This window comes from Paenibacillus psychroresistens (genome assembly GCF_009728935.1).
Taxonomy (GTDB): Bacteria; Bacillota; Bacilli; order Paenibacillales; family NBRC-103111; genus Paenibacillus_AC; species Paenibacillus_AC psychroresistens.
In genome coordinates this window covers 1650001-1880686 of sequence record NZ_CP034235.1, presented here as the reverse complement: position 1 = coordinate 1880686, position 230686 = coordinate 1650001, and the positions used below count along the sequence as shown (strand labels likewise).

Below are 230686 nucleotides of genomic sequence, written 5' to 3'. Positions count from 1 at the left end.
TTCTTCAAGGGCACTGTGGTTTTTTCATCCATCCATCGCAGCTCTAGCGTATTCGCATTCACAAACCTTCCTTGATCTGATTTACTCTTGGTACTGGGTTGTGTACTGGGTTGTGTTAAGCTTCTTTTTTTCATAAATCGGCTCCTTTCTCAGTAGTGCACGTTTTAAAAAGAATAGTCATCTGTAACATATTCATTCACCCAGATCTCGGTCACACTAATCTATAAATTAAGTTGCTTTCGGCTCGCTTTAGATACACAAATAAACATCGTGAAGGTTATATTCCCCCTTCTGGAGTAATGTAACCTTCACGATGTTCGTAAAATAATCTATGCCACTTCACTGATGAATCTTATACATAAAAACTAAGCTCCTGCTGCAGCTGCTCACTAATTCCAAGCATCGGAAGGCGTAGCCGATCACTGGATATCCAACCTTTCTGTGCCAATAGCCATTTCAACGGGGCAGGGTTGGATTCCTTGAACAGCAGATTTATAAGTGGAATTAGTTCAGTAAAATCAGCTTTAGCGGCATCATGCTCACCAGACTTAAAGAGATTATAGATGCCAGCAAATTCTTTAGCCAGCACATTAGCCGATGCAGCCATCCCGCCGCTTGCCCCGCTCCTCAATGCATCAAGGAATAGAATATCCTCTCCACAGAGAATCGGCTTAGCATCATAGCTCACAAGCTTGGATGTCATCTCCGTACTACCCGTGCTATCTTTTAAACCCACTATTCCATCGATTTCAAAAAGAGTTCGCAGTGTATCCACCGTTAAGCTTACTCCCGTTCGCCCTGGGATATCATAGACCATAATGGGAACACCCACTTCAGCTACCTTGCGGTAATGCTCAATAATGCCTGCTTGAGAAGGTCGACTGTAATAGGGAACAACAACCAAGGCTGCATCTGCTCCGAGAAGACCCGCTTGCTCTGTTCGCCTAATGGTTCCAGCCGTATCATTCGTTCCAGTTCCGATCATTAGCGGCAAGGGGGCTGAGCCTATACTCTTGCGAACCGTTTCGAGAATATTTACAATTTCGTGTATTGCGATCGTTGGTGATTCGCCTGTTGTACCATTCAGCACAAGCCCTTGAATATCAAACAGCGGCAATCGTTGAATAAAACGTTCAAATGAAGCATGATCTACTTCATCATCCAGATTAAGAGGAGTAATTAACGGTATCCAAATTCCTTTGATCTCAGGTTCAGTTAGCATAATGTATGACCTCCTAAATAAGTAATACTAACATAACACGAATGTAGCTGTTGTATTATCCAATCATTTTGATGGTTACCATTATGTTATGTAATAGTTCACACTAAAACTGAAAATAAATGAACCCACTAACCTTGTCTTTAATGAAAATAATCAGAATAGAAACAATTAGAACATAGAATACAGCCCGGATCGGAGCTGGAAATATTCGATGCCAAGTCAGAGAGATTTTTGGAGAGTACGTGATCAGGTAATACTCTATAATATGCAGCGCAAACAGTCCTATAACAATGACAAGATATTTATAATAAGGTTGAGGAACGTGAAAAGCCTGTAAGGAAAGCATGCGATGGATCACAACCAAAGCGGTATGCCAATTATGTACGCGGAATAAAATCCAGCCTAAGCATGTCAATTGAAAGAAAATAACAACTGCTATTATTCGATAAATGAACGAATTATCCAGCCACGTGAGCTTTAGCTTGGTCTTCAGCTTCATAAATAAATTATGGGCAACTAGCAGCCCGCCATGGAACATCCCCCACATTACGAAGGTCCATTGGGCGCCATGCCAGATACCTGACAAGGTCATAGCCAAAAATAAATTTATGTATTTTCTAAATTCTCCTCGTCGTGAACCGCCTAATGAGATATAGATGTAATCGCGAATCCAGCTGGATAAGGTAATATGCCACCTTCGCCAAAACTCAGTTGCACTGGCGCTTAAATAAGGAGTCAAGAAATTGCGTGGAAGCTCTAATCCAAACAAATAACCAATCCCAACTGCCATATCACTATATGCTGAAAAATCGAAATAAATTTGAAAGGCAAATAAATAACTGCCAATCCATCCTCCAGAGCCATCCAATACCTCGGGATGCTCGAAGAATCGATTTACGAGTGGTGATAAATTATCAGCTAAGAGAATCTTCTTAGACAATCCGAGTACCAAATAAAAAATCCCGATTTTAAAATTACTCAGCTTCAGTCGAATCGATTTCATGCCATTAATTTGTGGAATAAATTCCTGTCCCCTCATAATTGGACCAGCAATTAAATGAGCAAAAAAGGCAATGAAAATCCAAAAGTCCAGAAGCGATTTAGCTGGCTTGGTTTTCTGTTTATAGACATCAACTATATAGGAAATTAATTCAAATGTGTAAAAGGATATCCCTACTGGAAGTACGATTGAAACCCAGAATGAATTAGTTGCCACCAATTGGATGTTAAAAACACGCTCTAAGTTATGCAGCAGGAATAATGAATACTTAAAAAAGGCGATATCAATAACATTAATTGTAATCGCAAACCAAAGGACAATCCGTCGATACCGTCCTTGCAGCATTAAAGAACACAAGTAGGTTATCGTAGTAATGGATAGAAACAAGACTAGAAAACCCAGTCCACTGACGCTATAGAATATTATATTCGCAACTGAAAGCAAGATCGTTCGCCGCCGCGGCATTAAATAATAGAGTACTAGAGTTACAAGCAGCAGCACAAAAAATTCAGGTGTATGAAACAGCATTTAGAATTCTCCTTTATTTCGCATAGTACGGCCACAACAAATCAGCCATGGCTTTATAACCCTCAGCAATAAAGTGGGTATGATCCGTGTACAAGGAATCATCTATCTTTCCTTCCAAATTCACATACTTCACAGGCTTTTGTTGAAAATATGCATCAATTGCCTGCAAATTAGTTTGATAGCCAGGCTTCTCCACATATTGCTTCAGCAAAGTTTGATTTGCACCGTTCATTACAACCATAGTTTCCTTACCTTCTTGATGCTTCAGGATCTTCTCTATAAAATAAATATCCGGGTTGGATTCCGTCATATTAAATGGAGTATCCGAATAGCTTTTTTTAATCACGTCACCCTGTACATATTTAGTCAAGGTCTCTTTTACAGTCCACGGCCTTGGATCGCCAAATTGTATTGCGTCATCCGGCAATTTATGCCCGAGCAGCTTAAGCTTAGACCTCTGCAACATATTAACGATGTAATCCTTATAGCTATAGAGTTTAATTTCAGGTAAGAAATCATGATAAAGCTTATCCATAAACTGTCCATAGAAAAAGGCTGGCTCTTTATAATGACTATCCTTCATTTGTGGCAGTATATGCTGATAGGCTGAAGAATCCAGAGATTTCAAATCCCTCATCAGCCAGAAAACAGCTTTAATTGGAGGATTAGTATCTCTAGCTACAAAGCTAGCATACCTAAAATTAATCATAATATGATCTGTAGAGATTCCTAGCTCATCTAACTTAAGCAGCATCACATAGATATCACCTGCCATCATGGATGGGTAGGATAAATTAAAAATACGCAGCTTGGACTGAGTCGGTGATTTTCGTGCTGAGTCCTCCATAAACGCATTGACAGCTTGATCCGAATTACCAGGACTGCCATAGAGAACAGAGTCGCCAATAATAATGATATAATCCTTCAAATGCTTATGCTTAATTTCTAGCTTTATTTGCTCAAGAGCAGGTTCGAACTTCTCATCACTTTCTTTGGTAATATTATAATCGATGCGATTATGATAGATTTGATTGGTAGGCATAGCCCACGGGAGAAAAAGTTGGACTAGAATCATGAGAATAATGGCATATCGAAGGGCTTTCACTAGTATTCTTCCTTTTCTGTAGCAAATTTAAAAGTGACTTTATCATAATACTACAATCAAGGATAAACGGCTATGCCGTCTTCTAAGACGGCGTTTGTCCGGAATTATAAGAATTGTATATTAGTGAAACTTATACAGCCTTAGAATTATAAAAAGGAAAGGTACCAAGGCTTTTGCCTCAGTACCTTTCCTTTTGTAGTTAGTTGAATAGAATTTTCTAAATCGTTATTTGTGTTTCTGCAAATGTACTTTCAGTGTAGGGGAGCTTTGTGGCTTCATATAATTCTTGTTCTCTGATTCCAGCCTTTTTCGCACAATCATTACAAAATGCCAAGGGATAGATCACGCGATAAAACCCAGTGCGAAAGGTCTTATTAGCCTTTTCACGAGAAATTAATTGATCACAGCCAAGACAATACAAGACTTGTTTTCTATTCATTCTATAACCATCCTTTATACTTGCACATTTTAATGCGATACATTATGTATTTATAACTTTATAATAAGATACATTTCGTATCGTGTCAAGCGCCTCTTACCATTATTTACATACATATATTAATCTGATTGTTTTTAAGAGAATAGGCTTCTTCCATATTGTAGTTATAATAATGATCTGCTCTCAAACGAAGTATCTCATACTGTTTTGTAAAATTCCTGAGCATCCTAGTCAGCTTAGATTTCACCTGCTTATTATTATTAAAAATAATATGGAAGCGGTTGGAATTCCCTTCGAATTGACTCCCATTTATGGTTCCTTGTAAATCTATGGTTTCATCCTGAAAAGATAAGCGAAGATTTAGAGTAACCAATGGGTTGACTGGAAATCGTAATGCAGATGCGAAGCTAAAGCCGCTTTCATTAATTTTATCTACTCGAATTAAAGTGATCCTGCTTTGGGTCGGACAACCATTCACCTCAACTATACTTAATTCAGCATGCGGAAATTCTTTTTGCATACGTTTAGCTCCTTTAAGATTCTTTAGTAGTAGCTATTAACAGAAACAAAGATACATTTCGTATCCATATAAGTCTAGTTCGATGAATTTTTTGTTAATTTCATGGTTACATCCGCTATTTGTAGTGTATAATTACAATTAGTATAATTTAACGAATTGATTAATCGTGTTTGTTAGGAGGATTTGCATCAATGAAATATGGTAATCGGATAGCTCAATTGCGAGATGAAAGAAAATTAACCCAAGAAGAGCTTTCACAGAAATTAGGAATCAACCGCGCTGCTCTTTCTCATTATGAGAATAATCGTAGAGAGCCAGACTATGAAACCTTGCAACGTATTGCAACATATTTTCAAGTATCCATTGATTTCCTAATGGGTGGAGTTCAGGACACTTCAAGAATTACTGACTCTAATGTCAAACAATTTGTTGAAGGGTTAGAGCTATCGGATCAAGATCTCCTTGATAAATATGCTCTTACCATCGATGGCAGAAAGCTAACTGTCGAAGAAGCCAAACGGTTCATCGCCTTTATCCGCGCAGACCGTGCAATGAACTAAATCAGCATAAGACTAAATCAGCTAGCTCTCAAGTTGTTTATCTGCTTGTGAGCTAGCCTTCTATTATCTGCTTAGCTTTGGGTTGCTGCTACTTGCTGGTCTGATTCTTCCGGACTCTCTAGCCATTCCGTTTCCCATAACCCCGCCTCGTGGTTATTCTCTTCCCATTCTGTAAATCTCTCGTAGTCAATGTTCAGCTGCGTCAAAATCGTGCGAATATCAAGACTAATCTTTTGATTATCCATTGTTTCTCACTCCATCTACTGTTTTCTCTATGTATTCGCGTTTTATGAACATCACCCTTTGTATTATAAATCAAGCATCTTGATTAAGTTGTCACTTCATGGAGTGATTATTGTGAGAATCTCTTCTATTTTTGTCGAAATCGCACTATTGATAAATAAATAATTACTCCGGTTATAGAAATAATTATTTCTCTTAAAAAATAATAGAAAATCGCATGCTCGTAAGATTAATTATATTATCAAGGAATAAATCACCAAACTCCTTCCTAATTCAGGAGCGATATAATTTTCAAGGATTGCAATCTATGATGTTCTGTGTCACTATATATCGAAGTATTCATGTAAATCAGTTCAGAAGGAACAGGTGAGTTATTCCATGGCAAAGCCATTTTTTCGTTTGTTAACTGAGCTTTCTTCTCGCAAATCTATCTCTAGAGTCACGGGATCTTTTGCTAAATCATCATTAAGTCGTCGCTTGATTCCTTGGTTTGCCAAAACCTATGGTATTCGTTTAGAGGATGCAGAAAAACATTGGAAAGAGTACCGTTCATTAAATGACTTTTTTACAAGAAGATTAAAAATAGGCTTACGCCCCATAGATAAGGGGGTTCTGAGCTTAGCAAGTCCGGTTGATGCTGCCATTACGGGTATGGGGCCAATTCAAGATGGCCAGCTTCTTAATATTAAAGGTCAGAATTATACATTAGAGCAATTGTTGAATCAGTCACCTCGTGTGGTGAATTATACCGATGGCTTTTATTTTGTACTGTATTTAAGTCCTACTGATTATCATCGTATTCATACACCGATCAGCGGCAGGATTATTGAGAAAGAACATATTCCCGGTAAAGTCTATCCTGTCAATGAATTTGGGCTGCGTTACATGCGAACCGTTCTAAGTCGTAATGAGCGATTAGTGACTTATGTGCAGCATGAGTACGGGGAACTTGCTGTGGTAAAGGTTGGCGCGATGAATGTAAGCAGTATTCAATATGTGAATCCTCTGCCAGAAGCCTTAGTGATTGGTGATGAATTAGCCTATTTTGAATTTGGCTCTACGGTGGTTTTACTATTAGAAAATAATACGTTTACTTGCAAAGCTGATCTCATGGTGGGCAGTAAGGTGAAAATGGGCGAAGCCCTAGGTCAGCTTCATCTAAAACACGAATAAAGCTCCAATAGATAACGATTATCCCATACATAAACACAAAACACCCCTCAATTCATTATTTCAAATGAATTGGGGGGTGTTTATTTATCGGGCAGGTCGAATTTATTTGGTCTCATGTGTTGCATCATAAATACACCAAGCTAAGCAAATAAACACAGCTATAAACAAGAACATACCTATGGACTGCCAAAAAGGATTCAAAGAATTAATTTCAATCATCAAGCAATCACCTTCTTGTTATAGGACTTTATGATTCCTTAGACCTAATTTTACTCCTCATTCCTTGTAAAGTCAAAAAATTAATTACACAATTCGACATTGCAATAAGATAATAGGTTCAAATAATTGTATTTAACAGGTTTGTTTTTCACAATAATGTGAAAACTAGGAGAGTGATTACCTACAAACTGATGCTTACGAGATTAGTTTATAAATGAGGAGGAAAAACGATGAGAAAATATGTTAAATGGGGTTGTCTTTGTGTGGTGGCATGTATGCTAAGTGCATGTGGCGCAAAAGAAGTATCCGTTCAACCGGCGGCAGCTGCTGATTCTGCTCTGATTAAAACGACAATCATTAATGCCAAAGGTAAAACAATAGGAACTGCAGAGCTTTCTGCAATTGCTGAAGGCGTTAAAATCCACCTTGAGGCCGCTAAGCTATCGCCTGGTATGCATGGAATTCATTTGCATGAGAATGGGATATGTGAAGCACCCGATTTCGTATCCTCAGGCATGCACTTCAATCCAACCCATAAACAACATGGCTTTGAGAACCCCCAAGGCTTCCACGAAGGTGATCTGCCTAATATTCAAGTAGACGCCAAAGGAAAAATCAATGTCGATCTGGTCGTTAAAGCCGTCACACTTGAACAAGGAAAAACCAATTCCTTAATAAGCGCCAAAGGGGTATCGCTCATTATCCATGAAAAAGCAGATGATTATATAACGGATCCTGCCGGCAACTCTGGTGCACGAATGGCTTGTGGCGTAATAAAGTAGCTTATTCTATATTCTTCATTAGCGTGTCGCAGATGTAAGATTCATTGTATCTGCGACCCTACGCATGATAGCAACACCCTCGATAATCTCCGATTCTAGCAAATGAGAAAACCCAAAGCAAACGGAAGCGCGTTGTTCTCGTTCCATATAAGCTAAATCTCCTAGCGACCAAATGACTCCGGCTACTTCACAAGCATTTTTGTAGAGATTCCATTCCAGCAAGCTGCCCTTCCACCAAGCAAATAGATGTAAACCAGCGTCTGAGGGTACAAAATCAAAGAGATCCAGCAGCTTAAGATTCATTTCAGCATAAATGACTGCATATCGCTTGCTGTATACTCGTTTCATTCGGCGAAGATGGCGCTCATAATGACCGCTATTCATGAATATGGCTAAAGCTCGCTGCTCTAGTATGGCAGCAGGATGAGGCTCAATTAATTGCTTTGCTTTCAGGAAAGCTTCACGCAATCCAGTAGGGACAACTGCATAACCCAAGCGCAAATCCGTATGCATCGTCTTCGAAAAAGTACCTAAATAGACGACTCTATCTTCCGTATCCATTACTTTAAGCGGTTCAATCGGTCGGCCATGATGACGGAACTCACTATCATAATCATCCTCGACTATAATGGCTGAATTGTTTGCTGCCCATTGCAGCAAGCCCTGTCTGCGTTCCAAAGAAAGCACAACACCTGTTGGGAATTGACGACTCGGAGTTACGAATATTAGCTGAGCTGGCCAATTGGCGAGCTGAATCCCCCATTGATCAACCTTACCTTCAATCACTTTTCCTCTTGCTGCTTCGACAACCCTTCTGAATCCACTATAACCAGGATATTCGCAAATCACGGATTCACCTGGATTTACCAATAGCTGAGTTATCAAAGCAATTCCCTGCATGGAGCCACCCAGAATAACGATATCCTCTGCCGTTGCTTGAATACCTCTAGTACGAAGTAAATGGCGAGCAACCGCTTCACGTAAAGGCAAATGGCCTTGAGTAACAAAAGCCTCCTTCTGCAAGGACTCCATCATTTCACGAACCTGTGCATACATTACTCGACTCCATGCTTCATGGGGAAAAAAATGTAAATCCGGCAGCCCCGTTCCAAAGTTTATTCTAATATCGTCAACACTAATTTTATCGCTTAGCTTTTGTTCCATGATGGCCATTCCCCATTGGGAGAGCCTAATTGCTGAATTGGGAGCTGGCTCTAACGGCTTATCCTGGTGCTGGAAAGCAACGAATGTCCCACTTCCAAGCGAAGACGAAACATACCCTTCTGCCGCAAGCATTTCATAGGCCAGATTGATTGTGCCCCTTGATAACAAATAGAGATCAGCTAATTCCCGACTTGAAGGCAGCTTAAGCTTATAGGGAAGCTGACCATTCACAATGGCATCTTTAAGAGCGTGATAGATCGCTAAATGTTTAGTTTTATACTGATGCATATAGCTTTGATACTGAATATGAAAGTCCATCGTTTGTTCTTCCGTCCTTGGATAAAGTGGTCTAATTAAAACATTGTAAATTGGCTCTTTCTTCATGTCAATTTATTTCTTACACTTATAAAAACAATTATGTACATCCGATGGGGGAGATTCTAAATGAGAAGAAAAGAATTTGCGATTGAAGAAAATAAAGCGAGTGAGATTAAAGCTTTTTTCGCAGAAATGACATTTGGTTTTCTAGGTACGATTAGTCCGGATGGCTGGCCGCATGTGACACCACTCAATTTTGTTTATTATGAGGATTTCATCTATTTTCATGGCAGCAGAATCGGTCAGAAAATGATTGATCTAAAACATGCGGCAGATAAAGTTACTTTTTCAGTTGCTAAAGAATATGCTATTATCCCTTCTTACTTCTCTGATCCCAAAATGGCTTGTCCCGCTACTGCTTTTTTTAAATCTGTTTATATCAAAGGTGCTGCTTCCATAGTTGTAGATCTTGCTGAGAAAGCAGCTGCATTAGCGGCGTTTATGGAAAAGCTGCAGCCTGAAGGCGGATATGATCCCATTACCATTGAGGATCCTGACTACGTTTCGCAGTTAAAAGCTGTCTCTGTTGTAAGAATAGATACTCAAGAAATGAATGCTAAATTCAAATTCGGCCAAAACTGGAAAGAAGCTCGGATTGAACAAACCGCAGATCTTCTCCAAGCGCGGAATCACGATTTGGATGAAGCAACGATAGCTTTAATGAAGCAATTCTGTCCACATCATAAAGATTCTGTCCATCCCACAGAGAATAAGGTATTATAGTTGTGTCCGTAAATATGTTTAACCTAAAGGAGCACTCTATGAATCGCCTGCTTTTTATGGGATGTACAGCCTATCTACTGGTTGGTCTTGCCCACGTTATTATTGGTTCTTTACTTACAGAGCTGCTGGATCACTACCATCTCCATTACAGCAATGGAGGCCAGCTAATTTTCACACAATTTAGTGGATTTCTGCTCGGGGTGCTGCTTGTTCCCTGGATGACAGCTAAATTCAGCAAACGAACAACCTTGATTATGATGCTAGTTGGCTTGGGTCTAGCGCAGATTGCCTATGGTTTCCTGCCTCCTTGGCCGTTTATGTATGTTATAGGTTTTATTGCTGGCGCAGGCTTTGGTTCCATAGAAGCTATCGTTGGTACGTTGATTATTGAATCCATTCATGAGAAAAAGGCTAAAGCCATGAGTCGTTTGGAAGTTTTCTTTGGGGTTGGTGCTTTGATAATGCCAGTCGTTGCAGGGTGGATGATCTACATTGGCTATTGGTATCTTTCTTTCTACATTATTGGAGCTGCCGCATTGCTGCTAGCTTTAGGCTTTAAGTTATTGCCATTTGGCCAAGCGGAAGCTCACTTATCCAGAAAAGTATCCAAAACCACTAAAGCAGCTATACCGCTCCGCTACAATAATAAAGAAAAATATATTTTACTATTTTGTATTCTCTTTTTTCTGATTTATGTGGGCAGCGAAATGAGCTTGGTTAATTTTTTACCTTCCTTTCTTATTGTTAATCTGCATTTGGACTCGGTATCTGCAACAAATAGTGTGACTTATTTTTGGTTGACCATGGCGATCGGGCGCGTGTTCACTGGAATCATCGCAGATAAAGTCAATCATGCTGCATTTTTGCTATGGAGTACATTTGGAGCCGTTATTTTCACCGTATTGTTTGCCTTTGTTTTCAATAGCTGGACCGCGTTTGCTGTGGTTTTGTTAATTGGTTTATTCATGTCAGGCATCTTCGCCATCAGTTTAATTTATGCCAACCATCTGCTTCCAGGTAAAACGGAATCAACCACAAGCATTCTCATCGCATCTGGCGGTATAGGCGGTGCCTTAATGCCCTTGATGATTGGTTGGCTGATGGATCATTATTCAGTGAGCGCTGCTGTCCTATTCATTATAAGTGGGACGGTCATCCTCTTGATTATGAGCTTTATTGCTTATCGCGTGCGCGGTAATACGGTGGTGCCTAGCACTGGAAAGTGATATAATATGGCCTAACATGGAATTTGAATAATCCCAATTAGCGGAAGGAAGAATTCGAATGAACCCACTGGCAAAGCAGTTAAATGAAATTTTAGAACGCGAAAATCCTTATATTTATCAAATGTTATCCAAGCTTGGCAAAGAGATCTATTTCCCTAAGGTAGGAATTCTTAGTCAGTCTGCTGAAGCTAAGACTAAAGCAACCAAGTATAATGCCACAATCGGAACTGCTTTAGAAAAGGGCCAACCGATGCATTTAAAAGTAATCCAAGACACCTTATCCACCTATGCGCCAAAAGATATCTATGAATACGCGCCTCCTGCAGGCAAGCCTGAATTACGAACGGCTTGGAGAAGCAAAATGCTTGAAGAAAATCCAACCCTGCAAGGGAAATTGTTTGGTAACCCATTGGTAACTAATGCCTTAACCCATGGCTTAAGTATTGTCGCAGATCTATTCGTTGGACCTGGAGACAGCGTCATTATTCCGGATAAGAACTGGGAAAATTATGAGCTTACCTTCGGCATTCGTCGTGGAGGAGAAATCGTCAACTATCCGTTATATAATAATGCAGGCAAGTTTAACTCAGCCGCTCTAGGAGAAGCTATTCTTGGGCAAAAAGATCAAGGCAAAGCCATAGTCATCCTAAATTTCCCTAACAACCCAACGGGTTATACTCCAGGAGCAGAAGAAGGACGCCAGATTGTTGCCGCAATCTTAGCTGGAGCAGAAGCGGGGATTAATGTAGTGGTTGTCGCTGACGATGCTTACTTTGGATTATTCTTCGAAGAATCCTTGCATGAGTCCTTGTTTGGAGCTTTAAGCGGTCTGCATCCGCGCGTACTTCCGATTAAGATTGATGGTGCAACGAAAGAAGAGTATGTGTGGGGCTTTCGCGTTGGTTTTATTACCTATGCTGCACAAAGTGATGCTTTGCTTGCCGCACTTGAGCAAAAAACCATGGGAATTATCCGTGCAACTATATCAAGTGGACCGCATCCCTCTCAGACCTTCGTACTCCATGCTTTGAAAGCACCTGAATTTAAAGAGCAGAAGCTGGAGAAATACAATATTATGAAAGGCCGTGCCAATCAGGTCAAACAGCTGCTGGGCCATCCTCAATTTCTAGAAGCTTGGGATTACTATCCATTCAATTCAGGTTACTTTATGTGCTTGAAATTGAAAACCGTAGAAGCGGAAACACTACGTTTGCATCTGCTTAACCAATATGGTGTGGGCACCATTGCTTTAGGAGATACCGATCTGAGAGTTGCCTTCTCCTGTATTGAAGAATCTGATCTGCAAGAGTTATTCGAGTTAATTTACCAAGGTGTGCGTGATTTGGAGCAGGTTACAGCTAAGTAACTTCCCTAATAATAGACAATAAAAGGACATGATTTCTATTAATTAGAACTCATGTCCTTTAATTTTTATACAGCTTAAACGAATCCACATTACTTAAGCTCAATACCTTATTTACCTTACTTTGTGGATATTTGTTTCTTCATCTCAACCAGTCGTTTAAACTCCATATCCAAAGCTACATATTGTGAATCAGCTGAACTATATTTGTTCAATTCACCAAGTAAATATGCCATGCGGTTTTCTATGATCATTTTCTGCTCATGTATATCTTCCCTATTTGCTAAGGGTGCCGATTTCTGCTGCTCGATTTTCTCCTTATACTCCGCGAAGCCACGCTCGAACCGCTGAATCTTGCCATCTGCAAAAATCAACAGCTTGTCGCAAGTCTTTTCAAGGAAATATCTATCATGTGAAACAATCATTAATGTGCCGTTATAAGTCGATAATGTATCCTCCAGCTGCTCTCTGCTTGTTAGATCAAGATGATTGGTTGGCTCATCCAGAATCAACAGATCTTGATCCTGCATAAGCAATTGTGCTAATTTAATCCGGGTACGTTCTCCTAAGCTTAATTGCTGGATTGGCTTAATGAGCATAGACTCGTCAAACCCCATATTGGCAAGCAGAGTACGAGCTTTACCCACCTGCATAGGATCCACATGTGCCCCTTGAAGCAGCTCAAGCACACTTCGCTGTGGATCCAAGCCTGAGACATCTTGCGTTAAGTAAGCAATTTGGGCGGAAGGACTGACCCACAGCTGTCCAGAATCAATGGGCTCTCTACCTAGAATCATCTGGAGAAGCGTCGTTTTACCGCAGCCATTAGGACCAAGCAGCCCGATTCTATCCCCCCTTTGGATGTAAAAGGAGCTTTCCTGGAAAAGCGTTCTATAGCCAAATGATTTAGTCAGTTGCTTGGCTTCAATGAGACGTCTGCCTCTTTTCTCGGGACTGCTCCATTCGAATTCAACCTTATTCTCTTCTTTAGGCTTCATAACCCCCTCCGATTCAATTTTCTCTAAACGCTTGATTCGAGATTTGACCTGTTGATCCATCTTTTTTGCTTTGCTCCGATAAAACTCCTTAACTCCTGCTCGCATTTCAGCCATTTTCCCGACTTTCCCTGCTTCACGATGGGCTTTATTGGACCAATTTTTGAGGCGTGTGATTTCAGCTTCGATCTTATGCTCATATTTCTGCTGCTCTTCAAACTGATGCAGCTGACTTTGATATCTTCTTAATTTCTCCTCGCGATAAAAAGTATAGTTGCCTGGATAGCTGAGCGAACGCCCGTTTTCCAGCTCTATAATCCGTTCCACCGTATGATCCAGAAAATAGCGATCATGAGAAATAATCATCGTCGCAGCTCCGTAGGTTTTCAGCTCCTTTATCAGCCACTCGACACCTTGAAAATCAAGATGATTCGTTGGCTCATCCAAGATGAGCATATCTGGCTTCGAAGCCCAGATATGGGCGATAGCCAGCTTTGTTTTCTCGCCTCCGCTTAATCCGCTGAAACGTTGGGAATCCCAATCTTGTACTTTATTCAATCCGAGATGGCTGGAGAATTCAAGGAAACGATTCGCTTTAATTGTTGAATCCTCTGGATCAATCATATTGCAGAAGGTATTGACCGAATAGGAAGTGGATTGCTGGAGATAACCTATCTTCAGCTGCTGCCGATGAAAGGTAATTGCCCCTCCATCCTGTGCCAAGCTCCCAAAGATTAAATTAGCTAATGTTGTTTTTCCAGCACCGTTCATGCCAACTAACCCAATCCGCTCATCTTTCCTAATATCAAAATGGATATTCTCGAGCACCGCCAAGTCTCCATAGCTTTTTTTAATGCCGCGAATGTTAATTAATGTCATACTATCACCACTTTTTAGTTTATATTCAAAAAATTATACGCAAAAAACCACAGGCTCCGCCTGTGGCTAAAAAGTCGAGCAAACAGACTAGAATAAGCCTACTCAACAGTAAGGAGTATCTCCTTATAGACACACGCACCCTAATCTACACTGCAATATTGCAGGGCATTACTTGTCATCTTATCGAAATCCGAAGTTGACTAGCTAATTAGGTCCACATGATATCTATTTTGGATACCTCCGATAAATTAATTTACTCTTATTTTCATTAAAGCATAGGAAACTGTTCATTCACAGCTAATAAATAGCTATAACCAAACAATCCGTTGCTCTAGAAACGTTTGTGTAGTTCTCATTAAGGATTTTTATAACCTTTTGAAATATCGTCCAATACCAGTACCCAATCATCATTTCTACCGCTTGTTGGTGGAATAAACTTAATCTCCCCTGTGTTCTCATACTCTCCCGCTTCTACTGAATGGCCTGTTCGTGGATCATACCAATTAGCGATTACCTTCGAGCCTGTGATACAACCCATACTGACCCTAAAAGCAAGTCCATTGGGGCTATAGATAAAAGCGTAATCTTGACCACGACTCGCTTGCATGTGATTAGTACCTGAGTAATTCTCTACGAGCAGATCTTGATCAGGAATACGCTCAAATAATGGTCTGGATTCCATCAACCTCCGCACATGACTCATCTGGCTAGCAGCTGGACGAAGGATAGCCGTCTTCCAATCCATGATAAAGTAATCCTTTGGCTCCGTAGTCATCGACCAAATCGAATGATGCCCATAGGTATGGCCAAATGCACCGGCAAATAGCGCCCAGTAAGCCGCTTGTCTAACATCCTTCGGGTCAAAATAACCGTTTCCTGCATTAAAGCTTATCGGATGATCCTCATAGCATGGTTCACTATCAATTGTAGGCTTAATGGGTGAAAGCTGATAATCCTTGGTTACCATTTCGTAATTGGCAATATTAAACCCATCATGGCCAGATTGCATCATATTGAAATCCAACCAATTTTCATGATGGACCTGAAAGGATGAGGAATAGGCACCGTTGGGATGGAAAGACATGAGGAAGCTGCCTCCTGCTCCACGTCGAATCCCCTCAGCCATGGATTGAATGACGTTAAAGACTTCCCTTGTTCTCAAAGGTCGATCTCCGCCAAGCACCCAAATAATATTGCTTTTCGACTTATAGCGGTTACTAATCCATTCTCCATACTTGCCCGCATTCTCCTCTGTAAAGATAACCGGACCAGTACCCCATGTATTATATTTATCACCCCAGGTAGGAAGCAGCGCTACATAGAGCCCATAATCTGCTGCTCTTTCAATGATATAATCCATATGATCCCAATAGCTATATTCCCCTTGCTCCCCAAGATCAGGCAGGGTCGGGTCATACTGACCGCGATCATTACGAAGCAGCGGCAGCATCCCGTAAGCATTCGTTGTCGTGATGCCTTCCATTTCGGCCAAAGCTACAGCTTGAATAACAGTAAAGCCTCTTTCCGCACGATTAGCCAAATATAGCTCCGCATCCTCTTTGTTTAGTTTATGAAAGAGTTCCCAAGCCGTATCCCCTAGCCAGAAAAAAGGTGCACCATCCTCCTGAGCTAAATAACGTCCGTTCTGATGAATCTTTAATTTCTTTAATACTGTCATAGTAATACCTCACTTTTTTAGGAGTTAAAATTAGATCTATGATTCAGACAGGCTCTTATTGGCAGAAGCTGCCGAAATGCGAAATTGATTAGGCGTCAATCCAGTTGATTTGCGAAAAACACTACTGAAATAAGCAGCATCATTGAAACCGACTAGCTCAGCAACCTGCTGAATCTTCAGCTTGGGGTCCTCCAAAAGCTGCTCTGATTTATGAATTCGGGCAGCTGTTAAGTAATTAACCAAGCTTTCACCAAACCACTCCTTAAACCGCCGGGAAAAATAGCTGGGGTTAAAGAAAAACTGCTTAGCTATCATCTGCAGATTGAGAGGTTCATGCAGAGAATGCTCAATGTAGAGCTTCACATCATCGATGAGGCTGTATTCAGAGGAATGCCGCAATTTATACAGATGGCCAATAATGTTCTCAACTATTTCAATAAGCTGAGCTGAGATTTCGCGCCAATTTTTCAAACCATGAAGCCATGTAAGCGTATCGTCCAAATCTCCTATAATCCATTCCGGTATGCTAGTCTGGGTGAGCAAATATTTGCGCAGCAGCAAGTGAAACTCCACACAGAAGCTTTCCAAATGAGTGAAAAGAAACTGCTCGCTTGCGGCAAATCTCTCAACTCTTTGCTCGATCCAATGAGCAATTGCTCCTACATTGCACTCGCTTAAACAGCCCAGCAGCAGAGCCTCATCCTCTCTAGAGATAACAGAGTGAAGTCCATCTCTAACATGCTCCTTATCGGTCAGATAAACCCGCCCAGATCCATGGATAATTGTATTACGCAGAGCTAGCTTGGCCTGCTGATAGGATTGTTGAATGTTGTCCATTTGATTGACTGATGTGCCGCACCCAATCGTCGCTCCAAGCTTTAGATGAAGCTTAATCCCCCCTAGAATTTCTTCAAGCTCGCGGTGAAGGTCATTAGCTTTAATCGGTGATTCTCCTCCAAGCACATATACCAGCTCGTTCTCTAGCATAGCATGGCGAAAGAGGACTCCTGCTCTCCCTGTCGCTTCCAAAACGATGGAGATAATATTCTGGACAGCAAACCAGAGCAGCTTTTCATCTTGTTTGCGGAAGGAAAGATGCGGCAGCTTAAAAGAATCCAATACGAAGACAACCGCCACGAAATTGCTGCAGCTCAGCTTTATAGTATGAAGCCATTCGTCCCTTAATGCTGAGCTTTGTTCATTATTCGCACCATACTGAATGAACTTGCTAAGCATCTGCTCACGCAGTGATTCTTCATTGCGATTTTGGAGATGCTTGAACCGCTCTCCCAAAGAGGAGTGCTGAATACGCTTTTCAATTTTATCCATTATACGAATCAGACTCTCTTTAAGCTCAGCTTTATCAACTGGCTTAAGCAGATAATCCATTACTCCATATTGAATGGCTTTCTGGGCATACTCAAACTCCCCGAAACCACTAATCACGATGAACTGCAGCTCAGGGAACAATTGAAATGCTTCTCGTAGGAATTCCAAGCCATCCATATGTGGCATCCGGATATCTGTGATAACGATGTCCGGCATAACCTCATGCAGCATTCTTAGTGCCTTCAAGCCATCTCCCACTTCAGCAATTATCGTAACTGGCAGTCCGGACATCTCTATTTTCTTAATAATGCCTTGCCGCATTAACTGTTCGTCATCCACAATCATTATTTTCATAAGGAGGACCTCCATGCCTAATTTTCAGCAGAACTATAAATTAGCCTTTGACACCGCTGAAATTGAGGCCTTTTTCAACGGCTCCCTGCGTGCCCATAAAGACGAGCAACAAGGGAAGCATAGAGATAACACCGCTCGCGCTGATCCAATTAGGTCGAGGATTCAAACCATTCTGCATATCGTTCATAGCTACTGTATAGGTCCAATTATGTGGAGATTTGGTCACAACATATGGCCAGAGAAAGTCATTCCAGACTGGAATAAACGTCAAGACAGCCACGATCGTAAACACTGGAATGGACATCGGAATGACAATGCGCAGGAATGTTCTAAGCTCGGAAGCTCCATCTACTCGAGCTGCCTGCAGCAGTTCCTTAGGAAGCTGATCAAAAAATCCTTTGAAAAGAAAGATAATAAAGCCCCAGGCAAAATGAGGTAAAATAACCGCCCATAAATGGTCAACTAATCCCAGCTTCTGCATCAGTAAGTATTGGGGGATCAGTACTGAGACACCAGGAATCATAATCGTCGCTAGAAAATACATTAATAGAACTAGCTTGATTTTCTTATTGGTTATAAGCTGTGAGAGCGCATAGCTCGATAGTGCTCCAAAACTAAGCTGCCAAGCTATTACGACTGCACAAATAATAAAGCTATTTAGAAAATATTGATAAAAGCCCAAACTGCCAGCTACCTCTGATGCCAATAGATTAAGGCTTCGGAAGCTGTCGAACAAACGGAGCCAATTGTGGGATTGCTTTAACTCAACAATTTTACCATCCAACAGCTGCTTTTCGTCGAAAAAGCTTTGCAAATCTCGGCTAAGCGGTTCATTCGAAAGCTTATATTCAGCATGAGAATCTGCAATAGATTTACCCTGTCCATACCAGGAAAACGACGACAGGTGTTTTTCTTTAATTCTCGGCAGTCTGGCTTTCATAATCTTATCGCTGAAGGTCTGAGTAGGAACAATAATAGGCTGACCGACATAGAATTCAGCTGATGTTGTTAATGACCGATAGAGCTCAATCCCGTCCTTAATGCCTGTTATTCTAATTTCTCCAATATTGTCCCGTATATGAGCCATCCACGGAAACCAAGTCGCTTTCATAGCATCCTTCTCATAAAAACCCATTTCTTGTTCCCCTTGTCCGGAGTAGTCAAGCGTTATGGAGATCGAGACGGGAATCTTGGGAATAAATTTAGGTGTGGTGGATTCAATCGATTTACTATCCATAATAGAAGTTAGCAATAGCCATAGAAGTGGAAGTAATCCAAGTAATATAAATACAATTGTCACAACGAAAGAAACGATTGTCAGTCGACGTTCCCCTTTTTCCACGATGCGGTTGCTTTTCATCCTGCTTAGTCATCCTCTCTTTGAAAACGAAATTGTATGAGGGTCAACACGGCAATTACGATGAACATGAAGAAGGAGAGCGCTGCTGAAATGCCAAATCTGGATTGCACAAAAGCCGTTTTCTGAATCATCAATGCAACCACAAGTGAGGCATCAGCTGGTCCACCTTGAGTCAGGACAAAGATATTGTCAAACGATAACAAGACACCTGACATAAAGCCAACGAACTGAATTAATATAATAAATTTGATGTTTGGTAGAATAAGCATGGTCATTCTACGCCAGGGTCCACAGCCATCAATCTTCGCAGCTTCAAAAATTTCAGATGAAATAGACTTAATGGCCGCATAGTAAAGCAGCACGCTAATGCCGCCGCTGGCAAAAAAACCAGGCAGGACAATGGCAATCTTAGTCATGTGTAAATCGTTAAGCCAGCCATAAGGGCCAAGCCCAATTTTGGCAAGCAAGTAATTGAACAAGCCGTGATCGGGATTATACATCCATTTCCACAGCAATGTTCCAGCTACCAGCGGTAGAATATTAGGTATTTGGTACAGGAAACGATAGAATCCATTGTAACGTTTGATATTGCTGAGAAACAGGGCTTGTACAATGGGGACCCAAAATACCATCGCAAGCGATAATACAAAAAATATAAACGTATTTTTCATAGCTACCCAAAATGTATGGGAAACGAGAAACTCGTGATAATTTCCAAAGCCGATAAATTTACCAGGGGGATTAACAATATCATAGTTAAAAAGGCTAATATAAATGGCATCGAATATCAGATAATATTTAAACACAAAAAAAACAACAATCGATGGCAGCAAAAAAAAGATTGCCGTCCAAGGGATCTTAATACGAGTACGAGAGCTTGCTTTAGTGTTCCGATTCATTTCCAGCTGCAGCTCCAGTTGCTTCTCCATTCCACACCACCTTATGAATAACAGTCGGGACTTCCAATTGGAAATCCCGATGTCTCTCTAATTTAATTTTCTATTATTTCGCAGCAGACAAAATGTCCGTATTGTACTTATCGATAACTTCTTTTTGAGCAAGCTCTTGAGCTGCTTTCATCTCTGTCGCAGGATCCGCCTTAGGATCAAGCAGAATCTTCTGAATCGGCTTGGCCAAGTAAGGACTAAGACTGCTTTTCAAGTAGTACTCTAAATGCTTATTCTTGGTCGTTTCTTGAACTGCTGCGATATAATCCGCCGGTAATTCTTTTACAAATTTCATTACATCAAAGTCTTTAACAATCGATAAAGGGTTGATTCCAAAACCGTTGTCTACACAATATTGAGCCCATAGCTCGAAATGCTCCTTGGATTGGAAGAACATAGCGTACTCGAAAGCTGCTTTCATCTTCTCAGGTGTAGACTTCGGATTTAACATCCAGAAGTTGCCTCCGACCTGTGATGGTGCTGTACCTGAGGGACCAACCGGGAATGGTGCAAATCCGATTTCTTCCGGTTTCATACCTTGCTTCATGAAGTTGCCGAAGCTATCCGAACTCCCTAGAATCATTGCAGAACGTCCACTGAAGAAGTCTTTTTGATTCTCATTATAATCTTGCACAACATTCTTCTGGGTAATCTTGTACTTCCATTTCAAATCCTTATAGTATTGAAGGGCCTTAACCGCAGCATCTGATGTAAATTGAAGCTTAACCGTACCATCTGGTTGAAGCTCTGTCAGATCACCGCCTGCTTGCCAAACATAATATTCAAAATGCCAGTCAGCCCAATCCATGCCAAGAATATCAAAGCCGATTGATCCAGGATTTTTTTCTTGAACCTTTTGGGCCGTTGTTGCAAATTCATCCCAAGTTTTCGGGATACTTTCAATCCCAGCCGTCTTGAACATCCTTTTGTTATACAGTAAACCAGTCGAATACATGAAGCTTGGTATTCCATAGACTTTACCGTCTTTGGTAGCCAGGTCGAATGCACCATCGATAAATCTATCTTTATCTGGTGAGCTGTTAACCATATCCGTAATATCAGCAGCTATGCCTTTCTGGATATAAAGCTGCATATCGGGGAATGGTTGCTCCATAGCATCTGGAGCCTCGCCACCAGCAATTGCGGTCATAAATTTCTCGCGCGAATTCGTTTGAAAGGCTTCTACATGCTTAACTTTAATGTTCGGGTGAAGCTTTTCAAATCTGGCAAATTCACTTTCAACGAATGGTTTGCCTGCATCATCTGGAGCAGGTTGATCCCATGCTGTAATCTCGACGATCTGTTCCGGCGTAGCTTCTGGAGTTGCTTCAGGTGTTGCTGGGACTGGACTGGCCGTTTGTGCATTTGTATCATTAGACGGTGCAGCTGAGCTCTCGACGTCCTTGCTTCCAGCTCCACAACCACCGAGCATTCCTGCAATTACTACGGCTGCCACTAGAGTAGAAGCCAATTTGTTGATTCCCCTGTTCTTTTTCATTCATTGCCTCCTATTGATTCTTTAATTTAGCTTACTGATTAATCATATAGGCAAAGACTTTCAATGTTAATGGAATATACGTACTTGTACGGTATGAATATCTTGACATTTTTTTACCATAAGTGGTCAAACTTGATCCTGAATGGAAGAGATAGATAAGCCACGAAACTGATTAGGTGTCATCCCAGTTAATTTGCGAAAGACACTGCTGAAATAAGCGGCATCATTAAAACCAACTAGCTCTGCTATCTGTTGAATTTTGAGCTCTGGGTCCCGTAACAGCTGCTCCGATTTGCGAATTCTAGCAGCCGTTAAGTAATTAACTACGCTTTCGCCAAACCACATCTTGAACCTCCTAGAGAAATAGCTGGAATTGAAAAAGAAGCGATTCGCTATCATCTGAAGCGTAAGTGGTTCATGCAAAGAGTGGTCGATATAAAGCTTCACCTCGTCAATCAGATTATAATCTGGAGATTGGCGTAATTTGGATAAATGGCCAATCATATTCTGAACCACATCAATCAGATGCTGGGGAATTTCCCGCCAATGTTTCATTCCGTGCAGCCAGGCCAATAGATCGTCTAAATCGCCGATAATCCATTCTGGAATACTAGTCTGTGTTAGTAAATATTTGCGCAGCAGCAAATGAAACTCAACGCAGAAGCTTTCTAAATGCGTGAAGAGGACCTGTTCGCTTGCTGCAAAAACCTCGACTCTTTGATTAATCCAATGAGTGATCGCTCCGACATTACACTCGCCTAGACAACCAAGAAGTAAGACCTCATCCTCTCTGGAAATGACGAAATGAATACCTGATTTAACAGGATCGGTATCCGCCAGATAAGTCCTGCCATGCCCATAAATAACTTTATTACGCAAAGCTTGTTTAGCCTGCTGATAGGATTGTTGAATGATATCCATCTGATTGACAAATGTACCGCAGCCGATCGTCGCTTCCAGCTTTAAATGACGTTCAATGCCGCCGATAATTTCTTCAAGCTCTCGACGAAGCTCTTCGGCTTTAATCGGTGATTCTCCACCCAACACATATACCAATTCGTTCTCAAGCATCGCATGGCGAAAGAGCACCCCTGCTCTTCCTGATGATTCAAGCACAATAGAAATGATATTCTGGACAGCAAACCAGAGAAGCTTCTCGTCTTCCTCACGAAACGAAAGATGTGGCAAATGAATGGTTTGTATAACAAAGACAACGACTACAAAGTGTTTGCAATTCAGCTTCATATTCTCCAACCATTCGTCCCTCACAGCTTCACTTTGCCCACTGTCTACACCATACTGGATAAGCTTGCTGAGCACCTGCTCGCGAAGCGATTCTCCATTACTAATTTGTAAATGCTTGTATTGCTCACCTAGAGATGACTGTTCTAGACGCCTTTCTATTATGGCTATAATGCGCAATATGCTTTCTTTCAGTTCTTCCTTATCCACAGGCTTTAGCAAATAATCGGTCACTCCGTACTGGATCGCTTTTCGAGCATATTCGAACTCCCCATAACCGCTAATGACGATAAACTGCAGCTCTGGAAAATCTAGATAGGCTTCACGCATCAAACTCAAGCCATCCATATGAGGCATGCGAATATCGGTGATTACGATATCAACCTCAACTTCATGCAGCTTTTTTAAAGCTTCCACTCCGTCTCTTGCTTCTGCAATAATCGTCACAGGCAATCCGGACATTTGTATTTTCTTAATAATTCCTTGCCGGATTAGTTGTTCATCATCCACGATCATTATTTTCATAGAGCGGCTCCTCTACTCCCATTTTTTTCACTAAAACAGTTACCGTTGTTCCTTGCTCTTCCTCGCTTTGAATCGTCAAGCCATAATGATTTCCATAAACAAGCTTGATTCGATATTGCACATTGAAAATCCCAATGGATGAAGCAGAATTACTAGCATAATTCTGCTGCTGACACTGCTCCAGCATCACTTGCAGAGCTTGTAATTTTTGCTGTTCAATGGAAGGCCCATTGTTCCAAACAATAATCGCAGCATCCGTATCCGACAAGCTAATAACGCGGATCCGAATTTCTCCTCCTACCGATATATGGTCGATTCCATGTATAAAGCTATTCTCTACCAAAGGTTGAAGCAGCAATTTGGGGATTAATATCGTTTGCAGGCCTTCCTCCATTTCAATTGTATAACTGAGACGATCCGCAAAGCGGATTTGCTGCACGGTTAAATAAGTTTCTAGCTGCCTTATTTCGGCTTGCAACGTTGACATATAGCCAGCACTTATGTTGTAACGAAACATTTTGGCCAAGGAAGAGCTAATTAAGCTGATCCTATCATCTTCATGCAGAGCAGCCAAGCTATCAATCATGCCAAGCGTATTATATAGAAAATGCGGATTAATTTGGGATTGCAGTGATTTAATTTGCGCATCCTTCTTGATTAGCTCAGATTCATAAACCTTGGAAATTAACATATTAATTTCTTGAGCCATTCGATTGAAATGTTTAACAAAATAACCGATCTCATCCCGCGACCGAACTGGAATAGATATCTCATAATTGCCTTTTTCAATCGAAACAAAGCCTTTTTTCAGCTGTTTTAATGGTGTAATAATTCGGCTTGCAAGTACACTGGCTATAATCATGGCACCAAGCAAGCAAATAGCGCCTATGAAAATGGTCCGTACCGCTAGTGCATTCACCTGTTTAAGCAGCACTCGAAGCGGTACTTTTCCGACAAGCACCCATGAAGTATTATGCAGCTCATTGGAAACGAATAACGTCTTGCCCCCCTGCTCTTCTCCGTATAAATATTTAGAGGAAACACCGTAGCTGAAGGCAAATAGCGAATCCATCTCCTTCATTTGGTTATTCAAGCGTTCCTCGTTTGCCGGAAGCATAACTTTTCCGTCCTTCGAATCGACCAATGCGTATTCTCCTTGCTTCTCACTCGCGATATTACCCAACCATTTGTTGAGGTATTGAGGGGAAAGCCGGATGTAAAGCACGCCAACAATGGGAGAATTCAAATTAATATTAATCAATTTGATTGCTTGAGCAAAGATAAGCGTATTCACTTGCTTCCCAGTTATTGTATCTATCATATAAGTGGACAGCCATACCCCTTTCCCATCGTTGGCGATAGCCATTTCTTCCAAAGAGCTGGAATCAAAGTCCATGCTTTTAACTCCTCCGCTGGATAGCTTGTAACCGTCCAATTGACTGATCATAATGAAATCCACAATAGGATTATCAGACAAAAATTGGCTGAATTTCGCTGAGTAATGACTGTATGTGTCAGGTTCAGACCCCATCTTTTTAACAAACTGTTGAAAATTCTTATCTCCAAAATAATCCCATGCCACGTTCTTCACGTTAGCCATATAGGATTCGAGTGTGGCAGCGGATTGATTACTTATTTGTTCCATATTCCCGATTGCTATTCGCTTCATTTCCGAAGAAGTTTGCAGATAAGTGTCCATCCCTAATATCGTGACCGTTATCGAGATCATAATGAAGAAACAAAACCATATTTTTCGGTACAAGGACTTTGTAATAAAGTAGTAAGGCATAAGCAGTATTTGAGCTATTATTGGTAAACTCCTCATTACCTGCATTCGCTTGTCCCCTCATTTCAGCTTATTTATTAATTCAACTAAATTATAATTCAACTAACCCAATTATATTTATTTATTTATTAATATTTTTACTATTTTCCTATTAAATTTTTTACTAAATTACTAACCCAATAGTCTCTATTGAAAAAAAATAACCCGAGAATTCCGGGTTAGATAGTAGATACTTCATTTAGTTTTTGTTATAAATCCTGTACAACACGACTGCAGCTTGCGCCTTTGTTAAATGACCTAGTGGAATAATGGTATGTCCATCCCCTACAAGAATTCCGTCCTTAACCAGATCGGCCATATACTCTTTGGCATAACTGGCTATTTTGGGGGCATCCGTGAAAATTTTAAGATCGTTCTCCGTTCCATCCGCCAGTGTTTTATTAGCTATTTTCAGAGCTCTAACCAAAAACACAGCCATTTCCTGTCTTGTTATCTGTGCACCTGGATTGAACTTATTCTCCCCAGTCCCCAATGTTATTCCAAGCTTTTTGGCTATTCCAATGGAGTTATAAAAGGTATCCGATTTGTTAAGATCACTAAAATTAGTATCAAACTTAGCTGAAATGCCCAATGTCTTGACTAAAGCATCCATGAATTCATCTCTAGTAATACTTCGGTCCGGGTTGAATAAGGCAGCATCCTTGGTTCCATTTAAAATCCCTTTAGAAGTCATCACTTCGATTGATTGTTGCGCCCATTTGAATTTTGCTGCATCACTAAAGCTAGTGAAATTGTAAGCTACAGCATATTTGCTAAAATGTGTTGTGGTAAAAACAATCATCCCTGTTGCTGCATCATATTGAGCATTAGGCACTGGAATTGCAGCATCCGTTCCATCTATATACCAGACAACAATGTGCTCCAGATTTCCCAGCTCTTCCTTGGATGGTGTATAAGCAATAGATACTGCTACCGGTACATCTGGATTATTCCAATGAAGCACCTTGCCATCTGCATTGAAGCTGATTTCTACAACTGGCCTGCTTCCAATGCGTTGTTTAATATCGTTGCTCAATTTGGATGCATCCGCTGAAGCTATGGACAGCTCAATCGTTTTCACCCCTTGTGTTTCTGCTTCTGAGAACATATTCAACGGTAGGATTACAGATCCTTCTGGCGTTTTTATTTCCAGATTCTTATGCTCACTTTCCTTGTTAAAAAGAGTAGCTGGAAGCTGTAATACATATTCCTTAGTGCCATCTACTGCTTTTATCTCGATAGATACAGTACTTTCACCTTGGCTATCCGTCTTTACATTTTCAAGTGCTTTTGAAAAATCACTTAACGATATAGCGGCAATTGCTTTACCGTTCTCCAATTTAGGGGTGACATTAATCAAGTTATCTTTAAACTCTTTCTGCCCATTATCTACCACTGGAATTGTCGGTACTGCAGGAACTGGATTGGTAGGAGTAGTACTGCCTCCGCCGTTGTTTAAATTGACACTAATCAAATAGGGCTTTTCTAAGGTAGCTGTAATATTGTTCGTATCCATTGTACCGCCATTAATAAGCTCGTTTGCTGTACCCACGGATTTTCCGTTCACTTCAATATTAAAATTCTTGGAGGTAGAAGAAGAATCATAATCAGCAAAGTTTATTAAGAGTTTTCCATTATACTCTGTGCTTAGCCATTCAACACCGTCAATTGGCAATCCAGTGCTCTTATCTTTAAGCACGACCTGCATTAATCCTAATGTTTTCAATTCATCTCTTACGGTTTGCTTCAAGGTATCCATATCCATAGAGGCATCTTTGACTATTGAATTGGAAAGTATAGCGCTTCTGTCAGCTGCATTTAACGGTTTATTATTCTCATCGAAGCTTAAAGCATCGTTCCCAATCACAATTACTTTTCCGCCAGCTGCAACAAAGCTCTTAATTGCCAGCAATGTAGCTGCACCAACATGAGTTGCCTGAGGAATAATTAGCAGCTTGTAATTGTTTAATCCACCTATTTGCGTTTGCTTTTCCGAGACAAACCCAACCTTTTGACCATTATAGGTTAAAGCTTCATAAGCCTTATCCAATGTATCTAGATATTGGTTTGTGTAAACCATCGAAGGCAGTGAATAGAGGATCGCAGATTGTGGCGTAATATTCTGCAATGCTGTCACTTCATAAGCCAATCTGTTCAGATCTAAATTTAATTTACCAATCGTTTTGACAACATCCGGCCGATTCAATACACTGCCATTCAGGTCGCTGGTTGCATCATTTGTTCGCTCCCATACCCATACCGTTGAAGCCGTTCTGCCATGAACAGCCGCTTGCCACATCGATGTTTCTACATGCTCAGCTTGTTCTGGAGTAAATACACTATCCCGATCCGCAATAACATGCGTTTCTGAATTAAATACGGGCGCTTTTTTTAAAGAAGTCTGTAAATCATAGAATCTGTTTTCTCTGAGGAAACCACCCGCTCCATTGCCTAAGTAATTCCAGTTGTCATTTCCATTAATATCGGAGAATTTACTGAAATCTTCAGGATCTACCCCGTAAGTTGTAACACCATTTAAATTCCCCATGATCTTAGTGCTCACAGGCAACTCAGGTGCCAGCTCCTTAACCAGCCCAGCCATCCATTCATGCCAGGAGGCAAAATAGTCATTATTAAACGTTGTCCAATCGTAATATAACGGTGTAGCTTCATCTGCATTTGGCATCGCTACTTCATTGAATAAAGTGAAATCCGTTCCGTAAATGTCGTTTAAGCTGCCAATATCGCTATATTTGTGCTCGAGAAATTCATGCCACGGTGTTACAGCGAATGAATCCTTTCTGGTATCATACTTAGGTTCATTCGTCAGAATAATGCTGTGTAAAGACGGATGATCTTTGACTAAAGGTACTATGGTATCAATGAATGCTTTTACAATTTCACGTGCCTTTGGAGCATTGACATTATAATTAAGGAAGCCTTCGTTTGAATTAGCCAAATCAGGCCATTTGGTTTTTGCCCATGCTGGAAAATAATGTGGTGAAAGCAGCAAGCTTACAGCAATATTATGGTCATCTGCATTCTGCAAATAGGGAATAATATTATCCTCGATATTGGTCGTCGATATGCTGAAATCCGCATCACTACCTTGCTCAGGAGCAAGAACTGTTCCATCTGGACCAATTTCCATTTGGATAATGTTAGTTCCATAATCGCTAAATTTTGGAATATCAGCCTTAGCTTGATTGAAATGTCCATATCCGGTAAAGAAAATGGGCCGATTCTGGATGACATCAGAAACGGAGGTTTTAGCAGCGCCCATAAAGGAATAACCTTCAATATCTGTTGCTCCAGTCACATATCTTGGAACAGCCAACGCCGTTTTCTGCCCACTTAGATAAGCATTTAAATTTGTTTCCGCTTCCTGGAATAATTTCTCCAGCTCAGTTGCTACATAATCCGCACGCGAGGTAAAGCTGCTAGCAACATCATCTTTGCCATATTGGATAAAATTCTTAATGACTGTATAATTCACTGTTTCATAGTCTACAGGAATATTCTTTGCTTTCGCCTGTGACAGTAAACCTTCGAGAATGGGAAGTCTTGCGTTCAAGTCGTCAAATGCAGCATTCAAGCCTGCATCATTTCTTGAAACAGCTACTTGAACTTTAGCCTCTTTCACTATTCCAGTGCCATTTTCGGTTAGTGTTGCTTTGACCTCTTGGTTACCAAGGGCATGGAATGTTACAGGGATTGCTTTCTTAAGCACTTTTCCTGCTGGAACAATAAGATGATCGATTGTTAAATTCGCTGCTGGAACCGATAGGGCAAAATCAATATCGTCCGTTCCAAAGTTAGGTAGAGATAAATAATAATTATCTACCGATTCCTCCAATGTTTTCTGGGGACCATACAGCCCAGTACTCCAGGTTTGTGTCGGCTGAAGTAAGATTAAAGACCCTAGGGTTGTCGCATTCTTGCCATTACCTATTCCCGGTGTCCATTCTATATAACCTTTTCTGCCATTTCCATCGTTGTCGTTAACAATTAAGGTGAAAGGAACTTTTTCGCCAGGTAATACCGGTAATACAGCTAACCATGGAATAGAAATATCATAGGTTGTTTCTTTGGTGCCTTCATCCCTGCTTGATTTAAATTTGATTGAATCTACACCTAGCTTGGCACTTCCACTGTTCCAGCTAAATTTACTAGCCGTCCCTTGACCATAGGAGAAGCCATATTCAGGTCCGTAAACGGTCCCGTCTTTAGAAAATGCTACCTGCACGCTATCGCCCATCCAAATATCTCCATTAGAAAAGTCTGATTGGACATTATCTTTAACCTTAACATGTACAAGAAGATTATTGTCATCATAAGCCAAAGCTACATTGGCAGAAAGATCAGCATCACCAGCCCAACCATTAACTATGACTTGTTTACTAATGTTAGAGGGCAGTTTGAAGCTTGCTTGCCCACTCCAATCATCCATGTATCCGTTTTGATCTATATGTGTGGTTTTATTAATTCCTGCAAGCACACTATCGCCAATATCCCCAACATTGGAATTCAGTTTGTAAATCTCTTCACCAGGAACACCAGTCCCAATATTGAACTGAAAATTGGATACTGCACTTTTCCCAAAGCCCTCCATTTCAGCATAAGCCTTGATTAAAGTTACTTCCTCTATCGTAATTGGCCCATTATATTCAATTTTTGAAGCTGAGCTTCTCGGGTCTGTACCGTCCAAGGTGTAGAAAATCGAGGCTCCACTTGTTTCTGTAGCAAGACTCACAGGCGTACCCGGCAAGACAGCCGAAGCACCAGGAGTGGCCGTTACGGGCTGGATCTGAGCTGGACTAAGTATTCTAATATTATCCAACATATAATGCAGTGTAGTTCTGCCGCCAATCGAGGCATCTCCATTAAATACGTAGAATACGATATATTCAATCGATGATCGTTCTTCCACCGGAACATTGCTTAAATCCAAAGTGAATGTATTCCATTCGTTAGCAATCATCGCAGGTAACACGTCTTCATAGATGACATGTCCATCTACTTTATCCTGCAGCTTAAAACGGATCGGTTCTTTGTCTACAGATTGGCTGCCTACTGGGCGGATATCAAATTTCAGTTTGGTTGCTCCAGACATATCAATAAATGGACTCGGGATTTTCCAGAAAAACCCGATACAGCAATTACTAGTCGGTACAGGAAACGTAATGTCGAGAGATTGATTCCCCTCGGTTTTATAGACGGTTTCTGTGACAGGAGTAAGCCCCTCATCAAATCCCCATTGACTCATATCTTCGAAACCGTTCACTACTCGCTCAGTCAAGTTAACAATTGGGGTAAGCATTCTCACATTGTCCAACATATAATGCAGCGACGTTCTTCCGTTAATTCCAGAGTCCTCATTGAATACATAGAAAACGATATATTCAATCGAAGAACGTTCTTCCACTGGCACATTGCTTAAATCCAAAGTGAATGTATTCCACTCATTAGCATTCATTACAGGAAGTACATCCTCATAAATAACATGGCCATCGACTTTATCCTGCAGCTTAAACCGAATCGGTTCACTGCCCATGGACTGGCTGCCCACCGGCCGGATATCAAATTTAAGCTGGCTCGCACCAGACATATCCACATAAGGGCTTGGGATTTTCAAGAAAAGACCTATACAACAATTCTCGGTCGGTACAGGAAATGTAATATCAAGAGATTGATTCCCTTCCGTTTTGTAGATTGTCTCTGCGACAGGAGTCAACCCTGCATCAAAGCCCCATTTGCCTAAATCTTCAAAACCGTCAACGACATGTTGAATCATCGCAGCTGGCTTAACTGCTCTCACATTGTCAAACATATATTGCAAGGAAGTCCTGCCATTAATAGAAGCATCTTGATTAAACACATAGAAAACTACGTAAGTAATCGATGCACGATTTGCTGATGAAATGCTGCTTAAATCCAAATTAAATGTATTCCATTCATTCGCATTCTGCACCGGGAGTATATCTTCATACAAGACACCGCCAACACTATCTTCAAGCTTGAAATGCAGAGGTTCAACTTCACCCGCTGTTTGTACCCCAACTGGGCGAATATCTATTTTTAGCTGCGTTGCCTCAGACAAATCTAAGTGACTGCCTCCAACTTCCCAGTAAAAACCGCTCCATGCGTTGCCATTTGCCGGATTTGAAACTGCAAAAGTAGCTTTTGCAGATTGTGCACCTTCGGTTTTGTAAACTGTTTCTGCAACAGTAGTCGCTTCTCCTGCCCATTGACTTAGTTGTTCAAACCCGTTTACAACCTCATCTTTAGTACTCATAACCTGTGTATCTATATTTTCTGCATAAGCCTTATTCGCAGGCATAATTCCCAATCCCAATAATCCAATTAACATAGAAATGATTAGTACAATGGCATTTAGTCTTTTAAGCATCTTTAGCCCTCCACTTTTAGTAAAATTTTTAATTGGTATTCATCAAAATTTCCATAAGAAAAAAAGGGGTGACCCTAAGTGTTTCAATCACCCCTGTTCGCTAGTCTAAAGCTAGGTAGTCCGTAAATTATCGAAATAGTATTCTAGAAAGGCTCTCCCGTTTATCTCACTAGTAAATCCGGAATAAAGATAAAGGTTTACTTCTTTAATTTGTTGACGATTGCCCGCTGGAATACCTGATAAACTAATCGTTACTGTATTCCACTGATTGGCAATCAGATGAGGAAGTTTAGTTTCATAGATGACTCCACCTACTTGATCTTGCAGTTTTAATACTATAGGCTCAGACAATACTCCTGGAGTTTGGCTAAGTGGATAAACGTCAATTTTCAGACTAGCAGCCGTTCCAATATTCACATAAGGGCTATTAATCGTGTAATAGGAATTTACCCAACCGCTGACTACTGTATAACGATTTTTGATGGATTGCGTGCCTTGTGTCTTAATAGTTGTATTGGCTGTTTGTGTTGTCTGGCCTGCCCACTGTGCAACATTATCAAATGCGTTAATTAATAAACCTGGTGGTGGAGTTGGCGTCGGCGTTGGTGTTGGGGTGGAACCGCTTGTGGTAACGGTATATTTGTCGATATCTGCAGCAGCATTATCCGCTGAATCTCTTTGAATCTTGATTGTGTTACTTGAGCCGGAGTTAAGTGGAATCGTAATCGATCCGGTATTTCCAAAAGTATTCCAGCTACCTGTTGCAGCATAACTTGTTTGCTGAATCTTCACACCATTTACATATAAGCTTAATGATCTGGAGGTTGTATTTCCGTTGGAGTAGCGAACGACAAGTGTTGCATTGCCTCCTGCTCCACCGTTTACACCACTTATCTGCGAGTAGGCGCCTACACTATTTAAATTGCCTACCACCTTAAGATTAGATGCATTACTTGCACTTTGCTGTTGTCCACCTACTGCATAAGTCCCATTCTCCGCTTCATAGCTTGTCGTTCCTCCTGGTGGTGGAGTTGGTGTTGGTGTCGGTGTTGGTGTCGGTGTTGGAGTTGACGTAGAACCGCCCCAGCCTGAGGTTGGAGGAGTTGGTGCTGGCGGTGAATTTGTCATAATAGTTAGTATTTGGTTCATTACAGGTTTAAAGGTGTTGTTATTGCGCAGCAAACCAAAATTCAATTCTGGATCGGTTGTGCTGACGCCACCATCTTTATAAGTATACAAAAACATCGGTCCTGTCCAGGCAGACCAGGCAGACTGTGTCCACACTTGAAATGCAGATATTGTATAATCACTCTGTTGCTGCTCAGTAACTGTATTTGGCCCCTGAGTAGGATAACCAAATTCAGTTGCCCAAACCTGTTTACTGCCATCTCCATTGTTAGCCATAATGGTATGGATTTCATTAGCCCTGAGAAGAGCATTCCAAACACTTGGTGTTGTCGGAGCTGCCGGCCAGCAATACGGATGAATCGCCAGAGCATCAAAATAGTTTTTTCCGCCATTAGCATAAATCCCCGTAACCCAGTCGTAAGGATCCACAATCCCAGCCACGCCTATTAGATTGGCAGGCGCTCCATTAATAATTGTTACCGGCAGCTGTAAAGCAACTGATGCTGCACGAATAGCGGTTGATCCCGGTATTAGAATGTTACTTACGAATAAGGAAGGACTGGACTGGACCGAATAGTTTGGTTCATTCCACAATTCATAGGTCGAAACACCAAGTGGCAAGTAACGCCTAACAGACAAATCGAGAAAATTCTTCCAAGCATTGATATTAGCGGTATTAGGATAATAACGTGAATCTGAATTGCCCCCGTTCGCCCAGCTAGGCGTATACGATGCAACAAGCAAAACCTTCAAACCGTGGGCAAGTGCCGTATTAACCATCTTATCCGGATTGCTCCAGTCATACGAGGTAGCCCCTCCAGCCTGAACAAGATCCCATTTTAAATCAATACGCACCCATTTCATTCCTGTAGCAACTACATTGTTGGCTGCCGTATCCAACTCGGCTTGAGTGCCGTAATACCATTGAGCGTTGACTCCGCCTCGGGTATTTGGCACACTATACGCATTAGCATCTGAAGGGAAAATCGTCGCTATCATCATTACCAACATGGCCATTATTAATAAATATGGAACACTGCCTTTTATCCTCAATCTCAAAACCTCCTGATTATTTTATTGAAAGCTGTTTGAGCTAACTACCCATTTTAAGAAATGCCTTTAGATTGTCCGTTGCCACCTCCATTGTTACCGTTTTCATTGCTGCTCAAAGAACATTAATTAATGCCTAATCCCTCCTTTCCTCATAGAATAAAACACTATTTGAGTGTGCTTCACGGATATCGTACTTTAAGAGATCAAGTGCTTCAATAGAATATCTTTACTAAAGTCTGATGTTATTTTTACCTATCCTTTTACACTGCCCAATCGAATCCCGCTGACAAAATATTTTTGCAAAAACGGATATACAATTAGAATAGGCACGGAAGCAACGACCATCTGCGCTCCACGTATGGAGCGGTCATTCAGCTTAGCCAATCTAATTTGTTCAGTAGCCGAGGTCGTTACGGAATTTATTTTAACTACAATAGTTTGCAAATAGCTCTGCAGTGGATAATTCTCTGAATTGCTCATATAGATTAGCCCATCAAACCAGGAGTTCCAATGTCCCACAATACAGAACAAGGTGATCGTCGCAATTGCTGGCGTAGAGAGCGGTACATAAATCTGCCATAAGGTTCGCCAATGGTTTGCACCATCGATGTTCGCAGCATCCTCGATTTCTTCTGGCACCTCTCGAAAGAAATTCAGCATCAGAATGATATTAAATACGGTAACAGCACCTGGCAGGACCAGAGCCCAAATAGTATTCATCAGTCCGAGCTTACTAATTAATATATAAGATGGAATTAAACCGCCACTAAAGAGCATAGTGAAAAAGAAAAACCAAACATAGATCGAGCGAGTTCGAAATTTCTCTTTGGATTTGGATAGTGGGTAGGCAAGCAATATAACAAGAAAAACGTTTAACGTCGTGCCCATAGCAACCCGTTTTAAAGTTACAACGAATGCTCTCCAGAACGCATCCTTCTCAATGACATACATATAAGAATCCAAGGTGAAACGGACTGGCCATAGGCTTACTAATCCACCTGTAATTGCTGAATCCTCACTGAATGAAACCGCTAGAATATGGACAAATGGCACCAAGCATATTACGCTGGTTAAGGTAAGAAATATAAGATTAAAAATATTGAATATTTTTTGTCCCTGTGTGTAGTTAAATAACATGATCTTCCCTCCCGCAAGATAATACCGTTTGTAAAAAACTACTGGTTAAAAAATTCTATACTTAAATAAACGATATACGACAAAATAAGAGGTTGAAATGAGCACAAAAGAAACAATGGATTTCAATAATCCAACCGCAGTCGATGGACCATATTGTGCTTGAAGAAGTCCCATCCGATAGACCATGGTGTCAATGACATCTCCTGATTCGTAGACCTGAGGACTATATAAATTAAAAATTTGATCAAACCCAGCATCCAACACTCCTCCTAAGCTAAGCACCATTAAGAGAATGATGATCATGTGCATGCCAGGCAATGTGATGTGCCAGGTTTGCTTCCATCTACCCGCTCCATCTACTGCAGCTGATTCGTATAAAGAAGGATCAATGCTCGTTATCGCAGCCAAATAAATAATCGTACTGAACCCAAAGTTCTTCCAAACATCGGAACCAACCATTGTATAGGGAAACCAAGTGTTATCACCCAAGAAGAATATGGGCTTAAAACCGAGGAAACCTAGAAACTCATTAACAATTCCTGTCGATGGGGATAGGATATCGATCATAATCCCGCCTAGAATAATCCAGGAAAGAAAGTATGGAAAATAAATAATCGTCTGTGTAACCCGTTTGAATACTCGATTGCGTACTTCATTGAGCAGTAATGCAAATGTAATCGGGACAATCAAGCCCGCGATAATTTTCATAATGGCGATGGATAGAGTATTCCATATCACCCTCCAAATGTTAGGTGTGGCAAAAATATATTTGAAGTTTTCCAAGCCAATCCATTCTTGATCCCCGAATAAATGTTTAAGCGGCAGAAAATTCTGAAAGGCAATCCTAACACCAATCATGGGAATATAAGCAAAAATAATCACAAATACAATACCAGGCAATAGCATTAAGTGCAGCGGAAATTCTCTTCTCTTACGATAATTATTTAATCCTGAGCGAGCATTTATTTTCTTTATCTCTTCATTGGCTACTTGCATATATCTCCCTCATTCCATCCAGTAATATTGAAAGAATATGCAAGTGCCGACACTAGGACCGGCACTTGCATATTGGGCTGGAAATTACTGATTACTTACCTAATGCTGCATTAATTTCTTCCAATACCTTCGTCCCGCCTATGCTGTTCCATTCTTCAACCATCTTATCAAATCCACTGTTTACTTCCGATTTAGCTTGAATGATGCTGGTTAAGGTCGTCACAACTAGCTCATCCATGGAGTTCCCACGTGCAACCATTGTTGGTGTTGGTGCGCCAATATACGCATTCCAGATGACTTGCTTAGGATAGGTAGCATCTACAAAGGCAAAAGGTGTATCTGTCGGGCCAAACATCATCGAGAATGCCGCATTTCCATCTGTCATATTCTTATAGAAGCCTTTTGCAACACCTGTTAAACTATCCGTTGTGTTATCTGCAAGCGCCTTCTTAATATCCTGGTGTCCCTGAAGATCAAGGCCTGGATCTAGGAAGTATACAGGAGACATTTGCCAAATATTATCAATGCCATTCTCACCAAAATACTTATTAAATTCAGCCGTTTTTCCGAATAGAGCTTCAGCATATAGATTCATCATTTTGATCAGATTCTCAGGATGCTTAGTTCCTTTCTTCACAACCATATATCCATCTACAGAAATTGTGAGTGGAATTTTAACCGGCTCGCCTGTCTTAGTTGGTAACGGAACCACAATCCACTTGGCATTCGGATCATTAGCTTTTGACTTGTCTGCTGCTCCAGCCATCCAGTGAGGACCATAGAACATTCCCGTCTTGCCTGCAATTACGGACTCCATAGCTTTACCGTTATCCTTAGTGCCAAACTCTTTATCAAGCAAGCCATCCTTAAACATCTTTTGCAGCAATGCTAATGGCTCTTTCATTTCAGCTTGAATAGCACCTTGTGCAACCTTACCGTCTTTTTCAACATAAACTAGGGGGAAGGCATTATAGGCCCAGAAGAATCCATTCATGTCATAACGGAAATTATTATCGATTTCAAGTCCAAATGTATCATTTTTGCTATTTCCGTCTGGATCCTTTGTAGCAAATGCTGTTGCTATTGCATATAGATCATCCATTGTTTTTGGACGTTGCAGACCAACCTTTGTCAGCCAGTCTTCGCGGATCCAAAGATGATTATAGTCATTAGTTGACGGCATTTTCTGTGGGATAGCATAGATTTTACCATCATGGGTCGCTGGTTCGAATACACGCTTTGTTTCTTTCTCTATAAGGCTCTTCAGAAGCTCGGAGCCATATTTATCATAAAGTGGACCCAGTTCTTCAATTGCTCCTGCTTCCATCAGTTGCTTAAGATCGGAAGATTGATTAATTTGAAACATATCCGGCAGAGAGCCAGAGGCCATAGCAAGCTTCATCTTATCATTGTAAGTAGTGCTGTCCGAAATCATTTTATAATCTACGGAAACATTCAGCTTTTCCTTGAACAACCGTGTCCAACGGTTATCATTTAACGTCTCACTTGTAAGCTCCTTCAGCTTCGTGATCATATCCATATTCGGATCAATATTCCTTCCCCATGTATAAGTAATGGGATCAGTACCTTCACTCTCAACTGCAGCAACATCGGCTGCTTGAGACTCTTTAGGACTTTCGGATTTATCAGAAGAACATCCAACTAACGTAAAAACCATAATTAAAGCGATACACCCCAACAGCATTCTTTTTTTCATTTTGGTAATCCTCCCTTTAGTTAAATGAATCAAGGATAAACGGCTGCGCTGTCTTTCAAATGAAAGGCGGCGCGTTTGTTCGGAATTCTAAGATCTGTATAAGCAAAAAACTTATACTTTCTTAGAATTTTAAAAAGTATACAAATTGTATACCACTATTACATGACTTTTCCCTTTAATGATTACTAAGTCCGCTTTAACTCCCCATCCCCTCCGCATGATAACGCATACATTAATTAAGAAAGCCGATCAGCTTTACTAGCCTACGCTTAGTTTAATTGTTTTTACTAATTAAAAGAATGCAGCATTTTTACTTGTGATGTATTAAAATTTTTACTTTTTTAGATTCATTAAATTTTTTTATACTTTTCGAATTAGGAATAAATATTATAATAGCCCCCACCTTGTGAAAGGCGAGGGCCATTATAGGCAACTATCGTTATTCCACCCAAACTTGACCGCAAGCTTCAATCGTTACACCTGATAAGCTACCTCCGAGCACCTCAACCTTAGGCTCATACATTCCATTAGCAGCATTCATGCTTTGTCTATAAATACCCCAAGAGGATCCAGCACTCCAGAAGCATGAGAAATTATCGCTATTCAGAACAGGCTCGAATTTCAGCCGTTTTTGCACCATATCAAACGAAAACCCTGACAAAGCAATTAATACTCCCCAGCTCGCTAACGATCTGGCATAATGGTGTCCACACTCGACTTCATTCCAAGGGTTGCGGCGGAAACCATCATGACGATCACGAACAGCCTTTACCATCCGCAAGCCTTCTTCAATAAAGCCTTCATAAATTAAATGAGTCGCTACTTGATATTCAATCCCCGTCCATACCTCCTGCGAATAAATGAACGGGAGCTTCGGCTGCTCTCCATAAGGCCATGAACATAAAACCAAACCTTGCTCATCATTCATTACATAAGTGCGTTGACAGTTTACATGATTAGAAAAATCCTCTTTGAAGTTATTCTGATAGACAGCGAGGATCGCTTTCCTTACATATTCTTTTGGCAGCAAATAACCCAATCCATAAAGATGAGCTAGCTGCTGTCCTAATAATTGATCCGATAAACACCCGGTGCCATGCTGATATTTATACTGATTAACATCCTCCAGTCTTTGAATGTAATACTCTCCATTCCACAAAGCTTTTTGGAGTTCACTACCGCTTTTTTCAAAAATCTGCAAGCACTTGCTTGCATACTTATCATCCTTAAGGTAAGCAGCAATCTCAATTACTGCCTTTAAAGCACCTAAAAACATAACTCCTGAAAGCGGATTGGGACCATAAAATTCAATATCATAGGTATTATGCTGTTTCGCATCAAGCAGATAATCCCCATCTGTATCCCAATGAGTTAAGGCAAAATCCAGTGCTTTTTGCACATTTGGCCAGAGCTCCCACAAAAATTCATTATCTCCGGATAGCTTCCATTCCCGATAGACCCGCATAATCGAACCCAATTGGCCATCAACCGCGGGAGGAGATTCTTTCCCCTGCCACATAAACTCAGCGTCAAATAAATGAAATGCCCTGAAATTCATTTTCCCATCTGCAGCTACTTCTTCGAGAAATTCTGTTTGCCGCATATTCCGCTCCAGCTCAGGAAAGAGGAAAGCCAAGGTTTGTGCATAATTCCAAACATGTGTGCAATTCCCTGCACAGGAGCCTTGTGTATCAAAGCTGCCCTCATAGGCTAAAAACCGGCCATCACTGAGCCAAAAACAAGTACTGCTGCGAATAACGGTTATATTGGCAGCTAAGGCATCAATTACATAATCCGGCAATGTACTCTCGAATAGGGCATCGCGAAAAAGAAACGTGGCTTCAGACAACCTCTTCCAGTTCATATGTGCATAGGCGCTAACCTCCCAAGAGCTGTTAAATCTTGCCGCATAGCGATTGTGCGCATTTCCAGCTTTTTGAATATTGTTAAAAAAATCGTTCCATCCATTCATTCGGTTGGGAAAATACCAAGCCACCATAAATTGAAAGGATCGGCTTTCACCGGGAAGCAGCTGTTCATGAACCGCAAGAGAACCCGTATCATTATTGCCTTCTGCAGATGGCTCTTCATAACCAAGATCAGTCAATCTTCCATCTTCGGAGAAATCATCCCAGAAATTTTGCAGATAATCGAACCAATCTCCTCGCAACCAAGCACGTTTATAGGTTACATCCCTATTTGTTGTAGTAAATGAAAGATTGCCGTATTGCAAATGATCTTTATCATATTTTTCAGAAGCTAAGTATAGTCCAGCTAAACCATCCTGAACTTTAAATTGATTAATGCTTTGACCATGCGGCTCTTTTGAAAAATAGCCAATTTGATCATAAGTAAGTCCACCAATTGGATTAAAAAGCGATCCTGCAATCGAGACTGATACAGGTTGTTCAGATGTATTAGTTACTTTATAGGTCAGTTGAAAGCAGGGAAGGCCAGAATCATCCGCTTGCAGAGGAATAAATGGAGTATAAGCTTCAAGCTCAACCTCTACAGGTAAATCATTATCTTCAAACTCAACACGAGCTATGGGATATTCCCCAATCAGACGCGAAGATTTTAAACGAGGGAGGCCAGCAGCCGTAATTGGCGGATAACCTGGACCTAACCAATGAGGTGGAGCTAGCTGTGATTCCAATATTTTCGTTACAGGAGCCGCTCCCTGCGATTTAGCCCAAATTGTAAAGAAGGTATTCGGTAAATTTAAACCTTTATTAGCATGGTTGAATATTTCCCAATCCCTCAGTTCACCTCTGCTGCCCAAAGATACATTTCCTGTTCCGATACCTCCAAGCAAAAACTTCGCTTCACTCGCCTCACCTGGAAACATAAATCGATTTTCGCTATTTATTTTCATCTGATTACTCCCATTCTTCTATTATATACACATTGTATACCAGAAGGATTTCAGGCACAAGACTATTATAAACATATGTTTTTACAGCTGCTTAGCTACTAAAGTAAACGTCTTTGGAATCCCTTTATCAAAAAGCTCTGAGGATAAATTCGGCTCTTCTTTCAACACTTCAATAAATAAACCCGCTTCCGCAACAGCTGTAACTACCTCACCTAATGTCCAACGACGCAGCCTTGTTTTCTTTAAATCCTTTTGTTTATCGGCAGATAAGAATTTATAATAAGGAACCTCTACCTCTTCAATGCTCGTATCAAAATAATCCCCATCCACCTTATGCTTACGAATAGCTTGAGTCGTACCACGCGAGCTGATCAGCTTAGTTGTAATCGGATGAAAATCCTGCAGCACCAATCGACCACCAGGAGCTAACAATTTAGAAACAATCGTCATCAATGCCAGTAAATCTGTGAAGTAATGTAGAATTCCAAATTCCATCAATACGATCTGGTAATCCCCCGTTAATTCAGCTTCTGGAAGCTCTAACACATCCGAAACGATATAATGAAGCTCGACTCCCGCTGCTTGAGCTAGCTCACGAGCATAACGAGCATTCTCCGATGCAATATCCACAACAGTCGCTTGAGCACCTAACAATGCCATTGCAATAGCCTTACTTCCATGAGACCCTAGCAGATTGACTACTTTCTTTCCTGCTATATCACCAATCCAGGTATGGAGAGTCGACAGCCGTGCTGCAGGATTAGATACAATTCTCGCCGCTGCCTCTTGCGGGGTTCCGAATCGGGCTGTCCAAGCTTCATAGGGCCCTTGATTCCAAGCCGCTTCATTCGATGTGCTTACTTCCTTTTGCATGTATATTGTGCCTCCATTATTTGCATTTCTTCCAGTGAGAATACCATAAATCCTCCTTGCTGCCAAACCTCACATATTTCGGACATAATTCGACAAAACTAGTCATTGCTTTACAGCAACTAATAATGGTAAATTTTACTTGCACATTATTAGAGTCAGAAAGGAAGTTAACCATGTTTAGCAATCGTGTTAGAAAAGCTGTGGGTCTATTTTCAATTATACTTCTTATCTCCAGCACCACAGCAACCGCAGCTTCATCCAGTACTTCAAACACGGTCCCATTAAGCACCAAAAAGATTGAGGGCGAGGTTTATTTTAAAGCATCCGATCTGCTTAAAGCATTAGGTGGAGAATTGATCCTTGATGAAAAAACAAAAGCCTACAGCTACAAAAAACCGAATCCCGTCCCAGATGCAATAGCTAAGGTTTCTCCTGCTGTTGTTGGTATTATCGGCAAGCCTGATGAAACAGAAAGTGCTGATTCCGATAATCGCTTTTCATTAGCACATGGAACCGGAGTAATCATCAAAGCGGATGGTTGGATTGTTACTAATGCCCATGTGGTCAAAAACATGAAAAACCTTACGGTTGTAACAACCAATGGCAAGCAATATGCTGCCAAAACGATGAATATAGATGAGGAAAGTGATCTTGCCTTAGTCAAAATCTCAGCAACTGGCTTACCGATTGCTAAATTTGCGGACAAGCTTAATGTTCAGGTTGGAGAAACGGTTGTTGCCATAGGTACTCCTATTTCCTTCTCCTTGCGTAATTCCGTGTCTGTTGGAGTCATTAGCGGGATTGATCGCTCGATCCATTCCACCTACCGTTTATTGCAGACCGATGCTGCCATCAACCCAGGGAATAGCGGCGGCCCTCTAATTAATCTTAAAGGTGAGGTCGTTGGGATTAATTCACTTAAATTTGCAGCAGTCGGTGTGGATAGTCTAGGTTTCTCAATCCCGATTGATACCGTAAACTATGTCATTCAACAGTTTTTTAAATATGGCAAGGTTAAGCGTCCTTATTCCGGACTTGAGCTGGAAGAAAGCTGGGCTGCTGTTGTTGGACTTCCCACAACTGACCCACTAACTGTGGTCAATGTCGCGACAGGCTCTCCTGCAGGTATAGCTGGTATTAAGAAAGGCGATGTGATTTATTCGCTTGATGCAATTAATGTAACAACACTGATCGATTTTAATGAACAGCTTCGCAAATATTTACCTGGTGATAAAACCAAGTTAATGGTCCTCTCTGACGGAGATCTAAAAACCATCTCTTTAACCTTTACAGAACAAAAATAATCCATGGAGCGTGTTATTTTGAAGAAGCTTACTAAATTCACAACTTTATTATTAATTTTAACATTTTTTATTTTCCAAGCTACTGCATTTGCTGAAACAGCAACCGCAAGCAAGACATTAAGCATCACCTTAACTATTGGACAAAAAGATATTAAGATCAACGAAACAAGTCTTACAGGTGAAGCGCCTTATATTACTAAAGACAACTCGACGCTCGTCCCATTAAGGGTCATCACTACAGCTTTTGGAGCTGTTCTAGCTTATGATGCTCCTACGAAAACAATCGGTTTAAAGTACAATGGACATGACTTAAGCTTAACGATTGATAACAAAATGGCTATTGTCGATGGAAAAGCAATCGAAATGAACACAGCCCCTCAGCTCCACAATGGTACTACTATGGTTCCTGTTCGCTTTATTACAGAGAACTTTGGAGCGACTATTACATTCGATAAGGTTACCAAACAAATCACAATTACAGGTGATGCACCCGTTGCTGATACCTCAGGCGGATTAAACAGCGATGCCGGAAAAACTAAAATTGGCGATAGCTACAATAATTGGACGATGAAGTATCCAACTGGCTTGGTTAAATCTTACCAGTCCTATAAAGGTGATTATCTCAATTTTGAAGATGCCAATGGTGAGTATGAATTGAACATCTCCATTGACCCATCTGATGTACAGAATATGTCCGCAGATGGCTTACTAACAGAACTAGCTGATTTCGTTACTGGAACAGTATTAAGTAAAAGTACAGCTACCGTTAATGGAGTATCCTTCGCTCGAATAATTAGCAAGGAAGAAGACATGTATACGGAATCAAGAGCTTATTTCGCTAATAGCAGTGTTTATACTTTAATCATGGATATCTCAGAAGTAAAAAATTATAACAACCCTTTGAAAAGTGCTGGCTATAAAGAGTTATTGGATAGTTTTACACTTACTTATGATACAAAGGACTTCACAACAAAAGATATCTCTACCGTTAAAAATGGTTATCGTATCTATACAAACGACGATTATGGGTTTACTTTAAATATTCCATCCGATTGGGATAAAGGAACGGAGGATAGTTCCAAATTCAATTTTCATAGCGGAGGAACGGAGGATAAAACCTTCCGAATTACAATAAGTTCGTTGGCTGCTGGTGAAACATTAGACAGCTGGGTTGCAAAAAACACTCTTCAGTTATCTGATTTCATAGTTCCTGAATATGGTAAGATTATCTCAACCACTTCTACTACTGTTGGAAATGAACCTGCTAAAGAAATGATTTCTGAATTTAATCTGGAGGATGCTTGGACTTCTGATACAGAATTCCTGATTATTAAAGGCAACCTTAAATATGACATTGATTTTGAATATCCTAAAGATGCGCCTGCTGCAGATATCCAAGCAACTAAAGAAGCCTTACTTCAATCCTTTGCCTTTACTGATAAATTAAATTCATCCCTTGGTACGATTAAAGATGATAGCGTAAATTCTGCAACTCTTTCCAAAATAGTTAGTAAAAATCTAGGTGTTAGCTTTGAAAAACCTGAATTCTGGGAAGACTCCACTGAGAATGCGGATAAAGATACCACTCTTAACTATACATTCGCAGATGGGTTTATCAATATTGGAGTCCGTACTAAAACACCAAAAGTAGACATAACAAAATATATGGAGGATTACCTTAAAGAAAATACGTACATTACTATCACAGCCAATACTACTGCAACCTTAGGTGGTCAAAATTTCAAAAAAATAACTTACTCAGAGAGTGCACTTGGTGTTCCAGTGAATGGTGAAATCTACTTATACAGCAGTGCAACAAAAGATTATGTGATTGTTTATGAGATTGGACCTGCCTTTAATACAGAGAGTACCAAACAAAGATTTGCCGCACTTATTGCTTCCTTTCAAATAACGCCTTAAGGTATTGAAAAAGAGCCTTGACCCTTGCATTTAGCAAAGGTCAAGGCTCTTTTAGTTCAAATTAAACCATTGATTTATAGTTCTCAGGCGGATAATAAGCTACTTCCTGATCATAGTTATGATCATCATAGGTTTTACCACTCCATGCGAGGACTACAATCTTACCTAAATCCATGTCGCTTTCTAATATTTCGGCATGCTCAGGTGAAACTCCCATTGCCCTAAGCTTGGCACGTAAGCCGTCGCCTTCTGAGCGGAAAAAGTTAGCAATAGCTGTAAAAATGCCTTCCTCTGCTACACTAATTTGGTTGCCATCTGTATGCTTGCTAATATATTCTGTCCGCTTTTCATTATGAGTCAGAACGAAGATGTTTTCTTTCGCAATACCTTCATTTTCTAGAGTTTGAATCTTATACCGAGCATCTAAGATATTATCTACGGTAAACACTTGAGTGTAGGTTGACATAATCATCACTCCTTAGAATTTAAATTTATTTAAATCAACTTTAGGCATTAAAATGGGTAATTAACTCTTCATCGGAATAATCTGATTTCATCATCTGAGTTGCATCCACGTTTTCTTTTTCATGTTTAGTGAAGAATGTGCCCAATAGGTGATAGCCATTTTCTTTAGCAATGGAGTATGTTCGGTGAAGTCTTTCTGCTGCCTCAATAGCTGCAGCTTCTGAAGGATATTCCTCCAATACATTACCTGAACCCAGTGGAGTTGCATTCGATAGAATGCTGACAAAGAACACATCCTGCTCATTTTGATTAACCTGGATTTCTGTATCAAAAAAAGTGATGCGATGTTTAATGTACATAAGTCATTCCTCCTTTGATTATTCGTTAATTTAGATATAACTATATAAACCATAGTTATTGGTTTGAAACATCTTTTTTATACACGAAAAAGCCTCGCTAAGCGAGGCTACAGTTGTTCTGGCTTGTTGGCTTTTTCTTTCAACCACTTTGGTGCCCCTTTGTTCTTACGGTCACGTTCACGATTGGTTTTAGCCTTTTTTAAGGTTGCTTTAGGTGCTGAGGGAGATGATGCTGCTTTTCCGGCTCTTTCATTAACAGGTACATAAGCTGCTTTAACAGTTTCTTCACCTTTTGAACTAGGTGGAGTTAATGTTGGGGCTTTAGCCGTATTTGTCGCTATTATAGGGTCTGGCTTATTAACTTTTTGCAAACCTGGATTAACAACTCGGCCTTCATACATATCTTTCTGCTCGAATGTAACACCTAGAGTCTTTGCATATTTATCCATGATGAATTGTTGTTTACGGGCGACGATGGAGATTACAGTTCCCTTACGCCCCATCCGGCCTGTCCGACCTGCACGATGAATATAATGATCCGCATCAACCGGCAAGTCAAGATTGAATACATGAGTGACCTCGATTAAATCCAAACCACGAGCCGCGACATCCGTAGCTAGCAGTAATTGAAACCGTCCTTCACGAAAACCACTCATAGCTCGGGCACGATCTTGTTTGCTAGCTTCACCGAATAACGCTTCAATGGTTAAGCCGACATAACTCAGCTTCTGCACGACCTCTGCGGCATCATCGGTTTCATTGATGAAAACAATTGCTGCTTTGGGATTATAAAGTCGCACCAATCGACGCAATGTATCAATTTTCTCACGTTCTTCGCAAACAAAGTAGAGATGCTCCAAGGTTTCTGCTGCTTTTTGTGCAGGATTAATGTGAACTAGAGCGGGCTCTTTCATCCAGCGCATAGCAGCTGCCTCAATTGCTTTTGAGATCGTGGCAGAGAAGAACAGAATCTGCCGATCTCGCATAGCGCTCTTGAGAATGGCTTCTACTTCTATCATTGACCCTAGATCAAATACTTGATCCACTTCATCGACGACAATCGTTTGAACATAATGCATCGACAGCTTCTTAACTTTAATTAATTCGAGTATCCGCCCTGGCGTGCCAACGACTATTTGGGGATGAAGACGCAGCTTTTCGATTTGACGACTTACCGAAGCACCGCCAATTAAAGGCTGTGCCAGAATACTGCTATGTTCAGTAAGCTTTTCAATTTCATGGATGATTTGCATCCCGAGCTCTCTAGTGGGTACTAGTACCATAACCTGTAGCTGCTTTAGGTCCTGATCAACCCTGTGCAAAGTAGGCAGCAAGTAAGCTAATGTTTTACCTGTCCCTGTTTGCGATTGAGCTATGACATCTTTGCCAGCAAGTATTAGAGGGATAGCTTCTGCTTGTATAGGAGTCGGGCTCACAATTTGCATCGCTTGTAATGGAGCCAATAAGGCTGGAGCAATCTGTAAGGCTTCAAAGCTGGTCTGCATGTGGATCCTCTTTTCAATGTTTTCTATCATTATAAGCCTTTCTGCCTCAATTCACACTCCAATCGTCATCAATTTTCTGTTTAATCGCTTCTCTTGCACGGAATAGACGTTGTTTAATGATTCCTTCACTAACATTAAGCTCAGCAGCCATTTCTCGATAAGACATATAATGCAGCCAACGCATTTCAAAAATCTGTCTATATTCTGGCTTTAAATCATTCAAATACTGAATAATCGATTCTTCCATGATCTTCATTTCAACCTCTTGTTCCAGAGGAATGGGAATATTAGAAGTAACACCTATCTCTCTATCATCCATCATCTCTTCTTTTTCCAGTTCATTCCGGTTCCTTTTGATTTTACGCAAAAAGTTCAAGGTTACATTTCGGGTTAAGGTTTTTAACCAGCCCTCCATCTTATTCCAGTTCAGCAGCTGGTCAGACTTGCTGATCGCTCGCAAAAATGACTCTTGCATAATGTCCTCAGTAACCCCGTGATCCTTAACAATAAAAAATACCATAGGATACATTAGTACATAAAAGTCTTTATAGACTTCAAGCTGCTGCTCGTGCGGCAAGGTATGAAAATCCGTGGCAAATAACAAAATTAAGTGTTTAGGCATACATACCCTCCACAGCGTCCTATTTATTATTCAAAAATTTATAAATAAATTTATTAGAAAACCAAGGAAACACAGTAATAAATTTAGCCGCCCATCCGAATAATACAGGCAGGTTTACTTCCATTTTACGTTTAATAATCGCGCGAAACACTGCTTTGCCTACTTGCTCAGGACGAAGCATATAGGATTTCATCTTACCCGAATAATTCCCAGTAGGATCAGCCAGATCAAAAAAAGGCGTATCTATCGGTCCAGGATTCACTGCAGTAATAAAGATACCGCTACCTTTTAATTCCTGCCGCAAGCTGTTGGTAAAACCCAGTACAGCATGCTTGGATGCGCAGTAACCACTAGATTTAGCCGTGCCAATTTTACCAGCAAGTGAAGCGATATTGACAATATGTCCAGAGTTGGCTTCGAGCATATAGGGCATAACTGCTTTGGTGAATCTTACGGTTCCCATATAATTGACGTCCATCATCTGTTCCATGGTATCTATGTCAGCCTCAATAAAATTCTCAAACACTCCAAAGCCTGCATTGTTAATCAGAATATCAATTTTATCGTATGTAAGTATAATTTGATGAACGGCTTCAAAAACCTGCTCCGTTGAGGTGACATCCGTTACCATCCATTCATGTTTCCCTTGCATGAGTGCGGCAGTTTGATGCAGCCTTTCTTCAGACCTTGCAATAAGTATAACAATAGCACCTTGACGAGATAGCTCTTGCGCCATCCAAGCACCAATTCCACTGGATGCTCCAGTAATTACAACGACTTTATTAGCAAACCAACTCACTCATCAACCTCCTACTAACAAGGATAAACGGCTATATTTAAAAAAAAAGCAGAAACCTTCCGAAGAAAGCCCCACCTTGGATTTATACGTTTAATGGCATCTCTTATAAATTGGTTCGCCGTTAATCGTGTGAGTCTTTTCCGATGAATTATTCTTCCACTCGTCGGACAGATCTTAGGTCATAATAACTTGAATATCTAATTCACCAATACCTTCAATAATTAATGGAATCGTCAACGCTTTCTTAGGAATGAATCCTGCCGCAGTCACGGATTGAACGACTTTAGGTGGTGTAATATCTACGCGAACTCCTTGATTATATAACATGGTGCTTGCATTTCCACTAATCATATTACCTAATTCAGAAATTGCACTGTGACCCATCTCGTCCATTTCAGTCAGAACAAATCCACCCATCATTGCAGATACGAGTTTCAAAGCAACGACCTCATGAAGACCAAATACAATATCACCTTGCATTTGCCCAGTAATGCCAATTTGGATCCAAATATATTTTTCAACAAATTTGATATCCTTGATACCGAGTTGACCCGTTGTAGGCCGAATATTAATCATTTGTTCAATTACTATTCTTGCAGATTCCAAAAAGGGGTTTATGTATTCCGCCTTCATTGATATTTGGCTCCTTTTCGTCATAATTCAGCAAAAGGTTATTTGTACCATTATAAACGAAAAACATAGGTCAAGTATACTATTATTATGCAGGATTATTTTTAACTTTCTAGGACTGCTTTCGTGCATTAGAGGGCGAGTATTTTTTAACTTTTTTAAATACCTTATCAAAATAATTAATATTGCAGAAACCTACCTGCTCAGCAATGCGTGTGATAGGTATCTCTGTTTTCTTCAGCAATCTCTCCGCTTCATTAATTCGGATAATATGCAAATATTCAATAAAAGTTCGTCCAGTCATTTTCTTGAAGCTTTTACAGAAGTGATGTGTGCTTAAATTAACTAGCTTAGCTGCCTGCTCCAATGATATTTTATTCGAGAAGGCTTTTTCCAAATAAATAATAACTGGTTTCAGCATTTCAGCTTGCCGTACATTTTTTTGATTATGAGGTAACTTAATTGAGCTGTGGCGTGAAAAAAGTACAAGGATAAGCTGTAAATAGGCTTTGATATTCACTTCATAGGCAAATGCTTTATTTGTAAATTCATCAATCGTTTTTAAAATCCATTGCTTGGTTTCAACATAATAATCGTCTGTCTTCTGGATCAGGTTGGGCAAAGAAAGATCACCGTTTAGAAAAGGACCTATGGTTTGGGCATGATGTGCATCTAATACAGATCCAAACAACAAGGAAGGGTTATAGACGATAGCATAATAATTCACTCCTTGATTGTGGATGGAATAACCCGAGTGCAATTGTCCACCATTCACAAACAGAATATCACCTGCCGTAGCCGCAAACGATTGATTCCCAATATCAAAAACAGCCTCCCCTTCAACCATATAAATCAGCTCCATATGCTCATGCCAATGGAGTCCCAATACATTATGATCATTTGGTAAATTATGAAAAATATTTATCGGAAACGCTTGGTCAGGAAGCCATGTGTTTTCTTTTAGATTAGCGTAAGTCATTATGTCCCTCCATATACAAGAAAGCTTGTTCATATTCTGCACAAGATAGTATAAGTATTGAACAGGATAGTATAGAGAACCCTGTAGAAGTTGCTGATATGATAATCAAAGTATACCGCATTTTATAACAAAGCGTATGTTTATGATGCCATGATCAAACAGAAAATCTCAGGAGGTTTTTACATGCAACAAATTAGAATGGGTACCCTTGTAGGAGGGACCGATGCAGTTCGCGTCTTACCCCAAATCATTCCACACGGTTTTGAATCATTTAGTTTAACCTTTTGGCAGACGACGGGAACTACCAACTTGAGTGAAACGGCTAAACAAGTTAAGGAAATACTTGCAGAGAAAGATATTATTATTTCAACACTTGGTATTTTTGGAAACGCGCTTACTGGTGAAGGCGATAATGCCGATACTGTAGCCAGCTGGGAACGTTTAATTGATCATGCGCATGAATTTGGCACAGATCTTGTAAGCGGTTTTACGGGTAGAATGCCCGGATCCATTGATCAATCTATTACGCGCTACCAAGAGGTTTTTGGCAAGCTGGCGGAGCGCGCTGCAGATCGTGGCGTTCGTTTAGCTTTTGAAAACTGCGATATGGGTGGGACATGGAAGAATGGGGATTGGAACATTGCCCATAACCCAACCGCTTGGGAAATGATGTTCAACTCATTGAAAGCAGATAATATTGGTTTACAATGGGAGCCTTGCCATCAGATGGTCAGTTTAATTGACCCGATTCCCCAGCTTCGCAAATGGATCGATAAAGTATTCCATGTCCATGGTAAAGATGCCACTATTGCTTGGGATATTGTACGTGAATTTGGTATCCATGGACCTAAGGAATTCGTTTGGCACCGTACTCCGGGGTTTGGTGATACCAATTGGACGGATATTATTACAATCCTAAGACAAGGTGGGTATAAAGGAACCATTGATATCGAAGGCTGGCATGATCCTGTTTATCGGGATGAGTTAGAAATGACCGGACAGGTTCATGGACTGAATTATTTAAAGCAATGCCGTGGCGGCAGCTTTGTTCCGAATCCTATTTAATTTACTGGAGGAATTGCTAAAATGAAAAAACATCGTCTAGTCGTAGCAGGCTGTGGAGGTATGTCTAATATTTGGTTGGATTATGCAGCCCAGCGTGAGGATGTAGAAATAGTTGGGCTCGTTGATATATTTGAAGATAGTGCAAAAGCAATGGCGGAGAAAAGAGCATTAAATGTGCCGACTTTCACTGATTTAGCAGCAGCTCTTAGTGCAACGAAAGCAAATCTCGTGTTTGATGTGACCATACCGGAGAGTCATAAACTCATCGTTTCTACTGCGCTTAAGCATGGCTGTAATGTGTTTGGCGAGAAACCGATGGCAGCCTCTATTGAAGAAGCAAATGAGCTTGTTCAGCTAGCTAAGGACGCAGGGAAAAATTATGCCATAATGCAGAATCGACGTTATATAAAGCTGATGCGTGCTTTCAGAAGTGTGGTTGAAGCTGGAACCTTAGGTACTCTAGGCTCCGTGCATGCCGATTTCTTCATCGGTGCTCATTTTGGCGGCTTTCGCGATTTAATGGACAGCCCACTAATTCTAGACATGGCTATCCATACCTTCGATCAGGCTAGATTTCTAATGGGTGCTGATCCTGTATCCGTTTATTGTCATGAATTTAATCCCCCGGGATCATGGTATAAAGGCAATGCATCCGCGATTTGTATATTCGAAATGTCCGATGGCTCGGTTTTCACCTACCAGGGCTCTTGGTGTGCGGAAGGTTTCCCGACCTCTTGGGAATCCAATTGGCGAGTTATTGGCAGTAAAGGAACGGCCCTATGGGATGGCACTCATGTACCAACCTATCAAATAATTGATGAGACTCAACCTAAGGAATTCCATAGTAAATTCACACAACACGAAGCCGAAGTTACTTGGGACGGACGAGAAGGCCACTGGGGCTGCTTAGACGAAATGTTTGCTTCATTAGAAGAAGGGCGACTAGCAGAAACCTCTTGCTTTGATAATATCAAAAGCACCGCAATGGTTTTTGGAGCAATTCAAAGCGCGAAGCTAGGGCAAAAAGTAAGCTTAGTTTAGGGATATGAAATTCATCCCGTAAATTTTTGTAGGCTTGCCAACCATTAGTTGCTTTATAGGCAGTTAAATCATCAAGTAAGTAGGAAGACAACTACTTAAATGCTTTTCAGGCATCTAAAACGAGTGATAACTAGCAAAGCCTAAAACTCAACCCAAATAGCTGCCTCAAAAGCAGCTATTTGGGTTGAGTTTCTCTAACGAACTTCTTATCGTTTCCAAGGATAATCTAGAGACTCAACTCCTCCACTACTCCTCTAACAGTAATAAATATCTCTTCAGCCAGTTACTTCAATTAATTTGAATCTCTAACGATACTTCTTATCGTTTCAATGGCTTATCTAGAGACCTCAACTCTTCCACTACTCCTCTAACAATAATAAATATCTCTACAGCCAGTTACTTCAACTAATTTGATTCTCTAACGATACTTCTTATCGTTTCAATGGCTTATCTAGAGACCTCAACTCTTCCACTACTCCTCTAACAATAATAAATATCTCTACAGCCAATTACTTCAACTAATTTAATTCTCTAACAATACTTCTTATCGTTTCCAAAGGCTTATTTATATTCCACTGCCTCTCTCCAATCACCAAGCTGCAGTCTACACTAAATAACTTTAATAAATTGTGCTAAACTTAGACAAAAGATAAACCATTAGACAACCTTAGAAGGAGAATCAACATGATTGGATTTTTAATTGATTTAGACGGAACTTTATATAGCGGGCATAACCCTATCCCAGAGGCTTATGAATTCATTAGTTTGCTCAAGCAAAAAAAGCTGCCGTTTCTCTTGTTAACAAACAACTCTAGCCGCCTCCCTCAGGAAGTAGCTGCACACCTTCTAGAAGTAACCGGCATTGAGGTTACAGTCGATGAGATTTTCACCTCGGCTCAAGCTGCTACACTTTATATCGCAGATCAACAACAGCATGCCTCTGTCTATTGTATAGGTGAGCAAGGCTTACTATCCACACTGGAAGTAGCAGGTTTTACGCTTACCAATAACTCCGCATCCACTCAGCCTGATTTTGTTGTCCAAGGGATTGACCGCCAATTTACCTATGAGAAGCTGGAACGAGCTGTTCAATATATTGCTGCAGGTGCTATTTCGATTAACACTAATCCTGACCACTTACTGCCTTCTAGCGGCCGCCCTCATCCAGGCTCTGGTTCTTTAGCCGCTGCAATCGCAACAGCCAGCCAGGTTCAGCCGATCGTCATCGGTAAACCTTCTTCCATTATCATGAATTATGCTATTGAAAGGCTAGGATTGCCTGCTGCTGACATTTGGGTTGTAGGAGACAATGTTCACACAGATATTAATGGCGGCAAGCTTGTCGGCTGTCCTACCGCTCTTGTTTTAACCGGTCTAGCCACCCTACATAATGTCCAACAACAAATTGATTCTTCCCAGATTCAACCTGATCTCGTTTGCACAAATTTAAAAATGTTAGCAGAAAAGCTAAGAATTTATTAAGATTTCCACCACTTCATTATTAAGATTCGTTATTTATACTAGGTTTATGAAGAATCAGAAAGAGGAATTTTATGGCCAATGAAACCTTATTGCTAGTCGATGATGAAAAAGAGATTCTTGATTTACTGGAAATTTATTTAAAAAACGACGGCTATCAGCTTTTGCGGGCAGGTAATGGTATCGAGGCACTTCAGCTTTTACAGAAGAATGATGTCGATCTAATTATTCTAGATATCATGATGCCACAGATGGACGGCATTCAAGCCTGTCTGAAAATTCGCGAACAGAAGAATATGCCGATCATCATGTTATCCGCCAAAGCTCAAGACATGGATAAAATCATGGGCTTAAGCTCAGGCGCAGATGATTATATGAGCAAGCCCTTTAATCCACTTGAATTGCTGGCTCGAGTCAAGTCACAGCTTCGTCGTTACACCCGCTTGAATGTGCCGCGTCCTGTTAAAACCGAGGAAATTGAGATTGATGAGCTAACCATTAATACAGCTACTCACGAAATTCGTATTGAAGGCCGTGAGATTAAATTAACTCCTCGAGAGTTTGCAATTCTGACTTTATTGGCTAAAAATCGCGGTATTGTCTTTAGTATCGAACGGATTTATGAGAGTGTCTGGAATGAAAGCTTCTTCCAATCTGATAACACCGTAATGGTTCACATTCGTAAAATTCGTGAGAAAATAGAAAGCAATCCACGTCAACCGCGTTATATTAAAACCGTTTGGGGAGTTGGCTACAAAATTGAAAATGAATAAAATATTCCCGTTTAATTGGATTGGAGACCTCGTTCGCCTAGGCGTCCGCACCTCCGTTCTGGTCAGGACTAATATCCGCCGAAGCATTCGCCTCCAGCTCATGGTTGCTTTCTTGATTTGTTTTTTTGCAGCTTGGATCGTCTATGGAATAAGTGGTTCGTTCTTTGGTGAAGTTAATCGCAGCCCAGTTATCGAATATTCCCAAGGCATTCGCCAGATAGATGATCGAGCTCAGAATATGGTTGAGAGAATTAAAAACGAATCCCGCTTCCAAGAAGACATAACGGTAACCCAACATGTGTATATAGCGGATTCTGATGATGGCTACAACCTCCAAGATTACTTAGACGGTAATATCAACCAGAACAGTTCACATGTTTTAATATTGGATTTGGACGGTAAAGTCATTTATAAAAGCAGCAATGCAACCGAAAATCATGTGGATGTCTACAAAATGATTTCGCAAGCCATGGATACTCGCTCCAACCCTTATGAGAGAACCGAAATCACTAGCTTTTACCCCTTGGATATTGTCAGTCAAAAAATGTACTTGGTCCTGATTGGGATTCCTGAACCTTCCATTACTTATTCAAGAGGAAAAAGTCCGCTAACGCTGCTATTCGCTGTTGCTGCATTCATCTTCTTATTCTACCTATTAACTCGACGGAAAATGCAAGATATCGAGGCATTGACTGAGGGGCTTCTCCAAATAGCCAAAGGTAATTTGAAACATCGTGTAGTTGAAAAGAGTGAGGACGAGCTTGGCTCCTTAGCCGCTAATATCAATCATATGACAGGTGAGCTTCAACGCACAATTGAAGAAGAGCGCAACGCTGAACGCACTAAAAATGAACTGATAACCAATGTCTCACATGACTTAAGGACTCCATTGACCTTAATAATTGGATATCTGAGATTGTTAAAAGATAAGAATTATGATGACCAGGTTCACGCCGATTCTTATATTAATATCGCTTATAACAAATCCGAGAAATTAAACCGGCTCATTGATGATCTTTTCGACTATACCAAATTCTCAAATCATAGCGTCCCCATGCAAATCGAGAAAATCAACTTAAACGAGTTGATTGATCAGCTTCTAGAGGAGCAAATCTCCTATGCAGAAGAAAATAACTTAATTTTTGTGCGAGAACTGCCTTCTAGCAAAATGTTTGTTGCCATTGACGCGGATCAAATGATTAGGGTATTCGATAATTTATTAGCAAATGCTATCAAATATAGCGATAAACCTGGAGAAGTCACCGTTCGCCTTACTCGCGTGAACGAATTCGCTGAAGTACGCATCATTAACCGCGCAACTGGATTGAATAAAGACGAGCTGCCTCATGTTTTTGATCGTTTTTATCGCTTAGATGCTGCGAGAACCTCCGACACTGGCGGTTCTGGACTAGGCTTAGCTATTGCCAAAAGTATTGTTGAAGCACACCAAGGTGAAATATGGACCCATACCGAGCAAGACGAAATTCATTTCTGTATGCGATTGAAGCTAGCCTTATAAATTTAACCTCCTACGTCAATGAATGACGAGGGGGTTTGTTTTTTTTACGATAAGAGTTTTATTGCCGATGCCTGTAAATTCACATATAATCAACTTGTCGCTTAAGCTAAAGCTAATCTGCTTAAACGTCATTTCAAGGAGGCTTTATTATGAATATCAATCAGTTAGAAACATTAATTGCCCTCTCCAAAACGATGAGCTTCCGCAAAACCGGAGAAATGCTCAATTTAACACAGCCTGCTGTCTCAGCTCAAATCAAAAGCCTCGAGGAAGAATATCGAAGTCTGTTGGTTGATCGCAGCCAGCCTATTGCCTTAACAGATAGTGGTAAAGTCTTCTTAGAGCATGCTTATAAGATTGTTCGTGTAGTCGAAGAGCTTAAGCAGCGATTAGCTGATTTAGAGAATACCCCTCAAGGGCATATTATCTTAGGCACAACAACCTCCATTGCTATTCAAATATTGCCGAGAGTGCTGTCTTATTTTCAAGATCAATTCCCGCTGATTCAAACTACGATTCATTCCATGCCATCTTCACAGATCATGACGAATGTAGAAAGTGGCCATATTGATATTGGAATTGCCTATCTTACGGATAAGAATCCGTCGCTAGAAACATCAGTGCTCTATTACGATACATTCGAGCTTGTCGTCTCTCCACGTCATCCACTCGCACTTGTTAGTCGTACAACTGTTGAGCAATTACGCAGCATTCCATTTATAATGCTTTCCCCGGATACGGCCGGGCGACAATTTGCTGATAAAATATTTAAAGAACATCATATTCGTCCTCATATTATTATGGAGCTTTCAAGCAGCGAAGAAGTAAAACGAATGGTAGAACTAAACCTGGGAGCAGCGATCATTTCAAAAATGTCAATCGCAAACGAATTAAAAAGTGGCTCATTGCAAACCATTAAGATCAATGAACTAGAAATCAGCCATCCCATCGGTCTCGTCTATAAAGCAGGTCGTTATTTAAGCTCAGCTATGCAGCAATTCCTTAGTGATCTTAAAGGGATGCCTGAATCACATTTTGTTGGTTCTGAGTAATTTCGAGCAGCCATAGAGCCATTCATCCACATTTATTAGGAGGTTCACTCATGAAATTCGATTTACATACCCATCACTATCGTTGCGGCCATGCTGAAGGTGAAATCCGTGATTATATTGAATCTGCGATTTCCTCTGGTTTAATTGCTATCGGCATTTCCGATCATTCTCCCTATTTTGGCAGCACCGAGGAGCAAGCGCAGCCTTTAATTGCCATGGGAAAAAGTGAATTTCCGCTATATGTAGCTGAGATCCTTCAACTCAAAGAAGAATATAAAGATCAGATCGATGTACTACTAGGAGTGGAATCGGACTTTTTCCCTGATGTTGCAGAGTTCTATCGTGCTGAATACATTAAATATCCGTTTGATTACATTATTGGCTCTGTTCATCAGGTAAGTGGGGTAAGTATCTTTAATCGAAAACGTTGGAATAAACTTACGGAGTCTGAGAAGGTACGGGATAAAGAGCTTTATTATGAGCTGATTCAACAATCCGCACGCAGCGGGATGTTCCAAATCCTAGGTCATATTGATGCGATGAAAGGCTTTTACCCGCCATTCTCAGAGATTAAAACCAATGCAGTAGACGAAGCCTTACGTGTGATTGGGGAATGCAAGCTAGCAATAGAAATTAACACCTCTGGAAGTACTAAGGATTGCGGAGGCTGGTACCCATCTGATGATATTTTAGAACGAGCGCTTTATCATGGTGTCGAGGTTACATTTGGCTCAGATGCCCATAAACCAAGTCGAGTTGCCGAAGATTGGACAGAGGTCAGCAAACGCTTGAAGGAAATTGGCTTTAAAGATTGGGTTTATTTTAAGCAAAAACAGCGTCAGGTCGTTCTCTTATAAATTTGTTATTTAATAAAAATACCACCAAACGGGATCACTTCACGCAGCACTCGTCTTATGAATCCCCCCTGCTGCATTTCTTCATTTAATGCGCGGTCAGGCTTAGAGGGCTGAAGCAGCACTCGCCCTGTTCCAGTCATCTCCCAATGATAATTCATATTCTGACTGGCTAAGGTGTTCCCGTATACACATAAACGAATATTCGCTTTTTGCGGATATGCCACTAAACAAGCCGTGTCTACGTACAGCGGCTTTTCAGGGTGCAATTCGATCTCATGAAGAGGTCCAGAGGTTAGCAATCCCAACGTACCAGGACCTTGAAACTTCATGCGGATGAAATCGCGTGTAATCATCGCATTGCGCACAGTTTGGACATGAGTACGGAAAGTAATGCCCACTTTATAGAATAGAACGTGCTTGAACTCATATAACAGGTCATCATCTAATTCGATGGGTACCGCGCTTAAATAAAAGCCTTCCGGTAAACCAAGCATAAACCGCGCTGGCCCGTGAATAGTCGATTGAACAAACCGTTTCTTTCGATACATCCCCGGCAGCTTCATGAAAGAATCCACACGTTTAGCTGAATCGGCTTGAAAAGCGATGATTTGATTAGGATGGAGCACACACACGGACTCTTCCTGCTCAATTGCGATTGTGGCTAATTGCTTACGGCTTTCTGCCTTATCGAATGAAATATCCATGATGCTCACTCCTTTTTAATCAATGAGCTCTATTCTTATTATTACGTTTCCAAATGAATACACGGAATAATCGTCCTAATAAAAAGTAGAGAACAACCAGCGATACCAACGTAATGCCTGTTACCTTGATGCGATGAATCCATTTATCTTTGGAGCTTACTGTCTCTTCCATCACTTGTAGACGAGTTTGAAGCTCATTATTCTGGTCTTGCAGCTCTTTATTCTGCCCCGTTAATTGCTCTTCTGTCTCTCTGGCTTTCTGGGCTTCTTCCAAGAGCTGTTTGCTTTGCTCCTCCAGCTTCTGACTCTGATCCACCAGCTGCTGCTTTTGTGTTTCTAGTTGTTGTTTGGTTTCCTCGTAGCTTTTTTTGGCTTCTTCATATTGATTCTGTAAATTCTCAACATCACTGGGTAAATGATAAATGTCCTTAATCGTATCAAAAAAATTAGCCTCAGCGGTGGCTGGGGGGAATATAATCATAATACCTATTAGTGCTGCTAAGCATACTTGTCCAAACCTAAGAAACCGTGAAATTATGAAGTGTTCTTTAAAATCAAACATGCTATGGCCTCCCAGAATGAAGTATGCTCATTCCATTTTACCGCAAAATTCGACATAAAACTAACAAAGCTTTTTAAATTCTAATTCCGTCTATTCCGCTCACTTTTTTGTAATTTGTTTTTGAAAAGTTATATAATGGTGATACAAATCGATGATTCGCAATGAGGTGTCAAGCACATGGAGTCATATTGGAAACGAAATTTAGTGATGTTATGGATTGGTGTGTTTTTCTGCAGCATGGCATATACGATCTCCGTACCGTTTTTACCTATTTTTCTTAATACGGAGTTAGGTGTTACTAAAGGCTTGGAAGCTTGGTCGGGCATTACCTTTGGAGTATCCTTTTTAGCTAGTGCCTTAATTGCACCTTTTTGGGGATCACTTGCAGATAAATACGGTCGAAAACCGATGTTAATTCGCTCTGGCTTTAGTTTAAGCGTGATGTATTTTGCTACCTTTTTTGTACACGACCCTTATATATTCTTAATTGTACGGATCTTTCAAGGGTTATTAGCTGGTTTTGTGCCTGCTTCCATAGCTTTGATTGCAACTAATACGCCCGAAAAAGAAGTCGGTTATGCCCTAAGTGTTATGTCCACAGCATCTGCAGCAGGAAGTGTCCTTGGGCCTTTAATCGGCGGTCTTGTCAGCCACTTGATTGGCAATCGCGAATCCTTTCTTTTGTCTGGAATAGTTGTTCTAGTAGCTGCTTTTATCGGCTTGGTTGGCGTCAAAGAAGGCCATTTCAATCGCTCCGCAGCACGTTCTGGTGTGTGGAGTGATTTAAAATCAGCTGCACATAACCGTCAATTGATGGGCGTGCTCGGAATAACAATGCTTGTTGCAACATCCGTGATGATTCTTGAACCACTGATTACTTTATACGTAATTCAAATTGGTAATAACGCGAGCAATGCTTCATTGAGCTCTGGAATCATTTTCTCAGCAGTTGGAGTGGCCACTGTGATAATGGCTCCACGTTGGGGGCGAATTGGCCAAAGAATTAGCTACACCCAAACCCTTTTCATCGGCTTAATCGGGGGTGGAATTGGGAACCTGCTGCAATTAGGCACCCACCATTTGCTCGGGTTCGGCATTCTCCGATTCAGCTACGGCTTGTTTTTTGCAGCGGTATATCCAGCTTTAAGCTCGCTTATTGTCAAATATACGGAACCCGATTTTCGAGGCAGAGCCTTCAGCCTTAATCAATCCGCGAATCAAATGGGGATGATGGCTGGACCTGTGCTCGGCGGTTTTCTTGGTGGATGGGTTGGTATTCCCATGGTCTTTCTCATCAATGGGTTAGCATTAATTGGAGTTGGTGTTGGATATAAATGGAGAGGACCTAAGTGAATTTCGGAAGTATAAAAAGACCACAAAGGAGTTAACCTTGTGGTCTAATTGATTTGGGTATCGACTTTATTCTTTTGAATGCTGCTTGGTATAGGCTTCATTAACCAATCTTTTTGCTTCAACCAAATTAGCATTTTGGAATAATTGATCGGTTAGTTGATCTATAATATCCAGATCCGTCAAAGCTGCTACCTGCTCTAGCATCCCTTTACTCGCTTCACCAAAATGGGCTTGGATAAACTTCTTGAGGATTTTTCGTTCTCCTTCAAGCTTTCCTTCTAGTTTTCCTTCTAGTTTTCCTTCTAATTTCCCTTCGAGTTTTCCCTTTAATTCCCCACGAAGCTCGGCTTTTTTTTCCCAGTTTGTTCTTAACTCCATAATTTTTCCCTCCTCTATTGGATTAAGCTTGTGAATTTCTGCCTGCAGCTTTCGTTCCTCTATATCATCTAACTCTAAATACATATCAAAAAAACCTGTAATTAATTGAATTCGCGCTGGGTCAAGCTCCATTCGCAAGAGCATACGTAAAAACTCCATCTTTACCTGCACTCGCTCGCTTTTATTATACCGCATCTTGCTCAAAAGTGCAGCGGCCACCGGGTTGGGATGCTTTATATAGTCACGCCAATTTTTCTTTCGCAATTCAATTATATAATATCGGAACTTTAGAATCTCTTCAAACTGAAACTCTATTGTGAAGCTGCTGGGCTCATCCTTCCGATCATTGTAACTAAAAATGGCAATTGGAATAATTCGTTTACGATATTTCTCGTATAACCGACTATAGTATAGGAACATCCTCTCGGCAAAATAATCTTGATATTTTGCTTGTGCTTCAATATGCACGATGATAATCGCATCTTCACCGTGCAGCTTGGTTTCAACTAATACATCGACCTTACGCTTTTCCCCTAATGTAACATCAGTAAATACCTCCTCGGACAAAAAGATAACATGCCCAAAATCAATTGCATTGTAAATACTCGGGAAAAATAACTCCATAAACTCGGCAAAAAAAGTGCCTAATAGCTCTTTAAAAAGACGATCATGATCCATTGCCATATTGTAAGCCTCCATCCAATCTCAATTTCCACAAAACAAAAAAGCACCAACCAAACGATAAATGCTCTCGTTTGGCGGTGCTTCCGCTGTTTAAATTGTACATGAACTTTTTACTAACGTAAACAATATTATCGAGAAATTAACTCAGTTGTAATACTAGTTTTGTTTGACCATCATTTGGCAATAAACGCAATCCTGTCGCTTCAACTGCTGTAGCTGCGCCTTCGATAGATGAGAACTCTTTTATCCCCTTTACCACAACAGTCCATGGCTTGCTGCTGCCTTCAACTTCTACAGTTAACTCTTTCCCGACTCGCTTCACTGTAACGGTTATTTCAGCTTGTCCATCTGTGCTATAAACAACAGTGGATGCTTTTGCATCGTTCTCAAAGCCATACACTTGCAGTTCTACGCCATCAGCGTAATCATAATCCGGTAAATTATTATTGTTCCCTACAGCAATAATTGAGTTAGGACGAACAAATAAAGGTACGCTCAAGTAAGTATGTGATTGGCTAATCCATCTTTCTCCCTGTACACTTTCACCTGTGAAGAAGTTGGTCCAAGTTCCTTGCGGCAGATAAAACTTTGCTTCGCCCTGATCATTAAAAATCGGAGCTACCAATAAGGAATCACCCAACATATACTGACGGTCCAAATGATGTGTAGTCGGATCTTCGGCAAACTCTAACACCATTCCACGCATTACAGGCAACCCTTTCACAGATGCATCTACAGACGCAGCGAATAAATAAGGCATCAGGCTGCATTTTAGGTTCGTGAAAAAGCGTAAAACATCAACTGCCTCTTCGTCATAAGTCCAAGGCACCCGGTAGGATTGATTCCCGTGCAAGCGACTATGGCTGGATAACAAGCCGAATGCAATCCAACGTTTATATACATCTGCTGTCGAAGTGTTCTCAAAGCCCCCAATATCATGACTCCAAAAGCCAAAACCAGACAGCCCAAGTGAAAGTCCGCCACGCAAGCTTTCCGCCATGGATTCATAATTCGCTGAGCAATCGCCACCCCAATGTACCGGGAATTGTTGCCCGCCGACCGTTGCAGATCTTGCAAAAACAGCAGCTTCATTATGGCCAAGCTTAGCCTTCAAAACATCAAAAACCACTTTGTTATAGAGAAAAGTATAATAATTGTGCATTTTAACCGGATCGGAACCGTCATAATAAACAACATCAGTTGGGATACGCTCACCGAAATCTGTTTTAAAGCTGTCTACACCCATATCTATCAGCTTGCTAAGCTTGGATGCATACCATTCACAGGCTGCTGGATTAGTGAAATCAACAAGCCCCATCCCTGGCTGCCACATATCCCATTGCCAAACATCCCCATTGGCTCTTTTGACCAAATAGCCTTTTTCCATACCTTCGTCAAATAAATGGGAGCGTTGCGCAATATAGGGATTGATCCAAACACAGATTTTTAAGCCCTTGCTCTTAAGGCGAGTAAGCATCTGCTCAGGCTCAGGAAAAATACGTGAATCCCATTCAAAATCACACCAATGAAATTCCTTCATCCAAAAGCAGTCAAAATGGAACACTCGCAGTGGTAAATTCCGTTCAGCCATGCCTTCAACAAAGCCGGTTACAGTTGCCTCGTCATAATTAGTCGTAAACGAAGTCGTTAACCAAAGTCCGAAGGTCCAAGCAGGCGGCAATGCCGGCTTGCCTGTCAAAGAAGTATAGTTGCCTAATACCTCCTTCAAATTAGCTCCACCGATAATATAATATTCGAGGTATTCTCCACTAACACTAAATTGAACCTTGGATACTTTTTCAGAGCCAACCTCAAAAGAAACCTCTTCAGGATGATTAACGAATACACCATAGCCTTTGTTGGTTATATAAAAAGGAATGTTTTTATAGGACTGCTCTGTGCTAGTCCCCCCATCTCGATTCCACATATCCATACTCTGCCCATTTTTAGTGAAAGAGGTAAAACGTTCGCCAAGCCCGTAAACAAATTCACCTACAGACAGGTCCAACTGCTCACGTACATAAGTATTGTCTACTGAGCGAATATAACCCATGCCTCTGCTTGAGCTGCTGGTAAGATGTTTATTATCCCATAAATACTCAACGGTCCAAGGCTCTTCACGGCGAATATCAACACTTAGCTGTCCACTCTTCAAGCTCAAGGCTGCTTCAGTTTCTGTGATTTCAAGCGGATTATTCTGACTCTGATTAATCGAAAAATGTGGCCCTAGATCCTGCTTGCCTTTATGATGCGTCATTCGTACACAAATCACATTCGGAATCGGCGAAGAGTAACGAATATGCATTAGCGGTGTGTCCAACTGCCCGCCTCTTCCTGCAATATGCTTGGGTGGTGCAAATACTTCTAAAGATTGCGGGTTAATCTTAAAATCATACACTTCTACAGGATTGATCACTTGAAAACCTTCACGAACCATCCAATTGCCATCACTAAATTTCATCCTAATGCCTCCAAAGAATTGATTTTCTTAGTTAACTTAACTACAATAATACTGATATGTGAAATCGCTGTCTTGCATGATTATGCGCATTTAATAGCACAATACTGATATTCATCAGCGGAGGCCCCACATGAACAAAGATATACTTCACGAAAACAGAGTTCATGGGAATATTACATTCCCGATGGGCGTTTATCAAGTCATTGAAGACGAAAGCCATACCCTATTTGACTATCATTGGCATGAGGAAACTGAATTCCTTTACATGCAAGAAGGCACTGCCGTCTTTTGGTTGGGCACTATTAAACATGAGCTTCAGGCAGGTGATGCCTTGTTTATTCCAAGCGGAACGATACATGCAGGGTTTGTTGCGGATTTATCTACACCTTGCCTAGTTTACGCTATTGTCTTTGATTTAAATCTCTTAAGTGGACGAACCTATGATGTTATTCAGAGTAAATATATCGATCCCTTACTGGAACAAACTTTGTTTCTCCCCAGCCTCCTCAAACCTCATACATTCTGGGAGAATTCACTCATCGCTGAGTTAGTAAGTATTGTCGAGTTTTTTGAGAAGAAACCCGTTGCTTATGAATTGCTCATTAAAGCCAAGCTCTATAACCTATTCGCTGGATTCATTGCAAACCTACAAGAAATCCCTCAAGACCAACCGATTACAACCAATATCTATAAAATAGAACGACTTAAAAAAGTGCTGCAGTTCATTGATGAGAGTTATCCGTTAAGGATTCAAATTAAAGACGTAGCTTCTGTTATTGCGATGAGCGAAGGGCATTTTTGCCGTTTTTTTAAAGCTATGGTCCGAAAAACCCCCATGGACTATATCAATACAGTGCGAATCAACCAAGCGGCAAAGCTGCTTAGTCATTCCGACAAAAAAGTCATTGATATTGCTATGGAGGTTGGTTTTGAGAATCCCAGCTATTTCATTAAGTTATTTAAATGGCACAAAAAATGTACTCCATCCGATTATCGCAAATTAGAAAAACAAAAAAATCTTCCTGCTCTATGAGCAAGAAGATTTTTCCACATTAATTATTGACCTGCAGATCCTTCTGAAGACTGCGAGGTTCCTGTTTCCGGATTAATAATTCCAGTGCTTTGTGTTGGATCCATAGGATCAAAACCGCCTGTAACAACGGCATCCTCACTTCTCACCAATTGCACCTCATAAGTAGAATCTACATAAGTTGAAGCTTTTAAATCTGTAAGCACCTGTGCGGACATACTACCCTCAACAGGCTTCTGCAAGGAGTAAAAAATCAACGCTTGTTTACCTTGAAATTCGATCCGTTCAATCTTAATGCTATGTCCAGGGCTTGGTGCTTGCTTCCAAGTCAAATCTACTTGGTAAACAGCACTAGTTACTGGAGTAGCTGTGTAGCTTACTTCTGCATTCGGGAACTCATTAACCGGTGCCGGCGGAATTACATTGTTTTTATTAGTTTCTACGAATTCAATCGCTTTAGCTAACATAACTGCTGCTTCAGCACGTGTAATCGCACGTTTAGGATAAAAGTTCTGATCTTTATCCGCTGAGGCAATTTTCGTAATCAAAGCCTGTTGGATACTGTTCATGTAGAGCGTATTAACATCTTTTTCGTCGTTAATTACCGCATACATCATAATCATCGGGTAATCTCCCGTAGTATTAATTCCTTCAATTAAATAATTTGTGAATTCTTCTCTAGTCATCAACTTATTTGGATCCAAATCTTTAGGCAAGGTCAACCCATTAAGCTGAGCAAACATTAGAGACTGTGCATACCAAGCTTTATCCGATACTTTTGTAAAAAAATCACTAGCCTTTGGTTCTTTGAAAAATGACATTGCATTGATATTCAAATTCAAGCCTTTGGTAATTAACGTTATTCCTTGAGCATAAGACAGCTTGCCGTTTGGTGCAAAGATTGTATCTGAGATGCCGCTTATAATCCCCTTATCCTTTAGAGCCATTATGTCTTCTTTGCCTACAGTGTCATTAATGTCGCTAAAAGCCAAAGCTGAACCACCTGTCATCAAAGTAAACACAAGTAAAAATGTTAAAACGGCACTCCATTTGAATTTCATCATAATATCCCACCTACCTCGTTTTATTTTCCTATCCCTAAGACGAGTCCATTATCTAAAAGGTTGCATTTGGATTATCCAGATTGCAATTTGCAAGGAAGCTGCATCTTGAAAGGTTTGCGGATCATATCCGGTTGATTCTTTTATTCTTTTCAGACGATACTGCAGTGTATTCTTATGAATAAAAAGCTCATCTGCTGCTTTCTGAATATTCATATTACTATCGAAAAAAACCCTTAGTGTTTCCAAAGCTGTTTGTGACAATAAGGCCATAATACGCTCAGCAAATCTATTCTTAATCTCAGAGTCTGATAAATGTACGATGCTTATGGGCTCCAGCCCTGCATAGCTGCTCATAATTTCGTGTTTAGCTCCCAGCTTTAGTGCTAATTCAGCTTCATGAAAAGAGGAAGCTATTCCTTCCATTGTTTGGGTCTCTAACGAACAACCTACCCGAAAAGGAAAATCATTGTGCCAAAGCTTGCTCTGCAGCAATTGACATTTATTAATAATTTGCTGCTCACTATGGCCAAAAATCATGAAAACCACTTTGTAGGGATTCTCTACTGCACTTAACAAATGTCGACTCCCAATGATTTCTTCAAATTTACGAACCAGCTGAGAATGATGCTCCATACTTTTTTCGGTTTGCAGGATCCATATATGAAACGGCGGGCTCAAGTTAATTTGCAGCAGCTGCAAAAGCTCGTCCAGCTTTGCTTTACTATACTTTGGTTTAACAATCTCTTCAATCACCGTTTCCATAGTTCGATTTCGCCATTCTTGGCGAGAGCTTAGCTCCATTTGGTTCAACATGAGCTCTGTAGTCATCTTAACAAGCTCGCCGAATTCAGCAACATCCTCTGGATTGCCTGTAATTCCAATACTTCCAACGATTTGCTGCAAGAAGACAATCGGATAGTTTATGCCGTGTTGACTCCCTAGCCATTCAGCTTGATTATCGGCATCAATAATCAGAGGCATACCCGTACGAATTACTTCCAAAGATCCTTCATGCCTTTTCCCGACACGTGCTGGGTCTCCTGAAGCGATAATTTCGCCTTCCGTATTCATGATGTTAATATTTTGACGCAAACGTTTCATCGTTTCTCGTACGATATTTTCGGCAATTTCACGACTCAACATAATTCAACCACCTCCTGACTGCTTCATGGATTCAAAACACTTGTTCTTTTAGCCAAAACTTCCCTTGTTGAAAACGTTTTTTTTGTGCAATGGACTGAATCTTTACCAACTGTTCCAAGGTATACTAAAGCAAAGCGGTTAATGTGAAACGGAAGAAGGTTCCCCTGTGAAAATTATTATTGCACCTGACTCTTTTAAAGGCAGTCTATCGGCCGCAGATGCAGCGAAAGCCATCGAAAGAGGAATAAAAAGCTATATGCCGGATGCTGAAACGGTTAAAGTACCCATGGCCGATGGTGGTGAAGGCACATTGGACAGTCTAATTGCTGCAACAAATGGCAAGAAAATTCAAGTCACTGTGACCGACCCGCTTGGAGCACCAGTTGAAGCTATGTACGGAATTATTGAACCTAATGCAACTTGTATTATTGAAATGGCAAGCGCCTCCGGCCTTTGTTTATTGACGGAAGACCAACGAAATCCCCTACTAGCAACAACATACGGTACAGGCGAGCTGATTAAACACGCACTTGATGCTGGATGCCGTAATTTCATATTGGCAATTGGCGGAAGCGCAACCAATGATGGTGGAGCAGGCATGCTGCAAGCACTTGGGATGAAGCTTATCGATACCTCAGGGCAATCTGTTGGTACTGGTGGAGCAGCTTTACAATATATATCGGCTATTGACGATAGTAAGTTTGATCCGCGAATAGCTGAATCCAGCTTTCTGCTCGCTTGTGATGTACAGAATCCTTTTATTGGCTTGCACGGTGCAACTCGTGTGTATGGACCTCAAAAGGGCGCAACTCTGGAGATGGTAGAAAATCTGGAAAGCTATATGACAGCATGGGCAGATATTATTGGAGCAAAAACAGGTATTAAGCTGCATGAAATGCCTGGAGCAGGTGCTGCTGGCGGTATTGGCGGAGCGTTCCTCGCTTTTTTCCCTGTTGAGATGAAACGCGGCATTGATGTCGTTATCCAATATTCCCAGTTATGCGATCATCTAGAAGGTACCGATTTAGTGATTACCGGAGAAGGCCAAATAGACGCTCAGACAGCTTCTGGCAAAACGCCAATGGGTGTCGCTCAAGCAGCTTTAAAATACGGAGTGCCTACTATCGTGCTAGCTGGTTCGATTGGGAATGGGATCGAGCAGCTATACCCCTATGGTATTGTGAGTGTGCACAGCATCGTCAACAGTCCCATGTCTTTACAAACAGCGATTGAAAAAGCCGCAGAGCTTTTGGAACAACGTGCAGAACAAGTAATTCGTACCTTCGCGCCAAAATATTTGCACAATACCAATCTGGAGGCCAAATAGAATGCAAACCACTCTAATGTATGGTAAACAAGGCTTAACCATCGATCTTCCCGATCATTCTGTCGTGCTTGAACCTAAGGAAATAGCAGGCCTAGCCGATGAAGAGCAAGGAGTACTTGCAGCTTTACGCAATCCAATTGGCACCTTTCCACTTAAGGATCTCGTCAAGGAAACACATAAGGTCGTTATTGTAATTAGTGATATTACTCGTCCGACACCTAATGATAAGTTAATTCCATGGATTTTGAAAGAGCTTCCCCATGTTCCGCTGGAGCAGATTACTATCCTAAATGGAACAGGGACACATCGTGATCAAACCCGCGAGGAATTTGTGCAAATGCTCGGGGAATGGGTCGTCGACCATATTAAAGTAATCAATCATCATTGTCTGGTTCCTGAGGAGCTGGTAAAGGTCGGAGAAAGCTCTTTTGGCTGCGATGTTTATCTGAATAAAGCCTATGTCGAGGCTGATTTCCGCATTGTAACTGGATTCATTGAGCCTCACTTTTTTGCCGGGTTTTCTGGGGGATGTAAAGGAATCATGCCTGGAATTGCTGGGCTTGAAACCATAATGACCTTCCATAACGCAAGAATGATCGGCGATCCTTTGTCTACCTGGGGCAATATGGTCAACAATCCTCTGCAAAAGATGGCTAGCGAGGTTAATCTGATGTGCAAGCCGGAATTTCTGCTGAATGTGACACTAAACAATCGTAAAGAAATTACCGAGGTTTTTGCAGGTGAGCTGTTCGCTGCACATGCAAGAGGTTGCGCCTATATGCGGGAGCATTCCATGGTTAAGTGCGAGGAGCGATTTGATGTAGTTATCACATCCAACTCTGGCTATCCGCTTGATCAGAACCTGTACCAAGCTGTCAAAGGAATGAGCGCTGCACACAAGATCGTTAAGCAAGGCGGCACCATCATAAGTGCAGCGGAATGCTCTGACGGTTTACCCAACCACGGAAACTATGCCAAAATATTGCAAATGGCAGATTCACCGGCAGCTCTGCTGAGAATGATCGAAGATCCCACCTTTAAGCTATATGATCAATGGCAGGTGCAGAAGCAAAATGTCATCCAAGTTTGGGCCGATGTTCATGTTTACTCTACTTTGTCCGATACTGATATTCGTTTAGCGATGATGGAGCCTGTGACGAATATGACGGAAACGTTGGATAAGCTTGCAGAAAAGTACGGGACTGGCATGACTATTGCTGTATTGCCTCAAGGTCCGTTAACCATTCCTTATGTTTTGGAGTAAACGTCAAATTAACGCTCTATAAAAAGGGACTGCCTTAAATCCCTACTATAAAGCTATGGTTACATCGCCAGATGGCAATATTTATGGACTTACACAGTTGACCGAAGCGTGTATTGATCAGTCCTACTGCTTTCACCACCAGATAATTAGGAATTAAACCTCCAGAAAATAATAACGTAAATGTGATAAAGATCATTGCCATGCTGCGGCCAAAAACCGTTTTCCGCGACAAAGGATACGCGATCATGATGGTGAGTGCTACACTAATTAACGTTCCAGCACTTTTATAGATCAACGAATTGGCGTAACCTTTGACTACATCATCATTCTGAAACACCGCTTTATATCCCTTTAGGGATAAATCAACCGGCCATAACCAGACTTCTCCGGAAGTCACAGCGCTGGGACTGCTAAATGAAGAGCTAATGATATAAATCAGGGAATACAGCACCACCAGTGAAACAAGAGATAAGATTAAATAGATCAGTGTAAGGAACAATCGGTCCCCGCGGATTTTGCAGCAAATAGATCTTCTCAAAGCCAATTGCCATAATATTGCCCACGCTAAGAATAAGAATGATAACAGCGGCAGGTATTAACCCAGGAATATCAACATTGATAATTTTCTGAAAACGCGAGGCCCCGTCCATTTTAGCTGCTTCATAGAGTGAAGGATCCACACCAGCAAGTGCCGCCAAGTAGATGACTGCAGAATAACCAGTGACGTGTTAACAATACCAAGACGCGGAGAAAGAAAAAGTACGATTACGGAAACCATGATAACTGTCGAGATAAAATAAGGCGCATACGTTAACATCTGCACAAACTTTCTGAACCTGCCGCTGCTCACTTCATTTAGTGCAATTGCAAGCAGAATCGGAATCGGAAAGCCAACCGCCAGCTGATACAAAGAAACGAACAAGGTGTTTTTTAACAATGTACGGAAAGCCGGATTATTGAAAAATAAATCAAAATACTTCATACCCACCCACGGGCTGCCCCAGATCCCTTTAATTACGTTGTAATCCTTGAATGCCAGCACAGCGTTAATCATTGGAACGTACTTAAATATTAGGAAATAAAGAATAGGCGGAACCGCCAGCAGATAAAGCTGCCAGTGTCTTTTAAAGCTTTTGCTTGCTCTTGTCGCCAGATGAACTCCCCCCCTTGCAATATGTTAGCGCTTTCTCAATTCCGATATTACCGACAATCCCCCTACCTCGTAAAGGTTCAATTTCCGTTCATTACGTACATATTGGGTCGTTTTTGAAAACGTACATTTTTCCAATCGCGTACAATTTCCGAGCAACCACGCCAACTAAGCACAAAAAAAAGACCCATCCGTAGATAGGTCCCGCATTTAATCTGATGTTTGTCGGAAGACAGTCGGCGAGACTCCCTTCACCCGCTTGAACGCACGCCGGAAGGAATGTCCGCTATTGTATCCAACCATTACAGCAATCTCATCGATCGTCCGCTGATTTTCCATTAACAACACGGTTGCTTTATCAATTCGTACACGTTCCAGGTAATCGGATAAGTTCTCTCCTGTCTGTTCCTTGAATAAATGAGAGATGAATTTCTCTGGCCGCTTAACAGATTCAACGATTTGATAAATGGATAGATCGGAATTGGTGTATTCATTCTCGACATGCAGCTTAATCGCATAGATGGTTTCGTTATTATAATCGTTTTTTTTCTTGGCGATGACATTACAAATCTCTTTCATAATCAACACAAAGCTGACTCTTAGCTGATCAACGTCATCCATTGGCTGGACTTGTGCAATTTGATGCTTAACTGTTTCGGAGAATTTCTCATCCTGAAACGGTTTTTGGTCCAGCAGCTTAAGCAACGTCCCTTTAAGCTCACTGATAAACTGCTGCTTCATTTCATAAGAAAGCTCTCGGCCGCTAAAATTTCGTGAGAATACTTGGTCCAAAATACGTAAGCCTTCATCTATTTCTCCAGCCTTTAAAGTATTCAGAAGCCGCTGCTGCGTATCAATTGGATAATAGTACATAGCCGACTCGCTTACCGTCTCTTTGTACCAGGATATTCGCTTCTCACCGGTATAAACGGCATCCATCGCCTGCTGCGCCTCATCAAAGGATTTGCTGATATCCCTTAAAGTTTGGTATGAGCCGCCTATTGCAATGCTAATCGTCATTCTATACTGACTATAAGCGCTCTCTGTAAGCTGTAACAGCTGCTGCTCAAACCTGCTGTTCTCCCCGATAACTTCACCTTCTCCTAGCAAATATAGGAAAGCAATTTTATCGGAGCCCCAGTCTGTTAATAAAAGCTTCAATTCTGTTTCACTTAGTAATGGTTTAATAGCCAGACGAGCCAAGCTCAATTCATGGATAATTTCTTCACTATCCATTCTACTGTAACCGTTTATTTTGATAAGACCTACATAACCGTTCTCCGCATTAAGCTTAATACCGGTTTGCAAGGACACCGCTTCAATCTCCTGAAGCGAGAGAAACTCACCAGCAAGAAGCCTTTTGATAAAAGCATCTCTTAACAATGGGAGTTGTTTGTCCAATTCTGCTTCCAACTGCTTATTATTAGTAATCAATTTGGAGATATTGCCTGCCAGAAAAACATATTCATTCTTGGAGCTCAGTGGCTCCAAACCTGACAATTCCTTAAAAACGCTAATCAACTGAGTGATCGGTGCACTGTTTCTATAGGCTAACAGCACAATAATCAAGAGCCCCACAATCAAGGTCACAGCAGTAAAAATCCATGTTGCATATTTAATTTGGTCTGCCTTTTCCTTAATGCTCTTCTCGGGTATGCCTGCCGTATACAACCAGCCTGTCGTACCAGACTTGATTGAAATCAGCAGCATTCCGTTCTCGATTCGCTCCTGATCTCCTGCTTGTCCCGATGGCACATGGAATAGCTTCTTAATCTCGGATTGCTCAATCCCCTGAGAAACCATCGTACTTCCGTTAGGATTCGTAATAAAGGCCCAGCCGCCATTGTGGCTTGACATACTTTCCAGCAAATGCCGGATTTTCTGCTCATCAATCGTTACAACTACAGTCGCTTTAGGGTTGTTGAAGCTGTTTAATGGCAACGATTGGACAAATGTAATTACAGAAGTTTGCACATTTCCCCGGGTATACGCTTGCAGCGGGAAGCTTACAAACTCATGAGTGCTTTTCAGTATGGACTCCTCCCATTGCGTGAAAGAGAGATCCTCATAATGGTTACCTACATAAAAATGCTCTGGTCGAAAGAATACAGATTCAGGTGTAATAACAACATTGTAGTTTTTTAAATAAATATAGAAATTTTGCAGAAAATCATTAGTCCGATTGTAATTCGAAATATCCCGTGACATTTTCCATAGTCCATAAACATTGTATGTATCTCCAGTCATCTTCTCGCTCACCAGCTTAGTTAGATCCTGATTAATCGCAAGCTGCTTCGTAAAAGTCTCTACCTCCTTCAATCTGGTTTCAAGAATCTCTTTACTTTGATTAAGCAGTATTCTGCTATTCTCTATTGAGCTAGATAATGCTGCATCAATGGCTGCCCTATAAGTAAAATAACCTGATATATTTGGCAGCAGCAGCACGATCAGATAGGAAATTATGAATTTTCTGAATACCGGTGTGAAGGTTGCCCCTTTCATATCTTTGCCACTCCCCTTTGAATAGTAAGCGCTCTCAGATCTTCAAACTATCATTTTAGCATTATTAAGAGCTGCCCATATAACTAATCATCTTATTCCTGGCTTTAGCGCTTTGTCAACGTACCGTTTTCCCCCGAACGTACAAAAAAAGCCCCTCAGCTCTGGAGCCACTATAATTAGCTTGCAAACAAAAAGGAAGACCGGCCCGTCGGGGGCTGGTCTTCAAAAAGTTTATTTTAAAAGGGGGTCTTGTTTATTATAATAACCTAACTATGTTAAAGGACCGTAACAGTTATATTTCAATTGTATTACAAATATTGGGTGGAGTTTATCATTGCCTGATTTACTAACTCATAGTATAATAATTATTACATTATAATAATTCTAAATAAGGATGGCGAATACAATGACAACTGCAGATACATACGATTTCCACCATCTCAACCATGTGAAGGAACAATCCAAATCACGTCATACACTATGGATTACACTTATACTCACAGCCTTTTTTACAGTTGTTGAAATTATCGGCGGTTTGTTATCCGGTTCTCTCGCGCTGCTCTCTGATTCAGCCCATATGATCTCCGATGTATTAGCATTGGGACTTAGCATGTTTGCGATTTATTTGGCCACAAGAGCGCCTAATGCCAGGTTTACCTTTGGTTATCTCCGCTTCGAGATTATTGCTTCTTTTCTAAATGGGCTTGCATTAGCCGTTATTGCTATCGGGATCTTTATAGAAGGAATTAACCGAATTATTCATCCTGAACCTGTTAAAATGGGTCTAATGCTCACCATTGCCAGCATCGGATTTGTTGTTAATCTGACGTTAACCATTGTACTCAGCCGCAGCATGAAAGAAGAAGACAATTTAAATGTGCAAAGCGCGCTCTGGCATTTTTTCGGTGATTTGCTTAGCTCAGTAGGTGTTATCATCTCGGCAATCATTATCTATTATACCGATTATTTAAGGGCTGATCCGATCATAAGTATGGTCATTGGCGGTATTATTTTCTATGGTGGGACTAAAATTATTCGTGAGGCCTTCCTCGTCCTTATGGAATCCGTTCCAGAAAAGTTTAATTTGGACGAAATGCGTGCAAATATTGCCAAGGTTGAAGGCGTCGAAGACGTTCACGAAATGCATCTTTGGGCTATCTCCACCGATCATTATTCTCTGACTGCACATGTTTTTATTAATAATAGTATTCAACCGTTCTGTATTATTCTTGCTATCAATGAAACATTAAAAGAGAAATACGGCATCACTCATTCCACCATTCAAATGGAAGAAGCACATATTCATAATCACGGAGAGTATGGGAAACAATTTTTACTCCATCAAGAGGAGCTTCATCATAACGAAATAACAAAGCCCCTAAATTAAAGGGGCTTTTGCTTTGCTTTGGTTTTCATTTTAAAAAGGCTGAATAATCAACAACCTGCAGTTTTCCACTACTCATTATTATAATATTTGATCCGTATCCAAACTCTGGATGGATTTGAGTATTCTTCGGAAATATATAAACCGTCTTGGAGGTTCGCATATTGACTATCCATTTGTTCCGCTGCGGATTGTCGAGCATAAGATTATCACTAATATAAATATAGTTACCCTTAATGGGTTTTATCCAAGCTTTACTGGATAAGACAATCTTGCCAATTGGTTTTCCGTCTGCAATAGAATAACTACGTATGGCTGCTTTGCTATTCTTGAAAAGGGATAGAATAAGCATCGATTTATCCTCATTCGTTATTTCATCAAATATAAAAGGACCACCGTAATCTGGATCACTAATCGTATATAATAGCTTATAATCCGTTGTTGACAATACATTAGATATTCCATCAGAGCTATTCTTATTACCACTGCTTACGACCATTTTTTTTGCTTTAATTGGATCATAATACGTCACATAGGTACCTGAAATCACTTTGACTATTTTCCCATCCTTAGGGTTAAGTAAGATCACGTTGCTGTTATGATACCCAAAGTTAAAAACAATCGGAATTGCATGATTTATTGTTGAACGATGCACATAACGATCATCATCATATAATTCAGCGCCTCTATCTGGTCCGATCAAATATTCAGGCTGCTCTTTTACAAGCGTAGTAGCTTTACCTAATGCTAAATCTAAATGGACGATGGTAAATTCGACTTTTTTATTCCCCTTATTCGCTATATGATATTGATAAATGTCCTTGCCATTCTCATCGAATATCCAATGTGGCTCATCCTGATAAACAAAAGGGGAAACAATCTCCGTAAAATCCACAATTAGCTTATAATTCGGCAAGCTATAAATAGCAGGATTCTTGATAATTGTCCGATCCTCCGTAGGTCTGTAACATAACAACAGCATTTTATCATAGGATACTTCACAGCTATCAAAAGTGTTTTTCAATCGGCTTACTTCACGAAAAGTAGATGAATCGTAGCTTATGTAATCATCACCATTAAACAATACGAGGTTTTTCTCTTTATTAACTACGTACATTTGCCAACTAATATCTTTAGGTATTTCAAAAGTATGAAGCACCTTGGTCCCTGCTGCTTTGGCATCTACTTTTTCTACATAATTGGGTAATAAGACTGCACTTAAAATCATAATCAAACAAATAACAAACCGAATTCCTCGCACTCCAGCAGCTCCTTATGGTTACATCAATAGGTATATTTTAACTTTTCCCCACTTACAATACTACAAAAAGAAAAGACTGTCGAATATTGCTCGACAGTCTTTATATATTCCATTCGAAATGATTACTACAACCCCAACCACTTTTTAAACATATGCTTGGTTGTATCAGCATTCATTGCTGCGATTGAAGTCGTTAACGGAATTCCCTTCGGGCAAGAACGTACACAGTTCTGTGAATTACCACAGCCCTCAATGCCGCCTTCTTCCATAAGCGCGTCCAAACGCTCTTCCTTGTTCATTTCACCGGTAGGATGGACATTGAACAAGCGAACCTGCGAGATCGCTGCAGGACCAATAAAGCTCGTCTTGTCATTCACATTCGGGCAAGCCTCTAAGCAAACACCGCAGGTCATACATTTGGAAAGCTCATACGCCCATTGGCGCTTGGATTCAGCCAAACGTGGTCCTGGACCAAGATCATACGTACCGTCAATTGGAATCCATGCTTTAACTTTTTTCAAAGCAGTGAACATCCGTCCACGGTCGATAACTAAATCACGAACGATCGGGAATGTAGACATCGGCGCGATCCGTATCGGCTGCTCTAGCTTATCCACAAGCGCAGTACAAGCTTGACGCGGCTTGCCGTTAATCACCATGGAGCATGCTCCGCAAACTTCCTCTAGACAGTTGGATTCCCAACATACCGGAGTCGTTTTCTCACCCTTGGAATTCTTCGGGTTACGTTGAATCTCCATAAAAGCACTAATCACGTTCATATTCGCGCGGTAAGGAATTTCAAATTCCTCCGTATACGATTTTGAAGTCTGGTCGTCCTGACGAGTAACGATCAGCTTAACTGTTTTGCTCGCTGTTGTAGTCTCAGCCATGATCATGCACCTCCTTTTTTCTTATCGGTGGAGTAATCACGCTTACGCGGCTTGATCAAGGAAACATCGATTTCCTCATATGTGATCACTGGTTTCTCAGGCGTATACTTAGCAAGCGTAGTTTTCATAAAACGATCATCATCGCGCTCAGGAAACTCTGGCTTGTAATGCGCGCCGCGGCTTTCATCACGCTGTAAAGCGCCAATTGTCATCGCTCGAGCTAGCTCAAGCATGTTATGAAGCTGACGAGTGAACGCAACACCTTGGTTATTCCAACGAGCGGTATCCGTCATATTGATATTCTTATAACGAGCTAGCAGCTCTTGAATTTTATCATCGGTTTCTTGCAGCTTTTTATTATGGCGCACCACGGTCATGTTGTTAGTCATCCACTCGCCAAGCTCTTTGTGAATTACGTAAGCATTCTCTGTACCGTCCATCTTCAACAAGCCTTCGTACTTATCCGTCTGCTTCTTATTCTCACGCTCAAAAATCTCAGGCGCAACGTCTGCAGCATGTTTTTTAAGTCCTTTAATATATTCAATCGCTTTAGGCCCGGCAACCATTCCACCAAAAATCGAAGAAAGCAATGAGTTAGCACCTAAACGGTTCGCACCATGATATTGATAATCGCATTCGCCGGCTGCAAATAAGCCAGGAACGTTAGTCATTTGGTTGTAATCGACCCATAAACCGCCCATTGAATAATGTACCGCCGGGAAAATCTTCATCGGAATTTTACGAGGATCATCACCCATGAACTTCTCATAAATTTCAATGATGCCGCCAAGCTTAACATCAAGCTCCTTCGGATCCTTATGAGATAAATCCAAGTAGACCATGTTCTCGCCATTCACGCCAAGCTTTTCTTCGACACAAACATTGAAAATCTCACGAGTCGCGATATCACGCGGCACCAGATTTCCGTAAGCTGGATATTTTTCCTCAAGGAAGTACCAAGGCTTGCCATCTTTATAGGTCCAAATTCGTCCGCCTTCACCACGCGCAGATTCTGACATTAAACGCAGCTTGTCGTCCCCTGGTATTGCAGTTGGATGGATCTGAATAAATTCACCATTAGCATAATGTACACCTTGTTGATAAACAGCACTAGCTGCTGTTCCAGTATTAATAACAGAGTTAGTCGTTTTACCAAAAATAATCCCAGGACCACCTGTAGCTAGAATGACTGCATCGCCAACAAACGTATGCATTTCCATACTGCGCAAGTCCTGTGCCGTAATTCCCCGACAAATGCCTTCATCATCAATTATCGCCGAAGTAAATTCCCAATGCTCGTACTTGGTAACTAATCCAGCTGTTTCCCAACGACGAACTTGCTCGTCTAGAGCATATAGTAATTGTTGACCTGTAGTAGCGCCAGCAAAAGCCGTACGATGATATTGGGTACCGCCAAAACGCCGGAAATCAAGCAAGCCCTCGGAAGTCCGACTGAACATAACGCCCATACGGTCCATTAAATGAATGATCCCAGGTGCTGCTTCACACATGGCTTTAATTGGAGGCTGATTTCCAAGGAAATCTCCGCCATATACGGTATCGTCAAAATGCTCCCAAGGAGAATCGCCTTCACCCTTAGTATTCACAGCTCCATTAATCCCGCCTTGCGCACATACGGAGTGGGAACGTTTAACCGGTACCAATGAGAATAAGTCTACGGCTACACCAGCTTCAGCGGCTTTAATTACAGCCATTAGTCCAGCTAAGCCACCACCAACTACGATTACTTTTGAATTTGCCATGATTAGTTCACACTCCTAAGGACTTGCTCTAGCAAGCCAACATCGTAAGCGTTACTAGGTGTAATGGAAGACAAGCTTGCGAATTCAGGATCTACAAAAGCCGTCAATGTAAGAATAAACATAGTTGTCATAAGCAAGAAAACGCCTATCCATACAAAAGTCGAGATTCGTTGTGCTCTAGGTCCAACTGTAATTCCCCAGCTAACCAAGAACGACCACATCCCATTGCTAAAATGAAAGGTAGCTGCGACAACCCCAACTACATAAAAGGCAAAATAATACGGGTTAGTGAGGATATCATGCATGGTCCCCCCTAATTCGGAGTGCTCCACATTTCCAACGGCCACTTGCACGCGTGTACCAAAAAAGTGCCAAGCTACGAAGATAAGGGTGATAACCCCAGTGGTACGTTGCATCATAAACATAATGTTGCGGAAATATCCGTATTGGCTCACATTATTGCGAGCGGTGTAGGCAATATATAAACCATACACACCATGGTAAAGAAGCGGCAGCCATACACCTACTATTTCTAATAGCAATACAAGCGGCAATCCATTAAGGAAATCAATGGAATCATTAAATCCTTCTTTTCCGCCTTGGAAAGCTGAATAGTTAGTAAGAAGGTGCTCAATTAGAAAGAAACCAACTGGAATAACACCAAGCAAAGAATGAATCTTGCGAAAATAAAACGAATTTCCGGTCATCGTTAAAAGGTCCCCCTTTGAAGTATAGTTTGTTATATTTTCCACAAACCGCAGTCATAATATAACATGAATTGACGTTATTTATTTTAGCGCTTTATTGCTTATAATGATAGTGCTATTATATCATATGTATATATGCGTTTTATGCATAAGGGGGAATCAGAATGGATAATTTAATTGTTTTTGCTTTAGTAGTGGAACAGCAGAGCTTAAATCGCGCATCCCGACAGTTAAATTTATCACAGCCAGCACTTTCCAGAAAGATTATGGCTTTGGAAGATGAGCTCGGAGTTAAGCTTTTTGAACGAAAAGGCAAACGCTTGGAGCTTACCTTGATCGGTCATACCTGTTATGAGTATGCGCTGCAAATTCGCTCAATAGCTCGTGATATGCAGCAGAAAATCAATATTTTTAAATCCGATGACATACCAAGCAGCATTACAATTGGTGCAAGCTTGACGACGCTGCAATCGACTTTACCCGACTTAATTACTTTTTACACGGCAGAGTACCCTCATACGGATATCAAAGCATTAACCGGTAAAACCCACGAAATCGTCACCTTGGTTAAGGATAAAAAAGTCGATATCGGCTTAATTGCTTCCTATATCGACCACCCTGAATTGAACTGCGTGCCATTATTCGATGATCATCTATGTTTAGTATTACCCAATGGTCATCCATATATGGATCGTCCTACAATAAATTTACATGATATTCATGATTTACCGATGATTCTATTCTCTAAGGGCACTTGGTACCGCATTCTAATGGATGAATTATTTCAACGGCATGCCGTTTTCCCCAATGTGAAGATGGAAATCGACTCTTTTGAAGCCATTCTTCGCTTGGTTTCTACTACTAAAGTAGCCACCTTGCTTCCCATGTCCTATCTGCGACACAGCTTACTTGAGAACAATGACCTTAATATGCGAAATGTAACGGAATTAGAGATGACCAAACGCACAACCTCATTAATTTATGTGGAGGAATCTACAACCAATACAACCATTCAAGCGTTCATCACCAAAACACGGCAATTCTTTCCTAAATCTCTTCTTCTTCAGCAGAAGTAGTATAATCTTCATGTGATTTACCTATCCATAAAATAATTGTGATCAGCACAAAAGCAACTAAAGCCATCAAAGGAATCGTAATAAATCCCCACCATTCGAAATAAGGAATATTACAAGGGATCCCTATTCGACAAGGCAGCACTTTTGCTAAATAGGGCACTCTTTCCTCCAAATAATGGTACAGCGAAAAAAGTCCCCCAATAATGCTCAAAGGCAGTGCATAAGGTATGATCCATCTTTCGTTGCGATAGCTGGCTATTCCCAGAAGAAGTGCTAATGGATACATACAAATCCGTTGAATCCAGCATAGCTTGCAAGGCTCAAAATCCTTAATCTCACTAAAATATAAGCTGCCTAACATGGCTACTAATGCCACGATCCATGCTAGCAGAACGCTATACCGTTGAATGAATGGCTTTAATCCACTATTCTGCATTGAGTTTTAGAAGCTCCTTGTCGAGGATTACTTTCAATTGCTCGTAATTCATAACTGTGTTAAGCGGAATTTCAAATCCATTCATAAACAACGCTGGCGTACCGCCAATTTTTGTTTTTTGTGCCGTTCTATATTCTTCTTGGACTTCCTTCAAGTAAACATTATCGTCAATATCTTTTTTGAGCAAATCATAATCGACAGGAATGTTCTTCGTCTTTGCCAAATTAGTTAGAAACTCTGATGTTGCCCAATCTGTATGTTCATCTTGCTGTGCCTCATAAAGCGCATCATAGTAGGTCCAAAAAGCATCTTTATTTTGATGGAAAATGGATTTAGCTGCAATCGCTGCTGGCATAGATCCCGGTATAATTTGAAAGTCGATAAATGACATCTGCGCCTTGCCTGTATCGATAAAATCCTTTTTAAGCTGCGGATAAACTTTAGTTGAGAAATCTTTGCAAATTGGGCATTTAAAATCACCAAACTCAACCAATTTAAGTGGAGCATTAGCTTGTCCAATAGTTGGCTGGCTCTCATAATCGAATGGAAAGCCTTTCTTAGGTTGATTCGCTTGAATGATAGCAAGAACGATTACAGCTACAGCAATAATAGCAACTACGATAAGCATGATAGACCGCATTTTCTTTTTTCTCGCAACTTCAGCTAATCTTTCATTCTTTCTTTTGTCTTTATGCGCACTTACTGTCTTTTCCACTTATTAACTCCCCTTTAACTCTAATTTATTAAATGTATATTCACATTTTAACACAATCGCATATGTTGCGACACTCCCCCAATAGGGTTCGTTTTATGTTAAGATTAGTAAATATTACATATTTTACTCCGTACACCATTATTCAGCATTAGAGACTTTGAGAAACAGAAAAGCCATCTGCAATGGGTACGCAAAACTCACAGCTGCCTTGAATCGTGCTGTAGGCATACGAACAAAGATAATTGGTGGTACTGGAATCTCACTTGCAAAAGGTGAATCCTTTGCAAATGTGACTGAAACAAATCATAATTGGATTTAAACATGGGTCGATGAAAGGTGGATTATTCAGGACACTACTTGGGATGCAGGTTATCTAGACGAAAGCAACATTTTTGTTCCAAATCCTACGGATATATATTTTAACCCTTCTGAAGAAGTATTTTCTGTTAATCATAAACAGACAGGTGAAGAAAGTTACCGCTAGAACCGAGGATTGTTATCTATTTATCCCTACTCTCAAATAGTTTAATATTGGGATGTATTATCTGAACAAATTAACATACAAATAAACTATTACCAGCAGAGAGGATAACCCTGATGATTCCCCATAGATTTAATGCAAAACTATTCCTTTTGGCGGTAATAGGCTTCATTCTTTTCTTCGGTTCCGCTCAATTAGCTGCCTATGAGAAGGATGACAGCATGCAGCCCGAGCTTGCAAAACCATTGGTTTCTAAAGCTCAAGCTATAGCAGCGGCCACTCAATTTCTGAATAACAAATATTCAGCTCTAATTGTTACTGATTCTAGCATTACCTATGAGTCCAGTAAGGCTCTAAGTGCCTATCTGCAAAAAAATAATCTTACCAAGTCTTATAAAATTAAATACAACAAGCTGATCCCCTTAGATTACTGGCAGGTTCAGATATGGGACGAATTATCTTCAACCAGATACATAGTAGATGTACAAATGGATCAGCCGCGTGTGTTTGGTTGGCAAACGGGGGAGGTTCCGGTTTTGGCGGTTGATGAAAAGGCTGACTCAACCTCCGAATCCAAAGCTCGTAAAACTGCTGAAGGTTTTCTTAAGCAAGAAGGCTACAATCTTTCTAGCTACGAACCAAATCCAGCAGTTATTAATGATAAAGAATATTTATTGGTATTCGAGCAATTAAAGGCAGATATCGGCGATGCCAAGCAGAAGCTGAGTGTGAGGGTCTATGCGAATGATATCAGCGCCTTCCACATTAGCTTCACAATTCCTGAACAAGATTCCAGTTGGATCAGTAATCAAGAAAGATACGGTCAAATCATGTCTTTAGTCAGTCTGCTCTGCATGCTGATATTTGCGATAACCGCTTTAGTTCTATCTATAGTGCGTAGAAAGCTGATTTCATTCAGCAGAGGATGGTTGTTAACCATCATATTCTTAATTATCAGTGTTGTCGGTACTTTTAATACTTTACCCTCAGCAGGCATGAAGCTTGGAGAAACCAACGCTCAGGTATATTTGATCATTTATCTCATCTTTACTATTGGAGTCAACATCCTATTGGCTGCTGCCGTATATTTCTCATTAGTTACTGGTGTGCAAATGTGGCAGCAGCAAGGCTGGAATCCTTGGCCGCGCTGGAAAGAAGCCCGTTTCGGAACAGATGTGTTCTATGGGATGGGACGCGGATATTTGATCTGTATCTTTATCATAGGCGTGCAGCAGCTTTTGTTTTTGATTGCGGGCAAAAGCTTTCATGCATTCGCGATTAACGACCCGGGCCAATCAGAGTACAATATGCTTTGGCCAGCACTTTTCCCTTTGCTTGCATGGATGGCGGCTATTTCCGAGGAAATAATTTTCCGATTTTTCGGGATCATCCTTTTCCAAAAGTTAGTAAGATTTAGGTTTCTAGCTATCCTTATTCCAAGTGTCATATGGGCGCTTGGCCATACTTCCTACTCCCTTTACCCCAGCTATACACGTTTGATTGAAGTGACGGTGCTTGGCTTTATCTTCAGTTATACGTTCTTGCGTTACGGACTCATTACCGCGATCTTCACCCATGCCATTATGGATAGCTTACTTATGGGACTTTCACTACTGTATTCAGCAGAGGATTCCAGTTACATCCTGATCGGTATTTTCTATATTGCACTGCCTGCACTTCTAGCCTACAGCATAAGATTTCTAAAACGGCGAAGTGTTCCATCCGAGGCTGCTATCCCTTGACCAAGCTCATCGTAAATTTCACACAAATAAAAACCGTACCCTTTCGGAATAATCCGAGCTGGTACGGTTTTTTATATGAGTATTGCTTCTATTACTTTTCATTAATAAGCTGTGTCATTTCAGCTGCAATTATTTTTGGGGTCAATTCAAGGTCACTGGCATTGTAGTACTTGCGAACGATACCTTTTTTATCGATTAGCGCAATTGTATTCGTGTGAGTAACAAAGTTCCCTTTATTATCTTTAACTACCTGTGCTCGGTAGGCAAGAGCTAAATCCTTAGTAGCTGCCTCGTCTCCACGTAAGAACTTCCAGCCTGTTAAATCTGGATGATACTGCGAGGCAAACGATTGCAATCTTTCTACAGTGTCACGTTTAGGGTCAAAGGTGATCGAGATAAGTGCTGCTTTAGAAGGGAAATCGCCTTGCTCCGCCAGAATATCCTGAACCTTAGACATATACTGAGTCGTTGGGTAACAAACATCCGGACAGCTCGTATAAAAGAAATAAATCAAGCGCGCTTTTCCACTGGTGGTCTGCAAACTAACTTGCTCTCCATCCAATGCGCTCATTTGGAAATCAACAGCTGCTTTATATTTCGGCAGCTTGGAAGGCTTGCCCTTCCCATTCATTTGGATGGCAACTGCCGCAATAATAACAATCAGCAAGCCTACTGTAGCTAGCTTAAACCAGTGCTCTGAGAGCTGCTTCTTCATACGTGAACCGTATCTATAACAATAATTAGAAACAAAATCGTTAAATAGTTAATCGAGAAAATAAATGTTTTTTTAGCCCAAGCTTCTTCATCCTTAGCACTAAAGCCCTTAAGGCATAAATATGCCCAATAGATACCCATTACAATAGCTGCAACCAGATAAATCATGCCTACATAACCATATAAATACAACAGTGCTGAAGTTGGAACAAGTAAGACGACATAACGCATCATACTGATTTTAGTTACAAAAGAACCTCTTACTACAGGCAACAAAGGGAAGCCAGCAGCACGATATTCTTCCATTCGACGAATGCCTAATGCCCAGAAATGCGGCATCTGCCAGAGGAAAAGAATAGCGAATAAGATCCAAGCGCCTGCATCCAGCTGCTCATTAACCGCACAATATCCGATAATAGGCGGAACTGCGCCAGAAATCGCACCAACTACTGTACTCCACACCGAAGTTCTTTTGAACCATGCTGTATAGATCCATACGTAGACGAACAACCCCAGCAATCCAAGTAAAGCTGATAATGGAGTTACCAGAAACCAGAGGACAGACATACCAACAATGCCCATTACAATTCCATACCAAAGCACGACGTTAGGCTCCATTTTACCCGTAGGCAATGCCCGCTTTTTCGTTCTTGCCATTTTCGTGTCCATGTCCCGATCCAAATAGTTATTAAGCACGCAACCTGAACCAATGACAAGAATCGTCCCAATGATCATAAAAACCAATAAAGCCCAGTCTATATCCCATCTGGAAGCTACCCAAAACCCGCCAAAGGCTGTAATTAAATTAGAAAAAATAATGCCCGGCTTCGCCAGCTGTACGAAATCTCTCCACGTTACTGGTTCCATAACAACAGCTTTATCTATAGAATTCATTTCCTCAACTCCACCTGCTGTGTCTATTGTATTTTCCAAGATCAATTGATTATCCACTTAATTAGCCTCCCATAAATAAACGCACGTTGACCCAAAAGGACGAACGTATTAAAATCCTCTGTTCCTATCCTTTTTATAATAGCAACCCCTCTTGATTTTTACAACAAGCCTAGGCACAATTCGCAATATTGTCGATTTTCGCACTATCCAAAACCTCATCCTCCAGACGGGTAATAAAACCATTCTCAAGCCGTTATCGGCAATTAACTGGAATAGATATACTAAGTTATAGATTCCATTAGCGTTTAAAGGTGGTTATGATGATGAGAAAAAAAAGAGTCCTGCTATTATCAGAAGGGTTTGGTGCAGGCCATACCCAAGCAGCACAAGGTTTATCCATGGGGTTACGGCAATTGTCATCTAATGTAAAAACGCGAGTCCTCGAATTAGGAGCATTCCAGCATCCCACAATTGCACCTTGGATTTTCTCCGCATACCGTAAAACAGTAACTAACAACCCAAACTTAATTGGTATGTTATATCAATCTTATAATAGTAAGTCATTGAGCCGCTTGAGCTCATTAGCGCTGCACCGCATTTTCTATGCTAGCTCAGCTAACATTATAAAACAGCTGGAGCCGGATTTAATTATCAGCACTCATCCATTTCCTACTGTGATTGTTTCTCGTTTAAAGCGTGCTGGCTTGTCCACTCCATTATGCACAGTTATCACAGATTATGATGCACATGGCTCTTGGGTTGATTCAGCGGTTAATTCCTACTTAGTATCTACCGCCGAAGTCAAAAACAAACTAATTCAACGCGGGGTCACCTCTGAAGTCATTCAGGTTACAGGCATCCCTGTCCACCCTAAATTCTGGCGGTTATCCAATCGGGAAGAAACCCGAAATAGCCTAGGTCTTCATAATATGCCTACCGTCCTTATCATGGGTGGTGGATGGGGGCTCATTGACAACGAGGAAATCATGGCCTATATTGCTAGATGGCGTAACCAAATTCAATTGATTTTCTGTACAGGCAATAATGAAAAAGTTATGCAGCGATTAGCCAATGATCCACGGTTTCAGCACCCTAATATTCATCTTGTTGGTTTTACTAAGGACATTGATAAACTGATGGATATATCCGATCTGCTAATTACTAAGCCTGGAGGGATGACATGTACAGAAGCAATGGCTAAGGGAATTCCAATGTTGTTTTATAATCCCATTCCTGGTCAGGAGGAAGAGAACTGTCAATATTTTAGCGAGCATGGCTTTGGAGAAACTATTCAGTCCAGTCGCACCATTGAAGCTTGGTTCAGACGTTTGTTGGGTGACGAATACAGTTCAATCCAGCAAAAACGCTACAATAACCAATTGAATATTGAATATAATCCCCAATATTGTTCAGAATCAATTATTAAACTGCTTCAATTGTAGAACAGTACATATACAGTTCATAATCCGACTTTATAATGAAAGTATTGGAAATGCGTCTCATCCTCTAGACGGGGGACAAAACCATTCTTAAGGCGTTTACCGAGGTATGTTAGTATTTGTTACACTAGAAAAAGAATAAATAATTAGGAAAAGTGAGAGGGGCTTGGATTAGATGACATGGTTTACAAGATGGGCGTTCGGCAATAAAGCAGCAGTAATTTTTATGGTGGTACTTATAATGGGGTCAGGGATTTTCAGTTATTTTAAATTACCTATGGAGTTCTTGCCTTCCGCAGATTTCCCACAAATTAGCGTTACGGTCGTAGGACAAGGCTATGATGCCAAATCTATGTTAGACAATGCAACTGCACCAATTGAAAAAGCAGTTTCCAGTGTAACTGGTAGAAAAGAAACTTTCTCAACCTCTGCAGATGGCTTTATGAAGATTGATATGACTTTTGATTCCGACATAAAAATGAAAGATGCTGCAGCAGGTGTGCAGGAAGCGATCAGTTCTATTGTACTCCCAGCTGGAATGTCGAAGCCGTTTGTTATTCGCCTGAATACTTCGATGATCCCACTGTCAATGCTGTCACTTAGCTTTAAAGATGGAATTACCAAAGCGAATATGGAGCTTACTGAACAGAAAATTGTACCGGATTTCGAGAATATCAATGGCTTGGCTAGTGTAGTACTAGGTGGAAAAACGGTTTCAAAGGTATTCATTCATCCTGACGCCGACAAATTAGCCAATGCCAAAATACCTGTTCAAGCTTTAATGGGTGTTTTACAAGGACAGAACCTAGCTGTTTCCGTTGGTGAGAAATCCATCGATGGTAAAACAAGCGGTCTTAAAGTAATCGGTAATTTAAATGATATTGAGACACTAAACAATCTGACTGTAGCACCTGGGGTTAAGCTTAAGGATGTTGCCACGGTTGAATTGTCTTCCAATAACGATACATTGACACGAGTGAATGGTAAAGACGTATTGATGCTGGTAGTAACTAAGGATGCAAGCTCAAATGCGGTTGCAATCAGTGATGAAGTAGCCGAGCTTGCTGCTAAAGTAGAAACTAAATATCCAAATGCAACAGCAGAGGTAGTTAACTCTACTGCTGAAATAGTCGTTACTTCAGTAAATAGCATGATGCGTGAAGTATTGCTCGGAGCTTTGTTCGCAACGATTGTTATCCTATTGTTCCTTAGAAACCTTCGTTCTACTTTAATAACGATTGTTTCCATTCCTTTATCACTAGGGTTGACTTTATTCCTTCTCTCCAAGTCTGGCGTAACCTTAAACATCCTGACACTTGGTGGTGTCGCCGTTGCTGTTGGGCGATTAGTCGATGATAGTATCGTCGTAATCGAGAATATTTTCCGAAGAACTCAAAAAGCGGAATTCTCCAAAGAATTAATCATAGATGCTACACGTGAAGTTGCTCGTGCGATTACAGCTTCAACTTTAACTACAGTTGCCGTATTCCTGCCGCTTGGATTGCTTCAAGGCTCCTTGCAAGCTTTCTTGCTTCCATTCGCGCTTACCGTTACTTACTCACTTCTATCTTCCCTATTCGTAGCATTAACAGTGGTTCCATTAATGAGCGCATGGTTATTGCGTAATGCTAAACTAGGCGAACACAAGTCACCTAAACGTTTGGTAAATGTTCTGACATGGAGTTTAAACCACAAAATCATCTCCATAGGACTATCGTTTGTGCTCTTCTTAGGATCCCTTATTATCTACTTTAATTTGCCAAAAGGTGCTGTAAGTGATTCAACTGCAAGTCAAATGGAGATCAGCTTATCTTACCCGCCTGAAACTCCTATTACTACTATTAGAGATAAAGCGATCGAACTAGAAAAGTTTATAATCGCCCAACCTGAAGTTAAGAACAGTATCCTACAGCAAGGTAATTCCGAGGAAAATGCTAAATGGGGTAGTGTTACGGCTCCAACAACGGCTAGTTTTCAGATCATGATGAAAAAGGACGCGAAGACTCAAGAATTTATTGATCGCGTCAATGCTCAAAAAGGAAATTATCCTAATGCAGTTTTAGATACGGGCGCTAACTCATTTAGCGGTGGAAGCTCGTCAGCCATAACTATGGATTTAACCGGTGATTCTGCTAAGGACTTAACTGAAGCAGCCGCACAAGTAACTGCAGCAATCAAAAGCATAGCAGGAATTGCTAAGGTTACCAGTAATCAAGATGTAACTAAACCGGGCTATAGCATTACAGTAGATCCAGCACAAGCAAATCCGCAGGAGATCGCAATGTCCGTTCGCTCTTTGCTTAACCAAACGCCAATTGGTTCCATGAAAATTGATGGTACTGAAACGCCTGTAGTTTTGGATGCTTTGATAAATCCCACAACAAGTGCAGATTTATCCAACATTCAAATCATGACAGCCAACGGGCCTGCAGCATTAACATCCGTTGCCAAAATTGAAGAAACTAACGAAACCAATTCCATTCTTCATAAAGATGGAAAACAATTTTTACGGGTATCCGCTCTAGTTGATCCAACTAAGCTTTCTGAAATTGATAAAGACATTAAAGCCAAGACCAAAGACCTTAAGCTGCCAGCAGGTGTCGAATTGATTCAAGGTGGCGCAGCAGCACAACAAAGCAGTGAATTCATGGATTTGTTTATGACAATTATCATTTCAATTGGAATTGTATTACTAATCATGGTCGTCACCTTCAAAACCTTCCGCGCACCGATTGCCAGCATATTCTCGCTTCCTTTCGCTGCTGTAGGCGCAATAGTTGCCATGATGATTACAGGTACATCATTTGATGTCACTTCCATCTTCGGCTTCCTGATGTTAATCGGAATTGTCGTAACGAATGCAATTGTACTAATCGATCGTGTTAGGCAGAATGAAGAGAAGATGCCTATACGCGAATCCTTATTGGAAGCTGCCGCTACCCGGACACGTCCGATTATTATGACAGCCGTGGCCACGATTTGTGCCATGCTGCCACTAGTAATTTCCAAAGCTGAAGAAGGCAGCATTGTTTCCAAAGGCTTGGCAATAGTCGTTATCGGCGGATTATCCGTCGCTACCGTATTCACCTTGATCATGGTGCCTACAATCTACGAATTGCTGCATTTTGTAAAAGCTAGACGTCAAAGAAAGAATGCAACAGTAGCTCCTGCTGCTAGTAAAACATTAGAGGCATAAGTTAGCTAACGTACTGAAAACCGCCCGATTGCTGGGCGGTTTTTTTTGGCTACAAACTAACTGGATTTACCTTACTCTGCTCACTCCATCTACTCCAGTTACTCTAACTACTCTAACTCCCTATTTAGCCAGTTGCTCCAGCTACTCCAACTACTCCAACTACTCCATCTCCCCATTTACCCAGTTGCTCCACCTGATCCAGTTGCTCCACTTGATCCATCTACTCCACTTACTTCATCTACTCCACCTCCCCTTGCTACTCAGTAGTTCCATATTATCTACCTACTCCATCTAATCCACCTCCCCTGCTACTCAGAAGCTCCAACTTTGTGAATTAGTTGCTTTTGCAGCAACTAATTAGCAGTAATTGCGGAAATTTAGTGATTAGTTGCTTTTGTAGCAACTAATCTATTGCTTTCACCTTATTTTTACTTTTTTCCATTTTTAGTTGCTCGAAAAGCAACTAAATCAATTTTTAATCAAAAACAAGAGATTTAGTTGCTTTAAAAGCAACTAATCCTTCAACTAAAGCGGGAGTTGTTTATTGTTTACATTTACTTCCCATGAGTGAACACGTTCTTTCCCACCACTAGCAGGTATCAGCCATTGTTTCGCAACCAACCTATCTATTACCGTTCTCGCTGCCCGATAACGAAATGAAAATAGTTTTTCTAAATCCCTCAGCTTAATCGCTCTATTCTCACGAATTGCAAAGCGGATTACTTCTCTTTCCAAATAATCCACCTGAGTTAATTGCTGCTCTGGATTACCGAATAAACGCCCCATCATTTGCTGGAGTAATCCAATCCATAACCGCGGTCGCTCCTTAATATCATCGAAGCCGATTCGAATGACAATCCAATTGTCATTCGTTAAGTGCATTTGGCGAACCCGTTCGTCACAAAACTGCCGACGTGAAATATCTCTTAAATGCGGACCATAGCCGTCGATTTCAAAAACAATTCGAATGGGTCCACGAATATATACGAAATCCAAAAACCGCTGCCCCTGAAAGAAATCTGTTATCTCATACTCGGGATGCAGAAATTCGAAATTGCCAAAAGCTGCCCACCAAATATGACGCAGCATCTCTTTTTCTGCATGATTGCTTCCTTCCGCCAATTTCCTCCGACGCTCCCCTTTTCGTTTAGCAACATGTACATCCATCCACTTCCTATACTCTTTTTCAAACATATCCATGTCCCAATCTCCCTTTAAGAATCAACTTGTGAACAGAAAAAAGCACCGCTTCCTCGGGGATGTAACCTCCGAATGAAACGGTGCATGCTTTGCAACCTGAATATAGAATAACACTTTTCTCTTATTTAATTAAGCTTACTTATCATCTCTTAATACTACACGACCTATTAACAGTCCGAACATGAGAATCACACCAATAAACACGGCGATTCCATACTCCTCTACCCAGCCAGGATATCCAGCAACCCGCCCATAAATCCATCCACCCAGTAGTGGTCCTAGAAAAGTAGCAAAGCCGGTGATGGCAGAGTACATCGCAATAAACATCGATCTTTCTGATTTAGGCGTATCGCCAATTAAATAATTGAAGGCAAGCTGGTTAAAGCCTCCGCTCCCAACACCTAATAAGATATGTGCCGCATAAAGAACAAACAAAGTTGGTAAAAAGGCGAGCCCTCCCCACATTAAGCAGGATAAAGCGACTAAAGGCAATGTCCAGAACAACAAACGTTTGTTGCTGTATCGTGCATTTAAATTACCCCAAACATAAAAACTCATCATCATAATTACTGTTTGAACCACTGTGATTGCAGATACTTGCTGGTAGCTAATTTTCAAGGTTTTCAGCATGATATAGGAGAAAAACGGAACCGTAATCGTTTGAATCAACAACCACCCTGCTATAAAATACACAGCTTTCATAAATGAGGCATCTTTCAAGGGCTTCTTAAGCATAAGTAAAAACTTAGATTCAGTCGATTTCTCAAAGGGTAGATTCGGATAGCCCAAGAATGCGATAATATTCAAGACTGTACAGATACCAATTACGACATAGAGAATGGCAAAGCCGCTCCAGCCTGCATATTTATCAAGAATTAGTCCACCTATAAATAAAGTCAAACTACCAATTGCATTTAGTATTGTATTTCGTATCCCAAAATATCGTCCACGTATCGGTCCCAAAACCATATCACTGATCAAGGTTGACCAGACGACTGCAGCTGCCGAGTTGACTAAAAAGGCCACTGTGAAAAGAATAATATAAGACAGTACCCACCACTCTTTGGCCATAACTAAGGGAATTAATCCTGTAGATGCCCATAGAATTCGATGCAAGGAAGCAAAAATCACATAAATTAGCTTACGGTTTTTAATGGTCTGAATCTGATAAGCCATCCAAATTTGCACGATATTAACGAATGTCGTTATAGCAAAGACAAATCCAATTTGCCCAGAGCTGGCCCCTAGAAATAATAAATAACCCGTCATGAACGGTCCGCCTAATAATGTCCCCATAATCGTTGCAGGAATGCCTTCAACTGTGGCAATCCACAGATATCTGCGATTGTTGGAAAATTTACTGACCTGCTGACGGAATGCTGTAAACATATCCTCTCACCTCTTAACAAGGGATACGATAACAGATTTAATTTTTATTATCAAGGTATTTTAGAATCAATTACTAATCGACTAAAATGTTCACGCTACCATTAATTTCATCATTAACCATGCTTCATCCAAAAGCTGCTGCAGCTCCCATACACTCTTTCCCAGCACTGAGATTATTAACCCATATTTATAGGTCAAGCTTGCTCCAGCATGCAGATGCGGGTATCTTTCTAATAGCTCTTGGATTGGTTTTAAGTACTCTGATTTGAGCTGGTCTGAGAAAATATAAAACGTACCTTGATGCGTATAGTTTTCCCAGCTTCCTAACCGACGAAAGTCACTCTTCGTTGAATCAGGTTCGATATTTTGCCGGTTATAGTAGATCAGTTGATTCTCATAGTAAACTTGCAGTTGGCTATCATAACGCACATATTGAAAGACCTCATCTCGTAAAACCCGGCCTGGACATACCACTTCCGTCACAAAAGCAACTGCTCCCGCTTCCAGCTTAATCTCCGTATCTGCGCGAAAACTCGCCTCTTTATATAACATAATCGGCTCTGGCTTATATTCCAGTCGGGCTCCTTGGTCGACGTAAAAAGATTGCAGCTGGTAAGCCGGATATTCGGCAGAAGGATGAACCTTGGTATAAGATTGATTGGTAATAAAAACATTACTCTGCGGTAAAAGCCGCCAATCCAAACGGTACTTGTCACCCGCCATCATACCTGGCGAACAATCCATGATACAAACACCAAGCTGCTTGTCATCTCTCATAAAAGTCTTCGCTATTTTTAGTGGCGATTTGTGAAATTTATGCTGCAGCTCGGTACGACCTCCCTCAAAGGCAAAAGTCGCTTCCAGCTCAGCTGTAAACTCAGGCATTGTGAAATTGGTCTTCGACCCAAGCCACCAACGCATCCACCCCATCACCATTCATTAAATTCGAAAAGATAAACGGACGATCGCCTCTCATCCGCTTCGTATCCTGCTCCATAACCTCTAAACTCGCTCCTACATAAGGAGCTAAATCGATTTTGTTGATGATCAACAAATCAGAACGCATTATACCAGGACCACCTTTGCGCGGTATCTTCTCGCCTTGGGCTACATCTATAATATAGATGAAACGATCAACCAGCTCTGGACTAAATGCCGCTGCCAGATTATCCCCGCCACTCTCAATAAAGATAATATCTAAATCGGCAAACCGCGCTTCCAACTCTTCAATCGCTTCAAAATTCATCGAAGCATCCTCACGAATAGCTGTGTGCGGGCAGCCTCCTGTTTCAACACCAATTATCCGCTCAGCCGGCAATGCTTCAGAACGAATTAGAATCTCTGCATCCTCTTTGGTATAAATATCATTAGTGATGACCGCTAAGCTATACTCACCTGTTAACCGTCTAGCAAGCTTTTCGACAAGTGCCGTTTTACCGGAACCTACAGGACCTCCAATGCCAAAACGCAAAGGGCGACTGCGATCCGCTACTGGTGTATGCCAGTGATCGTGATGACCTTTATGATAACGTTGTTCATTACTTGGTCTATTTTCGATTTCTATGTTCATAATCTAGCACTCCCTCAAATTGTAGTTTGAAAAGCTAAGACATAAAAAGTCTCGAATATAAGGTTTCGTGTTGCATCATATAAATATCACTGGCAGGAGAGTTACTGTAACAATCCTCTGGTTCCAATAGAGCAACTCGCTGCCATGCTATCGATGCCTGTGGCAAGAGCTCCGCCAAAAGAGCTTGTGCCTCCGTTTGCCCAATCGACATTAAACGCAATGCGCTATTGATGCCATGTGTTATGCCGTTATATAGGAAGCCTTCGGCCGCCTGAGTTAGAGGCACGCCTAATTGCCAGGCTATCCAACCATGTATGATTGGATAACTGCCAAAGCACTCCCCCTGCTGAATCGCATTATCTAGCGGTGACCATAACAATTCTGGGTAAAGTGAATGAGCTAATTTCAGTAGTCTTCGCCCCATTTTTATGGTTCCTTCGCGAGTTTCAGCCGCAATCCTCTGTACATGCTGAATTTGATCGATTCGCCAAATCCGCTCCCATTGCTCAGATGGCCCATAAGTGTAAATAGCCTTAATAGCCATCAGCTCCATAGGAGCCCAAGCATAAGTAATCATGCTATGCATATATTCACGTAAATCTGCGATTTTCACCACTTTACCACTCTGGACTGCCGTTTCCAAGCCAAAGGAATGTGAGAATCCACCTATCGGCAGTGCGGAATCAAGCAACTGTGCATATCTCAACCAAGAATAACTAGCAGCTGCTGGAGATGTATTTTCCAAATGTGCTCAACCTCATTTCAGAATAAAAAATACCGCTGGGCCATCGGCAAAACAGTTGCAGGCTTACAGGTAATAGCGGCTCCATCCACCTTAACCTCATACGTTTCTGGATTTACTTCTATAGTTGGAGTTGCATCGTTATGAATCATATCTTTTTTATTGATATCCCGGCAATTGCGAACAGGCATGATCTGCTTCTGCAGCTGGAAGCGTTGCTTGATTTGACCAGAGAAGGCAGCCTCGGATACAAAGGTGATCGAGCTTTGATATAAAGAACGCCCATAGGCGCCGAACATTTTGCGGCCCATGACTGGCTGCGGAGTCGGAATCGAAGCATTCGGATCCCCCATTTGTGCATAGGCTATGGTGCCGCCTTTGACAACCAGCTCCGGTTTCACTCCAAAAAACATCGGCTGCCAGAACACCAAATCAGCAAATTTACCAACCTCTACGGAACCGACAATATAAGAAATACCATGGGTAATCGCTGGGTTAATCGTATATTTAGCTATGTAGCGTTTGATGCGAAAATTGTCGTTAGCTGTGGAATCCGGAGATAACGGACCACGCTGTTTCTTCATTTTATCCGCCGTTTGCCATGTCCTTATTACTACTTCGCCTACACGACCCATTGCTTGAGAATCAGAGCTAATCATGCTGAACACGCCAATGTCATGCAGAATATCTTCAGCTGCTATCGTTTCTGGACGTATTCGTGAATCCGCGAACGCTACATCCTCGGGAATTCGGCTATCGAGATGATGGCAGACCATGAGCATATCCAGATGCTCTTCAATCGTATTAACTGTAAAAGGTCTAGTCGGATTTGTCGAAGAAGGTAGGATGTTCAGCTCTGCAGCGGCTTTAATAATGTCCGGAGCATGACCACCTCCAGCACCTTCCGTATGGTAGGTATGGATCGTACGCCCACCAATTGCAGCAAGTGTATCTTCGACAAAACCTGATTCATTTAATGTATCTGTATGTATGGCGACTTGAACATCATATTGATCTGCCACCGTTAGGCACATATCAATGGCAGCCGGGGTTGTTCCCCAATCCTCATGCAGCTTTAAGCCGATCGCACCTGCAATGATTTGTTCTACAAGTGGCTCTGAAAAGGATGCATTACCTTTACCCAGAAAACCAAGGTTAACCGGAAAGGCTTCTGCGGCTTCCAGCATGCGTTGCATATGCCAAGCACCTGGCGTGCAGGTCGTTGCATTCGTTCCTGTTGCTGGCCCTGTGCCTCCTCCGATCATGGTTGTGATCCCTGAAGCTAGAGCCACTTCAATTTGCTGCGGGCAAATAAAATGAATGTGAGAATCTACACCGCCTGCAGTAACAATCTTGCCTTCGCCAGCAATGACTTCGGTGCTTGCGCCTACAATCATGTTAACGTCTATGCCATCCATGATGTCAGGATTTCCCGCTTTACCAATCCCCACAATCATTCCATCCCGAATTCCGATATCTGCTTTCACTATGCCCCAATGATCAATGATTATCGCATTTGTAATGACTGTATCCAAGGCACCATCTGCCCGAGTAATGCTGCTTGATTGCCCCATGCCATCACGTATAACCTTACCGCCGCCAAATTTTATTTCATCGCCATAAACCGTATAATCCCGTTCAATTTCAGCCCAAAGCTCTGTATCCGCTAAGCGAATCTTATCACCCGTGGTTGGACCAAACATCGATGCATAAGCTTTACGTTCCATAAAACTCATTCTGGTTTCGCCTCCCATTCGCGCAGCGTTTGTCTTTGCTCATCTGACATTTGCCCAGGAACTGCCTCACCTTTACTTAATCCATTCAATCCATGAGAAATTCGCGAACCGCCAAGCTCAACTAATTGTACAGGCTTCTCTTCTCCTGGCTCAAACCGAACCGCCGTGCCTGCGGGAATATCCAAGCGCATGCCAAAGGCTTGCTCACGTGAGAAAGCTAGCGCTCGATTAACCTCATAGAAATGATAATGCGAACCAACCTGTATCGGGCGATCCCCAGTATTGCCAACTAATAGCTGCAAGGTTTGGCGATTAACATTCATTTCAATTTGTCCAGGTGCTATATCATATTGCCCTGGTTCTATAGAGGAACTAGAAAGGCTTGCTATTCGCCCCCTTATTGGTTGATGAACCGTAACCAGCTTTGTTCCATCTGGAAAGGTAGCTTCTACCTGCACTTCCGCAATCATCTCAGGAATACCTTCCATTACTTGTTCGGCCTTGAGAATCTCCGCCCCCATCGACATCAGCTCTGCTACGGACAAACCATCTCGTGCTCCTTCCATAATTTCAGAAGTAATCAAAGCCATACTTTCCGGATAGTTCAGCTTTACACCGCGCTGTAGCCTTTTTCTGGCCAAATCAGCCGCGACCGTTATGAGAAGCTTTTCTTTTTCACGCTCTGTAAAATGCAAGGCAGAATCCCTCCTTTTCTAATTGACATCATTATAGCAGGTTTAGTTTTGATGTGAATATAGGTATTTTATTATGTTAGTTTATATAACATTAAAAATACATATTAGATAATGACAACTAAAATTATAACTTATTGTCACTATATAATAAACATATGTTACATAACATAACAATAATTCAAGATAAGTTCACATTTTAGATTTATTTTTGGATTTTTATGTTATTTATATTGACACATAATTGACACTGCCATTATGATTTAGGAGTAGTCAAATTCGTAAAGGGAGTGGATTGGATGAGTCTTAGAAAAAGAGGTAACATACTGGCAATGGTAATCTGTTTTGCAATCATGACAATCATCTCAGCTTGCGGAACAAAAGACGAAGTAGTAGAAAGCACTGCACCAGCGGCATCAACAACCGCAAGCGCAGCACCAGCCGCCGCTGAAGGCGACACCATTCCTGTAGGAATTCTTCATTCCTTAACAGGCACAATGTCCATCAGTGAGGTAGCTGTAAAAGAAGCCGAATTAATGGCTATCGATGAAATCAACGCAGCCGGAGGGGTTCTTGGCAAGCAAATCAAACCAATCATTGAAGACGGTGCATCCGATTGGCCGAACTTCGCAGAGAAAGCAAAAAAGCTACTACAACAAGATAAAGTAGCTACGATCTTCGGCGGATGGACATCATCCAGTCGTAAAGCGATGCTTCCTGTGGTTGAAGCAAACAAAGGGTTGTTATGGTATCCCGTGCAATATGAAGGGTTGGAATCTTCCCCGAATATTTTCTACACAGGAGCTACAACAAACCAACAAATCATTCCTGCTGTAACCTGGTTACTTCAGAACAAAGGCAAAAAATTCTTCCTATTGGGTTCAGATTATGTATTCCCAAGAACCGCCAACAAGATTATTAAAGAGCAGCTTAAAGCTGAAGGCGGTACACTGGTAGCGGAAGAATACACCCCATTGGGACACACCGATTACAATACAATCATCAGTAAGATTAAAGCGGAAAAGCCCGACGTTGTATTCAACAGCTTGAACGGCGATTCCAACACAGCATTCTTTAAACAATTGCAGGATGCAGGCATTTCAGCTAAAGAATTAACAACCATGTCAGTGAGTATTGCTGAAGAAGAAATCCGCAGTATTGGTGCTTCTATCCTTGAAGGCCACTATGCAGTTTGGAATTATTTCCAGTCTACCGATACACCAGAGAACGCAAAATTCGTAGCTGCTTTTAAAGCAAAATACGGCGCTGACCGTGTTACGGATGACCCGATTGAAGCAGGCTACTTCGCCGTTTATCTATGGGCTGAAGCCGTTAAGAAAGCAGGCTCCACCGATGTCGAAGCTGTCAAAGCCGCAGCCAAAGGCATTGAATTCAACGCACCAGGCGGTAAGGTAAAGATTGACGGAGATAATCAACACGTTTATAAAACCGTACGAATTGGCCAAGTGCTGGCAGACGGACAAATTAAAGAGGTTTGGAATTCTGGCGAGCCGTTAAAACCAGATCCATACTTGAAAACTTACCCTTGGGGTGCCGAAGTAACAAAGTAATAATGCGAAACTTAAACTTTCTTAGAATTTAAACTCACAACAGGGCTGCCTTTCAAGGGCAGTCCTGTCATTCTAATATCAAGAGATAATTAATCTTAACCGGAGATTGAATATTGGAGGTGCAGAGATGGGCTTGCTCTTATTACAGCTTTTTAACGGAATTAGCCTTAGCTCTATTTTACTCTTGATTGCTCTAGGTCTATCCATCACATTCGGACTGATGAACGTTATTAACATGGCCCATGGTGAATTTATCATGATTGGCGCTTATATGGCATACCTCTCACAGCAATTTTTCCAGAAGATGATTCCCACCGAATACTTTGGCTACTATTTTATCGTTTCAATTCCACTTGCATTCGCAATGGCTTACGCAATCGGTTGGATCCTCGAGGTATTGCTTATTCGCCATTTGTACGGTCGCCCATTGGATAGTTTACTTGCAACCTGGGGAGTAAGCTTAGTTCTACAGCAATTGGCCCGCACGATCTTCGGCGCACAGAACGTAGCTGTCAACGCACCTGCTTGGCTAACCGGCGGATGGGATATCAGCACCGATCTCTACCTTCCCTACAAAAGATTATTTATCATCAGTCTAGCTGCCTCCTGTATTCTAATTATTTATCTATATCTGTATCGCAGTGCCGGGGGAAGAAGAACACGCGCCGTTATGCAGAATCGCAACATGGCCTCCTGTTTAGGTATTTCCACACGCAAGCTTGATGCGCAAGCCTTTGCTTTTGGCTCGGGCATGGCGGGTATCGCTGGCTGTGCTTTATCTTTATTAGGTCCAATTGGACCTTCGATTGGAACCTACTATATTGTTGATGCATTCATGGTTGTTGTGCTTGGTGGAGTCGGCAATATTATCGGAACCGTCGCAGGCGCTTTAGGAATTGGCGTTTTCAATACCGCCTTTGAATACACCACTACAGCAACTCTAGGAAAGGTTCTCGTATTCACACTTATTATCGCTTTCTTGCAATGGAAGCCATCCGGTTTAGTGAATGTAAAATCAAGAACTTTAGACTAAGAGGTGATCGATGAGATGCTAATAAAACGGTTAAATATCAAAATCATATTAAGTGTTGTCTTTCTGCTAATTATGGCCCTTGCGCCGTTGTTTCTTTCCGATTTCCGCCTTTCTCTCTTGGGAAAATTCATTACTTATGCTATCTTGGCCGTTGGATTGGATCTGATTTGGGGCTTTACCGGCATACTTAGCTTAGGTCATGGCGTATATTTTGGATTAGGCGCTTATTGTATGGCTATGCACCTAAAGCTAGTCTCCTCCAATGGGGAGCTGCCGGATTTCATGTCATGGAGCGGCGTTGAGCAGCTTCCCTGGTTCTGGCAGCCGTTTCATTCCGCCATTTTCGCGATATTAATGGCTTTTGTTGTTCCCATGGTTGTGGCTGGTCTTCTCGGCTATCTCACCTTTCGCAATCGAATCAAAGGCGCTTTTTTCTCGATTTTATCGCAAGCCTTGGTCATCATTACCGTTACTTTATTCGTTGGACAACAAGGTTATACAGGCGGCACTAATGGCTTAACTAACTTTAATAGCTTTCTCGGGATGTCATTAGGCTCACAGGATACTAAGCTTGTATTGTTCTATGTTAGCCTTTGTGTACTTACACTAGTTGTATTGCTCTGTTTATGGATCACTTCCAGCCGCTTGGGCAAAATCCTCATCGCCATCCGCGACGGAGAAAATCGCGTTCGATTCACAGGGTATAATCCCGTAGTGTTCAAAGTGTTCATTTATTCACTTTCAGCAGGCTTAGCTGGGTTGGCAGGTGTATTGTTCGTACTGCAAGAAGGCATCATCTCCCCTGCACAGATGGGAATTGTTCCTTCTATTGAAATGGTTCTGTGGGTAGCTATTGGCGGACGAGGCACTATCGTTGGCGCAGTACTCGGCGCTATTGTCACCAATTCAGCAAAAACAACATTGAGCGAGGCTTTCCCAACACTTTGGCCGATTTTCCTCGGTGCAATGTTCATCATCGTTGTCCTTTTCTTCCCAAAAGGAATTGTCGGCACAGCTTTAGACACCCGCTTCAAGTGGAGCAAAAAAGTATTCACTAAACCCGTCTTTTTAAGAAGTAAACCTTAGGAAAAGGTAGCTACTTAGCTCCCCTTAGGTGCTCCGATTCAGTGCTCTATTACTCTGCTGCCATTCCAACTTTTTAGCGACTTTAGCGCTTTATTTAAAGGAGGTTCTCATCAAGATGAATAATAGTACATTAGCTCAAGCCAAAGAACCAGAAATCATTCTATACACAGAGAAGCTGGAGGTTGATTTTGATGGCTTCAAAGCGATCAAAAATGTGAATTTCCGCATGAGGGCTGGAGAATTACGCTTTCTAATCGGTCCAAATGGAGCTGGTAAAACAACGTTGCTGGATGTCATCTGCGGAAAAGTTAAACCTCACAAAGGCAAGGTTATCTTCAAAGATCATACCGATATTTCCAAGCATCAAGAACACCAAATCGCTCAATTGGGGATCGGCCGCAAATTTCAAGCTCCTTCGATTTTTGTGAATCTAACGGTCATGGAGAATTTATTGCTTTCCATGAAGCAAAAACGCGGCCTATACGCGACTCTGCTGGTCAAAACGGACAATGCCCAACGCGAACGAGTTTTTCAGTATTCTGAAATGATTGGGCTCACATCAAAAGCCAAAGAAAAGGCCGGCTCACTTTCACATGGTGAGAAGCAATGGTTGGAGATCGGCATGCTCCTTATGCAAGAGCCTGAGCTCCTCCTCCTCGATGAGCCGGCAGCTGGCATGACCGATCACGAAACAGAGAAAACCGGCGAGCTGCTTCATAAAATTAGTGATAAACAATCGATCATCGTTGTCGAGCATGATATGGAATTCGTCCGGCAATTCGCCAAAACCGTAACGGTCATGCATGAAGGAACTATCCTGCGAGAGGGTACAATGGCAGAAATTCAGAATGATGATAAAGTGACTGAGGTGTATCTAGGAAGACGGGTGGTTGATCAGCATGCTTAGAATCGAGCATTTACAGGTGGGCTACGGGGAAAGCATGATTCTACGTGATGTTACGATGCAAATTGAGCCAGGTCAGGTAGTATGTCTGATGGGACGAAACGGAGTAGGTAAAACCACTTTGATGAAGAGCATCATGGGTCTACTCAAACCTAAGACTGGATCAATCGAATATCAGGATACAATTATTACAAACACCCCAACAGATCGCAGAGCAAAGATGGGAATAGGTTACGTCCCACAAGGTAGAGACATTTTCTCCCACCTTACCGTAGAAGAGAACTTATTATTAGGCTTAGAAGCTTCCGTCCCCAGAATAAAACAGCTGCCAGACTCCATATTTACCATGTTCCCCGTACTAAAAGAAATGCTCAAACGACGCGGCGGCGATCTAAGTGGAGGTCAACAGCAGCAGTTATCTATAGCGCGTGCACTGGCTTCCAAACCCAAGCTTCTACTCTTGGATGAACCGATGGAAGGCATCCAGCCTTCGATTGTTATGGAAATTGAGCAGGTTATCGAGAATATTAAGCGAACCCGCGAGGTTGCTATTCTGCTAGTTGAACAAAGCTTAGCCTTCGCCACAACTATTGCCGACTATTATTATGTACTGGATCGCGGGGCTATTGCGGCTGAAGGCAGTGCAGCTGATTTAAGCGAAGAACAAGTCAAGCAGCATTTAACAGTATGAGCTAACCATTTTGAATTTTTAATTTTTAGAGAAGTATTCTGGATAAAAGCCGGAGGCACTGCCTCTGGATTCTTTTTGTCTACTTCCCCCTTCAGCCTCAAGAGTTCAAATTTAGTAGCCCTCTGAATAGTTTCGGTAGCGAAGCGGAGTTGTCTCCGTGTATTTCTTGAAATCACGAATGAATACATTCACATTCTCAAACCCAACATCATAAGCAACATCCGTTATAGACTTATCCGTCTGTTTCAATATTTGCTTGGCTTTATCAATTCGCAGCCGCATTAAATATTCGTGCGGAGTAGTCCCTGCAATCCGTTTGAATAACCTCGTGAAATAACATTCATTAAACCCCATGTTCTTCGCTAAATCCCTGATCAACAGCTTATGACGGTAATTCTCCTGCATATATTTAAACGAGCCTTCTATTATTTGACGATGATAATCCCCATTCCGAGTCATTACAGTTTCATTGCGATTCACAGCGAGCTCCGTGAGAATATTCATCAGTAAAGCCGGAAATTTCAGATCGCTCTGATAATCCATTTTTTCAAGCAAAAACACAATTTTATCAAAGCTCTGATTGAATTCCAACGGCTCGATAAGACTTATTGGGAAAATCGATCCTTGATTAATGATCTCTAATATCCCAGGTAAGCCGCTCCCTTTTAAATGCATATACTTGTATTCCCAGAATCCAGCTTTGCCTGTTGAATAATGATTATATTCGTTGCAATGCAGCAAAACGGCTTGATTCTTCTCGATTGGAATCGTCTTATTGCGATATTTGAGAATACCATTTCCAGAAACAGTAAAGATAATTTGGTATCCATTCTCATATTGCCGCTCAGTGAAAAAATGCTCACCCACACGAATGTGCCCCACTGCACCCAGCTGATACGGAAACTGCTCAGACAGCGAGGATGGCGTATAAATAGGGCTTTTAATCGTTTCTAATAAATCCATGTGAAAATTAAGCATAAGTTCATCACCTTAAAAGTCAATAATCGTATATTTTGAGTATAATTCGGTCAATGACGTTGATACAAACCTATTCTATAATGTTAATGAGAAGTCCTTCTTGTTAAGAGTAATAGAATTAATAAAAGTATATTTTTTATAAACAGCAGCATGGAGGAGTGGATTGAATGTCAGATAGCATACCTGTTTTACTGGGGAAAATCGTGTTAGTTACAGGTGCTGGCAGTGGAATTGGACGGGCTATTGCCGTCGGTTTGTCTGAGCAGGGTGCAGATGTAGTGTTAGTTGGACGCAGAGCAGATAAGCTTGAAGAAACAGCGGCTTATATATTAAGTTTAAGCGGCAAAGCATATCCCATTGTTACAGATGTTGCAAAAATCGCTGATGTTGAGGCTTTGGCCCAGCAAGTTCTCAATGATTACGGAACTCCTGCCATATTGGTAAACGCTGCTGGTGTATTTAATGAAATAGGACCCATTCTGGAGAGCAACCCGATGGGCTGGATTGAAACTATTATGATTAATACAGTTAGCCCTTACTTGGTGTGCAGAGCTTTTGCTGGAGAAATGGTTAAACAAGGCTGGGGAAGAATAATTAATATCACATCCGCGGCCTCGCTTGCTGAGCCGGAAGGCACGAATAGTGCTTATGCAACCAGTAAAGTCGCTTTAAATCACTTTACGAGGCAGCTTGCTGCAGAGCTTACTGGGACTGGAGTCACCGCAAATGTATTTCACCCAGGAGAAGTGAAAACGGAAATGTTCGAAGCCATTCGCGCTAATGTAAAAGTGCCTGGAGAGCTCGAGGATTGGGTTGCTTGGGTGGAACGTACTGGAGGAGATTCGCCTGATAAATCAGTCAAGCTGATTAATGATTTGCTAAAGCCGGAATCAGACAGCATAAATGGGCGGTTTCTCTGGATTGAGGATGGACTGAAGTCGCCTAAACATAGCTGGGATTAAACCATGGATCGGTCAACAAAACTTCTAACAATGGAGAGTGAAGAGAATGGCAGAATTACAAGAGCATATCGATGAATTCAATCGACAAGGTTTCACTGTTTTTCGAGGGGCTATCTCAGCAGAATGGGCGGATGAGCTTCATAACGGGTTATTGACATACTTGGAGGAGCCTCATTTGCCAGGACAATGGTCCGGTTTTCGCAGTCGGATGTTTGAACGAGGGGAAGAGTATATTCGCTTGATAGAGAACGCTCCAATTGTTGATTTTGCTGAAGGGATGTTGGGCGATAAATGCCATATGTTCTGTATGAATGCTTTTACAACCAAGAAAGGCAAAGGCTTTGATACATGGCATGTCGATGAGGATCTGTTCCTGCCTCTGCCAGAGGGTGTTGAGCTGGATGAGAGAATCCAAGTGCCCACTTATCTGATAACCTGCATCTATTACTTGGTTGACGTCGCTCCTGATATGGGCCCAACCCAATTGATTCCAACTAGTCATCGCAGCGGACAGTATCCACCAGCCGACCAAGATCCCCCCATTTATAAAGGTCTAGGACCGATATCCATCGACGCCCGCAAAGGAGATTGCCTTATATTCTCTGGACAAACTTGGCATAGAGGATCTACCAATCAAAGCGATACAGACCGCGCTGTTCAGCAGGTCATGTATGGCAAGCGCTGGATTTCGCAGCGGTTCTGGCCATTCGTCAACTATGTTATGCCGCAGGAAGTTATTGATTATGCAGCAGGCAACGCCCGTCTCACACGCTTATTAGGCTTACATGAGCATGGTCCTTACGGGTGATACAGCTAATCTCATAAATGCGAAAAGACTGCCAGTCTCCAATCTGCAGTCTTTTCACATTTTAAATTAACTTAATGTCTTAAAAAAACGATACCCGGTTATTTCATACCCCAGCGCTTAAATTCTCTCTTATACGAAGCACAATAGCTCCTTGTACAAGATTATTTTCCTCATACACGAACATCCTATCTAAAGAATTCCCTTCAACCATTTGGAGTCTATTAGCAATAATTTGTTCACTTACATCGGGACTGCCCAATTGTACAATGAGCTCCTTAAGAAATGGAATATCCTCTGTTGCCGCTTTTCTAATAAGGCTACTCATGTGCTCTCCCTCTAATATCCAAAGGTAAGTGCTCTGGCTGATGCACTAGCTTAGAGCCATCCTCTAAACGAAGCCAGGTATCGAAGCTCTTAGCATTTTCTTGCAATTGAATCAAACGCGCTCCACGTTGAAAACCTTCTTTTCCGTACCCATTGAAGCCTGTAGCTTTTCCATAACATAAACGTATACCGTGGTAGTCGCCCCAATAATCATTAACATGGTCATGACCTACAAATGTGCCCATCACATCTTTCATTTTTAGAAAAACCGAGAATAGGCCAGAGTTAATTAATGAGCACCCTACTCCCTCATAGTTATGTCCATAACAGGGTTGGTAGTTCCACATCTCTTGATATTCAGGGAGCGGAATATGGAAGAAGGCCAATGACGGCAACGGACTCCCATTATTATGATGAGTAAAGGCAGTCGATTGCTTGATATACCAATTGACTTGCGTTGGATCAATCCATTCATATACCTCAGCTTCCTCAAGGGAGTTGCTGCCAGAATCAAAACAATATAAGACAGCTTCTGTTTTATTATGCTTCGAGCTTTGCACAGGAATAGCATAATTGCCCACTCCTTTTATTCCATCCATGCCTGCATCTGACAACCCATACTCACTTTCAGCTACCAGCTGCATCAACTCTTTCCTTGTTACCCCATCTTCAGCATCATGATTCCCAAAAACGGCAGCCCAAGGCAATTGAAACTGCTCAGCAACCTTCACCGCTTCCAGAAAAGCTTCTTTCGGATGGTATGATTTCTCACTATGGATGATGTCCCCTGTAAAAATAATTAAATCTGGTGCTTCCTGTTCCAAAATTTGTTTCATTAGAGCATAGGTATGCAGATCCTCAATCTCCCCGTTCTTCCAATGTAAATCTGTAAATTGCACAATAGTGAAGGTTCCATCTTCGCGGAATTTCAGTCGATCTTTATCCATATGTATTTCCCCTTTCAAACACTTAAACAACTATATTTAGCATAAATAAGAACCATTCATTAATCAAATATATTATAATTAAAATATCATTAATTAAATTTATGATTGGAGCACTCCTATGAATATTCATGCCTTGCGAATTTTCCATCACGCCGCCAAGCATGGCAGTGTTACATCAGCTGCTAAAGCCTTATATATCAGCCAGCCTGCCGTAACTATCCAAATTAAGAAGCTCGAAGCTGAGCTAAATTTACCACTTTTCTATCTTAAGGCAAGACGAATCCAGCTCACAGCGGCGGGTGAAATGTTATTCACTCAAACCAAGCGCTTATTCTCGCTCGAGCATGAAATTGAAAGCTACATCGATGAATATCGAAATGGCAAGCAAGGGAAACTCCGAATTGTAGCTACCTATTTGCCGGCTAATATTCTCTTACCCCAGTGGGTAGCCGAATTCAAACGTTCTAATGAAAATGTTGAGATTATTATGACAACTGCCAACTCAAGATCTGCATTTGATCAACTGTTGAATTATCAAGCTGAGGTTGCAGTTGTTGGTGGGGGATGGGAAGAGGCAGGAATCGAGTGGCATTATTTATTCGAAGATGAACTATGGTTTATTGCACCAAAAGACCATAAGTTTGCTAACCAAGAAGTAAGCTTATCTCAAATTATGAAAGAGCCGTTTATTATGCGGGAAGAAGGCAGCTCCACACGTGATAGACTCTTTGCTCTGTGTAAAACCTTCAACGTTTCACAGCCTAAAGTGGGTCTACAATTTACAGGCTTAAACGAAACGATTCGCGCTGTAATTGGGGGTTATGGAATTAATTTAATTTCTGCACTAGCCGTCAAGGAGTATATTGTTCGAAATGAAGTGGCACGCGTCTATGTCAAGGATGTCTTATTAAGGCGCCCTCTCGCTATTTGTACTAGAAAGGGAGAATTTCTGTCTCCCTCTGCTGCCATGTTTGTTGAGATGATTAAGTTGAACTATAAAGAAACCATATAACTTAGTTTACTCTTAAATCATGTCGGTAAAGTGCAATAATTGCTGTCAATCGCCAAAGACAACTCCGAAGAAGTACTCTATATTTAGAGTAATAGAAGGAGGTTCATTATGGGACATGTAGATTTGAAAGATAACGATAAAAAACCAATTACACAGGAGCTTGAAGATTCAACTTCATTATTAAACGATCATTCTGCTCTACGAGCAAAGGCTAAAAAAGATGGATTTTTATTCTTTCGTGGTTTATTACAACGTGAATCCGTTATGCAGCTTCGTCATGATATCCTTAGTATCGTAAACAGCCACAGACTTCTTGATCCTGCGAGACCGCTTATCGAAGGTATTGCAAACCTCAAAGCTATTAACCGTTATGCAGCTAAAACGCTAGCATGGAACGGTGTTGGCGTACCTATGGCCATTTACAAAGCCATTCAAAAGCTGGAATCCTTCCACGCACTTGCTCATGATAGCAAGCTATTAGCATTGTATGAAATAATGTTTGAAAAGCCGGTATTTGTACATCCACGAAATATTGGACGTGTCATGCTGCCGCACCATTCCGCAAAGATAACACCTTCCCACCAAGACTTTCTACACATTCAAGGAGCTGAGAACACTTGGACCTGTTGGACACCTTTAGGTGATGTACCGCGAGAGCTTGGTGGGCTGGCTTTGCTAAAAGGCAGCAATAATGCCGGACTATTAGGCGTTGTTAATGCACCCGGTGCTGGAGGCTTGGAATCTATCCTTTGCGGACTGGATTATGAGTGGCAAACCAGTGATTTTCAAGCAGGCGATTTAGTCACCTTCCATAGCCACACTGTGCATAAATCAACACCTAACCAAATTCCGAATCAGATCCGTATGTCTTGTGATTTTCGTTACCAGCCCATAGATGATGTCATCGAGCCCGCTTCCTTATTGCCTCATGGCCCATATACCTGGAAAAAGTTATATGAAGGCTGGAGTCGTGATGATTTAAAGTATTATTGGAAAGACATTGATTTTAGACGAACCGCTTTCGATGAATCCATTCGTTGGCAGAAAGATAAAATTTGTTGAGGTAATATTGTCAGAGAGCTTAACTCACTAAAGAGTTAAGCTCTCTGACTGTTTGACCCTTATTCCATAGAGTCACCCGATACATAAGGTCACATCTTACCTTATCTACAACTCCCCCTCAAAATTAACCCTTTGCAGGATTGCTGAGCCAATGGGATACAGGTCAAAAGAAATGAAAGTAACCTGATTATTTTAGCAAAAGGTTAAGATGTGTGTTTATTCTATGCATAATACATTGCTGATCTCTATGGAAGAGAACCCCGATCATGCTTCTATTAGTTGTAACCAAAAAACAACAGCCATCATAAGATAGATTTTATATAGGCTCATCACCCGATTTAGCTTTTTTAAACAGCACACAAGGAAGGAAGCGATAGCGAAAATGGCCGTAATTAAATCGAATTCCAAGGACGTTCCAGAAGGGGAATGTCCGGATACTTGGTATAACCAAGCCAATACAGGCAGATATAAAAAGCATTGCTTCTTTACGCCAACTAACGAAGCCTGTTCATCGGTTTTCAACACGTTCTAAACGATTTTTAATCTAAGGAGATGTATAAATGACTTACAATCCAACGAATTACAGTCCAACGAATTACAATGCAAATGAGCAAAATTATTACAGCTTCCCGGCATATCGAGCCGTAGTCGGCAGCCAAACTCAAGGTACGATGATGCCAACAACTAATCAAATGAATGCCCAAACCCTTCATGCTCAAGCTACCACTCTACCAGCGCCGATGCCAATGCCGGCTATGCCGCCAGCTGTTCCGGCCGGCACACCTATCCAAGGAGTTCAGTCCACAACCACTACTCCGCCCCCTCCTGGGTTAGCACCACTTGAGCAATCCTTTATTGAAAATATTCTCCGCTTTAACCTAGGAAAAGTAGGGACATTTTACATGACCTACGAGAATAATTCGCAATGGAACGCCAAAATTTTCAAAGGAAAGATTGAGGCTGCCGGCCGAGATCATATTATTATCAGTGATGCTAAAACCGGTATGCGTTACTTGCTGCTAATGGTCAACTTGGATTATGTCACTTTTGATGAAGAGCTTAAATATACATCACCTTACCAGGTCGGAAATCGCCGATAAGCTTGTTAGGCAACACGAATAACCTCCAACCTTAAACCGGATGGAGGTTTGTTTATTTATTTACTTACTTACTTAAGCTGTAAACCAATGATTCTCGGATGTCTCAAAGTACCGGCTTCTGTCAGTTCCACTCCTGTAACCTCAGCAATAAATGGGCTATCTAACCAGAGCACTGTTTCTCCTCGCAGTCCTTCTGGAAGCTCCTGAAAATAATCACTCCTCTTTTTAGCTGCCGGCAATAACCCTAATCGAGCTTTTATATCCCCATTCAATCCTGATGAATTTCTCCCTCTATAAAGACCGTCTTGCCGCATAACTAAGCTTGATATCCTCCCCTCTTTCATTAGAAGGCCAACGATTTCCACCTCTAGCTCTAAGCTCGTTTTGCGCTTAAACCAGTCCTGATGCTCTTTAGCTTTTTTATATGCGCTGGATAATCTCTTGATGACGATACCTTCCCATTTATGCTGCTTGACCCAGTGCCACAACTGCTCCCCATTATCAAAAAGATCGGTAAGGAATAGCGGCTCCTGCCATTCTGCCCCTGCAAGCTGAAGACGATCATGCCTTTCTCTGAAAGGCAACTTCCGCAAATCCTCTATACCAATCTGCAATAAATCAAAAACTATGTACTGAACCGGATTTGCGACTACTGCCCTTGCTATGGATGCTTCCTCTTTCATACGTCCACGTTTTTGCAGCTTTTGAAAGCTGGGACGCTGAGTCTCTGGGTCGAGAATAACCGCTTCTCCATCCAACAAATACTTTCCCTTTAACGAAGATAAAGCTAATACCAACTCGGGAAATTTACTATTCATACTCAACATATTTTTCGAATAAAGCTCCACATGTCCATCTTCAATCCAAGCCACGATTCGATAACCATCCCATTTAAGCTGATATCCCCATTCCACTCCTTCAGGAATTTCATCGACTAGAATAGGTGACATAGGTTTAAAAGGAATCATGCTGCACTCTCCTGCTTTTTGTGTTTTTATTTGATTATTTTCAATATTCGACTCAAATCCTGTTTCTCCATTGTAGAGATAAGATCACCTTTATCAGCCAAACGTGCTTCGATTGTTAATAAATTAAATAGCTTGGGGTTGATATTTTGCTTCACTTCTTCCCACAAGAGCGGTGTTGAGACGGTTGCATCTTCTCTTGCCCTAGGCGTATAAGGCGCAGCTATGCTTTTCCCAAGACCATGCTGGATATAATCTATATATATTTTATTGCCGCGATTCTTAATCAAGCGTTCGATTGTGAATAAATGAGGGTATTTCTCAACCAAATATTCACTTACAAAGTGTCCCGCCTTCCGCAGCTCCTCGAAGGTGTGGCCGGTTTGAATGGGGATAATGATTTGAACCCCGGTCGCTCCAGAGGTTTTGGGAATGGATGTTATTCCCATGGTTTCTAGTGTTTCACCAATGATTGCAACTGCCTCCATTAATCGAGGTTCTTCTTCATCACTTGGATCAATATCAAACACCCATTCAGCAGGCTCGTCTCCGCCAATATATTCAAAAGAAGCATGAAATTCAAGAGCTGCAAGATTACCAAGCCATAATAACGTAGACAAAGAATCTAAATGAATATACTCGACTCCTTCCTTTTCAGCCGTCTTCACGTAGGGCGGCAAGGGGTGCGGTGCATTTTTCTGATAAAAGGATTTTCCCTGCACTCCATTAGGAAAACGGATTATTGTCAGATACCGATTCTTACAATAGGGAAGTAGAAAGGGTGCAAGGACCGTCAACTTTTGGAGATATAATAACTTACTGATTTTTAATTTCGGCCAAAGTATTTTATCTGGATGACTTACGGGTATTTGATTTCCTTCAATCTCAAGAATTCCAGCTTCATTCCCACTCATCACCAAACCTCCTAAACAAAAAATTTTCGGAGATTATGCTCCTGCCTTCTTCTTATGCGTTTTAGCCATCTTTTTAGCTTCAGCCGTTTTCTTTGCTGGCTCAATTTTAGATTGCTTCAAGCTAGCCTTTAAAGCATCCATTAAGTCAATTACATTGTTTTTCTTCTCTTCTGGTGCCAGCTTAACATCCTTGCCTTCTACCTTATCTTCAATAGCAGCCAGCATCCTTTCTCTATATTCATCTTTATATTTATCGGGCTCAAATTTGGCACTAAGCTGCTCAATCAACATTTTGGCCATGTCCAATTCTCGTTCGTTGATTTTAGCTTTCTTCGGAAGATTGGGAATAAGCTCTCTAGCACGAATTTCTTCTGCATAATGCATCGTTACCATGGAGAGAACACCATCTACTGCGCGAATGGCGGCTAAACTGCTTTTGGAGCGAATCGTAACATTCGCAACCCCAATTTTATTAGTGGCAACCAACGCTTCTAATAGAAGTGAGTACGCATGCATTCCCGATTTCTCAGGTGCTAGATAATAAGTTTTCTGATAGTAAATCGGATCAATTTCCTCCAGATCGACAAAATCCAAAATTTGAATTTCGCGAGAAGCTGAAGATGCCAATGCATCCATTTCCTTGTTATCAAATGTCACATAATGACCTGGCTCATATTCATAACCCTTAACAACGTCGCTCCATTCTACCTCTTCCTTGCATTTTACGCAGGTTTTGGCGTAGTGGATGGGAACATTATAGTCTTTGTGCAGCATTTTCATCGAAATATCGTTATCTTCCGTAGCCGTATACATTTTGACAGGAACATTAACCAAACCGAAGTTGATCGCACCCTTCCAAATCGTTTGCATCATACACACCTCCATAAAAATTGAATATTAATAACCTTTCTATCTATTATTAACCAAATAGTCTAGCAATAAATCACAATTCTAAGTTTGTGTCATTTTTATTGAAAAAGGGTATAGGAAAGAACATCGTTAATGAAAAGAGGAGAAAATATGGCGCACAAAGCGGTTTTTTTGGATAGAGATGGCGTAATCAATGAGGTGCAAAGCGGGCGAGTCGGGTTTGTCAACTCGGCAGATGATGTCTATTTATTACCAGGGTCTGCTGAAGCCATAAAGTTATTAAACGCTAACGATTATAAAGTTTATATAGTGACCAACCAAGGTGGTATTGGGCTCGGATTTATGAGTGAAGTTGAATTAATGCAAATTCATACTCGGCTATTAGAGCTTCTTAATGAAGAAGCCGGAGCCAGAATTGATGATATTGCTTATTGCCCTAACAAGCCCCAAGACAACAGCAGCTGTCGAAAGCCTAAGCCTACGATGATTATTGAATTAGCGCATAAACATGATATCGATTTAAAACGGAGTTTTACGATAGGGGATATGCGAAGCGATATTGCTTCCGGAAATGAAGCTGGTACAAGCACCTTTCTAATCCTAGAAAAAGATGAAGTAATACCAATGATAGATGAAAAATATGTAGCTACTTCACTAAAAGACGCGGTTAAACAAATATTGCAAATGGGCTGAACTAACAAGCAATCGAAGCGAACCAATCCGCTTAAATGTTTAGTTTATTATAATAAAGGGTAAGTTTTAGTATAGAGAGAATACCAGTCTACTCGGTATGTGGGTTGCTAAAATGCCAAATATGCAGTTTGCTTAAACCACCCAGAATCATATCCTCAAAAGACTCCCAAACCGAGCCTTTTATTGGATTCAAACGCTCTATCTTCATACTTTCATAATCCGTGTAATTAACATCCGACCAAATCTCAATGAATAAGCCGGGTTGATCTGTACCTTCAAAAAGCTCAAGCCCGGTTTGCTTTATGATTTTTTGCATATAATACAGATAGGTTAAACGGTTTTCCTGATCAATTGTGTACTCCACAAAAACTTTACACATTTTGCACCTCCCGCAAATCCATTTAGCCTTATTATTGCAAGTAAAAAATGGTACAATCATCTTATAACAGTTTACATCTGGAGGGAAGCCCAATGGATTCAGGCACACATTTAGTCATCGGACTCGGACTCGCTGGACTGGCATATATTGACCCTGTAGTTGCCTCGGATACTACAGTTGCAGCAGCCGTAATGATTGGAACAGTCTTGGGTTCTCAGGCACCTGATGCCGATGGTCTGCTACGCTTTAAAGGAAATGCAGCATATATCAAAAATCATAGAGGAATATCTCATTCCTTGCCTGCCTTAGTTATTTGGTCCCTATTTATCACATTATTATTATCTTTAGCTTTTCATAGGCTTCCCTTGCTTCATGTAGGGATGTGGGTTTTCATTGCTGTAGCTTTCCATGTATTTACTGATTTATTCAATACTTATGGAACGCAAGCTGCTCGTCCCTTTACAGAGAAGTGGATCGGTTGGAATATCATCCATATCTTTGACCCATTCATTTTCATTACGCATTTGTTAGCCATTTTTCTCTGGTCGGTACATTTAAGCAAACCCGAGATTATATTCCCAGTATTATATGGGGTGATCGCTCTTTACTACGTACTCCGCACGATTTACCATTATTGGTTAACGAAAGGCATGCCTGCTAAAGATTCTTTTCATCAATCAGGGGAAAAATACATTCTTATTCCAACCATCAATTCGTACGTCTGGCATGTCGTAAAAAAACAATTATCAGGCAGCTATGTGGTAGGTGAGCTGAAAAATCATCAATTAAAATGGTTAGATTCCGTTACATGTTCTTCGCATCCAGCTGTTGAAATTTCTAAGAAACATCCTGATATTGCTTCCTTTCTTTACTTTTCTTCCTATGCTTGCGCAGAAGTTAGAGAGCAATCCTGGGGTTTTGAAGTTCGTTGGATTGATGTACGTTATCGCCATCGCAAGCAATTTCCATTCGTCGCTGTGCTATTGATGGATCCTAATTACAAAACAATCGATTCTTATGTAGGCTGGTTAAGTGAATCGCGGATTGAAAAGAAGCTGCGGATTGACTTGTATTGATATACGGTTAACGAGTAACCTTATGTTAACCACATAATTGAAGGAGTGTTAGTTAGTGAGTCGTAGTCTTGCTTTATTATTTGCCGTAGTAGGCACCTTATTATTAGTTAGTATTAGTTTTTTCTTAACGCAGCATCAACCATGGCTCGTTCTGCTTGCATCACTTGTATCGCTTTTTTTCATTGGTTTTGGTTTCGTAGTGAAAGCGAGAATGCGCAGAAAGAATGAGAGTGAAAAGCCGTCAGGAAGCAATTCCTAACGGCTTTTTTTCTATACTAAGGAAGTAAAAAACCCATTTTCTTTTTAGCTTCACGCAAGACTGGACCTGCTATCTCTCTCGCTTCTTCCGCTCCTTGCCGCAATATAGCTGTGATCTCGCCGCTTGCACGAATATCGTGATATTTCTGTTGAATAGGCTCTAAAGTAGCTACAACCTGCTCAGCCAAATCTTTTTTAAATGTGCCGTAGCCCTGACCTTCATACTTAGCTTCGATCTCAGCAATACTCAAGCTGGAGCAGTGAGTATAAATACTAATCAGATTGCTGATTTCTGGCTTGTTGGCTACATCAAATTTAACTTCTTTGCCTGAATCTGTTACAGCCCGGCTCAATTTTTTACGGATTACGTTTGGTGGATCTAATAATGCTATATAGCTAGCCTCAACCGAGCTGCTTTTGCTCATTTTCTTGGTAACGTCATCTAATGACATGATTCTGCCGCCGACTTTGGGAATGAAAGGCTCTGGCACTTGAAAGGTTTGTCCAAACCGTTGATTAAAGCGTTGCGCAAGGTCACGTGTTAGTTCCAAATGCTGCTTTTGGTCATCGCCAACAGGTACAAGATCCGCGTTATACAGAAGGATATCTGCTGCCATTAAAGAAGGATATGTGAAAAGCCCTACACCCACTGAATCCTTCCCCTCTGATTTATCTTTAAACTGTGTCATTCGCTCCAGCTCGCCCATGTATGACAGGGTAGTCATCAACCATCCCAATTCTGCATGCTCAGCGACATGTGATTGCATGAAGATACTTGCTTTTTTAGGGTCGAGTCCTGAAGCAAGATACAAGGCAGCAACTGACTCTGAATTCTCTCTTAATGCAATTGGATCCTGAGGAACTGTTACTGCATGCATGTCAACAACCATGTAAAAGCACCGATGTTCATGTTGCATTTTGATATAATTCACCATAGCACCAATATAATTACCTATTGTTAATCGACCGCTTGGTGCAATTCCTGATAGCACTCTTTTCATCTTTAAAGCCCTCCTCATGTATGTTGGTTTTTGAACACAAAAAAGACCTCCCGCCGCAAGGGACGAGAGATCGTGGTACCACCCTAATTCGCTATCCGCTGAAAAACGTAGAAAGCCTTGATGCTCCGTTAACGGGGAACAGACGTGCCGCATACTTGCCTGATACCCAATGGTAACCAGCTGTTCAGCTTTATGCTCCGAGACCCATTCAGTCAACCTGCTTCACCGATTCGCACCACCCATCGGTTCTCTGAAGAAGCACTTGCTGCTTACTTGTTCTCATCCACGCATATTTTTTTAAGTTGTTTTCATTATACTTCTTAGGCTTGAAAAGTCAAATAATTATATCAAAGCCTAAAGTTCATTACACGCTTCGCTCACTAGCTTCTGTGCATCCTCCAACCGAGTAACTCGGAATAATTGATCCGCCAGCTGTTCCAGCACAATAAGATTGGTTAGGCTAGCTACATCCATTAACATTTTTTTCGTATGCTCTTCGCCAAACTGAGCTCGAATGAATTTACTGATAAATGTACAAGCTTCTTCTAGCTTTCCTTTTTCTATTCCTTGCCCTATTCCTTGCTCTATTCCTTGCTCTATTCCTTGCAAGACCCCGTCCTTTACCCACTGTGGCTGCAGCTTCAAAAGCTCACTTTCTCTTGGTTCAAGCATCTGCAATTCCTCCCATAAACTTTGTTTTTCTTTATCATCCAAAATCATATATGTGTCAAAAAAACCAGCTATTAAATACATCCTTGCTGGATCTAACTCCAAGCGTAATAACATGCGTAGAAATTCCTTTTTAACCTGTACCTTTTCTTCTTTAGTATACTTCATCTTGCTCAGAAGTGCAGCAGCTATTGGGTTATCTTGCTTGATATAATGTCGCCAATTCTTCTTGCGCAGCTCCACTGTGTAGAACTGATATTTCATTACCTTAAAGAATGGTAAGCCCCAACTATATTTAGTCGGTTCCACTTTATTTTTACTGTCATAACTGAATACGACTATTGGCAAAATACAGCAACGATATTTTTCAAACAACCGACTAGAGTAAATAAACATGCGTTCCGCAAAATCTTTTTGATAGTAAGACTGTGCCTCAATATGAACAATCAAAATGTAATCCTTTCCTTTTAGCTTTGTTTTCACCAACAAATCCACTCGTCGTCGTTCGCCAGTTACAATATCTGTAAATATCTCTTCAGACAAAAAAGTCAGATGTTCAAAGTCAATCCCTGTAAACACTTGCGGAAAAAACAACTGGATGAACTCCGCAAAATACATCTGTATAAGTTCTTTAAAAAGCCTATCATGATCAATAGCCATTACTTTCCTCCTTTATTGAACGCAAAAAAGCACCTGCCAAACTAAAAACGTTTGGCGGTGCTTCCGCTAATATCATTATAAGATTATTTCTATTTTCTTACAACCCCAGCATAAACTGCAAGGTTGTATCATTAAATCCAGGAAGGCCCTCATGGCCGAAATCCGGATAAATCTCTAAGCTCTTGGGAGTTGTAATTTTGTTGTAAGCGGCAAATTGTGTAGAAGGAGGACAAATGGTATCCATTAAGCCAACCGCCATCAGGACTTCACCTTTAATCCGGTTTGCCAAAAATTGATTATCAATATAGCCTAGCTTAGTAAAAATTTCGTCTTCTCGTTTGTGCAGAGGATCATGATTACGGAAGAAAGTACGCAATTCATCATAAGCATCTTTGGCTAAATCCATTTCCCAGACACGCTTGTAGTCACACAAGAACGGAAATACCGGGGCTAGCTTTTTAACCCGCGGCTCTAATGCTGCACAAGCTAATGTCAAACCACCGCCTTGTGACCCCCCGATTACTCCAACTCGCGCTGCATCTACCTCAGGTAAATCCATAACAATGCCAGCAAGCTGTGCACAATCCAAATAAATATGTCTAAATAATAAATTGTCTGCGACATCATTTAAGCCACGAATGATATGACCACGAAGCGTTGTACCCTGCACCCCGCCAGTATCCTCAGACGTACCCCCTTGACCTCGGCAATCCATCGAAATCATCGAAAAACCAAGTGATGCATAAATTAGTTTATCATTCCAATCTCCTGCACTTCCCGAATAGCCATGAAACTGGACAATCGCTGGATGCGGCTGTGGAACATTCTTCGGACGAACATATTTAGCATGAATTCGCGCACCACGCACACCGGTAAAATACAAATCAAAGCAATCAGCAAAGGGCACCGTAAATGAGCTTGGAACCAATTCTACTTTTGGATCCACAGCCTGCATTTCTTCCAACGCTCGGCTCCAATATTCATCAAAATCAGCTGGACGCGGGTTACGGCCCTCATACTCTTTCAATTTCTCTAACGGCATGTCTACTTGTGGCATCTAAATAGCCCCTTTGACTTATGAATTTTAATAAAAGGTTTTCAATATATTAAGGTTCTCATCAGCAGATAACGTATAGGCAGCAATTGTTGCTGGTATAAGAATCGCATCTCCATTATGAACCAACAGCTCCGCTTCAACACCTTGATCGTCAACCCATTTCAAAGTCCCTTTACCAGAGGCTACAACTAAAATATCTGGATTTCCCACTTTACCAAGCTGACCTGAGAAGCTGCCACCAGAAAGTGTAATTTTCTCAATTGTAAAATAGGGACATGTCACCATATGCTCATGCAGCACATTCGGAGAACTAGCAATCGCATACCGAGTTTTATCCGTTTGACTATCTTGAACGGTGTTCGGTTGCCCATAAAGCATCACTTCTGCAGCTTTTTCGATATGCAATTCACGGCTTTTACCTGAGCTGTCCAAACGATCCCAATCATACACACGATAAGTTACATCGGAGGTTTGTTGGATTTCAATCAGAGTAGTCCCTGCAAGCAAAGCATGCATAGTTTGCGATGGAACGTGTACGAAATCATCAGCTGCTACAGGCAATCGCTCAAGAAATGGCTTGATATTATGATCCTCTACAGCTTGTAAATATTGTTCCTTGCTCGTAAAGGTATCGCCATATATTATCTCGCCACCTGGCTTACTATCGAGTATGTACCAGGCTTCTGTTTTACCGTAGTCGCCTTCATGCTTCAAGCCATATTCGTCATTAGGATGAATTTGGACCGATAGATCGTCCTCTGCCTCAAGAAACTTGATCAGTAGTGGAAATCTGTCTTGCTTAGAGCTTCCAAGATAGGCTTCTGGGAATTCTGCGATCATGTCATTCAAAGTCTTACCTGCAAACTCGCCGTTAGCAATAATCGACTTAGCGCTAGGATGACCGGAGAGAACCCAATATTCACCGATTGGCTTATCCGTCTCAACATGGAATAAGCTTTTCAAGCGTGAACCGCCCCAGATTCTTTCTTGGACGATAGGAGTAAATTTTAAAGGATACAAAGTCATTAGAATCACCTCGAATTAGATTTTTAGGTTATTAAAACCATTTAAATGGATCAACGCAGCTGCACCAACCAAGCCAACATTTTGGTTTAGTTTAGTAGGAACTATTTCTGTTTCTTTACCAACAGGGCTCAAAGCAAATTTACGGACATAAGCACGAATCGCTGCAAATAGAGGATCACCGACCTGCGATACACCGCCGCCAATCACAATTTTTTCTAAATCAAACGTATTAATCAGACTGACGATTCCCATACCGAGATATTCAAAAACCTGTTCAATAAGCTTAACCATTTGTGGATCTTTTGCTCCATACAACTCGAATGCCTCTTTGGTTGAGGTATCTTTACCGCGAATCGTTGAAGCTTGGCGTGCGATTGCTGTACCTGATGCAACCCATTCAATGCAGCCTTTTTGCCCGCATATACAGGTTCCCGCTGAAGGATCAATCACAATGTGGCCAATATCCCCAGCATTCCCACGAAAGCCGGTGAATAATTTACCATCGAGAAATAGGCCTCCACCAATCCCCGTGCTTATCGTGATATAGATAAAATTCGCGTTATCTTGGGCAGCACCAATCCATTTCTCAGCTAGTGCTGCGGAGGTTGCATCATTCTGCACCTGTAGCGGGAACTCCAAATACTTTCTCATTTCAGCTGCTACTTCAAAATCATGCCAGCTTGGCAGGTTAGGCGGACATGAGAATTTACCAGCAGCAGCGTCTAATGGACCAGGAACCCCGATACCTACGCCAAGAATCTCTTCATCCATCACGCCCGATTCAACTTGCAAATGTTTAATGACATCGGCCATTTCCTTGACCATTTGCTGCGGTGTTTTCGCTAAGTCGGTATGTATAACTTTTTCTGCCGCTACTAGACCGGCTTCGTTTACAATCCCAATCGCCGTTTTTGTACCTCCAATATCAATCCCCACTGAATATTTCAAACCTATTCGCTCCTTTTATATGGCATACCCGTTGAATTGCGGATTACTAAATCGCCAGAAAGTAATATTTTCTCATATAGTGCTCCACTTTGCTCAATTCTGCGAAAAAGAGCCTCAACAGCTCGTTTACCCATGGCTTGCTTGTCTACATTTATTGTCGTGAGATTGGGCTGCACCTTGACCGCATCATCAATATTATCAAATCCGCATACCGAAACCTGCTCAGGTACACTAATTTGCAAAGCTTGCAGTGCTTCTAACGCACTCATTGCAATCGCATCATTCGCACACACAAGCGCAGTTGGCAGGCTTTGCTCAGCCATTCTCCGTACAATCCAGTTCTTAATTTCAAGTGTATAACTATACCGATCATCCTCAAGTAAAGGCAGTAGCATTTGATCCGTCACAATTATACCATGATTCTCAAGCGAGCTGCGAAAGCCAAGCCAACGGTCTGCAAAGCTGCGCGAGAACGCGGGATTACCAATAAACTGAAAGCTGGTATGACCCAGACTATGTAAATAGTCAACCAGACGCACTTCACAATCCATATTATTCATAAATATACTATCCGATGGCACCAATTGATCCTCATGATCCACTAAAATAAACGGGATCGCCATTTGACGAATCTCTAACAGCAAAGAAGCCGACATCCCGCCTACACATAGAACCCCAATCAACCCTTGCGGATTGATAAATTTCAAAAAGTTATCGGATGAGAAATCGGTAATCATCATCATGCCAACGTTTTTTTGCTCTAGTTCCACTGCTATTTCATCTAAAATACGTCCCCAGTACAAAGAGTCCATCGATTGCAGCCGTACTTTAGGGATTAGTACAATAACGACGGGTTTAATACGTGTATGGTTATCTTCTACTGCTTCTTTTTTAGTTCCACTTTTAGCCACAGAACCACGCTGCCCGTAATAACCTAATTGCGACGCTGCTTTCAGCACTTTCTCTCTGGTTAGCTCACTGACGCCATTCTTCCCTGCTAAGGCCTTGGAGACTGCAAATTTGGAAATGCCTAGATGATCGGCAATGACGTCCATAGTAATCTTTTTTGCCACTGATTCCGCCACCTATCCTCTTTTGCCTGTAAAAAGCTTATCTTCCTTTTCCAGTTTAAAAGATTAGCGTTTGCCAAGCAAGTTCTTCTATTAAAACAGTTCTAATTACATGCATTATCGCTTTTTAAAATAGCATAGTAAGCTAACAAAATATAATCATATGTTATTTTGTTAGGCTAATAATTGTTGACACTTCGGTTTTGTTATTATAAAATTTTAGTATAACGAGAGAGTAGGGATTACATTGACCCAACAGTTAGCAATTCTTCCAGAATTTAAGCACTCTATTCAAAAAGAGCTTGATAATATCCTGCAGTTTTGGATCGATCATGCTGTGGATGAGAGAAATGGTGGCTTTTACGGTGAAATCAGCAATGATTTAATCATCAATCACTCTGCTCCAAAAGGATTAGTGCTCCAGGCGCGGATTTTATGGACTTATTCCAAGGCATTTCTCACCTTTAAAGCAGACAAATATTTAAAAATGGCGCAAAGAGCTTATGATTACTTAGTTGAAGCGTTCTGGGATCGCGAATTTGAAGGTTATTATTGGCATGTTGATGAGCAAGGCAAGCCGCTTAACACACGCAAACAGATATATGGGCAAGCCTTTGTTGTTTATGGATTAACCGAATATTATAAGGTCTCCGGCGATCCAGAAAGCTTGCAAAAAGCGATCACACTCTATAAGAAAATCGAAGCTGTTAGCTTCGACGAAGCTCATTTGGGTTATTTCGAAGCCTTTAATCGGGAGTGGGAGTTAGAGGATGACTTGCGTTTAAGCAGCTCCGATTTAAATGAGAAAAAATCGATGAACACCCATCTCCATATTCTCGAAGCTTACAGCAATCTAATTACCGTTTGGGATGATCTGGAGTTAAAACGCAGACAAAAAGCCTTGATCGAAGTCATGTTAGATCATATTGTGGATGAGAAGCAGCAGCATTTCAAGCTCTTCTTCGATGAGGCTTGGACCTCTAAATCGGAGCACATTTCCTTCGGACACGATATTGAAGGTAGCTGGTTGCTAGTCGAAGCGGCTCATTTACTGCATGACGATGCCTTAATCAAGCGCGTGAATGCCACTGCAATCACGATGGCAGATGCCGTATTACAGCATGGAGTCGATAACGATGGCGCGCTCTGGAATGAAGCTATTGCAGGCTACAAGATCGTCGATGATACGAAGGATTGGTGGCCGCAAGCTGAAGCTGCTGTTGGTTTTCTTAACGCTTACCAGCTATCTGGACGACAAGAGTTTCTAAACGCCGCAATCAAAAGCTGGGACTTTATCCTGAACTATATGGTGGACAGCGAACATGGTGAGTGGTTCTGGCAGGTTTCCATGGATCGTAAGCCTAATTATGCCATTGCCAAAATCAGCCCATGGAAGTGCCCTTATCACAACAGCCGAGCTTGCTTCGAGCTGCTTGAGCGACTTGAAATTTTATAAAAGTAATTCGAATGGGAGCAATGAACTTATATGAATAATCCATTATTTAAAAGCAGACTTGAGCAGGTAAAAAACAACCAAAGTGAGCTGTTAGCACAAATTAACCAAGCAGAAGCTTTAGGCAACGGCATCTATGACCGCTATATTCATCCGATTTTGACCGCAGATCATGTGCCCTACTATTGGAAATATGACCTCAATCCAGAGACAAACCCTTATTTCATGGAGCGTCTGGGGATCAACTGCGTTTTCAATCCAGGTGCGATTGAATTAAACGGCAAGTTCCACTTGGTCGCCCGCGTGGAAGGCAACGATCGCAAATCGTTTTTCGCGATTGCAGAGAGCGATACAGGGGTTGATGGTTTTAAGTTCTGGGAATATCCGATCCTGTTGCCTGAAGCAGCTGATCCGGATATTAATGTTTATGACATGCGGCTGGTGCAGCATGCCGATGGTTGGATTTACGGGCTATTCTGCACGGAACGGAAGGATCCCGACGCACCCGCATGGGATACTTCGAGCGCAGCGGCCCAATGCGGAATTGTTCGCACCAAGGACCTGCGGGACTGGGAGCGATTAGCCGACTTACAAACGAAGTCACCGCAGCAGCGCAACGTTGTGCTGCATCCTGAGTTTGTAGACGGCAAATACGCGTTCTATACGCGTCCGCAGGATGGTTTTATTAGCGCAGGTGCTGGCGGCGGCATCGGCTGGGGTTTGTCTGACACGATTGAGAACGCAGTTGTCGATGTGGAGACTATTGTCGACGCACGCGAGTATCACACAATCAAGGAAGTGAAGAACGGGCAAGGACCCGCTCCCATCCGCACAGACTCGGGTTGGCTGCATATTGCCCACGGTGTTCGCAACACAGCAGCAGGCTTGCGCTATGTGATCTATGCTTTCTTATCCAAGCTTGACCAGCCTAATGAAATTACTCATTCACCAGGTGGCCATCTTATTGCACCACAAGCTGAAGAACGGATTGGCGATGTATCGAATGTAGTTTTTTGCAATGGAGTCATTGCTAGGGCTAACGGGGATGTTTATATTTACTATGCTTCTTCGGATACTCGTATCCATGTTGCCACCACAACCGTCGCTAAACTACTCGACTATGTGATGAATACACCGGCAGATCCGCTTCGTTCCCATGCATGTGTCGCACAAAGAAATCAACTCATCGCAGGCAACTTAAAGTTCATCTAACTAAACTCGAGCTACAAAAGCCCCTTTAAGCGTGAACGATCCTTGTATTCCTTAGGGGTCAATAACACAATTTTCTTAAACAGCTTATTAAAGTAAACCGGATCGGGATAGCCTACTAAGTGGGCTATCTCGTATATTTTTAAGTTGGGATGGTCATCGATAAACTGCTTGGCCTTCTGGATGCGAATTTGGATTAAATAGTCGGTAATGGTGCTGCCCGTTTCTTGCTTGAAATGCTTACTTAAATAGCTGGTACTAAAACCCAACCGTTCAGATAAGCTTTCTAAATCCAACATTTTATTATATTCTTTCTCGATGATTTGCTTTAATGGCTCGATCACATAATGCTCATGCTGCTCTTGCGGCTCCTGCACTCGTTCCATACCTTTAAGCTCCTGAATGTTTTCCTGCTTCTGATCGCTAATACGCTTAAGTACCTCGAATAACTCGAATTTATCCACTGGTTTTAGAAAATAATCCTTGACCCCAAACCGCATGGCTTGCCTAGCGTACTCAAAATCATTAAATCCACTTAAAATAATAATTTCCACCTGAGGAGCTGCCTCACTCAGCTTTTCAATAAACTTGAGACCATCCATGCCCGGCATTTTAATATCGGTAATAACCACATCCAGATCATTTATATTTAATTTATCCAGCCCCATTAATGCCATTAGTCCATTAGAAAAGGATCCAACAATCTGTAGATTCAATTCTGATTTCGATAAGATTTTTTCCATGCCGAGACGAATCATTTCTTCATCATCAACCAGGATAAGTTTCAATGTGATCCACTCCTTTCCATCCGAAGTCTTAAGAAGATTGGTTAGGCAACCTTAGAACGATACGTGTGCCTTTCCCTTCCGTACTTTCGACTCTTAACCCATATTCATCACCATAGTATAATTGAATGCGATCATTGACATTACTTAAACCAATGCCATGCTTGGAATCTGCTTGGCTGCTTGGATTGGAAATACGATCATTTAATTTATGCAAAGCAGTACCGTCAATTCCTTCACCATTATCCGAAATAGTCAGATATAGAAAGCTTTCATCCTCATAGGATTCAATTGTGATCTCACTATGATCTTCTTTATTCTCTAATCCATGATATATGGCATTCTCTACGATCGGCTGCAGCATGAGCTTGAGAATTTGATATTGCTTCATTTCCTCTGAAAGCAGCACAACCAACTGAAATTTATCTTTGAAGCGAACATTTTGCAGATAAATATAATTGTCCAAGTGCTCCAGCTCCTGAGCTACAGTCACCGTTTCCATATCATTAATGATGCTATATCGCAGCAGCGAGCCCAGCATGTAAGCCATGGAGGCTACTTTTTCATCCTCATTAATTTCTGCCATCATCCGAATGGTTTCCAAAGTATTGTAAATAAAATGTGGATTAATCTGACTCTGCAGCACCTTAATCTCCGCTTCACGTTTGCGCTTCTGTCCGGTGTATACCTCATCAATTAGCTGCTTAATCCGCATAATCATCCGATTAAAATGATTGCCCAGCAAGCCTATTTCATCGCGATATTTGACATTAAACCCGACATTTAAATTACCGCCTTGAACTGCTTTCATTAAGCTCGCCATTTTACGCAAGGGGCGTGTCAAAGCATAAGAAATAATAATCGAGATAAAAAGCGCAAAGCCAATGATGATGATCGTCACTATAATCGTAATATTGCGCGTTTTAGTTGCTTCAGCCGTCAGAACCTTGGTCGGAATGTAAATTAATACCGTCCAGCCTGTATTCGCAGACGTCGAATAAGAAATTAAATAAGGCTTCCCATCCTTAACCAATGGAAAGCTTCCTTGCGTTTCTGCAGCTTTTTTGACAGCTTCATCATTGGCTAAATTATCGCCAATCATTTGCTCTCCGCTGTCGTAAATCACTTGCTTGTGATCATCGACAATTACAGTTGTCCCTTTAGTTGCAGCGTCAATATTAGCTACTGCATTTTTGATCACATTTAAATTCGATTCAAAGGCAATTAAGCCAATAGCCTCGAGATTATAAGTATTACGCAGCTCACGTATGACTGAGAATACAAAATCAGGCTTACCTGTGTTAGCGCGAATAATTCGTTCCGTGCTGATCACCAGGGCACTTTTGGCATTGTGAGCGAGCTTGCCCCACTCCTCCATCTTCTCATTGAGATCGGCACGAGTCCCTTCCGTTTTAAGCGTATAGAAAAGATTTCCAAATTTATCGCGGATATAAACGGAAGTATTATTTGCCCCTTTTAAGTTCTCCATACTATATACATTGGTCGAAATAAACCGCTCTTTAATGACATCATGACCAGGCTGCATAAGGTATTCCTGAAGCTGTGTTAAGTATAAAGGCGAGGCAGATACCTGCTTCAAATCAATCACATAATCGTCCAGCTTATCAATAATTTTCGAGGAAACTTCTTTTACATAGGTCGTTGAATTATCTTGAATAGACTGTGAATAATTGCGATAAGAGAAATAACTAGCAAGTACGATCGGCAGCGTGATCAGAAAAATAAATACTACAATCAGCTTCTTCTCCATACTGGCATTAGCAAAGGCGACCCAAAACCATTTCAGTCCATTCCGTACAAAAGCGCCCATGGGTCCCTTCCTTTCTCTCCGCCTTATTTTACAGCACCATTCGTCACTCCAGCAAAAATAAATCGCTGCAAGAAGAGATACATCACCATAGTCGGAATTAGAATAATTAAAATCCCTGCACACATAAATGTCCAATTCGCACTATTTACACCCACGTTCCGCATTAATGAAGTGGAAAGCGTAACCAACGAATCTTTAGGCATATAAAGAAACGGAGTATAGAAATCATTATACACACCAATCGTTTTAAGGATAACGACCGTTGCCGTAGCTGGAGCTAACAATGGAAAAATTATGGTGCGATAAATCCGAACTAGAGAGGCACCCTCCATCATTGCGTTTTCATCCAGATCATAAGGGATATTCTTAATAAATTGCAAGTAAATATAGATCTGCACCACGTCGGTTCCAATATAGAGCAGGGTAGGCGCATACAAAGTATTCATCAAGCCCAAGCCCTTAATTAGTGAAAAAACAGCCACCTGAGTGGTAATAGCCGGAATAATCGTAGCGATGATATAAGCAAAAAGAATATACTTCTTCCCTCTAAAATTGAATCGACCAATCGCATAAGCAGCCATAGTACCTAACAGCACATTCCCAAGCAACGTAATCACAATAATAATCAGCGTATTCGAGAACGCGAGCCCCATCTTGGCAGACACGAACACATTCACAAAATTATGAAAATTAAAAAAGCTCTCCGGTAATGCCATTGTACTTGACCTGGCAAATTCCTCATCTGTTTTGAAAGCATTGACTACGACCAAATAGATGGGATACAGCACCATAAATGAAGCAAGCAGCAGCAAGATATATTTAATACCCGTCCATAGCTTCAGCATTTACTCCCCCCTCCTATTAAACACTAGTCTCTGTGTTCCGAGGATAACCATCACAATAATGATCAGAATCACGCACATAGCTGACGCCAGTCCGTTATTGTTAAATTGAAATGCCGTAGCGACCGTTTTGGTCAAGAAAGTTTCACTGGCTCCGGCTGGGCCGCCTTTTGTGAGAATAAAGGGTAGATCGAAGACCTCTAAAGCACCAGAGATGGTTAAAAATAAATTTAGCTCGATAATTTTAAATAAATTAGGCAAGGTAATGAACCAAAAAGTCTGAAAGCCATTCGCACCATCAATTGTCGAAGCTTCATAAACCTCACTCGGTATAGATTGCAATGCACCCAGATAAATAACCATATTGAACCCCATGTACTTCCACAATCCGATAGCCGCCAATGAGTAGTTTACAAGCGTTTTACCGCCTAGCCAGCTAGTTTCCGATAATTCATTAGCGCCCAGAAAGTTCAACAGTAAATTGAGTGATCCTCGTTCCGTATCGTAGAAATAACCAAACATAAAGGCAACCGCTACCCCATTCATGATAAAAGGTAAAAATAATAGCAGCCGAAAGAAATTACGGCCACGAAGCTTGTTATTAAGTATGACAGCGAAAAATAGCGCAATGACATTCTGTAAGATACCGATTAAAAAGTAAGCAAAGTTATGCTTGAAAACACCAAAAATCTCAGGATTATTGAAAACCTCTTTATAATTGCTCCAGCCTACCCATGGCTTCTCCTTGCTGTAACCATCCCATGAGGTAAAGCTATAATAGATGAGCTTGATTGCCGGATAGAAGGAGAACGAACACAATAATAACAGCGGAATTAGTAGAAACGCGAGTAAAACCCATTTTCTTTGGGACTTATACGATAAATTAAACATGGCCATCCGCCCCTCTGTAAAGAGCAAAGTGGATCATCTCCTTACGAAGAATAACCCACTTTGTTCCATTGTGTAATTAAGCTTACTTAGCTAATGCTTTTTTTGCATCTGCCCATTTTTTATTATATTTTTCTGCTACTGCTTTTGGATCGCCTAGCACAACTTCCTGAACAAGATCCTCAGCTGTAATCTGAGCTTTGTTATTGATTGCTGTTGTATCGTCATCGTTTGGTACGCCTTCGATCATAGTTGGATTATTCGCCGTGAATTCGGATAATTGCGGCAGGTTAGGCTTCTTGTCTTTAAGCACTGGAATGAATCCTGCAAAATCATCAAACCCGGAATCTTCGATCAACCATTTTACAAATGCTTTAGCTGTTTCTAGGTTTTTGCTATCTTTATTAACGCCATAGAACCAATCGGGACCTAGTGGAGCAGCAAGCTTGCCTGAATCATTTACAGGGAAAGGGAAGAAACCAACATCCTCTGTTTTAGCGCCTGCATCAATAACTTGATTGATAACCCAGTTACCTAAGTAGTACATAGCCGATTTCCCGGTTGCTACATCTTTCTTAGATAATTCCCAGTTTGATGAGTTGATATCTTTTTCTAGGTAGCCTTGCTTGTTCATTTCTTTTAAGATTAGTGATCCCGCTAGAATCGGCCCTTCTACACTATAAGGTGCATCTGAGTTCTTACGTTCATTCATCGTGTTTGCATTTCCGCTAGCTATTGTTGAAACATCATTAATCCAACCGCCTAAAGGCCATTTATCTTTAAAATTAGAAGCTAGAGGTGTGAAGCCTTTTGCCTTCAATTTGGCACTTGCAGCGTAGAATTCTGTTAGCGTTTTAGGAACCTCAGTAATCCCAGCTTCTGCAAAATCTTTCTTATTGTAAACGATCCCTGATGTGTTCCCGCCAGATGCAATTCCGTATACTTTACCTTCTGTTGCTTGGAAATCCTTGAAATAAATGCGGTCATTTAACCCCAAGTCATCTAATGGAGCAAAATATTTCGGAAGATCCGCTTTAGGAATCGTCGGTATTAATAAAATGTCAGGAAGGTCACCGGAAGCCAAACGAATTTTTATCGTCTTATCATAATCCAAAACCGCTTCAAAATTGATTTCGGCTTCTGGATATTTTTCATTGAATTTCTTAGCATACTCTACATATTGCTTGCCAATCATATCTGTACGATTTGTAGCAAAAGTTACTTTACCTTTAATATTGCTGGCTGCAGGAGCATCCGTTGCTGCGGCTGGCGCAGTTGTTGCACCGGGTGCTGCTGTTGCTGTCGCTTTCCCCGCATCAGTTGCTGCTGGTTCCGCTTCTTTCGTACTTCCACATGCTGCGAGCAGCGAGAGCATAAATACCATGATAATGGCGATTGCTAAATTCTTCTTCATCTCATTGTTCCCCCTATAATTAATTTTGTTATCGCTTACATTCGTTAGTATAAACGAGGCGAAAGCGTAAAAAAATGGTCTGTAATCTTTTTTATAGTCTTATTTGGTTTCGCTTACATAAAAGGATGGATACCCAAACAAGGATGTGCTAATGTGATAAAAAATGATAAGGAGATGACAATAAAATGGACTACATTAAAGGAATGACTTGGGGCTGGACAGGTGTAAGAGGTACTTGGAATACACCTGAAGCCGCATTTTCAATGCAAGAAATGCTGCGAACAAACGTTAACTGGACAGCAATTGCTTTCGGGGCGCTGCAGGATCACCCCCAATCAACAAATATTAAATATGAGCAATCTCCAACAGTAACTGATGCCGAAATCGTTTGGGCAATTCGTGAAGCACACAAGCTTGAGCTGAAGGTTTGCCTTAAGCCCGTTGTTAATTGTGCTAATGGAACTTGGCGGGCACACATCTGTTTCTTCGAAGCGGAAGTCCCTGGCGAACCTTCCTGGGGTGACTGGTTTGCAAGCTATGAGCAATTCATTCTACATTATGCCCGAATAGCCGAAGACAATGATGTTGAAATGTTCTGTATAGGCTGTGAAATGGTTCAAGCTGACCGAAGAGAAACAGAATGGCGCGCTCTGATTAGCAAGGTTAGAGAAGTGTATAGCGGCCCCATCACTTACAATTGCGATAAATATCAAGAGGAACGTGTGCAATGGTGGGATGCTGTTGATATTGTTTCTTCTAGCGGCTATTACCCTATTGATAAATGGAAAGAACGTTTAGATGCATTGGAAATATTAGCTTTGCGTGTAGGTAAGCCTTTCTTCTTTATGGAGGCAGGCTGCCCTAGCCGCGATGGCTCAGCACAACTACCTAATGATTGGAGTCATATTGGTGACGTCAATCTCGATGAACAAGCTGACTATTATCGGGTCATGTTCCAAAACACCGAAACTCGCAGCTGGTTTAATGGTTTTATGCTCTGGGATTGGCCCGCTAAGCTCTATAGCTCAGAAGACGCGACTAATAATGATGATTATTGTATTTACTTAAAGCCTGCCGAGCAGGTCGTAGCGGACTATTATAGCAAAAAATGATGCAGAAGAAAAACTGTGGAGAGATTAGTCTCCACAGTTTTTTAGTTTAACCTAAGCTGTACCAGCTGTTTAAGTAAATCTTCAACAATCTCAACCGTATTCGGTAAATATGGTTTGTAGTCTAAGTGTCGCACAAATTGTAAATATTCATTGCCGATCGATTCCACTTGTTTTCGATATTCCTCTACTAAAACCAAAGCTTCTCCTGCAATCCGATAATCATCGTCCATTCTTTCATCCACTTCACTGATTTTCAGCCAGCTTTTATCCATATGCTCGACTACAAAAGAAAATCCTCTGCACTCTGCATCCCCACAGCCACACACAAAAAACGGCATTTTCTCCCATTCCGTAGCAGGTGCCCAGCGATTAGGTGCTGTTGCTTCAATAGCACTAAGCAATAAAGCTGGCAATCCAACATCTATGCAAAGCGGTTCATCAATCCATATATCGTTCTCTATCCCTAGCTTGACATCCGCAAGAATGATTTGCAGATCAGCATCAAATGACCAATTTTTTAATGATATTAGCAGCAACCAAACCGCCTCCCTACCTAAAAACTCAGTACTTCCCTGCTTTTGCGCCTATTATATGAAATACAGAGCCACTTGTCTATGTCCCCCACAGGACACTGGTGTTATTTACCAACTAATTGTGTGCGTATATTCTTATTTTTTACTCATACTACTTTCACAGGAGGTGATAAATATGGCATCAGGTCAAAATCGTTCCAGCAACACTCTTGTAATACCGCAAGCAAGCCAAGCTTTACAACAACTGAAATATGAAGTTGCACAAGAGTTGGGAATTCAAATCCCGCAGGATGGGTACTATGGTAACATGGCTACTCGTGATACGGGATCAATCGGTGGGGGCATTACTCGTCGTCTAGTACAAATAGCTGAACAACAGCTAGCTGGGAATTTCGGAGGCAGTAACTTTCGTTAAAAACACATAAATCAACTAAAAAGGTTGCCGTGAAGTCAGAGGACTTTACGGTGGCTTTTTCTATTAATCCATTGTTCCTCATAAACGAAAAGCAAGCCTCAAAGTCAATTGACTTTGAGGCTTCTACATATAATGGATTAATAAATGTATGAGTGCTAATACAATTCGTGCAAACCTTTGCGTTTCAATAAAAAGTTAGCCATGTTGTAATTACTTTCAAACTGAACGCTAGCGCATAACGTCCCTTGCTTTATTGCAAATTCAAAACTAATTTCGCCATGAGTCCAGCTAGTCTTGTGGCGCAACGATTCAATCGCCATCTGGCGAAATGAGCGTAAGTGAGCTTCAGTCAACCCACTTCCACTTACTTGAAACAAACCGCCTTTGCTTTCCAATGGATTGTGTCGAGCACCGAATTTACCGATGACATTATCTCGGATTTGCATAAAAATAATACCCGAAGTTAATTGAAACAATTCATCTTGAATCTCACGAAATACAATTTCCACCTGCTTTGCTAAAGGCAATTGTTCAATAGTCACTAATATCCCTCCTTCCCCATGTATTAGTAGTATTATGTAATATGTGTGAGTCTTACGTCACATTATACTGTGCCTTCTTACCTATTTCAACATTAATTTCAAAAAAATGCAAAAAATGTTGAAAAACCTCTAAAATGGACTAAAAAAATCATAAATCGACTAATAAAAAGCCTTATTTAACAATGTGAAAATTTAGCCGCGCGTGATTAACAAGATTTTCTCAGTGCGAGGGTTATAAGTTCAAGAGTCTTGAAATAACAACTGTTGCCTCAGCACGTGAAGATAGACCGTTCGGATTAAAACTGCTGTCAACACCTTTAACAATCCCTAAACTTACTGTTAGAGCTACTTCTTCTTTTAAAAAAGGATGAATGAGTGCAGCATCTTTAAATTTAACAAGTGCTTCGTTTGCATCTGCGCTATTCTTGTATCCTTTCACAAACTTTAGAGCTCTGGCAGCAATAGTTGCCATTTCAGCACGGCTAATAAAGTCATTAGGCACAAACTGATCTTGTGTACGCCCATTGATTAATCCATCCCTAGCGGCAACTGCGACAGCTGACTTATACCAATCCTTGTCTTTCACATCCTTGAAATCTGATGTAGCCGATTCATCTTCTAAATGAAAAGCTTTTACGATCATAGTAGCAAACTCTGCACGGGTAACCTTTTCATTAGGAACGAACTTCTGATCACCGCGACCTTGCACTATGCCTTTCGCAGCTGCGATTGCTATTTCCTTGCCTGCCCAGCTTTGCACGCTGGATGTATCATTAAACGCAACCTTATTCTCAACAATCACATAGGTAGAAAATGATTTCCTTGTGCTTTCAAAATAATGACCCTCTTCCATGTATTGGCCGCCATAAAATTCTAGTTTGCCGTCAATAATTTTTGCAAGTGTAAGGATATCGGTATTAAAACCAACAGCATTTGCAATAGGCAGCTTGATGACAACAGGTTTTGTAAATACAACACTCTTCTGGCTGCTATCTAAAAACTCAAAGCTAAATACTTCTGAAGCAAGCTTTAAATCAGTAGCATTCGTAGCTGCTGATGCCGGTTGCTTAGCAATATTCAGGATGGTATCACCTTGGAATTGATCTACATCCACTGCTAATGATACTCCATTAACTTTTATACTAATAACATCAATCCCATTAGCTTTTGCTTTTTGAATGATATCAGCATTGATCTGTACCGCTACTTCTTTGGAAGCTTGCACACCTAGATTGAGTGTTACGGTTACTTTTGCCTTCGAAATAGTTGAATCAAGTTCTTTTAATAGATCATTCCATTTCTCAGCATTATCATAAATCGTTTTGAACAGTTCAGTAAATTGATCTGCAGCCATTTTCAAAGTAGCGACATTGCCATTAATGATAACGGAATTCGATACATTTAGTTCAGATTGCTTTTCAATTGCAGCTTCAACCGCTTTTATTGCTTCCCTTTGTAAAAACTGCTTGTCCTTCTCATGTTGTTTAGTAAGCTTCTCTAATGTTAATTCCAATCCTTTTGTTACTTTTTCAATTTCCTTTGGATCAAATGTATTTATGGGTGAAAATACTGGGTTTGCAGACGCTATTGGTGATGATGATAATGTTGTTGTTGGTGGTGTTACTGGTGATGGTGTGCTTGTTGGTTTTGTTGTCGGTATGTTAGATTTCTCCTCTATGGTTTGAATCAGCTCATAATGTAAGTTCTCATTTATTGGCGCTAAATTGTTTAAGTCTAATGAATAAGCAAGCATGTTGTTTAAACTTATCGTCGTTACTCCGGTTTTTAAGGACTTAAAGCTGATTTCAGCTATTTCAAGTGTGCTTTTATTCGTTTTACTTATTGTATTGTTGAGTAATGCATAGGTTATCTGCAAATGATGATTTTCAGTCTGCTCATTTATTGCGCTAAGTACATAACCATTTTCAAAGGAAATTGCCTCCAGCTTCAAATAAGCCTCATCAAAAGCAAGGGTAAATTGTAAAGCATACATGTCCGAAATATTAATCCCCTTCAAATGAACCATAAATGTACTGCCTTCTTTAGTTGTAGCAGAGCCCGTATCCAATACGATCTGATTTTCAGTGACTGCATGGGCAGAGCTAGGAAATACCGCTAAGATCATAGAAATGGATAATGCAATGGACAGAATGATCTCCCGAGTTCTTTTCATAATGTTAACCCCCTTCTTTAAATTTAAAAAAACAAATCGGCTCCGAAAGAACCGATTTGTTTTTCTCTCCAAAATTTCAAACCATTTCTTAATTTTTATGCAAGATAACTTTACCCACATAGGCAATGTCAAATATGTTGATAATGCCGTCTTTATTAAGATCGCAAATGGCTAGATAGCCAGTATCTGTTGAAATCTTCATAAAAAGATTAGCAACTGCGATCAAATCGCTAATATTGACAGTATTGCTGTGATCCACATCTGGATTGGCGATTACTAGCTCCTTCTGAATATCTGTAACAGTGGGGCTAATCACTCCATTTTTGTCACTTAAGCTGGATTGGTTAAGAATTGTGAACCCTGTCTTAGCATCCACATTGGTCTTTGCCATAAATGTAAGCTTTAAGAATTTCACATCTCCCGATTTGAAAGCATTTCCGAGCAATGCTCCAATGACTTGGACTTTTCCGTTTACTCTGTCATCACTGTAGTCAAGAAACCCAGTTTCATTGTTTACCGCATTCACAAACTCTCCATCCAATGAAGCAGCAGTGAGCTCAAAAAGAGTTTTATCGTAGGAAACCTGCAAATCAAATCCTTTAAGATTGGTTACATGGCTTGCTTTCACTGTTAAAACTAGGGATTCACCTGTATTGACAATAGCTTTTTCAGTCGAGAGTGTGATCACCGCGGGTATTGCTGTTGGCGTTGGTGTCGGTGTTGGTGTCGGTGTTGGCGTCGGTGTCGGTGTTGGTGTTGGTGTAGCCACTGATGCAACATAAATCTTCGTTGATCCATCACCTGAATTAGAATTGTCAAGCCAAGTCGTTCCTGAATACATGCCGAACTCAAGCGCACTATTAACGTTCTCTACAGCCCATTCATAATAGTCTGCATTGGAAACGGTTAATTGGCCGAGAACTACTGCATATTTAACACCGCTCACAAGGCCCGCATAAGAAATGGGAACATTCACTGCTGCAAATGATGCTGAAACGGCATTTGCCGTTAATTGCGCAGAGGCTAACGCCGTTCCAGTGGGCTTACCTCCGCTTGTCGCAAACAACTCTACCGTTAAATTACTTGCTGTTCCTATTTTCTTAAGTCTCAAATCCACAGCGGTTACTTTTGGCATACCCGTTGCAATAAATGTTTGATACCGCTTATGCTGATCGCTGTCGTTTCTTCCGAACTGAGAGCCATTATTTGATGTATGCGATATATCTATAACAGCTGCTGTCGGTGTTGAAGTTGGTGCTGGTGTTGGGGTTGGTGTGCCTGGTGATGAAGAGAGATTAAGCCCCGTCTTAGCATTCATCAGCTTACTTTCATCTAAATAAGCAAGGTTAAGCAATCTATCATTCTCTACAGCATAAGCAGGATTATATGAAGTTTGACTAAATCCAGCATCCGCTTCATTAACTAGAATCGACCAAAAATTACTGCCATCTCCGCCTGCCTCTCTGAAAGTCTTTAATAGATCTTTATACAATTCAAGCCTAACAGCAGGATAGCTTGCATCTGTAATTTCAACAGTCGCATCCCCATTAGCTGGATCCCTCACTGCCTCATTCCGTTGAATGTTCCATTCTTCCATTACAACTGGTTTATTAATAGCGTGCCCATCGTTTACAATGCCTTGAATTAATGCTCGTGTTTGATCTCTAGTGTAGCGAAGCCAGTTTGCGTTTGGATAAGGATGAAAAGTCAGGAAATCCACATCAGGCTGGTTCAATACAGATATCGGATCGTCGCCAAAACCTTCATCTGTTCTTGCCCATGGTTCATTATTAGCAGCAGGATTTCGATAGCCATGAGATTCTGCTCCAACCGTCACCATATGGTTCGAATCCTTGGTTTTGGTGTAAGTTGTCATTTCATTGATCCATGCACCTAGCTTCTGACCATTCGGATCATATAAACTCTTATCTGCCGTATTGTCTTCATTTTTGTCCATTCTAGGTTCATTCATTAAATCCCAAGCAAAAATAGTAGGATCATCGGAGTACTTAATATTAGTTAAGGTATTCACTCTACTTGTAAATTTATCGATATAGGCTTTGAATAAATCTTTAGCAGAAGGCTCCGTAAAAAATTTAAGCTTCGAGCTCAAGCCGAGGTGCTCTGTATACTTCTTTATGCCGCCAAGATCGTCCCAATAATTACTAAGCGTAATAATGACCTTAATCCCATTTCTCCTCGCGCTTTCCATCACATAGTCAAACTCTTTGAACTGATCTTCATTAAAAGTCCAATCTGAATTGTAAAAGGAATGGGTATTGCCGTTTTCCGTATTGTATCCCCAGGTTCTAAGTACAGTAGCACCTAATTTCTTAGCTTCAAGTATATTCCGGTCTATCTGCTCTTTGTACGAAACAACGGAATTTTTCTTGATTAATAATTCTATTTTCTCGCCATCTGCTGTATAGATAATCGCTTTATCATTGCTATTCTTAGTTACATCGTCCTTATAGGACAAGTCATAGGCATTCCATCCATTGAAATAAAAGGTCTTATTATCCAATGAAAATTGTGTGCCGTGTTTAGCTACGATCGAACCCACTCCACTGCCGTTGTGAATAATGATTTCTGTAGTTGCTGAGGTTGTATGATTTGCAGTCTTAGCATTTATTTTTAATACATAAGCTCCATCTGTAAAAGCTGTGCTGTCCAAATTTGCTTTATAGAATCCGTTATTTAAGCTCATATCTGTTTTGTAATACTTCACTGCTTCGGAACCGTATACTTCCAGCTCTACGCTGTTTATTGGATTAGCATCACCGTTAGTAACGGAAGCTTTAATCTCATAAGTATTGGAGACCGCTGAGGCTAATGTCGGAGAAACAATATCAACCTCTATTTTGCTATTCTTAATGTAAACTTCTGTCTGCTTTATTGCCGTACTATTATCGGAAGCAATAAGATTAGCTGTGAGCTTCATAAAACCTTCAGGCTCTAAGGAGGCATTCCAAGTCCCTTCGTACTTTCCATTTGCATTTAGTGCCAAAGAAATCACATGATTGGTGGCTGTAATAACCGTAACAGAACTAGCAGATACCAATTCTGGAGTAGCAACCGTACAAACAATACTCACATTACCTGCCAAATCTTGAAATGGAGTCGGAGAATCTATGTTTATCGAGGTATCCTCCAGTGCAAAAACCGTAATATTGTCGAGATAGATTGGACCCGTATAGCTGCTATTATCACTAGCAAGCCGGATAACTAGCTCACCTACAGCTGATTTGTTAGCAATTGCCGTCAAGGAATTCACCATATGAATTTTCGCATAGGTAATTCCGTTTATCTCGACAGTAGCTTGATTAGTAACATCATAAGTCTCAAAGCTGCTAATATCACCCCAAGGATCATTAAATGCTGCAGCTACTTTCAGAAGCCCTGTAAAGCCTGTTGGATTGGGAATTAATACGTCATATTCTATTTTGCCAAAGTTCGATAAATCTGTTTTGACGGCTGAGTTTCCGCTTAAAATTGTTTTTACATTGGCCTCTTTCCAACCACCGCTTGAGAAAGCAGTATTCACCATTAATCTTCCTTCATTGAGATTTCCCTGATTAGTGCTGTTCGTTACCGTACCCAATGCGTCCCCCCATGCAGGAATCCAATTCATGGCCGTACCGTCGTTAAAATCATAAACAATATTATTCGTTTTATGAATGACAACGTTATCCACATAGATGATGCCGTCGTATTGAACACCTGCGCCTGCTAATCTTATTGTCAGCTTTTTGTTCAGTGCTTTATTGATTGCATTTTTCAAGGAAACCTTCTTATGAATTTTTCCATATACTTTACCATTTATGGTTACTTTGTTCAGTGCGGCTAAATTGAACTCGGACCAGTCATTTAGATCTTCATATAATCCGCCATTAAGTGCTGTTTCTACTTTCAACACACCCAATAGATTGTCTGGTTCGTGGATGAATAAATCATATTCAATGCTTTTATACTGTGTCAGATCTACAACCTCTTGCGACGAACCAAGCCAACCGCCAATATTGCCATTATCAAACCCACCACCTGTAAAATTAACATGAGCCGCTAATGCGCCTGTGTTATTGCCATCTGACATAAACGTACTGTGCTCCAAGGATACGAGAGGATCTCCCCAATCTTTATCCCAGCTCATTGTTGTACCGTCATTAAAGTTATATTCGAGATCTTGGGTTGGGTATGTGCCTGAAGCGCCTGAAGCATTTACTACAGAGAGATTGAATGTAAATACCCCTAGCATTAATATTAAACATAAAGCTAAGCTTAACGATTTCTTAAATAGCATACTCATTACTTTTATTCCCCCTAAATAGCTGATTTTCAATCTATTAATAGACTAAGCTTTAGCATTCATTAGCATTGATTGTTCGAGCATAGTTTGACCGGCATTGCCCTTAAAGCTAAAGGCAAAACCGAGATCATCCGTATCCTCCATTTGCCAAACCATAGCACCTGCATATCCAAACTCCAATACTTTACTATGCCAGAAACGGAAAGCTTCCTCACGCTGATCCATCTTCTCAAATGGCCTGCCATACTCTTCCAGAACAATCGGTTTATTGGATTTTTTTGCGATCGCAGCTCGGTCCTGCATGAAGGCTTCGGTCCAAGCATAGTCTTTATCCCATCCATCCATGTAGAGGTGAACGGTTGCAAAGTCAATCTCTGGAATGCTGATATTGCGACTAAAATCCAGACCTTCCGACCCATTATCAACCCAGTCCTCATCACCGGTTTTGAAGCCTTCTTCCCCAGTTGCCACCATATGATTAGGGTCGAGCACTTTAATATATTGCGCCATTTCAGAAGCCCAAAGAAATAATTTCGTACCCGTAAAATCGTCATTTTTATTTCGTGGTTCATTTGCCAGCTCCCATGCAAATATCGCCGGCTCGTCTCTGTAGAGAACGTTGGTAAAAATATTCCTTCGTTCAATCAGCATGCGAATATAATTGCGATAATGAGATTTAACCGTTTCATCCGTATAAAACTCATTGATGGAATGACCGGAACCTAAGGTTTCGTCCACATACCACTGCATTCCGCATAAATCCTCCCAGTAATTGACGAATGGTAAAATCAACATAATGCCATGCTCCTTAGCTTTATTGACGACATAATCCAGTCGTTGCAGAGCTTCTTCATTGAATTCATCCAGTTTAGGTTGAATTGCACCCGGTTTGGGTCCACTGTTAAATGCCCAAATTCGCATGACCTTAATTCCCATTCGAGCATTTTCCGCTAAGATACGATCAATGTCCTCCAAAGTTAATCGGCCTTCTAGTAATCCCAAAAAATAAGTGTTATTACCTTGAAAATAGAAAGGCTTTTCATCGACTATAAAATACGTTCCATCTGCATAAGCAAACATTCTTAATCCCCCAATATCCCTTGATATAATACAAATTTGAAATCGCTTACAGCATAAATATATAGAAGATGAAGTAACCATTAAAGTAACCCATTTCATATTTATAGGCTTCAATTTAGGTTATCAAAAAAAATTATTGTCCTAAAGCTTTGCGCGCGCCCGCCCATTTTTTGTTGTATTTATCAAACACACTTTGCTTATCCTTCTCAGCAATTACCACGTACTCTTGTGCAAGATTAGGGAATGAAAACTGGGCTTTGTTCATTAGCTTATTAGTAAACTCATTAGTTGGGCCACCTTCCATTAATTTAGGCTTTCCACTCATGAAATCCGCTAGCTGCTGCAATTTCGGTGTTGTTGAGATCAATGTAGGTATAAAGCCGGAATCACTGTCGTATCCCGATTGTTCAACAAAAAATTTGACAAACGCCTTCGCTGTAGCAATATTTTTGCTGGTATTGCTGATCGCAAGCACTGCATCTGATCCGATCAAGCTCACTAACTTGCCGCTGTTGTCGACGGGCATTGGGAAAAACCCAATATCCTCTGCTTTTGCCCCATTCTCAATAATCTGTGGAATAGCCCAATTGCCAAGTACTGCCATAGCAAATTCACCTGAGGCCAGATTCTTTTTGGATGCTTCCCAGTTGGTTGAGAACAAGTCCTTTTCGATATACTTTTTGGTCGCTAGTGTCCGCAGAATTTCCAACGCTTTGCCATAGGCGGAGTTCTGGGTAAACGGCGTATCTATCATGGAAAGCTTGTTGAGAATAAAGGCATCTCCCGCAATGGATTGAGCTAATTTTTCGTATTGTGCTAAAGGCCAAATATCCTTAAAGTTTATAGCCACAGGCACAATACCTTGAAGCTTTAGCTTTTCGCAGGCAGCATAAAACGCATCAAGTGTAGTTGGAACCTCACGGATGCCGGCACTCAAAAAAGCTTTCTTATTATAAAGCACCCCAGTGATAGAGCCTCCGCTGGATATACCGTATAATTTTCCAGCGATCCTATTCTGATCCTCAAAATGAATCTTGCCTTCAAAGCCTAAATCATCTAAAGGGATGAAAAACTTCGGGTAATCTTTAAGCCTCATTACATCGCCGCCAACCAATACAACATCCGGCAATTGACCCGAAGCAGCACGAACCTTGACGATACTGCTTTGATCAGGCACTGCCTGATTTTCGACCTCTGCCAGAGGATACAATTTTTTAAAAGCGGCCAGATAGCCTTTCATCTTCGTCTCATCGATGTCGGTGCGGTGATTCAAGAACGTAATCTTCCCTTTGACTTGCGCCTTCGAATCTTCAGTTACAGATGGAGCAATTGCAGCCTTATTGCAGCCAGCAAACAGCGATAGGATTAATAGAAGCGAAGATGCCTGAAACAACAGCTTTATGTTCACATTAATCTCCCCTCTTATTACCGGCTGTTTTCTTTATAGTATTTAGGTGTCATGCCTACTATTTTTTTAAACATCCGGTTAAAATAGACAGCGTCGGAATAGCCAACGAGCTCACCAACCTCATATACCTTCAGCTCGAGATTATATTTTAACAACTCTTTGGCCTTCTCAACCCGGAGATGCATCAGATAATCCGTTATCGATTGCCCCTTCTGCGACCTGAACAGTTGTCTAATGTAATTTGGATTCAAAGCTGCTTTTTCCGATAATTCCTTCAAGTTGAAATCTTTATAATATTCCTCATCCATTTGTTTGACTGCCAAAGAAATGATACGACTAATAACCGCTTGATCTACATCAGCTTTAGGTGGTATTTCAATTTGTAAATTATTATTCAGCCTCTCCAATAAACGATACAATTCTTCTCTATTAACCGGCTTCGTCAGATAATCCTCTACTCCGTTTCGCATCGCCATTCTAGCGAAATCGAAATCACGAAATCCACTCAGAATAATGCAGTGCACCGTAGAATTCCATTCCCTTATCTCCTTTGTCAGCTGTAAACCATCCATATCAGGCATCTTGATGTCGGTTATGACAACATCCACGCCAATTAATTTGATTTCTTTTAAAGCTTCTTCTCCATTTGGATAGCAGCCGATTATTTTGTAATTCAAGCTAGCCTGCTCGATCATTTTGGCAAGCCCCAATCGTATCTTCATCTCATCATCAACAATCGCAATTTTCATCATACCAATGAACTCCCTTATTTGAATTTCGGTAAGCTGAATGTGACCGTGGTTCCAACCTTTAATTGACTATTAATAACTAGCCCATTTGATGAATTGTAATGAAGCTTGATCCGTTGATGCACATTACGCAAACCGATTTTATGCTTTGAGAATAGATCATACTGATCCTTATCTATTTGCTGTCTCAGTCTTAGTAACTCTGCCTCATTCATCCCGATCCCGTTGTCCGTAATCATAAATACGATTTCTTCAGCCTCCACTTTTACAAGAATAATTATTAGACAGCTCCCTTTCTGCTTCTCCAAGCCATGAAAGATTGCATTTTCAACTATCGGCTGAAAAATTAATTTAATCATTGGAAAATGGTAAGCCTCTTCAGGTATCTCTACCTTGAATTCAAATTTATTATCGAAACGGTAATTTTGCAGCAGCATGTAATTGTGCAAGTGTTCGATTTCATCACGCAAAGCGACCAGCTCATTACCGCGATTTATACTATAGGACATCATATTGCCCAGTACATAGATCATCTCGGATACTTCCATGTCATCGTTCAATAATGCCGACATCCGAATAGTCTCCAAAGTGTTATATATAAAATGCGGATTGATTTGACTTTGCAGCGCTTCTGTTTCGGCAATTCGTTTGCGCATATTGGTCAGGTGGATTTCTTCGATTAATTCTTTAATGCGCTTTATCATCCTGTTAAAGGATGAGCCCAGAACGCCCGCTTCATCTTTGTATTTAACGTGAAACCGCACATCCCAGTCGCCTTTCTGGACTTTTTCCATCAGCTTTGTCAGCTTTCGTAATGGATTTGTCATCGCGATAACCAAGTAAACCGAAATAAATAACGCCAAAACAAAAATCACAGAAGTAGCTATAAAGGCAAAATCCTTTGTAGCAGATGCCTTTTTAGTCAAGTCGTGTATGGGGATATAAACAATCATTTTCCAAGCGGTTTTCTGTGATTTTAGATATGAGCATATAAATTCTTCACCATTTATCGCAATTGTAAAGCTTCCATTGTCTCCAATGGCTTGTTGAATGACCGGATCACCGGTAAGATTCTGCGTCAGCAATTGCTTCCCGGAATCAAAAATGACGTTATTGAACTTATCAATGATCAGTGTCTTGCCCTTGGTCACTGCATCCAGGCCTCTAACCTCTTTCTCGATCACTTTTACATTCGCGTCAATCACAATTGTGCCTACAGATTCCATGGTAGTCGTATTCTTAATATCTTGGATGATGCTAAAAACATACTTGGCATTATTAGTAGACGAAACCTCCTGAGTACTAATCAGCAAAGATTGACCATCCGAGCTGCGCGTTAATTTCTGCCATTCTGGGAAACGTTGATTAATATCCTTGCGCAAGCCTTCATTATTTTTCTTGAAAAAAATGTGGCCATAATTGTCAAATATATAGATTGAATCTGTGCCGCCCTTAAAGTTGCTAAGCAGTTGAATGTAGTCGTCCATTTGACGTTCTTTCTCCAGATCTATATTCGGGTCTTCCAGCAAGCCTTGTAAGTCCATAGAAGGCCAGCTAGAATACAGGGGAATCATCGCAATTGTATTCATATCTAATATATAATCATCTAAATTTGAAATTAACTGTGAGCTCAGCTCTGTTACATATTCGATTGCATTGGACTGGATGGTCTTATCGTAATTTTTATAGGAAACGTAGCTGATAGAGGTAATGGGGATAATAACCAGAAGAATAAACACCAGGATCAATCTTTTTTCCATGCTAATATTCATGAAAACAGCCCAAATTCGCGAGTGATTCGTTTCATTGTTATTCTCTATCACAACAACTTCCCTTTCTCTTGCAATTGTCGCCCCTACAGAAAAACAAAAGAATACGGGAACCCCCGCATCCTGGTTTTTAAGCTTTTTTTATTTAACGGCGCCGCTTGCAATCCCTGCGAAAATGTACTTTTGCAAAAATAAGTACAGGATAACGGTTGGCAGTAATACAATCAATATTCCGGCACAGATCATGTTCCACTGTGCACTATGCGTTCCCTTAAATCTCAATAATGTGGTCGAGATAACACCTAATTTTGGTGACGGCATGTATAGATAGGGAGTGTAAATATCGTTATAAATGCCTAATGTTTTCAATATGGCTATAGTTGCTGTAGCTGGTGCAAGCAAGGGTAGGACGATCTTCCGATAAATGGTAAAAAGTGAAGCACCCTCGATCATCGCCGATTCATCCAATTCATACGGAATATTTTTAATAAATTGCAGATATAGATAGATTTGCACTATGTCTGATCCGATGTATAGTAAGGATGGCGCATAAAACGTATTGAACAACCCCAAATTTTTGATGATGGAAAATGTAGCCACTTGGGTGGTGATCGAAGGAATCAACACAGCCATTGCATACAAGCCTAAGATCAATTTCTTCATTTTAAATTCGAATCTACCTAATGCATAAGAAAGCATAGTACCTAAAATTAAATAGAAGGTTAACGACATACTGATTAGAATTAAGGTATTGATAAAGGCTTGACCCATTCTTCCAATTTGCAGAACGACTTTAAAATTCTTCCAATATAAAAAACTGTTTGGCATATCAAACAAACCAGATGTTATATATTCCTCATTTCCCTTGAAGGCATTTATAAAAATCATATAAAGCGGGAATAAAATGACTAATACCGCTATCAAAGCGGATCCGTGCTTCAAATAGCTCGATAAATATTTTTTGTTAAGTCCGTTAGAAGGCTTCATATTATTCCCTCCTGCCTAAAATTAATCTTCTTTGCAGGAAAACGAATGTTGCTACAATAACCAACAATACTATCCCCATTGCAGATGCCAAACCGAAATTCTCAAATTCGAATGCTACTTTCATAGTCTTGGTAACGAAGGTTTCACTATGGCCTAGGGGTCCTCCTCTGGTTAGGACAAAAGGCAGATCAAATGCTTCTATTGCCCCGGTAACAGTCAGAAACATATTGAGTTCAATGATAATCAAGATACTGGGTAAGGTAATATGGCGAAAGGATTGAAAGAAGGATGCACCATCAATCTGGGCTGCTTCATAAATATCTTTAGGAATGGATTGTAAGGCGCCAATAAAAATCACCATGGTAAATCCAGTAGAACGCCAAATGTTGATGAATGCCAATGAAAAGTTCACTAAATCAGGATTCCCTAACCAATTCACACGATATTGTTCCAGCCCTATTTTACTTATTAAAGTATTCAAAGCACCAAACTCCGGATTGTAAAGAAAAGCGAACATAAACGCAATTGCAACGCCATTCATAATAACAGGCAGGAAGATAATGACTTTGTAGATGTTCCTGCATCTTAAACGAGTATTCAAGATAACAGCCAAGTACAAAGCTAACGTTACCTGGATGACTCCAGCTAATAAATAAGCCGAATTATGTGAAAAAATCTTTAAAAGCTCATAGTTTGAGAATAGTTCCTTATAATTATCCAACCCCACAAATGTCTTAACAGGGTCCATCCCATTCCATGAAGTTGTGCTTAAATACAGTAGATTCATTGCCGGATAATACGTAAAAGTAAGCAGCAATGTAAGGGGAATTAGGATGAAAGTGAATAATACAAGTTTCTTTTGTGTTGAATAGCTTAGATTCATATTACATACCTTCTGTCTTTAAAGTTAATGGAAAAGCCTATATAGTCTCCTATAGGCTTTTCCATCTACATCTTATACAAAATTGTTTTTACTCCGTTACAACCTTACGTGCATCTGCCCATTTTTTATTCCATCTATCAAGCACCTTTTGCTTATCAGGTTCTACCATATATTCTTGTGCAAAATCAGGAAAGGCAAATTGTGCTTTGTTGGATACTTTATTGGTGTACTCTAAGGTTGGACCGGTTTCCAATAACTTAGGGTTCGCTGCCATGAAATCAGCTATTTGCGGTACTGTTGATTTGGTTGCTTTCAATGCAGGTACGAACCCGGAATCATTATCGTAACCCGATTGTTCGACGAAAAATTTGACAAATGCTTTGGCAGTATCAATATTCTTACTATTCTTACTAATGGCAATAAAGGCATCTGATCCAATTGGACTTACCAATTTGCCGCTATTGTCGACAGGCATCGGGAAGAATCCAATATCTTCTGATGTTGAACCACTTTCGATAATCTGTGGGACTGCCCAGTTGCCAAGCACTGCCATGGCAAATTTACCTGATGCCAAATCTTTTTTGGAAGTTTCCCAGTCCGTAGAGAACAAATCTTTCTCTGTGTACTTCTTGTCTGCTAATGTCCGAAGAATTTCCAACGCTTTTCCATAAGGGGAATCCATTGTGTAAGGAGCATCAATCTTAGCATTCTTATCCTTAAGAGCAACGTCATCTGCAATAGAGTAGGCTAATGCAGCGTATTGGTCTAAAGGCCATTTAGCAAAATAATTCGTAGCTACCGGTACGATACCTTTGGCTTTCAGCAATTCGCAAGCTGCGTAAAACTCATCAAGAGTAACAGGCGTCTTAGTGATTCCTGCAGCAGCGTATGCTTTCTTGTTATAAAGCACACCCGTAATTGAGCCTCCGCTTGATACGGCGTACAATTTACCATCAATAATGTTCTGACTTTCAAAGAGAACCTTACCTGCGAAGCCTAAATCATCTATGGGCAAGAAAAATTTCGGATAATCTACATTCTTCATTGCATCGCCGCCGACGAACGAAACATCAGCCAGTTCATTTGCTGCTGCTCTTACCTTTAGTACATCGGTCTGATTCGCTACCGCTTGATTCTCAACATCTGCTTCTGGATACAATACTTTGAATGCTGCAATGTATTCCTTCATCTTAGTTTCAGCGATATCCGTACGATGATTCAAAAAGGTGATCTTACCTTTAACTGTCGATGGTGCAGCTGTTGCTGGCGCTTCTGTTGCCGGTGCTTCTGTTACAACTGCTGCTGTGGATGCTGCTGTGGATGCTGCCGGTGCTGCTGCAGAATCAACTGGTGTTTTAGCTTCCTTACCACACCCTGCAAACATGGACATGATAATTACGAGCGATAATGATTGTAACAATAACTTTTTCTTCATTTTAACCTTCCCTTTCTCTTCTAAAAAATGTATTTTGGAATCGTTTACAGCTTAAATATATAAAATGTAAACTTTCAGTTAAAGTAACCAAATTCAGATTTATAGACTTCATTTTAGATTTTCAAAGATCATCTATTTCCCGAATTGCTGCTCTAGCGGCATGCCTTTGATCACGTTAACGTAATGTAATCTTAACAGCCTTGCCTATTGAAATAGAATAAACTATCTTTGATTTTCTAGGACTATCTTTAGGTATGTAGGTGCAAATGAAAAAGGCTGTTGAGAAACCAGAAGTGGAGGATTTGTGTGTTGAGCGAAGAGTTTACGTGGCGCCTTTGAAGATTGCATCCTTACCACCTGTTTTATTTCAATAAAAAAGGATGCAAATTCAAGAGTGCCCGAAGCCAACATACAAATCCGTAACGTCCTTGGTTTCTCAACAGCCTGAGGCTGTTTATTAAAACCAGCCTCCTCATTTTTGTAAAGCATATTCTGCTATTTGTTAATTTGAAACATAGATCTTGGTAGATCCATCACCAGAGGATGAATTATCAAGCCAGGTTGTACCCGTATACATACTGAAATATTCAGTGCTGCTTGTGGCGGCTACGGCCCATTCATAGAATATTGAATTAGACAATGTTACTTGACTGAGAACAATCGCATATTTAGTTCCATTTACAAGACCTGTATAGGCGAAAGGAACCGATATTGTGCCAAACGAACTGCTTATACTGCTTGCTGTAACCGTTACCGATTTTAGCGCAGCTCCTGTCGGCATGTTTGCACTGGTTGCATACAGCTCTACCGTCATATTGCTCGGTACTCCATTATCACGCTTTACTCTTAAATCCAGACTGGTAATTTTCTGTAAATTAGTTGCAGTAAACGTTTGAGCCCGCTTCTTCTGATCGGAATCATTGCGACCAAATGATGAGCCCGTCGTTGAAGTATTGGATAAATTAATAACACCTGGTGTTGGTGTCGGCGTTGGTGCCGTAATCGTGTATAAAGCGCTGGCTACAGCCGAATTGGCCATGCCTGATTTAAGGCCGATTGCCTTTAAGGTTTTGGTTGTTGTCACACTAACAGGCGCCGAATAAATCGTAGAACTCGCCGTAGGTGTGCTTCCGTCGGTTGTATACCTTATAGTATCGCCTGATGTTGAGGTCGTTATCGTCACTGACTGTACAGATGAATAAGTGCCGGCAACCGGATTGAATGCCGGTGTGGCTACCGCTGGTTGCGGTGTCGGCGTTGGTGTTGGTGTCGGCGTTGGTGTTCCGGAGGCACCTAGATAAAGCTTGGTTGATCCATCCCCGGAAGCTGAATTATCAAGCCACGTTGTACCTGTGTACATACTGAAATACTCCGTGCTGCTTGTAGCCGCTACGGTCCATTCATAATAGTCTGTGTTAGACACAGTACCTTGGCCTAGGACTATGGCATATTTAGTGCCATTAACAAGACCCGTATACGCAAATGGAACATTTATTGTGCCAAATGCTGTGCCAATACTGCTAGCCGTTACGGTAGCTGTTTTTAGAGCAGCGCCTGTGGGCTTGTTTGCGCTGGTTGCAAATAGCTCCACGGTCATATTAGTCGGTGATGCAATTTTCCGCAATCTCAAATCCACACTGAGAATCTTCGGCAAATTAGTCGCCGTAAAGGTTTGGGCCCGTTTCTTCTGATCCGTATCATTTCTGCCAAACTGCGAACCATTAGTCGAAGTATTCGATAAATCAATAACTCCATCTGGGGCCGGTGTTGGCGTTGGCGTCGGACTCGGAGTTGGCGTTGGTGTTCCGCCGGATTTAATATTCTGCGCAGCAGCCAGGTTTTGAATCAACGTCGCTGCGCTATTCGTGAAATTAAAGCTATAGGAAGGATTATCAAAGTTTTCCATCTGCCAGACGTGAGTTCCATCCACGTCCGCTTCCAAAACAGAGGTATGCCATTTAGCAAAGCGTGCATCCCTGCCTCCAAAGGCGCTATCCGTTGTTTCAACTCCATATTCTTCAAGTATCATGGGCTTGCCGGCATTATGCGCAATGGCAGCCCTGTCTTTGATATAATAGTCAACCCAAGCGTCATCTCGATTCCCCCAATTAGGCGGATAAATATGGATGGTGCCAAAGTTAATATAGGAGCTTAAGATATTAATGTTATAATCGACCATGTCCTGTCCAAGATCCGGCTCTCCGCCTTGAGTGCCGCCATACTTAAAGCCTTCTTCGCCTGTTGCCAGCATATGGTCGGGATCTATGCCTTTAATAAAGGCACCCATCTCATTTACCCAATTCAAGAACATGGCTCCATTATCATTCGTCGGTAACGATTGATTTCTTCCTTCATTCGTAAGCTCCCATGCAAATATGTTGGGGTCATTCTTGTACACAACACCGGAATAAAAGTTTGTTCTATTCAAAACAGTGCTGGTATAATTTTTGAAATCCTGTTTAACCGCAGTATCCGAATAAAATTTATAATGGGGCTGACCTGTGCCCAATCTTGAATCCACATACCACTGCATGCCGTTATAGTCATTCCAGTTATTAACCAAAGTCATAATCAACTTTATTCCATAAGTGCCTGCTTTCCAAACAGCGTAGTCGAGTATCCTGAAGTTAGTTTCATTATATACGCCTAAAGAGGTTTGAATTCCATCGCTTGCTCTGTTATTAAAGGCCCAGATGCGTAAAACCTTAACTCCTTTTTGTTGATTTCCGAGGAGAAGCGCATTCACTTTCGTCTGGTCCGAATCCAAACCGAGATAGTAAGTGTTATTCCCTGCATAATAAAAGTTCGATCCATTCAGCTTGAAATTTCTGCCGACCTGCGTTACAAAACCAGCAGGTGCTCCCTTCGCTACAGTAGGGACAAGTATAATTATAAATGACAAAAACAAAGTTAAAATCATTAAAATCGCTAAATTCTTTTTCAATTAATACAACTCCTCATATTATATTTCTACGCTACAGCCAATTAATAAATCTTGAACCCATGCGATACTGCCTCCATTTTTCGCTCCCCTTCATCATTCCTTTCTGTAAAATAGAATCTTCATATCCTCACCTCCTTAAAATCCAAGCAATTATGTAAGCGATTACAGACATATCGAAATAACAGGAGATACAACTTCTGCTATTAATCATAGAGATATTTTAGGTAAATATCTTTAGATAGAATGCAGATTTATAGGAGTACTTTTATATTTCCGGCTCACTCAACCGTATTTTCTTGTAAATCAGTTAAGTGCTGACAATGTAGGATTAACATAACGACAATACAATAATAAATAAGCCCAGGAAAGTTCCTGGGCTCAAAACATTTTTTTCAATTCACAAATATATCCATTACTCCTGTACATTAGGTAATACATCTGGATCTTTTTCCTGTGCGATTAAAACTTGGTTAACATTAACAGGTTGAGTGATATCGAGGTCCTCGTTTTCACTCGCGTGATGGTGACTGCTATCATTCTTGCCCTTTTCAATAGCATGTGTGAGATCTTTATTAGCACTCGAAACGATATTGATCAGTTTACCATTCAATTCTTCAGCTTTAGTTTTTAGCTTCTCCGATCGCGCAGGATCGCTTCCCGCCCAGTCTTTTGATTCTCTATTCAAAGTCAATTGCGCCATTTTCACGCTATTCACTTGTTTCACTTCATAGTTCGTAGATATCAGCGCCTTCATTGTATTCAATGTAACAACCGGTGCTCCCTGTTCAGAATCTGTAGAATGGTTGCTCTGGATCTCTTTGTTAATGCCTTTTTCTTTTTGGTCCTCATTACTCATCCCTGTTGCTTTACGTAATTCCTCATGCTGCAATTCTAGGACTTGTTTATCGATCTCTTCGATTTGCTTATCAATCTGTTCCAGCCTATATTTCATATCTTCTGGGCTGGTCCCTTTTTCTAGGCCTTTTGAAATATAGTCACTTCGTCGATCTATAATATTCTGTTTTTGTTCCATTAAACGTTGCATTATCGTTTTCTTCCCGCTATTTTGATTGAACAGGTTATGGGCTTGCGGACTTATCGTTATCTTGTCCTGCTTCCCCATCTTTTGCTTCTGATCCGTTTGATGTGATGACCCAGTAACTGCTCGGATCTCCGAACTACCCGCAATCCACTCGTTTTTTGGACTAGTGGAAATATTCATATCAGACTCTCCCCTTTATTAATGATTCATATCCTATTCATATAATAACTACAATTAGTTAAAAATACAAAATTTACGCATGTTTATTTATCTCCCCGCTTAATGGATACAAATATAATAGTTGGTGTATGAATTAGCAGAATTTGGTATACTGTGGGTTCTCCCAAGATTGATCAGCCAATACCTCAACCGATGGGGCTAACTAGGAGCGATAATAATTTGAAAAAGAAGTTACTTATATCATTCGGTTTAGTAGTATTGTCTACATTCTCAATCACAATAGGCGTTCTTGCAGCTCCCACTCTTAAGCTAATGGTCAATGGTAAAGCATCTACAATTGATGTAAAGGTTATTGATAACGTAAATTATGTACCGCTAAACTCTTTTGCTGCTTCACTTGGATATGACGTTTCAACAAACACTAAAACAAATACTATTGCTGTAGCGCTTAAAAAATCAACACCAAAACCAACCCCTAAAGCTACTCCGAAACCGACACCTAAAACGGCACTTATACCAACCTCTCCACCGACTCAAATGGATAGTGTTTATTATCAAAATTGCACAGCAGTAAGAGCTGCCGGCAAAGATCCATTATACAGAGGTGACCCTGGCTATAGCACCAAATTAGATCGTGATAAAGACGGAGTGGCATGTGAGTAGCTGACATAAAGATACCTGAACTTTTACGGAGGCATTAAATTGTTGATTTTTTGGATAATATTTATCTTATTTACAGCATTAGCGGGTATCTCTTTGTTTCCAATTTATATGATAACAGTTGATGAAATTCAACGAAAGAAATATCGTAAAAAACCAAGAAGAAACCGAAATGAGAAGAAGGATGTTATAGTAAAAACCGTATTTACTTACCTGGTTGTCTCACTCATATTTGTTGGATTAACTTCGTTTTCATTATATATAGTCGTACCTTATTGGCTAGACCTTCCGAGACTACTAACAGGTAATTATGCAGTAATCAGCGGAACACTTAATAGTTATGAAACTACACATACTAGTGGGAAAAGCTGGGGATACAATTATTATATTAAAATGGATGGTATTGGCTATCATACTGAACTTTCAAAGGATGTTTATATCGGAGAGAAGGTTACAATTAGTTTCTTACCTCATACAAAGGTAATCCTTAAAATTAAATAATTAGTAAAAGGGTGATTAGATTGATTAAATTCTTAGGATTGACGTTCATTACGATTGGCATAGCTATTTACAATTCAATTAATGTGCCTCATTACCAATGGATGTATATCTTAGTAGCTGTGGTTTCAGGTGGAATTGGCGTAGGATTAGCCGTTCTATATAATCACTTTTTTGGAAAATACGATTTACGAATCATTTTTTTAATTGATAATGTACTATGGTTTGTGATTTATTGTATCCCTGGAGCTATTTTAGGAACTTACTTAGCAAATTCTATCAATGAGAATATGGATAATTCGAGTCAAACAATAATAATTCTATCGACGATGATCATCGTTTCTATTCCTTTAACAATTAGAAAAATTAAGAAAAAACGACAGCTAGCGACAATAAATAATCAAGAGGATTAATAAACTATTTTGCATTCGACACTTGTATCCATATTACGCTAATTTCATAGACCAATTGAACTGATAATGCTATAATAAATTCTATCTTACATAGTTAACCAATATTATCAAAAAGGAGAAAATTCGATGGATTTGTTTTTATCTTTTTCATTCACCAAGAAGTTATTAGTAGGTTTCTATACCCTCATCGGCATCTTCTCTATTCTTTTGATACTGCTGAGCACGTTGCCAATTATCATTACTGTAGTAATCGTATTGGTTCTGGCAGGCTTGAGCTACCCTTTCATTAAGTTTATCGAGAGAGCGCTTACAGATGCGATTGACAGTATGGCACGTATTGCAATGAGTATTTCAAAAGGGGATTTCACTCAAAAAGTACAAGTTACCTCTAATGATGCAATTGGAGATCTTGCGAATTCATTCAACAAGATGCAAGAAAAACTGCGTGAAATTCTCGGAACAACGACTTCAATTACTAAGCAGGTAGCAGAAACAAGTCGTGATATCTACCAAAAAAATCTTAATTCTAAAGACATTCTATTACAAGTAACTTCATCCACTCATGAGCTTGCAACGGGCGCTAATGAAATTACAGAAGGTGTATCCAATATTTCCATCGCTATTAAAGAAATAGAAAATAAAATTACAGCTTATGCACATTCGACTAAGAAAATGAACGAGTTATCAGAGCAAATGACAGTTCTATCTGTTAAAGGTAAAGAAGCGGTTGAAAGCCAAGGCGCTGGAATGAAACGCAACGTCGAAGCAACTGCCAATGTATCCAAAGCCATTGATACTTTAGCTGAGAAAGCCAATGGCATCTCTCAAATTACTAAGAGCATCTCAGAAATAGCTGAGCAAACTAATTTACTTTCGCTTAATGCATCGATTGAAGCTGCACGTGCAGGAGAACACGGAAGAGGTTTTGCGGTAGTTGCTCAAGAAGTTCGTAAGCTTGCCGAAGAATCCACTACATCAACAAAAGAAGTATTCAACCTTGTAAAAAGTATTGATATTGGGATTAAAGAAGCTCTGCAGAATATTGGCTTGAATGAACAAATCGTACAACAGCAAACCAAGCTTATCGCCGAAACAGAGAAAATATTCGCTGAATTCGTCAGCAGCATTCAATTTGTTACTGAACAAATTTATGGATTTGCTAAAGAAAGTGACTTCATGTTAGAGAGTGCTCAAACGATTTCCTCGACAATGGAGAACATCTCAGCAATCACGGAGGAATCAGCCGCTGGAACACAAGAGGTATCTGCTGCGATGAACGAGCAAATCTCTGCTGTTAACACCATGGTACAGCAATCCGAGCATATGACAGGCATCGTAACCGAACTACAAAAGACCATTCAAGTATTTAAAATTTAATTCAATTGACCCATTAATGCAGAAAGAGCGACCTGAGATAATCAGGTCGCTCTTTCTATTGAATATTCCCACTAAAACTAAGCTTCTTCGGTTAACTCAAGAAATTGCTTAACATCATCAACGGAAACTTGTACGGCACTTTGCCAAAACTCAGGCTTCGTTAGATCAACGTTTAAATGCTTCATTGCTAGCTGCTCCGTGGTCATCCGCCCCGTATCACGCAGTAAAGCGATATACCGCTCTTCAAAAGCAGCTCCTTCACGGAGTGCAACTGCATAGATTCCTGCACTGAATAGAAAACCAAAGGTATATGGGAAATTATAAAATGGTACATCCGTTAAATAAAAATGCAATTTTGCGGCCCAGAAATGCGGATGATCATCGCTTAGTGCATTGTTGTAAGCTTGATTTTGTGCTTCCGACATTAGCTCGTTAAGCCGTTCTATGCTAACGAGACCCTTTTTGCGTTCCGCATAAAAATTTGTTTCAAAGATAAATCGGGCATGAATATTCATAAAAAATGCTACAGCACGTTGAATTTTATCCTCGAGCAAAGCCAATTTTTCCACAGGATCTGTTGCTTGCTTCACAGCAGCATCACTAACTATCATTTCCGCAAAGGTTGAGGCAGTTTCTGCAACATTCATTGCGTAATCCTGAGTTAAGCCTGGTAAATCATTCATCACATGCTGATGATAGGCATGCCCTAACTCATGGGCTAATGTCGAAACATTAGAAGCGGTTCCTGCATAAGTCATGAATATGCGAGTCTGTTCGCTGATTGGGAATGAAGTACAGAAGCCGCCAGGTCTCTTACCTGATCGATCCTCAACCTCAATCCATCCAGCATCAAAGGCTTCTTCAGCAAAGTCTGCCATTAGCGGACTAAAGCGGCGGAATTGCTCCGAAATGAGCTGTGCCCCTTCTTCGTAGCTATAAACTTTATTAACCTGCCCTAGTGGTGCTTCCACATCTGACCAAGCTAATTTCTCCAAGCCAAGCAGCTTAGCTTTCCGCTGTAAGTAGGTTACAAAAATCGCTTTATTCTGTTCGATAACTTCCCACATGACACCCAAGGTTTCTGCAGACATTCGATTAATCGCCAGTGGCTCTTGGTGTACAGAATCCCAGCCTCTACGTTTATACAACTGAAGTCTAAAACCTGCTATATGGTTTAAAGCATCTGCACAAAAATCAGCTTGATCTGCCCAAGTGGACTCCCATTGCTGGAATAAGCTTTGACGTATCGTTCGATCAGGATTTGATAACTTATTGAATGCTTGCCCAGCAGATAATTGCAAAACCTTACCGTTTTCTTCATAGGGGATACGAATCCGCCCCACCGTAGTATTGTATAGATCACCCCAACCATGATAGCCATCAACAGCTAAATCATTAATTAATGATTCTTGCTCGGGTGGCAGCTTTTGTTGGGCTAAGGATCTCCGTTCATCTAGGACAAATCCAATCCCTTGCAATAAGTCCGAATTCAATAAAGACTGCCAGATCTCATCTGAAATACCACGAAGCAGCTCATCAAAAAGCGTTAATGCTGATAAAAAATCAGCGTAGCTGGATTTCACTCTACCATTAAGCTGCACAGCCTTTTTGTCTGCTACGTTACCAGCCATTAAACAACTAGTGAAGGAATCCGCTTCACGAAACCGCAGCATATTAGCTTGTAAAATTGTGATCAACGGAAGTAAACGTGAAGCCTCTTCCAATGTTGCAGGCGATTTAACCTGTTTAACTTGCTCTATAAACTTTATTGTTTCTTGTTCCATTAATGAAAGAAACTCTGAAAATTGGGGAGATTGACTCCCGCCTGGAAAAATCACTTCTAAATCCCAGGTTTGTTTAATAGGCGTTTGCAACGAATCTCACCTCATTAGTTTATTTTGAATTCTTACGTTAAGTATGGTTAAATGAAGTCAAGCCTAACCAAGACAATCCTTAAAATATCCGTTTCATACTAAAAATCGAAGGAGCAGATTCTTATGAAACCATTACCGATTTCGGCAGAAACCGCAATTAAATTATCCGAACAGCTCAAAATTCCAATTGAGAATTTAATGCATATGCCCCAACATATCCTTATGCAGAAGCTTGCAGAATTGGCTAAGACCAAGGAATCTACGGAGTCTGATAAATGATCCCCTTCCGTAATACTTGGCCTTATGAAACCGTACTGAACGATGTCTATGTATCTCAATGCCCTTATTGCTCAGCCGAGAATGTACTTATTCCTTTACGCAAGCAAGAGTTACATTTTATTCATGAGGGACGCAAAAAATTACTAGTTTTCCCATGCTGCAATAATAAAACTACGCTCATAGATGTTGATCTGGACTATCTGCTTGCCGACCAACCACTTAGAAAAAAGTAATCCATTCATGGATTACTTTTTCTCGATAATACCATCCTCTGGCATTTCCATCTTGGCGGCGATCATATCTTCTCTTGTTGTTGCCCATTGATCGCGAGATGCTTTAATCATGGCTGCATCCATAATTCTTTTGTCATTGACTACTCTCGCAAACCATTTAACAGCCTCGTTAAATTCGCCTAATCTACGATGAAGCTCTCCAATTAGGAACATCAGCTTGGCATTATTAAGGCTGACTCCTTCGGTTTCATACACTTCTATGTAGGCATTCAAAGCGAAACGAAGAAACCTTATTTCTTGCTCTGCATTTTCCTTCTCCCGATACAACCAAGCAATATGATGAAGAATCCCCGCAATAATCCGATCTTTCTCACCCTTAATCTGTGCACATACTAAAGCAAGCTTGTAGCATTGCATCGCTTCATCCCAGGAGCGCTCACCGGAATAATCCTTCATACTCCAATTAACCTTAACTTTATCTTCGAACGCGCTTCTCTGAGCCCTAGTGATGCTTTCCACAAAATTCTCTGTAGTAGCAAGACCGCAAAACGGACATACCCTAACTACATAATATTCTGGATTTACATCTTTGTAATGGATACCGAAATCCGTATCGGTTTTGGTTGTTTTTTTAAAGCTGGGACGAACACGAGATGTATTAAATTCAATTTCACAATAAACACATTTTACTTTAACCGAGAATAATGGTTCAACCAAGGGTAACATCCTTTCCATTTGGAGTATTTATAAAATGATATGCCGTCCCTTTGAGTCTTTCGAGAATGGCTGCTTGTAGAAACTCATCTATATTTATTTCAGCGAGGGCTTCGCTCATACACTTTAACCAGGCATCTGCATGTTCTGATGTTATCGGAAAAGGCATATGTCTTGCACGCATCATCGGATGTCCGTATAGATCTGAATAAAGCGATGGACCTCCAAAAAACTGACTTAAAAATAAGAATTGCTTATCACTTACTGGCTCAATATTTTCAGGAAATAGCGGAGCTATTAGCGGTTGTTTTTGAACTTTTGCATAAAAGCTTACCACTAACTGCTTTAAAGCCGCTTCTCCACCAATTCTATCATATATGGTTATTGCATTTGACTCTTTCATATATACTCCTTCAATCCTAAGTTGCTCCTATTGTACCATAATCCAAGAGGCTTAGTCATATTCGTCTTTTGTCCAACATAGGGTAATCACATAGATAAACGGCTTCTCCGTCTTAAGCGGTGCGTTTGTCTGGAATTATAAAGCTCTGTATAAGCGAAAAACTCATACCTTTATAATTTAAACTTGCTTACAGTTAGGTGGTTTATATGCGAGCTTTTAGATTTGGTATGCTGGAGCTGATAGCGGCATCAGCACTTTTATGTCTATATATGTTAATTCGATATCCAGAACCCGGATTTATAGCGGCCATTCAAGGCATCACGATTTGGTGGGATATCTTGTTCCCTGCTTTGTTCCCGTTTCTCGTCATATCCGAAATGCTGCTTGGCTTTGGCATCGTCCACTTTCTAGGAACCTTGCTTGACCCGCTGATGCGACCGTTATTCCGTATTCCCGGTATTGGCGGTTTTGTTGTCGCTATGGGTTTTGCCTCTGGATATCCAGTTGGTGCACGGCTAACCTCTCAGTTATCGGAGCAAGGCTTGTTGAACCGTGATGAAGGGGAACGATTGGTAGCTTTTACAACCTCATCTGATCCCATTTTTCTAATTGGAGCCGTCTCTATAGGTTTTTTTCATGATGTGAGGTTGGCCGTGATCATAGCAATTGCTCATTATGGAGCAGCATTAGCACTAGGCTTTCTGATGCGTTTTCACGGGACTAAAAAGCTTACTCCAGCTACAAATGATCTTCCTGCCAAAAAGGGTTCCCTACTCGTGCGTTCTTTCAATGCCATGCACATAGCTCGTCTAAAAGATGCACGCCCCATCGGACTTTTGCTGCAGCAAGCTATTCGTTCCTCTATAGAACTAGTGTTTGTCATCGGTGGCTTAGTTGTTTTCTTTTCTGTTATTATTGCTTATTTGAGCTTAGGTCCAGTCATGGAGCTGCTGACCACTTGTCTGCGTTTTCTACTGCAAGTCATTCAAATTCCACCTGCGTTATCCACTTCTCTGATTAATGGCTTTTTTGAAGTAACTTTGGGAGCAAAGTCAGCCGGACAAGCTAGTGAGGCTGTCCCCCTCGTTTATAAAGTCGCTGCGGCTACATTTATTCTGTCATGGGGTGGATTATCTGTACATGCACAGGTTGTAAGCATTCTACATCGGACGAATATTCGTTATATAACTTTTGCAATTGCTCGTTTAATTCATGGCGTGCTAGCTGCTTGTCTTGTTTTCTTGATCTGGAAACCATTGAAGCCGATAGAAGGAGCAGCAGCCCCTGCCTTTTCTAATTATAATTATCAGCCTTGGAGGATGTTGGTGAATTATGAATCGATACTGCCACTTGCAATTCTGGGTGGACTTATTGTTTTATTGATCATTATTGATTATGATAAAAGGATAACTGCATCACGGGAATTGAAATAAGGCTAAATGGGGGCTTTCGGATTGATATTGAAGTATTGTGTTGTTGATCGTGGAGACGAGATTTCTCAGGAGCTTGCTGTACAATTTCATAAACTGGCTTCAAGATATAATATGGTTCTGGATGAACAATTTCCCGAAGTGGTTTTATCCATTGGCGGAGATGGCACTTTTTTGCAAGCTTTCCATCGCTTTGAGCCGGACTTAGGTGAGAAGGTCGCCTATGTTGGAATACATACGGGAAGACTTGGATTTTTTGCGGATTGGAAGCCTGATGAGATTGAGCATTTGGCGGAATTAATGAATACAGCATCGCAAGAAAATGAACTGCGAACGGTGCAGTATCCATTAGTCGAAATTCAAATTACAACAGAAGCTGGCATTGAAACTCATTTAGCCGTAAATGAATTCACTTTAAAAGGAATTGACGGTACCTTAGTCGCTCAAATAAACATTAATGACGAGATGTTTGAAATGTTTCGTGGAGATGGTATATGTATTTCGACGCCTTCGGGAAGTACAGCCTATAACAAGAGCTTAGGCGGCGCAATTATTCATCCTTCTGTTGAATCTATACAAATAGCAGAAATTGCCTCTCTAAACAATCGGGTATACCGAACACTTGGCTCATCCATGGTTTTACCGAAGCATCACCATTGTGACATATACCCACAGTCGGACAAACGCTTATTGCTTTCCTTGGATCATCTTAGTATGCAGCTCAACGACCTTATCTCGATAAGATGCAGAGTTGCCGATCAGAAAATAAATTTCTCCCGATTTCGGCCCTTCCCTTTTTGGAGTCGTGTCCGTGAAGCATTTATCGGATTTGATGTGAAGTAGAATATCACTTTTATTTATAAGAACTGTTAGTGATTAGACCTGCTGGTCCAGCGGGTTTTTTTCGCCTGTCTTCTCAATCACAAAGTACGCGCAGCCAAAATTACAATACTCACTTAAATAATCCTGAAAGTTTGCAATCGAGAACTCTTTGCTGCCCTTGGCGTTGTTATCTTTAAAAAAACCACGAAGTCGAAGCTGGTTATAACCCCAGTCGCCGACGATATAATCATATCTTTCAAGCACTTCACTGTAGCGCTCCTTGAATACCTCTACATTCCAGCCATTCTTATTATCATGTACAAGCTCATAATTATTCCCACCGATAAAATACATTGTGTTCTCCCCCCTATGGAAAAAGCATATGCTGCGTTTACATAGACTATATTATATCATGAATGAGACAAGATTCCACTCCTATACCATACTGCCTGAAATTTGCAAATAAATATGATACACTGAAGCTGTAGATGACATATGGAAAGGTCAGGTGATCAACCTGCAATGATGGAAATCGAGCAAATTTTAAAACAAGTACAAGCTGGAGAGCTAGATATACAAGCAGCACAAAACCAACTGAAGGATCATTTAACCAGATCGAATGAATCCGCAGGTGATTTAGGTTTTGCCAATCTTGACCTTGAACGTGAAAAGCGGACAGGCTTTCCTGAGGTTATTTATGGGGAGAGTAAGACGGTCGAGCAAATCATTGCCATAATAAATAAACTTATGCAGCATACCGATCGTGTTCAGGCTACAAGAATAGATGCCCAAAAGGCAGAAGTTATTGTTGCGGCAATTCCGAGCGTAACCTATCACCCTACAGCCCGAGTGATAACCTGGTTTAGAAAGCCTATTTTACACGTATATGAAGGTTATATTGCTGTATTATGTGCAGGCACCTCTGATTTACCCGTTGCTGAAGAGGCCGCTATAACTGCAGAATGCATGGGCAGCCATGTTGAAAGAATTTATGATGTAGGTGTCGCAGGGATTCATCGCTTGTTCAATCGGCTTCCTATCATTCGCGGTGCGAACGTAATCGTTGTTGTAGCAGGCATGGAAGGCGCATTAGCTAGTGTAGTTGGCGGATTAGTTGCCAAACCTATTATTGCTGTCCCCACTAGCATCGGTTATGGTGCAAGCTTCAATGGGATGGCTGCTCTGCTTGCTATGCTTAACTCTTGCTCGCCTGGCGTATCTGTCGTAAATATCGATAACGGCTTTGGCGCAGGCTATAATGCAGCATTAATCCATCAGAACACTGAAAAAAGGTTGTGAATCCATGAGAATCCTTTACTTTGATTGTTTTTCAGGCATCAGCGGCGATATGTCTTTAGCGGCACTTGTAGATGCTGGTGCAGACGTAAGTTATATTGAAACGGAGCTTGCCAAAATAAAAATCGAGCCTTTTTCACTAAGCTGGAAAAGAGTCAACAAACGCGGTATTTCTGCGATGAAAATGGATGTCATCCTTGACCCCAACGTTATGCCACAGCATCACCGCCATTACTCAGAAATTGTTGAAGCGATTGTTGGTGCTGGCTTTAGTCCACGCGCTACAGCGCTGAGCCTTGCTATTTTTGAGAAAATCGCGATTGCTGAAGCGAAGATACATGGTATTCCTGTGGAGAAAGTACATTTCCATGAGGTTGGAGCTATTGATTCGATTGTTGACGTTATCGGAGTAGCTCTTGCGATTGATTCATTAGCCGTTGATCGCATTCTATCGTCACCAGTTCCATTAGGATCAGGCACAGTAAATTGCGATCACGGAATCTATCCTGTACCCGCTCCTGCTACTTTGGAAATGATGCGCGGCTTACCCATTGCACAAACCCCGTACAAGCTAGAAATGACAACACCTACGGGAGCTGGAATAATCTCTGGTACAGTAGATCATTTTTCAGCCAGCCTACCTCCTATGATTATCGAATCAATTGGATACGGAGCAGGCACGCGAGATTTACCAAACCAACCCAATGTACTTCGGGTTGTCATTGGGAATACAGAAGCTAATGCTGTGGATTGGCAGGTTCAGCCCGAGCTCATTCAAGCTCATGATCATCAGCATCATGAGCACCACCATCATCCGCACAATGATGAGCATACTCATGAGCATAAACATGAACACACTCATGAGCATTCGCATGAGCATGGGCATACTCATGAACACGAGCATGGTCATTCGCACGAGCATAAGCATGATCATAATCATGAACATACACATGAGCATAGTCACGATGATAAACACAATCATAATCATGAGCATACACATACTCCAAGTGTTGAAAAACATACACACCCACACAAACACGATGAGACAAAATCTGTCCAGCAAGCACCAATTAAGCACTAGCCAGAAATGTATTCCACGTTATAATCTAGCTAAAATCGGTCGAAAAGAATTCGCCGCTCTACTCTATGTTGTACCAGTATATTTCTGGTTACATCAGGAGTAGAGCGGCTTTTTTATTGGACAAAATGGAGGGAATAGAATTATGAGATTTGAGCAGCACTTGGATGAGTTCATGCACAAACAGGTTAATTTAGAAACAAATGGTAGACGCAAGGAACGTTTAGAGAAAGGGCTTGGATTCGGCGAGACAGAGTTTTTGCGTTCTGCCTGGTTTCCAGCTGTAGGTCATTTCAATGGCCTCTATCCTGAATGGGAGGTTCGTGACTTTTCAAATGGATATCGTTATTTGGATTTTGCCTTCAGACCTGAAGATAGTAAAGGAGCAATTGAGATCCAAGGCTATGGCTCTCATGCAAGGGATATTGAAGCTTGGAGATTCAAGGATCTTTGCATGCGGCATAGCCATCTTGCACTCGATGGATGGCTAGTCATGCCAATTGCCTATCTATCGATCACAGAATCACCAAAACTATGCCAACAGCTTATTCTCTCTTTTATCGGAAGGTTTGCATCAATGCCTGTCCCCGTTGAACTATCATGGCTAGAAAGCGAGACATTGCGTTTTGCACGAAGAATTTTCCGTCCATTTACTCCACTGGACCTCTCTTCTCACCTTAAAATCAGTACAAGATATGCGAGAATTATCTTGCATCAACTTGTCGAACTGAATCTGCTTTGTGTTGTGAATGGTCAAGCACGAAGCCGTACTTACCAAGTGAGATTATGAGAAATTCAATATATTTAGCTCAATCGGAACGTCAGTGCGCTATTTGATCGTTTTATTGCCTTTTAACTATATTACGGAACGTCAGTGTGCTATTTTATTCATTTTTGCTTTTTTAAGGCTAATTACCCTCATTATCACATGAATAGCGCACTGACGTTCCCTCCCCTACCCGAACAAGCCATTTTCCAAGCAAATAAGACATCTACGTTCCTCAACGAGATCGAGAAGTAAACTTACAAAGAATTTGGTTACTTATCAACTGAGCATGAGGTAAATAGGGAGGTGCTTAGGTAAATGGGAGGGGGTGCTTGAGGTGGGTGGTTGAGCAGTAACTATATAAGAATTAAGACAACCAAAAGCCCCTTAAGTCCAACCAAAGGAGATAAGAGGCTCTAGCCAAGAAGCAATTTAAGTATCACTGGGTACATGTATCAAAGTAAACTGCAAACGAACTTCGTCATAGACTTGTTTAAGCGGAATTTGCTGCAGCTTAGCCACCTGCTCGCATTCTTTAAACTCCGGTGCATATTGAACTAGCTCACCAGCATGATAGCCTGTTTTGACTGTCATTTCACCCCATTGAGTCTGCACCTTTACGAAAGCTCGAGCCAAGCGATGGACAGTAGTCGCGAAATAACGCAGCCCCAGTGTCGTTGTCTCACGGAATATAATCGTTTCTAGCTTCTCCAACAAAGCATGATCTGTCAGCACCTGCAGCTGCAAGCCTGGTCGGCCTTTTTTCATGATAATCGGAATCCAGATTACGTCGTTTGCACCTTGCTCAAATAATAAATCCATTACATAAGTACAATGCTCTGGATTCATGTCATCAATATTCGCTTGGATCATAATCATTTGATCATCCAAGTGTTCGTCCGCGTGATCGAATGTCATCTTTGGGCCTCACCTTACTAAAGGTATCTTTTAATTTATTTTTCTACTATGTCTATTCAATATCCTCGACTTGCAGCGACGGCGCTTGTATAGAACTTTCTGCAGTTGGGGCCATTTTCAAATTAGGTAAGTTGATGCCCGGAGGCAGCGCTCCAGAATTACCGACTGGATTACCCTTTCCATCTACATAATACATCGGAGTATCGCCAACTACAAGCACATAAGAGATCGGAATTTCCGTCTCTACGATCTCGGGATCCGAATCAAACGGAATAATAATCGTTACCTCAGCTGTAATGTGAATAAAAACCTCAACCAGAATCATATTGATGCCCGCATTCTGCACACGCGTATTCAAATCCACTTTAACTGCACCCGCTGGAACAAGCCTGACAGGAATATCAGGTCCAAAAGACGCCAAAATCACGCTATTCATCGCTTGACCAAGTGGAATATGCTCCTTCGAGCTTTTTAGATTATCCAACAGCTTTTGCACGGTATCAATGGTACTGGAAGTGATTTTCATATGTTCGGCATAGTTCAGCATGAATCCCGAAATCTTATCGTTTTTATCCATTTTCCAGTCAATCAGCTTTTCAAAGTTAGTTCCATGCGAGATTTGATCAGAAATTCCTTTATTAATCGATTGTGTAGCTATTTGTTTAACACGAATTTTGGCGAGGTTCATTAAGGGGTCTTTTAAATTACGCTCAATAAAAATAAAAGCTTGTAAGGAAAACAACATCACGATCAAAAAGAAAAAGAAAATGAGCTTTTTACGACTAATCGTGCGTGTTCCTCTACTGTGCCATCTTCTACGAGCCATTGCCGTCCACTCCCGTGCTTAGGCGTTTTTTCTACTTTCTTAGCCTATGCAAGGGATGGATGAAAAAGAAGAATAAGCCTCCACATCATCCTTTTTTCACAAATCAAATTCAGGTAACGCCCAAACAGAAACACTGCCACCATTTACCGGAAAGACGGCGAAGCCATCCTCTTCAATTACTATATGCTCATCTCTCGTATTCGTTAAGTCCGTCCAAACCTCACCTGCCCGCTGCGCTCCAACAAACATCCGCTTATCGCCAGCTTCATCGTTGGAAATAACCACCGCACAGCCTGAGCGTTCGATCTCCTCAGCACCACGACGAACCCAGCCAATTATATGGGGATGATCGATATAGTCCTCTTGCTCCCCATAGGCTTTATGGTAACGAGCATACAGTAAAGGATCTATCGCCTCTTTCTTTCCTTCAATGACCTCTTCGCCACCTATTTGAAAATAATCTCCATAAAACACACAAGGGTAGCCACCTTCACGCAACAAAATAAGGGCATAAGCAATTTGTTTAAACCAATCGTCAATCCATGATTCCAATGCTTCGTTTGGCTGCGAATCGTGATTATCGACAAAAGTAACTGCATTGCGTGGGTTTGAGCTAACTAAAGAATGATCAAAAATCGTCTGCATATCAAAATCTTTGCCCACTTGCGAAGCTGCATGCATTTGATAATGAAGCGTGACATCAAACAAAGAAAGCTTATGCTCGACTATTTCGAGAAATTCTTGGCAGGCACCTGGATCTGAATTCCAATATTCGCCTACGATGAAGAATTCATCCCCACGCTCAGCTTTAACCTGATCTACGAACTCCCGTACAAAATCATAATCGATATGTTTAATGGCATCTAAACGATACCCATTGCAATGTGTAGTTTCTGCCAACCATTTACCCCAGTCTAGCATTTCCCGAATCACTTCTGGATGATTATAATCCAAATTTGCGAACATCAAATAATCATAATTACCAAACCCATCATCTACCCGATCGTTCCAAGCCTTATTCTCACCAACAATCCGAAAAATACCCGTTTTATTTGTTTTTGCGTCATAGTCCGTACCATTAAAATGCCCAAAATTCCATTTAAAGGAGGAATACTTATCACCACGACCTGGGTGTGTAAACTTAGTCCAGCCTTCAATATCGAACGGCTCCGAAAGCACCTTGAGCCGATCCTCACGATCCACCTCAACAACCTGAAAAACCTCCGTTTCATCGGCGCCTGCTTTATGATTCATCACCAAATCCACATAAACAACCAAACCATTGTCCTGACAGGCTTGGATCGCTTCCTGCAGTTGTTGTTTGGTCCCATACTTAGTACGAATCGTGCCTTTTTGATCAAATTCACCTAAATCATAATGATCATAGACCCCATACCCCGTATCCTGGGCGGATTGCGCTTTTGTTACGGGGGGGATCCAGATCGCATCAACACCTCTTTTTTTCAATTCCGGTGCTAGCTCTCTCAGTCGATTCCAGTGATTGCCGTCTGATTCTACATGCCATTCAAAAAACTGCATCATCGTATGATTTCGTTCCATATCTGCCGCTCTCCCCTAAATGTTAATCTTTATCTCTATGTAATACCGTCCTATTATTGCGCTTTGACTATTCCCCACTCAACTAGCTCATCTTCACTTTTTTTCTCCATCTTAAGAAAGTCCATTACTAACGTGTGCAGCTTTGCATTACTTCTTTTATTATTCCCTAACCATACCATAAACTTTTCCATTTCTTTACCTTCCATTGTGAACACCATCCTTCTCGAATTGGGTGACCTAATTATTAATGGTATAAACCATTTTCAGGAGATTGAAACAGGTATCAAGTAAAATAGCGAGTCATTTCGTTAAAATAATTACTTGGGTGGATCCATGGATATTTATGAAAAACGTTTCCATCTACAACTCGCTCGGATAGCTTCAAATCGACTTGCAGAAGCTCCCTAACCTTCTCGGCAAAATCCTGCCCTCTCACTAACACACCAGCTTCAAAATCATGGCATGCACTACGTATATTCAAGTTATACGATCCGTGGAACACACAGCTGGAATTTTTATCATAAGCCACTTTCCAATGAGAGAATCTACCGGTCTTGCTGTAGTCAAAAAAGGCAACTCCCTGCTCAAAAGGCTGATACATATTGCAGCGCACGGCAGCTTCATTCGTCGGATGATCGTTGATGATCATCGAATTGCAAAGTGTGATTCGACTTGACTGGGCTGCATTCAAACCCTGCAGTGCCTGCCAAAATTCAGGATCCAACATGTATGGATTACTGATGATAACTTCACCGGCTGCATAAGTAATTAAATCAGCATAATAATGGCGAATCGTGTTTACAGGATTTCCAGGAAAGCTCACTAATAAGGTACAGGCTTCATTACCACAGGATTGATCGATTGCAGGGCTATAAAACGCATCCTCAGGATCAAACACCTCATCGCTTAGAATAACCCATTGTGAAGCAAATAATTGATTTAATGGCAGCGCAAATGCCCCACGAATCCGGAAACAGCCATCATGCCATTGAGCTTTGCCATAGGGGACAGCGGACTCTATTTTCTCAATGTCATCGACCCCAGGGACAATAACGGGATTGTCATATAAATACTGATCACCGATATTCAAGCTTCCAATAATAGAAGTTGTTCCGTCGATGACGATAAATTTTCGATGATTGATTACATCTAGATCATTATGAACGGCAGCCTGGACTAGATCCTGAAGAAACAAGACACCTTCTGAAACCCCTTGTGAATGTAGCTCCGCTCGTTTCTTCTCCCAATCCAAGCTTTCGTAGCAGCTATTAAAGCAATTGATAACCTGCCCGCCTGCTGCTTTTAATTGATCAGCTAGATGAGAAAAATCACCTACACCAGGTTTTTTGCTATATCCAAACTCTGTAACCCCGTAATCCACCATAACTCTCACTTCTACACCTCGCGCCAGTGCTTGGAGAAGTGCCGCAGTAATTAAGTTACCTGCCAGATCATTAAAGTAAAGCATCACGGATAAATGAATATAATGCTCTGCCTTCTGAATTTCATCTAGTATCATAGTTAAGCAATCAGGTCCATTCAAATAAGCATCCACTTGATTCTGAAAGGTTGTCTTTGGCGTTAATACTCTAAGTCTCTCTTGATTAACATCATTAGCCAACCGGGTGATAGCTTGCATAAGCTCTCGATTCATCCCTGGCATGTTCTGTACTTCGGCTTCTAAAGAGAAAACTCCTCCAAGCGCTTGGCGGTAGTTCATAACCGCCTCATCGTTTGAAAGAGCTGTAATTGATAAGGATAAAGGTTCCTCGTGATCCATAATCATACCAAGCGGACCTTTTGCCATAATGTAATTCATTAAGTCAATAATCATAACCTAGCTCCCATCCTGAAGTTAAACTGCGGCAGCATTTTAGTCGATTTTTCGAATTTGTTAGCCATAATTGCTTTTTCTCCGATGACCGTAATTTCATCGCCTGTTGGGTAGCCGATTATCACTCCATCCTCAATTACAGCACCTTCACCAATAATTGCTTTGTAGATGGTAACGTTTCTCCCAATCCGCACATTAGGCATAATCACGCTATCCTTCACCCGACTACCTTTGCCCACTTTCACCCCAGTAAATAAAACAGAGTGGTTAATTTCACCATATATTTTGCAGCCATTTGTAATAACAGATTGAGAAACTTTTGAAATTGGCGCTTTATAAGGGGTGGTATAGCTGGTTGGTTTTGAATAAATCGGCCACTTTGCTTGATTAAGCTGCAGCTCTGACCTCTCATCCAGCATATCCATATGAGCATCCCACAAGCTTTCAATCGTGCCGACATCCTTCCAATATCCGCTAAACGGATAGGCGACTAAATAAGCTTGATCCTTAAGCAGTTCAGGAATGATATTACTGCCAAAATCATGAGCAGATTGCGGATCAATGCTGTCATTTAACAAGTAAGCCTTTAGCGCAGGATAGCTAAAAATATAAACGCCCATCGAAGCCAGATTACTCTCTGGTTGCATTGGCTTTTCTGTAAATTGCGTAATTCGATGATTAGCGTCCGTAGTCATAATGCCAAACCGACTTGCTTCTGACCAGCTAACAGGCATGACGGAAATGGTTACATCCGCATTTGTTTGTTTATGATGCTCAAGCATTTTTTGGTAGTCCATGTTATAAATATGATCCCCTGAAATAATCAGAACATAGCTTGGTTCGAATTGATCAAGATAAGCCATGTTCTGAAATACTGCATTGGCCGTTCCGGAATATAGGTTATTCTCCCTTGAGGGGAGAAGTGAAATGCCATTGTCTTTATGATCCATGCCCCAATCGGAGCCGTTGCCAATATGATTATGTAGAGCTTCAGGTTTATATTGTGTCATCACACCAATGGTATGGATGCCTGAATTTTTGCAATTGCTTAGAGTAAAGTCAATTATCCGAAACTCTCCACCAAAATGTACAGCTGGTTTTGCTATATTGGATGTGAGCACTCCTAGACGTTTGCCTTCTCCGCCTGCCAAAAGCATGGCAACACATTCTTGCCGTTTCCTCATGTTCATCGTTCCCTTCAATATGATTCTTTTTTTATATAAACCTTTTATCCAGGGTTGAAACAGCCTGATTAGTTTTTTCTCTGCTTTTCCAAGCTAGCCACCATACATGTGAGCTCTTGCTGAAACTTCTCCTCAATTGTTGTCTTTAACCCATAAACCAGTAAAATATCCCCCTCTTGAATAAGTATATCGCTTAGCTCATTGCGAATTTTCGCTTGACCGCGATGAACGTACAATACCTGTATGTCCTCATCTGGGAGAATAAGTTTAGCTATTTTACTATGAATGAATGTGGAGTCCTTACAGATTTGAATGTTCACAATCCAATCTTGATCATCCATATAGAGGATTTCTTGGATAGGCATTTCGTGAAGCTCGTATTCACTCTTCAGATGTTTTTTAAACCGCTGGGCTAATCGGTTCTGCACCGCTTTATTCTTAACAACAAGGAGAACAATAGCAAAAAAAGCCGCGATCCCAACAAGCTGCAGCAAGCGGAAATCTTTAATAAGAATCGCGCTAATGAATGAGATCAAAACCGCTAATGAAAAAACGCCAAACAAAATTAGAAAAATCGAGATTTTGCGCCGAATCGGGTGCCTAGCTATGAGCTCTGATTCATCGGTAGTAAACCCGGTTGCTGTCAGCATAGAAACCACTTGAAACCTCGCAACCTCGACTTCAAGTCCTGTACTTACCAGCAAAACGACTGCAATCTCCAAAACTAGAAAAATGAAAATGAAATATAGCACTATAAACAGAAAGCTCATAATCCTATTCCCCTCCGAAAACAAAATTAGGGAAAAATGGATTGGCTCCATTTTCCCCTAATGTATGTTTGTTAATTTTTTCAAAGCCTATGCTCTTCGTCTTCCAGTAATAAGTGAAATGATGAACATGACAATAAAGACAAAGAATAAAATCTTAGCAATGCCGGCGGCGGCAGATACGATTCCAAAGAATCCAAAAACGCCTGCAACTAGTGCAATTATAAGAAATAAAATAGCTGCTCCTATCATATGACTCACATCCTCTTCTCGGGTATTTGACTTGCTTGTTTTTATATACCCCTCTGAAAAAGATTTGAATCATATTTTAGATAATTTAGTCAGGTGTCTGGTTTGCAGGTTTCCGTGCTAATTTCACCCCTTAACGCTCCCAGCCATGATGCCTTTAATGAAGGATTTCTGAAAGACGATAAAAAAGAGTGTGATTGGAAGCCCAACTAGCACTGTTCCGCCGAAGACAATGTCCCATTGTCCAATTTTGGAATTTGCAAAGACATAAAGATTAAGCGTGAGCGGGTACATGGAGCTTTTCGAGATGACAATGAGCGGAATCAACAGGTCATTCCAAATCCCAACACCACGTAGAATGAGGATAATACCGGTTATTGTTTTTAATAAGGGCATGTAGATCTGCAGGTAGATTCTGAATGAACTCGCTCCATCGATGGTTGCCGATTCTGGAAGCTCTTTGGGTATCGTTCGCATAAAACCAGCGTAAAGGAAAATGACAAAGGGCAGAAGCGTTCCTGCATAGAGCAAGGCGACTCCAAGAAAGGTGTTAATTAAATGGAATTGCTTCAATGCTAAGACCATGGGTACGATCGCAATTTGCACTGGGATGGAAATAAAAGCTACAGTGACTGTGTAGACATTGTTCATTAGCTTATTATTAGGCAATAGTATGCCATAAGCAGCCAGCGAGCCTAAGATGACCAGCATCGCGCAAGAAAGCACCAGAATGAACGCACTATTAAACAAAGCCGTTGGATAATGCAGCAGTTTAAATGCCTGGGCAATATTCTCGAAAGTGAAGGATTGACCAGATAATGTAAATGGATGGATGGAAATAAACTCTTTTTGTTTGAAGCCATTATTAATCGCATACCACAAAGGGAGCAAATATAAGAGCATGACTATCATCATGAATCCATTTGATGAAAGGGCATTTAGCTTTATCGTTTGTCGCATCGATTTCATATTAAGATTCTGTAATCTCCTTTCTGCGCAGGAACTTCAATTGCAGAACTACAAATAGCAATGTAACTAGGGTAAGAATAATGGCCAAAGCCATTGCTGGCCCTTGCTGCATACTTCTGAAAGCGAAGATATAAACGTCAATCGCCATCGTCTGGGAGGCAAATCCAGGTCCCCCATTCGTCAACACAAAAGGCAAATCAAAAATCGTCAGAATCCCAATCGTGGAAATTACCACATTTATCGTAATAGAAGGAGCTAACAATGGCAGCGTAATATAGACCAGCTTCTGAAGCTTATTAACGCCGTCCATACTTGCAGATTCATAGATTTCAGTTGGAATGGTGCTTAAACCGCCTAAGTAGATCATCATATAGAATCCAACGGCATACCAAATGATGCTAATACTCAATGCAGGCATTACGGTAGAAACTTGACCCAGCCAGTCCTGTACAAGCGATTCAAGCCCCATTTGGGTCAAAACATATTGCAAGGGTCCAAAAACAGGATTATAGATGACTCGCCAAATGACGCCTACCACAACCATCGACAAAATATTCGGTAAATACAGCACAACCTTGTAAAAGGTAGCCAGCTTTCCAATATCGTAGACGATGACAGCAAACAATAAAGAAATGATATTAAGAATCGGCACATATAAGATGATCAGAAATAGCGTGTTTTTAATTAGCTGCTTAAACTCGGGTGACTTAATAACATAAATAAAGTTATCAAAGCCTACATAGTTAATCTTTAAATTGATTCCATTCCAATCGGTAAAGCTGAACCTGAACGACATTAAAGCCGGGTAAACATAGAACACTAAGATAACCAAGAAAGCCGGTGCTGCAAAAGCAGTACCTGTAATCGTTTTGCGATTTCTGGCATACCAAGTTCTTTCCATAGCTTAGGTCACCTCATCATTTAAAAGAAACTCAACCCCGTATAAGGGAATTAATCTGCTTATACGAGGTTGAGCGACCTTACTTATTTTTTGTTCTTTATCGCTTCTTTGTACGTATCATCTGTAAACTTGGCTGCTGCATCTGGTGTTAATTCTCCGGTAAATACCCGCTGGAATGTCTGTACCAGCTTGGATTGTACTTCGGATGGCAGGAACTCAAACCATAATGGACCTGTTACCGGTGAAGCTTGTGAATCTTTAATATAAGTCGAGATTAAAGGATCGATCTTAATTTTGGATTCATCTGTTGCTTTCATCATCGGGATGTTGCCCTTCTTGTTCTGGTAAATGTAATAGCCCTCGCCCATAGTCATGAAGTTAAGCAATTGGATCGCAGCATCCTTATGCTTGCCTTCTGCAACCCCGAAGCCTGTTTCAGTAGCCAAAATCGGCACCTTTGCCTGATCCTTCATATTCCAAGGAGCCATGAAAACGCCTGTTCCAAAATCGGATTTCATCATTGTTCCAGCAAGCCATATACCGCTGAATGACATAGCTGCCTTCCCCTGCATAAACAAATCATTGGACTGGCCATACATCAAGCTGACAACACCTTTAACCAGATAGCCCTTGTCATAAAGCGTCTTAGCTTTGGTGAATACATCCGCATATTCGGGTGTATTGAAATCAAAAGTACCTGCAGTAATTTTCTTGACTGCTTCAGGATCTTTGGAAATAACGCTATCCGCGAAGCCTGTGCTCCATATCGTATTATTGATCGTGCCGTCCCCGCCAGCAACGGTTAAAGGCGTAATTCCTTTGCCTTTTAATATCTCGCAATCCGCCAGGAACTCTTCCCAATTCTGCGGCATGGTTGTAATACCCGCCTGCTCGAATAATTTCTTGTTATAGTAAATGAGTGATGTTGAAAGACCGCCCGCTATGCCAAACAGCTTGCCCGACTTCGAAGTGAATACACCTTTCAATCCATCAACTACATCTTTTCCTGCATCCGTATTAGTTAAATCAGCAATCAAGCCGTTCTCTGCCAGCTGGGATCCGAAATCTCCACCATCAATGGTGAAAAGATCAGGCAAGCTGTTTGCTGCCGCTTTGGGCTGTAAGTATTCAGCACTCGTATCATTAGGTATTTGGGAAAAGTCAATTTTGATATTAGGGTGGAGTTCCGTAAACTTATCCATCATTTGTTGCGCTGCATCCGACCAATCCGAGCTTTGCATAGCTACGGTCAGCGTTATCTTCTCATCAGGAGCTGGAGTAGCAGGAGCATCAGTTGCTGCCTCAGTAGGAGCTGTAGTTGGAGCCGTCGAGCTGGCTGTGGATGCTGCAGGAGTTTCGGTTGATTTGGAGCAGCCTGCTAGTAATCCGCCAAACATTACTACTGTTAGTGCTAATGGAATCATTTTGTTAGTAAATAATTTCACTTGACAGTCCCCCTAATTATTAGTTATTCCTAGAAAGAAAACCCCATTAAATCTTCCCTAATCAACCCTGATCGATAGCGCTCCTCTCTGAATAATTAAGATAATTAAATGTGCGATTAGCTTACTTTGAATATAACATAGGTGTTTTTTACTAGTAAGTCCAGAAAATTCATAAGTAGTTCAGAATATTCACACGTTGCTAGACTCCGCCAAAATAATCAACCAAACGGACAAAGTTGTGCTATGGTTAAGCTACATTCCTATAGGGAGCGATGTCGATGCCCAAACGAAGTTTCCTCTCGACCCTCAGTATTAAGTCAAAAATTATCCTTTCTATTTATAGCGCTATTATTCTCGTTACCACAATCATGGGCTACTATTCTTATCGAATGTCCGAAATAAACCTGATTAACAAAGTAAGTGTAGCTAATCTCGGCATCGTCCGGGAAATCAACAGCAATATTAATTTTCTGCAGCATGAAGTCGATGACACCTCCATCCAAGTGGGCTTAAACAATATTGTTCAATCTTACTTAAAGCGCAAAGAAGGCTCGCTCTATATTGATAATTCACTTTCCTATACAATGGGTCTTATCGCAAACAAGAGCTACAATAACTTTACGATCCTCTATGGCTTGGACGACAAGTTCGTTCCTTATATCGGTGCTAATGACGGCAGCTCGGGTGTTTATCCTTTTTCCACTTTTGAGAGAAGCAATCTGTACAAGCAAATATTAGCATTAAAAGGCAAACCGCTCTGGTTCGTGCTTCAGGATCAAACCCAGCAGCTTATTGAAAACAATAAGCATCCCAAAATCGTCATGGCCAGGATGGTCCGTGATCTCGATAATTATCAGAATATCGGGCTGCTGATCATGAGTGTCAATGAAGAATACATACGTAAAATATACTCGAGCAATCTGCAAACCAGTTCAGGAAGAATCGTCATTATGGATGATGATGGGAATGTTATCTCACAAGATGGTGTAGAAGCTACCTCGGATAAGTATAAGAATGATGGATTTATCGCAGAGGCATCTCTGAAAAGCGTGGGCAGTGAAGGCAGCATCGTCGATACGATTGCCGGCAAAAAGCTGCTAATCACCTACAGCAGCAGCAATTACGTTGGCTGGAAAATTTTTTATGCGGTGCCTTTGAGTACCTTAACTCAAGAATCAAAATCGATTAAAACCATTACTGTATTCATTGTTATAGGCTGTCTTATTGTACTGCTGCCTTTCATGCTGCTGATTTCATCGCTGCTCACGGCACCTATTAAAAAGCTGCTTGCTTCCATGAAGAGATTTCAGGAGGGTCATTTTGACGAGAGTGTTGAGATTACGAGCAGCGATGAAATTGGGCAATTAGGCAGAGGCTACAATAAGATGGTATCCAATATTAAGGATTTAATTAATGAGGTCTACGTCTTGCAGATTCAAGAGCGCGATGCTGAATTAACTGCTCTGCAAGCGCAAATTAATCCACATTTCCTCTATAACACCTTAGATATTATTTCTTGGAAAGCTCAGCTTTCAGGCGATAAGGAATTAAGCTCGATGATTTACTCGCTCTCGAGATTTTTCCGCCTAAGCTTAAATCGTGGTCAGAGCTTAACCATGGTTGCACACGAGAAAGAGTTAATTGAGCATTATCTGCTTCTGCTCAAAGTTCGCTTCAAAAGCAAGCTTACCTACGAAATACGCTTGGATGAAGACATCCTGCAATGTCTGATTCCCAAGCTCATCCTTCAGCCTTTTGTTGAGAATGCTGTGCTGCACGGACTTGAGAATCAGAAAGCTGGCGGGAGCATTATGATTACAGGCGTGAAGCAGCAGGAGCAAATTTGTTTCATCATTGAAGATGACGGAGTTGGCATGAGTGAGGAAGCGATTCATAATGTTTTTAACTCAACTCCTGTGGGTCCAATTGATCATTCTGTACTGCGAGGCGGATATTCGGTTAAAAACGTAAATGAGAGGCTTAAGCTGATTTACAATGACAAATATAGCTTGAACTTTTTTAGTAAACCCGGCAAAGGCACCCGAGTGGAGATTTATGTACCCGCTGCAGAAAATTCATTAATGGAGGGCTAACAATGATCAAGCTGCTAATTGTAGATGATGAAGAAGTAGTTAGAGATGGCATTAGGCTTACCATTGATTGGCTTTCTAATGGCATCGAGGTTTGCGGCGAGGCTGAGGATGGCAATCAAGCACTGGAGCTGATTCATGAGCTGAAACCCGATATCCTCTTGATGGATATTAGAATGCCATTAATGAATGGGCTGCAGGTAATTGAAGCCGTTTATGCCGCTCAGATTCCACTTAAATTTATTTTTTTAAGTGGTTACGATGATTTCTCTTATGCCCAGCAAGCAATGAAATTCGGAGCTTCAGCCTATCTCCTTAAGCCATGCATGCCGGAAGAGATTCTGGATACGATCTTAAAAGTTAAGTCCGAGCTGCAAGATCAACAGTCTAGAAAAGAAATGTACGAATCCTTACAGCTTAAATTCACCGAAAATTTACCGTTCCTCAAGGAAAAGTTCCTTGTTAAGTTGATCCATAATGAGGCAAATACGAATCAGCATTTGGTTGAAAACTTTGAGGTTTTTAAGCTTGCTATTGACCCAACAGGGCCAATTAATGTAGCTATCATCCAGATTGACGATCATTTGGTGCTTAAAGATACCCTAGAGAACAAAGAGGTTGAATTAATCAAGATTGCCGTTAAGAAGATTATTAATGAAATCATCGAAGCCGCTTACTGCTGCGAGGTTTTTGAGCATAAGAATGATTTCATTATTTTGGCTGCGGTTGATGGAGATCCAGATCGTTATAATCGACTGCTTGATCAAATAAAAGCAAGCATAAAGCGATTGCTAGGCTTCACTGTTTCTGTAGGTGTTGGCAGAATTTATGACGATTTCAGTCACATTCACCGTTCCTATATGGAAGCTGTTAAATCAATCGATGCTCGTTTTCTGCTCGGAACGGATTCCCTCATCCACTTTGAAGATATGACCTACGAGGAGGTTGAGGAGTTTATCTACCCGATTCAAGCGGAGAAAAATGTACTAAGCAGTCTGAAAACAGGGAATGCCTTGGAGCTAAGCAGCCGGCTTGAACTATTCTTCACGACAATCAGCCGGGATACCTCCTCCAAGGATCACATGCTGAAGTCCTGCCTCATGTTGTGTTTGTCTCTCTATCATATTGGGGTAGAGATGAATATGAAAACCGATGATATTTTTGGACAGGGTCTATCCTCCATTGATAACATATTGAAGCTTGGCACCTTGGAGCAAATCAAGGAAAAAATCGGACTCATCACTCACTCCTTTCTGGAGCAAACCCTTAACCGTAAAAGCAGCAATAAGATCATTGAATCCTCTTTGAAATATATCGCAGAAAATTATGACAAGGATCTGAATTTGGATAAAGTGGCTAATAGTATCTATATCAATCCTGGCTATTTCTGTCTGCTATTCAAAAAAACAGTTGGTACTAATTTTATTGACTATTTGAACAAAATCCGCATCGAGAAAGCATGTGAACAGCTGAAGGATATTCACGCCAAAAGCTATGAAGTTGCTTTTAAGGTTGGCTATTCCAATGAAAAATATTTCTATCAAATTTTTAAAAAGTATACGGGTATGACACCAACTCAGTATAGAGAGAGCATACAGGCTTGAGGCTCAACAAGAAAAAATCCTATATACGTCTGCATCTGAACCCGCAGCCGATATAGGATTTTTCTGCATTTTAACCGCTAGTTTGTGAAGTATACATCCCTGAAATAGTTGCTGTTGTTAAAGGTTGAGGTCGGCATCGTCCCCAAGGTCGTGGTAAAAGTTCCACTTCCCACATAGGTGAACAACGTCACATTATTAATGGCGCTGCTAAACCCACTGGACGATGCGGCATACTGATTGTCCGTGCTCGTTGAAACGGCGATAATGTAGTCGGTATTCGCTAGTGCACTAAATGCTGTGGGCAGTGTGAAATCCTTCCACCCTACCGTTCCTGAGGTTATGGTCCAAGTAAACGGTCCTGAAACGACCGTTCCCGTGGATACTTTCCAGATCCGCACGGTATGAACGCCACCTTCAGTAGCATTGGTATAAATCCTTACTTTGGAAATCGTCCCATTCACATTGGTTTTAAACTTGGTGCCCAATTCATATTGAGTATCCGTACCATAACCGCTTGGCGTCTGGGTAGTCATTATCGTGCGAGTGCCAGGTGCAGGAGTTGGTGTTGGACTCGGTGTTGGCGTTGGTGTAGGAGTTGGCGTTGGAGTACCTCCTCCGCTAGTCAATGAGGCTGAATCCATTCTGCCAAATGAAGTCGATAGTGTACCACTTCCCGTACTATCGATACCCACTCGGATATTGCCCGCTGTTGCGACTGTAAAGGTGATCGACTTGCTTGCCCAGCTTGTGTTGCTGAAGGTAGAGCTTTGCAGAACAGATAAAGTGGAGGATTGAATCGCAAACATCCGAATCGGAACCCCGCTGCTTTGAACGGAAGCAGAGAAAGTATACGTTCCAGGTGTCAAATATACCCCTTGGTATAAACCAGCATATCCTAGATTAAAGGATTGGATATAGCCCCAATAACCGCCAGGCTGGCCAACAGCTGTATTGCTTGCACCTGCCGCTCCCTGCTGCGACCAGTAAGTAACGCCTTTATACGTCGTACTCGGCAAACCAGCAGAGTCAAAGTTCGTATTCACTAAAGCTGGATTGCTGTTAATCCCAGTGAAATCCGGAGAATCTCCCGAGAAATCGGTTCGCGGCATGGAAAGAAAACTGGAATGTACTTTGGCTCCTGAGCTAGGAACAGGGATTAATATGTTATTCTTGAAGGTGATCGATTTAGTAGGTGTCGCTGGACCCGAAACATAAACGTCCGAGGTAAGCGCACCTATCGGCCGTGTCGCTGTAAATGAATTATCATGAACATTCACATTGCTTATTTCTACCTGCGATTGATCGGGAGCGCCACCTGTCCAGTTAATGAATACGAACCCATTGCAGCCTCCTACACAAGTATCCACAACCGTATTATGATCCACTTCAATATTCTTGGTCGGAATCGGATTAGCAGTTGACCACCAAATGCCTGCGCCTCCTCTTGGATCATTATAGGAAGCCCAAACATAAATGCCATCGTCCCCAGTTGTCAGGTTGTTATTGGTTACCCGAATGTTCTGGCAGTTCGCCAAACTGACCCCATCTGCGTTCAAACCAGTAGGTGTATTCGTCGTCACCCCGCTGATCAGACCATTGGTCGATTGTCGAATGGCCATGTTGTACATGGATGCACCCGAGATAGTGATATTGGAAATGGTGAAATTGTTGACCTCGAAAAAGCCAATGGCGTGGATTAAAATACTTGTTGAATCGCCTCCATTTGTCGTCATTTGGATTTTACCAGTACCTGTTATTGTAATGTCATGCGTCCCCGAACCAGCAAAAATCAGTGGATAGTCGTGGTCCGCCCAAGCATTAAAGGGAATCGCTCCCCCAACAAGCCGACCTTGATGATGAGTATGAGCGAAATGGGCAAGCGTTTGGCTTTGCTTGAGAATCGCTGTGCCGTTTAAGTTCAAGGTAACATTGTTTTTGAGTGTAATATCTCCTGAAAGGAACGTATAACCTGTTGGAAGATTTACCGTCCCGCCGCCAGAAGCTGTTACCGCATCGATAGCAGATTGAATCGCAGCACTATCATTTGTCGTCCCATTTCCCGTAGCATTATACGGAGCATTTCTCACATTCACATCCAAGGCGTGAGCAGCAGTTGGCTTGATAACCATCAAAATGGCCAACAGTAAAAAGGTAAACATCAATACGGTGAGCATTCTCGAATCCAATACCTTTGTCCTCATCAAATCTCCTCCATTATTCAAATGAATTTCGGTGAATTATGCATGGGTAAACGGCTACGCCGTCCTTTTGGACGGGATGCGTTTGCCAAGGAATATCTGCGGAAAGTATAGAATTATATACTTTCTGATATTCTGAAAATGAACCCTTTATGGGTCCATTGAATTGTGAGCTTTACCACCTCCAAATTATTTAATTAGCTGCAAGATTTCTATTGTATTCCGATGGATAATCGCTTCTATTGCTTCCTCTGGAATGCGCGGAAGCTTGGTACCTTCCACCAAGGCATTAATATTGCGCAAAGATTCCATCGTTTGATGTGCAGTAAAGAAAGGGAAATCCGAGCCGAACAGAACCTTTTCGGGAACCCTGTATTCAATCACATTCATCATTGCATTATAGAATTGCCAAGGGCGTGCCCCAAGGGCAGACAAATCCGCATACACATTGGGATGCTTGCGAATAACGGAGACACATTCCCCATGCCAAGGATGGCCCAGATGGGCAATCACCATTTTCAAATCAGGAAAGGTTCGGGCAATCGGGTCCAGCATCGCAGGTCGGGAAGCATCAAGAAACCCTTCCGAGACGAATGATGTCCCTTGATGCCAGAGAATAGGGATATCCAGCTCATTCGCCTTCGCATATAGCGGAAAATACTCAGCTCGATCCGGATAGAAATTCTGATAAATCGGCGCTAGCTTCAAGCCAACCAGCCCAAGCTCTTTAACGGCGTATTCAAGCTGCTGAGGTGCATCAGCATCATGCGGATTCACACTGGCAAAGCCAAATAAATGCTCGCGATGATTGTTCACATGCTCAGCAACATATTCGTTGGGAACAATAATTCCCGTAGCCGGGCAATTAAAAGCCAGAACAATTGCTCCATCCACTTGCTTAAGCTCTTCCCAATGCCGTTCAGGTGTAGCGATTAATTCATATGCTTCACCCCATGCCCGCTTGGCATCAGCTAGAAAGCTTCCACCTACATGTCCAGGCCCAAATAAATGGGTATGACAATCAAAAACCATCGGATTCACGACCCTTCCCAGCTAATTTGTCACAATAAGATGATCTGTCGTATATTTGCGAATCACTTCCTCGTTTAATTCCACCCCTAATCCCGGAGCAGTTGGAACATGCACATAGCCATCCGAATCCAAAACCAGCGGATTGATCACAAGCTCGCGGCTAAGCGGAGTATCATTGGTGCAAAATTCCTGAAACACCGGATTTTTCTGATACGAATTTAAATGCAAGGAAGCAGCCGTTAATATATCCGAAGTCCAGGCATGGGGGATGAGCAGCTTGCCTGCTTGTTCGACCATCGTAACCAGCTTTCTTACCTCAGTTAAGCCACCCGCACGCGATACATCCGGCTGAATAATATCCACATCGCCTTCGATCAACAGCTGTTTATATTCATATAAGCCCGCAAGCTGTTCACCACAAGCAATTCGCACATCAACCGCATTAGCCAGCTTCTTATAGCCTTCCAGATTATCCGATTTCAAGGGCTCTTCCACAAAAAACACATTAAAATTACCTAATTCCTTGACTAACTGAATCGCTAATTTTACATCTGAAGTCCACATGCCATCGACTAGAATATCCATATCATTGCCTATACCCTTACGAATAGCTTCGACTAGTGGCACGACTCTCGATGGATCTTCTGTCACAGCCCCCCAACCGAATTTAACCGCTTTAAACCCAAGTGAACGATATTTCTGTGCAGCATCGATCATTTCTTCAGGTGTATTGCGGAATAACGTACTTGCATAAGCTTTTATCTTCTCGTGATTTCTGCCTCCAAGCATAACGCATACAGGCTGTCCCGTCGCTTTACCAATAATGTCCCAGATCGCAATATCGATCGCACTCATTGCATGGATCGCAGCCCCTCTCCGACCTTGATAGAAGGAGGATTGATACATTTTGGTCCATATTTTGTCATACTCAAACGGGTTTTCACCAATCACCGCATACTTCAAGCCTTCGGAGAATGCGTGCAAATAGCTTGGAGCTTCAATGAACGCTTTCATGATGTGAGGATGGGAATCGCAATCCGCGATGCCGGTAATCCCTTCATCCGTATGAACCTTGAGAATGAATGCATATTTAGGACCACGGGAATCGGAAGCTTCTGAAGCCATGCCATATTCAAAGGGACTTGTCAGAATCGACATTTCGATCGCTGTAATTTTCATCGTTTAATTACTCCTTGTTTTATAATCAAAGGTAGAGGCAATCCCACTCTCCGGAAGCAGCCGCTTGGATAATCCGCGATACCAGGCTTCCACCTTCGTAAAGCCTTCTGCATACTTGCACCCTGCCTGATAACCGCGAAATTTACCTACCGTATCCACAACATCCAATAAGTCGACTTCCATCAGATCCATAAAAATATGCAACTGACTGGCATGTTTGGCAAGCGCAGCTTTTTTAATCTCGATCGTTTCCGTTATATCGACAAACTCTGTTGGCAGGAAGTCGATTCCCCCTGTGTTATCCATTAGATAAAGCGTAACCTGACGGTTCGTTGGTGGATGTTCGGTATGGATATGAGCAATACTTGTAAGCGGCAGCGCATCCCAAACTAATTGATAGGTGATCCGATGATCGGGATGATAGTCATTGGCTCCATGGGTAATGACCAAATCCGGGTTCACGCTGCGCATCATATCGACAAAAACAAGCCGATTTTGAATCGTGTTTTCCAGCAATTCATCCGGATAGCCCATCCAAATCGGTGTCGCCCCAATAACCTCGCAGGCTTCGCGAAACTCGGATTCACGAATTCTCGCCAGCTCATCCGGTAAAGTATCATAATTCCCCATGTTTCCGTTGGTGGCAACCGCCATGAATACCTGATGCCCTTGCATCACATACATCGCTAACGTTCCCGCGCATTGGATCTCAATATCATCGGGGTGTGCTCCTATAGCAAGAATATTCATTGAATACCCATCCTCCAATCGAATTCTTTTCTTATCAGCTATAAATCATCACAGTTTTGGTCGAGCTGTTTTTTCCTTCAACTAGTTCATTAATCACAGTCTCAGCGCTTTCAAAATTGATTTGCCGCGTCACGATTGCTTTTACATTCACCTTACCGCCTTGCACCAAACGGATGCCTTTATCCCATAGCAACGGGGCTGATGTACAGGTGACAATTGTTAAATCCTTGGCAACAATATGATCGGATGGAATCGATGGCTGATCCGAACCATTCAGACCATATAAAACAACCGTCCCGCTTGGAGCCACAACCTCCATACAAGCTTTGACAGCTTGCACACTTCCAGAGGCCTCTACCACAACATCGATTTCCTTACCTGCGAAATAATCGATTAATGCTGTTCGAGAGCTATTAACTACGTAATCAGCACCTAACTGCAAGCCCAATGCTAAAGGTTCATCACGGATATCAATTAAAGTCACTGTTAACGCACCATAAGCTTTAGCCAGCTGAATAAATAAAAGCCCTGCCGGACCTGCACCGAAGACAGCGACATGACTTCCCACCATATTGCGAACACGATCAATGGCACCTAACGTACAATTCAACGGCTCCATCATTGCACCTTCGGCAAAGCTCAGCTCATCAGGCAAGCGGTACAGATTGCTTGGCTTCACCGTAACCAGCTCTCCATAACCACCTGATCCATAAGTGGTTCCTAGCTCGCCGCCTTGCGCACACATATTCTTTCGCCCGATCAAACAATACCGACAGCTGCCGCAGCTAACGACTGGATCAATTATGACCCGCTCCCCTACCTCCCAGCCCGTCACATCCTTGCCGATTTGTTCAATAATACCGGACATTTCATGGCCTAGAATCCACGGAGGTTTGGCAAAATCCAGCTTGCCCGTAATCATATGGATGTCTGTTATACAGATTCCTGCTGCTTTTATCTTTACTCGAATTTCTTGATTTTTAAGATCAGGAGTAGGCCAGTATGACTCTTGCTCTACCCGATTCAATTCCTTCCAGACTAAAGCTCTCATAGTGCTACCCATATGAATTCTCCTTAAAGAACTCCGTATTTTTCATAGACATCACGCAATAATTTGCCATCCATCAGCTCTCTGCGGGAATTATTCTCCCCGGTTACTTTAGCTATGGCCATCTCAACTACTTTTTCCAGCACAGCATTAGGAATTACAGCAACACCATCCCGATCCGCAAAAATAACATCTCCCGGGTAAACCAACACGCCACCTGCTTCAACTGGAATATCATAATCGATCACGATCCCTCTGCCCTTGGAATCAACCGGCTTAAAACCTGTACAATAAACGGGAAAGCCTAATTCAATAATCTTGCCTGTATCCCGGATCAAGCCATCGACAATAGCTCCCCTGGCCCCTCTCATCTTGCAAGCGGTGGAAAGCAGTTCTCCCCACATCCCGTTTCTCGTCGATTGATTGGTTGCCGCAATAACTACCTCGCCTGGCTTTACACTATCAAGTGCCTCAATCTCTTTCTCATAAGGATTATCTTGAATATGGTAGACATCTACAGCTAAGATCGTTTTCGCACGTCCTACTACAATTTGTTTGCCAACCTCGAGCGGACGAATATGCTCGCTCATTGCTTGATTGCGATAGCCCAATTCATCGAGACTGTCACAAATTACCGCCGCGTATAATTGTTTTTGCATAAGCTCAAAAAGCTCATTGTCATTTGCAAATAGCATGATTGTTACATTCCTCCTATAAGATCAATGGGTTCTGCTTCAATATAGCACAGGCAATTTTGACCCGTAAGTCTAGAAAATTCAGAAGTAGTTTAGAATATTCAGTGATCTTAATAAAAAATAAAGCCTTCCTCCTCTGTAAATAACTCAGAGTGGAAGGCTTCCAGTTGGTCGGCAGATTCATCATTAATTAATTTAGCGGAATGATCCATAAATCATCACTACCTTTGAGCTCGGCATATGCGATTTGCTTAACATCCATAAAGCCTTGTTTTTCGGCTAGCTCTCTAATGAGGGCCTCACTTATCTTGCGACCACGAAATGCCTCTGTGAGAATCTCCCCGTCATCAATAACAGGGATAGAAAGAATCTGAACATTCTCAAAACCAGGCTTTTTGATCACGCTAATCGAACCATTGGTTTCGTAAATCACCGTCTCTACAACATGAAAGCTAAAAACGTCTCTTTCCCGCATCATCGTTGTCAGATCTTTGAAATTCAATGAACTCGCCCGCAGCAATTGTTGATTAACTATTCCTTCATCCACCAGAAGACTAGCTCTACCTTCCGTTATTTGCAGCACCTTAGCCGAGCGAATCGTCAGCTTCTCCATGCTATAGGCAAGAATCGCCCAAATGGCAAGCGCATAAATTAAATGGGTGAATTTCACTTGATCATCGTAAAGCGTATTGCCGACAATCTCACTCAACATAATCGAGCTGAAAAAATCGAGCGGGGTAAGCTGACCAATCTCATTACGGCCCAATACCAGAGCAATCATCCAAAGCCCAACAAAGCCAATTAGTAGTTTGATAAGAATCATCGTGAACATAAAGTTTCTCCTCTTTTTTGCTAAAGCTACCCGCGGATTAGTGACTCCGCTCCGTCTATATATATTTCTGTTCCCGTAATGTGATTGGATAGATCAGATGCGAGAAAAGCTAATAATTGAGCTACTTGTGCAGGAGATCCTGGCTTCTTCTCTAATGGTTTGTCACCTTCAGGAAATTCCACTGGAATTTCAATTTCATCGACTTCCGATTTTCTATCGGTGTTTTTCTGAATATTCGTCTCAATTGCACCTGGACAAATAGCATTCACACGGATGCCATAGGCTGCAAGCTCAAGCGCCGCCATTTTCATAAATGCGACCTGCCCCGCCTTCGTCGTGCTATATGCACTAAAACCAAAATTAGAAAAAATGCGATTGCCATTTACCGAGCTGGTAATAACCACACTTCCACCTTGTTTTTTGAGATGAGGGATTGTATGCTTCAAGGTCAGAAATGTCCCCGTCAAGTTGATATCCATCGTTGCTTTCCAATCTTCTACTTCCATACTCTCAATCGCATTCAACACACCATTTACACCGGCATTGGCAATTACTATGTCTAAACGGCCATATCTTTTTACAAGATCCTGCACAGCTTTTTCCATTTCTGCCGGATTAGAGATATCTGCCTTCAGTGCCATTGCCTCTCCGCCTTTGCGGACAATTTCAGCTTGTACTTCCTCTGCATCCGCTACATGCCGATTTAGAACAGCTACTTTCACCCCATATTGAGCCAAGAGCAAAGCTGCTGCCTTCCCAATTCCAGAGCCACCGCCCGTCACCAAAGCTACTTTACCGTTTAAAGATTCCATTTATATGCCTCCTTTAACTAATAATATGTAGGTATCATGCCTTTTTAACCTTATCCGAGTTATTTAAAACAAGGTCGTGGAATTATCAAAAATCAGTTGAGTTATCTATAGCTTGCTCCTTATAGTATAATATTCCTTAACAGACTTAGATTACCCGCGTTTAACATCTTAAATAGGCGGTGGAACGTGATGAAGGAAATGAATTTAAGCGATTTGGATCAAATCATCCAGCTTAATAAAACTGAAGCAGAACGAGTTATTTTACAGCAAAAAAACGAGCAGCGACAGATAAGAACCAGACCCCGAGACCCAGATGAAATTCAAATATTAAACAAATTAGCCGTATTAAAGTGGGAACGTGCAGTTGCATCTGGTAAAGTCATTATGCTGAATAAGCAGGAGTGGTATTATGAGTGCGATTGAGCTGATCAAAAAAACCTAGACATCGACTATATGATTCAAAAAGCACAAATAGACTTAACGAGTGAACAGCTTCAAGCGTGGATCGAGATTAATCCTACCTAAGATGGGAGCATAAAAATGATTGAATACCTTCGAATGACCTCCTTGTTCGCAGATTTAACTAGCGTTCATTTGGAGCGAATTGCTGAAGAATGTACCATGAGTACTTATCCAGCTGGCAAGATACTTTTTCATGAAAATGATACGGGTACTGTTTTCTATGTAGTTGTTTTTGGAGCAATTAAAATTTATACATCAAATATTAACGGTGAAGACAAAATACTATCCATCCTTACCCGAAATGATAGCTTTGGAGAAATTTCATTATTGGATGGCAAGCCGCGTTCCGCAACAGCCCAAACCATCGAAGAAACCAGATTGATTGCCTTGACGGGAAAAAACTTCAATAACCTGCTGCGCACTAACTTCGAGATTACACTAAACATTATTAAACAGCTAAGTACTAGATTAAGAGAAACGAATCGTCAGGTTCATGACCTTACTTACTTGGATGCCAAACAGCGAATTCTAAAAAATTTAGTTACCTTGGCAAAAACCCATGGGAGACGAAATAAAGATACCTTTACCATTAAAGTAAATCTAGATTACGATGAAATGGCTCAATTCGCTGGCGTCACCAAAACTTTGCTTTTTGAGGTGTTCAGCGAGCTGCAAAGCAAAGATATATTAAAAGTTCTGAATAATCAATATGTACTGGACTTAACTAAATTGAAGTGATGACTTGTAGATCAGCACCCTTTAAGAAAATCTTTTCGTTATTAGATACCTCTTTTTCGCTACCATTCTCGATACATCACCCTATTGGAGTCATTTACGAAAGTTTGGCGTTATTAGCGAATCTATTTCGTTACTAACGCCAAATTTTCTTTATTGAGCGACTTGTGATTGATTTGCCTGATAAATAACGAAAATCAGGTATGTAGTAAGGAAATAATTTCCTTAACTTATCAAAAACTAACTAATACAGCAAAAAGCCGAGGTCCGGGGACTTCGGCTTTTTGACTATAGCATGACTAGATAGAATGGCAACCAAAAAACTAAGACTTATTTATGAAGCTTAGCCTTTAATTTATTAGCGAATAGCTCGAGCAATATTGCAAAAGCAAGCACGAAGTAAGTAATCATTCCGATTTCGCGAAGATCCAAGTAGAAGGAGCTGGCCATAAACATATCAAAGCCAATGCCACCCGCTCCCGCTGCAGCGCCCATGGCTACAGCCACACCAAAGTTAATTTCAAATCGGAAGAATGTCCAAGAAAGAATCGATGTCACAGATGATGGCAGCACTGCCTGAAAAACAATTTGCCACCAGTTTGCACCGCTCCCCTTCAATGCCTCAATTACTCCTTCATCCAATTCTTCAAAAGATTCCGAATAGGCTTTGATCAAGTAACTGACAGAGTGGAAGGTCATGCCGACAACAGCCGCAACACTGCCCAGTCCAGCCGCAACAGCAAAAATCAGTACCCACAATACAGTTGGAACCGCCCTAATAAAAGCAGCTAAGCTCTTTATTATATTCGAAACTTTACTGTTGGACAGATTACGAGCCGCGAAGAGTCCAAGAAATAAAGCGATGATTGCTCCAAATAGGGTTGTGAGAAAAGCGAGACCCACGGTTACTAGTATGCCATAAAGTGCCTCACCAAAAGTAAAGTGTTTAAAATGAGCTTCGGTAAACATTTTTTTGAAATTTTCAGATGCAGCCAGAAGTCCATCCAAAGTGTTAACACCCTTATAATCAAAGGTAATAAATCCATAAATCGATAAGAGCACGAGTGCCAGCAAAGTTATTCTAATGATAAAAGCTGGTTTGTTGAAGGGCTTGGCCGGGATAGCAATGCCAGAATATGGAGCTTGGGAGGATTTAAGCATATCCATTATATAATCACCCTTCTGACATAATTGGATATGGTTTCAATAGTGAAGATCGAGACAACAATCGCTAGCACAACCAAGCTAGCTGCATGATAATTCAAGCTTTTGTAATATAAATTAAAAGAGAAGCCAATTCCGGTTCCTGTGAGAATGCCAATTAAGGTCGCACTTCGAATATTCGTCTCAATCATAAATAAGATCCAGCTAATCATTGCGGGAATACAGCTAGGGATAACGGATTGAAAAATAATTGCAAAATAACCAGCACCTGTAGCACGCAAAGCTTCAACAGAATCCGTGCTCGATTCATCAATAGTTTCTATAAAAACGCGCGTAAGAAAACCAAAACTAACAAAGAACAAGGCAAGCCAACCCGTTAGGGCGCTTTGTCCAAAAGAAAACAGTAAAATCAAAGCCCATGCAGCCACATCAATATTACGGAAAATGGTCCCAAAGCCTCGGCAAATGATTGCAATAAAAAGATTAACTCTCGTCGTCTTAGCACCCATGATTGCAAAAAAACCAGCAAAAACTGCAGCTACGGTTGTCGAGGCAATTGAGATCAGCACCGTTTCAACTAGTTTATTGAGAATGCTCGGAAGCTTCTCCAACGACACGGCATTGGGATAAAAATTAGTTACGGCCCATGTGATTGCTTTCGGAACGGAAGCAAATCCTTGAACGATGCTAAACTCCGTTATAATGATGAACATAATGGCTAGAGCTACGATAATGCCAAGGATACCAAGTGATTGCCATCTTTTCCTGGCAAAAAATTTATCCGACATGTCGCCCACCGACGTCCGTGATGAGGTCACCAGCCTCAGAGCCGTAAATCTGGTAGATTTCTTCGGAGGTGATTTTCTGAGGTGATCCATCAAAGATAACCGTCCCTTTATTGACCCCAATAATGCGATCAGAGTAGCTCAGCGCAACATCGACTTGATGCAAATTAATCAGTACAGTTATACCCATTACTTTGGATATATTCCGCAGATGGTCCATAATCACTTTCGAAGCATTTGGATCCAACGATGCAATGGGCTCGTCACATAACAGCAGCTTGGGATTCTGCAGCAGTGCTCTAGCGATACCCACGCGTTGCTTTTGTCCCCCGCTTAACTGGTCGCACCGTTTGTAAATGTGCTTTGTGAGCCCTAACAATTCAAGAATTTGCATAGCTTGCTGTTTTTCTTCCGCTGTATACCAGCCTAGTGATCCCATTAAAGTAGATTTGTAGCCCAATCTGCCATGCAAAACATTTTCAATAACCGTCAAACGATTCACTAGATTGTAATGCTGAAAAATCATTCCGATTTTCGTCCTCAGCTTGCGCAGCTCTGCCTTTTTCAAATCCATCACTTGTACGCCATCAAAGTTAATTTCTCCGCTGCTAGCATCAATCATCCGATTAATGCAGCGAAGGAGAGTGGATTTCCCTGCCCCCGAAGGGCCAATAATGGAAACGAACTCTCCTTCCTTCACAGAGAAGTTAACGTCCGATAACGCCATTGTATCCTGACCATACTGCTTGGATACATGCCTTACATCTAATAACGTTGTCATGGCTAACTCCTCCTCATTCAATTTTGAATTTTTTAATAAACTTAGTTCGACAATTCTCTAACAGGATTAAAGAAAGCATCATCTACAACTACAAAAGCTTCCTTATCCGTTTTGGCGAATATGCCTTTTTTACCGGACTCTTTGGAAACAAAAATATTCTGATTAGCCGTCGTTTCTGCTGATGTGAAAGCATCAACCAGCTTCTTGATCGTGTCTGCACTCACTTTATCTGTATTCACTACGAATGGAGCATTAAGCACTGGTGTTACAGAAATCAGGGAGAACTCTCCACCTTTAACCGTATCAAACGGCTCAGCCGCATCATCTTTAACCTTGTAAACAGCACCAGGACGGTTGTCTGTACCCGATTCTAAGCCGACATAATTCGAAACACAAGTATCACAGAATGCTGCAGCGTCTACTTTATCCGCTAACAGGTTAACTGCTGAGCCTTGGTGTGATCCGCCATAAAGTACTTCACTAAAGAAATTGCTGCTGCCACCTTCAAGCAGATCATCCTTCTTCAAATCTTTGTATTTATCTTGTTTGTTAAAATAAGTGACGATACCGTCGGAAGGAACCTTGAAGCCTGAAGTGGAGCTATTGGATACAAAAGAAAACTTTTTCCCAGCAATGTTATCTAGCTTGAATTTATCGCCATCCATGTATGGAGCTTCATTGCCTTTTTTAACTGCTATCCAGCTATAGTAAACCGCATCCTTCGCTGTTCCTGATTTACCGCTTGGAATTACCAAAGGCTCTACTTTTTTATTCTTGTTTTTAGCTTCTATATAGCCTTGTGCGCCTAAGTAAGCAATATCTACATTACCATTAGCTACAGATTCGATAGCGATGATATAATCTGTTGTCGTTTTATGTTCGACTTTTTTTCCTGTAGCCTTTTCAACCAATTTGCCAATTTCCTCGCGAGCTGATTTAATGTCTTCACCTGATTCGTTTGGTAACCAGCCGATTGTAATCGTCTTGCTTTCTTTAGCCGAGTTGGAGCATGCTGCAAATACGGAAAATAACATAACCACTAAAACCAAGTACCCTACCTTTTTCATTGTGAAGCTCCTCTCGTCTATTTAGAAATGGGTCCATCTCATCTTGAGCCATTGGTATGCACAAGATAATTTAACTATAAAGTTCAATTGTTAGCGGATTGTGTTCCTCATGTATAGATTTTCTAAAGATGTGATAGAATTTACAGTTACACTGCCAAGTGGAAAATCTTCACTTCCATAAATCCCGTGGTAATCGGCTCCACCCGTTACAGCTAGACTATATTTTTCTGCAAGCTGCAGAGCTAGTTCAGTGTCTGCAGTTGAATGTGATGGATGATAGACTTCTAAGCCCTGCAACCCAAAACTAACCCATTCTTCAATGGCTTCGAAATTACCCAATTGGCCAGGATGAGCCAAAACCGCTACGCCACCCGCCTTGCGAATGGCTCGAATAGCATCTTCGGCACTTGGATAAGCAAGTGGGATTAATGCCTTTCCTGCATCTTTAGCAGATCGTGAGAAAAGCTTCCGCTGCAGCTCGCCGTTAATCTCTTCACAGTAGCCCAGGTCCATTAAAGCATGCATAATATGCTGTTTATAGACAGTAGTCCCTGTCTTTGCATAACTGTTAACTAGCTCCCAGCTTATGTTGTAGCCCATATCAGCTACGATCGATACCATCTGTCTAGTAGCTTCTTGACGTGAGAGCAAGGTTGGTTTGCACACATTATCCAGCGCCGGATGATGCGGATCGATATATAAACCCAGGATGTGCGCTCGACGATCGCGTTTCGGATCCGAGGCGGAAATCTCAATCCCTGGGATAATTTGCAGCTGGTTTTGCTCTCCATATAATAAAGCTTCTTGAATGCCTGCCGTCGTATCATGATCTGTTATCGCAAGATGAGTCAGATCAGCTGCCTTCGCTTGTTTGATTACTTCTTCTATGCTGAAGGAATTATCAGATACATTCGTATGGCAATGCAGATCTGCTTTAAGCATAGCTAATCTCCTTAGCTTGGGAGTGAAAGGGCTTGGCATAATAAATCGTCTCACCATTGACTAAGGTACGATGAACGAGTGGATATCCGTTGTGCAGCTTAACGAAAACGAGATCCGCCATTTTACCTGGTTCAATTGAGCCTACGCGATCACCGATGCCTAGCTTAGCTGCTGGATTAGCTGTAACCATCGCGACTGCTTGATGCAGCGGCATATTTTCCTTCTGATGAAGCATGAATACTGCTGGAAGCATGGAGGAAGGCAAATAATCGGAACAAATGGCATCTGAATAGCCAGCTTTAATCGCATCAATGGCTTTCATGTTGTTGCTATGAGAGACGCCTCTTACTAAGTTAGGAGATCCAACGACCACTAAGAGCTTTTGTTCATGGCTATATTGAGCTGCCGTTAAATTAATCGGGAATTCACTGATCGTCACGCCATAGTCAATCATTAGATCAACCTTTTCTATCGTGTCATCATCATGAGATGCGACAACAATATCATGCTGAATCGCATGCTGCACCATATCACGAATTTGCTCCCACTCTATCAATTTCGAGTTGCTTTTCAGCGTCTCAACCATTAATCTTAGCTGCTCATCACGCACACCATAGGTCTTTACTAAATAGTTCTCATAGGTATCTTTTTCGGTAAATTGGCCTTGTCCCGGGGTATGGTCCATAATCGACAATAGGTCAATTTGCTTGGTATTGATCAGGTTTTTCACTGTACTCATGCCAATGAGATTCGTCACTTCATAACGCAAGTGAACGCGGTGATGAATCATCGCTCTTTCTTCTCGCAGCTTTACAATATGCTCAATCACATCTACAACCATGGCATCATCACGAACACCAACTCCATCAGCTAGAGATAATGAATGATAAATCGTTGTCACGCCACAACCGGCAAGCTTTTTTTCTAATTCAAAAAAGGACATGTGCAGCGGAAAAAAGGTATTCGGCCGTGGTTGAATTTCCTTTTCTAAAGCGTCACTGTGCATATCGATCAAGCCTGGCATAACGTAACAGCCCTCTGCATCGATTATTTCATCTTTTGAGTTTATAGCCGTCTCGTTGTTTCCAACTGGCAGAATTTCGACGATTTTCCCGTCCTCGATAATTAAGCTGCCTTCTTGAACACCAGATAAGGTTACGATCTGAGCATTATTAATCAGCAAACGATTTGAAATCATGATTACCCTCTCCTTGCATGCATTTTTTGTTGATCATGGATAGCTGTTTCGTAGCGTTGGCGAAGACCCGCCCATTCACTTTCATATCGTTCGCGTACCTCGTGAATCAAGTAGCCATTAAATTGCGCAGGCAGCTCTCTAAAGATTTCCCCCATAGGAATCTCGCCGTCTCCGAGAGGCATATGCATATCTCCACGGCCAATAGGTGCCAGCTCGTATTGATTTTTTTCAGCGGAGAAGCAGGCTTTGCCGTAATTATCATGTACATGGAGATGAATAACGTGAGGGACCATCCGTTTAAGCTCTGCCAGTAAATCCAGCCCATACATTTTATGTGATAAATAGAGATGTCCGACGTCAAGAGTAATCCCAACAAAGGGATGATTGATTGCTTCAACCTGCTCCACCAAAGAGCTCGGTATTACAGCGTAGCAATAGTAAGGGCAATCCAAGTAGGGCCGCATGTTTTCCATGGCAATTCGCACATTTAATTGCTGGCCAAGCTGACCCAGCTTGCGCATGAAGCTTTGTTCTTCTATTAAAAGCTCTTGCTTATATTCCTTGGTATAATCCAACCAAGTATGGGGATATAAGAATTCTTCTTCACCAATATATCTGCCCACATGATAAACCATCGTTTCGGCACCGATCGCTCCGCTAACCTCCAAAGAAGCTATTAATGAAGCTCGCTCTATACTGGTATCACCTTTGCGAAATAAGTTTATTGAATAGGGTGCATGTGTGGTATAGCTAAGGCTAAAGCTGCTAAGCAAGCTGCGGTAAGCCTCCAAACGTTGACGATCTATGACACCATTGCGAATTACATCCATACCATGCAGTGATAATTCGACAGCTTCAAAGCCGAGCTCTTCAATTTTGATCAGCTTGCCCTTCAGCTTTTCCAAGTTTCCCATTGTATCATTAGGCGGTAAGCTAACTCCCATTCCTCTTGTTATCATCTGCTTTCTCCTCCCCGGCTCTACACCCGTTCCAAAACAAAGGCTTGTAGATCAAGAATGTCATCCGCTATCCGTTCCATTACGTCCCAATCATGAAAAACACCAATCATCGTTGTGCCTTGAGCCTTCATTTCACTTAATAGCTCGAGAACGCTTTGCTTGGTTTCCTTATCCAAGGATGCCGTTGGTTCATCCAGAATGAGCAAACGCGGTCGCACGATAAAAGCTCGTGCCAGATTAACCCGCTGCTGCTCACCTCCGCTGAAGGTTGCTGGGAAAGCTTGAATCAGCTTGCGTGGAATCCGCAGCCGTTCCAGCATTTCCTCCGCTTGCAGCCGAGCAGCCTCGATATTAATGCCAGTCGGCAGCAGCTTTTCAGCCACGATATCCACTGCGGATACGCGTGGAATGACTTTGAGAAATTGCGAGACATAGCTGATTTCATTCTTTCGCAAATGCGAAATTTCACGCTCCGTTGCCTGAGCTAAATCAATTGGGCCATAAAAGGCTGAGTCATATTTAATTTCACCTGAGGTCGGTAAATAGGTACGATAAATGCATTTGAGAATCGAGGATTTCCCAATCCCGCTAGGTCCAGCAATCCCCATAAATTTGCCTTTGGCGATTTCAAATGAAAGGTTTTGAAATGGATTTACTTTCATATCGTGGCTGAGTGACAGCTGAAACAGCTTGGACAATCCGGTTACTTTTAGCATAGAAATTCCTTCTTTCTGCTTTCACTTATAACAAGGCTCGATTCTAGCTCTTTTGGCTGAATGAGGTGCATTTCTGCACCTTGTTGGCTCGATTCTAGCTCTTTTGGCTGAATGAGGTGCAATTCTGCACCTTGCTAGCTCGATTCTTGCTCAATCGGCTGAATGAGGTGCAATTCTGCACCTTGCTGGTTCGATTCTAGCTCAATCAGCTGAATGAGCTGCAATTCTGCACCTTGCTGGCTCGATTCTTGCTCAATCGGCTGAATGAGGTGCAATTCTGCACCTTGCTAGCTCGATTCTTGCTCAATCGGCTGAATGAGGTGCATTTCTGCACCTTGCTGGCTCGATTCTTGCTCAATCGGCTGAATGAGGTGCATTTCTGCACCTTGTTCGCTCGATTCTAGCTCAATCGGCTGAATGAGGTGCATTTCTGCACCTTGCTGGCTCGATTCTTGCTCAATCGGTTGAATGAGGTGCAATTCTGCTCCTTGCTGGCTCGATTCTAGCTCAATCGGCTGAATGAGGTGCAATTCTGCACCTTGTTGGCTCGATTCTTGCTCTTTTGGCTGAATGAGGTGCATTTCTGCACCTTGCTGGCTCGATTCTTGCTCAATCGGCTGAATGAGGTGCATTTCTGCACCTTGCTGGCTCGATTCTTGCTCAATCGGCTGAATGAGGTGCATTTCTGCACCTTGCTGGCTCGATTCTTGCTCAATCGGCTGAATGAGGTGCATTTCTGCACCTTGTTGGCTCGATTCTTGCTCAATCGGCTGAATGAGGTGCATTTCTGCACCTTGCTGGCTCGATTCTTGCTCAATCGGCTGAATGAGGTGCATTTCTGCACCTTGCTGGCTCGATTCTAGGTCTGTCCGCCGAATGAGGTGACTTCTCAGGCTGTTGAAAAGTCCTCTCTAGCGGTTAAAATTAATAATTCACGCAAGTTTAAACTGATTTATTCGCTTTAAGCATAAAAATTCTGCGTATAGAATCTACACTCCAGTCCACTTTAAGCTTAAGCACAAAAATCATGCTAATATTCAGAAACCACTTAAATTTACAGTAAAATTCTCAAGGATACGCATAATAAATGTGCTTATCCAGCTTTTTTCGTTCCAATCCTTCATCTTTAGCACAAATATTAGGCTTATTACGATTTCTATAACAAAGAATGAACAAGTAATTGCGTATAAGGATGCTGAGGATCTTCGAGAATCTGATCCGTCAAGCCGTGCTCGACAATTTGACCTTGCCGCAATACCATAGTGCGATCTGATAACATACGTATAACGCCCAGATCATGTGAAACCACGATCATGGCTACACCTAATTCACGTTGAATGCTGCGGATTAAATCGAGCACTTTGGCTTGTACAGATAAATCCAAGCCTGTCGTTACTTCATCCAACAGCAGCAATGGCGGATTATTCGCTAAGGCTTTCGAGATTTGCACCCGCTGCTGCATGCCTCCACTGAAATTTTTTGGCGGCTCATCCATGCGCTGCAGTGGAATTTCTACCTTTTCCAGCAACTCAGATGCACGACTACGAATTTTGCCAACATGATAATGGTCTGCCGCAATCAGCTTTTCAGCAATATTGCCTGAGCTCGAGAAGCCCATGCGCAAGCCTAAATATGGATTCTGATACACCATGCCCATCAGATGGTTGCGGATGTATCTTTTTTGCTGAGCCGACTCGTTGAATAGGTTGGAAATTCCGTCTTTGAAGGTGGCGATGGACATGTGACCGGCTGTGGTTTCTTCATCATAATAAAGGCATTTCACCATAGTGCTTTTGCCAGAGCCACTCTCGCCTACTACCCCAAGAATTTCACCTGGATATAGATCGAAGCTAATATCGCGGCAAGCCCACACGGTTCCGCAATCTGGACAGCGACCACCTTGTGCGGAGTATATGCCTTCTAGGCATGCCGTACAGCCTTGGCCATATTTCTTCGTCAGGTTGCGAACGCTCAAGAGTGGAAGGTCTAAATGTCTTGCTTGAGCCGTTGCCGTACTCGCTTCTTTCAAGCTTGCTATCGTCATTAGGAAATCTCCTTATCTTGCTGCTCGCTTGCTCTATTGCAATAGTCTGTATCCGAGCATTGATATATGATTTGTCCCGACTCGCTATCGATCACTTCATCCAAAAAGGTATTCTCGCTTCCACATATTCGACAAGCTGTATCTGGGAAGGATTCTACTTCAAATGGATAATCCTCAAATTGCAGGGAGACAATATTGGTATAAGGTGGAACCGCATATATTTTCTTTTCTCTGCCTGCGCCTAACAGGGTCAAGTGGTCAGCTTGATGAAGCTTGGGATTGTCCCAGCGTGGAATCGGACTTGGCGCCATAATGTAACGATTGTGCACCATAACGGGATAATCTGCGCCTTGTGTAATTGCCCCCCATTTCACGATGCTTTCATATAACGTCAACCAAACTCCGCTATAGTCCATTTCACCATGTTGAATTTTCGTTTTTTCTTCACTTGGCTCCACATAACGCAAGGGTTCTGGCTCAGGAACCTGAAGGACTAATATCTGATCAGCACGCAAACGATCCTCTGGAATCCGATGACGAGATTGAATAATTGTCGCGTGTGTGGTGTCTTCGGTAGTTTCGATATGACTTGTTTCTTCAATAAGTCGGCGAATGCTTACCGCATTAACGCTATCATCACTGCCTTGATCAATTACTTTAACAATATCAGTTAGTCCAATTAGCGATAATGTAAGCTGCAAGCCGCCTGTTCCCCAGCCTCTGCCAATCGGCAGCTCTCTTGAGCCAAAAGGGACTTGATAGCCAGGTATTGCCACAGCCTTTAGTGTTTTGCGACGAATCTCGCGTTTAGAGCCTTCATCAAGAAAAGCAAAGTTATACTCCGCTGTATTGAACTTCTGTTTTTTCAGCATTTGCTGCATCATCCGTATCCTCCTCTGAAGCTGGCTTGCTCTTACGCGCTTGTGTTTTACGGATTTGGTCCAAGTAGGTTTGGAAGGTCACGTAATGCGGCAGCTTCAAGTGAGAAACAAAGCCTCCAGATTCCACGCTATCTATATGAGTCAACACGAATTCTTCATTTTGCGCAGGTGAAGTTCCCTTGGTTTCCAAGCTTCGCTCTAGAATGGACATCGAGATCGCCTTCAGCTCGTTTTGCCCAAAACAAAGCCCATAGCCAAGCAGGAACTGCACGTTGCCTGATTCCTTATCCTGTGTAAACGAGTTGATCGATTCTACTTCGGTCATCAACGCTTCGCCGATGTAGATGCCATCTTCATCTTCTTCGCTGCCAAACGGATGTGGGATATGAATCGGTGTGTAGCCAACTCGCAGCTCGCCAATTGTAGGATGAACAGCGCCGTAACCACGCATGGAGCTATAAGCCAAGGCAGTCATTGCTCCTGTCTCGCCTCGTGATAAGGTCTGCAATCGAGCTGATCTGCTGCAGGGAAAGGTTAATTTCTGGCGAGTGATATCATAAGGCTCTTCATCGTCTGAGTTTGCCACATTGGCCATTAAATGCTGATCTCTTAGTAAGTCTGCGATTTTGGTGAAATTCATGCTGCTTTCATCCCAAGGCAAATCAGTTAAATATTCCTCCACAAAGGCTTGGAGATCTTCGGTCGTTTCATTCTTCAGGTTAAAGTTCAGCATGCGATGGGTGTAATCATTAGTTGGACCTAATACCTGACCTCCCGGCATATCGCGGAAAGAAGATGAAATCCGGCGAATCACCCGCATATCAGCAGGCTCGGACACAAGTGAATAATGATTACGCGGCAGCGTGGAACGATAAGCACGAACCAAGAAAGCGGCTTCTGCCGGGTCGCCTTCTGCTTGTTTAAGCGCAATCGCCGCATACTCGGGCGCATACATCCCGCCTTCTCCCATAATGCGATCCACCAATAAACGAAGCTGTTTTTCGATCATTGCTATGTTGAGAACCGCATCCGATTCCTTGGAACGATAATATTTAACAAGCTGTTCGGCTTGTTGAATGGCTTCTTGACCTCCTGTTACAGCTACATATGCCATGCTTCAGCCACTCCTTCCACAACTGTTGTTCGCGGAATTGCGATTATTTCACCCTGCTCTGTATAGAAGATAAGATCTATGCCAAGTGGATACTCCTCCACCAAACGTGCTCTGCTCTCGATCCATAACAGGGACAAGCCCGCTACATAACAATTTGTCTCCGTTTTAATTCCTGGACCTGTTAATTTCAGCGAGCAGCCTTGAGCTTGAATTGAAGATTTCGCAAAACCTTCAACGCGAATGAAAACTGTTGCTGACTTTTCCGGTGAAGAAAGTGTGCCTATTTTAAGCTGGTCTTGCAACTGATTGATTAAACTGACCTCTTCAATACCCTCTACAAATACATAATCCGCTGCTGTGAAATCAACTAATTTGGAATAGGTTAACCGACGAATGGTTTCAGCCCAAGCTTCATGCCCTTGCATTTGAACGGCAAAAGCTACCTCTCCATCCAACAAAGTAAGTGCAATTGCAGCCGCAGCCTTAGAAGCTCCTACTGGAAGATCAATTCGATTTATACGCTCACCTAGCTCACATACTAAACCCGGTCTCGACATAGCATGAAGCAAAATGCGGTAAACCTCTTGTGTATCATGAACAGAGTCAAAGCTTAGCTCTTTAAGATTTGGATTTGGCATGATATTCCCCCATCGTGTCGAAATTCACTTTGGATTTCATGATTCGTGAATGCTCTAGACGTTTTCTATAATCAATTTGCAGCTCTTCTTCTACAAGCAGCTTTTCCCAATCCAGTGTTTCTGGCAGCTTAGCGTTATAGGCACAATCAACAATTGCCAGCTGATAAGCACGGTCAGGCTCTTCTCCCATAATCGCCCCGAATCCATAAACAGACTCGACTGAAACTGTACATTCTGTAATCAAGATTTCACCCATATAGAAGGGATTGCCCGATACAGAATCGCGGGCTTTATTCATAACCAAGCTTTTTTCTGGCTCTCTGACAAGCGTAACCTCATACTTCTGTTCCACCTGTAAAGCGAGCTTTTCTAATAAACTCGGAGCCCCTTCTACTAAAATATGCGTTAAGCGCGATTTTTTCATTATTCAACAACTCCTTAAGGCTTGCGTAAGCAAGCCAGCATCGTAAGCATTAGCTTTTTTCAAACTGAATCGATACACGGCAGAGGTCGCCGCGATATTTGGCTGATGTATATTCGATTAAACGCTGGTTCTGATCTCTCATCACACTTTCAATGTGCAGCAGTGTAGTGCTTGGTGACATTTTCAAATGTGTAGCTTCGGCTGAATTGGGATAGATCGCTTCAAATGTAGACCAGATACGGGCTAGCTCCACTTCGTAGTCTTCTCGCAGCAAGGCATACAACGATGTAAAAGCATCCGTTTGCTCTGGAAAATGTGGGAAGTAAGCTTCTGGCAGCCAGGTTTCATTCCAAGCAAGCGGAATTCCATCGGCATATCGCAGAATTTCGAGACGAATTCCCTTCTCATCAGGCGCCATTTTCAGTAGCTTGGCAATGCGTTCAGGCGGCGGTTTTACTTCACTTTTTAAAACCTTGGCGCTTGGCTTACAGCCTAGCTGCGTCATCACATCCGTAAAACACATCGCCTGCGTAATCGTATATTGAATATCCATTGGCTTCTCACAAACATAATGCCCCTTGCCCTGCTGTGAACGGATAATGCCTTTCTTATTCATAAAATCCAGCGAATGCCGAATCGTATAGCGATTCACTTTAAATCTACGGCTTAGATCAGCTTCGGACGGCAACGGTTCACCGCTGAGGTACTGACCGTTATCAATTTCCTTTTGAAGAATATCTGCAATAGCTAAGTAGGGAGAAACTGCTAAAGCTGGCTTATCGATTGTATGCAACTTGCCACCTCCGATCTTTGATTAGTTGATAACTGCCCATGCTTTTATAAACTATTTTGCATACAATACCTTTAAAAACCGCAGAGGTGGAACATGAAATATTCCAATACTAAGCTCGGTAAATACAAGTATCTAATCCAAAACGAACAATTAAAGCCCTATCTTCCTGACACCTATTTAGCAACTAAGGAGAATATTCGCTTGATCGCTCTAACCATTGGGAAGTGACTGGTGTTGTTGGCAGACTTGCAAGACCCAAGAAGATCGTTACTAATTACCATAGCGGCGGCACACCTCTACCATTAGAAGGTTTGTTATCCTCTCACATTCCCACTAATAAAACATCCTATATGAATGAAATTAGAGATTTAGGTGTGCATGTTAGCAAGCATATGGGCAAATACTTTTCTAAATATCGGTCATTTGGTGTGGATGTAGCTATTGATTCATCCTTCAAGCCATGGATTTTGGAAGTAAACACGCGTCCGGATAAACACATTTTTAATGCTCTTAAAGATAAATCCATGTATAGAAAAATAGTGCGATTTAGCCATTAGCTATATTTTTCAAGGAATAGCTCCATGTTTTTCATATCCTCTAAGCCAGCCGCAATCGCTTCTCTCGGCCAATCCCACCAAGCAATCGCCTCTAGCTTGCGAATTACATCAGGCTCAAATCTATATCGGATCAGCTTGGCTGGAACTCCCGCCCATATGGAGTAAGCTTCTACATCTTTGGTGACAACGGATCCAGAGCCAATTACAGCCCCATTCCCAATGGTGATCCCCGGCATAACCGTCACGCCATGTCCAATCCAGACATCATTGCCGATCTTCGCACGCTTCGCTTTACGCCAGTTGAAAATCTCTTCATCTAATTCAGAGCCTGTATCTATATCATAAGAACCACTTCTATACGTAATATGATGCTGGGTAACCCGCCACATCGGGTGATTCCCTGGGTTGATGCAAACATGGGAGGCAATCGAGCAAAATTTGCCCATCTCCGTATAATGAATGTTAACCTCGTCCATTAAATAGGTGTAATCGCCAATCATTGAATCCACAAGCAGCACTCTCGGACCAATTTCCGTCCATGCTCCTAGATAGCTGTTGTAAACATTAGCGGTTTTATCAACGGTTGGCTGCTCGGACAGCTTTTTAATTTCTTGAGTGTGGTTCACATAATTCATATACTTGCCCCTCTCTAACTCCGATTCTTCATGATAGAAGCTTAACTTGGCGACAACATGGCTGTATTAACTGGATGTGAATCTATTGTAAATATGCAAAAACAAAAAAAACTAAGATCAGATGACCTTAGTTTCTTGTAAATCCAACACCTTGCGTTTGCTCAGCAGCGATAAAACGCTCTGGCCATTCCATTTTCGGATGAAAATTATACAGCAAGCCTTGCGTAAATATAATCGCATTTACCCAGTGCGACTTAAACATCAGAGGCTTTCGATCCAACAATTCTAGCGGGTCCACAGGTACAGAAAAATCGGTATATTCTGCGAATGTCCCTTCAAATCCAACTGGCCAAAACCGCTTCAAAGGATGATCCGCAGCTCGCCCGCCTATTTGCACATGCTCATAGGTTTCTTTGATCCATTCTAGTGCTGAAACTTCTCGCATGGGGATTTGAATTTCTTCCCAGCCTTTAAGCAGAGAGCCGTGTTTGCCCCACTCGATGCGAATAATAGGCCGTTGGTTATTCTCGCCCGCTTCAATGGCAGCTTCTTTCGATTCAATTACATAGCTATGGAAAAAGGTCATAACGTTCATTACTACTTCCTGATGAGGATCATATTCTACCCAAATCTCTTCATGGTCGCAGGGCTCATAATCATCTGGAAAATCATAATCATCTTCCCAAAACAAGTGATACCCGATCAAAGGACGATCTGGATGATGAACCGCAATGATGTCCTTCAGCGGAAAACATTCCTTAGGCGTCGTAAGCAGCATTGGGCAATATCTGCGAATCGCATCTAGCTCCTGCTGTTTAAGCTCTTCAGGTGGAGCTAGCTCCAATACATGCTTATACAGCTTTCCCGCTTGACGCAAGCTGCCATCCAAATGGTAAAATTCTGCGCGTTTAGCTGCGAATTCCGGATTTTTCGGTTCTGCATTTTGCAAAAGCTCCAAGATATGCACAACTGCCTGTGAAAAAGCTTCAACTGTAATTTCCTTATCCAACATTTTACCTATCAATTTCTGACTCACTACTTTATATTCATGTGCATAAATTTCAATCATAGCATGCCTCCAAATTAGATTCGTGCTGCCTCATCTTTAACCATCGTGCGGATGTAGAAATAACCCATACCGGAACAAAGAAAGAAGGTAAAGAAAGCTAATGCTGCCGCTTGTTCTTTTTCCTGGAACACACTAAAAATTTGATCCATCGAAACCCCCAGCATTTGCGGAGCATTCGGGCCCATCAGGAATGGAGCCGTAAAGGAGCCAATCACTCCCATAAATACAAAAGTAACGGCAACAAGCAATGTTTTGTAAGATAACGGTAAAATTAAGCGAAGGAATATCTTCAGCTTTCCGGCCCCTACATCCTGCGCACTTTCAATAATGGAGTTTGAAATACCTGATAAAGCTGAGCTAAGCAGCATTGTTGTAAATGGGATATTAAACCATAAACTGGCAATGATAATCCCTTTCATATCAAAAATAATTCGCGGCAAGTGACCTAAATGAAGCACCAGCATAAATCGAGCCAGCCAGCCATGATCACCTAATAAGTTAATCAAACCATACGTGGCAATAACCCCTGGAATAAAAATTGGAATCATATAAAGCTTGCGAATCCACTCTACCATAACTCCTGAACTGAATCTCATAAATACGGCCAATGCATAGCTAATTAACATAACCAAAACAACAGAAATAATCGTTACTTTCAGCGTGAAAATAATATTGGAAACCATCATTTTATCAGTGAAAAGGGATGTATAATTCGAAAAATCAAAGCCACCTGATTTATTCTTTAAGCTTTCGATAAACGCAAGCACGATCGGAATGATGACGACTACAGACAGCACTAAAAAGGAAGGGATAACTAGGCCCAGGCCTAGTATCCCCATTTTTAATTCTTTTTTCATTGGGCAGCAACTTCACTTTGCCAGCGTTTAAGCATATCTTTATCCAAATCGCCGATGTCAAAGCTGCGGAAACCACCTGATACGCCAGTAAATTGATCTTGAATCTCTTGTGGCATATTGGAAAGCTCAATACCTGGGAAGCCGTGCATTTCATTGATAATAACCGTTTGAGCTTCTGGCGTTAATACGAAATCTAGAAATTTATAGACAGCTTCTTTTTTCTCAGATAATTTAGGAACCATTAAGTAAGTCGGTCCGCCGTTCATACCAGGATCAAGCTGTTTCAATTTAGTTGAAGCAGGAAGTGTTCCTTTGCTAATGCCATCTAATGCCATATCTGACCAAGCTGGAATCATATCAACTTCTCCGCTAGCCAAGATATCCAATGTCCCTTGGTTTTTCTTAGGATAAATCCCTTTGTTGTACATTAAGGGTCCAAGCTCCTTCAATAACGCAAAGCCGGCATCCCATTCTTTTTCTACACTTGGATCCTGATTATAGATGGCATCTGCTGCCATAGATTTGTAGATAGTCGTTAATACGAAGGAATCGCCTGATCCCCCTGTAGATGGATCATTGTAGGCGAATTTGCCTGGATTTTGGCGAATCCATGTGAAAACATCATCCATTGTATTAGGTGCAGTCTTAACTTTATCGCTGTTGTATGCAATAACAACGGCGGAAGCGCGATAAGGAACAGCAAGATTTGAGATGCTTTCTAGTCTTTTTTGATCTACTTTTGCTAAATTGGCAATTGAAGCGCTTGGCAAGGTATCCCAAAGATCATCTTTTTTGCCTTTTGTTACGGAAGATAGTCCGTCTTCATATAAATCAATATCTCCTGAGCCTTTTCCTGCTTGTTTAGCCGCAACTAGGCGGTCATATGTAGGCTGTGCGCCTGTTCCTGAAGGGATATAAACCAATTTCACTTTTACCTCTGGGTGTGCTTTTTCAAACATAGGAGTAATCTTGTCCCACAAACCCTTTACGTTGGCAGAGCCTGTAAAATAAAACGAGAATTCTTCCTGCTTAGCAGGTGCATCCGAACTTGCTGCTGCAGTAGGAGAAGATGCTGGGTCAGTACTTGCACCTGATGTACTTTCTGATTTTGTGCCACATGCGGAAAGCAAGGAGATAGACATTGCAGATACTAAAGTTAAAGCCAGTAGGTTTCTCTTATTTAACATTTTAAATTCCTCCTATTTTATAATTGCTCTGTCTGATAAGCTAATATTTTTGTAAAAGTCACTTTAACGTTTTGTTTGGCGTGCAGTTCTTTGACTGAATCGCGAGGCTTGAAAACTTTAATAATTCCATGCTTGTTCAAATCAATCGTTACTTCGGCATAATGTCCCAGCACCATAATCTGCTTGATTTCACCTGATAAACCTTCGCCCGCTGCTTCATTCATCATAATGTTCTCAGGTCTAACTGCTAAGCTTACTTGACCTGAAAGCTTGTCTATATTGGGGAAGGATAATTGATCCACATGAATTCGTTCTCCGATAACCACCCCCTTTAAAAAATTCATTTTACCGATAAAGCGAGCCACATAAAGCGATTTGGGCTCATCATAAATTTCCTGCGGAGGAGCTATTTGCTCAATGCGCCCTTGGTTCATGACAATAATCCGATCCGAAATCGATAAAGCTTCTTCTTGATCATGAGTCACGAAAACCATCGTAAGACCAATCTTCGCTTGAATTTCCCGCAATTCTTCTCTCATTTCATGTCTTAACTTTGCATCTAAAGCTGAAAAAGGTTCATCTAAAAGCAAGACTGCAGGCTTGAGCAGAAGTGAGCGTGCTAGGGCAATTCGCTGCTGCTGACCCCCAGACAATTCGCTGGGATATTTCTTCTCCGCGCCAGGCAATCTTACGAGCTGCAGCACGTCGGTTACTGATCTGCGTATTTCGTCCTTTTTCACCTTGCGAATTTTCAAGCCAAATGCCAAATTCTCATATACATTCATATGCGGCCAAAGATTATAGCCTTGAAATACCAACGAGGTTGGACGTTTTTCTGGTGGAAACTGCAGCACACTTTTTTGCTCAATTAGAATATCCCCGGAATCAGGATCAAGAAAGCCGCCAATGCTTCTTAACACGGTTGTTTTGCCGCATCCAGATGGACCAAGCAGTGTAACGAGCTCTCCCTTCTTAACATCAAAGGAAATATCCGATATGCCTTCTCCGGTTTTATAACGTTTGGCAAGCTGCCTGATCGATAATTGTATAGTCATTGAAATCACCTCTTATTTAATTTGAAACCCGCTCGACAGGGCGTTAGCACTTACAAAACGTTGTGCCGCATAAAGCAATATGATCGATGGCGCCGTGAGAATAATCGAGAAGACTGCACCAGCACTGCTCGGATAATCGCTAATAATCGAATACATGACGATTGGCATTGTTTTATAATTGGGGATCCCTACTAGAAAGGTACCTTGCGCTTCATCTAAAGAGCTTAAAAAGGTGAAGATCGAAGCTACGATAATACCCGGCATTGCCATGGGTAATGTGATACTGCGGAATACCCGAAAGTAGCTTGCGCCTACATCCCGAGCAGATTCCTCTTGGGCCACATGCACATTTCTAAAAGCTGCAGATGGAATCCATGTCATATACATGAGCACATTGATCATGTGGATTAATACGACTCCCAATAATGTGTTCATCAGTCCCAGCTTATAAAAGAGCACTGCTATCGATACGTATAAGCCCATTTTCGGGAACGCATGTGTTAAGAGGAACGAGAATAAGAAAAACCGGCTCAGCGGAAAGCGAATTCTAGCAAACGCGTAGGCAGCAGGCACACAAATAATGATGGACGCCACCGTTACAATAGTTGCAATCATAAAGGACAGGCTAATTGAGTGAGCGATATCGTCCTGCTGAAAAACAAACGTCCACCACTTTAATGACCACATATGCGGCAATAAATCCGGATAGTTCCATTTACCGCTAAAAGCCAGTACGACTAAATTCAACAAAGGCGCAAAGAAGAAAACAACGAAAATGATTAAGAGTAGGAATTCAATAATTTTACGAGTACCCAACGCTTTTAAATACCAACGCATAAGCCGAATCTCACTCCTTTCAGAAAAATAACAAATTGTGGTATCGTTCCCACGATAGACATCTAAGTCGACTGGCGAACCACCAATCTCGGTTCATATTCAATTCGCTCAGGTAAAACGGTTTGTTTCTTAATCAAGCGATCCAAAATCATCACAGACTCATGGCCCATTTGGCCTTTTTCTACATGTATGGTGGTTAGAGATGGGGTGACCATATCAGCAAAATCAATATCATCGAAGCCCATTATGGCCATTTGCTCTGGGATGCGTACCGCTCTTTCCTGCAAGTATTTCATCGCACCGAGCGCAAGCATGTCATTGGTGGCAAAAATCGCCGTATAAGAATGGCTCATTAAGTTCTCCATAGAATCAGCCATAGCTTGGTATCCTTTTTCGAACGTTGAAGCAGTTGAATAAAAGATTGATGAAGTTTCAATATTATTTCCTTGCTGCTCCATGTAAGCTCTAAAGCTATTGAAGCGCATATGGTGACTGCGATGCTCCTGTGGTCCTGCGATGATGAAAATTTTGCGGTGACCGATTTTGAACAAATACTCGGCTGCTTTCTGTCCGCCTACTTCGTCTTGATTGACGATATGAATCACATCTTGATCCTCGGTTGAACCGTTAACCATGATATAAGGGATTTTAAAATTGCGGATATAATCAATTACGTTTTGGCGAAGGCGGCTAATTAGAATTAAACCGTCCACTCTCTTTTCCAGCATATAATCGGCGGAACGAAGTGACATTTCTTGATCCGTCGTTACAAAAACAGAGTAATCCAGCGCTCCAGCAGCTGTTAGAACAGAATCGAGAATCTTTCCATAAAACGGATGGGAAGCTATGGGGTGATGCTCTCTATAAATAATGACCCCAATATTATTGGTCCGCTGAGAAACCATTGCTCTTGCTACTGCATTCGGTTTGTATTGCAGCTCTTCAATCACCTGCAAAACCTTTTCACGTGCTATCTGACTCGTATAACCTGTGTTGGAAATGACTCTGGAGACAGTTGACTTCGATACGCCAGCCCGTGCGGCAACTTCTTTAATCGTATATGCCATACAATTGCATACTCCATTCTCATCTCGATTAGGCTTAGACCCTTAGCTGCTTTAAATCAATTAAAGTCTGCAAATTCCTTGTGGTGATCGAATGTACGCCCATTTCAACCATCCGTTTCATTTCAATCTCATCGTTTACTGTCCACACAAGAATGGGGAGGTTTTTGTTCCATGCTGCTTCCAAAAGCTTTGTTTTTACCAAACGATACTCTATATTTATCCCCATACAATTTGCGGCAAGTGCATCATTACAGGTTATCTCTACCGCTTCTTCATAATCTAAGCTTAAAAATAACTCGATATTTGCGTTTAGCAGTTTGCGCAGCTTCGGGTTAATTTGATTCACCTTCATAGCCCGTTCAGCCTCACACCCAGAAACAATCACTTGCTCCAGCATCTGATATTTTTCAACTAAATCAGAAACAGGCTTAATGCATTCATCTGCTTTTAGATCCAAATTGGCGATTTTCCCGACTGCCTTAATAAGCTGGAGAAACGATTCCAATGTAGCTAAGCGGATCGTTGCTGGTACTGTTCCCGAGCGAGCTAGAATATCTAATTCACTTAATTCGCTATAGGTCATTTGAGAAATGTGATAGATTGTGCCATTGGGCAATTGGATTTCATCATCATGGGCTAGCACTAGAATTCCATCACTTGTGATTCGAATATCATCCTCAACAATATCTGCGCCTAGCTGGAGTGCTATTTCTGCAGAAGCTAACGTGTTATCAGGCTTGTTCATACAGCCGCTATGAGCTGTAATCCATGGAAATGATTGGCTCATTGTTTCACCTCAAAGTAAATGGCATTGGTAAAAGCGATTAAAACCCTAGCTCCACGTACCGTTCCCCATAGCTCAGCTCTTGCCCAGATTAGATCTGAACGATTAATGGCGAAGGAATAAGCAGCATCTACGAACCGTATTTTCTGTTCACTTACAATCCCTGTATTCCCTGTAAGCAGCAGTGTAAAATCCTGATCTGCTATTTCCCATATCCCACTTCTTACCGAAAAATCAACATGGATATGTGCCTGACTTACTGCTTGTTCAGCTGCTGGAAGTGTATGATCTAATGGAATCAAATCACCTAATTTATAGGATTCATTTGCTTTTTCGATTTCCATTGTGATTAAAGGCCCAATTGTTACAGATATTCTTCCTTGGGAAATCGCTTTAACAGCTTGGCTCCGCAAGGAATCTTCTCCAGCCTCCAAGCCTAGATAGGTGACCGAAATCGGATCCTCGGTTTCGACTTGAAAGTGCCAATCTCGGCCTGAGGTTGCCGCTATTCGGTAGCCTTCATTCAACTTATCCGTCCATAATTGATACGCGCGTAAATTATCTTTTTTAATAGAAGGGAACGTTCCAGACCATACTTCAATATAATCAATTTCATTCCAATTGCTGATTTCATATTCCCAGAAACAGCCTGTACAAATTGGGCTGCCTATCCGAAACGGATGAGCCATTCCAGCTACTCCGCCTTGAGCATGAATTTCAGCAATTCCTTGGTGGATGTCGCCTATTCCCTTGGCACGCCAATCTACGAAAGCATCCATTCCAATCGTCACCATATGTCCATAAAAAGTCGTCCATTCCATCCCAGGAATTATTGTAAGGTCTGTTTCAGCTTCAATGCTTTCTCGCCCTTGTAAGCCTGTCATCGTATTGTGATCCGTCAATGCAATGCTATCGAATCCAAGTGATTTGGCTGCTTTCGCCAATTCCAGCAAGGTTTGTTTCCCATCGCTATGAAAGGTATGTGTGTGAAGCTCGCATGCTGCCCAGCGCATCATAACCCCTCCTCTTGCCAAATTTGAAGCTCATAAGAGCATAATTCCGAAACAATTCCATGCAGACTTAAAGTTACCTTCCATATTCCCTCGATAATCGGTCCGCTGACAAAACCAGGTGAAGCTTGATGCTCCGAAAGCCGGATCAGCTGCTCGGGATCATGGCGATGGCCTGCACCCCGATGACCTTGAGGATCATCTACAGAGAGTGTGATTAAATTCGTTAACGGCAGAAATGATTCCCATTTGGCTTGCTCTAAATCTGAATTTTCTAAACCGGAATACTTCTCGATACTGGCTAATATCATTTCCTTGGAGCGTTCGGGATCTTCCAAACGTTTAGGATGATACGAAAAGCGGATATTTAATTTCCCAATGGGCTGGCGAAGATCAAAGCTATATGTAATATGGCTTCGTGAGTTGACGGGAGTGACTTGTCCTTTTACATCAATAAGCATTCGTAGTTGTCGCTCCTTAGTCCAAATTGTGGTAACGTTCCCACACACTTTACTTGATTCTTTTGTTTCAGCTCCTCTATACAAATTAACTTAGAAGTGTTCTGTCTGTGTTAACAAAAAATAAAGAAAATGTAAAACTGGGATCACCTCATACATAAGGCGCTTCCCAGGTTTTCTTACTCCAGCCCATACTCTGACCCACAACATTGAGATTTTCGTCCAATTGCACATCGACCCCAAACGGCAGCTTATGATTATGCCAGAATCGCATATCACGCCAATTGACTTCATATCCATCGGTTTTTTTAGTGAAATAAACATGTATATGCTGCGTAAAATGTAGAAACGCCCTTACTCCATCTGTTCCCATCGTTGCTTCAATAACTGGATTAGCACGATCCTTGTGATAAATATCAACCACGACTACTTTCTTGTAATCGACCTTTCCGGTATAGAAAAAGCTGTCCGACTCGAACACGAATTGCCAGCGGAACCAATGTAAACTAGGAATAACATGATAGATCCCGACTTGATTCATTTTTAAGTGGACACGTTTTACAACAATCGAATGATGAACCGATCTCACTAAGATATAAAGGAAAGTCAACAAGTACACAGCAATGAAAATGGGAACAGGATTTAGCGAAGTCATTATCCATAGAGCCAGACCTGTGAGATGAATCACAAAGAAAAACGGTTCATAGATCGAGAGTACATCCAAATGAAACCATTTTTTACTTAATGGACGGAAGCATTGAACACCATAGGCATTAAACAGATCAAGCAATACATGAAGAGTCACAGCTACAAAACTCCAAAAATACAGATGAGCAAATTGATCCAGTGTCCCAAAAATCAAGCCCATTATTAAGCTAACAAGTGCAGGCCAGATAAACAAAGCAGGCAAAGAATGCGTAATGCCACGATGATTGCGGATATAACTGGAATAGCTTTTTATGCGCGCAACGGCATCGAGATCGGGTGCATGAGAACCAAGTAATGAAGCAAAAAGAATCGTTTGAGCAAGCTGCGGATGAGCGGCTACTGCCGGATCGATAAACGCTAAACCTGCCAAGGTGGCTCCCATTAATAAATGACTTCCTGTGTCCATCGTCTTTCCTCCCTAATTTCAGGCTGCAAAAGCTGTCTGGCATCTAAATCATCTAATATATCAATGACAATCGTTTCCGATGCATTTTGTTTTCTTAGCAGCTGAAGATTGGATCGCATACCTGTGAGCTTGCTAGGATTTCTAAGCAGCATTTTGATTTGCTCGATTAGTTCAATTGGATTTAAGGAGATTAGTGCAGCGCCTTTTTCTGACAAGTACTTAGCATTCTCACGTTCTTGACCAGGAACGGGGCGAAACAACAACATAGGCTTGCATAAGGAAATAGCCTCAGAGACAGTAATGCCGCCAGGCTTAGTTATCACAAGCGAAGCTAGAGACATTAACTCATAAATCCGTTCGTAATAGCCAAATAGGAGTACTCTTGGATGATTCATGAAAGCTTTTTCCATGTCTTTTAATAAAGAATTATTGCTGCCGCATACAATAATAAGCTGCAAGCCTTCATTAGCTGCAAGCTGATTACAAATATTTTTCACCTGCATTAGACTTCCATAAGCACCTGCCATAATTAGAATCGTTTCTTTCTCAGGTGAACGAGAAAAGCCATATATTTCATGAAGGGAATCTTCTACTGAAGGATTTATAAATGCTGTTTTAACTGGAATGCCACTTACCTTTACCCGATTTTGGGGAATACCTGAATGTACAATTTGGTTTTTCAGTTCCTTTGATGCCACATAGAACTTATTGATTTCCTGATGGATCCAACGATTATGCAGCTCATAATCCGTTAACACCATATAGAGCGGGAGCTTGCTGCCCGTTCTTTTTTTAAACTCCGCGATCGCAAGCATAGGGAAAGTACTTATAATTAAATCCGGTTTCTCAATAGCCATAATCTCTTCCAGCTTTTGCAAGCCAAAGCTATGGAACCATTGAGAAATTAAGCTGTCGTGCTGCATTTTTTTCGTGCCATAATACAACCAACCGTATATATGAGGGAATAGTGTAAAGCTTTTTCTATAGAGGAATTTGGTTAATTCGTTGAATTGGGGATAGGCTTCTGCAAACAAATCAATCATGCTAACGCGGGAAACTCCATATTGCTTAAAACTTTCCTGTAAGGATGAGGATACTTGAAGATGACCATTTCCATAGCTTGCGTACAACAATAGAATTCGTATATCCTTCTTCATGCAAATCCCTCCGTCTGTAGGATATGATCCTTCTACTTTAAACCACAATGATTATCGGAGCGTAAAGTTAATTTTTAGTTTGAGTAAAGGAATAGGCATCCTTTTATAACATAATTTTTTTACAAAATGAGAACATCGGCTTAATAATTGCTTGGTATGCTTAGCAAAAAACGAGAGGTGTGAAGAATATGTCAGCATTGGCGCAAGCAGGAGCTCAAACCATGGTGCGTGTGAATTCGAATCTATCTGTTAAATTAGCTGAGACTATTACTGAATTGGAGCAAGCTTATCAATTACGTTATCGAGTATTTGTGGAAGAAGAGAAAAATCTGCGCTTGATTAACTCTACAGGTTTGGAAACGGACAGCTATGATGCTTTTTGTGATCACCTGATCGTTGTTGATGAAGATAATGGAGTGGTTGTTGGTACCTATCGTTTGCTGCCTGGAGAGCGTGTTTCTAAGCATATTGGCTTCTATTCGCAAACGGAATTCGATCTTACTACATTCAGTGAACATACTCATAAAACATTGGAATTGGGGCGGAGCTGCATTGCGGAACCTTATCGGGGTGGCAGAGCAATCCAACTGCTCTGGGAGGGAATTGCAATCTATATCGCTGAACGTGGATATGAATATTTAATTGGTTGTGCAAGCGTTCATATTAAGAATGAGACCGAATTGAATGAAATATATAGTTTACTTAAATATAAACATGTGATTACAGAACGCTACGGCATCCAGCCTTTACCTTCACATCGTATCAGCAGCTTATGTTATATAGATGTTTCTGAGCGTGAAAAAGAAATCTTCCGCAAGCTGCCGCCTCTAATGAAAGGATACCAATGGTTAGGTGCTCAAATTGGCGGAGATCCTGCATACGATGCTGTTTTTGAAACGGTTGATTTTTTTATTGTGCTGCATAAGGATCAGATCACACGCAGATACCGCAAGCATTTTATCGATAAAAAATAACGGATAATTGTTAAAAGTTCATCTGGAGGTGTAAGTTGCTTGTACGAATGGATTGGTAAGCTTACCCGACAAACAAAACGATTTCGCCAGCTCGCCAATCTTCTTCATCTACTGCCTGATTGGTTATTATATGCGATATTCTATGCACTGGGGAACCTGATTTATTTAATTTCTGGAACTGAGTTAAGAAACAGAATTAGGATTAATATGGATGATTTGCTTGTCCGATTGACTAGGCGGCAGATTCGCAGGCTATTACGCGCCTACTACCGTAATCTAGCGGTCACTTTATTCGAGGTCATATTTGGTTTTTGGCGTTTGCCAAGAGGACAAGCGGGTAAGCTTCATACAGCGGGAGAGCATTTTTTACAGGAAGCACTTAGCCAGGGGAAAGGTGCTATCATTTATGCTCCGCATGTAGGCAATTTTTTTTATTATTACTGGTATCTTTCTAACCATTATAATTGTTTAACTGTGGGTACTTCAGGCAGCCCAGAGCTAAAGCCCATTTATTCGCAATATGAACAAATGGGCTGTCTTGGCTTGGATTATGATGAAACCTCCCCATTGCAGATGATCAGAACGTTGAGAAATCATTTGGAGCAGAATGGCGTTATCTTTATCTTAGGGGATTTTTGGCGCAGGCAATTCCCGCTAACTGAATTATTCGGAAAACGAACACGCGGCCCTCAAGGGGCCGCTGCTTTGGCGCTGGATCAGATGACTCCCGTCATTCCGTTCAGCGGATTTAGAACAAAAGGGTTTAGTCATCATTTAGTGTTTGAAGAACCAATTTACTTGCATGAACTATTCTCACGTTCACAACGTTCGGAAGCAGCCTTATTGCTGAACCATTCCATGGAACAAACAATTCTATCCCATCCCGAGCAATGGTTTTATTGGTTTAATCTGCATGATCGTTGGGAGCAGGATTAATTGGCTCCTTCTAAGCTCGCAAAAAGTGCGGGCATCCCATAGCCATTATTGCTAGTTAAATAATCGCCAGCTGTATTTTTGATATCCATGCCAAAATTAGAGTCAATGCTTGGTTCCCAGGATAAGCCATTTTCGGATTTTTGTTGATACAAAACAAACCAGTGGTTTTTTTCGATTTCTTTGATTTCACTTATTCGAATGGCATCCTCTGAGAGGTCGTTATGGTTAGCTATCAGCGATTTTGCTTGCTCATTACCGAAGCTTTGAATGACTTTTGATTCATGAGGATTACTGCAGCCTTGTAGAAGAAAAGCAAAAACGAACATTATTAAGATGGTTCTATTAGCTATCTTATTCAATGTTGAATTCCCCCTTTTAGTTTATCACTGGCATGTACAAACCTTAATGCTTATAAATCAATAATACATGCCAATGTTTATAGGAGTGTTTTCGTGGAATGAAAATATTGTAAATGCGTTTTATTGGATTTAATTTACAATTTCTACATTTATATTTAATAGTCGCTAAACAAAAATACTATAGAATTTAAATTAGTCCGTACATAATAAGGAGTGAGTGAAGTTGATATTTAGTAAAAAGAAGTTGTTGTCATTATTGTTGGTTGGTGAATTGTTAGGCAGTCTATTATTTTCAGCTGTACCTGTTTTTGCTGCAGGTCCATTAGCAGGAACGCCTTACAATTCCAACAATGTCTATGATGTTACCGTTCCACATATTATTATTAATCAGGTTTATGGCGGGGGTTTGGTAGACGATAATGGCATTGTAGTTTCCAATGGATTTATTGAATTGTACAACCCAACAAATAGTGATATTGATTTAAGCACCTGGTCCTTGCAATATGCAGATAATGGTGCAAATACAACCCTCGGTACGACTGGGAATTGGGATAAACTGAATCTGACTGGCGAGATTGCAGCTCATTCTTCTTTTTTAATAAAGGCCAAAAAAACAGGCCCTGCTCTAACAACAACTAAGCTTGATCTTTCTTCAGTTGGAGATATGCCTATTTGGAATCGCTACATTAATAATAAAGGTCTAAAAGTAATCTTAATGAGCAATCAAGACACTCTCACTGAGAAAAACCCTTTCAGTCCAACAAAACTGGCCGGATATGTAGATATGATAGGAACTGGAGATAAAGCTATTGATGGTTACGAGGGAGAGCCTCCTTTAGGAGATGATGCTTCAACATCAAAGAAGAAGTCACTTCGCCGAAATAGTTTTATTGATACAGACAACAATAAAAACGATTTTAAACAGGTTAACTACGATACTGCTTCGCCTACATTATTTAGTCAAGTAAAACCCCGCAGTGGAGCCGATGGTCCATGGTTTAGCGTTGTTTCTATTACAGCTGCTCAATTATCGAATGCTAATGTTGGTTCACCTTATTTTAATCAAGTGCCGGTAATTGGTGGAAAATCACCCTACGAGTTTTCTGCTACAAACCTTCCAATTGGGCTTTCCATAAATACGGTTACCGGTTTGATATATGGTACTCCAAATACTGGAACCGAAGGAGCTAGAAGTGTAACTGTTACCGTATACGATAGTACTACTCCAACAAAATCATGGGAAACTAAAGTATTCCCCTTATCAGTAACTAACGTTCCCGGAATCGCTGATTCTGTCAATATCACGCAGCTTGCAAGTTATTCTGTTGGCTCTTCCAATAAGGATGGCGGGGTAGCAGAAATCGTTAAGTTCAACAAAGAAAATAATAAGTTTTACTTGGTAAACGGCTCTACTAACCCGCCAAGATTAGAAATTGTGAGTATGACTAAAAACGTCCAAACTCAAGAATTGACGCTTACCAAAGAAAAAGAATTAAATGTAAAAGTATTATCCGAAACAAATGGCTTTGTTTATGGAGATTTAACCAGTGTTGACGTCAATACAACGACTGATCGTGTATCTATCTCTGTTCAAGAAAAGGATCCAACAAAATCAGGCAAGATTTTGGTGCTCGATTATGATGGGAATTTATTGAAATCCTATGAAGCTGGCGTACAGCCTGACATGATCAAAACGACAACAGACGGAAGATATATCTTGACTGCTGATGAGGCTGAGCCTCGAGATGCCGTAATTGATCCGGAAGGCAGTATAACCATTGTAGATACAACGAATGATGCTATATCACATGTTAAATTCGATAACCCTGACGTCATTGCGGATGATGTACACATTCGGGGTGAATCTACTCCTGGAACAGGCGTAATCACTGGATCCGGAATAAAAGCGGATGCTATTCGTGATTTTGAGCCGGAATATATTACATTGTCGGATGACAATACATTGGCTTATGTTTCCTTACAGGAGAACAATGCTATTGCGACAATAAACATAGCCGGTAAAACGGTTACTTCTGTAAAAGGTCTGGGTTTGAAGAATCTAAACTCTCCGAACAATTCGCTTGATTTGCTGAATGACTCGCAAATTAAACTGGAGAATGTCCCATTTAAAGGTATGTATATGCCTGACGGAATCGCTTCTTATACCGTAAGCGGTGTGACTTACCTCTTTACAGGGAATGAAGGGGATGTCACAGATTGGTCCTCCAATCGTAAAAACGGCAGCACAATAGGCGCGATGAGACTCAGTCTCAATTCTAATTCAGATGCAGCCAAATTCTTAAGCAAAAATGGAACCACTTACGATAGTGTAGAAGTCGCCAGTGATATGGGACATGATGACATTTATTTATATGGAGGACGTTCATTCTCCGTGTGGAATGCCAGCACAATGAGTCAAGTATTTGACAGCGGCAATGATTTTGAAACGATAACTTCACAGCGTGTACCTCTACATTTCAACACTAGTAATAGTAAGATCCTAATGGATGATCGCAGTCCAAAAAAAGGGCCAGAGCCGGAAGATATCAAAGTCGGTAAAGTCGGCAATAAACTGTTTGCTTTTATCGGTTTAGAGCGTATGGGCGGTATAATGACTTATGATGTGACCAACCCTGGACAACCTGTCTTCGCCAACTATCTAAACAACCGAACTTATTCAGGTACTGTTGAGGCATCCAATGGACCTGAAGGCATCGATTTCATTCCAGCTACAATGAGTCCAACCGGATTGCCTTTGATTCTAGTAGCCAACGAGGTTGGCGGTACTGTTGCTGTCATGCAAATGAATGTTACTAAGGTATCTTTGAATCAAAGCAATCTTACCTTCACAACAGGAAGCGCAGCAAAGACGTTGACTGCAACCGTAACTCCTGTAGGTCAAGGTGCAGCGACAGCAACCTGGTCCTCTTCCAATCCTGAGGTAGCCACAGTTAATTCAAGTGGTCAAGTTACCCCAGTAGCTGCGGGCACAGCGATCATAACAGCTATAAGCGCAGATGGTTATGGTTCTGCTGAAGCCAAAATCACTGTCAAATCTCCAGCTATAGATACCCTAAGTATCACGCAGTTAACATACTATTCTGTTGGCACTTCCAATGGAAATGGCGGGGTAGCGGAAATTGTTAAATTCAACAAAGAAAACAATAAGTTCTATTTGGTAAATGGCTCTACAAACCCTCCTACATTAGAAATTGTCAGTATGACTAAAAATGCACAAACTCAAAAACTGGAACTTACTAAAGAAAAAGCGCTTGACGTAAAAACATTATCCGAAACAAGTGGTTTTCTATATGGAGATTTAACCAGTGTTGATGTGAATACAACGACTAACCGTGTGTCTGTCTCTATTCAGGAGTTGGATCCGACAAAGCCTGGGAAAATTCTCGTATTGGATTATGACGGTAAATTAATGAGCTCCTACGAAGCCGGCGTACAGCCAGATATGATCAAATCAACAGCAGACGGCAGATACATCTTGACCGCTGATGAAGGTGAGCCCCGCAATGGAACTGATCCAGATGGCAGTGTAACCATTGTGGATACAATGAATAGTACTATATCGCATGTGAAGTTCGATAATCAGGATGTCATTGCAGATAACGTACACATTCGGGGTGCTTCTACTGCTCCCAAAGGACTAATTACAGGATCAGGATCAAAAGCAGATGCTGTGCACGATTTTGAACCCGAATATATTACATTGTCGGATGACAACACAATTGCTTATGTTTCTTTGCAGGAGAACAATGCTATTGCTGAAGTGAACATTGCCGGCAAAGTAGTGACTTCTGTCAAAGGTTTAGGTCTGAAGGACCTCAGCCTTCCCAATAATTCACTTGATTTGCTGAAAGCAGACAACCAAATTAAACTCGAAAATGTCCCTTTTAAAGGCATGTATATGCCAGATGGAATAGCTTCTTATACCGTAGACGGAGTAAATTACTTGTTCTCTGGGAACGAAGGCGATGTTACTGAATGGGGCACTACCCGCAATACCGGCAGCAAAATAGGAGATATGAAAGGCAGTTTAGATCCTACATCATCAGCAGCTAATTTCTTAAGCAATAAAGGCACCACATACGATAGTGTAGAAGTCACCAGTGATATGGGACATGACAGCATCTATTTATTCGGAGGTCGTTCATTCTCCGTGTGGAACGCCAGTACAATGGCTCAAGTATTCGACAGCGGCAACGATTTTGAAATGATTACTTCACAACGTGTGCCTGCAAACTTCAACTCAAGCAATGATAAAGCAGCATTAGATAGCCGCAGTTCGAAAAAAGGGCCAGAGCCGGAAGATATCAAAGTCGGTAAAATCGGAAGCAGACTGCTTGCCTTTATCGGTTTGGAGCGTACAGGAGGCTTGATGGCTTATGATGTGACAGATCCAACGCATCCGACCTTTGCCAGCTATCTAAACCCGCGAACCTTTGAAAAAGATATAGAAAACTTTAATGGACCTGAAGGCATTGATTTAATACCTGCAACGAGCAGTCCAACCGGATTACCGTTGATTCTAGTAGCCAATGAAGTGGGCGGTACCGTTTCAGTCATGCAAATGAACGTTGCCAAGGTGGCTTTGGATCAAAGCAGTCTTACCTTCACGACAGGAGGTTCTGCAAAGATATTGACAGCAACTGTTATTCCTACAAGTGGTGATACATCAACAACAGTTACTTGGTTATCTTCCAATTCAGCGGTAGCTACGGTTAATTCAAGTGGTCAAGTGTCTCCAGTATCTGCGGGTACAGCAATCATATCGGCTATAAGTGCAGATGGTTATGGTATCGCAGAAGCTACAGTCGCTGTTAACTCACCTAGCCCATCTAATCCAAACCCAAGTTCAGGTCCAACTGCAAGTCCTACACCGACTCCAACACCAAGTCCAACTGCTACTCCAAGTCCGACACCTGCGGCTACAGCTAAGCCAGATCAATCAAACAATGGTGATACGGTAATAGCATCGACAAATGTAACAGCTGTAACTGATAGTAACGGTATAGCTAAAGCGGCAGTTTCCAATTCACAAGTCGATGAGGCCTTGTTAACATTAAGCTCAGCGAATGCAAGCCAAAAGGAAAAAGTTTTTGAAATCAATGTTACGGTTGATAAAAGTGCCAAAGAGGCTGTTGTTACACTATCAGCTGCATCATTTGATAAAATAGCAGGAAGTGATACGGATTCGGTTTCCATAGCTGCCGGAATAGGGCAAATATCTTTTGACAAGAAATCGATCTCCACTATCTCATCAGCCGCTTCTAATGGTGACATATCTATATCAATTGCTAAAAAGAGCTCAGCTGAAATTACTAAGGACCTGCCTGCTGCTTCCCAAAAAGCTATCACTGATGCCATAAGCGATCATCCGATATTTGATTTCACGGTAACCGCAGATGGGAAGCAGGTTTCAAATTTCGCTGGCGGTATTGTAAGCATTAATGTTCCTTATGTGCCAACCGCTAATGAAGACTCAAACGCGATTATTATTTACTACATTGCTGACAACGGCGATATTGTATTGGTACCCAATTGTGTATTTGATAAGACAACAGGTACTTTGAGCTTTGCAGTGAGTCACTTTTCCCAATATGCGATTGGCTATAAAATGGTAGCATTTACCGATACGTCAACAAGCTTTGCAAAAGACAACATTACTTTCCTTGCCGCAAGAAATATTATTCTAGGAATCGAATCTAATAAGTTCGCTCCTAAAAATGATATAACAAGAGCTGATTTCGTGTTAATTCTGGCTCGCCTTGCAGAAGCAGATTTAACGAAGTTCAAGACTGTTAAGTTCAATGACGTTCCATCTGACGCTTATTATGCTCAAGCAGTTGGTTGGGCTACTGAAAGCGGCGTTACAAGCGGAACAGCAACGGATACTTTCGATCCAAAAGCAAAAATCACGCGGGAGCAAATGGCTGTTATGATCGTTCGTTTAAGTAAATTAATGGCTTATACATTGCCAGCAACGATACCATCTACACAATTTGCAGACCAAGCACTAATTCCTGAATATGCAATTGAAGCTTCAAAAGCATTGCAGCAGGCAGGAATTATCAATGGTAAAACAAAATCGAATCAATCCAATGTATTCTTTGCTCCAAAGGATAACGCAACACGTGAAGAAGCAGCCAAAATGATTGCTTTGTTCTTGCAGCAAAAAAATAATTAAAATACAAATTACATTGCTACTGTTAACAAAAACCTCGCATTCTCTCGATATCTTCGAGAAAATGCGAGGTTTTTTCAAACTATGATTGAGTTATGCCAATCCATTCAGTTTGCCAAGAAGGCAAATGCCATGATTCTATATCAGTTATTCCATTAAGTTTTTTCTACAACCTCAGGAGCTACTTTCTTAATGGGTGCTTTTCTTTTTTTAGGGTCCACTTTTATCGGTGCTATTGCTTCAGTTCGTTCTGGCTCTGATTTTATTGCTTCTTTGTTCTTGGTTTCTTTTTCAAGTAACTCTTGAATTCGAGCTTCCAAGAAAGCGATTTTCTGATTGGCCTCATCCAATTCCTGTTTCCATTCACCGCGCTTTTTCACCTGAGTTTCCGCATGCTCCAATAAGCTTGCTTCGTTGATTTGGTAGCCTCTCTCGTTTTGTACCCCTTTCTTCACCAAAACAGCTTCAATCTTTCCTTGTTTAAGCCATCTCTGAACGACTTGTTCATTATCTGCTTTGGTTAACCCTCTCTCTTTAAGCAACAGAAACGCTTCATTCGTATTCAAGGAATACTTTTGCGGATCAAATTCACCATGTTTTACTTTTGCAACTTTGGATTTGGACATTTCTTTGCCTCCATCATAATATTTATTTTTATATAACTTTACTCACAAGTAAATCTATGTATTAAGTATAGTTTAGTTAAAGTTTTGTTGCAAATTAAGTGGGATACAACAAACAGACCGCTGAGCACCCTCAGCAGTCATTTTTATTTTACTTTTTAGCAAATCCCTTACCCTTGAAGCTGCAATTCCGGTTCACTATCTTCCGTGATTCCCAGCTTTTGTTGCATCATTCTGCTGTTGACTAGAGAGTGGCCAGCACGATGTCCCACCGTTCTCCCAACTCTGTCCCCAAGTAATCCACCCACTACGGAGCCAAGAATAGTTCCCACTCCAGGCATTATAGAGGTTCCGAGGATAGCGCCATATTCGATGCCCGCCATTACCCCAAAAGCTCCTGTTACATTTTCCGTTGTTTGCACAGCATACGTTTTTTTATTAATATGGCCTTCCTTTAATGCATTGGTATCCTGCAGCTGTGATAGTCCGCCTGAAACAAGCCCACCCCATAATGAACCACCGCTAAACACTTCTTTTAACATGGCAATGACCTCCTTGGTTTTAAATGAATTCCCCAATTATATGGTCTCCAAGAAGCGCAAAATCAAGTCAGTTAGACTTTGTTTTCATTTTCCAATTTTAGTTGGTCTGCGATTTTTACTGACGAGCTTTTTACTTGATCTGTAATATCCAGTATTGCCTCCGTACCTAACACGGCATATTTCCGTAGTATTTCTCTAGCTCTTGGAGAAAAACCTAGTAATAATGCAGCCGTAATTGCAGCTAAACCCAAGGGTGATTTAAACATATATTGAATCTCCTTTCCTGTTATATGCGATTATTTTTCCGTTAAACTAACAAATTATACAAATTAAAAGCGAATAATTGTTTGGAGTCTGTGTAAACTAATGTCTACAACATTGCAGAGGAAGAAGATGAGGTAAAATGACATTGCTTAATCATGGAGAAAAGAATCTTCGCGTTTTACCTGGGAGAATGCGTTTAGAACTGAAAGGGATCAAAGGAAACCCTACCTTGGTTGGACGGGCTAAAGATCTATTTTCAGTTATAGAAGGGATCCTGAAGGTAGAAGTTAACACCTTGACTGGCAGGATGCTGCTTCTTTATGATGAGCGGAATATTTCCATGCATGAAATTATCGGCCACATTCAAAGATTTGAAACAGAAGATATATCTAACGGAGCTGAACCAGATATATCGACTAATGACGATACCCCATCTATTAAACCATCCAAAGTCCCCGTCCCCCTAGTCATTGCGATGGGTGGTTTAACCGTTTTAACGGCCAAACAGCTATTTTGGGGAAAGTCTGCTTTTGCTAGCAGCCCTGTCCCTTTTTATTTATCAGGTCTAGTATCTGTGCTCTCCGGATATCCATTGCTCAAACGGGGTGTCGATAAGTTCGCACAGGAACGCAAGTTAAATTCGGAGCTTTTATTAGGAACAAGTGCATTCGCTCTTGCCCTCGTTCGTGAAAATGTAGTTGTTCTAGCTGGACTTAGCTTGCTGCAATTCCTCAAATGGAAGAAGAGCGGAACAAAGCTGAGAGCAGATGTAAGTTATTTATCATCCGAAACTAAAGCTTATAGTGAAAAGGCAGGCAAATGGGGAATGATTGCTGCTGGACTAACATTGGCTTTAACGCGCAATCCACTAAAAGGCTTAGGCGTATTATTAGCTGCTAACCCAAGACCTACAACTATTCCTAATGAATATGCTTGGAATCATGCCGAATTAATCGCCCATGAGAAAAACTATATGGTTCCTGCTAATGGTTCTTTAGCTCAGCTCGCCCGTACCAAAACGTTGTTACTCGATGATACTTCACTTTTATTTACTAAAGTAATTGAAGATGTTCAGTGGCAAACTCTGATTGAAAATCAAGATTCCGAAAAGATTATCTGCCTAGCAGCTTCATTGATGAAAAAAAGCAGCCACCCTTGGAAAGCGGAGGTATGCACCAAAGCCGAATCTACCTGCCATACTATTCGGACAGCCTATCAGCTTGAGGAAGCAGCAAAAGGCTTAAAAGGCAAGATTAACAATGCTGTAGTTCTCATTGGAAGCCTCACTTATTTGGTTGAGAATGGTATCGATTGTGAGCCTTACCTACTCGATGAAAAAAGGTTGAAGAAAAGAGGCTTCGAAGTGCTTTTTGTTGCAAAGAAAGGGCTTAAAGCCAATCATTGCATTGGTTATCTAACCAGTAGACGCGAATATAATTCACCCTATATGGGAGTTCTTAAAGATTTATCCATGGACGGATGGTCGATCGGCTTTGTGCAAGAAACCTTAGACATCCGGTCAGACTCTCTCTCATTTAATTTCGATCGCAGCTGGATTAATCTTCAAGCTGAAGAAATTCAGCAACGAATTACGGATCTTCAAATACGTGGCGAAAATGTACTTTACATCCCAGCCAGTGATACAAATGTGAGCTTTGATTATCTATCAGCTGATGTGCCCTACGTGACGATTCAGCAATTAAATAGTATCAATGCAACCTTGATCTATGCCCGAAAAATTGATAATTCCGTGCAGCAGCAGACCTACCTCACGCAAGGCTGGAATGTGATTGGTTCCGTTCTAGCAGCCATAGGTGTCATAAGTGCGCCTTTAGTTAATTTAGCAGGTGATGTGTTATCTCTGGCCTTCCTCTCACGCTCCAAAAAAATCAGTGAGGAACCCTTATTGGCTCAAGTCGATCCGTGGGATAAAAGTGATGCTTTCCACCAGGAAGTAGCAGCAGCCGCTGAAGCTAATTATTCCAATGATGCTTTCTCTTGGCATACAAGTCCATTAGAGTTTGCACTTGCCCACTTCCGTGTTAATGAACAGCATGGACTCACGAATGATCAGGTCATCCTCTCTAGGCAAAAGTATGGAATGAATCAGCTGGAGGGCAAAAAGCCGACTTCTTTTCTCGTTTCTTATTTGATGCAGTTTAAGGAATTCACGACGTTAATCCTGCTTGGCACCTCAGTTCTCGCTTTATTGTCGGGTGATATTTTTGATGGGATTGCCATGGGCAGTATTCTGTTGGCAAACTCGGCAATTGGCACCATTCAAGAAAGAAGAGCGGAAAAGGTGGTCGATAGCTTAAATGAATTCCAGCCTCCTGTATGTAAAACCATTCGCAATAGCCAACAAATCGATCTGCCTGCTGCGGAGCTAGTGCCTGGGGATTTGGTTTGTTTGGAAGCAGGTGATCGGATTCCCGCAGATCTGCGCTTGATTCGTGCTTGGAGCTTGCAAATTAATGAAGCTGCCTTAACAGGCGAATCTGTGCCTATTGAGAAAAATGAAGGCTGTCTAGAAGCTGACACCCCCTTAGCAGAACGCAAAAACATGCTTTACATGGGGACGGATGTATCTCGTGGCAAGTGCATTGGGATTGTTGTCGAAACAGGAATGAATACAGAAATGGGCAACCTGGTCGCTCTCCTGAAAAATGAGAAAAAAGAAGTAACCCCATTGCAGGAAAAGGTAACCTCAATCAGCAAAACATTTATCAAAGGTGCTTTGATCGCCGGAGGGCTTGTATTCTTCACAGGTCTTTTGCGCGGAATACCGCTTACCCAAATGATCACGACTTCCGTCACACTAGCAGCGTCCGCTATTCCTGAAGGGTTGCCTGTAACTATCACTATTGCTTTAAGCGCTGGTGTTTTCCGGATGGCCAAGAAAAACGCCTTGATTCGCAAGCTCTCTGCATTAGAAACATTGGGTAGAACAACGATTATTTGCACAGACAAAACAGGAACGTTAACTAAAAATGAAATGACCGTAAAAGCAATCGCTACCGTAGATCAAATGTGGTCTGTTTCAGGAAATGGCTATGATCCGATCGGGAGTATTGAAGAGTTATATCCCCAAGAAGTTGCAGCGGCTTCGTCTGCTGCGCTTGAGAATGAACAAACATCTTCATCGGATCTGAAGCATCCCGAGCTGCAGCGGTTGCTTGAAATTGGCTTGTTATGCAATAACAGCAAGCTTCTACAGCATGAAGGACGCTGGATCATCAAAGGGGATCCTACTGAAGGAGCATTGTTAGCCTTAGCTGCAAAAGCAGAAATGTGGCAGAATGAGATGCCGCGTTGGCATCGCGGTGCAGAGGTCCCTTTCGATTCAAATGCGGGAAAAATGAGCGTCGTCTGTCGAGATTCCCATACAGCTGACCAAGAATGCTTCATCTTTTCTAAAGGCTCTGTTGAGACAATTATGCGCCATTGCAGCTGGTACCAGGCTAACGGCAATATTCTGCCCTTTACCGATGAACAGAAACAAATCATTATGCTGCAGAATGAAAAGCTAGCCGGGGAAGCTTTGCGCGTTTTAGGATTTGCCTACCGTCCTCTACAGAAAAATGAGCAAGAAGACGAGCTTGGGATTGACGAAAAAGAAATGATTTATGTCGGGATAGTCGGGATGATCGACCCTCCCAAATCAGAGGTCTCAGACAATATCGAGGAAGTCATTCAGCTAGGTGTAAAGCCAGTCATGATCACTGGTGACCATCCGATTACAGCCATTGCAATTGCCAAGCAACTAGGCATATATAATGGCACACAAAGGGTTTTAATCGGACAAGAATTAGATCAGCTATCGGAAGAAGAATTCCTGGAAATTGTCGAGGAAGTCTCGATTTTTGCACGAGTTACGCCACAGCATAAATTGCGAATTGTTAAAACCTTGCAGAGCTGTGGGCATATTGTAGCTATGACTGGTGACGGTGTTAACGATATTCCTGCCATTAAACAGGCCAATGTTGGAATAGCCATGGGTCGAACAGGAACTGAAGTCACGAAACAAACGGCTGTCATGGTTCTGAAAGAAGATCATTTTGGTTCCATTGTTGAAGGTGTCAAAGAAGGAAGAACCATCATCAGCAATATCCGCAAGGCGTTAGGCTGCTTATTAACCGGTAATTTATCAGAGATTCTCGTTACCAGCTTAGCGGTGATCATCGGCTTGCCGATCCCTTTTGTGCCGATTCAAATTTTACTAATGAACCTGCTAACGGATGCTGTCCCAGCTATGGTTCTAGCCGTAAATCCCGGCAATAAACAAAAACAACTCAAACGAATGGATATTGTCGATAAGAATCTGTACCAAAAGGTCGTAACTAAAGGTGTATTTCTTGGGCTTGGCTCGGTTGGGTTATTCGCAGCAAGTTTAGCCATGGGTGTTCCACTGATGACTGCGCAAAGCATTGCTTTTGCTACGCTTGTTTCCGGTCAGTTAATTCAAACCCTATCATGGAGACAAGAAGGCAGCGAAGAGAAAGTTAGTGATTGGACGAAGGATCGTTTCCTGCTTGGAGCACTTGGCATGTCATGGCTAGCATTGATAGCTGTTCTATATGTGCCTGCTATTTCAGCGTTCTTCCATACGACACCTTTAGCGCTCCACTATTGGCTTCCTATCCTTGCGGTAGCTGGATCCGTATCGATTTTATCAAAAATGGTGCTGTCGATCATTTCCAAGAATGCAGAGAAGGAGCTCACCCCTGCATTTGCAATTCCAGCAGTACTGTAAATGGGTAATAACCAATGAATGGAGGCCTAGCTATGAATCAAAAAAAATTAGAAAAATTAACTGTAATTTCTGGGCTTGCCCTTGCCGTATCCGCCTTAATCCCCGTCGCCAAGACGACCTTTGTTGGTCTCATGGGTCAGGAAGGCGCGAAAAACTTAGCTAATCGAGCTAAATCCATTGTGCAATATGCTAAAGAAGAAATCGAAGATATTGTTGCAGAAGCCCAATTTGAACGAATGAAAAAACAGATGGCGCATGAAATCGAGGATTATGAAGATACTCCAGTTTATAGCTCAGCTGAGGAGGTTGAACATGGACATTCAGCAAAGTGAACAAATCGTTAAGGAGCAGCTTCATGAAGCACTCTCCCACCTGGCAGTCGCCATTAACCATAGCATTTTGCTTGTACAAGCGGACGAAAAATCTAAAAAAATCGTCGGCCATGATTGGGAAAGCTTTCTCGGAGATTTTTTCAGTCAAGTTCGGGAAAAAGGCAAGGTATCACGCATCAATTTAATGAGTTTAATTTCTTTTCCTCGCATGCGTTAAGCCGTTTTAAAGCGAATGGCAGGGGACGCTTAGTCCCCTTAGACTGTTAAGAAAGCCATCTAGTGGTCGAAAAGTTACAATTTTAGTGTTTTAATGCTGCGATTTCCGTACAAATTTATTCATAAGCACAATAATGATGCGTATAGAGTCTACTCCACTGGCATTTTAGGTGCTACGCACAATAATTGTGCTAGTGCCGAAGGAAAACCTTGATTTCTCAAGAAGTTCTTACTAATACGCATAGAAATTGTGCATAAGCAGATTTTTTTACTGCTATGCTCTATTCTTAGCACAATTATTAGGCTTATTAACTTTTAGAAACATGCTTTGTAGCCCCCGACTTCTAGTTCCACTGTACATATCGTTCAGTTCATAGGCGACAAAAAAAAGTTGAGATCATGTGAATGAGCTCAACTTTTATTTAAATGATCTATTTTATTATTTTGCTTATTTAATGATTTGGTTGCGGGGGCAGGATTTGAACCTGCGGCCTTCGGGTTATGAGCCCGACGAGCTACCGAGCTGCTCCACCCCGCGATAGTAATAAATAAGTAATGCCCACCGAAGTGGGCATTTTCTTGCTTGGCAACGTCCTACTCTCCCAGAACCCTGCGGTTCAAGTACCCTTGGCGCTGGAGGGCTTAACGGTCGTGTTCGAGATGGGAACGTGTGGTTCCCCTCCGCCATCATTACCAAACGTTATATCTATTATGTGCATATACATAAGATATTATACACATTCAAGGATTATTCCCTGAAAACTAGAAACGAAGCGAAGAGTTGTGAAACATCCAGGTAACACACTGCTTCTTATACATGACTGCATAACAAGTCTTATTGGGGTAAGCCCTCGACCGATTAGTATTTGTCAGCTCCATACATTGCTGCACTTCCACCTCAAACCTATCAACCTCGTGGTCTACAAGGGGTCTTACATACTGGGAAATCTCATCTTGAGGGGGGCTTCACGCTTAGATGCTTTCAGCGCTTATCCCGTCCGTTCTTGGCTACCCAGCGATGCTCCTGGCGGAACAACTGGTACACCAGCGGAACGTCCATCCCGGTCCTCTCGTACTAAGGACAGCTCCTCTCAAATTTCCTGCGCCCACGACAGATAGGGACCGAACTGTCTCACGACGTTCTGAACCCAGCTCGCGTACCGCTTTAATGGGCGAACAGCCCAACCCTTGGGACCTACTTCAGCCCCAGGATGCGATGAGCCGACATCGAGGTGCCAAACCTCCCCGTCGATGTGGACTCTTGGGGGAGATAAGCCTGTTATCCCCAGGGTAGCTTTTATCCGTTGAGCGATGGCCCTTCCATTCGGAACCACCGGATCACTAAGCCCGACTTTCGTCCCTGCTCGACTTGTTGGTCTCGCAGTCAAGCTCCCTTATGCCTTTGCACTCTTCGAATGATTTCCAACCATTCTGAGGGAACCTTGGGGCGCCTCCGTTACACTTTAGGAGGCGACCGCCCCAGTCAAACTGTCCACCTAACACGGTCCCTTGCCCCGATTCAGGGGCATAGGTTAGAACCTAGGTAGGATCAGGGTGGTATCCCAACGTCACCTCCACACAAGCTGGCGCTCATGTCTCAAAGGTTCCCACCTATCCTGTACAGATCATACCCAAATTCAATATTAAGTTACAGTAAAGCTCCATGGGGTCTTTCCGTCTTGTCGCGGGTAACCTGCATCTTCACAGGTATTAAAATTTCACCGGATCTCTCGTTGAGACAGCGCCCAAGTCGTTACGCCATTCGTGCGGGTCAGAATTTACCTGACAAGGAATTTCGCTACCTTAGGACCGTTATAGTTACGGCCGCCGTTTACTGGGGCTTCAATTCATAGCTTCGCCTTGCGGCTTACCACTCCTCTTAACCTTCCAGCACCGGGCAGGCGTCAGCCCGTATACTTCGCCTTACGGCTTCGCACAGACCTGTGTTTTTGCTAAACAGTCGCTTGGGCCTTTTCACTGCGGCCCCCTCGGGCTATTCACCCTACCGAGGCACCTCTTCTCCCGAAGTTACGAGGTCATTTTGCCGAGTTCCTTAACGAGAGTTGTTCCGCGCGCCTTAGAATACTCTTCTCGCCCACCTGTGTCGGTTTGCGGTACGGGCACCTTCTCCCTGGCTAGAGGCTTTTCTTGGCAGCTTGAGTACATGATCTTCGGTACTGTAATTTTCCCTCCGCGTCACAGCCTAGCCTAACAAAGTGCGGATTTGCCTACACTTTAGCCTCACTGCTTGCACAGACACTTCCATCCGTCTGCATCTTTCCCCTTCTGCGTCACCCCATTGCTCATAACGGTTCACGGTGGTACTGGAATTTCAACCAGTTGTCCATCCACTACGCCTTTCGGCCTCGCGTTAGGTCCCGACTTACCCTGAGAGGACGAGCCTTCCTCAGGAACCCTTAGGCTTTCGGCGGACAAGATTCTCACTTGTCTTTTCGTTACTTATACCGGCATTCTCACTTGTATGCTCTCCAGCGCTCCTTACGGTACACCTTCGCAGCACATACAACGCTCCCCTACCAAACAACATTCAAAATGTTGAGTCCATAGCTTCGGTGGCGTGTTTAGCCCCGTTACATTTTCGGCGCAGAGTCACTCGACCAGTGAGCTATTACGCACTCTTTCAATGGTGGCTGCTTCTAAGCCAACATCCTGGTTGTCTTTGCAACTCCACATCCTTTCCCACTTAACACACACTTGGGGACCTTAGCTGATGGTCT

The 230686-nt window shown here is 41.5% G+C and carries 203 protein-coding genes, 1 tRNA gene, 2 rRNA genes, 3 pseudogenes and 1 other annotated feature (2 of these 210 running past the window's edge); of the genes and pseudogenes, 66 read left to right on the top strand and 143 right to left on the bottom strand.

The window, feature by feature from the left end; genetic code table 11:
• The 6 genes from EHS13_RS08490 to EHS13_RS08465 form a co-directional block, all read right to left on the bottom strand.
• A protein-coding gene (locus EHS13_RS08490) for a WIAG-tail domain (protein WP_155699915.1) crosses the window boundary here: on the bottom strand, nucleotides 1-134 show its start. The gene continues 4570 nt to the left of window position 1, outside the view; only the first 134 of its 4704 coding nucleotides appear in the window; the start codon lies at nucleotides 132-134; the stop codon falls past the left edge of the window.
• A gap of 218 nt (nucleotides 135-352) precedes the next feature.
• Nucleotides 353-1222: a 4-hydroxy-tetrahydrodipicolinate synthase gene (gene dapA / locus EHS13_RS08485; protein ID WP_155699914.1), complete on the bottom strand. Its 870-nt coding sequence runs from the start codon at nucleotides 1220-1222 to the stop codon at nucleotides 353-355.
• 103 nt (nucleotides 1223-1325) lie between these two features.
• Nucleotides 1326-2750 (bottom strand): MBOAT family O-acyltransferase, encoded by a 1425-nt coding sequence (locus EHS13_RS08480; RefSeq protein WP_155699913.1) that lies wholly within the window; start codon nucleotides 2748-2750, stop codon nucleotides 1326-1328.
• Between the two features lie 13 nt (nucleotides 2751-2763).
• On the bottom strand, nucleotides 2764-3855 hold the full coding sequence (locus tag EHS13_RS08475; protein WP_155699912.1) for an SGNH/GDSL hydrolase family protein: 1092 nt from the start codon (nucleotides 3853-3855) through the stop codon (nucleotides 2764-2766).
• A gap of 217 nt (nucleotides 3856-4072) precedes the next feature.
• Complete coding sequence (locus EHS13_RS08470; RefSeq protein WP_155699911.1) at nucleotides 4073-4294, bottom strand: hypothetical protein; 222 nt, start codon at nucleotides 4292-4294, stop codon at nucleotides 4073-4075.
• A gap of 106 nt (nucleotides 4295-4400) precedes the next feature.
• Nucleotides 4401-4814, bottom strand: coding sequence for a hypothetical protein (locus EHS13_RS08465; protein ID WP_155699910.1), 414 nt, complete (start codon nucleotides 4812-4814; stop codon nucleotides 4401-4403).
• Nucleotides 4815-5005: 191 nt separating this feature from the next.
• Here EHS13_RS08465 and EHS13_RS08460 point away from each other — a divergent pair, with 191 nt between their 5' ends.
• On the top strand, nucleotides 5006-5374 hold the full coding sequence (locus tag EHS13_RS08460; protein ID WP_155699909.1) for a helix-turn-helix domain-containing protein: 369 nt from the start codon (nucleotides 5006-5008) through the stop codon (nucleotides 5372-5374).
• A 71-nt stretch (nucleotides 5375-5445) separates the two neighbouring features.
• Here EHS13_RS08460 and EHS13_RS08455 read toward each other — a convergent pair whose 3' ends face one another.
• Nucleotides 5446-5619 carry a hypothetical protein gene (locus tag EHS13_RS08455; RefSeq protein ID WP_155699908.1) on the bottom strand — a complete coding sequence of 58 codons (174 nt, stop codon included), beginning with the start codon at nucleotides 5617-5619 and terminating at the stop codon, nucleotides 5446-5448.
• A 376-nt stretch (nucleotides 5620-5995) separates the two neighbouring features.
• Between EHS13_RS08455 and asd the strand changes: the two genes are divergently transcribed.
• Entirely contained in the window at nucleotides 5996-6790 is a 795-nt protein-coding gene (gene asd / locus EHS13_RS08450) for an archaetidylserine decarboxylase (protein WP_155699907.1), read from the top strand.
• A 449-nt stretch (nucleotides 6791-7239) separates the two neighbouring features.
• A complete protein-coding gene (locus EHS13_RS08445; protein WP_155699906.1) occupies nucleotides 7240-7791 on the top strand; it encodes a superoxide dismutase family protein in 552 nt (183 codons plus the stop codon).
• A gap of 18 nt (nucleotides 7792-7809) precedes the next feature.
• Here EHS13_RS08445 and pdxR read toward each other — a convergent pair whose 3' ends face one another.
• On the bottom strand, nucleotides 7810-9339 hold the full coding sequence (gene pdxR, locus EHS13_RS08440) for a MocR-like pyridoxine biosynthesis transcription factor PdxR (protein ID WP_227013845.1): 1530 nt from the start codon (nucleotides 9337-9339) through the stop codon (nucleotides 7810-7812).
• 60 nt (nucleotides 9340-9399) lie between these two features.
• Here pdxR and EHS13_RS08435 point away from each other — a divergent pair, with 60 nt between their 5' ends.
• The 3 genes from EHS13_RS08435 to EHS13_RS08425 are packed head-to-tail and all read left to right on the top strand — an operon-like array spanning nucleotide 9400 to nucleotide 12648.
• Nucleotides 9400-10056, top strand: a complete 657-nt coding sequence (locus tag EHS13_RS08435) for a pyridoxamine 5'-phosphate oxidase family protein (protein WP_155699904.1) — start codon at nucleotides 9400-9402, stop codon at nucleotides 10054-10056.
• A gap of 38 nt (nucleotides 10057-10094) precedes the next feature.
• Nucleotides 10095-11282 carry an MFS transporter gene (locus EHS13_RS08430; protein ID WP_162463006.1) on the top strand — a complete coding sequence of 396 codons (1188 nt, stop codon included), beginning with the start codon at nucleotides 10095-10097 and terminating at the stop codon, nucleotides 11280-11282.
• A gap of 58 nt (nucleotides 11283-11340) precedes the next feature.
• A complete protein-coding gene (locus EHS13_RS08425; RefSeq protein WP_155699902.1) occupies nucleotides 11341-12648 on the top strand; it encodes an aminotransferase class I/II-fold pyridoxal phosphate-dependent enzyme in 1308 nt (435 codons plus the stop codon).
• A gap of 116 nt (nucleotides 12649-12764) precedes the next feature.
• Here EHS13_RS08425 and abc-f read toward each other — a convergent pair whose 3' ends face one another.
• From abc-f to EHS13_RS08350, 15 genes are all read right to left on the bottom strand, one after another.
• Complete coding sequence (gene abc-f, locus EHS13_RS08420) at nucleotides 12765-14519, bottom strand: ribosomal protection-like ABC-F family protein (protein WP_155699901.1); 1755 nt, start codon at nucleotides 14517-14519, stop codon at nucleotides 12765-12767.
• 355 nt (nucleotides 14520-14874) lie between these two features.
• Nucleotides 14875-16197 carry a glycoside hydrolase family 140 protein gene (locus EHS13_RS08415; RefSeq protein WP_155699900.1) on the bottom strand — a complete coding sequence of 441 codons (1323 nt, stop codon included), beginning with the start codon at nucleotides 16195-16197 and terminating at the stop codon, nucleotides 14875-14877.
• Between the two features lie 36 nt (nucleotides 16198-16233).
• The gene (locus EHS13_RS08410; protein ID WP_162463005.1) at nucleotides 16234-17880 is read right to left on the bottom strand and encodes a response regulator; all 1647 of its coding nucleotides are present in this window, start codon (nucleotides 17878-17880) and stop codon (nucleotides 16234-16236) included.
• Between the two features lie 40 nt (nucleotides 17881-17920).
• Nucleotides 17921-19240: a carbohydrate ABC transporter permease gene (locus tag EHS13_RS08405; protein WP_155699898.1), complete on the bottom strand. Its 1320-nt coding sequence runs from the start codon at nucleotides 19238-19240 to the stop codon at nucleotides 17921-17923.
• 5 nt (nucleotides 19241-19245) lie between these two features.
• A complete protein-coding gene (locus EHS13_RS08400) occupies nucleotides 19246-20169 on the bottom strand; it encodes a carbohydrate ABC transporter permease (RefSeq protein ID WP_227013844.1) in 924 nt (307 codons plus the stop codon).
• A 73-nt stretch (nucleotides 20170-20242) separates the two neighbouring features.
• A complete protein-coding gene (locus EHS13_RS08395) occupies nucleotides 20243-21685 on the bottom strand; it encodes an extracellular solute-binding protein (RefSeq protein WP_155699897.1) in 1443 nt (480 codons plus the stop codon).
• Between the two features lie 126 nt (nucleotides 21686-21811).
• The gene (locus EHS13_RS08390; protein ID WP_155699896.1) at nucleotides 21812-23452 is read right to left on the bottom strand and encodes a response regulator; all 1641 of its coding nucleotides are present in this window, start codon (nucleotides 23450-23452) and stop codon (nucleotides 21812-21814) included.
• Complete coding sequence (locus tag EHS13_RS08385) at nucleotides 23430-25286, bottom strand: sensor histidine kinase (RefSeq protein WP_155699895.1); 1857 nt, start codon at nucleotides 25284-25286, stop codon at nucleotides 23430-23432. Before EHS13_RS08385 ends, EHS13_RS08390 begins: the two co-directional genes overlap by 23 nt.
• Before the next feature lie 190 nt (nucleotides 25287-25476).
• Nucleotides 25477-31686, bottom strand: a complete 6210-nt coding sequence (locus EHS13_RS08380; protein ID WP_155699894.1) for an S-layer homology domain-containing protein — start codon at nucleotides 31684-31686, stop codon at nucleotides 25477-25479.
• Nucleotides 31687-31797: 111 nt separating this feature from the next.
• Nucleotides 31798-33831: a hypothetical protein gene (locus EHS13_RS08375; RefSeq protein ID WP_227013843.1), complete on the bottom strand. Its 2034-nt coding sequence runs from the start codon at nucleotides 33829-33831 to the stop codon at nucleotides 31798-31800.
• 288 nt (nucleotides 33832-34119) lie between these two features.
• Complete coding sequence (locus tag EHS13_RS08370) at nucleotides 34120-35004, bottom strand: carbohydrate ABC transporter permease (protein WP_155699892.1); 885 nt, start codon at nucleotides 35002-35004, stop codon at nucleotides 34120-34122.
• A 45-nt stretch (nucleotides 35005-35049) separates the two neighbouring features.
• On the bottom strand, nucleotides 35050-35910 hold the full coding sequence (locus tag EHS13_RS08365) for an ABC transporter permease (protein WP_405083576.1): 861 nt from the start codon (nucleotides 35908-35910) through the stop codon (nucleotides 35050-35052).
• Nucleotides 35911-36091: 181 nt separating this feature from the next.
• Entirely contained in the window at nucleotides 36092-37717 is a 1626-nt protein-coding gene (locus tag EHS13_RS08360) for an extracellular solute-binding protein (RefSeq protein ID WP_155699890.1), read from the bottom strand.
• A gap of 439 nt (nucleotides 37718-38156) precedes the next feature.
• The gene (locus EHS13_RS08355; protein WP_155699889.1) at nucleotides 38157-40592 is read right to left on the bottom strand and encodes a GH116 family glycosyl-hydrolase; all 2436 of its coding nucleotides are present in this window, start codon (nucleotides 40590-40592) and stop codon (nucleotides 38157-38159) included.
• Nucleotides 40593-40673: 81 nt separating this feature from the next.
• Complete coding sequence (locus EHS13_RS08350) at nucleotides 40674-41465, bottom strand: class I SAM-dependent methyltransferase (protein ID WP_155699888.1); 792 nt, start codon at nucleotides 41463-41465, stop codon at nucleotides 40674-40676.
• Between the two features lie 173 nt (nucleotides 41466-41638).
• On the opposite strand from EHS13_RS08350, the gene EHS13_RS08345 reads away from it, so the two are divergent.
• Nucleotides 41639-42769: a S1C family serine protease gene (locus EHS13_RS08345; RefSeq protein ID WP_155699887.1), complete on the top strand. Its 1131-nt coding sequence runs from the start codon at nucleotides 41639-41641 to the stop codon at nucleotides 42767-42769.
• Between the two features lie 18 nt (nucleotides 42770-42787).
• A complete protein-coding gene (locus tag EHS13_RS08340) occupies nucleotides 42788-44689 on the top strand; it encodes a copper amine oxidase N-terminal domain-containing protein (RefSeq protein WP_162463004.1) in 1902 nt (633 codons plus the stop codon).
• Between the two features lie 61 nt (nucleotides 44690-44750).
• Here EHS13_RS08340 and EHS13_RS08335 read toward each other — a convergent pair whose 3' ends face one another.
• From EHS13_RS08335 to EHS13_RS08305, 7 genes are all read right to left on the bottom strand, one after another.
• Entirely contained in the window at nucleotides 44751-45155 is a 405-nt protein-coding gene (locus EHS13_RS08335; protein WP_155699885.1) for a YflT domain-containing protein, read from the bottom strand.
• A gap of 40 nt (nucleotides 45156-45195) precedes the next feature.
• Entirely contained in the window at nucleotides 45196-45513 is a 318-nt protein-coding gene (locus EHS13_RS08330) for a hypothetical protein (RefSeq protein WP_155699884.1), read from the bottom strand.
• 107 nt (nucleotides 45514-45620) lie between these two features.
• Nucleotides 45621-47018: a DEAD/DEAH box helicase gene (locus tag EHS13_RS08325; RefSeq protein ID WP_155699883.1), complete on the bottom strand. Its 1398-nt coding sequence runs from the start codon at nucleotides 47016-47018 to the stop codon at nucleotides 45621-45623.
• A 46-nt stretch (nucleotides 47019-47064) separates the two neighbouring features.
• The gene (locus EHS13_RS08320; protein ID WP_155699882.1) at nucleotides 47065-47640 is read right to left on the bottom strand and encodes an RNA polymerase sigma factor; all 576 of its coding nucleotides are present in this window, start codon (nucleotides 47638-47640) and stop codon (nucleotides 47065-47067) included.
• Between the two features lie 19 nt (nucleotides 47641-47659).
• The gene (locus EHS13_RS08315; RefSeq protein ID WP_155699881.1) at nucleotides 47660-48439 is read right to left on the bottom strand and encodes an SDR family NAD(P)-dependent oxidoreductase; all 780 of its coding nucleotides are present in this window, start codon (nucleotides 48437-48439) and stop codon (nucleotides 47660-47662) included.
• A 174-nt stretch (nucleotides 48440-48613) separates the two neighbouring features.
• The gene (locus tag EHS13_RS08310; protein WP_155699880.1) at nucleotides 48614-49072 is read right to left on the bottom strand and encodes a chemotaxis protein CheX; all 459 of its coding nucleotides are present in this window, start codon (nucleotides 49070-49072) and stop codon (nucleotides 48614-48616) included.
• A gap of 109 nt (nucleotides 49073-49181) precedes the next feature.
• On the bottom strand, nucleotides 49182-50048 hold the full coding sequence (locus tag EHS13_RS08305) for an AraC family transcriptional regulator (protein ID WP_162463003.1): 867 nt from the start codon (nucleotides 50046-50048) through the stop codon (nucleotides 49182-49184).
• A gap of 183 nt (nucleotides 50049-50231) precedes the next feature.
• Between EHS13_RS08305 and EHS13_RS08300 the strand changes: the two genes are divergently transcribed.
• The 7 genes from EHS13_RS08300 to EHS13_RS08270 all read left to right on the top strand — a co-directional run bounded on the left by EHS13_RS08300 (nucleotide 50232) and on the right by EHS13_RS08270 (nucleotide 57834).
• Entirely contained in the window at nucleotides 50232-51113 is an 882-nt protein-coding gene (locus EHS13_RS08300) for a sugar phosphate isomerase/epimerase family protein (protein WP_155699878.1), read from the top strand.
• A 21-nt stretch (nucleotides 51114-51134) separates the two neighbouring features.
• A complete protein-coding gene (locus tag EHS13_RS08295) occupies nucleotides 51135-52154 on the top strand; it encodes a Gfo/Idh/MocA family protein (protein WP_155699877.1) in 1020 nt (339 codons plus the stop codon).
• A gap of 684 nt (nucleotides 52155-52838) precedes the next feature.
• Complete coding sequence (locus tag EHS13_RS08290) at nucleotides 52839-53636, top strand: HAD-IIA family hydrolase (protein WP_155699876.1); 798 nt, start codon at nucleotides 52839-52841, stop codon at nucleotides 53634-53636.
• A 71-nt stretch (nucleotides 53637-53707) separates the two neighbouring features.
• Nucleotides 53708-54406 carry a response regulator transcription factor gene (locus EHS13_RS08285; protein WP_155699875.1) on the top strand — a complete coding sequence of 233 codons (699 nt, stop codon included), beginning with the start codon at nucleotides 53708-53710 and terminating at the stop codon, nucleotides 54404-54406.
• Entirely contained in the window at nucleotides 54399-55925 is a 1527-nt protein-coding gene (locus EHS13_RS08280; RefSeq protein WP_227013842.1) for a sensor histidine kinase, read from the top strand. The genes EHS13_RS08285 and EHS13_RS08280 overlap by 8 nt, the downstream gene beginning before the upstream one ends.
• 149 nt (nucleotides 55926-56074) lie before the next feature.
• Entirely contained in the window at nucleotides 56075-56977 is a 903-nt protein-coding gene (locus EHS13_RS08275; protein WP_155699873.1) for a LysR family transcriptional regulator, read from the top strand.
• Between the two features lie 50 nt (nucleotides 56978-57027).
• Nucleotides 57028-57834, top strand: coding sequence for a histidinol-phosphatase (locus EHS13_RS08270; RefSeq protein ID WP_155699872.1), 807 nt, complete (start codon nucleotides 57028-57030; stop codon nucleotides 57832-57834).
• A gap of 5 nt (nucleotides 57835-57839) precedes the next feature.
• Here EHS13_RS08270 and EHS13_RS08265 read toward each other — a convergent pair whose 3' ends face one another.
• Entirely contained in the window at nucleotides 57840-58538 is a 699-nt protein-coding gene (locus EHS13_RS08265; RefSeq protein WP_155699871.1) for an AIM24 family protein, read from the bottom strand.
• A gap of 19 nt (nucleotides 58539-58557) precedes the next feature.
• Nucleotides 58558-59100: an SH3 domain-containing protein gene (locus EHS13_RS08260; RefSeq protein ID WP_155699870.1), complete on the bottom strand. Its 543-nt coding sequence runs from the start codon at nucleotides 59098-59100 to the stop codon at nucleotides 58558-58560.
• A gap of 177 nt (nucleotides 59101-59277) precedes the next feature.
• Here EHS13_RS08260 and EHS13_RS08255 point away from each other — a divergent pair, with 177 nt between their 5' ends.
• The gene (locus EHS13_RS08255) at nucleotides 59278-60453 is read left to right on the top strand and encodes an MFS transporter (protein WP_155699869.1); all 1176 of its coding nucleotides are present in this window, start codon (nucleotides 59278-59280) and stop codon (nucleotides 60451-60453) included.
• 66 nt (nucleotides 60454-60519) lie between these two features.
• On the opposite strand, the gene EHS13_RS08250 is transcribed toward EHS13_RS08255, so the two are convergent.
• Together EHS13_RS08250 and yicI are read right to left on the bottom strand one after the other, a co-directional pair.
• Entirely contained in the window at nucleotides 60520-61515 is a 996-nt protein-coding gene (locus tag EHS13_RS08250; RefSeq protein ID WP_155699868.1) for an Rpn family recombination-promoting nuclease/putative transposase, read from the bottom strand.
• A gap of 139 nt (nucleotides 61516-61654) precedes the next feature.
• The gene (yicI, locus tag EHS13_RS08245; RefSeq protein WP_155699867.1) at nucleotides 61655-63976 is read right to left on the bottom strand and encodes an alpha-xylosidase; all 2322 of its coding nucleotides are present in this window, start codon (nucleotides 63974-63976) and stop codon (nucleotides 61655-61657) included.
• Nucleotides 63977-64106: 130 nt separating this feature from the next.
• On the opposite strand from yicI, the gene EHS13_RS08240 reads away from it, so the two are divergent.
• On the top strand, nucleotides 64107-65009 hold the full coding sequence (locus EHS13_RS08240; protein WP_155699866.1) for an AraC family transcriptional regulator: 903 nt from the start codon (nucleotides 64107-64109) through the stop codon (nucleotides 65007-65009).
• 23 nt (nucleotides 65010-65032) lie between these two features.
• Here the strand turns inward: EHS13_RS08240 and EHS13_RS08235 are convergent, their stop codons facing one another.
• Both EHS13_RS08235 and EHS13_RS08230 read right to left on the bottom strand, forming a co-directional pair.
• Entirely contained in the window at nucleotides 65033-66070 is a 1038-nt protein-coding gene (locus EHS13_RS08235) for an S-layer homology domain-containing protein (protein WP_155699865.1), read from the bottom strand.
• Between the two features lie 48 nt (nucleotides 66071-66118).
• Complete coding sequence (locus EHS13_RS08230; protein ID WP_155699864.1) at nucleotides 66119-67213, bottom strand: CdaR family transcriptional regulator; 1095 nt, start codon at nucleotides 67211-67213, stop codon at nucleotides 66119-66121.
• Between the two features lie 166 nt (nucleotides 67214-67379).
• On the opposite strand from EHS13_RS08230, the gene EHS13_RS08225 reads away from it, so the two are divergent.
• Together EHS13_RS08225 and larA are read left to right on the top strand one after the other, a co-directional pair.
• Nucleotides 67380-68540 carry a glycerate kinase family protein gene (locus EHS13_RS08225; protein WP_155699863.1) on the top strand — a complete coding sequence of 387 codons (1161 nt, stop codon included), beginning with the start codon at nucleotides 67380-67382 and terminating at the stop codon, nucleotides 68538-68540.
• A 1-nt stretch (nucleotide 68541) separates the two neighbouring features.
• Entirely contained in the window at nucleotides 68542-69804 is a 1263-nt protein-coding gene (gene larA / locus EHS13_RS08220; protein ID WP_155699862.1) for a nickel-dependent lactate racemase, read from the top strand.
• 34 nt (nucleotides 69805-69838) lie between these two features.
• Here the strand turns inward: larA and EHS13_RS08215 are convergent, their stop codons facing one another.
• The 3 genes and pseudogenes from EHS13_RS08215 to EHS13_RS08205 form a co-directional block, all read right to left on the bottom strand.
• Entirely contained in the window at nucleotides 69839-70303 is a 465-nt protein-coding gene (locus EHS13_RS08215) for an ABC transporter permease family protein (RefSeq protein WP_319633440.1), read from the bottom strand.
• Between the two features lie 10 nt (nucleotides 70304-70313).
• Nucleotides 70314-70858 (bottom strand): annotated as a pseudogene (locus EHS13_RS08210) (ABC transporter permease subunit); the annotation flags it as partial.
• 306 nt (nucleotides 70859-71164) lie between these two features.
• Complete coding sequence (locus tag EHS13_RS08205; RefSeq protein WP_155699860.1) at nucleotides 71165-73456, bottom strand: helix-turn-helix domain-containing protein; 2292 nt, start codon at nucleotides 73454-73456, stop codon at nucleotides 71165-71167.
• Nucleotides 73457-73862: 406 nt separating this feature from the next.
• Between EHS13_RS08205 and EHS13_RS08200 the strand changes: the two genes are divergently transcribed.
• Nucleotides 73863-74843: a cation diffusion facilitator family transporter gene (locus EHS13_RS08200; RefSeq protein ID WP_155699859.1), complete on the top strand. Its 981-nt coding sequence runs from the start codon at nucleotides 73863-73865 to the stop codon at nucleotides 74841-74843.
• 25 nt (nucleotides 74844-74868) lie between these two features.
• Here the strand turns inward: EHS13_RS08200 and EHS13_RS08195 are convergent, their stop codons facing one another.
• From EHS13_RS08195 to EHS13_RS08180, 4 genes are all read right to left on the bottom strand, one after another.
• On the bottom strand, nucleotides 74869-76101 hold the full coding sequence (locus tag EHS13_RS08195; protein WP_162463002.1) for a hypothetical protein: 1233 nt from the start codon (nucleotides 76099-76101) through the stop codon (nucleotides 74869-74871).
• A gap of 125 nt (nucleotides 76102-76226) precedes the next feature.
• Nucleotides 76227-76991: a succinate dehydrogenase iron-sulfur subunit gene (gene sdhB / locus EHS13_RS08190; RefSeq protein WP_155699857.1), complete on the bottom strand. Its 765-nt coding sequence runs from the start codon at nucleotides 76989-76991 to the stop codon at nucleotides 76227-76229.
• 2 nt (nucleotides 76992-76993) lie between these two features.
• Entirely contained in the window at nucleotides 76994-78754 is a 1761-nt protein-coding gene (sdhA, locus tag EHS13_RS08185) for a succinate dehydrogenase flavoprotein subunit (RefSeq protein ID WP_155699856.1), read from the bottom strand.
• Between the two features lie 2 nt (nucleotides 78755-78756).
• On the bottom strand, nucleotides 78757-79461 hold the full coding sequence (locus EHS13_RS08180) for a succinate dehydrogenase cytochrome b558 subunit (protein ID WP_155699855.1): 705 nt from the start codon (nucleotides 79459-79461) through the stop codon (nucleotides 78757-78759).
• A gap of 164 nt (nucleotides 79462-79625) precedes the next feature.
• Here EHS13_RS08180 and EHS13_RS08175 point away from each other — a divergent pair, with 164 nt between their 5' ends.
• Nucleotides 79626-80537 (top strand): LysR family transcriptional regulator, encoded by a 912-nt coding sequence (locus EHS13_RS08175; protein WP_155699854.1) that lies wholly within the window; start codon nucleotides 79626-79628, stop codon nucleotides 80535-80537.
• Here the strand turns inward: EHS13_RS08175 and EHS13_RS08170 are convergent.
• A complete protein-coding gene (locus EHS13_RS08170) occupies nucleotides 80509-80973 on the bottom strand; it encodes a disulfide oxidoreductase (RefSeq protein ID WP_155699853.1) in 465 nt (154 codons plus the stop codon). The genes EHS13_RS08175 and EHS13_RS08170 overlap by 29 nt on opposite strands.
• Nucleotides 80963-81688 (bottom strand): DsbA family protein, encoded by a 726-nt coding sequence (locus EHS13_RS08165; protein WP_155699852.1) that lies wholly within the window; start codon nucleotides 81686-81688, stop codon nucleotides 80963-80965. Before EHS13_RS08165 ends, EHS13_RS08170 begins: the two co-directional genes overlap by 11 nt.
• A 103-nt stretch (nucleotides 81689-81791) precedes the next feature.
• Here EHS13_RS08165 and EHS13_RS37480 point away from each other — a divergent pair, with 103 nt between their 5' ends.
• Together EHS13_RS37480 and EHS13_RS08155 are read left to right on the top strand one after the other, a co-directional pair.
• Nucleotides 81792-82007: a transglutaminase domain-containing protein gene (locus EHS13_RS37480; RefSeq protein WP_405083575.1), complete on the top strand. Its 216-nt coding sequence runs from the start codon at nucleotides 81792-81794 to the stop codon at nucleotides 82005-82007.
• A 278-nt stretch (nucleotides 82008-82285) separates the two neighbouring features.
• The gene (locus tag EHS13_RS08155) at nucleotides 82286-83911 is read left to right on the top strand and encodes a CPBP family intramembrane glutamic endopeptidase (RefSeq protein ID WP_155699851.1); all 1626 of its coding nucleotides are present in this window, start codon (nucleotides 82286-82288) and stop codon (nucleotides 83909-83911) included.
• Between the two features lie 91 nt (nucleotides 83912-84002).
• Here the strand turns inward: EHS13_RS08155 and EHS13_RS08150 are convergent, their stop codons facing one another.
• Nucleotides 84003-84626, bottom strand: a complete 624-nt coding sequence (locus EHS13_RS08150; RefSeq protein WP_155699850.1) for an SCO family protein — start codon at nucleotides 84624-84626, stop codon at nucleotides 84003-84005.
• Complete coding sequence (gene cyoE, locus EHS13_RS08145) at nucleotides 84623-85558, bottom strand: heme o synthase (RefSeq protein WP_405083574.1); 936 nt, start codon at nucleotides 85556-85558, stop codon at nucleotides 84623-84625. Before cyoE ends, EHS13_RS08150 begins: the two co-directional genes overlap by 4 nt.
• Nucleotides 85559-85842: 284 nt before the next feature.
• Between cyoE and EHS13_RS08140 the strand changes: the two genes are divergently transcribed.
• Together EHS13_RS08140 and EHS13_RS08135 are read left to right on the top strand one after the other, a co-directional pair.
• Complete coding sequence (locus tag EHS13_RS08140) at nucleotides 85843-86961, top strand: MGDG synthase family glycosyltransferase (RefSeq protein ID WP_193571484.1); 1119 nt, start codon at nucleotides 85843-85845, stop codon at nucleotides 86959-86961.
• Between the two features lie 172 nt (nucleotides 86962-87133).
• A complete protein-coding gene (locus EHS13_RS08135; RefSeq protein ID WP_155699849.1) occupies nucleotides 87134-90154 on the top strand; it encodes an efflux RND transporter permease subunit in 3021 nt (1006 codons plus the stop codon).
• Nucleotides 90155-90679: 525 nt separating this feature from the next.
• Here EHS13_RS08135 and EHS13_RS08130 read toward each other — a convergent pair.
• The 7 genes from EHS13_RS08130 to EHS13_RS08100 all read right to left on the bottom strand — a co-directional run bounded on the left by EHS13_RS08130 (nucleotide 90680) and on the right by EHS13_RS08100 (nucleotide 97486).
• Nucleotides 90680-91354: a DNA-binding response regulator gene (locus tag EHS13_RS08130; protein ID WP_155699848.1), complete on the bottom strand. Its 675-nt coding sequence runs from the start codon at nucleotides 91352-91354 to the stop codon at nucleotides 90680-90682.
• 135 nt (nucleotides 91355-91489) lie between these two features.
• Nucleotides 91490-92743: an MFS transporter gene (locus EHS13_RS08125; protein WP_155699847.1), complete on the bottom strand. Its 1254-nt coding sequence runs from the start codon at nucleotides 92741-92743 to the stop codon at nucleotides 91490-91492.
• A 90-nt stretch (nucleotides 92744-92833) separates the two neighbouring features.
• On the bottom strand, nucleotides 92834-93664 hold the full coding sequence (locus tag EHS13_RS08120; RefSeq protein ID WP_162463001.1) for an urease accessory protein UreD: 831 nt from the start codon (nucleotides 93662-93664) through the stop codon (nucleotides 92834-92836).
• On the bottom strand, nucleotides 93621-94313 hold the full coding sequence (ureG, locus tag EHS13_RS08115) for an urease accessory protein UreG (RefSeq protein ID WP_155699845.1): 693 nt from the start codon (nucleotides 94311-94313) through the stop codon (nucleotides 93621-93623). Before ureG ends, EHS13_RS08120 begins: the two co-directional genes overlap by 44 nt.
• 34 nt (nucleotides 94314-94347) lie before the next feature.
• Complete coding sequence (locus tag EHS13_RS08110) at nucleotides 94348-95058, bottom strand: urease accessory protein UreF (protein WP_155699844.1); 711 nt, start codon at nucleotides 95056-95058, stop codon at nucleotides 94348-94350.
• A gap of 17 nt (nucleotides 95059-95075) precedes the next feature.
• Nucleotides 95076-96791: an urease subunit alpha gene (gene ureC / locus EHS13_RS08105; protein WP_155699843.1), complete on the bottom strand. Its 1716-nt coding sequence runs from the start codon at nucleotides 96789-96791 to the stop codon at nucleotides 95076-95078.
• Entirely contained in the window at nucleotides 96788-97486 is a 699-nt protein-coding gene (locus EHS13_RS08100; RefSeq protein WP_155699842.1) for an urease subunit gamma, read from the bottom strand. The genes ureC and EHS13_RS08100 overlap by 4 nt, the downstream gene beginning before the upstream one ends.
• A 296-nt stretch (nucleotides 97487-97782) precedes the next feature.
• On the opposite strand from EHS13_RS08100, the gene urtA reads away from it, so the two are divergent.
• The 5 genes from urtA to urtE all read left to right on the top strand — a co-directional run bounded on the left by urtA (nucleotide 97783) and on the right by urtE (nucleotide 102768).
• Nucleotides 97783-99054, top strand: a complete 1272-nt coding sequence (gene urtA, locus EHS13_RS08095) for an urea ABC transporter substrate-binding protein (RefSeq protein ID WP_227013841.1) — start codon at nucleotides 97783-97785, stop codon at nucleotides 99052-99054.
• A gap of 127 nt (nucleotides 99055-99181) precedes the next feature.
• The gene (gene urtB, locus EHS13_RS08090) at nucleotides 99182-100087 is read left to right on the top strand and encodes an urea ABC transporter permease subunit UrtB (protein ID WP_155699841.1); all 906 of its coding nucleotides are present in this window, start codon (nucleotides 99182-99184) and stop codon (nucleotides 100085-100087) included.
• Between the two features lie 15 nt (nucleotides 100088-100102).
• Nucleotides 100103-101173 (top strand): urea ABC transporter permease subunit UrtC, encoded by a 1071-nt coding sequence (gene urtC, locus EHS13_RS08085; protein ID WP_155699840.1) that lies wholly within the window; start codon nucleotides 100103-100105, stop codon nucleotides 101171-101173.
• Between the two features lie 115 nt (nucleotides 101174-101288).
• A complete protein-coding gene (gene urtD, locus EHS13_RS08080) occupies nucleotides 101289-102080 on the top strand; it encodes an urea ABC transporter ATP-binding protein UrtD (RefSeq protein WP_155699839.1) in 792 nt (263 codons plus the stop codon).
• On the top strand, nucleotides 102073-102768 hold the full coding sequence (gene urtE / locus EHS13_RS08075) for an urea ABC transporter ATP-binding subunit UrtE (RefSeq protein WP_155699838.1): 696 nt from the start codon (nucleotides 102073-102075) through the stop codon (nucleotides 102766-102768). The genes urtD and urtE overlap by 8 nt, the downstream gene beginning before the upstream one ends.
• 111 nt (nucleotides 102769-102879) lie before the next feature.
• Here the strand turns inward: urtE and EHS13_RS08070 are convergent, their stop codons facing one another.
• Entirely contained in the window at nucleotides 102880-103746 is an 867-nt protein-coding gene (locus EHS13_RS08070) for an AraC family transcriptional regulator (RefSeq protein WP_155699837.1), read from the bottom strand.
• Nucleotides 103747-103913: 167 nt separating this feature from the next.
• On the opposite strand from EHS13_RS08070, the gene EHS13_RS08065 reads away from it, so the two are divergent.
• The gene (locus EHS13_RS08065) at nucleotides 103914-104708 is read left to right on the top strand and encodes an SDR family NAD(P)-dependent oxidoreductase (protein WP_155699836.1); all 795 of its coding nucleotides are present in this window, start codon (nucleotides 103914-103916) and stop codon (nucleotides 104706-104708) included.
• A gap of 46 nt (nucleotides 104709-104754) precedes the next feature.
• Nucleotides 104755-105516 (top strand): phytanoyl-CoA dioxygenase family protein, encoded by a 762-nt coding sequence (locus EHS13_RS08060; RefSeq protein ID WP_155699835.1) that lies wholly within the window; start codon nucleotides 104755-104757, stop codon nucleotides 105514-105516.
• A 103-nt stretch (nucleotides 105517-105619) separates the two neighbouring features.
• Here EHS13_RS08060 and EHS13_RS08055 read toward each other — a convergent pair whose 3' ends face one another.
• Together EHS13_RS08055 and EHS13_RS08050 are read right to left on the bottom strand one after the other, a co-directional pair.
• The gene (locus EHS13_RS08055) at nucleotides 105620-105841 is read right to left on the bottom strand and encodes a hypothetical protein (protein ID WP_155699834.1); all 222 of its coding nucleotides are present in this window, start codon (nucleotides 105839-105841) and stop codon (nucleotides 105620-105622) included.
• A complete protein-coding gene (locus EHS13_RS08050) occupies nucleotides 105834-106787 on the bottom strand; it encodes a metallophosphoesterase family protein (protein WP_155699833.1) in 954 nt (317 codons plus the stop codon). The genes EHS13_RS08055 and EHS13_RS08050 overlap by 8 nt, the downstream gene beginning before the upstream one ends.
• 118 nt (nucleotides 106788-106905) lie before the next feature.
• Between EHS13_RS08050 and EHS13_RS08045 the strand changes: the two genes are divergently transcribed.
• The 4 genes and pseudogenes from EHS13_RS08045 to gerQ all read left to right on the top strand — a co-directional run bounded on the left by EHS13_RS08045 (nucleotide 106906) and on the right by gerQ (nucleotide 109961).
• Complete coding sequence (locus EHS13_RS08045; RefSeq protein ID WP_155699832.1) at nucleotides 106906-107799, top strand: LysR family transcriptional regulator; 894 nt, start codon at nucleotides 106906-106908, stop codon at nucleotides 107797-107799.
• 108 nt (nucleotides 107800-107907) lie between these two features.
• Nucleotides 107908-108861, top strand: a complete 954-nt coding sequence (locus EHS13_RS08040) for a phytanoyl-CoA dioxygenase family protein (protein WP_155699831.1) — start codon at nucleotides 107908-107910, stop codon at nucleotides 108859-108861.
• 415 nt (nucleotides 108862-109276) lie between these two features.
• Nucleotides 109277-109393 (top strand): annotated as a pseudogene (locus tag EHS13_RS08035) (cell wall hydrolase); the annotation flags it as partial.
• Between the two features lie 28 nt (nucleotides 109394-109421).
• Nucleotides 109422-109961 carry a spore coat protein GerQ gene (gene gerQ, locus EHS13_RS08030; protein ID WP_227013840.1) on the top strand — a complete coding sequence of 180 codons (540 nt, stop codon included), beginning with the start codon at nucleotides 109422-109424 and terminating at the stop codon, nucleotides 109959-109961.
• A 68-nt stretch (nucleotides 109962-110029) separates the two neighbouring features.
• Here gerQ and EHS13_RS08025 read toward each other — a convergent pair whose 3' ends face one another.
• From EHS13_RS08025 to ku, 3 genes are read right to left on the bottom strand one after another with little or no spacing between them, the layout of a single operon-like run.
• Nucleotides 110030-110929, bottom strand: a complete 900-nt coding sequence (locus tag EHS13_RS08025) for an ATP-dependent DNA ligase (protein ID WP_155699830.1) — start codon at nucleotides 110927-110929, stop codon at nucleotides 110030-110032.
• A 26-nt stretch (nucleotides 110930-110955) separates the two neighbouring features.
• Nucleotides 110956-111840: a non-homologous end-joining DNA ligase gene (ligD, locus tag EHS13_RS08020; RefSeq protein WP_155699829.1), complete on the bottom strand. Its 885-nt coding sequence runs from the start codon at nucleotides 111838-111840 to the stop codon at nucleotides 110956-110958.
• 33 nt (nucleotides 111841-111873) lie between these two features.
• Nucleotides 111874-112713, bottom strand: a complete 840-nt coding sequence (ku, locus tag EHS13_RS08015; RefSeq protein ID WP_227013839.1) for a non-homologous end joining protein Ku — start codon at nucleotides 112711-112713, stop codon at nucleotides 111874-111876.
• 147 nt (nucleotides 112714-112860) lie between these two features.
• On the opposite strand from ku, the gene EHS13_RS08010 reads away from it, so the two are divergent.
• Nucleotides 112861-113403: a D-glycero-alpha-D-manno-heptose-1,7-bisphosphate 7-phosphatase gene (locus EHS13_RS08010; RefSeq protein ID WP_155699828.1), complete on the top strand. Its 543-nt coding sequence runs from the start codon at nucleotides 112861-112863 to the stop codon at nucleotides 113401-113403.
• Nucleotides 113404-113491: 88 nt separating this feature from the next.
• Here EHS13_RS08010 and EHS13_RS08005 read toward each other — a convergent pair whose 3' ends face one another.
• Nucleotides 113492-113782 carry a hypothetical protein gene (locus EHS13_RS08005; protein ID WP_155699827.1) on the bottom strand — a complete coding sequence of 97 codons (291 nt, stop codon included), beginning with the start codon at nucleotides 113780-113782 and terminating at the stop codon, nucleotides 113492-113494.
• A gap of 92 nt (nucleotides 113783-113874) precedes the next feature.
• Between EHS13_RS08005 and EHS13_RS08000 the strand changes: the two genes are divergently transcribed.
• Both EHS13_RS08000 and EHS13_RS07995 read left to right on the top strand, forming a co-directional pair.
• Nucleotides 113875-114858: a metal-dependent hydrolase gene (locus EHS13_RS08000; RefSeq protein ID WP_155699826.1), complete on the top strand. Its 984-nt coding sequence runs from the start codon at nucleotides 113875-113877 to the stop codon at nucleotides 114856-114858.
• Between the two features lie 55 nt (nucleotides 114859-114913).
• Nucleotides 114914-115117 carry a DUF5325 family protein gene (locus EHS13_RS07995; protein ID WP_155699825.1) on the top strand — a complete coding sequence of 68 codons (204 nt, stop codon included), beginning with the start codon at nucleotides 114914-114916 and terminating at the stop codon, nucleotides 115115-115117.
• Nucleotides 115118-115133: 16 nt separating this feature from the next.
• Here EHS13_RS07995 and trpS read toward each other — a convergent pair whose 3' ends face one another.
• The 6 genes from trpS to EHS13_RS07965 all read right to left on the bottom strand — a co-directional run bounded on the left by trpS (nucleotide 115134) and on the right by EHS13_RS07965 (nucleotide 121550).
• The gene (gene trpS / locus EHS13_RS07990; protein ID WP_155699824.1) at nucleotides 115134-116117 is read right to left on the bottom strand and encodes a tryptophan--tRNA ligase; all 984 of its coding nucleotides are present in this window, start codon (nucleotides 116115-116117) and stop codon (nucleotides 115134-115136) included.
• 55 nt (nucleotides 116118-116172) lie between these two features.
• Nucleotides 116173-116412 (bottom strand) — a binding site (T-box leader).
• A gap of 59 nt (nucleotides 116413-116471) precedes the next feature.
• Nucleotides 116472-117446 carry an RpnC/YadD family protein gene (locus EHS13_RS07985; protein ID WP_155699823.1) on the bottom strand — a complete coding sequence of 325 codons (975 nt, stop codon included), beginning with the start codon at nucleotides 117444-117446 and terminating at the stop codon, nucleotides 116472-116474.
• Nucleotides 117447-117543: 97 nt separating this feature from the next.
• Entirely contained in the window at nucleotides 117544-118503 is a 960-nt protein-coding gene (locus EHS13_RS07980; RefSeq protein ID WP_155699822.1) for an acetylxylan esterase, read from the bottom strand.
• Between the two features lie 27 nt (nucleotides 118504-118530).
• Nucleotides 118531-119529, bottom strand: coding sequence for a type I phosphomannose isomerase catalytic subunit (locus tag EHS13_RS07975; protein ID WP_193571483.1), 999 nt, complete (start codon nucleotides 119527-119529; stop codon nucleotides 118531-118533).
• 15 nt (nucleotides 119530-119544) lie between these two features.
• Nucleotides 119545-120477: an ROK family protein gene (locus tag EHS13_RS07970; RefSeq protein WP_155699821.1), complete on the bottom strand. Its 933-nt coding sequence runs from the start codon at nucleotides 120475-120477 to the stop codon at nucleotides 119545-119547.
• Between the two features lie 2 nt (nucleotides 120478-120479).
• Nucleotides 120480-121550: a LacI family DNA-binding transcriptional regulator gene (locus EHS13_RS07965; protein WP_155699820.1), complete on the bottom strand. Its 1071-nt coding sequence runs from the start codon at nucleotides 121548-121550 to the stop codon at nucleotides 120480-120482.
• A gap of 244 nt (nucleotides 121551-121794) precedes the next feature.
• On the opposite strand from EHS13_RS07965, the gene EHS13_RS07960 reads away from it, so the two are divergent.
• Both EHS13_RS07960 and EHS13_RS07955 read left to right on the top strand, forming a co-directional pair.
• On the top strand, nucleotides 121795-123003 hold the full coding sequence (locus EHS13_RS07960) for an AGE family epimerase/isomerase (protein WP_227013838.1): 1209 nt from the start codon (nucleotides 121795-121797) through the stop codon (nucleotides 123001-123003).
• A gap of 30 nt (nucleotides 123004-123033) precedes the next feature.
• Complete coding sequence (locus EHS13_RS07955) at nucleotides 123034-124212, top strand: glycoside hydrolase family 130 protein (RefSeq protein WP_155699818.1); 1179 nt, start codon at nucleotides 123034-123036, stop codon at nucleotides 124210-124212.
• An 11-nt stretch (nucleotides 124213-124223) separates the two neighbouring features.
• On the opposite strand, the gene EHS13_RS07950 is transcribed toward EHS13_RS07955, so the two are convergent.
• The 5 genes from EHS13_RS07950 to EHS13_RS07930 all read right to left on the bottom strand — a co-directional run bounded on the left by EHS13_RS07950 (nucleotide 124224) and on the right by EHS13_RS07930 (nucleotide 129969).
• Nucleotides 124224-124997 (bottom strand): response regulator transcription factor, encoded by a 774-nt coding sequence (locus EHS13_RS07950; protein ID WP_155699817.1) that lies wholly within the window; start codon nucleotides 124995-124997, stop codon nucleotides 124224-124226.
• Nucleotides 124998-125025: 28 nt separating this feature from the next.
• On the bottom strand, nucleotides 125026-126825 hold the full coding sequence (locus tag EHS13_RS07945) for a cache domain-containing sensor histidine kinase (protein WP_155699816.1): 1800 nt from the start codon (nucleotides 126823-126825) through the stop codon (nucleotides 125026-125028).
• 23 nt (nucleotides 126826-126848) lie between these two features.
• The gene (locus EHS13_RS07940; protein WP_155699815.1) at nucleotides 126849-127670 is read right to left on the bottom strand and encodes a carbohydrate ABC transporter permease; all 822 of its coding nucleotides are present in this window, start codon (nucleotides 127668-127670) and stop codon (nucleotides 126849-126851) included.
• Entirely contained in the window at nucleotides 127671-128558 is an 888-nt protein-coding gene (locus tag EHS13_RS07935) for a carbohydrate ABC transporter permease (RefSeq protein ID WP_155699814.1), read from the bottom strand.
• 82 nt (nucleotides 128559-128640) lie between these two features.
• Nucleotides 128641-129969 carry an ABC transporter substrate-binding protein gene (locus EHS13_RS07930; protein WP_155699813.1) on the bottom strand — a complete coding sequence of 443 codons (1329 nt, stop codon included), beginning with the start codon at nucleotides 129967-129969 and terminating at the stop codon, nucleotides 128641-128643.
• Between the two features lie 185 nt (nucleotides 129970-130154).
• Here EHS13_RS07930 and EHS13_RS07925 point away from each other — a divergent pair, with 185 nt between their 5' ends.
• Complete coding sequence (locus EHS13_RS07925; protein WP_155699812.1) at nucleotides 130155-131081, top strand: glycoside hydrolase family 113; 927 nt, start codon at nucleotides 130155-130157, stop codon at nucleotides 131079-131081.
• 41 nt (nucleotides 131082-131122) lie between these two features.
• Here EHS13_RS07925 and EHS13_RS07920 read toward each other — a convergent pair whose 3' ends face one another.
• The gene (locus EHS13_RS07920) at nucleotides 131123-131617 is read right to left on the bottom strand and encodes a hypothetical protein (RefSeq protein WP_155699811.1); all 495 of its coding nucleotides are present in this window, start codon (nucleotides 131615-131617) and stop codon (nucleotides 131123-131125) included.
• Between the two features lie 172 nt (nucleotides 131618-131789).
• On the opposite strand from EHS13_RS07920, the gene EHS13_RS07915 reads away from it, so the two are divergent.
• Nucleotides 131790-132029 (top strand): alpha/beta-type small acid-soluble spore protein, encoded by a 240-nt coding sequence (locus EHS13_RS07915; protein WP_155699810.1) that lies wholly within the window; start codon nucleotides 131790-131792, stop codon nucleotides 132027-132029.
• Between the two features lie 155 nt (nucleotides 132030-132184).
• Here EHS13_RS07915 and EHS13_RS07910 read toward each other — a convergent pair whose 3' ends face one another.
• From EHS13_RS07910 to EHS13_RS07855, 12 genes are all read right to left on the bottom strand, one after another.
• Entirely contained in the window at nucleotides 132185-132571 is a 387-nt protein-coding gene (locus EHS13_RS07910) for an O-methyltransferase (protein ID WP_155699809.1), read from the bottom strand.
• Nucleotides 132572-132803: 232 nt separating this feature from the next.
• Nucleotides 132804-134744: an S-layer homology domain-containing protein gene (locus tag EHS13_RS07905; RefSeq protein WP_162463000.1), complete on the bottom strand. Its 1941-nt coding sequence runs from the start codon at nucleotides 134742-134744 to the stop codon at nucleotides 132804-132806.
• An 88-nt stretch (nucleotides 134745-134832) separates the two neighbouring features.
• Entirely contained in the window at nucleotides 134833-139050 is a 4218-nt protein-coding gene (locus EHS13_RS07900; protein ID WP_155699807.1) for a dockerin type I domain-containing protein, read from the bottom strand.
• Nucleotides 139051-139095: 45 nt separating this feature from the next.
• Nucleotides 139096-140130, bottom strand: a complete 1035-nt coding sequence (locus tag EHS13_RS07895) for a glycoside hydrolase 5 family protein (protein ID WP_162462999.1) — start codon at nucleotides 140128-140130, stop codon at nucleotides 139096-139098.
• A 133-nt stretch (nucleotides 140131-140263) separates the two neighbouring features.
• Nucleotides 140264-141538 (bottom strand): ABC transporter substrate-binding protein, encoded by a 1275-nt coding sequence (locus EHS13_RS07890; RefSeq protein WP_155699805.1) that lies wholly within the window; start codon nucleotides 141536-141538, stop codon nucleotides 140264-140266.
• A 17-nt stretch (nucleotides 141539-141555) separates the two neighbouring features.
• Entirely contained in the window at nucleotides 141556-142290 is a 735-nt protein-coding gene (locus EHS13_RS07885) for a response regulator transcription factor (protein ID WP_155699804.1), read from the bottom strand.
• A gap of 14 nt (nucleotides 142291-142304) precedes the next feature.
• On the bottom strand, nucleotides 142305-144059 hold the full coding sequence (locus EHS13_RS07880) for a sensor histidine kinase (RefSeq protein ID WP_155699803.1): 1755 nt from the start codon (nucleotides 144057-144059) through the stop codon (nucleotides 142305-142307).
• Between the two features lie 138 nt (nucleotides 144060-144197).
• The gene (locus EHS13_RS07875; protein ID WP_155699802.1) at nucleotides 144198-145043 is read right to left on the bottom strand and encodes a carbohydrate ABC transporter permease; all 846 of its coding nucleotides are present in this window, start codon (nucleotides 145041-145043) and stop codon (nucleotides 144198-144200) included.
• A gap of 1 nt (nucleotide 145044) precedes the next feature.
• Entirely contained in the window at nucleotides 145045-145926 is an 882-nt protein-coding gene (locus EHS13_RS07870) for a carbohydrate ABC transporter permease (protein ID WP_155699801.1), read from the bottom strand.
• Between the two features lie 88 nt (nucleotides 145927-146014).
• Complete coding sequence (locus EHS13_RS07865) at nucleotides 146015-147361, bottom strand: ABC transporter substrate-binding protein (RefSeq protein ID WP_155699800.1); 1347 nt, start codon at nucleotides 147359-147361, stop codon at nucleotides 146015-146017.
• 502 nt (nucleotides 147362-147863) lie between these two features.
• The gene (locus tag EHS13_RS36675) at nucleotides 147864-150305 is read right to left on the bottom strand and encodes a chitobiase/beta-hexosaminidase C-terminal domain-containing protein (protein ID WP_227013837.1); all 2442 of its coding nucleotides are present in this window, start codon (nucleotides 150303-150305) and stop codon (nucleotides 147864-147866) included.
• Between the two features lie 412 nt (nucleotides 150306-150717).
• Entirely contained in the window at nucleotides 150718-151527 is an 810-nt protein-coding gene (locus EHS13_RS07855) for a hypothetical protein (RefSeq protein WP_155699799.1), read from the bottom strand.
• A 543-nt stretch (nucleotides 151528-152070) separates the two neighbouring features.
• Here EHS13_RS07855 and EHS13_RS37145 point away from each other — a divergent pair.
• The 4 genes and pseudogenes from EHS13_RS37145 to EHS13_RS07835 form a co-directional block, all read left to right on the top strand.
• Nucleotides 152071-152190 (top strand): annotated as a pseudogene (locus EHS13_RS37145) (excalibur calcium-binding domain-containing protein); the annotation flags it as partial.
• Nucleotides 152191-152298: 108 nt separating this feature from the next.
• Nucleotides 152299-152688 (top strand): hypothetical protein, encoded by a 390-nt coding sequence (locus EHS13_RS07845; RefSeq protein WP_227013835.1) that lies wholly within the window; start codon nucleotides 152299-152301, stop codon nucleotides 152686-152688.
• A 38-nt stretch (nucleotides 152689-152726) separates the two neighbouring features.
• On the top strand, nucleotides 152727-153098 hold the full coding sequence (locus EHS13_RS07840) for a hypothetical protein (RefSeq protein ID WP_155699797.1): 372 nt from the start codon (nucleotides 152727-152729) through the stop codon (nucleotides 153096-153098).
• Nucleotides 153099-153224: 126 nt separating this feature from the next.
• Nucleotides 153225-154475: a methyl-accepting chemotaxis protein gene (locus EHS13_RS07835; RefSeq protein WP_155699796.1), complete on the top strand. Its 1251-nt coding sequence runs from the start codon at nucleotides 153225-153227 to the stop codon at nucleotides 154473-154475.
• Nucleotides 154476-154552: 77 nt separating this feature from the next.
• Here the strand turns inward: EHS13_RS07835 and EHS13_RS07830 are convergent, their stop codons facing one another.
• Nucleotides 154553-156349, bottom strand: coding sequence for a M3 family oligoendopeptidase (locus EHS13_RS07830; protein ID WP_155699795.1), 1797 nt, complete (start codon nucleotides 156347-156349; stop codon nucleotides 154553-154555).
• Nucleotides 156350-156472: 123 nt separating this feature from the next.
• Between EHS13_RS07830 and EHS13_RS07825 the strand changes: the two genes are divergently transcribed.
• Nucleotides 156473-156628: a YycC family protein gene (locus tag EHS13_RS07825; RefSeq protein WP_155699794.1), complete on the top strand. Its 156-nt coding sequence runs from the start codon at nucleotides 156473-156475 to the stop codon at nucleotides 156626-156628.
• Nucleotides 156625-156861, top strand: a complete 237-nt coding sequence (locus tag EHS13_RS07820; RefSeq protein WP_155699793.1) for a hypothetical protein — start codon at nucleotides 156625-156627, stop codon at nucleotides 156859-156861. Before EHS13_RS07825 ends, EHS13_RS07820 begins: the two co-directional genes overlap by 4 nt.
• 12 nt (nucleotides 156862-156873) lie before the next feature.
• On the opposite strand, the gene EHS13_RS07815 is transcribed toward EHS13_RS07820, so the two are convergent.
• On the bottom strand, nucleotides 156874-157587 hold the full coding sequence (locus EHS13_RS07815) for a DUF2225 domain-containing protein (RefSeq protein ID WP_227014002.1): 714 nt from the start codon (nucleotides 157585-157587) through the stop codon (nucleotides 156874-156876).
• Nucleotides 157571-157978: a globin domain-containing protein gene (locus EHS13_RS07810; protein ID WP_155699791.1), complete on the bottom strand. Its 408-nt coding sequence runs from the start codon at nucleotides 157976-157978 to the stop codon at nucleotides 157571-157573. The genes EHS13_RS07815 and EHS13_RS07810 overlap by 17 nt, the downstream gene beginning before the upstream one ends.
• Before the next feature lie 206 nt (nucleotides 157979-158184).
• Between EHS13_RS07810 and ylbJ the strand changes: the two genes are divergently transcribed.
• Together ylbJ and EHS13_RS07800 are read left to right on the top strand one after the other, a co-directional pair.
• Complete coding sequence (gene ylbJ / locus EHS13_RS07805) at nucleotides 158185-159411, top strand: sporulation integral membrane protein YlbJ (protein ID WP_227013834.1); 1227 nt, start codon at nucleotides 158185-158187, stop codon at nucleotides 159409-159411.
• A 27-nt stretch (nucleotides 159412-159438) separates the two neighbouring features.
• Entirely contained in the window at nucleotides 159439-160251 is an 813-nt protein-coding gene (locus EHS13_RS07800) for an NAD kinase (RefSeq protein WP_155705265.1), read from the top strand.
• Nucleotides 160252-160284: 33 nt separating this feature from the next.
• Here EHS13_RS07800 and EHS13_RS07795 read toward each other — a convergent pair whose 3' ends face one another.
• Nucleotides 160285-160584, bottom strand: coding sequence for a YutD family protein (locus tag EHS13_RS07795; protein WP_155699790.1), 300 nt, complete (start codon nucleotides 160582-160584; stop codon nucleotides 160285-160287).
• 141 nt (nucleotides 160585-160725) lie between these two features.
• On the opposite strand from EHS13_RS07795, the gene larB reads away from it, so the two are divergent.
• The 3 genes from larB to EHS13_RS07780 all read left to right on the top strand — a co-directional run bounded on the left by larB (nucleotide 160726) and on the right by EHS13_RS07780 (nucleotide 163394).
• Nucleotides 160726-161529, top strand: coding sequence for a nickel pincer cofactor biosynthesis protein LarB (gene larB / locus EHS13_RS07790; RefSeq protein ID WP_405083553.1), 804 nt, complete (start codon nucleotides 160726-160728; stop codon nucleotides 161527-161529).
• A 4-nt stretch (nucleotides 161530-161533) separates the two neighbouring features.
• Nucleotides 161534-162607 carry a nickel pincer cofactor biosynthesis protein LarC gene (locus tag EHS13_RS07785; protein WP_155699789.1) on the top strand — a complete coding sequence of 358 codons (1074 nt, stop codon included), beginning with the start codon at nucleotides 161534-161536 and terminating at the stop codon, nucleotides 162605-162607.
• Between the two features lie 139 nt (nucleotides 162608-162746).
• Nucleotides 162747-163394, top strand: coding sequence for a transcriptional regulator (locus EHS13_RS07780; protein ID WP_155699788.1), 648 nt, complete (start codon nucleotides 162747-162749; stop codon nucleotides 163392-163394).
• 408 nt (nucleotides 163395-163802) lie between these two features.
• Here the strand turns inward: EHS13_RS07780 and larC are convergent, their stop codons facing one another.
• The 11 genes from larC to EHS13_RS07725 all read right to left on the bottom strand — a co-directional run bounded on the left by larC (nucleotide 163803) and on the right by EHS13_RS07725 (nucleotide 174023).
• The gene (gene larC, locus EHS13_RS07775; RefSeq protein ID WP_155699787.1) at nucleotides 163803-164288 is read right to left on the bottom strand and encodes a nickel pincer cofactor biosynthesis protein LarC2; all 486 of its coding nucleotides are present in this window, start codon (nucleotides 164286-164288) and stop codon (nucleotides 163803-163805) included.
• 52 nt (nucleotides 164289-164340) lie between these two features.
• Nucleotides 164341-165114 carry a sporulation protein YunB gene (gene yunB / locus EHS13_RS07770; RefSeq protein WP_155699786.1) on the bottom strand — a complete coding sequence of 258 codons (774 nt, stop codon included), beginning with the start codon at nucleotides 165112-165114 and terminating at the stop codon, nucleotides 164341-164343.
• Between the two features lie 96 nt (nucleotides 165115-165210).
• Complete coding sequence (locus EHS13_RS07765) at nucleotides 165211-166674, bottom strand: alpha-amylase (RefSeq protein ID WP_155699785.1); 1464 nt, start codon at nucleotides 166672-166674, stop codon at nucleotides 165211-165213.
• Between the two features lie 53 nt (nucleotides 166675-166727).
• Nucleotides 166728-166880, bottom strand: a complete 153-nt coding sequence (locus EHS13_RS07760; protein ID WP_155699784.1) for a hypothetical protein — start codon at nucleotides 166878-166880, stop codon at nucleotides 166728-166730.
• 77 nt (nucleotides 166881-166957) lie between these two features.
• Entirely contained in the window at nucleotides 166958-168508 is a 1551-nt protein-coding gene (locus EHS13_RS07755) for a phospholipase D-like domain-containing protein (RefSeq protein WP_155699783.1), read from the bottom strand.
• A complete protein-coding gene (locus EHS13_RS07750; protein ID WP_155699782.1) occupies nucleotides 168505-169692 on the bottom strand; it encodes a glucose-1-phosphate adenylyltransferase in 1188 nt (395 codons plus the stop codon). Before EHS13_RS07750 ends, EHS13_RS07755 begins: the two co-directional genes overlap by 4 nt.
• 68 nt (nucleotides 169693-169760) lie before the next feature.
• A complete protein-coding gene (locus tag EHS13_RS07745) occupies nucleotides 169761-170462 on the bottom strand; it encodes a hypothetical protein (protein WP_155699781.1) in 702 nt (233 codons plus the stop codon).
• A gap of 87 nt (nucleotides 170463-170549) precedes the next feature.
• A complete protein-coding gene (locus EHS13_RS07740; protein ID WP_155705263.1) occupies nucleotides 170550-170711 on the bottom strand; it encodes a DUF1328 domain-containing protein in 162 nt (53 codons plus the stop codon).
• 123 nt (nucleotides 170712-170834) lie between these two features.
• Nucleotides 170835-171677, bottom strand: a complete 843-nt coding sequence (locus tag EHS13_RS07735) for a carbohydrate ABC transporter permease (protein WP_155699780.1) — start codon at nucleotides 171675-171677, stop codon at nucleotides 170835-170837.
• Between the two features lies 1 nt (nucleotide 171678).
• Nucleotides 171679-172578: a carbohydrate ABC transporter permease gene (locus EHS13_RS07730; RefSeq protein ID WP_155699779.1), complete on the bottom strand. Its 900-nt coding sequence runs from the start codon at nucleotides 172576-172578 to the stop codon at nucleotides 171679-171681.
• 83 nt (nucleotides 172579-172661) lie between these two features.
• Entirely contained in the window at nucleotides 172662-174023 is a 1362-nt protein-coding gene (locus tag EHS13_RS07725; RefSeq protein WP_155699778.1) for an ABC transporter substrate-binding protein, read from the bottom strand.
• 278 nt (nucleotides 174024-174301) lie between these two features.
• Between EHS13_RS07725 and EHS13_RS07720 the strand changes: the two genes are divergently transcribed.
• Complete coding sequence (locus EHS13_RS07720) at nucleotides 174302-176116, top strand: cache domain-containing sensor histidine kinase (RefSeq protein WP_162462996.1); 1815 nt, start codon at nucleotides 174302-174304, stop codon at nucleotides 176114-176116.
• A gap of 2 nt (nucleotides 176117-176118) precedes the next feature.
• Nucleotides 176119-177717: a response regulator gene (locus EHS13_RS07715; protein ID WP_155699776.1), complete on the top strand. Its 1599-nt coding sequence runs from the start codon at nucleotides 176119-176121 to the stop codon at nucleotides 177715-177717.
• 77 nt (nucleotides 177718-177794) lie between these two features.
• On the opposite strand, the gene EHS13_RS07710 is transcribed toward EHS13_RS07715, so the two are convergent.
• The 8 genes from EHS13_RS07710 to EHS13_RS07675 form a co-directional block, all read right to left on the bottom strand.
• Entirely contained in the window at nucleotides 177795-179918 is a 2124-nt protein-coding gene (locus EHS13_RS07710) for a DUF4082 domain-containing protein (RefSeq protein ID WP_155699775.1), read from the bottom strand.
• Between the two features lie 186 nt (nucleotides 179919-180104).
• Nucleotides 180105-180947, bottom strand: a complete 843-nt coding sequence (locus EHS13_RS07705) for an amidohydrolase family protein (RefSeq protein WP_155705262.1) — start codon at nucleotides 180945-180947, stop codon at nucleotides 180105-180107.
• 21 nt (nucleotides 180948-180968) lie between these two features.
• Nucleotides 180969-182126, bottom strand: a complete 1158-nt coding sequence (locus EHS13_RS07700; protein ID WP_155699774.1) for a mandelate racemase/muconate lactonizing enzyme family protein — start codon at nucleotides 182124-182126, stop codon at nucleotides 180969-180971.
• Between the two features lie 3 nt (nucleotides 182127-182129).
• Nucleotides 182130-182876, bottom strand: a complete 747-nt coding sequence (locus EHS13_RS07695) for a PIG-L deacetylase family protein (protein WP_155699773.1) — start codon at nucleotides 182874-182876, stop codon at nucleotides 182130-182132.
• Nucleotides 182877-182910: 34 nt separating this feature from the next.
• Nucleotides 182911-183939 carry a zinc-dependent alcohol dehydrogenase gene (locus tag EHS13_RS07690; protein ID WP_155699772.1) on the bottom strand — a complete coding sequence of 343 codons (1029 nt, stop codon included), beginning with the start codon at nucleotides 183937-183939 and terminating at the stop codon, nucleotides 182911-182913.
• Between the two features lie 11 nt (nucleotides 183940-183950).
• On the bottom strand, nucleotides 183951-184619 hold the full coding sequence (locus tag EHS13_RS07685; protein WP_227013833.1) for an RraA family protein: 669 nt from the start codon (nucleotides 184617-184619) through the stop codon (nucleotides 183951-183953).
• 190 nt (nucleotides 184620-184809) lie between these two features.
• The gene (locus tag EHS13_RS07680) at nucleotides 184810-185451 is read right to left on the bottom strand and encodes a DUF421 domain-containing protein (RefSeq protein ID WP_155699771.1); all 642 of its coding nucleotides are present in this window, start codon (nucleotides 185449-185451) and stop codon (nucleotides 184810-184812) included.
• Between the two features lie 26 nt (nucleotides 185452-185477).
• Nucleotides 185478-186263, bottom strand: a complete 786-nt coding sequence (locus EHS13_RS07675; RefSeq protein ID WP_155699770.1) for an SDR family oxidoreductase — start codon at nucleotides 186261-186263, stop codon at nucleotides 185478-185480.
• Between the two features lie 189 nt (nucleotides 186264-186452).
• Between EHS13_RS07675 and EHS13_RS07670 the strand changes: the two genes are divergently transcribed.
• Nucleotides 186453-186686, top strand: a complete 234-nt coding sequence (locus tag EHS13_RS07670; RefSeq protein ID WP_155699769.1) for a hypothetical protein — start codon at nucleotides 186453-186455, stop codon at nucleotides 186684-186686.
• Between the two features lie 117 nt (nucleotides 186687-186803).
• Nucleotides 186804-187463 carry a Crp/Fnr family transcriptional regulator gene (locus EHS13_RS07665; RefSeq protein WP_155699768.1) on the top strand — a complete coding sequence of 220 codons (660 nt, stop codon included), beginning with the start codon at nucleotides 186804-186806 and terminating at the stop codon, nucleotides 187461-187463.
• Nucleotides 187464-187790: 327 nt separating this feature from the next.
• On the opposite strand, the gene EHS13_RS07660 is transcribed toward EHS13_RS07665, so the two are convergent.
• The 16 genes from EHS13_RS07660 to EHS13_RS07585 form a co-directional block, all read right to left on the bottom strand.
• Entirely contained in the window at nucleotides 187791-188627 is an 837-nt protein-coding gene (locus EHS13_RS07660) for a PhnE/PtxC family ABC transporter permease (protein ID WP_155699767.1), read from the bottom strand.
• Nucleotides 188627-189412, bottom strand: a complete 786-nt coding sequence (locus tag EHS13_RS07655) for a PhnE/PtxC family ABC transporter permease (protein ID WP_155699766.1) — start codon at nucleotides 189410-189412, stop codon at nucleotides 188627-188629. The genes EHS13_RS07660 and EHS13_RS07655 overlap by 1 nt, the downstream gene beginning before the upstream one ends.
• Nucleotides 189402-190190, bottom strand: coding sequence for a phosphonate ABC transporter ATP-binding protein (gene phnC, locus EHS13_RS07650; protein WP_155699765.1), 789 nt, complete (start codon nucleotides 190188-190190; stop codon nucleotides 189402-189404). Before phnC ends, EHS13_RS07655 begins: the two co-directional genes overlap by 11 nt.
• Before the next feature lie 41 nt (nucleotides 190191-190231).
• Nucleotides 190232-191257, bottom strand: coding sequence for a phosphate/phosphite/phosphonate ABC transporter substrate-binding protein (gene phnD / locus EHS13_RS07645; protein ID WP_155699764.1), 1026 nt, complete (start codon nucleotides 191255-191257; stop codon nucleotides 190232-190234).
• Between the two features lie 90 nt (nucleotides 191258-191347).
• Nucleotides 191348-192199, bottom strand: coding sequence for a PHP domain-containing protein (locus tag EHS13_RS07640; RefSeq protein WP_227013832.1), 852 nt, complete (start codon nucleotides 192197-192199; stop codon nucleotides 191348-191350).
• Complete coding sequence (locus EHS13_RS07635) at nucleotides 192192-193397, bottom strand: alpha-D-ribose 1-methylphosphonate 5-triphosphate diphosphatase (RefSeq protein ID WP_155699762.1); 1206 nt, start codon at nucleotides 193395-193397, stop codon at nucleotides 192192-192194. The genes EHS13_RS07640 and EHS13_RS07635 overlap by 8 nt, the downstream gene beginning before the upstream one ends.
• A 2-nt stretch (nucleotides 193398-193399) precedes the next feature.
• Nucleotides 193400-194356, bottom strand: a complete 957-nt coding sequence (locus EHS13_RS07630; protein WP_155699761.1) for a sugar phosphate isomerase/epimerase family protein — start codon at nucleotides 194354-194356, stop codon at nucleotides 193400-193402.
• A 20-nt stretch (nucleotides 194357-194376) separates the two neighbouring features.
• Nucleotides 194377-195072: a phosphonate C-P lyase system protein PhnL gene (gene phnL, locus EHS13_RS07625; RefSeq protein WP_155699760.1), complete on the bottom strand. Its 696-nt coding sequence runs from the start codon at nucleotides 195070-195072 to the stop codon at nucleotides 194377-194379.
• A 134-nt stretch (nucleotides 195073-195206) separates the two neighbouring features.
• Nucleotides 195207-195347, bottom strand: a complete 141-nt coding sequence (locus EHS13_RS07620; RefSeq protein WP_155699759.1) for a hypothetical protein — start codon at nucleotides 195345-195347, stop codon at nucleotides 195207-195209.
• 12 nt (nucleotides 195348-195359) lie between these two features.
• Entirely contained in the window at nucleotides 195360-195908 is a 549-nt protein-coding gene (locus EHS13_RS07615) for a hypothetical protein (protein WP_155699758.1), read from the bottom strand.
• Between the two features lie 320 nt (nucleotides 195909-196228).
• Entirely contained in the window at nucleotides 196229-197116 is an 888-nt protein-coding gene (locus EHS13_RS07610) for an ATP-binding cassette domain-containing protein (protein ID WP_155699757.1), read from the bottom strand.
• The gene (locus tag EHS13_RS07605) at nucleotides 197116-197997 is read right to left on the bottom strand and encodes an alpha-D-ribose 1-methylphosphonate 5-phosphate C-P-lyase PhnJ (RefSeq protein WP_155705260.1); all 882 of its coding nucleotides are present in this window, start codon (nucleotides 197995-197997) and stop codon (nucleotides 197116-197118) included. Before EHS13_RS07605 ends, EHS13_RS07610 begins: the two co-directional genes overlap by 1 nt.
• Complete coding sequence (locus EHS13_RS07600; RefSeq protein WP_155699756.1) at nucleotides 197951-199111, bottom strand: carbon-phosphorus lyase complex subunit PhnI; 1161 nt, start codon at nucleotides 199109-199111, stop codon at nucleotides 197951-197953. The genes EHS13_RS07605 and EHS13_RS07600 overlap by 47 nt, the downstream gene beginning before the upstream one ends.
• Nucleotides 199099-199749, bottom strand: a complete 651-nt coding sequence (gene phnH / locus EHS13_RS07595) for a phosphonate C-P lyase system protein PhnH (RefSeq protein WP_155699755.1) — start codon at nucleotides 199747-199749, stop codon at nucleotides 199099-199101. Before phnH ends, EHS13_RS07600 begins: the two co-directional genes overlap by 13 nt.
• Nucleotides 199730-200173, bottom strand: a complete 444-nt coding sequence (gene phnG / locus EHS13_RS07590; protein ID WP_155699754.1) for a phosphonate C-P lyase system protein PhnG — start codon at nucleotides 200171-200173, stop codon at nucleotides 199730-199732. Before phnG ends, phnH begins: the two co-directional genes overlap by 20 nt.
• Before the next feature lie 49 nt (nucleotides 200174-200222).
• Nucleotides 200223-200966 carry a GntR family transcriptional regulator gene (locus EHS13_RS07585; protein ID WP_155699753.1) on the bottom strand — a complete coding sequence of 248 codons (744 nt, stop codon included), beginning with the start codon at nucleotides 200964-200966 and terminating at the stop codon, nucleotides 200223-200225.
• A gap of 93 nt (nucleotides 200967-201059) precedes the next feature.
• On the opposite strand from EHS13_RS07585, the gene EHS13_RS37140 reads away from it, so the two are divergent.
• Both EHS13_RS37140 and EHS13_RS07580 read left to right on the top strand, forming a co-directional pair.
• Nucleotides 201060-201194, top strand: a complete 135-nt coding sequence (locus tag EHS13_RS37140; protein WP_264373577.1) for a hypothetical protein — start codon at nucleotides 201060-201062, stop codon at nucleotides 201192-201194.
• Nucleotides 201191-201523 carry a YheC/YheD family protein gene (locus EHS13_RS07580; protein WP_155699752.1) on the top strand — a complete coding sequence of 111 codons (333 nt, stop codon included), beginning with the start codon at nucleotides 201191-201193 and terminating at the stop codon, nucleotides 201521-201523. Before EHS13_RS37140 ends, EHS13_RS07580 begins: the two co-directional genes overlap by 4 nt.
• On the opposite strand, the gene EHS13_RS07575 is transcribed toward EHS13_RS07580, so the two are convergent.
• From EHS13_RS07575 to EHS13_RS07520, 12 genes are all read right to left on the bottom strand, one after another.
• Nucleotides 201520-202158: a DapH/DapD/GlmU-related protein gene (locus EHS13_RS07575; RefSeq protein WP_155699751.1), complete on the bottom strand. Its 639-nt coding sequence runs from the start codon at nucleotides 202156-202158 to the stop codon at nucleotides 201520-201522. The two genes, EHS13_RS07580 and EHS13_RS07575, sit on opposite strands and share 4 nt — an antisense overlap.
• A gap of 127 nt (nucleotides 202159-202285) precedes the next feature.
• Nucleotides 202286-203227 carry a hypothetical protein gene (locus EHS13_RS07570; RefSeq protein WP_155699750.1) on the bottom strand — a complete coding sequence of 314 codons (942 nt, stop codon included), beginning with the start codon at nucleotides 203225-203227 and terminating at the stop codon, nucleotides 202286-202288.
• A 14-nt stretch (nucleotides 203228-203241) separates the two neighbouring features.
• The gene (locus EHS13_RS07565; protein WP_155699749.1) at nucleotides 203242-204084 is read right to left on the bottom strand and encodes an ABC transporter permease; all 843 of its coding nucleotides are present in this window, start codon (nucleotides 204082-204084) and stop codon (nucleotides 203242-203244) included.
• The gene (locus EHS13_RS07560; protein ID WP_155699748.1) at nucleotides 204081-205271 is read right to left on the bottom strand and encodes an extracellular solute-binding protein; all 1191 of its coding nucleotides are present in this window, start codon (nucleotides 205269-205271) and stop codon (nucleotides 204081-204083) included. The genes EHS13_RS07565 and EHS13_RS07560 overlap by 4 nt, the downstream gene beginning before the upstream one ends.
• A 17-nt stretch (nucleotides 205272-205288) precedes the next feature.
• Nucleotides 205289-206326, bottom strand: coding sequence for an ABC transporter ATP-binding protein (locus EHS13_RS07555; protein ID WP_155699747.1), 1038 nt, complete (start codon nucleotides 206324-206326; stop codon nucleotides 205289-205291).
• A 12-nt stretch (nucleotides 206327-206338) separates the two neighbouring features.
• Nucleotides 206339-207163 carry an ABC transporter permease gene (locus tag EHS13_RS07550; RefSeq protein WP_155699746.1) on the bottom strand — a complete coding sequence of 275 codons (825 nt, stop codon included), beginning with the start codon at nucleotides 207161-207163 and terminating at the stop codon, nucleotides 206339-206341.
• A gap of 62 nt (nucleotides 207164-207225) precedes the next feature.
• A complete protein-coding gene (locus EHS13_RS07545; RefSeq protein ID WP_155699745.1) occupies nucleotides 207226-208230 on the bottom strand; it encodes a LacI family DNA-binding transcriptional regulator in 1005 nt (334 codons plus the stop codon).
• A gap of 34 nt (nucleotides 208231-208264) precedes the next feature.
• A complete protein-coding gene (locus EHS13_RS07540; protein WP_155699744.1) occupies nucleotides 208265-209017 on the bottom strand; it encodes a glycerophosphodiester phosphodiesterase in 753 nt (250 codons plus the stop codon).
• Complete coding sequence (locus EHS13_RS07535; protein WP_319633422.1) at nucleotides 209014-210030, bottom strand: CehA/McbA family metallohydrolase; 1017 nt, start codon at nucleotides 210028-210030, stop codon at nucleotides 209014-209016. Before EHS13_RS07535 ends, EHS13_RS07540 begins: the two co-directional genes overlap by 4 nt.
• Nucleotides 210027-210485, bottom strand: coding sequence for a hypothetical protein (locus tag EHS13_RS07530; RefSeq protein ID WP_155699743.1), 459 nt, complete (start codon nucleotides 210483-210485; stop codon nucleotides 210027-210029). Before EHS13_RS07530 ends, EHS13_RS07535 begins: the two co-directional genes overlap by 4 nt.
• A gap of 148 nt (nucleotides 210486-210633) precedes the next feature.
• Entirely contained in the window at nucleotides 210634-211596 is a 963-nt protein-coding gene (locus tag EHS13_RS07525) for a metal-dependent hydrolase (protein ID WP_155699742.1), read from the bottom strand.
• Nucleotides 211572-212753 (bottom strand): MGDG synthase family glycosyltransferase, encoded by a 1182-nt coding sequence (locus EHS13_RS07520; protein ID WP_155699741.1) that lies wholly within the window; start codon nucleotides 212751-212753, stop codon nucleotides 211572-211574. Before EHS13_RS07520 ends, EHS13_RS07525 begins: the two co-directional genes overlap by 25 nt.
• Nucleotides 212754-212941: 188 nt before the next feature.
• On the opposite strand from EHS13_RS07520, the gene EHS13_RS07515 reads away from it, so the two are divergent.
• Together EHS13_RS07515 and EHS13_RS07510 are read left to right on the top strand one after the other, a co-directional pair.
• Nucleotides 212942-213727 (top strand): GNAT family N-acetyltransferase, encoded by a 786-nt coding sequence (locus EHS13_RS07515; RefSeq protein WP_227013831.1) that lies wholly within the window; start codon nucleotides 212942-212944, stop codon nucleotides 213725-213727.
• 39 nt (nucleotides 213728-213766) lie between these two features.
• On the top strand, nucleotides 213767-214663 hold the full coding sequence (locus tag EHS13_RS07510) for a lysophospholipid acyltransferase family protein (RefSeq protein ID WP_162462995.1): 897 nt from the start codon (nucleotides 213767-213769) through the stop codon (nucleotides 214661-214663).
• Here EHS13_RS07510 and EHS13_RS07505 read toward each other — a convergent pair.
• Nucleotides 214660-215022, bottom strand: coding sequence for a hypothetical protein (locus EHS13_RS07505; protein WP_155699739.1), 363 nt, complete (start codon nucleotides 215020-215022; stop codon nucleotides 214660-214662). The genes EHS13_RS07510 and EHS13_RS07505 overlap by 4 nt on opposite strands.
• A gap of 223 nt (nucleotides 215023-215245) precedes the next feature.
• On the opposite strand from EHS13_RS07505, the gene EHS13_RS07500 reads away from it, so the two are divergent.
• Nucleotides 215246-221221: a choice-of-anchor I family protein gene (locus tag EHS13_RS07500; RefSeq protein ID WP_162462994.1), complete on the top strand. Its 5976-nt coding sequence runs from the start codon at nucleotides 215246-215248 to the stop codon at nucleotides 221219-221221.
• A 152-nt stretch (nucleotides 221222-221373) separates the two neighbouring features.
• Here the strand turns inward: EHS13_RS07500 and EHS13_RS07495 are convergent, their stop codons facing one another.
• From EHS13_RS07495 to EHS13_RS07485, 3 genes are all read right to left on the bottom strand, one after another.
• Complete coding sequence (locus EHS13_RS07495) at nucleotides 221374-221844, bottom strand: hypothetical protein (RefSeq protein ID WP_155699737.1); 471 nt, start codon at nucleotides 221842-221844, stop codon at nucleotides 221374-221376.
• Between the two features lie 167 nt (nucleotides 221845-222011).
• Nucleotides 222012-222383 (bottom strand): hypothetical protein, encoded by a 372-nt coding sequence (locus tag EHS13_RS07490; protein WP_227013830.1) that lies wholly within the window; start codon nucleotides 222381-222383, stop codon nucleotides 222012-222014.
• 71 nt (nucleotides 222384-222454) lie between these two features.
• Nucleotides 222455-222649 (bottom strand): hypothetical protein, encoded by a 195-nt coding sequence (locus EHS13_RS07485; RefSeq protein WP_155699736.1) that lies wholly within the window; start codon nucleotides 222647-222649, stop codon nucleotides 222455-222457.
• A 137-nt stretch (nucleotides 222650-222786) separates the two neighbouring features.
• Here EHS13_RS07485 and EHS13_RS07480 point away from each other — a divergent pair, with 137 nt between their 5' ends.
• From EHS13_RS07480 to EHS13_RS07470, 3 genes are read left to right on the top strand one after another with little or no spacing between them, the layout of a single operon-like run.
• A complete protein-coding gene (locus EHS13_RS07480; protein WP_155699735.1) occupies nucleotides 222787-227400 on the top strand; it encodes a cation-translocating P-type ATPase in 4614 nt (1537 codons plus the stop codon).
• Nucleotides 227401-227432: 32 nt separating this feature from the next.
• Nucleotides 227433-227732, top strand: coding sequence for a DUF5132 domain-containing protein (locus EHS13_RS07475; RefSeq protein ID WP_155699734.1), 300 nt, complete (start codon nucleotides 227433-227435; stop codon nucleotides 227730-227732).
• A complete protein-coding gene (locus EHS13_RS07470; protein ID WP_155699733.1) occupies nucleotides 227713-227949 on the top strand; it encodes a hypothetical protein in 237 nt (78 codons plus the stop codon). The genes EHS13_RS07475 and EHS13_RS07470 overlap by 20 nt, the downstream gene beginning before the upstream one ends.
• Nucleotides 227950-228409: 460 nt before the next feature.
• Here the strand turns inward: EHS13_RS07470 and EHS13_RS07465 are convergent.
• The 3 genes from EHS13_RS07465 to EHS13_RS07455 form a co-directional block, all read right to left on the bottom strand.
• Nucleotides 228410-228486 (bottom strand) — tRNA-Met (locus EHS13_RS07465).
• A gap of 43 nt (nucleotides 228487-228529) precedes the next feature.
• Nucleotides 228530-228646 (bottom strand): 5S ribosomal RNA (rrf, locus tag EHS13_RS07460).
• 141 nt (nucleotides 228647-228787) lie between these two features.
• A 23S ribosomal RNA gene (locus EHS13_RS07455) occupies nucleotides 228788-230686 on the bottom strand; it runs 1027 nt beyond the window's last position.

Excerpts from the sequence above, each read along its gene's own strand:
- EHS13_RS08365 (WP_405083576.1), bottom strand. The coding sequence starts at position 35,910 with ATGCTATTGCCTGGTATTGTATTTGTGATTATTTTTGCTTATATTCCC.
- EHS13_RS08465 (WP_155699910.1), bottom strand. The coding sequence starts at position 4,814 with ATGCAAAAAGAATTTCCGCATGCTGAATTAAGTATAGTTGAGGTGAAT.
- EHS13_RS08355 (WP_155699889.1), bottom strand. The coding sequence starts at position 40,592 with ATGAAAATAAATAGCGAAAATCGATTTATGTTTCCAGGTGAGGCGAGT.
- EHS13_RS07575 (WP_155699751.1), bottom strand. The coding sequence starts at position 202,158 with ATGAATTATGTGAACCACACTCAAGAAATTAAAAAGCTGTCCGAGCAG.
- pdxR (WP_227013845.1), bottom strand. The coding sequence starts at position 9,339 with ATGAAGAAAGAGCCAATTTACAATGTTTTAATTAGACCACTTTATCCA.
- EHS13_RS07480 (WP_155699735.1), top strand. The coding sequence starts at position 222,787 with ATGACATTGCTTAATCATGGAGAAAAGAATCTTCGCGTTTTACCTGGG.
- EHS13_RS07560 (WP_155699748.1), bottom strand. The coding sequence starts at position 205,271 with ATGTTAAATAAGAGAAACCTACTGGCTTTAACTTTAGTATCTGCAATG.
- EHS13_RS07745 (WP_155699781.1), bottom strand. The coding sequence starts at position 170,462 with ATGAGCTTTCTGTTTATAGTGCTATATTTCATTTTCATTTTTCTAGTT.
- EHS13_RS08415 (WP_155699900.1), bottom strand. The coding sequence starts at position 16,197 with ATGACAGTATTAAAGAAATTAAAGATTCATCAGAACGGACGTTATTTA.
- EHS13_RS08205 (WP_155699860.1), bottom strand. The coding sequence starts at position 73,456 with ATGAAAGGGGCAACCTTCACACCGGTATTCAGAAAATTCATAATTTCC.
- larC (WP_155699787.1), bottom strand. The coding sequence starts at position 164,288 with ATGACATTCGATCACGCGGACGAACACTTGGATGATCAAATGATTATG.
- EHS13_RS07955 (WP_155699818.1), top strand. The coding sequence starts at position 123,034 with ATGAATAATCCATTATTTAAAAGCAGACTTGAGCAGGTAAAAAACAAC.
- EHS13_RS07885 (WP_155699804.1), bottom strand. The coding sequence starts at position 142,290 with ATGATGAAAATTGCGATTGTTGATGATGAGATGAAGATACGATTGGGG.
- EHS13_RS08235 (WP_155699865.1), bottom strand. The coding sequence starts at position 66,070 with ATGATGAAATTCAAATGGAGTGCCGTTTTAACATTTTTACTTGTGTTT.
- EHS13_RS07820 (WP_155699793.1), top strand. The coding sequence starts at position 156,625 with ATGATCCCCTTCCGTAATACTTGGCCTTATGAAACCGTACTGAACGAT.
- EHS13_RS07610 (WP_155699757.1), bottom strand. The coding sequence starts at position 197,116 with ATGACGATAGCAAGCTTGAAAGAAGCGAGTACGGCAACGGCTCAAGCA.
- EHS13_RS08360 (WP_155699890.1), bottom strand. The coding sequence starts at position 37,717 with ATGAAAAAAAGAATGCTGTTGGGGTGTATCGCTTTAATTATGGTTTTT.
- phnD (WP_155699764.1), bottom strand. The coding sequence starts at position 191,257 with ATGAAAAAGGTAGGGTACTTGGTTTTAGTGGTTATGTTATTTTCCGTA.
- EHS13_RS08310 (WP_155699880.1), bottom strand. The coding sequence starts at position 49,072 with ATGAAGGCGGAATACATAAACCCCTTTTTGGAATCTGCAAGAATAGTA.
- EHS13_RS07975 (WP_193571483.1), bottom strand. The coding sequence starts at position 119,529 with ATGACTTTGTATCCTTTAAAATTTACTCCTATCGTCCAAGAAAGAATC.
- EHS13_RS07550 (WP_155699746.1), bottom strand. The coding sequence starts at position 207,163 with ATGCGTTGGTATTTAAAAGCGTTGGGTACTCGTAAAATTATTGAATTC.
- EHS13_RS08260 (WP_155699870.1), bottom strand. The coding sequence starts at position 59,100 with ATGTTTGATTTTAAAGAACACTTCATAATTTCACGGTTTCTTAGGTTT.
- EHS13_RS08395 (WP_155699897.1), bottom strand. The coding sequence starts at position 21,685 with ATGAAAAAGAACAGGGGAATCAACAAATTGGCTTCTACTCTAGTGGCA.
- EHS13_RS07485 (WP_155699736.1), bottom strand. The coding sequence starts at position 222,649 with ATGTTTAAATCACCCTTGGGTTTAGCTGCAATTACGGCTGCATTATTA.
- EHS13_RS08330 (WP_155699884.1), bottom strand. The coding sequence starts at position 45,513 with ATGTACATTAAACATCGCATCACTTTTTTTGATACAGAAATCCAGGTT.
- EHS13_RS08025 (WP_155699830.1), bottom strand. The coding sequence starts at position 110,929 with ATGATTCCTTTTAAACCTATGTCACCTATTCTAGTCGATGAAATTCCT.
- EHS13_RS08000 (WP_155699826.1), top strand. The coding sequence starts at position 113,875 with ATGGATTCAGGCACACATTTAGTCATCGGACTCGGACTCGCTGGACTG.
- larB (WP_405083553.1), top strand. The coding sequence starts at position 160,726 with ATGGAAAGGTCAGGTGATCAACCTGCAATGATGGAAATCGAGCAAATT.
- ureG (WP_155699845.1), bottom strand. The coding sequence starts at position 94,313 with ATGAACATAGAAATCGAAAATAGACCAAGTAATGAACAACGTTATCAT.
- EHS13_RS07855 (WP_155699799.1), bottom strand. The coding sequence starts at position 151,527 with ATGAATATTTCCACTAGTCCAAAAAACGAGTGGATTGCGGGTAGTTCG.
- EHS13_RS08045 (WP_155699832.1), top strand. The coding sequence starts at position 106,906 with ATGAATATTCATGCCTTGCGAATTTTCCATCACGCCGCCAAGCATGGC.
- EHS13_RS08460 (WP_155699909.1), top strand. The coding sequence starts at position 5,006 with ATGAAATATGGTAATCGGATAGCTCAATTGCGAGATGAAAGAAAATTA.
- EHS13_RS08405 (WP_155699898.1), bottom strand. The coding sequence starts at position 19,240 with ATGAAAAGCAACCGCATCGTGGAAAAAGGGGAACGTCGACTGACAATC.
- ureC (WP_155699843.1), bottom strand. The coding sequence starts at position 96,791 with ATGAGTTTTATGGAACGTAAAGCTTATGCATCGATGTTTGGTCCAACC.
- EHS13_RS08325 (WP_155699883.1), bottom strand. The coding sequence starts at position 47,018 with ATGCAGACCAGCTTTGAAGCCTTACAGATTGCTCCAGCCTTATTGGCT.
- EHS13_RS07815 (WP_227014002.1), bottom strand. The coding sequence starts at position 157,587 with ATGTTACCCTTGGTTGAACCATTATTCTCGGTTAAAGTAAAATGTGTT.
- EHS13_RS08070 (WP_155699837.1), bottom strand. The coding sequence starts at position 103,746 with ATGCTTAATTTTCACATGGATTTATTAGAAACGATTAAAAGCCCTATT.
- EHS13_RS07750 (WP_155699782.1), bottom strand. The coding sequence starts at position 169,692 with ATGAGGAAACGGCAAGAATGTGTTGCCATGCTTTTGGCAGGCGGAGAA.
- EHS13_RS07635 (WP_155699762.1), bottom strand. The coding sequence starts at position 193,397 with ATGATTTCAAATCGTTTGCTGATTAATAATGCTCAGATCGTAACCTTA.
- EHS13_RS07695 (WP_155699773.1), bottom strand. The coding sequence starts at position 182,876 with ATGAATATTCTTGCTATAGGAGCACACCCCGATGATATTGAGATCCAA.
- EHS13_RS07530 (WP_155699743.1), bottom strand. The coding sequence starts at position 210,485 with ATGCTTATTGATGTAAAAGGACAAGTCACTCCCGTCAACTCACGAAGC.
- EHS13_RS07525 (WP_155699742.1), bottom strand. The coding sequence starts at position 211,596 with ATGGACACAGGAAGTCATTTATTAATGGGAGCCACCTTGGCAGGTTTA.
- EHS13_RS08010 (WP_155699828.1), top strand. The coding sequence starts at position 112,861 with ATGGCGCACAAAGCGGTTTTTTTGGATAGAGATGGCGTAATCAATGAG.
- EHS13_RS07825 (WP_155699794.1), top strand. The coding sequence starts at position 156,473 with ATGAAACCATTACCGATTTCGGCAGAAACCGCAATTAAATTATCCGAA.
- EHS13_RS07935 (WP_155699814.1), bottom strand. The coding sequence starts at position 128,558 with ATGTTTAATTTATCGTATAAGTCCCAAAGAAAATGGGTTTTACTCGCG.
- EHS13_RS07880 (WP_155699803.1), bottom strand. The coding sequence starts at position 144,059 with ATGAATATTAGCATGGAAAAAAGATTGATCCTGGTGTTTATTCTTCTG.
- EHS13_RS07665 (WP_155699768.1), top strand. The coding sequence starts at position 186,804 with ATGATTGAATACCTTCGAATGACCTCCTTGTTCGCAGATTTAACTAGC.
- EHS13_RS08200 (WP_155699859.1), top strand. The coding sequence starts at position 73,863 with ATGACAACTGCAGATACATACGATTTCCACCATCTCAACCATGTGAAG.
- EHS13_RS07475 (WP_155699734.1), top strand. The coding sequence starts at position 227,433 with ATGAATCAAAAAAAATTAGAAAAATTAACTGTAATTTCTGGGCTTGCC.
- EHS13_RS07605 (WP_155705260.1), bottom strand. The coding sequence starts at position 197,997 with ATGCAGCAAATGCTGAAAAAACAGAAGTTCAATACAGCGGAGTATAAC.
- EHS13_RS08300 (WP_155699878.1), top strand. The coding sequence starts at position 50,232 with ATGCAACAAATTAGAATGGGTACCCTTGTAGGAGGGACCGATGCAGTT.
- EHS13_RS07515 (WP_227013831.1), top strand. The coding sequence starts at position 212,942 with ATGTCAGCATTGGCGCAAGCAGGAGCTCAAACCATGGTGCGTGTGAAT.
- EHS13_RS08065 (WP_155699836.1), top strand. The coding sequence starts at position 103,914 with ATGTCAGATAGCATACCTGTTTTACTGGGGAAAATCGTGTTAGTTACA.
- yunB (WP_155699786.1), bottom strand. The coding sequence starts at position 165,114 with ATGGCTCGTAGAAGATGGCACAGTAGAGGAACACGCACGATTAGTCGT.
- EHS13_RS07925 (WP_155699812.1), top strand. The coding sequence starts at position 130,155 with ATGGACTACATTAAAGGAATGACTTGGGGCTGGACAGGTGTAAGAGGT.
- EHS13_RS07795 (WP_155699790.1), bottom strand. The coding sequence starts at position 160,584 with ATGTATTTTATCGGTGGGAATAATTATGAGCTTGTACATGATAATAAG.
- EHS13_RS07710 (WP_155699775.1), bottom strand. The coding sequence starts at position 179,918 with ATGAGGACAAAGGTATTGGATTCGAGAATGCTCACCGTATTGATGTTT.
- ku (WP_227013839.1), bottom strand. The coding sequence starts at position 112,713 with ATGATGCAAACGATTTGGAAGGGTGCGATCAACTTCGGTTTGGTTAAT.
- EHS13_RS08170 (WP_155699853.1), bottom strand. The coding sequence starts at position 80,973 with ATGCAGAATAGTGGATTAAAGCCATTCATTCAACGGTATAGCGTTCTG.
- EHS13_RS07900 (WP_155699807.1), bottom strand. The coding sequence starts at position 139,050 with ATGAGTATGCTATTTAAGAAATCGTTAAGCTTAGCTTTATGTTTAATA.
- EHS13_RS07895 (WP_162462999.1), bottom strand. The coding sequence starts at position 140,130 with ATGTTTGCTTATGCAGATGGAACGTATTTTATAGTCGATGAAAAGCCT.
- EHS13_RS07760 (WP_155699784.1), bottom strand. The coding sequence starts at position 166,880 with ATGGAAGGTAAAGAAATGGAAAAGTTTATGGTATGGTTAGGGAATAAT.
- EHS13_RS07720 (WP_162462996.1), top strand. The coding sequence starts at position 174,302 with ATGCCCAAACGAAGTTTCCTCTCGACCCTCAGTATTAAGTCAAAAATT.
- EHS13_RS08055 (WP_155699834.1), bottom strand. The coding sequence starts at position 105,841 with ATGAGTAGCCTTATTAGAAAAGCGGCAACAGAGGATATTCCATTTCTT.
- urtE (WP_155699838.1), top strand. The coding sequence starts at position 102,073 with ATGCTTAGAATCGAGCATTTACAGGTGGGCTACGGGGAAAGCATGATT.
- EHS13_RS08380 (WP_155699894.1), bottom strand. The coding sequence starts at position 31,686 with ATGCTTAAAAGACTAAATGCCATTGTACTAATCATTTCTATGTTAATT.
- EHS13_RS08240 (WP_155699866.1), top strand. The coding sequence starts at position 64,107 with ATGAACAAAGATATACTTCACGAAAACAGAGTTCATGGGAATATTACA.
- EHS13_RS07810 (WP_155699791.1), bottom strand. The coding sequence starts at position 157,978 with ATGAAAGAGTCAAATGCAATAACCATATATGATAGAATTGGTGGAGAA.
- phnC (WP_155699765.1), bottom strand. The coding sequence starts at position 190,190 with ATGACAACGTTATTAGATGTAAGGCATGTATCCAAGCAGTATGGTCAG.
- EHS13_RS08155 (WP_155699851.1), top strand. The coding sequence starts at position 82,286 with ATGATTCCCCATAGATTTAATGCAAAACTATTCCTTTTGGCGGTAATA.
- trpS (WP_155699824.1), bottom strand. The coding sequence starts at position 116,117 with ATGAAAAGAGTGCTATCAGGAATTGCACCAAGCGGTCGATTAACAATA.
- EHS13_RS07690 (WP_155699772.1), bottom strand. The coding sequence starts at position 183,939 with ATGGGTAGCACTATGAGAGCTTTAGTCTGGAAGGAATTGAATCGGGTA.
- EHS13_RS07655 (WP_155699766.1), bottom strand. The coding sequence starts at position 189,412 with ATGTCGGATAAATTTTTTGCCAGGAAAAGATGGCAATCACTTGGTATC.
- EHS13_RS07685 (WP_227013833.1), bottom strand. The coding sequence starts at position 184,619 with ATGCTATTTGCAAATGACAATGAGCTTTTTGAGCTTATGCAAAAACAA.
- ylbJ (WP_227013834.1), top strand. The coding sequence starts at position 158,185 with ATGCGAGCTTTTAGATTTGGTATGCTGGAGCTGATAGCGGCATCAGCA.
- EHS13_RS07980 (WP_155699822.1), bottom strand. The coding sequence starts at position 118,503 with ATGCCACAAGTAGACATGCCGTTAGAGAAATTGAAAGAGTATGAGGGC.
- EHS13_RS08305 (WP_162463003.1), bottom strand. The coding sequence starts at position 50,048 with ATGACTTACGCTAATCTAAAAGAAAACACATGGCTTCCTGACCAAGCG.
- EHS13_RS07540 (WP_155699744.1), bottom strand. The coding sequence starts at position 209,017 with ATGAGCCAATCATTTCCATGGATTACAGCTCATAGCGGCTGTATGAAC.
- EHS13_RS08150 (WP_155699850.1), bottom strand. The coding sequence starts at position 84,626 with ATGAAGAAGCAGCTCTCAGAGCACTGGTTTAAGCTAGCTACAGTAGGC.
- sdhA (WP_155699856.1), bottom strand. The coding sequence starts at position 78,754 with ATGGCAAATTCAAAAGTAATCGTAGTTGGTGGTGGCTTAGCTGGACTA.
- EHS13_RS08425 (WP_155699902.1), top strand. The coding sequence starts at position 11,341 with ATGAACCCACTGGCAAAGCAGTTAAATGAAATTTTAGAACGCGAAAAT.
- EHS13_RS08050 (WP_155699833.1), bottom strand. The coding sequence starts at position 106,787 with ATGGATAAAGATCGACTGAAATTCCGCGAAGATGGAACCTTCACTATT.
- EHS13_RS08320 (WP_155699882.1), bottom strand. The coding sequence starts at position 47,640 with ATGCCTAAACACTTAATTTTGTTATTTGCCACGGATTTTCATACCTTG.
- EHS13_RS08060 (WP_155699835.1), top strand. The coding sequence starts at position 104,755 with ATGGCAGAATTACAAGAGCATATCGATGAATTCAATCGACAAGGTTTC.
- EHS13_RS08175 (WP_155699854.1), top strand. The coding sequence starts at position 79,626 with ATGGATAATTTAATTGTTTTTGCTTTAGTAGTGGAACAGCAGAGCTTA.
- EHS13_RS07845 (WP_227013835.1), top strand. The coding sequence starts at position 152,299 with ATGATAACAGTTGATGAAATTCAACGAAAGAAATATCGTAAAAAACCA.
- EHS13_RS08125 (WP_155699847.1), bottom strand. The coding sequence starts at position 92,743 with ATGTTTACAGCATTCCGTCAGCAGGTCAGTAAATTTTCCAACAATCGC.
- EHS13_RS08135 (WP_155699849.1), top strand. The coding sequence starts at position 87,134 with ATGACATGGTTTACAAGATGGGCGTTCGGCAATAAAGCAGCAGTAATT.
- EHS13_RS08255 (WP_155699869.1), top strand. The coding sequence starts at position 59,278 with ATGGAGTCATATTGGAAACGAAATTTAGTGATGTTATGGATTGGTGTG.
- larA (WP_155699862.1), top strand. The coding sequence starts at position 68,542 with ATGCAAACCACTCTAATGTATGGTAAACAAGGCTTAACCATCGATCTT.
- EHS13_RS08285 (WP_155699875.1), top strand. The coding sequence starts at position 53,708 with ATGGCCAATGAAACCTTATTGCTAGTCGATGATGAAAAAGAGATTCTT.
- EHS13_RS37140 (WP_264373577.1), top strand. The coding sequence starts at position 201,060 with ATGAAATATTCCAATACTAAGCTCGGTAAATACAAGTATCTAATCCAA.
- EHS13_RS08290 (WP_155699876.1), top strand. The coding sequence starts at position 52,839 with ATGATTGGATTTTTAATTGATTTAGACGGAACTTTATATAGCGGGCAT.
- EHS13_RS07705 (WP_155705262.1), bottom strand. The coding sequence starts at position 180,947 with ATGGTTTTTGATTGTCATACCCATTTATTTGGGCCTGGACATGTAGGT.
- EHS13_RS07875 (WP_155699802.1), bottom strand. The coding sequence starts at position 145,043 with ATGAAGCCTTCTAACGGACTTAACAAAAAATATTTATCGAGCTATTTG.
- EHS13_RS07700 (WP_155699774.1), bottom strand. The coding sequence starts at position 182,126 with ATGAAAATTACAGCGATCGAAATGTCGATTCTGACAAGTCCCTTTGAA.
- EHS13_RS07660 (WP_155699767.1), bottom strand. The coding sequence starts at position 188,627 with ATGGATATGCTTAAATCCTCCCAAGCTCCATATTCTGGCATTGCTATC.
- EHS13_RS08270 (WP_155699872.1), top strand. The coding sequence starts at position 57,028 with ATGAAATTCGATTTACATACCCATCACTATCGTTGCGGCCATGCTGAA.
- EHS13_RS07930 (WP_155699813.1), bottom strand. The coding sequence starts at position 129,969 with ATGAAGAAGAATTTAGCAATCGCCATTATCATGGTATTTATGCTCTCG.
- EHS13_RS08140 (WP_193571484.1), top strand. The coding sequence starts at position 85,843 with ATGAGAAAAAAAAGAGTCCTGCTATTATCAGAAGGGTTTGGTGCAGGC.
- EHS13_RS07870 (WP_155699801.1), bottom strand. The coding sequence starts at position 145,926 with ATGAATCTAAGCTATTCAACACAAAAGAAACTTGTATTATTCACTTTC.
- abc-f (WP_155699901.1), bottom strand. The coding sequence starts at position 14,519 with ATGACATTAATTAACATTCGCGGCATTAAAAAAAGCTATGGAGACTTG.
- EHS13_RS08335 (WP_155699885.1), bottom strand. The coding sequence starts at position 45,155 with ATGTCAACCTACACTCAAGTGTTTACCGTAGATAATATCTTAGATGCT.
- EHS13_RS08275 (WP_155699873.1), top strand. The coding sequence starts at position 56,075 with ATGAATATCAATCAGTTAGAAACATTAATTGCCCTCTCCAAAACGATG.
- EHS13_RS07490 (WP_227013830.1), bottom strand. The coding sequence starts at position 222,383 with ATGTTAAAAGAAGTGTTTAGCGGTGGTTCATTATGGGGTGGGCTTGTT.
- EHS13_RS07765 (WP_155699785.1), bottom strand. The coding sequence starts at position 166,674 with ATGGAACGAAATCATACGATGATGCAGTTTTTTGAATGGCATGTAGAA.
- EHS13_RS07905 (WP_162463000.1), bottom strand. The coding sequence starts at position 134,744 with ATGAAAAGAACTCGGGAGATCATTCTGTCCATTGCATTATCCATTTCT.
- EHS13_RS08385 (WP_155699895.1), bottom strand. The coding sequence starts at position 25,286 with ATGCAGGTAATGAGGAGTTTACCAATAATAGCTCAAATACTGCTTATG.
- EHS13_RS08480 (WP_155699913.1), bottom strand. The coding sequence starts at position 2,750 with ATGCTGTTTCATACACCTGAATTTTTTGTGCTGCTGCTTGTAACTCTA.
- EHS13_RS07865 (WP_155699800.1), bottom strand. The coding sequence starts at position 147,361 with ATGAAGAAAAAGTTATTGTTACAATCATTATCGCTCGTAATTATCATG.
- EHS13_RS07945 (WP_155699816.1), bottom strand. The coding sequence starts at position 126,825 with ATGGGCGCTTTTGTACGGAATGGACTGAAATGGTTTTGGGTCGCCTTT.
- urtB (WP_155699841.1), top strand. The coding sequence starts at position 99,182 with ATGGGCTTGCTCTTATTACAGCTTTTTAACGGAATTAGCCTTAGCTCT.
- EHS13_RS07600 (WP_155699756.1), bottom strand. The coding sequence starts at position 199,111 with ATGGCATATGTAGCTGTAACAGGAGGTCAAGAAGCCATTCAACAAGCC.
- EHS13_RS08470 (WP_155699911.1), bottom strand. The coding sequence starts at position 4,294 with ATGAATAGAAAACAAGTCTTGTATTGTCTTGGCTGTGATCAATTAATT.
- EHS13_RS07570 (WP_155699750.1), bottom strand. The coding sequence starts at position 203,227 with ATGATTGAAATTTATGCACATGAATATAAAGTAGTGAGTCAGAAATTG.
- EHS13_RS08390 (WP_155699896.1), bottom strand. The coding sequence starts at position 23,452 with ATGAAAATAATGATCGTGGATGATGAACAACTAATCCGGCAAGGAATT.
- EHS13_RS07985 (WP_155699823.1), bottom strand. The coding sequence starts at position 117,446 with ATGGCTATTGATCATGATAGGCTTTTTAAAGAACTTATACAGATGTAT.
- asd (WP_155699907.1), top strand. The coding sequence starts at position 5,996 with ATGGCAAAGCCATTTTTTCGTTTGTTAACTGAGCTTTCTTCTCGCAAA.
- EHS13_RS08250 (WP_155699868.1), bottom strand. The coding sequence starts at position 61,515 with ATGGCAATGGATCATGATCGTCTTTTTAAAGAGCTATTAGGCACTTTT.
- EHS13_RS07565 (WP_155699749.1), bottom strand. The coding sequence starts at position 204,084 with ATGAAAAAAGAATTAAAAATGGGGATACTAGGCCTGGGCCTAGTTATC.
- EHS13_RS07715 (WP_155699776.1), top strand. The coding sequence starts at position 176,119 with ATGATCAAGCTGCTAATTGTAGATGATGAAGAAGTAGTTAGAGATGGC.
- EHS13_RS07835 (WP_155699796.1), top strand. The coding sequence starts at position 153,225 with ATGGATTTGTTTTTATCTTTTTCATTCACCAAGAAGTTATTAGTAGGT.
- EHS13_RS08370 (WP_155699892.1), bottom strand. The coding sequence starts at position 35,004 with ATGTTATTTAACTACACACAGGGACAAAAAATATTCAATATTTTTAAT.
- EHS13_RS08005 (WP_155699827.1), bottom strand. The coding sequence starts at position 113,782 with ATGTGTAAAGTTTTTGTGGAGTACACAATTGATCAGGAAAACCGTTTA.
- EHS13_RS07675 (WP_155699770.1), bottom strand. The coding sequence starts at position 186,263 with ATGGAATCTTTAAACGGTAAAGTAGCTTTGGTGACGGGCGGTGGCTCT.
- EHS13_RS08040 (WP_155699831.1), top strand. The coding sequence starts at position 107,908 with ATGGGACATGTAGATTTGAAAGATAACGATAAAAAACCAATTACACAG.
- ligD (WP_155699829.1), bottom strand. The coding sequence starts at position 111,840 with ATGAGTGGGAATGAAGCTGGAATTCTTGAGATTGAAGGAAATCAAATA.
- sdhB (WP_155699857.1), bottom strand. The coding sequence starts at position 76,991 with ATGGCTGAGACTACAACAGCGAGCAAAACAGTTAAGCTGATCGTTACT.
- EHS13_RS07615 (WP_155699758.1), bottom strand. The coding sequence starts at position 195,908 with ATGCACCTCATTCAGCCGATTGAGCAAGAATCGAGCCAGCAAGGTGCA.
- EHS13_RS07495 (WP_155699737.1), bottom strand. The coding sequence starts at position 221,844 with ATGTCCAAATCCAAAGTTGCAAAAGTAAAACATGGTGAATTTGATCCG.
- EHS13_RS08345 (WP_155699887.1), top strand. The coding sequence starts at position 41,639 with ATGTTTAGCAATCGTGTTAGAAAAGCTGTGGGTCTATTTTCAATTATA.
- yicI (WP_155699867.1), bottom strand. The coding sequence starts at position 63,976 with ATGAAATTTAGTGATGGCAATTGGATGGTTCGTGAAGGTTTTCAAGTG.
- phnL (WP_155699760.1), bottom strand. The coding sequence starts at position 195,072 with ATGCTAAAAGTAACCGGATTGTCCAAGCTGTTTCAGCTGTCACTCAGC.
- EHS13_RS07535 (WP_319633422.1), bottom strand. The coding sequence starts at position 210,030 with ATGATGCGCTGGGCAGCATGCGAGCTTCACACACATACCTTTCATAGC.
- EHS13_RS07680 (WP_155699771.1), bottom strand. The coding sequence starts at position 185,451 with ATGTTCACGATGATTCTTATCAAACTACTAATTGGCTTTGTTGGGCTT.
- EHS13_RS08265 (WP_155699871.1), bottom strand. The coding sequence starts at position 58,538 with ATGGATATTTCATTCGATAAGGCAGAAAGCCGTAAGCAATTAGCCACA.
- EHS13_RS07915 (WP_155699810.1), top strand. The coding sequence starts at position 131,790 with ATGGCATCAGGTCAAAATCGTTCCAGCAACACTCTTGTAATACCGCAA.
- EHS13_RS08280 (WP_227013842.1), top strand. The coding sequence starts at position 54,399 with ATGAATAAAATATTCCCGTTTAATTGGATTGGAGACCTCGTTCGCCTA.
- EHS13_RS08410 (WP_162463005.1), bottom strand. The coding sequence starts at position 17,880 with ATGAAAATAATGATTGTGGATGACGAACAGTTAATGCGGCAAGGCATT.
- EHS13_RS07740 (WP_155705263.1), bottom strand. The coding sequence starts at position 170,711 with ATGATAGGAGCAGCTATTTTATTTCTTATAATTGCACTAGTTGCAGGC.
- EHS13_RS08350 (WP_155699888.1), bottom strand. The coding sequence starts at position 41,465 with ATGCAAAAGGAAGTAAGCACATCGAATGAAGCGGCTTGGAATCAAGGG.
- EHS13_RS07630 (WP_155699761.1), bottom strand. The coding sequence starts at position 194,356 with ATGATAACAAGAGGAATGGGAGTTAGCTTACCGCCTAATGATACAATG.
- EHS13_RS08375 (WP_227013843.1), bottom strand. The coding sequence starts at position 33,831 with ATGGCCATGTTGGTAATGATGATAGCGACGATTTTCCCTTCAGATGCT.
- phnH (WP_155699755.1), bottom strand. The coding sequence starts at position 199,749 with ATGCCAAATCCAAATCTTAAAGAGCTAAGCTTTGACTCTGTTCATGAT.
- EHS13_RS08435 (WP_155699904.1), top strand. The coding sequence starts at position 9,400 with ATGAGAAGAAAAGAATTTGCGATTGAAGAAAATAAAGCGAGTGAGATT.
- EHS13_RS08295 (WP_155699877.1), top strand. The coding sequence starts at position 51,135 with ATGAAAAAACATCGTCTAGTCGTAGCAGGCTGTGGAGGTATGTCTAAT.
- EHS13_RS07730 (WP_155699779.1), bottom strand. The coding sequence starts at position 172,578 with ATGGAAAGAACTTGGTATGCCAGAAATCGCAAAACGATTACAGGTACT.
- EHS13_RS07785 (WP_155699789.1), top strand. The coding sequence starts at position 161,534 with ATGAGAATCCTTTACTTTGATTGTTTTTCAGGCATCAGCGGCGATATG.
- EHS13_RS08455 (WP_155699908.1), bottom strand. The coding sequence starts at position 5,619 with ATGGATAATCAAAAGATTAGTCTTGATATTCGCACGATTTTGACGCAG.
- EHS13_RS08400 (WP_227013844.1), bottom strand. The coding sequence starts at position 20,169 with ATGGAGAAGCAACTGGAGCTGCAGCTGGAAATGAATCGGAACACTAAA.
- EHS13_RS07555 (WP_155699747.1), bottom strand. The coding sequence starts at position 206,326 with ATGACTATACAATTATCGATCAGGCAGCTTGCCAAACGTTATAAAACC.
- gerQ (WP_227013840.1), top strand. The coding sequence starts at position 109,422 with ATGACTTACAATCCAACGAATTACAGTCCAACGAATTACAATGCAAAT.
- EHS13_RS07470 (WP_155699733.1), top strand. The coding sequence starts at position 227,713 with ATGGACATTCAGCAAAGTGAACAAATCGTTAAGGAGCAGCTTCATGAA.
- urtC (WP_155699840.1), top strand. The coding sequence starts at position 100,103 with ATGCTAATAAAACGGTTAAATATCAAAATCATATTAAGTGTTGTCTTT.
- EHS13_RS08120 (WP_162463001.1), bottom strand. The coding sequence starts at position 93,664 with ATGCGTTGGTGGCTTGGGTCGAAGACCAATTTCACAATGCCTGAGTTT.
- urtD (WP_155699839.1), top strand. The coding sequence starts at position 101,289 with ATGAATAATAGTACATTAGCTCAAGCCAAAGAACCAGAAATCATTCTA.
- EHS13_RS07940 (WP_155699815.1), bottom strand. The coding sequence starts at position 127,670 with ATGCTGAAGCTATGGACGGGTATTAAATATATCTTGCTGCTGCTTGCT.
- EHS13_RS08130 (WP_155699848.1), bottom strand. The coding sequence starts at position 91,354 with ATGGATATGTTTGAAAAAGAGTATAGGAAGTGGATGGATGTACATGTT.
- EHS13_RS08445 (WP_155699906.1), top strand. The coding sequence starts at position 7,240 with ATGAGAAAATATGTTAAATGGGGTTGTCTTTGTGTGGTGGCATGTATG.
- EHS13_RS07670 (WP_155699769.1), top strand. The coding sequence starts at position 186,453 with ATGAAGGAAATGAATTTAAGCGATTTGGATCAAATCATCCAGCTTAAT.
- EHS13_RS07640 (WP_227013832.1), bottom strand. The coding sequence starts at position 192,199 with ATGCTTAAAGCAGATCTGCATTGCCATACGAATGTATCTGATAATTCC.
- EHS13_RS08430 (WP_162463006.1), top strand. The coding sequence starts at position 10,095 with ATGAATCGCCTGCTTTTTATGGGATGTACAGCCTATCTACTGGTTGGT.
- dapA (WP_155699914.1), bottom strand. The coding sequence starts at position 1,222 with ATGCTAACTGAACCTGAGATCAAAGGAATTTGGATACCGTTAATTACT.
- EHS13_RS08230 (WP_155699864.1), bottom strand. The coding sequence starts at position 67,213 with ATGTTGAGTCGTGAAATTGCCGAAAATATCGTACGAGAAACGATGAAA.
- urtA (WP_227013841.1), top strand. The coding sequence starts at position 97,783 with ATGAGTCTTAGAAAAAGAGGTAACATACTGGCAATGGTAATCTGTTTT.
- EHS13_RS07545 (WP_155699745.1), bottom strand. The coding sequence starts at position 208,230 with ATGGCATATACGATTAAAGAAGTTGCCGCACGGGCTGGCGTATCGAAG.
- phnG (WP_155699754.1), bottom strand. The coding sequence starts at position 200,173 with ATGAAAAAATCGCGCTTAACGCATATTTTAGTAGAAGGGGCTCCGAGT.
- EHS13_RS08180 (WP_155699855.1), bottom strand. The coding sequence starts at position 79,461 with ATGACCGGAAATTCGTTTTATTTTCGCAAGATTCATTCTTTGCTTGGT.
- EHS13_RS07735 (WP_155699780.1), bottom strand. The coding sequence starts at position 171,677 with ATGAAATCGATGCGACAAACGATAAAGCTAAATGCCCTTTCATCAAAT.
- EHS13_RS07520 (WP_155699741.1), bottom strand. The coding sequence starts at position 212,753 with ATGAAGAAGGATATACGAATTCTATTGTTGTACGCAAGCTATGGAAAT.
- EHS13_RS07755 (WP_155699783.1), bottom strand. The coding sequence starts at position 168,508 with ATGATTATTGACTTAATGAATTACATTATGGCAAAAGGTCCGCTTGGT.